Source organism: Halomonas salinarum (assembly GCF_012062845.1).
Classification (GTDB): Bacteria; Pseudomonadota; Gammaproteobacteria; order Pseudomonadales; family Halomonadaceae; genus Onishia; species Onishia salinarum.
In genome coordinates this window covers 1-230,686 of record NZ_WWNB01000003.1, presented here as the reverse complement: position 1 = coordinate 230,686, position 230,686 = coordinate 1, and the positions used below count along the sequence as shown (strand labels likewise).

Sequence of the window (230,686 nt, the reverse complement as noted above, 5' to 3'; positions counted from 1 at the left end):
CCGGCATTCATCATGACTAACTCACCATCCAGATCAGCGGCAACCACGTCGTGATTTCGCTGCAGGAGGGTGTCGTTTCCCGGGGGGGGTGAGTGTGACATGCGATCTACCTCTCTGCGATGGATAATATTTATTATTGAACAACCTGCATGAAAACGCATGTCATGTTGCTCACGCTTATTGCCTTTTGATGGAGAAGTGTGGCGTCGAGTGTAGTTATTCAAAGTGATGTTTTCTGTTGATGGAAAGCGACCCAGTGTCGATTTTTATACTATAGCATTCTTGTGGAATATTCTATTGCGCATGGTCATGAGTGGTCATCCTAAGTGACTGTTTTACGAAAATAGTGCTTGGCTTAGTCTTAAGGTAACGAAGATAGGGGAATCATTCATTTCCTTCTTCAGCATAGCGGATGAACCCACCTACCGACATACCCCGCAGCAGTTGCAATCGGAAACGCGTTTCAACCTTAGGATCATCCCACCCCTCCTCAGGCCAATCTTCTATGGCCTGTTCCATGGCATCAATATCCAGGTATGTTCCAGCATTTTCATGGTTCCTAAGCTTCTCGAGTGCCTGACGCATCTGTGGTATTAGCTTTTCAGTATTCTCATGCCAGTCCGGTGCTTGTATGCCACGGGTCACCGTATCAAGAATCTCACCTGGAAGCGTACCGCGCATAGCGCGGCGTATCAGCCATTTGGTTTGACCACCCCCCATATATTGTGACTCAGGCACCGCTAAGCAGAAGGCCATCAGTTCGCGATCAGCAGTTGGATCTCGGTCCTCCATACCGTGCACGTTGGTGCTGGCGTTGTACTCACCGATATCGATTCGATAGAGCGAAGTGATACGTTGTTTTCGCCCCTGCCAACTGGGCTGGTGGCTCAGGTCAAAGCCCATTCTGCGTGCGCGCTTCTCACTATTCATATGTCGCGACCAGCTTGGATTAATTGCCGAGTAGTCGAACAGCGAGGCGATTCTACCCTTAGCGTGCTCACGTGCCCTCCAAAGCGTGTTGGGCACCAGCGGCATACACCAGGGACGAACCATTCGGCGCCAGTGTAAGCTCGGATTGCGGTGTTTTAGCTGCCGATAGTGCTTTGCGAGAAGCAACCATCGACCGTGCAAGAGGAGCCAGGGAAGATATGGCATGCCATCGTGCGAAATGCTGATATTCCCCAGGTTGCCATTTAGCAATACCTTGACATTTCGCTGAGCAGCATCCTCGCGTATCGCTTGCTCCCATTGCATGTTGCAGGCGTTGAGAGGGGCGCGATCGAGCTGTTCGATTATCGCCTGCAGGTCATCAAGTGGCGTTGAGTCTTTATCACGCCGCAGAATGATGTGCTCAATGTTGTCGAATTGCTTGACCAGTGACTTTGCGCCCAATGTTTCATCTACGTGTCGATGTGAGGGGACCGGTCCATTGAATCCTTCACGGGGTGCAGCAGTGTAAGCGAGCAATGACTCGCCCTTGCCTTGCAGCAACCTTGCCGCAACGGCAGTTACTGCCGAACTGTCCAGCCCCGAGCTCAAGTGCGAGGCAATGGGCCCTCGGCTTCTTAACCGACGCTGGGTGGCACGCTCTAGCTGCTCCTTGAGGCCTTCAGCGTAATCGTCATTACTTGCGAGCCGAATCTCCCGGTCGGGGTCGAAGCGGAAGTAGTAGTGCTTTGATATCCTGCCTTTATAAAGCTCTACAATCTCTCCAGGCTCAACTCGGAATACCTCCTTGTACATAGATTGAGGCCCGCTCATTGGCATCATACAGAGATAGTCGTGGAGGCTCTCCTCGCATAGGGCCTTTGTCAGGCCAGGGACGGCAAAAAGGGCCTTGGGCATGCTGGCGAAGGCAAAGAGGTTATCGGTGCGATACCAGAACAGCGGACGCATGCCCAAGGCATCACGAGCAAGCCATAGTCGCTGGCGACGTGGTTGCCAGCAGGCCAGGGCATAGTCTCCAAGCAGATGAGCCGGAGCGTCGCTGTCCCAGCGGATGCACGCGTGTAAGGCCAGTTCGCTATCAGCCATTCGGTTGGCGCTGCTCTGAGTGATCTCCAGTTTCGCGATGAGTTCCTCGCGATTATCCAATCGGCCGTCGAATGCCAGCGCCAGCTGTTGTCGAGAATGCCACATAGGCTGCTGGTCGAGGCTATCCTCGGGGGTGATGCGAAGCAGGGTGCGCGTCAGTCCTCCACTGCCTTGGTGCCAGCTGTGCTGGGCATCCCGGCCATATGGCGCGAGCAGGGACTGCATGCGATGTAGCGTGTCGCGATCCAGGCGGCTGCCGTCTATATGGATCAGGCCGGCGATGGCACTCATGATGACCTCCTGGTAGTCAGTAGTTCTCCCAGCTGCTCGAAGAGCCTATTAGCTACCTCGTCGGGCTGTCGCACGGTCATGACCTGACGGTAGAAGCGGCCCACGTCCTGTCCCGTGCCAATGGCGGCCAGGTGGATCGGGCTGCACTCCACTTCGCTGATGACATGGCGTAGGTGTCGCTCAAGGAAGTCACGGCCGTTGGCTTGAGCAGTGACTTTGTCATAGGGCGCGCCATCGGAAAGCACGACCAGAATCTTGTGAGGTTCGGGCTGGCGTGACAAGCGCGTAGCGGCCCAGTGAAGTGCCTCGCCATCGATGTTTTCATGCCCGGGGGACTCGCGTAGCAGCAAGCCGAGTTGTGGTCTTACGCGACGCCATGGCTGGTCAACTGACTTGTATATTATGTGGCGAATGGCGTTGAGCCGCCCGGGTGGGCTGGCCAGATCCTGAAGGCGCCATTGTTCTACCAGCGGATTGTCTGCCGTATAGCGGGTAGTGAAGCCCAGCACTTCGCAGCGGATTTGACAGATCTCCAGGGTATGCACGGCCAAGTCGATGGCCAGCGCCGCCATGTGACGCCGTCGGCTGCTCATGGAGCCTGACTGGTCAACCAGAAGGGTGACGCAGGCATCAGTCAAGGGACTGGTCTGTTCGTAGCGAAAGACCCTTCGCGTCGGAGTGTCGCCTATCAGGCGAGCTAGCCTGCGGCCGTCCAATCGGCCTTCTTCCTGGTCGAATTGCCAGTGGCGCTGGCGGGCTGACATCAGTTTGCGCTGTAGGCGATGTGCCAGATGACGCACTCTTCGCCGATCTATTGTGTCGAGCTGACACAGAGCGACGGCATCGTCTTCCGTGGCCCAGCGGCTGGCAGGTTGTTCCTCATCCCACTGCCGTGAAAATACTGCATACCCTTGGCGTTTATCGTCGCGCTCCTCCAACTCCTCGGCCAGGCTGCGCCGGTTAGGGCGCCCTTTTTCCATGTCCCCGGCTTCATCTTCGCGGTCTTGCTCATTCTTGCCACGCGTTTCAGCACTAATTGATTGTGGTTCAGATGAATACGAGGTCGTGGTGGGGTTGAGCGGAGCCAGTTTGTCGATGAGCTCCACTAGGCAATCGGTGAAAGCTATATCGTCGTCAAGATGCTCGATAGCGCCACTCAGGGCCTCCATCAATTGGTGCTCAGAGATGTCAGCTTTAGCGATGGTCACGCTGGCTTGCCGCTTACGGCTGGGCAGGGATTTCATCAGATGAGCAAGCCAAGAGGATTCGTCTGAGGAGGCGGGAGGGGCCAGTAAAGCAAGTTGAGTTGGACGCTTGCCGGTGAAGACTAGGCGCGCTATGCGATAGAGTTCTTCCTTGGCACCCCCCTCGTTGTCGCTGTTTACCAATTCGGCCAGATTGCTGGCCATGCCGGGTAGCTTGGCACTAGCCAGTGTTTCAACGCGTGCGCGCTCTAGTGCGTCATACCACGGTCGCTGTTCATCGCTGAAGCGTTCTTCCTGAGAAGTGCCATGCCAGCGGCGCCATGCTGCCAGCGCATCGGCAGTGCTTCGTGTCGGGACATCCCAGAGCGTAAGAAGAGGGAGATGGTGTGGTACCTCTCTGCCGGCAGCGTAGGTTCGCTCCCAGGCTGCGGCAAGTTCCTCACATCGTGATGTGTCAGTAGAGAGGGCTGGCATCACGACTGTCCAGATAAAGGTCGACGTCGAAGCAGCGCTGGTAGATCTCGTTGATGAGTGGGCGTTCTGTTTCGTCGCAGCGGTTGAAGAAGGTCATGCGCATTGCCTCGTGGGTGTCGGCGAGGAGGGCGGCATTTTCACCCCAGGACACCAGGGTGCGTAGCGATATCAGTGAGGATAGGTCTCCTTGTTCAAATGCTCGGCGTGCCAAGTTAGCGAAAGCCACCATTCTCGCAATGCTGACATGGGGTAGGTCAGGTAGGCGTGACTGTAAGATGGCTTCTTCCTGCTCTGCGGGCATGTAGCCCAGTTCGGTAATGACCTGCCAGCGGTCCAGTTGGGCTTGGTTAAGCGCTTGAGTGCCGGCGTAAAGGCCGCTGGGATCACCCTGGCCCGCCGTGTTGGCTGTGGCGAACAAGCGAAAGTCCGGGTGAGGGGTAATCACCTGGTTTTGATCGAGAAGTGTCAGCTTGCCGGAGGATTCCAGTACCCGCTGTATCACGAACATGACGTCAGGGCGGCCGGCGTCGTATTCATCGAAAATCAGCGCCATGGGGCGCTGCATAGCCCATACCAGCATCCCCGGCACGAACTCAGTCACTTGATGGCCATCGCGAATCATGACCATGTCTCTGCCGATCAGGTCTGCACGCGTGACGTGTCCGTCCAGATTGACGCGCATACAGGGCCAATTCAGTCGGGCGGCAACCTGCTCAATATGCGAGGACTTTCCGCTCCCATGGGGGCCATGCAGGTAGACCCTGCGATTATGGGCAAAGCCTAACAACAATGCGCGTGTTACCTCGTGGACGAAGCGAAAGGCGTCGTCCTGTTCAGGTACGTGAGAGTCGGCCTCATAGAAGGCTGGTACCGTCCAGGGTACCTTGATTTGAAAGGCCTTTTGGGTATCGCAGATGGCCTCTGGACGTAACTGGTTCGAGTCATTCATGACGGCGATACAAGGTCCTAGTCTGTGGGCCAGTCATACTGCCGGCCCATCATTCGGTGGGGCGTTTCGCATTGGGTCTTGAGCGAGTGTTGGTACCAAGCAATGCGCTGCCATCAAGTCTGTTTCCTTATCAGCCAAATTAGCAGATCGTCCCCATCAAGCAACAAAAAGCATCTTTTTGTATTTTTATGTTACCTTGAGGTGAGGAGCAAGGGGCTCTCATATTGCGAGGCCCTTGCGTCATCATTGGCTCGGCAGCATCGTCAGAAGGATATGACAAGGTGGCTTCCTCCTCTCAATCACTAACACTGAGCACAGAGTTTCGCCTGTTGCTTCTGTTGTCTCGCTTGAAACTTGACGGCACCCAGGAACGGGCGGCACGGGGTCTCTGCGATGAGGTGGAGGACTGGGAGGCGGTTCACCACATGGCGACTCATCGCTTTGTCCTCCCCCTGGTCTATCGTCACCTGTGTCACCTTGAGCCACCTTCGTTGCCTGCAAAGCAGCTGGCCCTAATGAAGCAGCAGGTAATGGGCCAGTATAGGCACGACCTGAATATGATCGCTAGCCTGGCAGAGATTCATCAGCAGCTGCTGGAACCGTTGGAAATCCCTTATGTGACGTTCAAGGGGCCATCGCTGGCTGTGTGCTACTACGATGAGCCCGCCATGCGCTTCTCTCGGGATATCGATATCTTAGTGCCCCGAGGACGAATGGCAGAGTTGTTGGATCGTGCATTGGTCGCGGGGTATAAGGCGCTTGACCCTCAGGAACTGACCAATACTCCCGCCAGTTTGGATTTCGTTGCGTGCCACCAGAAAGTGATAACGCTGCTTTCACCGCGGGGCATTGCCATCGAGTTCCACTCTAGAATCGATAATATCGGCACGGTTTACGATTCGCGTGGGCTCATAGATCGGGCCGAGTCGGCCCGCGTGGGCAGTTCGGATGTGTCGGTTCTGCCAACCGATGAGCTCTTCGTATACATCTGCTGGCACCATACCAAGCATTTTTGGTCTCGCCTGCACTGGTTGGTAGACCTTGACGCGATTCAGCGTCACCCGAGCTTCGATCGGCAGAGAGCCCTTGCCTGCGCCGAGCGTCACGGCTTAAGCGCCACGGTGGAGGTATGTTTGAGAATGTCCGAGCTATTGGGCTCACCCGAATTTGACCCTCAAGGCCACGATGACGAGCGAGTCAATGAGCTGTTGAAACGTTCGCTTGAGGCCATGCAAGGGGATCTTGAGCTCGAACATCGATTGGGCGAACTGAAGCCGACCCCGGATTTTGCCTTTCACTGGCAGACAGATCGTAGCCATCGACTTCGCTGGCAACTGTTGGGCTGGCTGCGCATTTTTCGACCAAGCTATGCCGATTACCACGGGTGGCCATTGCCCCGAACCTGGCAATGGCTGTATCGACCCCTGCGACCCTGGCGAGAGAGCCGTCGCCGCTGGGACTAATCTCGACACTGACTAGCACCCGGGAACGTTATGCTTTCCATAGCCAAGTTGATGGCGCCACTTTCCACCTTGTGTCGCATTTTTCCCATCCTTTGGGCCAGCAGTAGAAAGTGGACCTTGATATCCACTGGCCTGATGGTGCTTGAGATTGTCTTTGGCTTGGCGGTGCTATTTCTCCTCAAGCAGCTAGTCGATGTCGTGACGACCATGCTGAGCAGTGAAGGACCAGCAGATGGTATTCGTTACGTACTCTGGGCGGTGGCCGCTACAGGCTTATGCTCGCTGGGGTTTTTGGCCGCCCGAGGGTTTTCCGGGCTTGCCAGAGAAACCCAGGGATTGCTGGTATCGGAGAGTATTGACAAGGACATCCATGAGCGGGCAGTGCGTGCGGATCTGGCTTTCTACGAGAGCCCGCGCTATTTCGACACCTTGCAGCGCGCCCGCGCGTCAGGCAATCAGCGTCCTGTGCAGGTCGTCAATAACCTGATGTTGCTGATCAAGAATACGCTGATGCTTGCCGCCATCGTTGTGCTGCTGGCCACTATAAATTGGATGCTACTACCGCTGCTTCTGGTGGCCATTTTACCTGCGCTGTTGGTTAGGCTGCGCTTTACTCGTCGGCTCTTCGATTGGCAGCACAAGCGGACACAGATGGAGCGTCGGGCGGGCTACCTGGACTGGCTTTTGACGTCGGACATCCACGCTAAAGAACTTCGTCTGAATCAGCTCGGTGACTTCCTTCGTGAAAGATATGCCGAACTTAAAGCGCTGATTCGAGAAGAAAGATTGGTCATCAGCCGCCAGAGGACCATTGTCGAGGTTGGTGTGTCGGCAGTGGCCACGGCCGCTTTTTTCTCGGCACTAGGCTACCTTGCATGGGAAACCTCAGAGGGCCGCAACAGCGTCGGTGATCTAGTGCTTTTCCTGCTGGTTTTTCAGCGCGCTCAGTCCATGGGGCAAGAGCTCGTTGGGCAGCTGTCACGGCTCTATGAAGATCATCTCTATATAGGGCTGCTTTTTGAGTTTCTGGATGTGCGCCCGATTGTATCTGAACCCGATTATCCCTTGCCATTACCGACTCGTATGAGCACAGGAGTGCGCTTTGAGAATGTTAGCTTTTGCTATCCTGGAACCCAACGAGAAGTACTGAGCAACATTAATCTTACTATTCGGCCGGGTCAGGTTGTGGCGTTGGTGGGTGCCAATGGGTCCGGCAAGACCTCATTGATCAAGTTGCTCTGCCGCCTATACGACCCCAGTTCGGGACGTGTCGTTTTGGATGGAGTAGACGCCCGGGAATACTCTCTCGAAGACTACCGTCGAAAGTTTAGCGTGATTTTTCAAGATTACGGTAAGTATGCGGATACCGTACGTAGCAACATTCGATACGGCGATATCCGTCAGCCTGAGGAGACGCCGCTGGTCGAGGCGGCGGGAAAGAAATCGGGAGCGGATCCCTTCATTCGTTTCCTGCATAGCGGCTACGACACGCCGCTTACCCGCATGTTCGACGACGGCCAGGAGTTGAGCATCGGCCAATGGCAGAAAGTGGCGCTAGCCCGGGCTTTCATGCACCAGTCCGAAGTCATCATCCTTGATGAGCCTACCAGCGCCCTCGATCCTGGAGCTGAATTCGACTTGTTCGCGAACTTCCGTGAGCGGATCGACCATCGTGCCGCTTTAGTGATCAGTCATCGGCTTTCCACGGTGAGAATGGCGGATTATATCTACGTGCTTGATCAAGGCGTGATCCGCGAATCAGGAACGCATAACGAGCTTATGCAGCAACAGGGAATTTACTGCGAGTTGTTCAATCAGCAAGCGCATCACTACCGCAAAGTGGGGACCTAGCATGGATTCGGTTTGTCGGATAGCGAGAGCACGACCATGAGCGGCATGTGTGGAATCATTCGCTTTGATGGTGGGCCGGTCAGTCGCACCGAGCTCGAGCGGATGGTGAGCCGGGCAAAACACCGCGGACCTGATGGAGTTCATTACCACTGCGTAGGGTCTGTGGGGATTGCCTGTCTGTCGTTGGATATAACGTCTGACGGAAGTGGGGCATGCCGCCCGATCGTAGACCCGGCAAGGCGTCTAGTTTTTGCGGCCGATGCACGGCTTGATAATCGCGCCGAGTGTCTCGAGGGCAAACCGGTGAGCCGTACTGATAAGACAACCGATGCCGAACTCATGCTTGGCACCCTGCTTCGCCACGGCGAACTCGGCCCTGGGCGACTCATTGGTGATTTCGCTTATGCACTCTGGGACGAAGGCCGCTGTGAGCTGCGGCTGGCGCGCGATGCCATGGGCATGCGCTCGCTCTACTACCGCGTGGAGCCCAAGCGTGTGCTGTTTGCCACCGAGGTAACGCAAATTCTCGCCGCCGAAAAGGTGCCGAGAAAGCTTAATGAGCAAACGGTGGCCTGGTATCTCGCCGGTATGCAGGTACCGCAAGGATCTGTGTTCTATGAGGGCATCGAGGAGGTCAAGTCGGCTGAGGAAGTTGTGATCACAGTGCATGGTCGCATACACAGGCGCGCCTATTGGCGTCCCGACCCCAGCAATCGCATTCGTTACCGTGACGAACGTGAATATGCTGACCAGTTGCGCGAGATTCTGCTAGAGGCGGTGCGTAGTAGGCTTCGCGTGCGATCACCAGTTGGCGTAAGTCTAAGTGGAGGGATGGATTCGGCGACCATCGCTTCGATTGCAGGCTGGCTTGGCGAACAAGAAGAACATATTCCCGCAATGCGTGCATATAGCTGGGCGTTCTCAGACTTTCCTGAGTGTGATGAGCGGGAGAATATCTACCGCATTACTGATCGTTACCAGATTCCGACGCATGAGATACCCGCCGAGGAAACCTATCCTCTGGTCGATGAGACCGCCTATGTCCCGCATGAAGATGATCCCTTTACTACGATGTTTCAAACCTTCCTGATTAGAGGGTTAACGGCTGCCAAGGCTGATCGGGCTGTGGAGATGTTCTATGGATTTCGGGGCGATATGATGTGCGGAGGGAGCGTAAACGACGTGCCGGGGATGCTGCGTGCGGGATTATTCGCTGACGCTCGAGTGGAGCTGGCGAGATTGTCACGGCTATCCAGCTTATCCAAAGCCTCTACGTTGTCACGCTATGTACTGCGCCCGGTGGTCGAAGACGTCTTTCCCAGGGGATTCGTTGTGTCGGGGCAGCTCGCTTCACAGCGACTAAGGTCGCTGGTGGGTGGGGGGGGCGTTGAGAAGCGTTGTACAATAAGGTGTGGTCCTGCATTGCGCGCCGAAGAGCATGTGCGCGAAAGTTTTCTGCGACGGACGGCGCTGCCGGCCAGTGATCCGGTCACCTTGGCGGCGCAGACTTGGCCGGGGGCAGCGAGTCGACAGCGCTATATTCACATCTTCTCTCCGCTTGTTATGCGCGGGGTCATGCATTCAGAGCGTCTATGTGCAGGGTATGGCATGGGTTCTGCCGACCCTTGGAGTGACCGGCGCATAGCGGAATTCATGCTCGCCTGCCCCCAGCATTGGATAGGCAGGGCCACCGACGTGAAACGGCTACCGCGACATGCCATGGAAGGTATCATGCCTTCGGCAGCCATCAATGCCGCTCAAAAGGTATCGCCCGGACCATTGTATCTGCATGCGCTGCGCGAGAAATCATACAAAGCGGTGGTCGATCTCATGACCAATAGCCGCTGTGCCGACCTCGGCTACATTGATGAGGATGCGTTGCGTGTGCGGTTTGATCAATTCGTAAAGGGAGAAGTGCCGGCATTTGATCTTTGGTCGACCCTATCCCTCGAGATATGGCTTCGACGCTACTGGACATAGATGACGTCGGTGTAGGGTTTCTGATGATAAGAAAAAGTGATGTGGACTGTTTTTATAATTTCATTATTTTTTGTTAGGAAAAGCATACGGTCCTGATGTGGCCAGTTGAGCCTTGGTTATCTAATATTTAACTACAGAGGTGGGGAATGATCCAGGCCTCTTATCATGAGGTGATATTTATGAATAACCAACGTCTACCTTCAAAAGAAGGTACTTCCCGTCGAGAGTACAACACTCCGCAGTTAAAGTGTTGGGGTACCGTGTCGGATATTACGAAAGTGGGCTTAACCAATCCAGGTGATGATGTGTGGCCCGGCAATGCGGATCATGTCGGGGGAAGTATTACGCATAGCAGCGCTGGTGGAAGCAACGGTTAATATGTTGTTAATTCAAAAAATAGTTGCTATGTGATTAACAGATATATTATACGTTGCGCCATTTTATTTGCTTTTTTGGTGCGGAGGTTGCTTTGGATGCTATCTTGCTTTTTGATGGTAGTGTGGATAATAAGCAACTTCTAAGATTTGCTCATAAAGATGACGTGGCTTCTTCCCTGCGGGCCTTGGGGGAAGGTTTTTTTGTGAACCCACTATGGGGCGATCTGGCCGGTTCATCACTTGTTGGGTGTGCTCACCCCCAGCCTATGCTTGCAGTTTTTGGGAGTTTTAATTCTACGCAAAGAGCACGCTTAAGGGAGCTATCAAATCAAATAAAAGAGGTGGGTAACAATCATAAGTATATAGATTATCATGACGCTGAGCGGAGTGCGGAGCACCTTGCACATAAGTTGATTAAATACTTCGGTCGCGATGAACTGTCACGTTTTCAGTATACGGCGATCCCTAGAGGCGGATTGATAGTGCTCGGTATGTTGTCATATTTACTTAATTTGCGTCCCGACCAGATTGTGATGTCGGATAAATTAACGCCCAGTTCAACCCATAAGACGCTGGTAGTGGTCGATGATTGCGCGCTGTCTGGCGTCCGATTTCAGCAGTTCCTGAAACAGGTCGGTAGCCCTAGAGTTGTTTTTTGTCCACTGTATGCGGCGTCTGCATTGTGTCGTGCCATTGAACGTGCAGAGCCGAGCGTCGAAGTTTGTATAAATGCCAGGGAGCTTTATGATATGGCGCCCGAAAAGTTCGGTGCGTCATATCCCCAATGGCGTGCCCGGCAACAAGATTTAATGACTGGCCATGGCTACTGGGTTGGCATGGTTGAGCATTTCGCCTTCGCCTGGTGTGAGCCACAAACGAAATATTGGAATACCGGGACCAGTCAATTCGAGGCTGGTTGGAACGTTTTTCCACCGGACCTGTGCCTTAATCGCCGCATTGCCTTCGAGAAGATGCGTCGTGATTATTCAAATGGCAATCAAAGAGTTGTCGCTCTTCAATCCAGTGGTTCAGGTCCCATTTGTGTCGCTAGTCGTGTTCTGTGGGCGGAGATCGATACGACAATCGCGGTCGCTCGTATGCCGGAAGACGCGTCAGAATCGACGTCGTGCTTTGGCCTGGAAGGCGTGGCTGCCGATATGTGGCGCTGTGTACTCGAGCATGGCACGCTTGAGGGCGCCGAATCGACGTTGCTTGAGTGTTATGACGTTGACCCGGCAAGGCTTCGAGAGGATCTTGCTGCATTGGTATTAGAGCTTGAGCAGAATGGGATATTGCGCAACAATAATCCGTTGTAGTGTCTTTTAACTAGAATTACTAAGGAATCGTGGCGAACATGAAGTCAAATCGGTACTGCGTCTTCGGTTTCTGCCTTGAAACGGATTATCGTTTTCGTACACCGATGACTGCAGCATCGCCTGAAGCTGAGACTGATCTGTTATTTACCTGCCGACTCGTTGCCCATAGCTATAGCACACCAACCAATGACTGTCTCTACCTTAGCCCAGCCAAGAACCGTTATGGCGAAAGTGCGTTGCAGGTGTTTGCATTGAAATTTGGCTTTATCTTGCACTTCCCTCGTATAGCCGATTTTATATTGCGATCGGGTGAGATTACGTGCGAACTATTCGATCCCAAGCTCAATTGTATGATCGAGATCTGTCTGCTAGGGCATGTTATGTCCTATTATCTGGAAGCCTCTGGCGTGGCGGCTCTGCACGCTGGTGCGGTGGCCATAGGTGATCGTGCGGTGCTATTTGTGGCCGACCGTACGGGGGGCAAGAGCACCTTGGTAGCCTCCATGGTGCAAGCGGGCTTTCCCCTGATCGCCGATGACATTGCTGCGTTGGAATCACTCAATGGCACGGTAGTTTGTCGGCATGGATTTCCACAGCTTAAGCTTACTCCCGAGCAAGCGCTGCGATTTGCAGGGCGTGCCGATGGCTTCCCGTTGGTCCATCCGGATTTCAGCAAGCTGAGTGTTCCCGCAAGTGAGGTTGGCTCTGTCGCCGCAGCTTCGCTGCCTGTCTCTTGTGTCTATCTACTCGAGCGTCGGACAGATGGTTACGACGGTGATGATAGCGCCCCAAGAATACAGATTAAACCTGTGCTTACAGGGGATTCGCTGACGCAGTTAGTTCGTCACTCTTTTCTTGCAAATATCGTTGAGAGGCGTGGTGCCCTCAGCGATTTTTCGTGTGGCGATGGGCGAAGCGGTAGGGGGGGAGAAGAGTGGCATATCAGCCGGTTTCACCGTTTAGCAAAAATGGCGCAAGGCGTGTCCGTCAAGCGCTTGTACTATCCGTCAGGGTACAAAAAACTGCCACAGGTTCATGCTGCTATACTTGAAGATGTGAAACGCTCATCCTAACGGTTGGTTGTGATTTTCGTTGATTTAAAATTTTAAATGAACGCTACTGAAACGTGCCCTAGTCAGTGCCTGCCTTGTGTGGTATCTCGGCATAATCATCCTGTGGTGTTTTCCATGCAAGAATTTTCGCGTGATTATTCACTGAACCTGCAGTCTCTCCGAGTTCCCTCTTGACGGTAGATCGACAATACGATGTCGACATGTTCAACCAAATCTCTGCCTTAGCCCTTGGTGATGGGCAGGCAGAAGCCCCCGGCAACTCACAAAACTTGTTGTGAAGAAGGGCAGTGGCGCTACCACCCACTACCCTACACTTGATAAGAAACATGAGTTCTTACAAGCCGTCGAGGCTGCTGCCAGTACTGGCCACGCTGCCAGGTAGTCCGACGGTCGGAAGTAAAAGGCTGATTACCCGGTTCCAGCGCGCAATTGGTGCGGTAGTGACATAGATGACATCCTGTGGCTGCAGGATAAACTGGTTACCCAGCGTAAAGGCAACCGCATTCCTTACATCAAGTTGGTAAACTGTTGCCAGCTTTTCAGCACCTACCTCTTCTCCACGAATAACGAAGATGCCCGAGGGCTCAGCAGTATTCTCTATTATCCCGCCTGCACGTGCCAAAGCACCGGTAAGCGAGAGACGTTCGCTCCCCAATTGAATGCTGCCTGGATTTCGGATTTGCCCCATGATAGCAACTGCCTGATTTTCTGAGGTGGGAACATATAAAATGTCTCCATTGCGCATCAGGCGATTTTCCCTCAGATCTCCCCTTCGCAACAAAGCGTAAAGCGAAATTGGAATTTCATCTCCATCGCGGGTTAGGACAACATTGTGCCAGTTGGCATTGACCAGGGCGCCCCCAGCTTGGCTGATAGCATCAATAATTGTCAGAGGCACGCTGGTGATGGGCAAAGTGCCCGGCTGTGAAACTGCGCCGCTGATATAAACCTTCTTGGAATTGAAGCCGGCAATCCGTACGTCCAATTGAGGATCGGTGATGTACGAGGACAGCTGACGGGTCAGCAGGCTTCGAGTTTCATCCAGTGTCCGGCCGACTACCTTTACCCGACCGATATACGGATAGAAGATGGTACCGTCGTTGCGCACTCGGTTGCCGGCTTCAGCGGCGCTGCGTTCTGCGCCGGCGGGAATCGTCAGCTCTGGATGGTCGTAGACAATAATATCCAACACATCACCTACGCCGATCTGGTATTCATAGTCCTCCAGTTCGCTGCGCAGTGCCGCTGGCATGGCGGTGGCCCTAGGCAATGGCATGGGTTGATAATCAGCCACCAGGCTTTGGGTGATAGGCATGATGTCTATCTTCTCGTTGAAAGAAATGCTCTCGGACTCGTAATCCATGTGGCTGCCTGGTGCCAAGGCGCAGCCACTTAGAAGGCCGAGTGTCAGCAACGCAACGGGTAATAAACGGCGGCAAGAGCTGTAGGTCATAAGAGGTTCCTTCCTAGATATGTCTGGTCTGCAGAGGTTGCCGCCCAGACGTAATAGTTCCCATAGACTCATTATCTCTTATGACAAATCTAATCAAAGAGACTGAGTATGCCTTCTAGTTAGTTTCTTCTAGGTTACTTTATATATCAGAAAATTAGCATATTAACTATATTCGCCTGGGCTATATAACAATCAGCTTAGCAGCCTTCCTGAAAAACGGGCAGAAATTCTCCAGCCGCGTTATCAAATTTACTAAATACGATTCTGATCTATCCGGAAGCCAGGCAACATTGCGACCGCTCATCTCACGCGGAAGCCCCTCGCACTCAAGGTGATGTGATCCCCTCGCCTGTGTCGGACCCTCGTTACTCCTCTGGACAATTTCTTGAACATAGTATCGCGCGGACCCGCGTATTCGGCCTCATCAAAGCATGACGGGCCGTTGAGCCCGTTTCACGTATGGCCGTTCAGGTCAGCGCTGTGCGAGCTGCCAGCTCCGAATCGCTGTGGTGTCTACCTCGCGGAGGACTATCTGTTGTTGCATCAGCTAGCCAGAACGCATTAAACCGCATGCCTTGCAACGTCTTACGTCGGAGCGTCCTGCATAGCACATAGAGAACGCTGCCTGTGGAGCGGCGCGCACTCGTCTCAAAAAGACTAATTGACTGTTATCAGGTGGAGAGCCGTATGCTTCGGCCTCTTTAATGGGGGAAGGCCGGGGGGAGGGCTATCAGATTTCAGATAGCGACCTGGTAAGCATCTCCTTGCGGTTGTCTTAGACCGAAAGGCGGCTTGATGCCTGTCAACCTGAACGCACAGCTACGGAATATACTGGGCTGCCCCCTTCCCCTTAAAGTCATCGCCGGTGGGCTCAAGAAAATTGATGTAAGGCTTAATGCTCTGCAATAACGTTGTGCCTAGTAAATAAAGTAGTCATGGTATTAGTTTCCCCATATGGAAAAAGGAGTAAAGTCGTCGATTTATGATGAGAAAAATCACCTTGGAACTTAATGTCACGTGGATTACCATTCTGTTACATGGAAAATTATCTTGAGCGGAAAAGAGATAAATTAGTAATGGAAAGGATGTCTCGGCACTGCCTGAAAGCCGGAGGAGATAAAGCTAAAATAAAGTTAGCTCTTTGATCTCCTAAGGGTGCGCCAAATTTAGGTGTATGGCTGGAGTAGATGCTGCTATTTAAAAAAATATAAAAAAACACGTTCTCACCAAGGGCACTCAAGGGAATGATCAATGTCACTTCTATCACTAAATCGCCTTTTCCGTCTTCCGCGGAAGTATAAGCGCATCATTCAAGTTTCTACCGATATCGCTATGCTCGCTTCAAGCTACCTTGTGGCCATGTTGCTCAGGGTTGAAGACTGGGGGGCTACCTTTGATCCGCGCGCATGGATCGTTTTCTTAGGATCATTACCTTTTAGCATGTTTTTTTTCATAAATCTTGGTTTCTATCGGGCTGTTATCCGGTACATCGGCGAAAAGGCATTAATAAATATATCTGCTGGAATTGTGTTGTCCGCTACTGTCTTAGCGGTTTTAAATTTCATGATGGGCTTCCCAGTGCCTCAATCAGTCGCTTTTATTTATGCCATGCTGGCATTGATAAGTGTTGGCGGTATACGGTTTTTCTTGCGCAGTCTAAATGCCATGCAGAACCCCGTTCGGCATAGGGTGCGTGTGGCGATATATGGTGCGGGTCAGGCGGGTTCGCAGCTCGCATCATCACTAAGGCAAGGTAGTGAGTATACCCCCGTTGCGTATATTGATGACTGGAAGGGTATGCATGGAACGCATGTCGAGGGGTTGAAGGTCTACCCTCCCTCAGCTTCAAAGAAGCTAATCGATGACTATGGAATCGAACGTATCCTACTCGCGATGCCAAGCGCCCCTCGTTCTCGTCGTCGTGATATCTTCAGATCACTTGAATCGCTTCAGGTGTCCGTGCAAACCGTACCTGGGATGGCTGATGTGGTGGCTGGTCGGGCGAGAATCAATGATATCCGCGATGTCGCTTTAGAAGATCTCCTGGGACGCGACCCCGTACCACCTGACCAGGCTCTGATGGCTGCCAATATTCGCAACAAGGTGGTAATGGTAACGGGTGCAGGTGGCTCAATCGGTTCTGAACTGTGTCGACAAATTCTGCGACAGCACCCACGTGAACTGCTGTTGTTCGAGATCTCCGAGTTTTCGCTGTATCAGGTAGAGAATGAGCTGCTGAAAATTGTTCAGGCAGAGGGATTAACGGTATCGATAAGAGCCTTGCTGGGCTCCGTACAGAATCGTGCTCGCATTGAAATATTAATGCGCTCTTTTGGAGTGCAAACCATTTACCATGCAGCCGCCTATAAGCATGTTCCGATGGTCGAACATAATATTGTAGAAGGCGTTCTCAACAATGTCTTTGGAACATTGGAAACCGTTACCGCAGCTATCGACTGCCGAGTAGAGACCTTTGTTCTGGTATCCACTGACAAGGCAGTACGGCCCACCAATGTCATGGGCACTACTAAGCGCATTGCTGAATTGATATGCCAAGCGGCTACAAGCCGTCAGTTGACCACTCGTTTTTGTATTGTGCGCTTTGGCAATGTCCTTGGGTCATCAGGCTCTGTTGTTCCATTGTTCCGGAAGCAGATCAGCCTGGGTGGGCCAATTACGGTTACTCATCCTGAAATTACACGTTACTTTATGACCATTCCTGAAGCTGCCCAGCTTGTTATTCAAGCCGGTGGGATGGGGCGTGGCGGTGATGTGTTTGTTCTCGACATGGGGGAGCCGATAAAAATAGCCGAGCTGGCTAGGCAAATGATCCGCCTATCTGGACTTGATATGTTATCCAAGGATAATCCTGTCGGTGATATAGAGATTACATATAGCGGCCTCCGGCACGGAGAAAAGTTGTTTGAGGAGCTCCTCCTAGGAAATGATATTTCTCCTACGGCACATCCTCGAATAATGACCGCTCAAGAAGAATTTTGGCAGTGGCCACGTCTCAATGAATACCTGCATCGGCTGCACTCTGCTGTATTAAATGCGCAGTACTTAGTTATAAGTGAGCTTTTGCAAGAGGCACCTACGGACTACCACCCACTTGGCCCAATTTCTGATATAACATGGCAGCAGTGTAGTACACGACCAAAAGTTAATAACCCCGTATTTAATAAAAACGAAGTCTCGGAACTAGTTTCTGAAGCTGATAAATATCAAGCAAGCATGTTAAAAAGTTCAGTCGTCACACTGGCCAAGGGTAATAACTTTTGATGGCAAGGGAGGGCAATAGATCATGGGGATAGCACTAGATGTAACAGGTGTCCGTTTGGCGATTATTGGCCTTGGCTACGTGGGGCTTCCATTAGCGGTGGAATTTGGGAAAAAATTCCCAACAGTGGGGTATGATGTCAATACCCAGCGCATTGCTCAATTAAATGATTCAATCGATATTACTCGCGAAGTGGAGCCTGAATTGCTACGAATGGCTGAGCATCTCTCATTCACCAGTGAGCGAGAAAGGCTAAGCGGATGCAATGTGTATATCGTTACGGTGCCTACTCCCATCGATAGTCAGCATTGCCCTGACCTCAGTCCCTTGTTAATGGCTAGCAGGACTTTGGGTCAGGTCGTGAGCCATGGAGATGTGGTGATCTATGAATCCACGGTTTATCCTGGGGCCACCGAAGAAGAGTGCATTCCTGTAATAGAAGAGGTGTCAGGCCTGATCTACAATGTTGATTTCTTTGCTGGTTATAGTCCTGAACGTATCAACCCTGGGGACAAAGAACACCGTGTCACATCCATTCGTAAGGTGACATCGGGCTCGACTCCTGAGGTGGCTGACTTTGTCGATAAACTGTATGCGTCGGTCATCACTGCAGGTACTTTCAAGGCAAGCTCGATTCGTGTAGCGGAGGCAGCCAAGGTTATCGAGAATACACAACGCGACGTGAATATCGCGCTTATTAACGAGTTGGCGATGATATTCAATCGCTTGCATATCGATACTGAAGAAGTGCTTCAGGCGGCAGGCACGAAATGGAATTTCTTGCCTTTCCGACCTGGGTTAGTGGGTGGGCACTGTATAGGCGTAGATCCCTACTATCTGACCCATAAAGCCCAGCAAGTAGGGTATCACCCGGAAGTTATCCTATCGGGTCGCCGCATCAACGATGGTATGGGCGCCTACGTAGCCAGTCAGCTCATCAAGCAGATGATCAAGCAGCGCATTCACGCCCAAGGGTCACGAGTGCTAGTACTGGGGTTGACCTTCAAGGAAAATTGCCCGGATCTACGTAATACTCGGGTGATTGATATTATCCGTGAATTAGGTGATTTTAATATCAGCGTAGATGTTTATGATCCTCATGCTGATGTAGATGACGCTGTGCTTCAATACGGTATTCGTCCTGTAGATCAGCCGCAGGACGGGGTCTACGATGCGGTGATTCTCGCAGTATCTCATCGCGAATTCAGCGATATAGGCACAGCTAGAATTCGTGCCTGGGGAAAGCCCGAGCATGTACTCTATGACCTCAAATACATGCTAAATATTGGGGATTCTGATTTGCGCTTGTGATATGGTGTAGGCGTGGATTTATTTGATAAATGCTTTGTGTTGATTTGATATTGATAGTTAAATTCTGGAGTTGTCATTATAAAGTCACTCTTTTGCGGTTGTAGCTGCATTGATTCTTTTTAACTCGGGTTAACCTTTATGTGAGAAATACGCTACGTTATCCCGATAGCAGCATATCTCACGATGCAGCGAAATCAGTCTTACTGAATAGCAGGTCATCACCATCCTTAAAGCCCCCTAAGTGAGGCGCTTTAATTGCCGGGCCAGCCTGACAGGATGTTGTGGCAGAACAGATACCCTATCGTTGGAAGGCCAAATACATCGATATGGAAGTATCAGAAGCCAAGCGCTTTTCGTGACCTGGAAATCGAGAATGCCCGCGTGAAGAACTTGCTGGCGAATGCACTCTCGACATGGAGGAGTGATTTTTCACATTGATGGCGCTTCCTAATCGGGGGGAAAGGTCAATGAGACGCAGGGGCCTGTGGTCCCGGTTGAACAGCATCTGGGTGTTCGCCTTCATGGCGTTATTGATTGTGGTCCCCTGGGGCTATGCTTTTGTGCCCCTGCTAGCGGCAGGGACACTGCTGGCCGGCCTGGTGCTAGTATCCTGTGGGTCCGAATGGCGGCAACTCGACCGCGAGGATGGGCTGTTCTGCGCAGTTTTGCTGGCATATGCCTGCGTATGGTTGCTGGATGTGTGGCGAACTGGCCATTGGCCGGCGGGCGATGGGGAGCAAGGCTTACTGCTGCCATTATGGCCTTTGCTGGCAGCGGTGTTGCTAGTGGGGTTACGCCTTCATCCACCGAATCCGCCAGTGCTTTGGTGGGGGGCTGGGTTCGGTGCGCTGGGCGCTGGCAGCATTGCGCTTTATGAACGACTCGTGCTGGGGCAAGCACGTGCAAACAATGACATGAATGCTATTCCCTTCGGGAATCTCTCGTTGCTGTTGGGGGCGATCTCGCTGTTGGCAACACTAAGTTGTCTGAGCCAAGGCAGGCCTCGTCCCCAATGCCTGCTGACCTTCTCAATATTAGGAGGGCTGGCTGGCCTGTTGGGGTCGTTGCTCTCGGGGACACGGGGCGGCTGGGTCGCAGCGCCGTTTTTACTGTTGGTGGTGTATCGAGCGGCTCATGGTCTTGTGTCTGCTGGCATTCGTCAGCGCCTTGCCATAAGCGCTATGGCGGCACTGCTGGCGTTAGTTCTGCTATCGCATAATGGAGTGATAGGTCGAATGCATCTCGCCGTCAGTAACATTGAGCAGTACTGGCAGGGCGAGTCTCGCGGTACATCAGTGGGCCAGAGGCTAGAGATGTGGCGAGCTGGAGGGACTCTCTTACTTGAACGCCCGCTGACTGGTTGGGGGGAGGGGCGCTTAGAGGTTGCGCGCGATGCCGTGGTCAGGCAGGAAATGCTTCATCCCGGTATTCTCCGGCATGATCAGCTGCATAGTGACCTGATTGATACGGCGGCTCGTCGAGGGTTGTTGGGCCTAGTCGTACTATTGCTTCTCTACTGCGTGCCGCTTTGGCTGTTTTGGCGACGACTGGCAGACCCTGGCACCGCACCGGAGGTATGCCTGCTGGCGTCGGCCGGGATGATGGTGCCCATCGCCTTCATCGATTTCGGCCTCACTCAATCGATGCTGCGCGATGTTCGTGGCCTGAGTGGGTATCTCGGCCTCTGCGTGGTTTGTTGGGTGGCAGTTCGGCGGGCAGAGGCGGAATCTCGTTATCAGCAAGTGAGAACCTGCGTTATTAAGCCTCTCTTGGGATCAGAGCCTTAAGTCTGTTATGGAGACACTTTCCCTCTCCTGGCTCCTCAAGGAAAGACTGTACTATGCAACGTTAGCAACCCGGTATGGCCCGTTTCGGCTGCTTATTGCAGGAATCCTGGGCTTAGTAATGTCTGGCCCGAGCGTCTAACAACGATCGCCTTGCGACGTGCGAATAAGGGAAATGGCTGGTGAGCAGTGCGGCACGAGACGCCGATACCTCAACCCCTGTGTAGGCGCAGGTGCAATGCATGTACCTTTTCGGCGAGTTCCGGAACGGGCCCTTCGACGATGGCCGTTGGCACTACCTCTTGAATGGCGATCGGACGAACGGGCGGCGGCGCGACACCTAGTTCAGCTAGCCACTCCACCAGCTGTTCAGAGGAACTCGCATAGACAATGCGCCCCAGCCCGACCCAGCCATGGGCTGCTGCGCACATCGGGCAGTGTTCACCTGAGGTGTATACGGTGGCGTGCGCTCTTTCTTCAGGCGTCATATGCTCAGCCGACCAACGGGCCAGGAAGAATTCTGGATGCTGAGTGGCATCACCCCCTGCGACATGGTTGTGATCCTCGGCCAGTACAGTGCCATTTCCACTCACCAGCACGGAGCCAAATGGCTCATCTCCGGCTTCCAAGGCTTGCTCCGCTAGCGCAATGCAGCGTTCCAGGTGACGAATGTCCGTTTCATCGATCATCGTGTTTGCCTCTCAGGTTGGTTAGCAATGACGTGTGCCTCTCCAAGGCCGCCTGGAGAAGGCCTTGCATTCCTGTACTTGAGGCCATTGAGTCAGCCCGCTCTTGAAATGTCTACCGAGGAAGTGCGAAGACTCTGGACTTCAGGCTCTACACCTCAAACCATCTCTGTTGACGCCGATCCTTTCGCTGGCGGCGATGATGGCGGGTAGCGTTCCGGTACATTTGGGCGTCATCATTAGGCTACAGATTTCCATCGCGCTGACCACACTGCTGATGGCTTTAGATCGTATCGTGCTGTTGCCCTCGGTCTGGCACGTTTGTGCTGACCGCGTTTGGGGGCGTTTAGGTTTTAATCGTATTCCCGTCGCTAACCTTGTGATTGCCGACGGTTCCGGGATAAAGAAAGATGCCAACAACGAAAGAACTAGCTGCGCCAATTCCTCATGCGGGGGAGCCTGACTGGGCCACGGTGAATGGTATTCCGATCATGGAGTGTGACGAGCCTTTGATCCCGCTCAGCCTTGCGCCGCTGCCGATCAAGGTGTTTCCGGTCTATGCCAAGCAAGGAGTGCCTGGGGCCGTCGATGAGTGTTATGTCAGGGAGACAACCTATCGGCGCGTGCTCGAGGTGGCGCGCTCTCTGCCCCACGGCATGGGGCTGGTGGTGTTGGATGGATGGCGCCCTTGGCGTGTTCAGCAATACCTGTTCGACACCCTGTACGAGTCAATACGTTCCCATCGTAGCGACTTGAACGAGGATGAATTGACGATACAGACGCGCGAGTTCGTGTCCGTACCCAGTCAAAGTCAGCAAGCCCCCAGTCCCCACCTGACCGGTGGGGCAGTCGATGTCACGCTCTGTGATGCTGATGGAATCTTGCTCGATATGGGCACATCGTTCGATGAGCCGGTGAGGGAGTCACATACCGCCGCGTTGGAAGCCCTGACAGCGCCAACCGATCGACAGCGTATCGCAAGAGACAACCGGCGCCTGCTCTATAATGCGATGGCCGCCCAAGGGCTCACCAATCTGCCAAGCGAATGGTGGCATTACGACTGTGGTGATCAGCTCTGGGCCTATCACAGTGGGCGAGAGTCGGCGTGTTACGGCCCCACCGAGGTTGAGACCGTGGTGGATCGCTGGCGCAAGCAGCTATAGGCAGAAGAGCGAATTGGAGCGCGGAATGAGGGCGGCGCATCGCGCTCAGCCACGCTATGATATTGAGCGAACCATCAATCCGAGCGCCAGGGTGGCTGAAAAACTCAGTAGGGTGCCGAGCAGCACGTACTCGGTGAGTTTGCGGTCGTTACGTTCTCGAAGGTCACCGAATCGCAGTACCGACTTGGCCGTCAGCAGGAAACCTACGGCGGTCAGCTCGCCCAGCAGTACCAGAGTGAGCACCAGGAATCGCTCGAGCATGCCAATGCGGGCTCCGGCTGCCACTAGTGTCCCTGGATCGGAGACCTCATTGCTCCAGGGGCGCATGGCCAGGGCAATGGCGATCGCCATTGGGCGGGTCACCAGCAGATAGGCGCTAGCCAACGTCAGCACCGGTGGAGTGGTCATCCAGGCTGCGACCTCGACCAATGGCTGCAGGCTGCCAAGCCAAGTGAGCCAAACCCCGAGTAGCACCAGGAGGTGTAATAGTTGGTCGAGTAAGAACCAGCGAAGCCGCGACGGAACCAGGTGAGCCTTGCCAAGGTCGATCAGTGCATGGCTGATGGCCACGACCAGTACGCTGACGACCAACATGCCAGCCCCGCCGCCGGCGAGGGCAAGCACCAGTGTGACCAGCAAACCATGCAGCCCGGCATGCAGGTAGAGTGCGCGTGAGAAATGCTTATGCTGCTGCCTAGAGTCGACCCATTTCCGCGGCTGAAACAGGAAGTCCCCACATAGGTGGGCTAGCACCAAGCCAAGCAATGTCGCTATTTCAGGGTTGGTCATGAGGCTTTGTTCTCCGTGGCCAGGCGGTGTCTGAAGAAATCCAGGGTGTCGGCCAGCATTGACCAGCGCGCCGTACGCAGTCGTTTGTGCACGCTTGGCTGGCGGATGTTCAGTCGCTCGGCCATGGCCTGCTGGGACTCAGGGTGCCAGAACTTCAGATAGGCAATTTCCGCGGAGTGGTGTGACCAGCCGTCGACCAGCTCGCCCATATAGCGCACCAGAAGTGTCATGGCGTCATCTTCGGGGGCGTGGGGCCGTATCAGGGTGAGGTGCTCGCCTGTTTCAGTCAGCGCATCGAGAGCCTTGCCTGAGGCCACGAATACCGGCCCATCAGCCGACGCCAGGGGGCTATCTGGTCGCCACTCGTTGTGACCGACCGCCACGGCGACGCGAGCATCCCAGCGTTGCTCCTCGGAGTGCATGATCAACTCACCACGCAGCGCCACCGCGGCATCCAGGGCCGAACTGGCGTCGGGTATGGCCAGCTGGAAGCCATCCCCCCGGTAGCGCTCGAAGCGGCCTCCATAATGGCCGGCAAGTCGCTCTAACGCCGTCTCTAGTGCCTGATAGAGCGCCTTTGTCTCGGTGATTCGCTGTGACCCGATGAGGTCGCCGGTAAGCACGGCGATGGACTGCTTCATGTATATAGCCTCAATCGATGTCGTTTTCGGTTAATAATAGCCCTTAAGGTCTATTTTTCAAGATAATAGCCTTTATAGGCTATTATTTGTGTTGGGCGCCTACGTTGTGTCCGCTGCGATTTTGTATTTAAATAGTTGATATTGAGAGATTTTTTTGTGGAGACTCCAGCATAATCAAGCACTCAGCATTCTTCGCAAGTGCTGAGGCATATGATGCCTAGTGCGGCAGTAATGAGTTGTGAATCATGCATGCCATCTAGGTTGCGAACACTGCATCAGGGCCGTCCCAGGAAATATAGAGGGAGCAAAAGAGACACTCTGCTGGGGTCAGGTCATCATCGGGTGATAATATGTCATGTTTAGACCGCTCTGGCGTAAGCCCTCCTAGCGATTCACGATACTTTGCTTGATCTGAGCCCCTCTATGCTTTCCTCTGAGAATCCGGTATCTCCCCGTAATTGTCCGAACCTGATGACTATTTTTACTAGCACTTGCGTGTTCCTGCTGAGCGCTTTGGCACTTGTGATACCGAGTGGCTACTCAGTAGGGCCGGCGTTGTTGGTATTGGCGAGTCTGACTATCTGGGCTGCCCGCCCAGTATCCGACATTCGTCGCGAGGATCTCTTGATCATGGGATCACTCGCAGTATTCGGTTTGGTGGGGTGCCTGACGGCTGTGCTGGATGGACTGGGAAGCTCTGGTTTTGACAAACCCAGCCGATACCTTTTGGCTGTTCCAGCCCTGCTGGTGCTATTGCGTCATCCACCTCGACAAGAGGCATTATGGGCTGGGCTGGCGCTGGGCTCGCTAGGCGCGGGGACCATGGCTGCGTGGCAGAAGTTTGTTGCGGGAGTTGCGCGTGCTGATGGCTCAACAAACGCGATTCAGTTCGGCAATCTCAGCATGCTGATGGGCGTGCTATGTCTAGCGGGGATCGGGTGGGCAGTAACACAGCCCCGCCGACGTGCGTGGCTGTCCTTGCTGATTTTGGCGGCACTTGCCGGCGTCTTGGGGTCTCTGCTATCGGGTAGCCGAGGTGGCTGGGTAGGCATACCTTTCGTGTTGTTAGTGTTTTATCGAGGCTACGGCTACGGAGCAACACGTAAGCAAATCACTGGGTTGGCCCTGTGCCTGGTGCTTGCCGTGGGTCTTGTATATTCACTTCCTCAAATTGGTGTGCAACAGCGCTTTCATGAGGCCATCAGCAACGTGACACAGTATGTGTCAGGAGAGAAGAAAAATACATCGGTGGGGTATCGCTTCGAAATGTGGAAAGGCGCTACGGTGCTTTTTTTGGAGCGCCCATTGCTGGGGTGGGGAGACAGTGGCTACTCGCAGCGTATGAATGAGCTGGCTGACGAGGGCGTCATCATAGAAACCAGTGCTCGATTTGGGCACCCACACAACGAGTTCATGGATGCGGCAGCGAAGCGTGGATTACTGGGTATTGTTGCGTTATTAACCTTGTATTTGATTCCTATGCGTCTATTCGCCAAGCGGCAGGGAGATGGTGATGCGGCGACTAATGCTCTTGCCACTGCGGGTGTGTTGTTGCCCGTCGCTTTTATTGACTACGGCCTGACACAGGCTTTTTTGAGTCATAACAGTGGCACCATGATGTATGCATTTCTACTGATATCGGTGTGGGCGGTGTTACGCCAGCGTGAGCGAGAGCTGGAGTATGATACTGCATGATTGTAAATATTATGGCTTCATCGCCACGTGAAGGATGAATGGCCACAGAAATTCGAGATAAGCGCTAGGCTATGGGTGCAACTGGTGCCGCATTAGAAGCCGATCCTGCCCCCTTGATCATGCAATATCACTCACTCGGTGAAAGCCAATCCCCAGCGCCGAGTGTTTGGTTAATATCGAAGGCGCTCCGGCGGCAGTCGATTTTTCATCGAATCTCGCTGCCGCCGATCCTTGAGTCTGCAAGCCCCGGCGCTGGCCAATCACTCCGGGGTTTGTCGATAGGAGATGCCGCTTCTCTGGCAAGTGAGGAGAATCAGGCCAGCTGATTCCTGGCGGCACGTATCGTGTTGAGGAGCAGACAGGCGATGGTCATCGGGCCCACGCCACCGGGCACTGGGGTAATGGCCCCTGCTTTATCGGCGACCGAGTCAAATGCCACGTCCCCTACGAGCCTACGCTTGCCTTCCACCTCGGTGGCATGGATGCCGATGTCGATGACAGTGGCACCGGGCTTGATCCAGTTGGCGTTGATGAGTCCCTTCTGGCCGGCGGCGGCTACCACGATATCGGCGTTGCGGCACAACGACTCGATGTCCTTGGTGTGTGAGTGTGCAATGGTGACAGTACAGTCCGCCTGGAGCAGCAGGGCCGCCATCGGCTTGCCGACAATATTGGAACGCCCCACCACCACGGCATGCTTGCCGCTAAGTTCCGGATGTTCCTGACGCAGCATGATCATGCAGCCTTGGGGGGTGCATGGCACCAGCGATGCGTATCCGGCGGCGAGGGCCCCGACATTGAGTGGATGGAAGCCATCGACATCCTTGATCGGGTTGATGGCGCAGATCACCTCCTCCTCATTGAGATGCGACGGTAGCGGCAGCTGCACCAGGATGCCGTGCACCTCAGGATCATGGTTCAGCCGATCGATCAGCTGATTCAGGTCACTCTGGGTGGTTTCGGTACCAAGATAATGCTCAATGGACCTCATCCCCGCCTCTTTCGCCCGCTTCACCTTATTTCTCACGTACACCTGGCTTGCAGGATCCTCACCTACTAGCACCACGGCGAGCGTAGGCACCACGTCGTGCTCGGCCCTGAGCCGCTCAACCTCGGCGGCCACGTCCTGGAGCACCTGGTTCGAGAGATGTTTTCCGTCGATGAGTTGCGCCATGCTTACGTTCGCTCCTACTTGAAAATGATGGTCTTGTTGCCCGATAGGAACACCCGGTGCTCGGCATGTAATTTCACGGCGCGTGACAGCGCGACCGTTTCGGTGTCCCGGCCCAGGGCAACCAGCTCTTCGGGGTAGTAGGCATGGTTCACCGGTTGGACGGACTGCTCGATGATCGGCCCTTCATCCAGGTCCGCGGTCACGTAATGCGCGGTAGCGCCGATCAGCTTGACGCCGCGGTCGAACGCCTGGTGATAGGGTTTGGCACCCTTGAAACCGGGGAGGAAGGAGTGATGGATGTTGATGGCACGACCATGTAGCTTCTCGCAGAGATGGTCGGACAATACCTGCATGTAGCGCGCCAGTACCACCAGCTCGGTGCCGGTCTCGTTGACGATCTTGAGCAGTTCGGCTTCCTTCTCCGGCTTGGTGTCCTGAGTGACGGGGAGGTGGACGAAGCGAATGCCTTCCCGTTCAGCGATCGGCCGAGCATCCAGATGATTGGATACCACTGCCGTGATCTCGATGTTCAACTCGCCCTTACGGTGACGATAGAGCAGGTCGACGAGGCAGTGGTCGAACCGGGATACCATGATCAAGACCTTGGTCGGACGGTGGGCATCATGCATGGCCCATTCCAGGTCAAACTTTTCCGCCAGGTCGAGGAACCCGGAGCGCAGGTCGTCGATGGTGTGGGAAGCATCCGGCAGGATGCTGAACACGCTCCTCATGAAGAACCGGCCGGTGACCTTGTCGTCGAATTGTGCCAGCTCGATGATATTGCAACCTCGGTCCGACAGGTAAGAGGTGATGCCGGACACGATGCCTGTGCCGGTTTTGCAGCTGACGGTAAGGACGAATTGGTTGTCCTGTTCCTGTGAGGTGTTCATAAAAGGAAGCCTTATACCGTAATGGTTGTTTGCCGGGAACCTGGATGGTCACCATTGCCCGCTTATCGTTAGTAGGCGTTGGCACTTGGTTCAGAGGGCTGTCGCGTTTGTCATACGAGAATGAACGCCTACCCTCATGCGTAGTCTCTCTCGCGAGTGGTGCTATTGGAGGGAGCCCATGGCTCACGTCCCCCCAGCACCCCGGATCTTTCAATGATGCCTGCGACGGATGACTCCTGGCGATGGGCCATGACGTGCACGCCACTGACCCCCTCGATCTCTCGCAGTTGCTGGATTAGCTCAATGCAGATGTTGCGGCCTTCCGCCTTCTGATCCTTGGCGCCTTCCAGTCGCTTGATGATGGCGTCCGGAATGTGAACTCCCGGGATATGTCTGCGCATCCAGTCTGCCGTGCGTGCCGAGGCCAGCGGTCCCACGCCGGGCAGGATGAAACATTTTTCCAGCAATCCCAGATCCCGGGAACGGGCCATGAAGGTCTGGAAGCGTGGCAGGTCGAAGCAGTACTGTGTCTGAATGAACTGAGCGCCCGCGGCAATCTTCTTCGCCAACCGAAGAGGACGGAAGTCATGAGGCGGCACGAAAGGGTTCGCTGCCGCGCCGAGAAACACCCTCGGCGGATCGCTGAGTTTTCTTCCGCTAGCATACACATGCTTGTCGCGCAATCGGGCGACCGTCTCCAGCAACGACATGGAATCGAGATCGAATACCGGTTTGGCTTCGGGATGATCTCCCACCTGTACGCCATCTCCCGTCAGGCAGAGCATGTTGTGGATGCCCAGTGCGGCCCCTCCCAGCACATCCCCTTGAATAGCGATCCGATTCCTGTCCCGGCAGGAGATCTGCAATACCGCTTCGTAACCCTCCCGTGACAGCAGCGCACACATCGCCATGCTGGACATATGACAGTTGGCCCCAGAGCCATCGGTGGCGTTCATGCTGTCCACGTAACCGTCGAAGACGCGGGCCCGGGCGTAGACCTCCTCTGGGTTGGCGGAATCGGGGGGTGCCAATTCAGCGGTGATAGCGAAGTGCCCGGCTCTCAGTACATGTTCCAGCCGTCCGTCAGAGCTATAGCCCTGCACACCGGATGCCAGTTGGCCACGACCGGCTCCATCATTAATGCTCACTGCGAAGCCTCCTGGTGCTCTACGGGTGATTCCGATGCGCCGCGAGCCACGCGCAGCCAGGACGAACTGCCCTGGAGGCGATGGTCCACTGGCAGTTGCACCACTTGTATCGCGTCGGCTTCTTTCATCTTCTGGCTTCCCTCCCAGGCTTCGACCCAGACACAGAGCATCTCGGGATGTACTTCGCAGTTCCCGTTCTGCATCACACCTCCACAGGGGCCGTTGCGCATGGACTTGGGGCAGTTCATGGGACAGGACATGCCGGTAGAACTGAGAATGCACTGACCACACATTTGGCAGTCGAAAAGCACCCCCTTGCTGATCTCTTCTACCTTGGCCATTGGCTTTTCTGCACGCTGGTAGCCTACCGACTTCCACAGCGGGTGTAGCTTGACGATCACGGGTTCGAATGCCCGGTAGATGCGCTCAAACAATCTCGCGTGACGTGCGGCCCATAGACGAACGGAATACACAAGCTTCTCCTGCCACGGCAGCACCACCGTGGAGCCAATTGTTGCGAGCTGGATTGGTGACTCGTCTCTTGAGAGGGTTGGCCATCGTCCACTCAAGGCCTGGATGGCTTCGTCAAGCAGTTGCCGTTTAACGTCGGGCTCCATTGACGGTCATTTTCCTTCCAAGAGCTTTCACGAATCCAGTCATGTTGAGGGAAATCGCTGAGTTGGATGGCTCGAGGCCGTTTCTACGACGTCTCGACTGACGATCCCAGGCCACCATTCCCTCCGTAGCAGTCCTCGCACACTTTAGATGTTCATAAAGTAAGACGTCGCTCAAGCGGATACCGCTCTTGTCTTCTTAGGATCGAAGAACGGCTTCTCGACGACGATGGCATTCGCCGGACCCGACGAGGTTTGCACCCTCAGCTCTGTTCCGAGCTGAGAGTGCTCGACAGATACCATGGCCAGCGCAATATTCTGCTCGAGCCGCGGGGAGTAGACGGCAGACGTCACGTTGCCGACGGTCTCACCCTCATGACTCAGCGGCCAGAAGAAGGTGTTCGGCCCCCCAAGGGGCGCGCCCTCGATGCGTAGGCCGACCTGCTTGCGATTCACGCCGTTCTCGCGGATACGCTGCAGCGCGGCCTTGCCAATAAATTCAGCCTCCATGTCCGGCATGACCAGACGATCCAGCCCAAGTTCATAGGGATTGGTATCTATGTCCGCATCGGCATGATAGGAGAGCATGCCGCCCTCGATGCGGCGGATAGCGGACGTATGACCGGGCTTCAGACCGAAGGGTAGGCCAGCCGCCATGATTGTCTCCCACAGTTCGACACCGAGGGAGCTGTCCTGAAGATACAACTCATAGCCCAGTTCGCTTGACCAGCCGGTACGCGAGATGACCAGCGGAATACCGTCGAGCTCAAGCTCGCGAAGCCAGAAGTAGCGCATATCCAGGATGCTGTCTCCGAAGAGGGCCCTCATGATCTCGCCGGACTGAGGGCCCTGCAATTGCAGCGGAGAAACATCGGGTTCGCGAATGGTGACATCGAGTCCGGAGTTGATCGCGACACCCTGTGCCCATAGGAGGATGTCGCTGTCAGCCAGAGAAATCCAGAAATGATTCTCTGCCAGACGCAGCAGGATGGGATCATTCAGGATGCCACCGTCGGCATTGGTGATCAGGATGTATTTACACTGGCCAACCGCCATTCCTGACAGGTCGCGCGGGGTCAGGTTCTGCATGAATATTGCCGCATCTGGCCCCGTGATTTCCACCTGACGCTCTGCCGCGACATCGCAGAGGATGGCAGTGTTGACGAGGTTCCAGAAGTTTTGTGTTGGGTCGCCAAACTCGCGCGGGATATACATGTGGTTGTATACCGAAAATGCCGTCGCGCCCCAACGGATGGTCGCGTCAAAGTATGGGGACTTTCGAATCTGGGTGCCGAAACCAAACTCAGTCTTTTTCCCTATTTGCACTACATTGCTGTGTGAGACGTTTGTCATGCTGACCACCTTCGACGTGATATAGGACTCTTTTGGCTGCGCAAAATCACTTATTTGGCACGAATCACTATAGCCCCTCAGATCATCGAAACGCGGCCTAAAAGCACGGCATAACTAGGATGAAAAGGCCAATTATTGGCGGTGCGAAGGCCATTTGGTCCGGCGCTGAAAAGCGGCTGTTATGATCTCCTGATAAACAACACCTTGGACGTCGGGGCAGCCTGTCTGCATGGCTGTACGACGATGTCCTCGCCATCTCACGATAGCGAGCAAGGGGGGGGAACGATGAGATTGCGCTTAGTGTGGAAGCGGGGCTGAGGGTGACAGATAGCCCCATGCCGTCCTGCGTGGATCGGCAGTCGAGGACCGTGGCTTTAGAGTTTATGCCTTCGAGTCGAAATCCCCATGGAGGCTGATCATGAGGGTCGGTACGTGATTGTATCTGGGCGGGTGCTGGGCGGTGCCGGAGGGCCTTGATGTGGCTCGTCTCCCACATCAAGGCCTTTCAGGTTGAGTGACCAGAATCGGTCATCAAGTTGGCAAGATTGACTTGAGTGGATTTGATCTCTCGGGTGGCGATGTACGTCATATAACGTTCAATGCCCAGTTCTGCTGCCAGAAGTCGGTCCATTACTTGCTGAAAAGCGGAAAGACTGGGGGTCACGACTTTCAACACATAGTCCATGCCTCCCCCCGTCGCGATGCATTCGACGATCTCATCAACTTGAGCGATATAAGCCTCGAAACGCTCGAAGTTAACCGTGCGATGTCCCTCTAGCGATACGGTAACCATTACCTTGGTGGCATTGGCGATCTTGTTGAGGGAAATATCCGCATGATAGCCACGGATCAGGCCGGCTTCCTTCAAGCGAGTGAAGCGAATCCAGCATGGCGTCGGAGACAGGTTGACGAGTTCTGACAACTTGGTCTTACTGAGCTGACCGTGCTGTTGAAGGGCGCGCAGAATGCGAATGTCTGCCGCATCGATTGCAAGTTTCCTCATTCATTCTCAGCCTTCATGGTAACCCCTTAAGGTGTGGCCGATTTAGGAGTGAGATGCAATGTCTCTTGGGGCTCTGCCTATGGTGTCCGGCGGTCATGCAACTAGCGATGTCGCGCTGGGCTAATAGCGTCATCCTACCTATCCAGAAGCGAGCCGCAGGCGAGGATGACCTTCTCCGCCCTGACCTCGACCGATTCGCCCACCATCAGGCGACCCGGTCCGGTGAATCGGGCGCGCCCCTCCAGCTTGTGATGGGCGGGAATCTTGTCGACGTAGCTTAGGTTGCGCGCGACGAAACGATGATCTCGCTCTCGGCGCAGGCGTTCGAGCACCTGGCGGCCCTCCACATGCCCTGAGGTGGGTACCCCGAAGAACTCGCTGGTTTGCAAGTGGTGGGCGTAGTCGGCAGCGGTGATCAGCAGCTTGCTGGGCATGCAGCCGACTCGGGCACATGTCGTGCCGTAGGGACCGTCCTGGATCATCACCAGGCTGTCGGTCTGTCGGCTGATCCTTGAGTAGGCACCGAGTCCGCTGGTGCCGGCGCCAATGATCGCGTATTCAACATTCATGGTCTGCATGCTCTATCACCCCCGTCCGACATGACGTCACGATCCCTGTAGGCTAAGCGGCGGCCTTCAAGGGGGTAAAGTGATGCTTCCTAAGCGATTGGCTTATTTTTGTTCACCCACCCATTGCCGTCTCGCGTATTAAAACGTCGGTATTTCCCTTCTTTTGTGCGATCGGCTGGTGGGTAATAGTCTCGGCGGTGAGCTTTCACATTAGCTGGGCTAACGCTCCTGGTTAGTAATCCTCGTTTTACGGGTGTGTCTTGGCTCCCTTAGCCTTCTGACAGGCTCAGGAGGTTTATCTATGTCAGTCCATCAGTCCGTTATTCGTTGGCAGCGTTCTCCTCACGAGAGTGAGGCAGGTTCCTATTCGCGTAATCATCGAGTGACCTTGAACGGGGATCAGGAGGTTGCAGTGTCCGCGTCGGCCGAATTCAAGGGCGATCCCCATTGCGCCGACCCGGAGCAAATGTTGATCAGTGCAGTGTCCAGTTGTCATATGCTGTTTTTTCTGGCCATTGCCGAATTTCAGGGTTACCAGGTCGAATCCTATGAGGATGACCCGGTTGGCTATCTGGAGCGTAACGATAAGAAGGGGATGGAGGTGACGCGTATTGAGCTTTCACCGCGCATCACCTTCGGTGGCGATAACATGCCCGATCAGAAGTCGATTTCCCGGATGCACGCCGGTGCCCACAAGAATTGTTTCATCCGTAACTCGATCACCGCCGAGGTGACGATCAATCATCTTTAATCCGCGACGTCTATCGGGAGGCATTCATGAGTCTCAGTCACACCACGGGCGAGATCCTTCTCAGGGAAGATAAGGAGGGGGCTGTCTATCTCACCCTGAATCGTCCGGACAAGTTCAACACCCTGTCCGAAGCGATGCTGAGCGTGTTGCAGAGAGAGCTGGAGGCCATCGCTTTAGACCCTGCCGTCCGTTGTGTGGTGATCGGCGCCAATGGTCGGGGGTTTTGCGCCGGCCACGACCTGCGGGAGATGCGTGCCAATCCCGACCAGGCCTATTACCAGCAGCTCTTTTGCCTCTGCAGCCGGGTGATGCAGAGTGTCGTCGCCCTGCCTGTGCCGGTCATTGCCAAGGTCCAGGGCATGGCGACAGCGGCGGGGTGCCAGTTGGTGGCCAGCTGCGATCTTGCCATCGCCGGCCGTTCTGCCAGCTTTGCGGTATCGGGCATCAATGTGGGCTTGTTCTGCTCAACACCGGCGGTGGCACTGTCACGCTGCATCTCGCCTAAGCGGGCATTCGACATGTTGGTGTCGGGTGATTTCATCAGTGCAGACACGGCAGCGGAGTGGGGACTGCTGAGTGCCGTCACCGATGATGATGATCTGGACGCTGCAGTGGCGGACAAGGTGGAGCAGGTCCTGAACAAGAGCCCGGCGGCGGTCCGTTTTGGCAAGTCGATGTTCCAACCTCAGCGCCAGATGGCGTTGGCCGAGGCCTACGACTTCGCCGGCAATGTGATGGCAGAAAACATGATGAGCCCAGACGCGGGGGAGGGGATCGATGCCTTCCTTGGCAAGCGTAAGCCCCTCTGGGAGCAGCCAGGGCACTAGGCCATGTCCGAAAAGTGCCTGCGCTCGGCTATACGACGTTAAAAATCGGCTCAAAGTGCTCATTTACTACCTGTAAACTCCGCCTTTTTACCGATTTTTGCCTTGTCTATCCTTCGCTCGTCGACTTTTCAGACAAGGCCTAGGCGATGTCTGAACAATGCTTGCGCTTGTCCACCCGTTAAGTTGGTTGAAGGGCGGGGCTATCAACCCTTCTTGAAGAGAAACAGGGTTATTCCATGAATGATATTTGCCAATTCAATGAGGCTCTCGAGAAAACAGCGGCGAATCATGTGGCGCTGTCTCCCTTGAGCTTCATCAAACGGGCAGCCGCTGTTTATCCCGACAGGACGGCGCTGATCTACAACGACAAGCGGTACAGCTGGCAGCAGACTTATGATCGCTGTTATCGGTTGGCTTCCCTGTTGAAGCATTTCGGCATCTCCAAGGGCGATACGGTGGCCGTTATGCTGCCGAATGTTCCTGCCATGTACGAAGCGCATTTCGGCATCCCGATGGTCGGCGCGGTGTTGAATGCGATCAACATTCGCCTGGATGCGGATACGGTGGCCTTCATCCTCGATCATAGCTGTTCACGCCTGCTATTGGTCGACCCTGAGTACGCGGACGTGGTTGATAAGGCCTTGGCCCGGCTCGAAGGGCCGGCGCCCCGGGTGATCAACGTCTCCGACTCGAGCCAGGGCGCAGAGCGTTTCCTCGGCGACCTGGAGTATGAGGCGTTGCTGGCCGAACAGCCGGCGCTTGACGACTGGCAGCTACCGGCCGACGAGTGGGATGCGATTTCGCTGGGTTACACCTCGGGCACCACCGGCAATCCGAAGGGGGTCGTCAGCCATCACCGGGGGGCATATCTGAATGCGGTCAGCAATGTGCTGTCCTGGTCACTGCCCGCCGAGGTGGTCTACCTCTGGACACTGCCGATGTTTCATTGCAACGGCTGGTGCTTCCCGTGGACGCTGGCTGCAATCGGCGGAACCAGCGTCTGCCTGCGCCGTGTCGACCCTCAGGTAATTCTGGATTTGATCCGGCAGCATCGGGTCAGCCATTACTGTGGGGCGCCCGTCGTCCACTCGATGATTGCCGATGCCGCAATGGTGGCCGATGAACCCATCGATCACCCCGTGGCTGGGTTGATTGCCGGTGCGGCGCCCCCGGCGTCGGTGCTGGCACGGATGGAGACCCTCGGCATCGAGCTTACCCATGTCTACGGCCTGACCGAGACCTACGGCCCGGCGTCGGTGTGTGCCAAACAGGAGAGCTGGGCGCAACGCCCCCTTGAAGAGCGGGTTCGGCTTAACGGGCGTCAGGGGGTGGCTTACTCCTTGCAGGAAAGCATGGCGGTGCTGGATCCAGCCACGATGGCTCCCGTTCCTGCTGACGGCGAGACGGTGGGCGAGATCATGTTCCGGGGAAACATCGTTATGAAGGGGTATCTGCGTAATGACGCCGCCACCCAGGAAGCCTTCGCCGGTGGCTGGTTCCACTCCGGAGACCTTGGCGTGGTGGAAGCCGATGGCTACATCAAGATCCGTGATCGGCTCAAGGACGTGATCATCTCGGGCGGGGAGAACATCTCCTCCCAGGAAGTCGAGGAAGTCATTCAGCGCCACGGAGACGTCGAGCTGGCAGCGGTCGTCGCGATGGCGGACGAGAAGTGGGGGGAAGTGCCAGCGGCCTTTGTCCAGCTGCGCCCCGGCAGCGAGCTGAGCGAGGAGGCGTTGATCGGCTTCTGCCGGGAGAACCTCAGCCGCTTCAAGGCCCCCAAGAAGGTGATCTTCACTCGGCTACCGACCACCTCGACCGGCAAAATCCAGAAGTTCCAGTTACGCCAGCAGATCAAGAGCCATCAGCCGGTGTGAGTCGTTGGGAACCTGCCCTGTGGTGGGTAGTATGGCGCTCGCCACAGCAACGATTATAGTGACTCTCCTCCGAGTCACTCGATCGGGCCGATGGCTACCGCCATTCATGTGAGTATTTGGTAATGTCACGACTCCCTCCCTTGATCGCCCTCTCTTATTTCGAGGTTGCCGCGCGCACCAAGAGCTTCGCCGCGGCGGCCAAGGAGCTCAATGTCACGCCGGCGGCGATCAGCCATCAGGTCAAGGCGCTCGAGGAGTATCTTGGTGTCGATCTGTTCGTCCGCCATCACCGGCGAGTCAGCCTGACACCGGCCGCGCGTGGGGCCTTGCCGGAGCTGCAGGAAGGTTTTCAGACCCTGGGACGTGCGGTTGACAAGATCCGGTCCTACGGTGAGGAGCGGCTGGTCGTCACTGTGTGCGCCGAACCTCTGTTTGCCACCAAATGGATCGTGCCACGCCTGCATCGTTTCTATGCCCGCTGTCCGGATGCTGAAGTGCGGTTGCAGGCGAGCCTGCATACGGTGGATCGTGGCCGAGAGAGTGCCTTGGGCGTATCCGATCTCAAGCGCGCCGGCATCGATGTCTCGGTGCGCCTGGGCTATGGCAACTATCCGGATCTGGAACCTCGACGGTTGATGAATCTGGATCTGGTGCCGCTCTGTGCCCCCGAACTGGCCAGCGGCATGGACGGGATCGAGACGCTGCGGCTGCTGTGCGACAGCACTCTGACTCGTTTCAACGAACCTTATGGCTGGAAGGAGTGGTTCAAGCAGCAGGGCTATGACATCGGAACGCTACGCGAGCTGCGATTCGGTAACGGGCTGCTGGCGCTGGAGGCGGCTGTCGCCGGCCAAGGCGCCCTGCTGGGGAGTCGGGAGCTCCACCAGGCGGAGCTGTCCGCCGGTAAGCTCGTAGTGTTGGCCGAGCGTCCGCTGAACTGTGACCAGGCCTACTACGTGGTCAGCGCGGGCGAGGGGGGGGAGCGCCCGATCGCCCGCCAGTTTCGTGATTGGTTACTGGAAGAGGTTGGCATGCCGGTCGAAGAAAGCCGCTAGTCTTGGGCCCTGAGCCTACTCTCGGTGGCATTCTGGCCATCTATCAGCAGTCGGACGTGTAAGGATGCGATCGAGGCGGCGCAGGTCGCCGAGGATCGGGAGGGGATTAAGGCGGTTGTGCGGCAAAGAAAGCCAAAACGCGGCGCCGAACGACCGGGTGGGATGATCTGATGCGGGAAAAAGGAGGCCCACATAGGTAGGCCTGTTGCTTATTTTTAAACCCCAGCCCAATTGCGGACCATTATCAGTTGATCTTGATGTGGGTATCCAGGCCTAGAATTGGGTTCGAATACGCCCTCGGCAATCGCTTGATCCAGGTAAGGGCGGGCGGCTTCATAGTTTGGGAGATGAAGTCGCTTAATCATCTCAAGAACTTCTTCTGGGTTTTTGAATTCTTTGTCAGATAGCATCTGTAGAAGAAGAGTTAAGCCATTAGCTGACGAAAAGAAATCTAGACCTAAATCAGAGACCAAGTCTCTATTGTGAGTGTAGGCTCGGTTCCCATCATATTGGCAGCCACTTTCAATAGGAGACGATGGCATGTAGTGAACCAGCCTAATGGAATGAGAAAAGAGGGATGAGCCCTCTTGCCCCATCCTTGTCAACCACTCTACCCACCCATCGTGAGCGTTATGGATGGGCTGTCCGCATGAGTCACACGTCCAAGTCATTATAGCCCTCATATGCCAGTTAGTTGTAGGCAGCAGATAGCCAGCCTGCCAGCAGAGCCCTACATGCTTAGAGTAGCCGCGTTTGAGTAGTGACGACATCATCTTTGTGCCTACCGTTACGGAACCCGCTGTGCTGTCCTCCTGATAATGTTTACTTTGCTGGTGGTCTGTGACTGTAAAATCCGCCTTCTCTGCTTCCAGGATCCGCGTATCGACTCCAGCTACACGCACAGGAATGCGCTTTTCGATCACGGCAGGCCAGCCGGCGATGTCTGCGCGAAAGGTATCCCCGTCATAAATCGAAGTGATGCGCTCAACATTGACTCAGCCGTACTCGGAAGCGGCCAATCCGGGGAGAAGGGGCGAAGCATGTCTCTCGGCTTCTTGTGACGCTTGTCAATCATGGGGAAGCGCACGTGAGCTGGCGCTTGGGAAGGATAGGGCGGCAATTCGTGAGACAGCTCGGGAAATATGAGACAGGGTGTCTCGTGACGCGATGATTCTGGAAGGGGATTCGGCTGGTTGCGGCTCTACCATTGAACAACAGCCTTTGTTCGCTCCTCCTGGCCATCTACTTGATGGTTGTCTTCTGAAGCACCTGCTTCAATGCAGCTCGCACCCCCTCGCGCTCCTCTTCGGTGCTGCATACCCCCATGGCATGTCCGGCCTACCAGCCGATGGCTGCAGTAAATGGGCTAATCCATACCATCCATTGGTAACCCATGGGTCAACACTTCTATCTAAATGGATGGAATGGGGGCACTAGAGTTTTCCCAAAATTTTACCACGCAAAAAAACGGCCACCGCTCTATGAGCTAAGTGGCCGTTTTTCTTAATCTTTTTGGTCGGAGCGACTGGATTCGAACCAGCGACCTCTGCAACCCCATTGCAGCGCGCTACCAAGCTGCGCCACGCTCCGACTCTGGTTCTCTACAGTGCCTTGCGGCCCCTGTCGCTTGAGAACGAGGCGTATACTATCTCGTGATTTTAAAAATGGGAAGCCCCTTAAGCGCTTTTTTTTCAAAAGCTTGGCTGGGTGATGGGGTCACACCTAGACGAAAGGGGTAAACTGGCGTCAGCTATGTTGGGAGGAGCGCAGGCATGTCGTTGATCGTGGGATTTATCATCTTGCTGGGGTGCCAGTTCTTGGGTGAGCTGGTGGTGCGAGGTTTCAGTATTCCTGTTCCCGGGCCTGTGATGGGAATGGTGATCTTGTTGGTGGCCTTGCTGGTCAATGGACGAGTGCCGGAAGGGCTGCGTAAAACAGGCGAGGGGCTTCTGAACTACTTGACCTTGCTGTTTGTGCCGGCAGGTGTCGGCATGATGGTGCATTTCGAGCTGATTCGAGCCGATTTCTGGATAATCATGGTCACGTTGATCGTATCGACCGCAGCCACCCTGGCGGTAACGGCCAAGGTCATGGAGCGGGTGAACAAACGCGGTATGGTGGAGAGGGCGGAATGAACGTCGTGGCACTGGACCAATTATGGGTCTATCTCTCAGGCAATCCATTACTGTCGCTGCTGGTGACGCTGATTGCCTTCTATCTGGCGACTCGGCTCAATATCTTGCTGGGGCGCACGCCTCTACTGCACCCGGTGGTGATCTCTATTGTGTTGCTGATTAGCTTTTTGCTGCTCACAGGCATCGATTACCGCACCTACTTTGAAGGTGCCCAGTTCATACACTTTCTGCTCGGCCCGGCGACAGTGGCGTTGGCGATACCACTCTATGACCACCGGATGCGCGTGCAACGCATGATATGGCCGGTCATGATCGGTTGTATTACCGGCATTGTTACCGCCGTTGGATCGACCCTTGGCATTGCCCTGCTGATGGGGGCGAACAGGGAAACCCTGCTGACCCTTGCGCCCAAGTCCGTGACATCACCGATTGCCATGGGGATCGCCGAGCAATTGGGAGGTATTCCTTCACTGGCTGCTGGCTTGGTACTGCTGACAGGGTCAATCGGCTGTGCCTTGGGCCCCTGGATATTCAGGTTGCTCAAAATCAAGGACCCGACCGTGCAGGGCTTTACGTTGGGGCTTGCGGCTCATGGCTTTGGCACGGCACATAGTTTCAGCTCTATTGGGGCATTAGCTGGTGCGTTTGCGGGGCTTGCCATGGGCCTGGCGGGGCTGGTGACAGCCTTCCTGCTACCGCTGATCGTGGCACTTTTAGGTATTTGATACGGCTAGGTATTTGATACGGCCATATAAATGCATGGCATGTCGGGTGGCTTGGGTGAAGTTCTCTCCCTGATCCACCCGACTGCTCGTTATTACGCGCGGTCTCTTGACTAAATTTCTTCCCACACGCGCTGGCGAAAGTCTTCGGCTAGCTCGTTGACCTTATTCATCCGCTGCTTATGAGCATCAATGAACTCTTGCATGATGTCCTGATAGCAGTCGCTCATTACGGTTGGATCCGTCAACGTCTGCTGGTTGGATAAGCACTTTACCATTTGCTGCTGGCTGGCGGCGCAGGCGGTGAGTAGCTCGGCCTCCATCTGCATGGCTTCGTAAAGCGTTTCCATCCACGCGACCTGCATTCGGGTGAATGGGCTGGCGGATCCCATCCAATGATTCAACCACCAGTTGATGATCGGCTCACTGGCGTCTAAAGCCGCTGATGGCAGCTCAGTGGCATTCTTGGGTCTATTGGTCATTACTCCTCCTGTTACCTCCGTCAGTATGTTGTCCCTTGTCTTGGGGCATATCCTGCCTTCTCCCATCCCAGTTTAAGTATAGATCGGCTTGTCGCAATGCCGTGCAGAAATGGGTTTCTTTACCCATTCTCTGATGGGCGTCGGCTTTTTTTGCGAGAGCCAGCGGACGTTAAGTGTAGCAGGAGGCAGCGATGTGGCAGGTAATCAAGTCGGTGTTGGCGGCTTTCTTCGGAGTGCAGAAGGAGCAGCAGCGCAAGAAGGATTTTGAAGAGGGTAGGCCGATGACCTTCATCATCGTCGGCTTGCTGATGGCACTGGTATTGGTGGTGGGCATTTTCCTGCTGGCCACGACAGCGGCCGAGTAGGGTCAACTGGCTCGCTCAACGAGGCCTCTGGCTACAGCACTCCCTAATGTGACCGTTGATAACTGCGTTTAGTCGTTGTGCCTTGTCAGAGAATGATGTCTCGTCATTTTTCCTATACTCGATGGAACCTTGAAGGGCAAAGCCATTAAGGACCGTGGCTGCAGTGAATGAACGTGAGCGGCGCGATTCGCGCGATGATAATGACAAGGAGGGGCCGATGCGCAATTTGGCTGGTGTGGTGGCGGCCATTGGCGGTAGCGTCTGGTTGACCCGTTCGGCCCTGGCCGATGGCTGGAACATGCCGCTTGGTGTGACAGACGTGAGTCGTGATATTCACGGTTTGCACATGACGATCTTCTGGATATGCGTGGTGATCGGCATTGTCGTGTTTGGCGTGATGTTCTATTCCCTCTTCCGCTACCGTCGCTCCCGGGGCGCGAAGTCGGCCCATTTTCATGAGAACACCACCGTTGAAGTGATCTGGACCGCTATTCCCTTGCTGATTCTGATTGGCATGGCACTGCCTGCCACTGCCACCTTGAAAGAGATGTATGACGCGGAAGATGCGGACCTGGATGTGATGGTGACCGGTCAGCAGTGGCGTTGGCATTATGAATATCTTGGCGAAGACGTCAGCTTCATCTCCAATATGTCCACTCCTCGCGATCAGATTGACGGTGCGGCGGCCAAAGGCGAGAACTACCTGCTTGAAGTCGATCAGCCATTGGTGCTGCCAGTCGATCGCAAGGTGCGTTTTCTGTTGACCTCCGATGATGTCGTGCATTCCTGGTGGGTGCCTGAGCTTGCGGTCAAGCAGGATGCTATCCCTGGTTTCGTCAACGAGAACTGGGTGCGTATCGAAGAGCCCGGGACCTATCGAGGCCAGTGCACAGAGCTTTGTGGCCGCGACCATGGCTTCATGCCAGTGGTCGTCGAGGCCGTCTCCCCTGAAGAATTTGATACCTGGCTCGCGGAGCGCAAGGAGGCAGCTGCGCGTGAAGCCAGCGGCGTCGATCGTGAGTGGGGCATGGATGAGTTGATGACACGGGGGCAGAAAGTCTATGAGTCCGTGTGTGCGTCTTGCCATCAGGTGGATGGTTCAGGAAATCCGCCGGTTTTCCCCGCTCTTGCCAACAACCCGACCTTGATGGAGGAGCGTGATCGTCATATCTCCACTGTCATCAATGGCGTGTCGGGTGCTCCCATGCCGGCCTTCAACAGCACGCTCAGCCCGGTAGAGATTGCAGCGGTTGTGACCTATGAGCGCAATGCCTGGGGCAATGAAACCGGCGATATTGTGCAGCCGTCGGAGATTCAATCGCAGCTCGAGTAGCGGGGCCCGAGGGCTCTCGTTTCGCGACATGCGTGTCGCGGTCACCCGAATAATAGGAGATGTTCGATGGCGCCCAAGCTACCTCCACAGCAGCCGCTTCAGACCCCCGCCGAGCAGGCAGGTGATGGGGCTGCAACCGCTGGTCATGTGAATGAAGGGTACCACCACGGCCCTAGTGGCCTGATGCGCTGGCTGTTGACCACGAATCACAAGGAGATCGGCACGCTGTATCTGATCTTCTCGCTGAGCATGTTCTTCATTGGCGGGATTTTCGCCTTGGTCGTGCGCGCCGAGCTCTTCCAGCCAGGGCTGCAGCTCGTTCAGCCTGAGTTCTTCAACCAGATGACGACCATGCATGGGTTGATCATGGTGTTTGGTGCGGTGATGCCTGGCTTCGTTGGTCTTGCCAACTGGATGATCCCGCTGCAGGTAGGGGCGCCGGATATGGCATTGCCCAGGCTCAACAACTTCAGCTTCTGGTTGTTACCCGTCGCCTTCACGCTGCTGTTATCGACGCTATTGATGCCAGGTGGTGGTCCGAACTTTGGCTGGACCTTCTATGCGCCGCTGTCGACGACCTACGCGCCGCCATCCACGACCTTCTTCATTCTCTCGCTGCACATAGCCGGTATCAGCTCGATTCTGGGTGCCATCAATATCATCGCCACCATCCTCAACTTGCGTGCGCCGGGCATGCGTATGATGGACATGCCGCTGTTCGTCTGGACCTGGTTGATCACGGCCTTCCTGCTGATCGCCGTCATGCCCGTGCTTGCTGGTGTCATCACCATGATGCTGATGGACATCAATTTCGGGACCAGTTTCTTCAATGCGGCGGGTGGCGGCGACCCGGTGATGTTCCAGCATATCTTCTGGTTCTTTGGGCACCCCGAGGTCTACATCATGATCCTGCCGGCCTTCGGTATCGTCTCGGCTATCATCCCGACCTTTGCCCGTAAGCGATTGTTTGGTTATGCCTCGATGGTTTATGCCACGTCTTCCATTGCCATCCTGTCATTTCTGGTTTGGGCGCATCACATGTTCGCCGTCGGGCTGCCATTGGTAGCCGAGCTGTTCTTCATGTACACCACCATGCTGATTGCGGTGCCCACAGGGGTTAAGGTTTTCAACTGGATCGCTACGCTGTTCCAGGGCTCGATTTCCTTCGAGACGCCCATGTTGTTCGCGCTGGCCTTTGTGGTGCTGTTCACGATTGGTGGTTTCTCCGGTCTTATGCTGGCCATTGCTCCCGCCGATTTTCAGTATCACGACACCTACTTCGTGGTCGCGCACTTCCATTATGTGCTGGTTCCCGGGGCGGTTTTTGCCATCATGGCGGCTGTCTATTACTGGCTACCCAAGTGGACTGGCCATTACCCCAACGAGCGCCTCGGCCGCTGGCACTTCTGGACCTCGGTAATAGGGGTCAACCTGACCTTCTTCCCCATGCACTTCTCAGGCTTGGCCGGCATGCCGCGGCGTATTCCTGATTACGCTCTGCAGTTTGCCGACTTCAACATGGCCTCGAGCATTGGCGCCTTACTATTCGGCACCTCGCAGCTGCTGTTTGTGCTGATGATCATCAAGTGCGTAAGGGGAGGCGAGAAGGCGCCGGCCAAGGCTTGGGAGGGTGCTGAAGATCTTGAGTGGACAGTGCCGAGTCCCGCACCGTTACATACCTTCGACACGCCGCCTCAGTTCCATCATCGAGAAGGGTAATCCGGCGACTGGCAAAGACGTTATCGGAACCACTAGATGGGCGAGGGGCAGGTTGCCCAGGCATTGGCGAAGGGAGGGAACTCATGACAGGAGTACAGCGCACGGTGACGCGGACAGTCGTGGTCCTGCTGGCCATGTTCGTCTTCGCCTTTGCCTTGGTGCCCTTGTATGACGTCTTCTGTCGCATCACTGGCATCAACGGCAAGGTAGAGAACACCGCCCAGGCGATGGTCCGTGACAGCATCGATGAGTCACGTGTCATCACCGTGCAGTTCGTTACCCGGGCCGGTGCCGGACTGCCCTGGAAACTCGAGGTACTTAATCGCCAAGTGCGTGTGCACCCAGGCGCTGCCACAGAAGTGCATTTCGCTTTCACCAATCATGGTGCAACAGCGGGTTGGGGCAGGGCAGTACCCAGTGTGTCACCCTCCGAAGCATCCCTTTATATGCGAAAGATCACTTGCTTCTGTTTTCAGGAGCAACGCCTCGCCGCCGGTGAGCGCCTTGAAGCGCCTCTGGTGTTCCAGCTGACCCGCGACCTGCCGGACGACATCAAGACGGTGACGCTGGTCTATACCCTGTATCCGGTAGACGATAAGCCGTTGGCCACCAAGGCCACATCGGGCGTTCCAGGAGGTGAAGCATGAGTGGCAGCTACTACGTTCCGCCGCAGAGCAAATGGCCAGTGCTGGGCTCTTTGGCCGTCGGCGCCATGATGGTGAGTCTCGGCATCCAGTTGGTTTACGGCACGGGATTGCTGTTCATGCTCCTGGGCTTGGTCGCCGTGCTTGTGGTGATGTGGCTCTGGTTTCGTGATGTGGTCCGCGAATCTCGTCAAGGGTTATATGACGCTCAGATGGATCGCTCCTTCCGCTGGGGAATGGGCTGGTTCATTTTCTCTGAGGTGATGTTCTTCGCTGCCTTCTTTGGCGCGCTCTTTTATGTACGGGTATTTGCTGTGCCTTGGCTGGATGGAGAGGGCGCCAAGGGGGTGGCGGCGCTACTCTGGCCTGATTTTACGGCCAGCTGGCCGCTGATGAACCCGCCAGGGGCCGATATTAGTGGCCCGCGGGCTGTGGTCAGCCCATGGCAGCTACCGCTGGTGAATACCATTTTCCTGGTGACCTCTAGTGTCACACTGACGATTGCTCATGAAGCATTAAAGGAAGGATTCAGGGAGACTGCGCGCAACTGGTTAATTGGCACTATTTTTCTGGGGGTGTGCTTCCTGATCGTTCAAGGCATCGAGTACTACGAGGCCTATCATCATTACGGTATCACCCTGCAGGCGGGCATCTATGGTTCGACCTTCTTTCTGCTGACTGGCTTCCACGGGCTTCATGTGACCATCGGGGCCATCACCCTTGGTGTCATACTGATGCGAGTCATGAAGGGGCATTTCGTCCGTGATGATCACTTCGGCTTCGAAGCGGCTGCGTGGTATTGGCACTTTGTTGATGTGGTATGGATCGGTCTCTTCATCTTTGTCTATGTGTTCTGAGTGCGCGTCAATTGACGGAATTTCCGTTCAATTGTTGGCCAGGTCACCGAAATAAAAGCCATAAGCCAGCAGGGCGAATAGCAAGACGGCCAAGCTGACGCGAAGCTTGAGCGATATCAGCAGGCGCCGAGAACGTCCCTGATCACGCAGCAGGAATCCGGCCCCGGCCGCCAAGCTTGCGACCATGCATACAAACACCAGAGTGATCAGTGCCTTCAACATGAGGAACTCCGTGAATTTCGACCCTTCCAGTTCAAGCAAGCGCGTGCCGACTGTCAAGGTCGTTCTGCTGTGGTGGAGTTTCTGGAGCTTGCTCGTGGTATTGGGGCTCGCCTTGGGTCAGTGGCAGTGGCAGCGCGCAACAGAGAAAGAGGCCTATTTGGCAGCCCTTGCTGCAGCCCCGACGTTGGAGTCTCCGCAAGCGTCGCCTCCCGATGGGGCAACGTTGATTCTCGAAGGACAATACCAGGCCGATGAGACACGCTATCTGGACAATCGGACTCATGAAGGGCAGCTGGGCGTGGCGGTCTTGACCCCTTTTCAGGGCCGCGACGGACGTCGATGGTTGATTGAGCGCGGTTTTTTGGCCACGGGTGTCAGCCGTGAGGCGCCCACGGTCGATACTCCTGAGGGCACGGTTCGGCTAACCGGACAATGGCAGTCAGATGGAGCGCGGGCGCCTTTGTTTGGCGATAACCAGGAGGGTGTGCGATTGCAGCGTATTCAGCTTGATGCCTGGGAGGCAGCGGGTGGTTTTGCCCATTCGGGGTGGCTTCATCTGGAAGAGGGGCCTGGCATGCTGAGTCCCTGGTGGGAGCCCAGCGTGCTCCCCCCTAGCCGCCACCTTGGATATGCCGTGCAATGGTGGGGGTTATCTGCCGCTGCTCTGGTAGTGATGTTACTGGGTGGTCGTCGCCTGCGGCGAGCTCGCCTTACGAATAAGCATGCGCCTACACATCCAGATGCTTCCGCTCAGCAGGAGTCTTAGCCATGACATACGTCAACCGCCAACGCTTGAAGCTGCTGTCACTGATTGCCGTTTTTGCCCTGCCGCTGGTGGCAGCCTGGGTAATGGTGGAGTGGCGTGTGGGTATCCCTGATGCGCGTACGGCGCATGGTCAGCTCAAGCCTGAGGTGCCAGCTCTCGGTGCCTGGCCTCTTGAGGGTCGTATGCCCGCCTCAGAGAAAGATGACTGGCTGCTGGCATTTGACTGCACGCTTGATTGCGACCAGATGGCCGATCAGTGGTGGCGACTGCATCGAGCATTGGGTAAGGAAGCGACTCGAGTGCGCAGACTGCGCATTGATGCGCTTACCTTTGGCGAGGCCGAATCTCTTCCCGGCGAAACCCGGCTTAACTGGGCTAGTGAGCCGGGTTGGAAAGACCCGGGGTATGTCTGGATCGTTAGCCCACAGGGAGAGGCCGTGTTGGGCTATCGGGCGGGCGTTGATCCTTACGATGTGCTCGACGATCTCAAGCAACTCTTGCGCATGAACCCTGAACCAGCGGTGCAGTTGAACGGCTAAGTGGGCGCTTGAGAGGACAATTGGACGAAATATTGACCAATAGCCCCAAGAAAAAGTTGGTTGCGTGAGTAGAGAACCTTGTTTTGCTGAAGCTTTCAACGCGTAAGCGGGCCTTGGGTTGCCTATGTTGACAGCATGGCATGGCCGATGATCTGAGCTTGGGATACGGCCATCAGGATCTGATTGCTCCAGGATAGGAGGTGGTCATGTCTCAGCACGATCCCAGGCTGGGCCTGTTGGTTCGGCTAAGCCAGTTAGGCATAGCCTTCACGGTGGCTGTCATCCTGATGGGGGCATTCACACGATTGATGGATGCAGGGCTGGGTTGCCCCGATTGGCCTGGTTGCTATGGGCAATGGGTCGTGCCAGCGCCTAGCGTTGCCGAAACTCATGCGTCGGCTGTGCCGTTGGAGCCTCTCAAGGCCTGGCTCGAGATGATCCATCGCTATCTCGCCACGATGCTTGGTGGGATGGTGGTCATGATGCTGGTGTTGGGTTGGTCTCGGCGAAATCGGCCAGGATACCCGTGGCGTCTGACGCTTGGTCTGCTCGCGGTAATTGGGCTGCAAGGGGCCTTTGGTGCATTCACTGTCACACTTCGGTTATGGCCTCAGGTCGTCACCCTGCATCTGCTCGGCGGGTTGTTGGTGATGCTGATGTTTCTATGGCTACACCTACGGCTACGGGCGTTGTTGATGAATGCGTCAGTGGTAAGTCGGCCGCTTCCACGCCTCTCTCGCTGGTGGGGAATAGCGGCGATGTTACTGGCCCTGCAGCTGGCACTGGGTGGGTGGACCTCAAGTAATTATGCCGGTATCGCCTGTCAGGGCTTTCCGACCTGCAACGGGCAGTGGTGGCCGACGATGGATTGGACCGAAGGGTTTCATCTGACTCAGCAGCTAGGGCCAGACTACCTGCATGGGAAGTTACATGCCGATGCTCGCACCACGATTCATCTGACGCATCGGCTTGGCGCTCTGGCGCTAGGGTTAAGCCTCATTCTCTTGGCGGCCCGACACTGGTATGAGCCTCGGTTACGCCCGTGGCTTACCTCTATGCTGGCGGCCTATGGGCTCCAAGTGGGGCTTGGCATTGCCAATGTCGTTTTGTGGTTGCCCCTAGGGTTGGCACTGGCGCATACGGCAGGTGCTGTATTGTTGGCGCTTGCGATGGCATTAGCCGCGTGGCATGCCAAGGTCGGCATATCGTCGGCTGGTATTACCCAGGTGCAGGGAGTAGGCAAATGCGCGATAACGTGATGGTGGCCCCGCCGGCATCGGCTGATCTCGATTGGCGGTGGCGTGACCTGATCACCCTGGGTAAGCCTCGTGTGGTGATAGTGATGCTCGTCTGCGTTGCAGTGGGCATGGCTTTGGCAACGCCGTCGCTCCCGCCCATCGGCTTGGTGCTTAATGGTCTCGTGGGTATTGGCTTGGCCGCATCCGGCGCCGCGGCCTTCAATCATGTGCTCGATCGTAGGCTGGATACGATGATGTTGCGCACGGCGCGACGCCCCGTGGCTTCTCGCCGGTTGCCGACATCCTATGCCCTGGGCTGGGCATCGCTGCTGTCGATAGTGGGGATTGGATGGCTGGCTTGGCAGGTTAATACGCTGACTGCCTGGCTGACACTGGCGTCATTGCTGGGCTATGCGCTGGTCTACACGGCTTTCCTAAAGCATGCTACGCCTCAAAACATTGTCATTGGTGGGGTGGCCGGCGCAGCGCCACCTTTGCTGGGATGGACCGCTATCACGGGGCAGCTCGGGCCTGAGCCGCTGTTGTTGATGCTGATCATCTTTGCTTGGACACCTCCGCACTTCTGGGCATTGGCCATTCATAAGCACGATGAATACGCCAAGGCTGGCGTGCCGATGCTGCCCGTCACTCATGGTGATGCCTTCACTAGATTGCAGGTATGGCTTTATGGCTGGCTTACGGTGGCAGTGACCTTGCTGCCATTCGTCATTGGCATGAGCGGTCTCATATATCTGATCGGCGTCATGCTGCTGAATGTCCGCTTCATGGTATGGAACTTCCGGGTCTGGCGTGGCCAGGATTCTCAGGCGCCATTAGCGGCCTTCTGGTTCTCGATTCGCTATATTCTGGGCGTCTTCGCCGTCCTGCTGATTGATCACTACGCGACGCTACTGTCCGCTTAACAACCCTCCTTATAAAACACCATCGCCCGGCCAAATGGCCGGGCGATGGTGTTTATGGTGTTTAAAGAAGGCCGTAGTTTAAAAAGGCCACAGTCGAAAACCCTAGTATCGGGATGGTGCAGAGGGATAGTCGTGCGGCGATCAGAACCTCAGGGCCGAAGGACGCGATGGCTTCAGCTAGCGCGTAGACCACCAAGACATGGCAATTTACTAGTGGCACTTCCGTTGCGCTGATGTGGGAGGCGTGGAGGGAAATTGGCGTTGTGCTTCTAGTGCATGGTTATGAACTTAGCTGCCTAGAAGGGGAGGGTTGTCGCGCACTTTTAGCAAACAGCTGATCCTATCTTAGGGTTTTTGGTTTCATGCGGTCAGCTTGTCAACGGCGCTGCTACGCTTAATGAATCGTCACAGAGAGGCGGTGAACGCGACGCCATGATGGTTCCGATGCGCGGTTCCAATACATGGTTCCAACACAAAGGTGCACGAACAGGGCCCATTACATCGCTCCGACCCAGCGTCTCCAAATACTCCAACGGGACTCCAGGGTGAGACCTGTCATAAAGCGGGCCGGAACCAAGCCACCCGGAGCCGATAACAATGAAACGACATACATTTTCCCCTGGGCAATCATTCATAGCCGGCACGCTTGCCACCCTGCTGGCCATTCCTGGGGTACAGGCCGCTACGCTTGAGGAAATCAAGGAGCGCGGCATGATCCGCGTTGCCATCGCCAACGAAAAACCTTATGGCTACATGAACGAAGAAGGTAAGGCGTTGGGTGTCGGCCCAGAAGTCGCTCGTCGTATTCTGGAGGATCTCGACATAGAAAAGATCGAATGGGTCGAAACAGAATTCAAGAACCTCATGCCCGGGCTCGAGGTCGGCCGCTTCGACATGGCCGCAGCGGAAATGGCTATCCTGCCAGAACGCTGCGCGCGCGTACTCTTTTCTAACCCCAATACGTCCTATGGCGAAGGTTTACTGGTACTGGCCTCAAATCCCAATCGGATCCGTGCCTACGAGGACTTCGTCGAGCGGGCGGACAACATTCGTGTCGCGGTTCAGGAGGGGACAGTTACCCAAGATATGTTTGTGGCCCTGGGCGTCGACCCGGATCGGATCGTGACAGTGGAGCGCCTCCCGGAAGCCGTCGACGCCATTCTGCGCGGTCGCGCTGATGCCTTCGCCGCTACCGGCATGACAGTCGCCGCCATGGAGCAGCTGAGCCCCCAGGTAGAAGCCGAATTCAACTTCACTGATCCGGTTATAAATGGGCGTGAGGTTCGTTATTTCGGTGGTTTCGCCTTCCCCCTGGATGCCGAGGGCCTGCGGGAGGCAGTGAACGACGAATTGGAGGAAGAGAAGCGTGATGGCGACTGGCAGCAGACGCTGATGCGCTATGGCTTCCTTACGAAGGATATTATCTATTCTTACCGCTTCAGCGCTGAACAGCTCTGCAACGGAGCCAATTAGGCGCTTACCTGCCTGGCGCCTGCTTGATCGAAGGAATGGTCAGTTTGCGCTGGGCAGAGCAGGTGAGCTGTCATTTCCTGTGAGAAACACCACAGCACCTTCCTTATCGATCACTTCGCGGAATACAGGCCATGCCGCTTGTTCAGTCGTGGTGGCGTTTTGTCCACCTGGCAGCCTCACATTTTGGATGGGGGGAAATGCCCCGTTTGTGTGCGCTATCGGCCTTAGTGGCCTTGTCCGCGTTGGGTTGACGCGCCTCAGCCGCGTACAATGCCGGTATTTTCCGATGGACAGCGAGAGGCGATGACATGAGTGAGACGGTAGCTTGGATAGTGGCTGGCCTCGCAGTAGTGTTTTTGGCGGGTCTTGGTGCTTATGCCTTCACACTTTGGAAAGAGGTGCGGCGGCGTGAGGCTTTCAAACGTGAAGAAGTAGAGCGCGCCAATCAGCAGTGCCTCGCTAGCCTGGATGCGATCGCGCGCTCGATGATCAGTCGCCAGGTTGATCTGGTGGAGGGGTCTATGCGGTGCAAGGTGTTACTCGAGATCATTGATCCAGCGCTGCTGCAGCGTGATAGCTTCCGCGTGTTTGGCGATGTTCATGAGCGTACAGAGCACTTACATACTCACTCGGCCCGCAAGGAACTGAGCCTTAAAGAACGCCTTGATGAAGATCGCCAACGTATTACTGTTGAGGAAGAATTCGAGACACCTCTCATCGAGGCCGCTCAGGGCGTGCTGACCTTCAAAGAGCGCTGGCCGGAAAGCCCGCGCTAAATCAGTCGTTTGCCAGTAAGGAGAGACCTCCTTTTCGAGGTCAAAGCTATCGCATCGAGGTCACTGCCGCGCTGGCCGAATTTTTTCGTTGTCTCTATTAGGTGACACTTGATTAAATCTGTTGCCTAGCCGAACATCCCATGTTGTGCTTATCTTTGGTAACGAAGCGAAATAAAGCGCTTTTCTGACCCTCGCAGTTAAGCACCGCTGTTTCCTGACACCATGGTTGGGTCCGCAGTGATACACATAAGAAGGAGTCTTGCATGAAAAAATCAATGACAGGGTTGCTGATAGGTTCAGCATTGGTAATTGGCCTTTCTGGCTGTGCCAGCTCAGCTTCACAGTCCGCTAGTAGCTCAGCAAACGATGCTTGGTACCAGAGCCCCTTCGTTTGTGCTGTCGCGGGCGGCTTGATTGGTGGTGGTATCGGCTACGCCTCAAGCAGCGAGTCTGATGAAGATCAGGGTGCCGCCATTGGCAGCACCGTTGGCGCGACAGCAGGTGGCATGCTGTGTTCCAAGCCGAAGCCGGCTGAGCCGCAGTGCCCGACATTCGGCGGAACGATTCCCGCCGGTGTGGCCACCAACTCTGAAGGCTGCCCGCTGGATTCCGATGGCGATGGCGTTTACGACTTCCGCGACCAGTGCCCGGGAACCCCGGCCGGTGTCGAGGTTGACCGTAAAGGCTGCCCGCTGGATTCCGACGCCGATGGCGTACCTGACTTCAAGGATCAGTGCCCGGGCACCCCGGCCGGCGCCGAAGTCAACTCCTTGGGTTGTGTCGATGACCTGGTTCTGGAAGACGTCAACTTCGAGTTTGACTCTGCCAAGCTGACCATGGGCGCTGAGAGCATTCTGGAAGGTGTGGCTGAAAAGCTCGCCGCCAACCCGGAAGCTCGCGTGCGTCTGGAAGGGCATACCGACTCCATCGGCTCGGATAGCTATAACAAGGAGCTGTCTCAGGAGCGTGCTAACTCGGTCAGGGCCTTCCTGGCGAGCGAAGGGATTGACACCGAGCGCATGAAGGCTATCGGCTATGGCGAAGAGCAGCCGATTGCTACCAACGACACTGCTGCCGGTCGCGCGGAAAACCGTCGCGTAGAGCTTGGCGAGTGGGAGTGAAGATCTGACTCTTTGATTTATTGAGTTAGGTTTAGCTGACGAGGGGTGCCAATTGGCACCCCTCGTTTCGTTGGGGCATGCGCGTCAAACCATCATCGCTTGCGCTTGCGCAACCCTTACCCACTGAGCCGGCTGGACGCTCATTGCCTGCCCCTGCTAATGTGCGCTTCCAATCTGGGTTGCGCCCATGAGCCTCTCCAGAGGCGGTGTCTATACACTGCCACTCCGTCTTCATTCATTTCAGCCTGTCGCATGTCGTCCCTGGTATGGATGACCACTGCGCTCGAGGATGCCCAATGCCAATCGTTACCCTGCCTGACGGCAGTCAGAGAACCTTTGATGCGCCGCTTACGGTGATGCAGCTGGCCGAGTCCATCGGTACCGGTCTGGCCAAGGCCTGTGTGGCCGGCAAGATCGACGATGTCTTGGTCGATGCCGCCGATATCATCGACCATGACGCCAAGGTCGCTATCCTGACCGCTCGTGACGACGAAGGCCTTGAGGTGATTCGTCACTCCTGTGCTCACCTGGTCGGCCATGCCGTCAAGCAGCTTTATCCCGAAGCCAAGATGGCGATCGGCCCGGTGATCGATGATGGGTTCTACTACGACATCGATTTCGGTCGTTCTGCTACCCCAGAAGACCTCGAAGCCATCGAAGCACGCATGAAGCTGCTCATCGACCGGGGCTACGACGTCGTGCGTGAGTATGTTGATCGCGACAAGGCGATGGTGACCTTCCTCCATCGTGATGAGCCCTTCAAGCAAGAGCTGGTGCGCGGGATTCCCGAGGGTGAGACCATTCGTCTTTATCACCACGAGGAATATATCGACATGTGCCGCGGACCGCATGTGCCGAATACCTCGCACCTCAAGGCATTCAAGCTGACCAAGCTCGCCGGCGCCTATTGGCGGGGCAGTGCCGAGAATCCGATGCTGACACGCATCTACGGCACGGCCTGGGGCGACAAGAAGCAGCTCAAGGCCTATCTCAAGCGCCTCGAGGAAGCCGAGAAGCGCGATCATCGCAAGCTGGCGCGCAAGATGGACCTTTTCCATATTCAGGAAGAGGCGCCGGGCATGGTGTTCTGGCACCCCAATGGCTGGACGATTTATCAGGCGCTCGAGCAGTACATGCGCCGCGTGCAGATCGAGCACGGCTACCAGGAAATCAAGACGCCCCAGGTGGTTGATCTGTCTCTCTGGAAGGCCTCCGGTCACTGGGGCCACTACTCCGATCTGATGTTCACTACGGAGTCGGAGAAACGCGAGTACGCGGTCAAGCCGATGAATTGCCCCTGCCACGTGCAGGTCTTCAACCAAGGGCTGAAGAGCTATCGGGATCTGCCGCTGCGCCTGGCCGAGTTCGGCAGCTGTCACCGTAACGAGCCATCCGGTTCGCTGCACGGTTTAATGCGCGTGCGCGGATTTACGCAAGACGATGCCCATATTTTCTGCACCGAAAAGCAGATTCAGTCTGAAGCAGAAGACTTTATCGCCCTGACCCTCAAGGTCTATAAGGAACTGGGTTTCGATGACGTAGAGCTCAAGCTCTCGACTCGCCCTGAAGGTTTCATGGGCGAGCCAGGACTCTGGGATCGTGCCGAAGCCGGCTTGGAGGCAGCGCTAAATGCCACAGGCCTCGACTGGGAGCTGCAGCCGGGCGAGGGCGCCTTCTACGGCCCGAAGATCGAGTTTGCTCTGCGCGATTGCTTGAATCGCGTATGGCAATGCGGCACTCTTCAGCTCGACTTCAACCTGCCGGGACGCCTCGGTGCCCAGTTCGTCGATGAAGATGGCGCACGCAAGACGCCTGTGATGCTACATCGCGCGATTCTCGGGTCTTTCGAGCGATTCCTTGGTATCCTCATTGAGCACTACGCCGGAGCCATGCCGCTATGGCTAGCCCCCGAGCAGGCAGTAGTCATGACCATCACTGATTCGCAGCGTGATTTCGCCCAAGAAGTGGTGAATCGCCTGCAGAAAGTCGGTCTTCGCGCCAAGGCAGACTTGAGGAACGAGAAGATCGGCTTTAAAATCCGTGAACATACGTTGCAGAAGGTACCGTATCTCCTCGTTGTGGGAGATAAGGAAGTCGAGGCAGGTGCCGTTGCAGTACGGACTCGCACCGGAGAAGATCTCGGCTCATTGAAAATCGATGACCTGATCACCAAGCTTAACGACGAGCGGTGATTTAGACGACGTCAACCAATACGGAGATGTAACGATCAAGAGAAATACACAGCGCGGCCGTCCTCAGGACAAGCGCCCTCCAATGAACGAGCGTATCAGCGAAGACCAAGTCCGCCTCATCGGAATGGAAGGTGAGCAGCTTGGGATTGTGTCCACCCGTGATGCCTTGGAACAGGCGGAAGCGGCTGGTATGGACCTCGTGCAGATCTCCAATGCCGATCCGATCGTTTGCAAGATCATGGATTACGGCAAATTCGTCTTCGAGCAGAAGAAGCAAAAAGCTGCTCAGAAGAAGAAGACCAAGCAGATCCAGGTGAAGGAAGTGAAATTCCGGCCTGGTACCGACGAGGGGGACTATCAGGTCAAGCTGAAAAACCTGATACGTTTCCTCGAAGCGGGCGACAAGGGCAAGGTCACGCTGCGTTTCCGCGGCCGTGAGATGGCCCACCAGGACATCGGCCGCAAGCTGATGGAACGGGTGGCCAGTGATCTGGAAGAGATCGCCAATGTGGAGTCCTTCCCGAAAATGGAAGGACGCCAGATGATCATGATCCTTGCCCCCAAGAAGAAGTGATCCAAAGGCAGTTGAACGGGTGTCGACCGTACTGCGGTCGGCATCGGCCTTGGGTTTTCTGAAGAACCTTGAGCGGAGTTTTACCTCATGCCAAAAATCAAGAGCAACAGTGGCGCTGCCAAGCGCTTCAAGAAGACGGCCAACGGCTTCAAGCACAAGCAGTCGTTCCGTAGCCACATCCTGACCAAGAAGACCACCAAGCGTAAGCGTCAGCTGCGTGGGATGAAGCAGATCCACGCATCCGATGTGCCGCTGATTCAGCGCATGCTGCCGAATCTGTAAGCGACGCCGGTAGACCCTTTTTTAACGTCAGGAGAAAGCTATGACACGTGTTAAGCGTGGCGTCGTTGCACGTCGCCGTCACAAGAAAATCATGAAGCAGGCCAAGGGTTACTACGGTGCGCGTTCGCGCGTCTTCCGCGTAGCCAAACAGGCCGTTATCAAAGCCGGTCAGTACGCGTATCGTGACCGTCGCGTCCGCAAGCGTCAGTTCCGTGCGCTGTGGATTACGCGTATCAACGCCGGTGCGCGCAATAACGGCATGTCCTACAGCCGCTTCATCGCTGGTCTCAAGCAGGCTGGCATCGAGATCGACCGCAAGGTACTTGCCGATCTCGCCGTTCACGAAAAGGCCGCCTTTGCCGCTATCGTCGAGAAGGCCAAGGCTGCTCACTGAGTGAACTGATCGTTTCGACGTGCGAGTGCATGAACGACGCCATATCGTTTGCATCGCACCCGTGAAGGTCGCAGGGGAAGAGCAGACGCTCTTCCCCTGTTTTTTTATATGACCCTGTTGCGATATGGCGCATCGATATCGCAGCAGCGCATTCGGAGCTCAACGGATGGACCACCTTCCTAACCTGGTTGCCGAGGCGCGCGGCGCCATCGAAGCTGCCCAAGACATCTCCGCGCTCGACGAAGTGCGGGTGCGCTATCTCGGCAAAAAGGGTGAAATCACAGCCTTGCTGAAGGGCCTCGGCAAGCTGCCCCCTGAGGAGCGTCCGGCCGCAGGCGAGCGTATCAACCAGGCCAAGCAGGAGCTTAGCGCCGAGCTGGACCGTCGTCGTCAATTGCTTGAGAAGGCCGCTCTCGATGCCCGCTTATCAGCCGAGAGCCTGGACGTGACACTGCCCGGACGGGGGCAACCCGGTGGCGGCTTGCACCCGGTAACGCGGACCCTCGAGCGCATTGAAGGGCTCTTCACGCGCATCGGCTTCGACGTGGCGGTAGGGCCGGAGATCGAAGACGATTACCACAACTTCGAAGCCCTCAATATTCCGGCCCATCACCCGGCTCGCGGTATGGCCGACACCTTCTACTTCGACGCTACCCGACTGCTGCGCACGCATACCTCGCCGGTACAGGTGCGGACGATGAAGAACGAAGCGCCGCCGATTCGCATCGTTTGCCCGGGGCGTGTCTACCGTAGCGACTCGGATCTGACTCACACCCCGATGTTCCATCAGGTTGAGGGTCTGCTGGTCGATGAGGACGTCAGCTTTGCCGACCTGAAAGGCACCATCGAAGACTTTCTTCATGCCTTCTTCGAACGTGACGATCTGTCGGTACGCTTCCGGCCGTCTTACTTCCCCTTCACCGAGCCCTCCGCCGAAGTGGATATCGAGTGCGTCATGTGTGGCGGCGACGGCTGTCGTGTCTGTTCGCATAGTGGCTGGCTCGAGGTGATGGGGTGCGGCATGGTGCATCCTGAGGTGTTCAATCATGCCGGTATCGATACTGAGCGCTACAAAGGCTTTGCCTTTGGCATGGGTGCCGAGCGACTGGCCATGTTGCGCTACGGCGTCAACGACTTGCGCCTGTTCTTCGAGAACGATCTGCGCTTCCTGCGCCAGTTCGCCTGAATCCCTGACTGCAGAACACAGGATATGTCATGAAATTTTCAGAACAGTGGCTGCGTGAATGGGTGTCGCCGCAGTTGGCGACCCAGGCGTTGGCCGACCAGATCACCATGGCGGGGCTGGAAGTTGATGCCGTTGAACCCGTTGCGGCTGCCTTCCAGGGCGTGGTGATAGCCGAGGTTGTCGATAAGGCGCAGCATCCCGATGCGAACAAGCTGAATGTCTGTCAGGTCATCGATGGAAGTGGTGAGTCGGTGCAGGTGGTATGTGGCGCTCCCAACGTCGATGTGGGTCAAAAGGTGGCCTTCGCTCAGGTAGGGGCTGTACTGCCTGGCGATTTCAAGATCAAGAAAGCCAAGCTGCGTGGTGTCGAATCCCGCGGCATGATCTGCTCAGCCTCAGAGCTGGGACTCGAGGAAGAGACGTCGCCCGGTATCATGGAACTTCCTCTCGATGCGCCGGCCGGTGAAGATTTTCGCGCCTGGATGGGGCTGGATGACAGCACCATCGAAGTTGATCTGACGCCCAACCGCGGTGACTGCCTGAGCCTCAAGGGCATGGCGCGCGAGGTAGGCGTGCTTAACCGCTTGGCGGTCGAAGGCCCGGCAATGTCCCCGGTGGCACCGACCCATGATGAGACGTTCCCGGTAGAGGTGCGCGACGGTGAGCGCTGTCCGCGTTACATCGGCCGCCTGATCAAGGGTGTCGATGTTACTGCTGAAACGCCGTTGTGGATGGTCGAGCGTCTGCGTCGCAGTGGCGTGCGGTCCATCGACCCGATCGTCGATATCACCAATTATGTGATGCTCGAGCTCGGCCAGCCGATGCATGCGTTTGACCGGACCAACCTCCATGAGCGCGTCGAGGTACGTCTGGCTCGCGCCGGTGAGCAACTGACGCTCCTCGACGGCCAGGAAATTGCGCTACGCGACGATACGCTGGTGATCGCCGATGGCCGTGGCGCCCTGGCGATTGCCGGGGTGATGGGTGGTGAGCATTCTGGGGTGAATGCCGAGACCAAGGATATCTTCCTTGAATCGGCCTTCTTTACACAGCTCGCCGTGGCCGGTCAGGCGCGCAGCTATGGTCTGCACACCGATGCCTCACATCGTTTCGAACGTGGCGTTGACCCTGAGCTGACGCGTGATGCCGTCGAGCGGGCGACCGCGCTGTTGCTCGAGATCACCGGGGGTGAGCCTGGCCCCTTGGTCGAGGCGGCAGCGGCCGAACATCTCCCCGCGGTGCGCCAGATTACCCTGCGTCGCGAGCGGCTTGAGCAGGCACTGGGGCTGTCACTGCCAGGGGAAGATGTCACCGAGATACTCGAACGTCTGGGTATGCCTGTCGAAGCTGATGACGTGGCCTGGCGGGTGGCGGTTCCGAGCTGGCGTTTCGATGTCGCGATCGAAGAAGACTTGATCGAGGAGGTCGCCCGGATTCACGGTTATAACCGCTTGCCGGTCCGTCGCCCTCAGGCGCGCCTGGGACTGCGTCCTGACGGCGAGATCTACCAGCCGCTGTCGCGTCTGCGGCGTCAGATGGTCGCCCGTGGTTATCAAGAGGCCATCAGCTATAGCTTCGTGGCACCTGAGCTTCAGAAAGCACTGATGCCTCAGGCGGTGTCGCCGACACTGGCCAATCCGATCTCAAGCGATATGTCGGTCATGCGGGCCAGCCTGTTCCCCGGGCTGATCAAGGCGCTCGAGCACAACCTTAACCGCCAGCAAAACCGGGTGCGTCTGTTTGAAACAGGCCTAGTGTTCCGAGGTGAGCTTGATGACTTGTCTCAGATTCCGATGATGGGTGCCTTGGTTTGTGGCAATCGTGATCCGGAAGGCTGGGCCGCGCGCGATGACAAGGTCGATTTCTACGACCTCAAGGGCGATCTGGAAAGTCTGTTGGCCATGGGCGGTGAGCCGGATGCCTGGCGCTTTGAGCCTGGTGAGCACCCGGCGCTTCATCCCGGTCAGACAGCCCGTGTCCTGTATCGGGGCGAGGAGGCTGGCTGGATTGGTACCCTGCATCCTGCGGTACGCGCCGAACTGGGGCTCAAGGTCGAAGCCGTGCTGTTCGAGGTGCGCCTTGATGCATTGAGCCAGGGTCAGCTGCCGGCCTTCACCCCTCTATCGCGCTATCCGGAGGTTCGTCGCGACCTTGCCTTGCTGGTCGACGAGTCGTTGCCGGTACAGTCGCTGCTCGACTGTCTGCGTGAGCAGGCCGGTGAGTGGCTGACGGGCATCAATCTGTTTGATGTCTATCAGGGCAAAGGGGTAGAGGATGGTCGCAAGAGTGTTGCTCTGGGCTTGACCTGGCAGCATCCATCGCGCACGCTGAATGACGAGGAAATCAATCAGTTAGTCGATGCAATCGTCACCGAATCCGGTCAGCGCTTCGGCGCGCAGCTGAGAAGCTGATCCAAGAGGCTACCAAGCCTTGACTCGGAAGAAGGCGACGCTGCCATCCTGTACGAGGGAATGACCATGGGTGCGTTGACCAAGGCAGAGCTGGCCGAACACTTGCACACAGAACTTGGCTTGTCCAAGCGTGATGCGAAGTCGATGGTAGAGGCCTTCTTCGAAGAAATTCGTGGCTGTTTACGCGAGAACGAACAGGTCAAGTTGTCCGGTTTCGGTAACTTCGATCTGCGTGACAAGCGCGAACGGCCGGGACGGAACCCCAAGACGGGAGAGGAAATTCCGATTTCAGCCCGTCGTGTTGTGACCTTCCGGCCAGGGCAGAAGCTCAAGGCCCAAGTCGAGGATTTTCAAGGTCCGTTGACGTGTTAAGCGCAAGGTAGCGATTGCAATATAAAAAAGGCGTCACCTATCGGGTGGCGCCTTTTTTTGCGTTTGGCGAATGGGTGTGGGCAGTGTCGCTCCATGCCGCCTATCAAGACGCTCGTCTGGGTTCCGTGCGAAAGCGTCTATACGCCGCCGCTTTCCATCACATAGGTGATGATGACCTTGAGGACATAGCCCAATATCCCCGCCCCGAGCACGATGAACAGCATGATGGTGCCGAATTTTCCGGCCTTTGACTTGCGGGCCAAGTCCCAGATGATGAAACACATGAAGAGGATTAGCCCGCCGATCATGATGGGGGTGATCCAAGCCTCGAAGGTCTGTTGCATCTTGTCTCCCGGTTAGTCAAAAGGCCGAGTATAACCTCGCCGAACGTAAGTCGATATTGCTCGCTGATCAATGCGTAGCGGTAGGGATTCGGCTCTCGCAGCGACTATGGTAATATCCGAGTAAATTTCTCAAGCAAAGCTGATCCATGTCCATGCTGAAGATTTTCGTTGGCACCATGTATGGCGGCGCCCTCGACGTCGCTGAGCAAGTTAAGCCGTTATTCGAGCAGGCCGGTTACGAGGTTGCGATCTATGATCAGCCAACCCTCGAGGACCTTACCGGGTCGCCGACTGATCTGGCGCTGTTCTGTGTGTCGACCACGGGCTCCGGCGACTATCCGGGTAACTTCATGGCTTTTGCACGAGCACTGCAAGAGCAGGGCGCCGATCTGTCAGCTTTAAACTATGGTTTGGTGGCCCTCGGCGATAGCTCCTATGTCGATAGCTTCTGCGGTGCTGGCAGGTCACTGGATGCGTTGCTGTCGGAATACGGTGCTCAGCGCCTGGGTGAGCGGCTTGAAGTCGATGCCATGGAAACGTTCATGGCGGATGATGCAGCCTTGCCCTGGGCTGAGGAGTGGATTGAGTCGCAGCAGCTTGCGGTGTCTGAATGAAGGTCTCAGCGACCCCTGAAAGGCTCAGTGTGATGGCGGGGCTTGAGATCGTCATGCTCTCAAGCGTGCCGCGCTATCTTCTCGAAGGCCATGACACACGTCTTACGCTCCTGATAATGGCTGCTGCAGCGGTGGCAATCGCCGCCGGCCTTCATTGGCGGCTTCTCGACGTAGAGGCGCGCCGCCAGCTACCAGGCCTTTCCAAGCGGCTAGTGGCATGTCTGCTGGGGGGGGGGCTGCTGATGGCGTTCTGGCAGGCGGTCAGTCTCGGGGGAATTGATGGTGTCCTGCTGCTTGCACATGGCACGGCTCTTGGACTCCTTATCCACGTGGTGGGCCTGCTTTGGCATCGTCCTGGATCAGAGGTCAAGTGATGGGCTGTCACTAGGCCATGCCTGAAACGTGCCTGCGCTCGGCTATACGGCGTTAAAAATCAGCTCAAAATTCTCATTTACGGCCTGTAAACTCCGCTTTTTCGCTGATTTTTGCCTTGTCTATCCTTCGTTCGGCGACTTTTCAGGCAAAGCCTAGAAGACGACAGTTGGTTGATGCATCAAACGAAAAAAGGGGCTCGCTAAGCGAGCCCCTTTTTCGGTCAGTGTCTCAGGTCCGTCTCTTATCCCATCATTGCCGCCATGCCCGTTACATCCTGACCTGAGAGCCTTCTGAAGGAGCCGGTGCCGTTCAGCCCAGGGTATAGCAAGGCTCGTAATGGCTTCCGGGTAGCTTCATGCGTCCCTGCTCGACGAATGAGGTCAGCAGCTCATCCAGTCGCGCCATCAGGTCGGGCTCGGCATGCAGGCGGAAGGGACCGTGGGCCTCGATGGCGCGAATGCCGGGTTCCTTGACGTTGCCAGCGACGATACCCGAGAAAGCACGACGCAGGTTGGCGGCGAGTTCATGGATCGGCTGATTGCGGTGCAGGGCAAGCCCGGCCATGCCCTCGTGATTCGCTTCGAAGGGTTCCTGGAAGTTGCGGTCGATGTTCAGGCGCCAGTTGTAGTAGAAAGCATCCTGATGGGCCCGCCGGAATTCCGTGACCTCATCGACCCCCATCCGCATGGCCTTGGCGACGCTAGTGGGATCATCGATGATGATGCGATAGCGTTCGCGAGCTGATTCGCCGAGGGTGTAGGCCAAAAATTCGTCGATGCGCTTGAAGTAGTCTGCGCTGCTGGCGGGGCCGGTAAAGATGACCGGGAAAGGGATATCCCTATTGGCTGGGTGCAGCAGTATACCCAGCAGATAGAGGATCTCCTCGGCAGTGCCGACCCCTCCGGGGAAAATCACGATGCCGTGGCCGACACGCACGAAGGCCTCCAGGCGCTTCTCAATGTCCGGCATGATGATCAGTTCATTGACGATCGGGTTCGGTGACTCGGCTGCAATGATGCCTGGCTCCGATATGCCCAGGTACCGCCCTTGTGACCGGCGTTGCTTGACGTGGGCCACGTTGGCGCCCTTCATCGGTCCCTTCATGGCCCCTGGTCCGCATCCGGTGCAGATATCCAGTTCGCGCAGCCCCAGGTGGTAGCCGACCCCTTTGGTGTAGTCATACTCCTCACGGGAGATCGAATGGCCTCCCCAGCACACGACCAGGCTAGGATCCAGCGAGGGCTTGAGGGCGCCGGCTTTGCGCAGGATATGGAACACAGCGTTGGTGGTCCCTTCACCGGAACTCAGATCGAAGCGCGGATGTGTCTGGATCTCGTTATAGACGTAAACGACGTCCCGAACGACCGAAGACAACAGTTCGCGAATACCGCGGATCATCTTGCCGTCAACAAAGGCCTCGATGGGGGCATTGCTGATCTTGAGGCGCAGGCCGCGATCCTCCTGCAGCACCTCGATATCGAAATCACGATAGGCTTCCATGACGGCGAGTCCATCGTCGGTCATGCTATCGCTGTTGAGAACGGCCAAGGCACACCGGCGCAGTAGGTCATGCAGACCTGATGTCGAGGTATCGCGCAAGCGATTGACTTCGTGTTGTGACAGGACCTCGAGGCTGCCCTCGGGGGATAGTGTCGTGGAAATGGTCTGGGGCATGGGCGGTTTCCTTATTATGCCGCGTCGGCCTGGGCACAGGCGTGTGCCAGCAGGCGACGAATCTCGTCCTGATCGTTGGCGCTCATGGCATCCTGGCTAAAGGTACTTTCCAGCCACTCATGGAAAATGGCGTCGAAGTCCTCAGCCAGCACCTCCTCCGGATCATATTCCACCATTTCCATGACCAGGGGAATCTGTGGAATCAGGTAGCCCAGCGGAAAGAGCTGTTCGTCGCTGGCCTGGCGTTCCATGCCCAGCAAGGCGTGATGAATGGCGTCGGCACGCCGGGCGAGAGGGTCGGACATGAGGCTAAATTCTCCGTTGGCTTTGCCTTGCGATGCTAACACGTCACCAAGCCCCCCGCAGCGCTGCGGGATGGATGCGGATCTGGTAAAATCAGCATCCATAATCTCTTCCTGATCCGTAATAGAGTGCGTCGCTGCAACATGTTCAATGCCCAGTATTTCCGCACCTTCATTACGCTTGTCGAAACCGGCAGCTTCACGCAGACGGCCCGTCGTTTGGACATGACGCAGCCAGGCGTGAGCCAGCATATACGCAAGCTGGAGGAATACCTGCAGAGGTCATTGCTGCTTCGTCAAGGGCGTCGCTTTACCCTGACGGAGAGCGGGCGACGGGCCTATGATTACGCGATCAAACTGTTCGCCGAGCACGAACACTTTCGGCACTCACTGGATAACGAATCTCTCGACAGCGGCGACTGTCGCATCGCGTCGCCTGCCAGCGTGGGCATGATGCTGTACCCCTTCATTCTCGGGTACCAGCAGATGCATTCGGGGCTGACGGTAAGCTACAGCTTTGGCTTCAATGGTGCGATCACCGAGGATGTGATGGCGGGGCGATATGATGTGGGAATCGTGACGGAAGTCAGCCGGCATCCTGAGCTTCATTACGCACCCTGGCATCAGGAGCCGCTTTGCCTTGTCGTCCCGGCAGACTTCACGGGCACGACCCTGACCGACCTGGCGGCACTTGGGTTCATGAATTACGCCGATGGCGTCCATCATGCCACTCAGCTATTGCGGGCCAATTTCCCCGGTGAATTTCGCTCGATGAGCCGCTTTCCGCGTCAGGGCTACACCAATGAGGTGTCGATGGTCATGGACGCCGTGGCGCGAGGCCTGGGGTTCAGCGTGGTATCGCGCCCGGTGCTCGAGACGTCGCCCTGGCAGCGTCAAGTGAAAGAGTTGCCGCTGCCACAGCCGGTGTATGAGGCTTTTCACCTGTTGACCCCTGCCGGTGTCGAGACACCTCGACGCTATACGCGTCTGCTCGATGAATTTCTCGAGCAGCGCCGTCACACCCTATATGGCTATCCTGAAGAACCCCATTTCGATAGCCATAGCTGACTTGAGATGACAGCCCTACAGCCAGCAGGTCATCATCCTCGACCAGCGAAAGCTTCCTTCCTTCATCCTTTGAGGTTGATGCTTCCGCTCATGCCTGACTCGTAATGGCCGGGTATATTGCAGGCGAATTCGAGCTTATCGGTGTTCTGCGGGGCGGTCCATACCAGCGTGGCGGTCTCGCCTGGGGCGATGGTTATGGAAGGCATGCCATGGCCTTCACCATGATGGCCAGCCGACATGTCGTGGCCTTCCCCATGATGCCCACTCGACATGTCGTGGCCGCTTCCCGATGCCATCTCCCGCATTATTTCGCGGTGTTGCTCCTGAGCGGCGGCGGTGCCAATCACGAATTCATGTTCAAGTTTGCCGATGTTGGTCACTTCAAACTTCACCGTGCTCCCTGGCGTGATATCCAGTTCATCAGGCGAGAACCACATGTCACCGGCTTCGAAGCTGATGGTGCGATCCACCTGAGTATTATGCCCACTGCCATGTTCACCGCTGGCTAGCGCTGCGGCAGAGGCAAGGGTTAGGGCCGTTGTTAGGATAAGTTTACGCATATCGATAGCTCCATCGTGTACGGGCATAGTCCCCTCTATAAGCTATCAAGCTGAATCAAGGCTGAATACCGAACGCGGTCAGTCCTGAGCAGTTATCAAAGCTGTCAGCTGCCTTAGTGCGTGTGACCATCCGCACAGTGGGCACGCTGAAGGTCTTCACCAACAACAGCCGCAAATGAAAAGGCCCCGGCAGTGATTGCCAGGGCCTTTTGCATGCAGCGCCTTATGTCGATCAGTCGCGGTATTCGTCGATGCTTGGGCAGGTGCAGATCAACTGGCGGTCACCCTGTACGTTGTCGACGCGATTGACCGACGGCCAGACCTTGGCTGCCTTGACGGCCGGGGAGGGGAAGGCGCCTATTTCGCGGCTATAGGGCCGCTCCCAGTCGGCATCCATCAGATCGGCCATGGTGTGCGGGGCATGAACCAGTGGGTTGTTCGTCGCCGGCCAGTCGCCGTTTTCGACCCGCGTGATTTCCTCACGGATACTGATCATGGCATCGCAGAAGCGGTCGATCTCGTAGCGAGACTCCGATTCGGTGGGCTCGACCATCAAGGTGCCTGGCACCGGGAAAGACATGGTCGGTGCGTGGAAGCCATAGTCCATCAGTCGCTTGGCGATATCCTCCTCGCTGATCCCGGACGCCGCCTTGAGCGGGCGCAGGTCGAGGATGCATTCGTGAGCCACGGTGTCATGACGCCCCTTGTAGAGAATGGGGTAGTACTCTCTCAGCCGCGAGGCGATGTAGTTAGCGTTGAGGATGGCAAGCTCGGTGGCTTCACGCAGGCCGCGCGCACCCATCATCTTGATATAGGCCCAGGAAATGGGCAGGATCGACGCGCTGCCGAAGGCGGCTGCGGCGACCGCGCCACAGTCTTTCTCGACGCCAGAAATCGGCGTGACGACATGGTTGGCGACATAGGGCGCCAGGTGCGACTTGACGCCGATCGGGCCCATTCCCGGACCGCCGCCGCCGTGCGGAATACAGAAGGTCTTGTGCAGATTGAGGTGGCTGACATCGCCGCCGAAGTCGCCGGGCCGGGTGATGCCCACCTGGGCGTTCATGTTGGCGCCGTCGATGTATACCTGGCCACCATGATCATGAACGATCTGACAAGCTTCCTGGACGCCTTCCTCGAACACGCCATGGGTCGAGGGGTAGGTCAGCATGATCGCCGACAGCTCGGCACTGTGCTTCTCGGCCTTGTGGCGTAGATCCGCCAGGTCGATGTTGCCGTCCTCGTCGCACTCCACTACCACGACCTTCATATGGGCCATGGCTGCCGACGCCGGATTGGTGCCGTGTGCCGAGCTTGGGATCAGGCAGATATGACGCTCGCCTTGTCCCTGAGCTTCCTGATAACGACGAATGGCGATCAGTCCGGCGTATTCTCCCTGAGCGCCCGAGTTGGGCTGCATCGAGATGTGGTCATAGCCGGTAATTTCCACCAGGAAGTCCGCCAGCTCGGTGATCATCTGGTGGTAGCCGACCACCTGATCCTGGGGCGCGAAGGGATGGATGTCGGCGAATTCCGGCCAGGTGATGGGTACCATTTCGCTGGTTGCATTCAGCTTCATGGTGCATGAGCCCAGCGGAATCATCCCGTGGGTCAGCGACAAATCCTTGTTTTCCAGCCGCTTTAGATAACGCAGCATCTCGGTCTCGCTGCGATAGCGGTTGAAGGTCGGGTGCGTCAGGAAATCGCTATCGCGCTGGCAGGCGGAAGGAATACCGCTCTTGCCCTGGGTCAGCACGTCGTCGTCCAGTGCCGGCACCGAAAGGTCATGTTCTTCGCCAAGCAGTACGTCGAAGAGCACGCCGAGGTCGGCAGCGGTCGTGGTCTCGTCAAGGCTGACGCCGATATCGCCACCCTTGAAATAGCGCAGGTTGATCTCGTGGGTCATCGACCGACCGTGAATCTTGCCGGTATCGACGCCAGTCAGGCGCAGGGTGTCAAACCAGCTGTCATGCGCTAGCTGCACGCCTTTACGAGCCAGGCCCTCGGCGAGGATGGTGGTCAGGCGGTGGATGCGCGAGGCGATGGTGCGCAGGCCCTCGGCACCATGGTAGACGGCGTAGAAGCCGGCGATGTTGGCCAGCAGTGCCTGGGCGGTACAGATGTTGGAGGTCGCCTTTTCACGGCGAATGTGCTGTTCGCGCGTCTGCATGGCCATGCGCATGGCCGGGTGACCGCGACTGTCCTTGGACACGCCGATGATGCGGCCCGGGATGGAGCGCTTGAGCTTGTCGGTGGTGGCGAAGAAGGCCGCATGCGGGCCGCCGAAGCCCATCGGTACACCGAAACGCTGGCTCGAGCCGATGACGGTGTCGGCACCCAGGCTACCCGGCTCCTTGAGCAACACCAGGCTCATGATATCGGCAGCCACGCAAGTCATGATGCCGCGCTCGGCGGCATTGGCCAGTAGTGGCGCCAGGTCGCGCACTTCGCCACTCTGTCCAGGATACTGCAGCAGAGCGCCGAAGACGTCATGCGAGGCGAGTTCCTCGGCCGGGCCGGTGATCAGTTCGAAGCCGAAGTAGTGGGCACGGGTGCGCACTACGTCAAGCGTCTGAGGCAGCACATCGTCGGCAACAAAGAAGGCCTGTGTCTTGGCTTTCTTGTTGGCACGCTTACAAAGTGCCATGGCCTCGGCGGCGGCGGTAGCCTCGTCGAGCAACGAGGCGTTGGCCAGCTCCATGCCGGTCAGATCCATCACTACCTGCTGGAAATTGAGCAGGCCTTCCAGCCGGCCTTGAGCGATTTCCGGCTGATAGGGCGTATAGGCCGTGTACCAGCCCGGATTTTCCAGGACGTTGCGCTGAATGACCGCCGGCAGGTGAGTGTTGTGATAGCCCTGGCCAATGTAGGTCTTGAAGACGCGGTTCTGACGGGCCAAACGCTCCAGGTAATCCAGGGCCTCGGCCTCGCTGCGCGGGGGATCCAGATCCAGCTCACGGCCCATTCGAATGCCACCCGGCACGGTCCGCTCGATCAGCGTCGCAATGCTGTCGGTGTCCAATTGGTCGAGCATGCCGGCGATATCGGCCTGGCTGGGGCCATTGTGGCGTTGGATGAATGCATCGTGGCTGGCCAGATCGGCCAGACGGCGAGTATCAAGTGCCATGAAACACCTATGCGGTTGTTCGAACGATGTGGCCAAGCGGGCAGTGACGCGAGCGGGCCGTCGCAAAGAGAACGCGGGCGAGTGGGTGCCCGCGTCAGGGATTGGGTTAGTCTTGGTCGGCTTCGGCGACCTTGGTGTAGGCGTCAGCGTCGAGCAGCTTATCCAGCGCGGTTACATCCGCAAGCTTGAGCTTGGCGATCCAGCCGCCCCCATAGGGCGCTTCGTTGACGGTCTCCGGTGAGTCTTCGAGCGTCTCATTGACCTCAACTACCTCACCCGCTAGCGGTGCATACAGGTCGGAGGCAGCCTTGACTGATTCGATGACCCCGAATTCTTCGCCGGATTCGAGCATTTGACCGACCTCAGGAAGGTCCACAAAGACCACATCACCCAGGGATTCCTGAGCGTGGTCGGTGATGCCGATGGTGACGGTTCCATCTCCGTTATCCAGGATCCACTCATGGCTTTCGGTGTAGCGCAGATTAGCAGGGATAGTACTCATCGCATTTTCCTATAAGAAAAAGATTTACCGTGGAGAGAATCGTAACGCCCTCTGCAGCGTTTGGCGAGTCCCACGGATGTCATTCTTGCCGACATCGGTGCTGTCGACGACTCATCTTAGGCGGATTCACGATGAGCTTCATCCCCGCTATCGGGAGTGCGGAGCCATTACCCCTCGTTGCGGCATGATAATGCGCTTAGCGCTACGCTTACCCAGTGCACTGGTGCAGGTTGCCGGCTCTCGTAAGGCGATAAACCATCCGACAGCGGTATGACAACGTGTGAGCAGCGTTAATTTGCTCAGGGGCCCCATCAGCTATAAGGTTCTGTTGTTTCTGATAAGAAACAATTTCTCTGCAATCAATCGCGCAAGCGGGTGTCCGGTAAAAAGCCTCAAAGTAGAGAAAATACGGCCATTATCCTAGTATTTTAGACCAAATGGTAATGCTTAATGCTGCTTTTAGCGTAAATGGCAAAAAATTCCTGCTGGAAGGTGGAGTATGGCTGGTGGCTTCCGCTATGGTGTCGCTGGTTCGTCCATCGGCTTTCTACATCATCGTGCACTGGCGCTCCATTAGGCCTGATGCCATGCACCTAGGTGCTTAACAACAATTAATGGGAGAAAAACCTTGGAAGCAATCACTAGTATTTTTTCAGCGATAGAAGGCGTGGTGTGGGGGCCGCTGATGCTGGTCCTGCTGCTCGGGGTCGGCCTATATCTGCAGGCGGGCTTGAGGTTGATACCGATTCGTCGGTTGGGTACAGGCTTCTCACTACTCTGGAAAGGACGCGAAACAGGCAAGGGTGATGAGGACGAAGGCGAAGTCTCGCCATTTAACGCCCTGATGACCTCGCTATCAGCCACCATCGGCACCGGCAATATCGCCGGTGTGGCGACGGCCATCTTTCTCGGCGGCCCGGGTGCGGTCTTCTGGATGTGGATCACGGCGCTCGTCGGCATGGCCACCAAGTTTTCCGAGGCTGTGCTGGCAGTGCGTTATCGCGAGGTGGATGAAGCCGGTGATCACGTCGGTGGCCCGATGTATTACATCCGTAATGGTCTGGGCAAGAAGTGGGCCTGGCTGGGGGGCGCCTTTGCCTTCTTCGGTGCAGTAGCGGCCTTTGGCATTGGTAACACCGTGCAATCCAATTCGGTGGCAGCGGGTCTCAATGAGTCACTGGGTCTGCCGTACTGGATCACCGGTGTGGTGATCATGGTGTTGGCCGGTGCGGTGATCCTCGGCGGTATCCGCCGTATCGCCAAGGTGGCTGGCAAGCTGGTCCCGATCATGGCAGTTGCTTATATCCTTACCGGCATTGTGGTGCTGATTATCAACGCCGATGCCATTGGTGGTGCTTTAGGCATGATCTTTGGATATGCCTTCTCGCCGATTTCGGCGGCTGGCGGTTTTGCTGGTGCAGCCGTCGCCAAGGCCATCCAGTTTGGCGTGGCGCGTGGTGTCTTTTCCAATGAGGCAGGTCTTGGTAGTGCACCGATCGCGCATGCGGCGGCACAGACCAAGAACCCGGTGCGTCAGGGGCTTATCGCCATGCTTGGTACCTTCCTGGATACCATTGTGGTGTGCTCGATCACGGCACTGGCCATCCTGACGTCCACACAGTGGACCAGTGGCGAGACAGGCGCTGCCCTGACATCCCTGGCATTTGATGAATCCCTGCCGGGCATTGGGCAGTACATTGTGTCCTTTGCGCTGGCCGTGTTTGCCTTCACCACCATCCTCGGTTGGGCCTTCTACGGCGAAAAGTGCATCGAGTTTCTGTTCGGTGTCCGCGCCATCAAGCCGTATCGCGTCGTCTACATTCTTGCGATTCTTGCCGGTGCCGTGGCGCCGCTGGACTTCGTGTGGCTGATGGCCAGTGTATTCAATGCCATGATGGCCTTCCCCAACCTGATCGCGCTGGCACTGTTGTCGCCGGTTGTCTTCAAGTTGACCAAGGATTACTTCGATGGCAAGCCGGTCTTGCCGGGCGAAGAACTCAACAAGTGAGTCAATGCCGCGGCCATAAAATGGTCGCGGCATTTGCAGTAAGCAATGGAAGGATGAGCCGAGCCGATGAACGAACAACACAAGACACCGCTTCATGACCTGCATGTGGAACTCGGTGGCAAGATGGTGACCTTTGCCGGGTATTCCATGCCGGTGCAGTACCCCTTGGGGGTCAAGAAGGAGCACGAACATACCCGAGCGGCCTGCGGGCTGTTCGATGTCTCTCACATGGGCCAGGTGCTGATAACCGGCAGCGAGCCGGCCGCGGCGCTGGAGACGCTGGTTCCTGCGGACATTCTTGGCCTGCCCGAAGGTATGCAGCGCTATGCGCTATTCACCAACAACGAGGGCGGTATCCTCGATGATCTCATGGTGGTGAATGCCGGTGATCATCTTTATCTGGTGGTCAATGCCGCCTGCAAGGAGCAGGACATTGCGCACCTGCGAACTGGGCTAGGTGAAGATCATCAGGTCGAGGTGCTGGATCGTGGCCTCTTGGCGCTTCAGGGCCCCAAGGCTGCCAGTGTGATGGAGCGCCTGTGCCCAGCGGCCTGTGATTTGGTCTTCATGCAGCACGGTCGCTTCGAGATCGGAGGCATTCCGGTTTGGGTCAGCCGCTCGGGTTACACCGGCGAGGATGGGTTCGAGATCTCTGTGCCGGCAGAGCAAAGCGAGGCGTTGGCGCGTCTGCTTCTGGCCGAGCAAGAGGTCGAGGCCATTGGCCTGGGGGCACGCGACTCGCTGCGCCTGGAAGCCGGACTTTGCCTTTATGGCCATGATATCGATACTACCACCACGCCAGTCGAGGGTGGGCTGATTTGGGCCGTAAGTAAGCCGCGTCGCCGCGGCGGCGAGCGGGCCGGTGGCTTCCCTGGCGCTGATCTGGTGCTGCATCAGATCGAAGCCAAGGATCATCAACGCAAGCGGGTGGGCCTGTTGGGCGAGGGGCGCGCGCCGGTCCGTGAAGGGGCCGAGCTCTATGATGCTCAAGATCGCAAGATCGGTGTGGTCACCTCGGGTGGCTTCGGGCCCAGTGTCGGCAAACCTGTGGCCATGGGCTATGTCAGCATCGAACATGCCGTCGTCGACAGACAGGTGTTTGCAGATGTCCGCGGCAAGCGCCTGCCGATGACGGTGACCAAGATGCCGTTCGTAACGCCGGGGTATTATCGCGGCTGAGCGCACTTAATATACCGTTATCTTTTCAATATGCCACATGAGCCGCTTCCTTTGGGAGGCGGCTTTTCTATGAAGTCTTGGCGGCCCAGGGCCGGTTTCATGGATTTGCCCCAGCATTTACTGAGCGTCGGCGTCGCTGGTAGTGCCAGGGCGGTCGACTATCTGCAAAGCCTGGCAGAACTCCTGCCGTTCATAACTCCTCAGGGAGACTGTGTAGGTGTCATCGACACTGGTCAGCGCGATGTGACCGAACAGGAAGAGACCAGGAACACGAATCTTTTGAAGATGGTCACGAGGGCGTCTCCCGCAAGGTGGAGGCTTGACCGGCAGCCTCGCGGCTTCCGATGTCTTGCCACTCCACTCGCTCTCCGCTTGTCTCAAATAAGGCCGAGAACGGAGAGAACCACCACAACGATCACGACGGCGCCGACGATATAGACGATGTTGTGCATTAAGTAATCCTCTTTGGTGCATGGTCCTGTGCCAAGCTACTGCGAAGTGGCTCGTGTCATGGTAGCGTCGCCGTCCGTGCGACGCTTGGCGCAACTTCCTGTACAGGCCGTTCCCTTGCCTCACCCAAGATAATGATATGCGATTGGCGCCTTATCGACTGTGCGCTGGCGTACAGTGCGCCTCGCATCTGGGAAGTACGGTCTAATCGACTCTGCCACGGCAGTGATCTCGACAGGCTGCGCGGGACCAAGGATGCTCCCTTCCTGAGAATCAGTTTTTCGGGAAGATGAGACAGCCTGCGTCGGCTGCTCGGTCCAGTTCTCCACCAGCGCGGATATGCACTGGCATGGTCAGGAATACCCGGGTTTCAAGCTCAGTGGGTATGATGGTTCTCAGGGTGTGGAGTCGGCTGTTTTTTTGATCCATTTTATGGATTTCGGATGTACTTCACCCTATCTTTTCAGGAATAAGCAGATGGATTACATCGCCAGTATTATAAAGTCTGAGTTTTCGGATTTTAACGATTTGGGTGAGTTCGTTATTGTCGTGATTAGGTTATTGTTCGCTGCCCTCTTGGGTGGCCTGCTTGGGCTCGAACGAGAACAGCGTGGAAAGTCTGCCGGTATACGTACCCATATGTTGGTGTGCATGGGCGCTGCTCTATTTATATTTATCCCTCAGCAAGCGGGTATCTCGGATTCAGAAATGAGCCGTGTCATTCAAGGAGTGATTGCCGGCATCGGCTTTCTTTGTGCTGGATCTATCATCATCGGCAAGGATGACCAGGGCGCCACAGGGCTTACCACAGCGGCCGGTATTTGGTTCACTGCAGCCATTGGAATAGCCGTTGGCCTGGGACGCGAGCAAACCGCGGTGCTGTGTGCCGTGCTGGCTTGGATGGTACTGTATGTAATGCCCTTCTTGATTCGTTTAATGCGCAAGAAAATTCCATAATCCTGAACATTCAAACGTTATATTTTCAAAACATCGCAAGCAGGTGGCAGCCTCAACAGACTGAGACGTACTGCATTAGCAGGGCCACGACCCTGGCGGCATCTCAGTGGACCAGAGCCCACTCACTCTCTGTACACCTTCACGTAGTGCTGAAGCGGCCCTTGGGCGCCTTAATGTGTTTGCCTTAGTATGTACTGGCCTCTTCGTTGGCTGCCTGGTCCTCAACTAGAAGTCGAGAAGGCATTGCGAGGGCTGGAGGGGGAGATGCAGGCCCGGCTCCGTCCGCCTGCATTGAAGGGGGTGGGTATTCACCTCGGCCGTGAAGCAATGCTGACCATTCCGGCCATGTCGCTTGGCGTGATACATGGCAGTGTCGGCGTTGTGCATAAGGGTATCGGCATCTTCTGCATCATCCGGGTAGAGGCTGATACCGATGCTTAGTGTGATGAAGATTGCATGACCCTGGATGCAGTACGGCCTACCCAGGACGGCAAGCAGCTTTTCCGCGACCCGGGTGGCATCCTCGGGGCGCCTGATCTCGGCAAGAAGGACCACGAATTCGTCTCCGCCATGGCGACAGACGGTATCGATGTCGCGCATGCAGTCCTGGAGACGGCTCGCAACGGCCTGAAGGAGCATGTCCCCTAGGGCATGGCCGAGCGAATCATTGATGGGCTTGAAGGCGTCAAGGTCGAGAAAAAGCAGGGCGACCAAGTGCCTGTGCCGTCGGGCCAGGCCAATGGCGTCGAGAGCCACCCGAGCCCATGCCTTATCGGCATCCATGGCGGCTTCGATGTCCCATCTCGAAACGTCGGTCGCTTTTCGCTCGGGGAGGTCTTCCGTTCTCGGGGTGAGGCCTTGGCCTAACGGCTGCTCGGCATGGAAGGAAGTGGAGTTGAGCGGCGTTCTGCCGGTGTATTGAAACATCGAGTCGTCTCTCCATCTTGGAACTCATGGCCAATATCAGCGATGGTAGTGGCGTGACGGCGCCCCTTCCGTGCGGTAGCGTACGGATCATGGTCTTCGCTTATTGCGAGTCTGGCGGCGGGTGTGAGAGTACGTTGAGACTCACATGATTCAGCGTGACTAGCCTTTATTTCAATGGGTTATCGACTGCCTGGTGCTTTAGGGTAACCTTTGACCTGCTTTTTGACGTGATCCGAAGGGAGTCCGATAAGGCGTTCTAGTGGCTGTCTTGGTTCGTTGACCACCATCGGACAACTCCTCCCATAGGGTGGTTTGTTCGATCCGGGAGCGTCTCGCTTGGCCCTGCAAGATGACCCTCTTCAGAATCACCTGCTGGCGGCACTTCCGAGGGATGAATGCCAGCGCTTGTCGCCTCACCTTGAGCGAGTCGATCTGCGGCTGGGAGAATCGCTGGCCGAGTCGGGCAAGGTGATGCGCCATGTCTACTTCCCGACGAATGCCATCGTGTCGCTGCTATGCGTCATGGGCGATGGTGATTTGACTGAAATGACTGTTGTCGGTGTCGAGGGTATCGTCGGCATATCGCTGTTCATGGGCGGGGAAACCACGCCGAGTCGGGCCGTCGTGCAGAACGCTGGCAGTGCCTACCGTCTCAAGGGACAGCTACTGAAGGATGAATTCGGTCGCGCCACAACGCTTCAGTACCGATTGCTGCATTACACCCAGGCGCTGATTACCCAAATGTCACAGACGGCAGTATGCAACCGGCATCACAGCCTGGATCAGCAACTGTGTCGCTGGCTGTTGCTGAGCCTGGACCGATTGCCAACCAACGAACTGGTGATGACCCAGGAGCTGATTGCCAACATGCTCGGCGTCCGTCGAGAGGGTGTCACCGAATCAGCCGGAAAGCTGCAGAGGGCTGGACTGATTTCCTACCATCGCGGACGTATCAGTATCCTGGATAGGCCTGGCCTGGAAGAACGAGTCTGTGAGTGCTACTCAGTCGTCAAGAAGGAATATGATCGCCTGCTGTCCTATCATCGCCCCGTTTGATGGGCCCCTTGCCCTCGTTGCGCAGCATCGTATTCGAGCAGGATGTGTCCTTCGTGTGTCTCCTGGCGTACCGACGCCATGATGATAAGCATGCCACGCTTCTCTTGGTGGCTTATCGGTGATTGCCCGATCACCCTTGGCTGTCGCTGGCCTCGGAGCCTGGTGGATACTTGCCATGTGCCGATGGTCGGGTTGTCACCAGGAGCGAGCACATGCAGTCCTCTATCCCCAGTACGATGACCAATGCTCTGATCGAGAGCCTGTCACTTCAGGACAGGGTATCTTTTCTAGCCGACTGCGAGACTATCGACCTGACGTTCGGTGAGGTCATCACCGAGCCCGGTGGATCGATCCTGCATGTCTACTTCCCCCTCGACAGCTTCATTTCTCTGATTGCCAACCTGAGTGACAGGGATCGGTTGGAAGTGGCGATGGTGGGAAGTGAAGGCATGCTGGGGATCCCCTTGGCCCTGGGGCTCGATGAATCACCCTTGCGTGCCCTGGTGCAAGGCGCAGGGCCGGCTCTGCGGATGCCGGCGGCAGCCTTTTGTCGTCATCTGGAGCAGAGCCCTGCGCTTCAGGCGCTGATGAAGCGCTATCTCTATGTGCTGATGCACCAGCTCACACGTGTGGTGGGATGTACCCACTTTCATCAGGTCGAAGCCCGACTGGCGCGCTGGCTGTTGATGACCCAGGATCGTGCGCACTCCGATCTGCTGCATCTTACCCACGAATTTCTGGCCATGATGCTGGGGGTGCGCCGCGCCGGCATCACACTGGCCGCCATGTCGCTTCAGGGGCGACATTTGATCAGCTATCACCGTGGGGATATCACAGTGCTGGATCGGGTGGGCCTGATCGAGGCCTCCTGTGGCTGCTATGCTGCCGATCAAAGCATCTATCGTCGGGTCATGATTGAAGGACACACGCTAGCCGGTAAGCCATGACGGTAATTCGGCATGGCCATCATCGACATTGCTTTTGTTACCACCGGAGAGCTTTTTTCATTTTTTCAATACCCATTCTGCGTTTCAAATTACCCCGTAAATTCGATAACAACGAAGCCTTTACTCTCGGTAGCGCTTAACGTTTTTTATACTTGTGAGTCGTCAGGTTAGCCAGGTGGTGGCCATGGATTTCTATGTGCGCACCACCTGGCTAACCTGTCTGTTCGGTGAGCAGAACACCGTAGACGACGGGGCCAGGTAATTGAATATTCGAGGCTCAATATATCGCTAATGTTTAAGGTTCCGTGAACGCCAATAACGAGAAATAGCGGGCTTGACACTAATCCCGTGAACCAGGATCGATATGGCAACCACTACTAGGGTAAGGTGTATCAATTCCAGTGCTATGTCTTCTTGAATGCCGTGCTGGATGGCATACATCAGATAGTAAAGCGAGCCAATGCCACGCACTCCAAACCAGCCCATGAGGTGGCGCATACGCATGGATGATCTGCTTCCCAACATGCCAATATGAACACTGATAGGACGAACGACGAAAAATAGAAAGGCTGCGAAACCTACGGCTCGCCAACTCCAGGAGTCCCAGAAGAGCGAGCCACCTATCAGTAGAACCAATACAATTTCTGCCAGACGTTCGAGATGCTCATTGAATATCAACGAGCTTGCACTCACATGCGGTATAGGATGCGGTTCTCCATCTATACTTGCCTCGGCAGGTGATGAGTAATCTTGTTTGTATCCGGACAATTTCAATTCAGTATGGCGTAAAGCAACCGCAGCACTAAAAACGGCTAAAAAGCCCCATGCACCCACTAGCAGGCTGACTCCATAAGCAAATGCGATGAGTCCCAGGCCGAGGAAACTTTCTAGAAAGGAGGTACCTGCAAAGCGAGCGCGTATCCTGGTGACTAACCAACCGACACTAATGCCCGCCAAGATACCGATACCGATGCCTGCGCCGCTTGCCCAGAGCACGTCCACTGCCAGCCACCGCCACCCCCCATCGCCAAGGTCGTGGAGCCCCATCAACCCCAGACCGAGCATGACGAACGGAAAGGCGCTGCCGTCATTCATTCCGGCCTCGCAGGTCAATGAAAAACGTAGTTCGTCAGGGTCATCAGCGCTACGGACCTGCACCTCGGTCGCCAAAACAGGGTCAGTCGGTGCCACTACGGCACCTAGCAACACGGCGGCCCCAAGCGGTAAAGTGAGCCAGTAATAGCCGAAAAGTGTCACTAGTCCGACCGTGAGTGCCATCGATACTACCGCCAGTTGCATGGGGTTTTGCCATCGCTTCAGGCTCACTGGCGCTGGCATTTTTACGCCAGCACAATAGAGCGAAATCAGTACGGCAATCTCGGTCAGTAGCTCCAGTAACCCCGACTCTTCCAGCGGATTAAAATGGAAAAGCCCCAAGCCCATGGGGCCAACAATGCACCCGATGACAAGGTACACAATAGCGGAGGTGGCCGGCACGCTTTTGATATAGGAAAAAGTGAAACCCACTACCAAAAGCAGTGAGCCTAATAAGATAAACCAAGTGGCGGTTGTCATAGGTAAATCGGCCAGTGTTTTTGTTCGTTTAACTACGTAAGCCGAGAGATGGACCAATCCGCGAGCCTTCGCTGATCTTCCCCTCTGCGATGGCTGAAAAAATGACTCATCACCATAACACATGTTTCCACATGGTGGATTGTCATCTACATGAAAGGTCCAAGGATAGATGTCCTCCCCCGCGACCTGTATCTCGAAGTGTTTTCCCTTTTCGGTGGAAACTTCCAGACGGGGCTGCTAGGCAAAAAACCAGCTTTCGGGAACCCCTTTCTCATATATCTCGTCCCTTGAACTCTTGGATCTCATGACTTTCTTCCTATGAGATTGTTGACGCCCGTTCCTGGTGAACCCCGTCTCGTTTCCAGTCTAGCAGGTAATTCTTCCCTTCCCTCGATGATGCAATATAGTCTCCAAACCTTTGAGGCGAGCCCGACTATATTAAGCGTGATGCCGTAAGCTCATAGCTTTACAGCCCTCGGTCAGCGGACCCATGAATCAGGCGGGGTCAGGTGTTGTGCGAAACCGGAACGGGCGTGACGAGCGTGTACGCTCAGCGAGGATATACCTGGCGAAAGGTGAGGCTGATACGGAGGCCGGGCAGCTTGCGGGGTAGCAGAGCATGTTGCAGCTGACGCTGGGTGCCGGGGCCCATCACCAGCAGGCTGTCGTGGGGTAGCCAGACATTGAAAGCGGGCGCTCGCCGGTCTTGCCAGCGAAAGCGGAGGGGGCGCTCGGCGCCGAGACTTACCGCGGCGATCAGCGGGTCGTGACCCAGCTCTGGTTCGTTATCGCTGTGCCATCCCATGCGATCCTCACCATCGGCGTAGCGATTGAGCAGCACGCTGTTGAAGGTTGCAGGATGGCCGTTTGCTGCAAGCGTGCGTTCGATGGCGTGTTTGATGGCCTGAACGGCGGGGTGCCAGGGCTCAGGTGAAAACGTCTCACCGGAATAACGATAGGTGGCGTCTGAGTCGCCCATCCATAGCTGGCGGCGGGGTATCGGATGCTGGCGGCCGTATAGGGTGATACTGGGCCGCTGCCAGTGCAGTTGCCGGTCCACTTGCCCTAGCAGCGTATTGGCTCGCTCGAGGCCTAGCAGGCCAACCCCCAGCGATAAGGGTGGCGAATCGAGAAGGGTCTGCCAGGCTAGCGACCCGGAGAATAAGTCGTTCATGACCTCAGCTTGCCAGTCCTTGCTGCATCTGTCGCGGGGTCAGCCTGCCAGCGGCAAGAGCGCCAGGCTTGCTAAAGCAAACATGATGCCGATGACGCCGCCGCCGACGACATCACTGATGTAGTGAAGTCCCAGTCCGACCCGCGAGATCGCGATTAGGGTGGCAAGCGGGACCACGATCAAGAGCAACCAGGGAGTCGAAACGGCGGTTAGCACCGTGAACATCATCGCGTGCATGGTGTGGCCGCTGGGGAAGCTGTAACGGTCGCGGGGCGGCTCCGTACAGGGAATACACTCAAAGGTAATGGAAGGGCGCTCGCGACACAGTCGCGTCTTCAGCAGGCGGTAAACCAACAAGGCCACGACAGCCGTCAGACTGAATTGCACCAGTCGCTGCCATCCCTGGCCCGGGTCCAACAAGGGTTGCGCCATGATTAACAGGACCCAGGCGGGCCAATCGCCGACGCGACTGGCGAGCCGCAGTGTCACAAGCGACAGCAGCCGGGTATTACTGGCCAGGGCGAACCGGTGGCATAGCTTCCACTCGAGTGAGTCGAGGCGCTCAAAGACGGAGGGCGTTCGCGGCGTCATCGGATGTCTCCTTGAGTGAAAGCAGAATGCGCATGAAATCGTCGGTGATGCGATCCCAGCCCGTGGCGGCGACACGCTGCCGGGCCAGACGTCCTAGCTGTGCGTAGCTCGCCGGGTGCTGACACAGGGAGACGGCCTGCTCGATGAAGGCCGCCTCGTCGCCCACCGGGACCGTCAGCCCCTGCTCACCCGATGTAATCAGTTCGCTGGCGGCAGCATGGTCGAATGCCACGACCCCGAGACTGCTGGCCATGGCTTCAGCGACGACGTTGCCATAGGTCTCCGAGCAGGAGGGAAACACGAAGATATCGGCACTGGCGTAATGCCGGGCAAGGGATTCACGGTTGATGAAGCCGGTAAAGATGGCATTGGGCAGTCGCCTCTGCAGGTTGTCCCGCAATGGTCCATCACCCACCAGCACGGTGACCAGGTCTGGCTGAACCTGCTGCATGGCCTCCACGCTTTCGACCAGCAGGTCCAGGTTCTTCTCGCTGGCCATGCGCCCTACATGCAAGGCCACCGGCTGATGCTCAACGGCGCCCCAGCTCTCGCGAAGTGTCGCGTCGCGTTTGTCCGGTGAAAAGTGTCGGGCATCAATGCCGCGGCTCATCACCTGAACGTTGGCAAAGCCTTTGGCGCTCAGCGCCCTGACTTGTGCCGCGGTAGGCACCAGCGTCGCGCCGGTACGGTTATGGAAGTGGCGGAGTACCGCGGTGACCGAGCCTTCCAGCCAGCCAACGCCATAGTCGCTGGCATAGTGATCGAAATTGGTATGAAAGCCGCTGGCGACGGGCAGCCCCAGCCGTCTGGCCTGTCGCAGCGCCGACCAGCCCAGCGGGCCTTCGGTGGCGATATAGACCGCATCCGGTCGGCGAGCCTGCCAGAGACGTGCCAAGGCGCGCCCGGCGGGGAGGCCGATCTTGATGGCCTGGTAGCCGGGAAGGTGGAACCCACTTACCTGCAGTTCGTCATCGATCCCTTCTGCCCGGCTGCCGTTATCGGGCCGCGGGCGCACCAGCTGTAAGGTGATATGGCGTGCAGTAAGTTCGCGACTCAGGTGCCCTAGGGTGTGGGCCACCCCGTTAATGTCCGGCGACCAGGTATCGCTGACGAAGCAGATGCGCATAAGGCTCGTGTGTCCCGTTCATGAGGCGTGATATCAGGATCACGGCGGAGCATGACAGGACAGGGACCAATCCATGACGTCTAGATGACACCGAGTGGCGTCGGCCGTCGAAGGCGGTCAAGGCGCATGGCGGGCGCGCCTCGAAGCTTTTGCTAGCGAAGTACCCGGCGGGGATCGATCGGCTTACCGGCGCGGCGCATATCAAAGAGCAATTCATTGCCGCTATCGCCACTGCTTGTGCGGCAAACGGTGTGACCACGGCTGACGCTTTCCCCCGCACTGACCGACAGTGACCGACAGAGGGCATAGACACTCTGCAGATTATTGGCATGATGCACGATAACGACGCGGCCAAGCTGGCGCATGCTGCCGGCGAAACGCACTTCACCGTCAGCTACCGCACGGGCTTCATCAGAGCTGGCGCTTGACAGGATCATGGGCTGAAGGGTGCCGCGGGCGTCCTTGCCAAACGACCGGGTCACCTGGTGGTTGTCGATAGGCCAGGGCCAGCTGCCAGCCGAAGACGGCAAGGGGCCGCTGGGCGCGGAACGTTTTTGTGTGCTTGAGGCCGATGACCGGGATGAAGATGATGCACCAGACGAGGCGCTTCGGGACACGTTGGCATCATTCATCGGCACCTGGATCAGTTGGCCGACACGTAGCGACGATGCCGAGATACCGGGATTGCCGGCGCTCAGGCGACGGGTGCGGGTACCAAAGTGGCGGGCGATGCCCGCATAGGTATCGCCGGGGCGCACCTGGTAACGATAGGGGCCTCCGTAGGGGGCGCGTTCCTGGTGAGTGGGAATCAGCAGGCGTTGGCCAATGGCCAGAGAGCGAGCTTTCACGCCGGGGTTGAAGCGCTGTAGGCGTTCCAGGGGCACACCTGCCTGACTGGCCAATTCGCCCAGTGTGTCGCCTCGCTTCACACTGATCCAGTTGCCGGGCGTGACGGATTGATTCCAGCCGCCATGACCCGCACAGCCGACCAATAGCAGAGCGGTCAGGAACAGAACGGCAAGGTTCAGTCGCTGGCGTCGAGGGTCCGATCCTTGTGTTGCCACAGTTCGTTGATCCATGTCTGGAAGCGTTCCTTGTAATCCGGGTCCCGGTGATAATCGCCGCCCGGCATCCAGGCCGGTACCTCGAGTCGCCGCACGTTAACCCGAATGGCCCCCTCGCGACCGCAGAGAAAGCGCCAGAACGTCGGCTGGGGGCGCGAATAGACGATAGTGACATCGAGAATGCCGCTCAGTTGATGCCCCAGCAAGCCTATCACCTGGGCCGTGCCGCCGGCCTTGGGTCTCAGCAGGTGACGGTAGGGGCTCTGCTGAGCCGCATGCTTGGCTGGCGTCAAACGCGTACCTTCGACGAAGTTGTAGATCGCGGTCGGCATGTCCTGGGCGCGTTCGCACATGCGCTTGGTGGCCTCGCGATCACGTCGCGCCAGATCCGGGTTCTTCTCCATGGCTTCGCGGGAGTAACGTCCCATGAAGGGGAACTCCAATGCCCACCAGGCAAGCCCGATGATGGGAATCCAGATCAGTTCGCGTTTGATGAAAAAACGCGGGATCGGAATGCGCCGATGCAGCGCCATCTGCAGCATGAAAATGTCGGTCCAGCTTTGGTGATTGGCAAGCACCAGCCACCAGCGACCTGGACTGAGCCCGTCCGGACGGTCGATCTGCAGATCCGGCTTTAACCAGTGACGTATCCACCAGAGATTGAAGCCGATCCACTGCTCGGCAATGGCGTTCAGCCCCTTGAGTACCTGTCGGCGTAGCGGGCGCCCGGGCGTGATGATCTTGAGAAAAATCAGCGTGAGCAGCGGGATTGACCAGATCAACGTATTGATCACCAGCAGCAGCAGACTGACGAGTCCCTTGATGATCGACATACGTTCTCCTTCAACCACTTGGCTCAAGCCTCTAATGCTACTTCATGTCCCCGAGGCTGCCCAGCGGCGGCATCAACGCCACCGCCGCATTGAAGGGCGAACCCGGCGAGGGTTGAGTGGCCTGCCGCTTAGGATTGTAGGTCGGGTAGGTCTTCGAAGTGGCGAAGGGCGTCGGGATTGGCCAGAGCGTCCCGGTTCTTGACCGGACGCCCGTGCACCACGTTGCGGACCGCCAGCTCGACGATCTTGCCTGACAGGGTGCGCGGGATATCGGCCACCTGGAGGATCTTGGCGGGCACGTGGCGCGGGGTAGTATTGGCGCGAATGGTCTGGCGGATGCGCTCGCTCAGGGCGTCATCGAGCGTCAGGCCGTCGCGCAGCCGGACGAAGAGGATGACGCGGACGTCATCCTGCCAGTCCTGACCGATGCACAGCGACTCCAGGACCTCCTCGACTTTCTCGACCTGTCGATAGATCTCAGCGGTGCCAATGCGCACTCCACCCGGATTGAGGACGGCATCCGAGCGACCATGGATGATCAGGCCGTCCTCGGCGGTGATCTCGGCATAGTCGCCTTGCGACCAGATACCGGGGAAGGTGGAGAAATAGGCCTCCCGGTAACGTGCGTCTCCCGGATCATTCCAGAACCCGATGGGCATCGAGGGGAAGGGGCGGGTGCAGACCAGCTCGCCCTTCTCGCCGTATACCGGCTGAGCGTCATCGTCGACGACCGCGACCGCCATGCCGAGGCCTCGGCACTGTAGCTGGCCGCGGTACACCGGGCGGATCGGGCAGCCCAGGGCGAAGCAGGAGACGATGTCCGTGCCGCCGGAGATCGAGGCCAGCATCAGCTCTTGCTTGATCGCGTCATAGACGTAATCGAACGACTGGGGGAGCAGCGCCGAGCCGGTGGAAAGCAGGGCCCGCAGCTTGCCGAGATCGAACCGCTGTGCTGGCCTGAGTCCCTGTTTCTCGCAGGCCGACAGGTACTTGGCACTGGTGCCGAATACGCTGATGCCTTCTCGCTCAGCCAGTGACCAGAGTGACTTGGGATCCGGGGCGAACGGAGACCCGTCGTACAGTACCAGGCTGAGGCCGGTGGCAAGGCCCGAGACGAGCCAGTTCCACATCATCCAGCCGCAGGTCGTGTAGTAGAAAAGGACGTCGTCACTGCTCAGGTCCGTGTGCAGGCGATGCTCCTTGAGATGTTGCAGCAGGGTCCCGCCAGCGCTGTGCACGATGCACTTGGGTGTCCCCGTAGTGCCCGAGGAGTAGAGGATATAAAGCGGATGGGCGAAGGGCAGTGGCGTAAAGACCACCGTATCGGCATCGTTATCGAGAAACCGTGACCAGGCGATGGCGCCCTCGATGCCTGCCAGGTCCGGGTCATCATCGAGGAAGGGGAATACCACCACCGTCTCGAGCGAGGCGATCGCGTCCACGACCTCTGCCACGCGGTCGCGAATATCGATGGGCTTGCCCGTCCAGGTATAGCCGTCGGCGGCGATCAGTACCTTGGGTTCGATCTGTCCGAAGCGGTCGAGAAGGCCGTGAACGCCGAAATCCGGCGAGCAGGACGACCAGATCGCCCCGAGGCTGGCGCTGGCCAGCATGGCGATGACCGCGTGTCGGCCATTGGGCACGATCCCGGCGACCCGGTCGCCAGGCGCTACCCCTCGCACCTTGAGTGCCTGTGCCAGGCGAGCAACATCACGATACAGATCGGCATAGCTGACGAGCTGGCGTCGCCCGCGCTCGTCGCAGCAGATCAGCGCCGTGTGTTCGTCTCGGCGCCAGAGCAGGTTCTCCGCGAAGTTGAGACGGGCGTCGGGAAACCAGCGAGCCCCCGGCATGGCCGATGGCGATGCCAGCACGCGATCGCCCCGCGCCTCGGCGATGATGCCAAATTCGTCCCACAGCAGGGACCAGAAGGCGTCTAGACGCTCGATGCTGAAGGCGTGAAGGGTGGCGTAGTCATCGAGGGTCACGCCGTGCTCGGCCTCGATGCGGCGCATCAGGGTGGCCATCCGGGTGGCTGCGATGGTATCCGGGCTGGGCTGCCAGAGGCGTGTCGACATGGCTATCTTCCTCGACTGGAAATATCACTCCGAGCATAGCACCGGCGTCGAGACGGTTCCCTTCAGCACCTCGGCCAGCGCCTGGGCGGCCACCGACAGCTTGCGATCCTTGGGCGACAGCAAGCCGACCTCGTGGGCGATTACCGGGCCATGCAGGGGCAGACAGCGGGCGCCCAGGGCCTGCATCTGGGGGGTGCATAGCGAGGGCACGGCGCTCACCCCGAGCCCGCTGGCGACCATGCGGCCGACCGTCGCAAGCTGGTGACTCTCGAAGGCCACTGACAGGCCGACGCCCTGAGCGGCCAGCTCCTGCTCGAGCAGGCGGCGCACCATCGAGGGACGCTGCAGGGCAATCAGGTCTTCCTCGAGCAACGCCGACCAGGCCAGGGAGGTCTCGTTGGCAAGCGCTGAGGCGGCGGGGACCACGGCCACGAAGTGGTCCCTGAACAGGGGGGTGAAGGCCAGACCATCGGTGGCCTCGGGGGCGAAGGCGATCCCCAGCTCGACGCGCTCACGGCGCACCATCTCGATGACCTCCTCGTTGATGACGTCATGGACGGTGACATTGATGCGCGGGAAGCGCGCGCGGAAGGCCATCAGCGCATCGGGCAGCAGGTTACCGGCGAAGGACGGCATGGCGGCGATCGCGACGCGGCCTAGTTCCAGCGTGAAATGCTGGCGCAGGCGTTCCTCGGTGTTGTCCCAGTCGGCGAGCAGGCGCTTGGCCAGCGGGACCAGGACTTCGCCTTCCGGTGTCAGGCTGACCCGACGGGTGCTGCGAATCAGGAGTGGGCCGCCGAGGCTGTCTTCCAGGCCCTTGATGGTGAGGCTCAAGGCCGGCTGGGAGAGGTGCAGGCGATCGCAGGCCCGGGTGAAGCTCAGGGTCTGGGCCACGGCAAGAAAGGCGCGTAGCTGCTTGACGGTCATGGGGTCACCCGAAGGCTGGCAGTTAAACTCATTGTAAAAACAAAACAATCAATAAATAAAACAAACTTAACAAATAGATCGTCTTGCCACGACACTGGCGATGACTCGACAACCATCACTCTTCAACCATCGAGGCAGCGATATGGCCGGATTCGACAAGCGTGTTTACTCCTACGAAGAGGCAATGGCCGGGCTCGAGAGCGGCATGACCGTGATCGCCGGCGGGTTCGGCCTCTGCGGCATTCCCGAGAACCTGATCGCTGAGATCAAGCACCGCGGCGTCAAGGACTTGACCGTCTATTCGAACAACTGCGGCGTCGATGGCTTCGGCCTCGGTCTGCTGCTGGAGGACAAGCAGATCCGCGAGATCCATGCCTCCTACGTGGGCGAGAACGCCCTCTTCGAGCAGCAGATGCTGGAAGACGAGATCAAGGTCGTGCTGACGCCCCAGGGTACCCTGGCCGAGAAGATGCGCGCCGGCGGCGCCGGCATTCCTGCCTTCTATACCGCCACCGGCTACGGCACGCCGATCGGCGAGGGCAAGGAGGTGCGCGAGTTCAACGGCCGTCACTATATTCTCGAGGAGTCGGTGGTGGGGGATTTCGCCATCGTCAAGGGTTGGAAGGCCGACCGCTACGGCAATGTGGTCTATCGCGACACGGCCCAGAACTTCAATCCGCTGGCCGCCACCGCTGGCAAGATTACTGTGGTCGAGGTCGAGGAGATCGTCGAGCCGGGAGAGCTCGCGCCCGACCAGATCCATACCCCGGGCATCTATGTCGACCGCCTCATCCAGGGCAGCTTCGAAAAGCGCATCGAGAAGCGCACCGTCCACCAGGGCTGAGCGTTTTTCTCCCTCTCCAGGACGTGCGCCGCTGGAAGGTGCGAGAGGCGACCGGGACAGATCATAGAGGAGGTCCGACGCCATGGATGGCGTCGGTAGCGCCCAAGGAAGGGTTCACAGCGCCTCCTCGTAGATCTGTCGCCGGCATCGGCCTCGAGCGGGGTCCACTGGCGCTTATCCCTTACAAGATACAAGAGGCAACAAGATGGCACTGACTCGCGAACAAATGGCAATGCGCGTGGCGCGCGAACTCGAAGACGGCTTCTACGTCAACCTGGGCATCGGCATTCCCACCCTGGTGGCCAACTATGTGCCGGACGATATCGACGTGATGCTGCAGTCCGAGAATGGTCTGCTCGGCATGGGGCGCTTCCCCACCGAGGACGAGGTGGATGCGGACATGATCAACGCCGGCAAGCAGACCGTCACGGCTCGTCACGGCGCGGCGATCTTCTCCTCGGCGGAATCCTTCGCGATGATCCGCGGCGGCCATGTCGACCTGACGGTGCTGGGCGCCTTCGAGGTCGACCAGCACGGCAACATCGCCTCCTGGATGATTCCGGGCAAGCTGATCAAGGGCATGGGCGGTGCCATGGATCTGGTGGCTGGCGCAGAGAACATCATCTGCACCATGACGCACGCCTCCAAGCATGGTGAATCCAAGCTGCTCGAGCAGTGCAATCTGCCGCTGACCGGGGCGGGCTGCATCAACCGGGTGTTGACCGATCTGGCCTATCTCGAGATCAAGGATGGCGCCTTCCATCTCGTCGAGCGTGCCCCCGGCGTCAGCGTCGAGGAAATCGTCGAGAAGACCGCCGGCACGCTGGTGGTGCCCGACCATGTGCCGGAGATGACCTTCGAGGCTTGATGATCTAGCCATCTCAGGTTCCCCCTGAGACGGACATGTGATCCGCCTGAGCCCAGGTGCCGAGTAGCGGCCCTGGGCTTTTTCGTGTCTCGCTCGCTATCGGGTTATTGAACGCGGTGGTGAAAAACTAACCATGATGAGAATGACTGCCCAGTGTCAGGTGCCGATCACGGCTCTCCCGTGATTTTTCACAGTGTTATCCACAGAATCTGTGCATAAGTTCCCCCGGACTGGAAAGTCCTCGCTAAGTCAGTAGAATGCGCTCCGTCCTTCCAGCCTCCCTGATGCGGGCTATTCATGCTTCCGTGCAGGGGCCCGTCGACCCATCAGATCGGCGCTTAGGCGTGACGTTTCATGGTCATCGTCATGAGGCGCATGAGGACCTTTTGTCGTTACTGGGGAGAGTGTTTGGTGCGTAGTTTGCCGGCAACACTGCCGATCCTGTTCGTCTGTGAGATCAGCTTTCTGCTGGGCCATGGCTTGATCATGACCCTGCTTGGCGTACGCATGTCGCTTGAGGGCTTTCCCTCGCAGATGGCGGGTCTTCTGATGTCGAGCTTTTCGTTCGGCTTCGTGATCGGCAGCTACTGGCTCGAGAAACGCATTCGCGCGGTGGGGCATATCCGCGTCTTCGCGGCCTGTGCGGCCACCTTGGCGGTCACTGCCATGCTGCATGGCCTTTGGGTCAATCCCTGGGCATGGCTTGCATGGCGCGTGTTCGGCGGCGGGGCGACGGCGGGCCTGTTGATGGTCATGGAATCCTGGGTGTCCGGCGAGTCCAGCAATGATAACCGTGGCAAGGTGTTGGGCTGGTACCTGGTGTGCTCGACGCTCTCGCTTGCCGGCGGGCAGTGGCTCCTCAATACGGCGGATCCCGCCACCATGGTGTTGTTCTCGGTCGCGGGCATGTTGTTCGCCATGTCGCTGGTGCCACTATCGATCCATCGTATTCATGGTCCAAAGGCGGCCCAGGAGCTCAAGCCTCAGAAGATCAAGATTCGGGAATTGTTCAAGCGTGCGCCAGTGGGCCTGGTCGGCGCCTTCACGGCAGGCTTGATGGTGCAGGCCTTCTTCGCCATGACGCCCTATTATGGTCAGGAAATCGGCCTGTCGACTGCCCAGACCGCCCAGTTCATGGCCATTACCACCCTGGTGGCGCTCTTTGCCCAGTGGGGACTGGGCCGGCTGTCCGACCGTATCGATCGGCGCAAGGTGATTCTTGCCATGGCGGCGATCATGGCCGTTTCCGGGGCCTTCATCTCGGTGGCCGCGAGGGCCGACTACCTGATGCTGCTGGTGGTGGCGAGTTTCCATACCGCCATGTTGCACACGTTGTACTCGCTTAGCCTGGCCCATACCAACGATTGGTTGGAACCTGAAGAGATCGTGGCGGCCAACGGCAAGCTGATGATGGCCTACGGTGTTGGCTCGATCGTGGGGCCCTTCGGTGCCTCGATTGTGATGCACTTTGTCGGCCCCGATGGCCTCTGGTTCTTCCTCGGCGCCGTCGCCCTGTCGCTTGCCGCTTTCATCAGCCTGCGGCTGCTGATTCGCCGTGGCAGGGCCAGAGAAGCTGTCTCACAGGAGCCCTTTGTGGCCATGCCGGTGTTGGAGACCCAACACTATCTGAATGAGCTCGACCCGCGACATGAGCCTGTGCAGTTCGAGTTGGACTTGCAGGGTGAATGGCTGACCGATGAAGATCGGTATCCTCGCGGCAGGGGCAAGCTCGATCAGGCCACCTCAGCGGCTTGAATGCGTCGCCACAAAAACGCCCAGGCGTGCATGGCACGGCCTGGGCGTATCACGAGAATGGGACGTGATGCTTACCTGTGACGGGCAATCATTTCCTCGAAGCTTTCCTTCGGTTGCACGCCAGTGAGGGCTTCCACTTTGCTACCTTCCTTGAACAGGGCAATGGTCGGCAGGCCACGGACGCCATTCTTGGCGGCGAGGTCAGGGGCGTCATCCACGTTGATGGTGACGACCTTCAGAGCATCGCCTTGCTCTTCGGCAATAGATTCAACGACCGGGTCGAGCATTTTGCAGGGGCCACACCAGGGCGCCCAGAACTTCACCAGCACCGGCGTGCTGCTCTCGATGACGTCTTCTGTGTAGTTGCTGTCGGTCACTGCGGTCAGGTTGGCCATGAATCGCTCTCCTTGGATGTTGCGTGTCGCGTCATACCGGATGTCGTGTTAGGCATTGTGTGACGCCAAACGCCATACCCTACCGCTTTCGCCCCTTTGTTCGCAAGCTAATATTTTCAGCCACTTTTAATCCTCATATGCGGGAAAAAGACCCTATCTTGGCCCTGGTTTAGGCAATGCGCTTGGCAGTGTTCCTGAGGGCGTTACGCGGGTCTGTTGCCTCGCACAGGCAGGACCTCTAGCAGGCCTGCAAGAAGCACGATGATCCCCCCTACGACTTCGATGCTATGCAGTGTCTCATTGGCAAAGATTGCCGCAGATACGGCGCCTATCAGCACTTCGGTCATTAACAGGATGCTGACTCTCGCGGGCTCAAGGCGAACGGTCGCCCACATCAAGCCGACAAGGGTCAGCCCCCACCACAGCCCACCGGTCAAGAAGGCCAGGCCCGCTATGCTCATGGCGTGATGAGTGGGAAACGTCGGTGCCGGCTCAAGGAAGGGTGCCAGGGCAAGCGCCGTCATAGCGGCACCAACAGCAAAGACAAAGGCCGAGGGCAGGGCCGCAATGTCTGAGCGGGTGCGCATGCCGGTCGTTGAGAAGGACCAGAGGATGCCGGCAATCAATGACATCCATTCGCCAGCCCCGCGTGGCAGAGGGAGACCGCCACCGGCGCCCAACATCAAGGCCAGCCCTGTCAGTCCCAGGACAATCGCCACAATGCGCAATCGAGGGGTAGGCCACCCCATCAGATAGCGACCTATCAGCGTGCTCCAGACCGGGCTTAGAAACCAGAGCAGGATGATGATGGCGACGCGCCCATAGATGAAGCCGATGGAGTAGAGGGCGAAGGCCGCCCCACCCATGGCGATCGATATCAAGGCAATGGGCGATGCCTGCGCCAGCTGCTGGCGCTCTCTGATGGCAAAGGGCAGGAGCAGGATCACGGTGGCGACGGTGATGGCGACGGTTCCCCAGGCGCCAGGCAGCCCCATATCGCCCAGGGTGCGAACCGGCAGCCAATAGAAGCCCCAGAGCCCTCCCGTTATCAGCACAATAGCGGAGGCGAGCAGTGTGCGCTGATCGTTTTGCATGAAGTCGTCTCTTGCTCAAGTGAAGGAGTGCGCGCGACTGTAAGTAGGGTACGCGCATAACTCAACCTGTCACACAGAGCGCGACGCTGGTGCCATCATGGCGTCAGGGTTGGGTACGTTCTGGGGGCGTGAAGGCGCGCCCCTATGGAGCGCGAAGGAGGCGGTTACCAGATCAGGCGATTTCGCAGCGCGTGTGCTGGGGCAAGAGCAGCTGTGCTGAGCGGTCATGATTGTTCGGTATACATGGCTGGATCAGCGCCAAGCCACCGAGGGTAACACGGTGTTCATCCCCGCCGGCGAAGGCAAAGCGCTGTGAACAGGTGGGATAAAAGCGGTAGTTGAGCAATGCCGATACCGGAAAAACACCGTGATGGCGGTCGTTACTGCCATCCAAGCCTGCCTGTTCGAGCTGCATGTCCAGCGTGGTGAGGTCGTTACCCAGGCGCCCACAGTCGAAGCCGACGTGATGGAGTCTTGGCCCCATCACGGCAAGCCATGCCGCTAGTGGATGCATGCGCTGCAAGAGACAGAAGGTATTCCACTCGGGCATTGGCCAGGGACGACCATTCGCCAGCAGGTTCTGGTCAGAGGTGTCTGCTGGGTGCGCTTTTTCGACCAGCGCCTGAAGAATATCCCGTGGCTCTTTCGTCAAGGTGCCTAGCTGCAGCTCACCCAGGACTAACCAGGGCCCATCATCGGGTGGGGCATAAAGCGAGACCAGCAGACCACGATCCGCCATGGCATGTCGCTCGACAGTTCGATAGCCAAACTTGAGGAGTGTCGGGGAGAGGTTGTCGGCGGCGAAGGGGCCGTGATTCAGCGTCAGCAGTGCGAGGAACTCGGGTTCACTGCCGACCGGCCATAGGCGAAGGCCGCCGATCTCTGGATGTAGATGGATGAAGTCCAGCCACAATTGCTGGAGAAACTCTTGACGTTGCATCGGACGCTCTCCCTGACGTCGAGCCCTTGGGTGTCTCGCTGAGTATAGGTGCAGCGAGCTTTGGGGCATTCAACGCGAGCGGAACGCATACCTTGTACGCCGGCCTTTCCTCCCTAAACGAACGAAGCCGCCCTCAGGCGGCTTCAAGCAGTCAGTGCATGCCGTGATATTACTGCGTTGTGCTTTCCGGCATCAGCTCGTTATCGCTGACATACTGGTTGAATTCGGTGAAACCACCCACGTGGGTTTGATCGATGAAGATCTGCGGCACGGTTTCGACAGGCTTGCCAATGGTCTTTTCCATATCGGCCTTGCTGATGCCTTCTTCATGGATATCAACGTAGCGATAACCGCCAATGGCGCCGACATCGCTCAACTTGTCAGCCAGCTCTTTGGCGCGTACGCAGAAGGGGCAACCGGGGCGACCGAAGATAACAACAAACATTTATGGCTCCTTGAAATAAGGCTAATGAGTGGCAAGGGATGTGTTGAGTTGGGCACATTGTTCCCCAATGCGCCTTAGGATGCCAATAGAGTATGGCTACATAAATTATTGCACGCTGCTATGGATTGAGCGCTGGCGTTGAGTGCCTGGCGAATCAGCCGGTCTCGTGACGGTCTTCATCCGCGCGAATCAATAGCTTGGCCAAGTCACCGTGAATATCCGGGGCACTCACCAGCAGGTTTTCTCCATAGAGATCCTCTGGAATGCTAGATGGGCAGTCGTAGAGGTGTCCGGTTCGCGCACCACCTTCGCGGGCAATCAGAACGCCGGCCGCAAAATCCCAGGGAGAGACACTCTCGTAATAGGCATCCATGCGACCGCAGGCCACATCGCATAAGTCCAGTGCGGCAGCACCGTTGCGACGAACATCCTGACAGTGCTCAAGCACGGCGGATAGACGACGGATCAGCGGTGGTCGACTATCCCGACGATAGGGAAAGCCGGTTGCGACCAGGCTTTGGGTCAACTGTGAGGCGCGGCTGACACGGATACGCTCGCCGTTGCGCCATGCACCCTGGCCGCGCACGGCGGTAAAGGTTTCTCCGAGGAAAGGGGCGTGGACGACCCCCATCTCTATCTTGCCATCCTCCACCCAGGCAATAGACACGGCGACGTGGGACAGGCCATGCGCAAAATTGACGGTGCCATCGATGGGATCCACCACCCAGAGGGGGCCAGACTGTTCGATGGCGCCTCGGTCTGGCGAGAGTTCTTCGGTCAGGCGTGCTTCGTCGGGGAAGTGCTGGTCGAGGGCGCGACTAATCAGTGTATCGACGGCGACGTCGGTGTCGGTCACCAATTCGCTTCCCGCCTTGTAGCGTTGAGAGAAGTCCTGGGACTGACGGGCATCGATGATGGCCTGGCCGGCCTGCTTGGCGATATCAATGGCGATCTCGAGGCGTTGGTCAGTCTGCATGGCGGCTCCGCGTCGGGCATTAGCGTTGATAAGGGAGAATGCAGGTATTCTAGCAGTCTCATGGCTCAGTCGCTGCCGTGCGAAACGCACAGAGATAGTATTTGAGAGAGCACGTGAGAGAGTACGTGAGAGAGTACTTGAGATTGCCCAGCGGATCGCTTCATCATGCGGTCGATTTGATGCACGCCAGATAGGAAACGCTCAGTGATGAAAGTCGTGTCATGCAAGCCTTAATGCCGTCGGATTATGCCCGCCTTCAGCGGTTGGCCGAGCGTTATTACGCGACTCACGTGTCGACATTCAAGACGGCCAAGGCGCGCAATCCGCATCTCGGCGTTGATATGTTGTGTTTTCAACCTTTTGGCAACGCCTTATGTGGAGCGCTGATCACACCCTTATCGCTTTCGCTGGCGGTAGTCATGCCCGCTGATGCCCCATCCGAGGCTGAAGCGGCTGAGTGCACCATTGCCTTGCCCGGGGGCTATTATCTTTTCGTGGCCGAGAGGGTCGATGACGAGCACTGGCTATGGCGCTGTGAGCTGCTCGATGATCTTCGCCACCTGACCTCCATGCAGGATGCCAGCCGTTTGGCGCAACATTTGATGGAGCGTGTGATGGCATCACCGATGGATGACTCTTCCGGCGTGCATAACGAGGCTGAGGCGCACCACAACCCGCCTCGCTAGGGCTCTCCGACACATTCTTTCGTCTGATCGACAGGGCATGTTGCAGTGCCGCACTGGTGTTTGGCTCAAGCCTCGTCGTATGCTGGCCCACGTCTCCGCACTGCGGAGTGTCCCCCCCCTTCATCAACCTCACCTTAATCAGGAGCTAGCGATGAGTATCACGTCAAAGGAGGCATCGCCGCGCGTTGCGCTGGTCACTGGAACCACCAGCGGTATCGGCGCTGCAGTGGTCGAGGAGTTCTGTCGCCAAGGTCATCAGGTGTTGGCAGTCGATTTCAATGGTGAGGGGAAGGCCGTGGCAGAAGCGGCTGGCGCGGTCTTCTTTCAAGCTAATCTGACGGATGCAGATGCCTGCCGTGCGGCTGTCGATGAGGCCCTGCGTCGCTTTGGGCGCCTGGATATCCTGGTCAATAATGCCGGCATCCAGCATGTGTCCAGTATTGAGGAGTTCCCAGAGGCCAAGTGGCGCCAGATCATCGATCTGATGCTGACAGCCCCTTTCTTGTTGACTCAGGCGGCCTGGCCGTCCATGCGCGAAGGGGGATGGGGGCGAATCATCAATATTGCCTCGGTGCATGCGCAGGTGGCATCGCCGGGCAAGGCGGCCTATGTCAGCGCCAAGCACGGCATGATCGGCCTGACCAAGACGGCGGCGCTGGAGGGCGGTAGTCAGGGTATTACCGCCAATGCTATCTGTCCTGCCTACGTAAAAACGCCGCTGGTCGATAACCAGATCGCCGACCAGGCTCAACTGCATGACATGGATGAGCAAGAGGTCATTGAGCAGATCATGCTCAAGAATGCGGCTGTTAAACGGTTGATCGAGCCGGCTGAAGTGGCATCACTGGTCGCCTATCTGGCTTCCGATCTCGCTGGCGCGGTTACCGGGGCGAGCTGGAACATTGATCTCGGTTGGACCGCGCAATAGGACGGCGGCGTCTCATCATGACGTGGGCAACGCCTGTGATGACGCTAACCCTAACACCCCATGCCATGGCATGGGGTGTTGCGTCGATAGGGCTAGGGAGTAGGCACACGGACGTACCTGTAGGCTAGTGACGCACCGGACGTTTCTGCAACTTACGTTGCAGGGTACGACGATGCATGCCCAGTGCGCGGGCGGTGGCTGAAATGTTCCCGTCATGCTCCTGCAGAACCTTCTGGATGTGCTCCCAGGTCACACGATTGATCGACGGGGGGTTATCAGCGACCTCGGTGTGCGGGTTGCCATCTTGATGCTCTAGCGCCGCCAGTATCTCGTCGGCATCGGCTGGCTTGCACAGATAGTTCGCTGCGCCGAGCTTGATCGCCTCTACAGCGGTGGCGATGCTCGAATAGCCGGTCAGCACTACCACGCGGCAGGAGGGCACGATGTCGAGCAGTTCCGGCAGCAGTTTTAGCCCTGAGCTATTTTCGAGTTTCAAATCCAGAGTGGCGATCCCGGGCGGTGATTGACGCGCATGTACCAGGGCCTGGTCGGCATCGTGCGCCACCATGACCTCAAAACCGCGACGACTCATGGCACGCTGCATGACATGGCAGAACATCTCGTCGTCGTCGATGATCAGCAGGCGTTGTGGCGTCTCTGGCATGTTGTCCTCGTGTCTAGTCTGACAGCGTCGATCGTGTGCGATGCGTGTGGTCGAAATTCAGCCCTGGCTGGCGTCTCTTCGCGGCAGTTTGACCTCGGTCAGGGTGCCGCCTTCTTCATGATTATACAGGCTGACATTGCCACCGAATCGGTTGATGGTGGCATGAGTGAGTACCAGGCCGATGCCCATGCCCTTGGATTTGGTTGAGATGAAGGTGTCACCGAGCTGATCGGCAATCGATAGGCTGACGCCGGGACCATGATCGCGTATATCGATGATTACGTCGTTGGCATCCCAGTTCATGCTGATGACGATATTCTCTGGATTGGCATCGGCGGCGTTATTGAGCAGATTCATCAGCGCTTGCTCGAGTGTCGCATCGACCGCGAGCTCAGGGGTGCCACGCCGATCAGCAATGTCCAGCTGATGACTGACGTCTGGGCGTACCACCAGCCAGCGCTGTACCACGCTTGAGAGCCATTCTTCGGCCACCCGGGCTTCGGGTTTGTCGAGACGCCGGCGGTCGGCATTGGCCACCAGTTGTTGCAGCCGGGTCTTGCAGGTGTCGACCTGAGCCCTAAGCAAATCGATATCCTCGATCAGCTGAGGGCGATCGCCAGCGTCCTGGCGCATCTCCGAGAGCAGTACCGCCATCGTGGATAAAGGCGAACCCAGTTCGTGAGCCGTGCCGGCGGCCTGGGTGGCCACTGCCAGTACCTGTTCGTTACGGAGTGCCGCCTCGCGGGTGCGCGATAGTGTCTTCTCGCGACGACGCAGGGCATGCGCCATCTTGAAAATGAAGAAGGTCACCAAGCCGGCCGAGAGGCCGAAGTTGATCCACATGCCCAGCACGTGAAGATTGACGGGGGCGGCAATGACGCCGCTACTCAGCTGAGGGACTTGATCGTAGAACAGCATCAGGAAGGTATAGGCGGCCATGGAGCCGCTGGCGATGATCCACGCATACAGCCAGGGGAGAGTGGCCGCGGCAATGGTCACGGGCACCAGATAGTAGCTGATAAAGGGGTTGGTCGAGCCGCCAGTGAAGTAAAAGAGCAGGGTGAGGCCTGTTACATCGACCATCAGGTGCAGAAGATATTCGGTATCTGTTACCGCGCGCGGACGTCCCAGACGCCACCATGTGGCAACATTCATGAGCCCCATGGCAATAATCACGGTGATGATCGGCAGAACACGCAGCTGAAAGTCCAGTACCTCGATGCCGAAGATGATGGCGCCCAGAAAGCCCGTCCAGGTGATGCCACGCACGATCGTCAGGCGCACCAGATTGCGATTGGGGGTCGACAGGGGTAGCGGCAGTGCAGCTTGCATGGTGGCTCCGTTCCGATGATCCCTGCATCATACCGCAATCCTCCCTGGCTATATCAGCCTCATCACCGGAGTGGCCCGGTTTCATGTGAGGGGCAACGCCATGATCAACATAAAAAAGCCGCAACTCTTAAGGTGGCGGCTTTTTTATTGCGTCCAGCAAGGCCCTGTCCTGCCTGTAGGCCTGGTCTTGCTGCGCTTAAGCGGTGGTGTTGATCTGTGTGCCTACGCTGCCAGCTCTAGAGCCGTTTTGATCATTTTTGCCGAGCGGGATCAATATCGTCGCTGTCTGGTATGAGCTGATTCTCGATTACGCCCAGTACGCCCCGAAGAAGGGGGCGCCTTGCATGGCCAATTGGGCCACTGCGCTTGGAGTGTTAAGATGTCGTCATATTCCGCCCGTTGTGGCTAACCCCCTCCAGCAGTGATGAATTTCATGAGCGAGCTTGAGAATCAAGTCGATCTGCGACGCACTTTCGCGATCATCTCCCACCCCGATGCGGGCAAGACCACCATCACCGAAAAGATGCTGCTATTCGGAAACGCCATCCAGATGGCGGGCTCCGTGAAGAGCAAGCGGAATGACCGCCATGCGACGTCAGATTGGATGAAGATGGAGCAGGAGCGCGGCATCTCGGTGACGACCTCGGTGATGCAGTTTCCCTACAATGGGCGCATCGTCAATCTGCTCGATACGCCGGGTCACGAGGACTTCTCCGAAGACACCTACCGGACATTGACCGCTGTCGACTCGGCGTTGATGGTCATCGACGGTGCCAAGGGCGTCGAGGACCGCACCATCAAGTTGATGGATGTCTGTCGTCTGCGTACCACGCCTATCCTGACCTTCATCAACAAGATGGACCGCGACATTCGCGACCCCATCGAGGTGATGGACGAAGTCGAGACCGTGCTCAATATCCAGTGTGCACCGATGACCTGGCCGATTGGCATGGGGCGCCATTTCCGTGGTGTCTATCATCTCTATAACGACATCATCCACCTCTACAAGCAGGGGCAGGGCAGTCGCATTCCCGAGGATGTGCGCATCGAGGGGCTGAACAACCCAGAGGTCGACGAGGTTCTCGGCGAGTCACAGGCCGAAGAGTTGCGAATGGAAGTCGATCTGGTGCGCGGCGCATCTCATGAATTCGACCTGGACGCCTATCGTCGCGGGGAGCTGACGCCCGTGTATTTCGGCACTGCCATGGGCAACTTTGGGGTGCGTGAGATGCTGGATGGCTTCGTCGAGCATGCGCCATCTCCCCAGCCCCGTGAGACCAACACCCGTGAGGTGGATGCCAAGGATGAGCGCTTCACCGGGTTCGTGTTCAAGATCCAGGCCAACATGGATCCCAAGCACCGTGACCGCGTTGCCTTCCTGCGGGTCTGTTCCGGCAAATACGATCGCAACATGAAGATGCGCCATGTGCGTATCGGCAAGGACGTCAAGGTACCCGATGCCCTGACCTTCATGGCATCGGATCGTGCCCATGTGGAAGAAGCCTGGCCTGGTGACATCATTGGTCTGCATAACCACGGCACCATTCAGATCGGTGATACTTTCACGGTGGGTGAAGACATGCGCTTCACCGGTATTCCGCATTTCGCACCAGAGCTTTTCAAGCGCGTGCGGCTCAAGGATCCGCTGAAGATGAAGGCACTGCAGAAGGGCTTGCAGCAGCTATCCGAAGAGGGGGCTACCCAGGTGTTCATGCCCATGGACAACAACGACCTGATCCTTGGCGCCGTGGGTACGTTGCAGTTCGATGTGGTGGCTCATCGACTCAAGGAGGAATACAAGGTCGATTGTATCTATGAGGCCGTCAATGTTCAGACGGCCCGTTGGGTCTACTGCGATGACCCCAAGAAGCTCGACGAGTTCAAGCGCAAGGCGAGCACCAACCTGGCTTACGATGGCGGCGGCTGTCTGACCTATATCGCGCCCACTCGCGTTAACTTGCAGATGACCCAGGAGCGCTGGCCTGACGTACGCTTCAGTGCGACGCGCGAGCACTAAGGCGGACACCGATATGCTTATTGACGCTCATTGCCACCTGGATTTCCCGGATTTTGACGTCGATCGTGATGCCATGTTCGAAAGGGCGAACGCAGTGGGCGTCGAGCACTTTGTCGTGCCTGGTACAACGCGGGCCCGTTGGTCCTCGGTGCTGGCGCTGGGGCAGCGGGCTGATGTCAGTGTGTGCCTGGGGCTGCACCCCTACTTTCTAGACGAACACTGCTTCAGTGAGCATGGGCGTGATGCCCAGGGAGTCAGCGATGATGACGACCTGGTCGCGCTAGAGGAGGCGCTGGATGCCCACCCGGAGGTCGTGGCGTTGGGCGAATGCGGCATTGATGCACGCTTTGAGGACACACTCGATGCCCAGTGGGCGCTATTCAAGGCACAGTTGCGTATTGCCAAGGTACGCCATTTGCCGGTGGTGATTCACTGTGTGCGCGCCAATGACCAGGTAGCGAAATGCCTCAAGGAGATTGGACTGCCGGCGGGTGGGCTGATTCATGCCTTCGCCGGTAGCTTGCAACAGGCACAACGATTCCTAGAGCTTGGGTTTGTGCTAGGTCTGGGTGGGGCAATGACTCACCAGAGAGCCAAGCGTTTACGACGCTGCGTTGCCGACTTGCCGACGCATGGCTTCGTACTGGAAACCGACAGTCCTGACATGCCCCCAGCAGGTTTCAAGGGCCTACGCAATGAACCCGCGAGGCTCGCCATGATCGCTGATGAGGTCGCCACACTGCAAAAAACATCTCGCGCCACGTTGGAGGAACTCACTACGGCCAACGCGGCGCGCGTGTTCAATTTGGCCGTCTGTTCAGGCCATTGAACAAGCCGTCTCAGCCCTTGTGCGTAATCAGCACTTCGGGGTCCAGGCGTTCTAGTGGATAGGGCAAACGCTGACGCTGGCAACGCACCCCTTCAACTGTGAGTGGTTCCGGGAATTCCTTGATGTTGAGCACGGCCAGTAACTCAACCTGATGGTAGGCGTCTCGCTCGGCGGAAAAAACGACACCTTGGCGTTTGCCATTGGCATCCATGACCTCGGTACCGACCTCAGGCAGTTCACCCCCTTCGAATGTCAGTCTCACCAGGCGTTTTTTCACCTGTCCGCGGAAGTGGGCGCGTGCCACGACTTCCTGACCTGTATAGCAGCCTTTCTTGAAACTGATCCCGCCCAGCGCTTCCCAGTTGAGCATCTGTGGGAGGTAGCTGTCCTGCTGGCTTGAGCGTAACCAGCCGAGACCGGCCTGGATGTCATGCAGGCACCACACGTCGTTACCAACGGGTGTCGCCTGTTGCGTCAGTGTTTGCCAGCTCGCCTCTAGTTCGGCGGTAGGCAGCAGTGCAATCAGGCGCGGGCGAGGCCCGGGGTGGCGTAACACGACGCGCTCATCTTGCTGGCTCTGGTGCCAGATATGCGGCGGTTCGATATCAAGGCGAGCTTCCAGCAAGGCGGGGGCATCATGGCCAATCAGGCCAATCGGGGCCACATCGTCACGCAGGCGCATGTCGGCCTTGTAGAAGACGGCGAATTTATCAAGATGCCCTTTCAGCGGTTCGAGAAGTGACTGCTCCATCAGTAGCCAATAACAGTCCTTGGCAACCTGAAACACTTGGGCGTTGGCCAGCATGCGTCCCTTGGTGCCACAGAAGCAGGTCAGCGGTGCAAAATCGCCATTGGCGAGAGATAGCTGGGCGCTGGTCTGGCCCTGCAGAAAACGCTCGGCATCGCCGCCCGACACTTCAAGAATGCCCAGATGCACCAGTGGTGTAATGACGGTGCTGTCCAATGCTTGGCGCGCGGCATTCGGGGTGTCGAAGGTGACGCGGGCCTCGCCATTTGCGGTGGCGCCGATGCGCGCACTCCAATCGGTCATACGGATCTCCCTTGAGGATCGGCATCCGGCGGATGTGTTTCCGTGGTCTGTGGGTGGGCTATGGGGGCAGTTGGCGATGATTCAAGGCTGGCCGGCCGCCGGCAAGGCCGTGCTAGACTGATAGATCAACCAAGCGCCGCTCAGAGGAATGTCCATGGCGACCGTATCGCTGACCTTTAAAGGGGTCGAAAGCACTGAACTGGTCAATCGCATCACCACCACGCTGATGATGCTCGATGGCGTCGAGAGCGCTGAAGTAGGACGACATGGGGCTGAGGTAGAAGGGCGGGTGCGTCGCGATGTGCTGATCAAGGCCGTCGACAAGCTTGGCGTCAAGGTGAGTTGATATGACGATTACCGTGATTAGTCAGCGTGATGGTCGTCTTCGCCAGAAAGTCGAGCTGGAAGGGTTTGAAGACCTGTATGTCGATGCTCCCAAGGTGGCCGGCGGCGATAACAGTGCGCCGGACCCCCATGACTATTTCGATCTGTCGCTGGCCGCCTGTAAAGCGATAACCGCTCAGATGTATGCCTACCGTAAGGGATGGCCGCTAGAGGGCGTCAAGGCTTGGGTGGTTCGTGATGAACGCGATGAGCGTCATGGGGTCTATCGACTTGATGTCAGTCTGCGCTTCGAGGGTATCGATGATGAGACGCAACTCACGCGACTGACGGAGATCTCTGATCGTTGCCCCATCCACCGTCTGATGACGGCTTCGACGGTTGAGATCACGACCCGGCAGGCCCCACAAGAGGAGTCCTGATTAATTTATACCGTTATCTCACTTATGCGGTCAGTGACCACTCATAGCCGAGAGCCCATATGAGCAAGCCCTTTCGTCTGCAATCTAAATTCGAACCCGCAGGGGATCAGCCAGCCGCCATCGATGGTCTCGTCAAAGGGTTGGATTCAGGGTTGGCGCATCAAACGCTGCTCGGTGTGACAGGTTCGGGCAAGACGTTCACCGTCGCCAATGTGGTCGAGCGTGTACAGCGGCCGACCATCGTCATGGCACCCAACAAGACCTTGGCCGCTCAACTCTATGGCGAGTTCAAGGCGTTTTTCCCCGACAATGCCGTCGAGTATTTCGTTTCCTACTACGACTACTACCAGCCCGAAGCCTACGTGCCGTCTTCTGATACCTTCATCGAGAAAGACGCCTCGGTGAACGATCACATTGAGCAAATGCGACTGTCTGCGACCAAGGCGCTTCTCGAGCGCCGCGACGCCTTGATCGTCGTTTCCGTCTCGGCAATCTATGGCCTTGGTGATCCGGATCAGTACCTGAAGATGCGCTTGCACTTCACCCGCGGCGAGCTGATTGATCAACGCAAGTTTCTGCGTCGTTTGGCAGAGTTGCAGTACACCCGCAATGATATGGACTTTCGGCGTGGCACTTATCGGGTGCGGGGTGACGTCATCGATATCTTCCCAGCGGATGCCGAAGATGAGGCGGTGCGGGTCGAGCTGTTCGATGATGAAATCGATGGCATCAGTCTTTTCGATCCGCTAACCGGTGAGATACGCGGCAAGGTGCCGCGCATGACCATCTACCCCAAGAGTCACTACGTCACGCCGCGGGATACCATTCTCCAGGCAGCCGAGCACATCAAGCATGAGATGACGGAGCGCCTCGATGTCCTGCGCAAGAACGATAAGCTGGTCGAGGCGCAGCGGCTCGAGCAGCGCACGTTATATGACATCGAAATGATGCATGAGCTCGGTTACTGCAATGGCATCGAGAACTACTCCCGCTATCTGTCTGGACGCGCCCCAGGAGAGCCACCCCCGACGTTCTTTGATTACTTGCCATCCGATGCCTTGCTGGTCATAGACGAGTCGCACGTCAGCGTGCCCCAGGTCGGCGGCATGTACAAAGGCGACCGTTCGCGCAAGGAAACGCTGGTCGAGTACGGCTTCCGGTTGCCTTCGGCGCTCGATAATCGGCCGATGAAGTTCGAGGAATGGGAGCGAATTGCCCCTCAGGCGATCTTCGTCTCTGCGACCCCGGGACCTTATGAGGCGGAGCATGCCGGACAGGTCGTGGAGCAGGTGGTGCGCCCGACGGGTCTTGTTGATCCAGAAATCGAAGTGCGACCGGCCTCGACGCAGGTCGATGACCTGCTGTCCGAGATCAAATTACGTACCGAGGTCGGCGAGCGTGTGCTGGTAACCACCTTGACCAAGCGGATGGCCGAGGATTTGACCGAATACCTCGACGATCATGATGTGCGTGTGCGTTACCTGCATTCTGATATCGATACGGTTGAGCGCGTCGAGATCATTCGCGATCTGCGTCTTGGCAAGTTCGATGTGCTGGTTGGCATCAACCTGTTGCGCGAGGGACTGGATATACCCGAGGTGTCGCTGGTGGCGATCCTTGATGCCGACAAGGAGGGCTTCCTGCGTAACGAGCGCTCCTTGATCCAGACCATCGGCCGGGCCGCCCGTAACGCCCACGGTAAAGCGATCCTCTATGGCGATCGGGTCACCGTGTCGATGCAGCGCTCTATGGATGAAACCGAACGCCGCCGTGAGAAGCAGATGGCCTTTAACGAGGCGCATGGCATCTCGCCAGTGACGATTACCAAGTCGGTAGAAGACATCATGGAGGGTGCTCAGGCGCCGGGAAGCAAGCGAAGTCGCCAGCGAGGTGAGCGTAAGGTGGCTGAGCCTGCAGGTGAGTATAGCGCTGAGCAGTTGGCAGCACTCAAGCCTGACGAGGTGCGCCGTGAGGTGTCGAAACTGGAAGATGCCATGCACGAGGCAGCGCAGAACCTCGAGTTCGAGGAGGCTGCCCGCCTTCGCGACAGGTTGCACACCCTTAAGGAGCGCCAGTTGGCGTTGAGTTAATGGATGCCTGAAGGCCCCGAGATTCGTCTCGGGGTTGGCTACTGGATGCATCGACTCCTTGGGCTTCCTCAAGCGCGCAATGTGATTTGCCTTTGTAGAACTCGAAGGCCAAGTCCCAGTTCGTCTGTCTCACATGCGAAGACATGATGTGCCGCCTATTTTGGTGCGTGGGAGAATCCCCTTACAGGATGATTTTATACCGTTACCTTATATCCCTGTGAGTTGTTGCTAATGTGAAATGCTGAAGAGGTAATTCAGCCCTAGAAGTCCATACGGTATAATGCGCGCACTTCGTTTACCGTGACCTGACCACGGTGAGCCCGATGACAATGCCAGGGAGTCGCATCCATATGACCGTGATCCGCCAGGATGATCTTATTCAAAGCGTTGCCGACGCACTCCAGTACATCTCCTACTATCATCCCAAGGATTTCATCGACGCCATGCATGGCGCCTATGAGCGGGAAGAAAACCCCGCCGCCAAGGACGCCATTGCCCAGATCCTCATCAATTCGCGCATGTGCGCGCTGGGCCACCGTCCGATCTGTCAGGACACGGGCATTGTCACTGTCTTTGTGCATGTCGGCATGAACGTTCAGTGGGACGCTGAGATGAGCCTCGATGACATGATCAATGAAGGCGTACGCCGTGCTTATAAGCTACCTGATAATGTGCTGAGGGCATCCGTGCTTGCCGACCCTGACGGAAAGCGCCAGAACACCAAGGATAATACTCCTGCCATTATTCACCATAAGCTGGTGCCGGGTGACAAGGTCGAGGTCCATGTGGCTGCAAAGGGGGGTGGCAGCGAGGCCAAGTCCAAGTTTGCCATGCTTAATCCATCAGACTCGGTGGTGGACTGGGTGCTTGAGCAATTGCCCAAAATGGGCGCCGGCTGGTGCCCGCCCGGCATGCTAGGCATCGGTATTGGGGGTACTGCCGAGAAGGCCATGGAGATTGCCAAGGAAGCGCTTCTCGATCCCATCGATATTCAGGAGCTGCAGGCACGGGGGGCAAGCGATCGTGCCGAGGAATTACGCCTGGAGCTTTACGACAAGGTCAATCAAAGCGGGATTGGCGCTCAGGGGCTTGGTGGCCTGACCACGGTGCTCGACATCAAGGTCAAGGATTTCCCGACGCATGCCGCCAACAAGCCGGTCGCCATCATTCCCAACTGTGCAGCCACCCGTCACGTGCACTTTAGTCTGGATGGTAACGGTGCTGCTGAACTGCCCGCGCCGAAGCTAGAAGACTGGCCGGAAATCACGCGTGAGATCGGCGAGAACGTCAAGCGCGTCAATCTCGATACCGTCACGCCTGAAGAAGTGCGCAACTGGCAGCCGGGGGACACCTTGCTGCTCAACGGCAAGCTCCTTACCGGCCGTGACGCGGCTCACAAGCGCATGACCGAGATGTTGGCCAAGGGCGAATCGTTGCCTGTCGACATGAAAGGGCGCTTCATCTATTACGTGGGGCCGGTCGACCCGGTTCGCGACGAGGTCGTGGGACCTGCCGGTCCAACCACTGCGACTCGCATGGATAAGTTTACCCGCACGATGCTCGAGGAGACCGGGCTATTGGGCATGGTCGGCAAGGCCGAGCGCGGCCCAATGGCCATTGAAGCGATCCGCGACAACCAAGCTACCTACCTGATGGCCGTGGGAGGCGCTGCCTACCTGGTTGCTCAGGCCATCAAGAAATCTCGGGTAGTCGGCTTCGAGGACCTGGGCATGGAAGCCATCTACGAATTCGAGGTGGAAGACATGCCCGTCACCGTGGCGGTCGATAGCCAGGGGGAGTCGGTTCACCAGAGCGGGCCGGCCAAGTGGAAGGAAATCATCGCCGAGCGGGTGTGAGCCTGGTCATTTCTCGCTAGTGCTAACCGGTGCTCTCGACATTGTCGGGGGTACCACTTTCGCTTTTCATCGTCGAAGGATGCGACCATGACCTCATGGCTGGTAGCAACGGCCATTTTTCTGATTCATGTGTCAGGCCTGCTGTCGGCGGTTCTGGCCCTCATGTCCAGCCGAACCTCTCAGGGGGCCATCGCCTGGATCATTTCTCTAGTGACCTTCCCTTATCTTGCGCTGCCGGCCTACTGGATATTCGGTCGACCGCGTTTCTACGGTTATGTGTCGGCTCGCGGCGAGCGAGATACGGTATTACGCCGCGTACTCGCGCGTTATCGCCCCCAGGTCGATCCTTTTCTCGCCGGTAGTAGCCATGGTGACCTGCGTGCCGTCGAGCAGCTCGCATTGATGCCGATGACACGCGGCAACAATACCCAGTTGCTGATCGATGGGGATGAGACGTTCGAGAGCCTTTTTGCGGGTATCGATGCGGCCGAGGATTATGTCCTCGTCCAGTTCTTCATCGTGCGCCACGACGCCCTTGGTCTTCGCCTCAAGCAACATTTGATGCAAGCCGCCGAGCGCGGGGTGCGCGTCTATTTCCTGTATGACGAAATCGGCAGTCGCAAGTTAAAGGAAGGCTATCTTCGGGACCTTTGTGAAGCCGGGGTAGGCGTCAGTGCCTTTCACTCATCAAGGGGGTGGCGGCACCGCTTCCAGCTCAACTTCCGCAACCATCGCAAGATACTGGTAGTGGATGGCCGGGAAGGGTGGCTCGGTGGCTTCAATGTCGGTGTCGAATATCTGGGCCAGGATCCGCGACATGGGCACTGGCGTGATACCCACCTCAAGCTGACAGGGCCGAGCGTGCTGGGGCTGCAGGAAGCGTTTTGGGAAGACTGGCACTGGGCCACAGGCGAGGTCTTGGGTCTTGCCTGGAAGCCGCAGGGAGCTTGTGAAAACGGGCGAAATGTCGTGGTCGTACCCTCGGGGCCAGCGGACCACCAGGAGACGGCGAGTCTATTGGTGCAACACGCCATTCATAGTGCCGAGCAGCGTCTATGGGTGACCAGCCCCTACTTCGTGCCGGATCACAGCGTTCTGGATGCGTTACGTTTGGCAGCGATGCGCGGTGTTGATGTGCGCATCATGATGCCTGAACGACCTGATCATCTATTGGTATTTCTGTCCGCTTTCGCGTTCCTCCCGGACATGCTGCGTGCCGGCATCAAGGTGTACCGTTATCAGCCCGGATTCCTGCACCAGAAGGTCATATTGATCGACGACACTGCCGCCAGTGTGGGGACTGTCAACCTCGACAATCGCTCATTCAGGCTCAATTTCGAGATCACGGCCTTCGTTTCCGATTCGCGCTTTGCCAGTGATGTAGAAGCGATGCTGGAGGCCGACTTTGCCAATTGTCGCCGAGTCGAGTACGAAGAGCTTCAGAAGCGCGCCCTATGGCGTAAGCTGATATCACGGGCGGCTTACCTCCTGTCGCCTATCCAGTGACCGGTTATTGTCCCGATGGCTCTGATGGGACAGCGATTTTCAGCAAGCCGACCCTGCAATTGGAAATCAGCAGAGGAGCGGCTAGAGTGGCAAGCCTCGTGAACCCGGCTTGGTCGGGTTATCACCTTTATATGACATTCCAACGGAGTCGCGGTGAATCTCGAAACCAAGTGGCTGGAAGACTTCGTCGCCCTGTCCAATACCTGCAGTTTTTCCGCCTCGGCGCGCCAGCGTCATGTGACTCAGCCGGCTTTTAGTCGCCGCATACGTTCGCTTGAGCAGGCGGTGGGCGTAACCCTGGTGGATCGTTCCACCACCCCTGTTGGGCTGACACCAGAGGGCCAGCTGTTCCTGATCACCGCACGAAACCTGGTCGAGCAGTTAAATGAGTGTTTGGGCCACTTGCGCGGTGTGGCAATGGATACTGAGGCCCTGGACATTGTCGCAGCACACTCCTTGGCCTTAGCCTTCTACCCGCAATGGATATCAAGGCTTCAGCAGGGCTTGGGAGAGCTACCGACGCGTCTGGTGGCCATGAATGTTGGCGAGGCCATTCATGTGCTGCGTGAGGGCAATTGTGACCTGATGCTTGGCTACTATGATCCCTATGCCAGCATGCAGCTCGATGCAGAAGTCTTTCCTTCCTTCTCTGTCGGTCAGGTCAAGATGATTCCGGTTTGTCTCCCGGATGCCAGCGGTAAGCCGCGCTTCCCACTGGCAGGAGAAGGGCAGATCCCCTTCCTGTCATACACTCAAGGTGCCTTTCTGGGTCGAAGCGTGCGAATGCTGCTCAAGAATGATCCATTACGCCTTCGACTACGCACCGTCTATGAAACGGCCATGGCCGAAGGCCTCAAAGGGATGGTGATGCAGGGCGTCGGCATGGCGTGGATTCCAGATTTCTGCATTCGCGAGGAGTTGTCTAGTGGGCGACTCGTCCGCGCCGCGGCCGAAGACTGGGACGTGCCCTTGGAGATCCGCCTCTATCGTTGTTCGCTGGTTCACAAGCCGGGGGTCGAGAAACTGTGGCGTCAGATGATGAAGCTGCCGCGCGATTTCCTAGAAGCCTAACTATGGCGACCCAAAGCTGGCGGGAAGGCCCAAGAACGTCTGTATGATGAAAAAGTGATCCTCGAACAACGCCTCTGGTTCGAGGTCGGCGAGTGCCACCCAGCGAGCCCGATCACCTCCCTTAGCAGGTTTGAGTTGGGGAAGTTGTTGTTCTGGACGTAGGGCGAAATAGAAAGCCTCAGCCAGAGTGCGCCCGCGCCAGCTTCTATGTGGCTCGTCGAAGAGGCGCTGGCCACGCAGCGAGCCTCTTAGCACCGGTGCTGGTACCTTTAGGCGCACGCGTTCGCGTAACTCCCTCAGGCAAGCATCGAGCAATCGCTCATGCGGATTGATGAATCCGCCGGGGAGTGCAAGCAAGCCCTTGCCTGGTGCCGCACTGCGTTTGACCATCAACACATGCCCTGATTGCACGACCACAGCATTGACGGTCACGAAAATGGGCGGGTAGGGCGCATCGGCCCAGGCTTGGCGATATTGCTGCAGCAGTTGCTGTTCCTCGAGCAGATGCTGATAGTGCTGGCTTCGGGTAAAAGCCTCCAAGGTATCCAGTACCCCAGGGGGAAGATCATGGGCAGCCCCTGTAGAGGTATAATCGCTGGCGGCAGCCGGTGAGCGGAAAAGTCGTTCGCGAATACCACTGGCCGAGATGCCCTCAACGATAGGCACACTAACGGATTCCCACTGTGGGAAGAGCGTTAGGTAGTAACTTGATTGACCACGACTAGCGCCGATCAGCCCAATGCGGGGTAGGCGTCCCTGACTCGGTGACGCGATATCTCGCACCTTGCGCTGTACGTCACGAACCCAGACGTCGTCATTGTAGAGCGCATCAAGCAAGGGCTCGATTTCAAGGCGGGCATTGTCGTTCTCATCGAAACAGCTTCGTAGCATCTCTGAGCGCTCTTCAAAGCGCCAGGGGTTGCGTAGCGAACGGGCCTGCCAAGCGGATCCGACCAACACGATGACCTGATGAGCACGTTTCAGGGCTTCGTGGATGATCGCTCTGTGACCAAGATGCGGGGGCTGGAAACGACCAATAAAGACCAGACAGTCAAAATCCTTGTGGCAATCCGAGGTTAGCTGCGTTTGCGCCATGCGGGCTCCGTGGCTGATGACCGAGTTGCGCTAAGAGGCGCATTATCGACGCTTGCCACCTCACCTGCAATCTGGCTGACGAGGCAGAGCCCCATGAGCTCAGGTATGCTGGATGTATTCGACGACGCTGTTGCAGGGAGCTTGCATGATACGAACAAGGATTCTTTTCTGGTGGGCAGTCATCCGCCATGCATTCACGCTGTGGCTTGAGCGCAATGCATTCAGCTATGCCGGTTCACTGGCGTTCTACACACTTTTCTCTTTGGCACCGACCATCATTATTGCCGTTATGGTGATTGGCCTGGTGCTTGGCGAGGAAGCGGCACAGGGGCAAATAGTCGCTCAGTTACAGGGCACCATGGGTCTTGGGGCCGCGGAGGCGATCCAGAATGCTGTGGCACAGTCGCGGGTGCAGGAATCTGGCCTATTACCGAGTGTGCTCGGGTTTGGTGCTTTGTTGATAGGTGCCACCACGGTATTCGCGCAGATGCAGTTTTCGCTGAATACCATCTGGGGAGTCGTTCCCCATCCTAGCTCCAACAGCATGTTGAAATTCATCAAGAGCCGGGTTTTGTCGCTGGCAGTGGTGTTGTCTATCGGCTTTCTCTTGCTGGTATCACTGGTACTTGGAGTGATCGTGCGCGCCGTGTTGAACGCCGCCAATGATCTTTGGCCTGGGATCGGCTTCATGATTGGCGGGCTGGAGTTTTTGATTTCTCTGGCCATGATTGCCTTATTATTCGCCACTATTTTCAAGGTGTTGCCAGACGTCGTGCTGCGATGGAAAGATGTCCTTGTCGGGGCTTGCGTGACGGCAGTGCTATTCTCGCTCGGCCGTTCGGGTATCGCCATTTATCTGACCTATACGGCGACGGCCTCGACCTACGGCGCAGCCGGGTCGGTGGTGCTGATTCTGCTCTGGGTCTACTACTCGTCGCTGATCTTGCTGTTCGGCGCTGCCTTTACCAAGTGCCACTTGTTGGCCCGTGGCAAATCGATCGTGCCGCGCAATTCAGCCGTGTTGGTCAAGCATGAATTGATGACCGACTGAGGGCGTTGCCCCCTGTGGTATGGGGTGATGTCCTGACCAGTCGGGCGTACAAGGAGGAAGCACATGAGCAAATGCTGCGTGAAGGCGCTGGTTACTGGCAACGTTCAGGGCGTTGGGTACCGTCAAGCGACTCAGAAACAGGCGTTAACGGCGGGAGTCACCGGGCACGCCCGGAACCTCTCAGACGGGCGTGTCGAGGTATTGCTGTGCGGTGAGGCTGCCGCTGTCGATGCGGTGACCCAATGGCTTTGGCAGGGGCCTGCCAATGCACAGGTCAGCCATGTCGAGGTGGAAAGCGTCGCATGGGAGAATCACGACGCCTTCGCCACAGGATAAGTTGTGAAGGGCTTGCAAGCTCCGTCGAACTGACGCTTATTTCAGCGTGTCGACGATCCAATCGATGACGCCAGGGCCATCGGCACTTAGACAGACATTGACCAGCGGGGTCTGGGACCAACGAGGTGCCAGAAACTCACGGCCCTCGGGAGCGAAGACTGTCTGGCCTTCTGCAGTGCCCTCGGTAACGACGTTGAGATGGCCCTTGGCGGTTGTGAATAGCTCGGGTTGAAGCAGATAGGCCAGTGCACAACTGTCGTGGGGGCAGCAGCCATCGATACCCAGCGCCTGCTGATAGAAGGCTCGATAGAAGGCGTAGCTATCGGCTAATACCTCCCCCAGCTTACCCTGGCCTGCGGCAATAACGTCCATATCCTTGGGTGCCAGTACGCAGCGGTGAGTCGCATCCAGCCCCACCAGTGTCAGCGGCCAGTCAGCGGTCAGTACCCGGGCGGCGGCATGCGGATCATTGAAGATGTTGGCCTCAGCCACCGGGGTAACGTTGCCGCCTTCCTTGATCGACCCGCCCATCACGATGACCTGCTTGACCTTCTCTGTGAGCTCGGGATCAAGTTGCAGCGCGGCTGCCAGATTGCCAAGCGGCCCTACGGCCACGAGTGTGACCTCGCCGGGGCGGGCGTTGACGGTATCGACGATGAACTGAGGAGCGCTGACCGAGAGGGCGGCGCTTTTTATATCGGGCAGTTCGATGTTACCCAGGCCGTTGGCACCATGGATATGGGCCGGTGCCGGGTGTTTGGGCTTGACCAGCGGTGCTGCCGCACCTTGAGCGACCGGGATACGCTGCCCCGCCAGTTCGGCAAGTAGCAGGGCATTATGGGTCGCAGTGTCGATGTTGACGTTGCCGTAGGTGGTCGTCAGGCCGAGTAATTCGATCTCGGGATGAGCAAGGGCGATGGCAATGGCCTGAGCGTCGTCCACACCCGGGTCGGTATCGAAGATGATCGGTTGGCTCATGGGGCTTCCTTTTTCAACGCAGGCGCTTGCCTGCGCATCAGTGAAGAGACTGTTGTGTGAGATGAGGCTCTGCCCATCGTTCGAGCACTAGAGGCTCAGTTCTGCGTGACTGCCAGCGCCGGCCATTCGGCGAGTGCAACGTCGACAGAGGCGGCATCGGGAATACTGGGTGCCGCACCTTCGCGCTGCACGCACAATGCTGAAGCGGCGCTGGCTCGGCGCAGACAGGTCTCGATATCACGTCCCGACAATCGCGCGGCCATGAAATGGCCGATAAAGGTATCGCCGGCCGCGGTCGTATCCTTGGCCTCGACGCGGTAAGCCGGTAGGTCGAGCCGGGTATCACCGTGCTGATAGCTGACACCGTCGCTCCCCAGAGTCATCACCAGTTCCACGCCGGGCAGGCGACTGCTGAGTGCTACGAGTAGCTCATCGGCGCTGCTGTCTTCAGGCAGGTCGATCAGGGTCGCGGCTTCGCCTCGGTTGACGAACAGCAACTGACAGGTAGAAAGCGGTAGATCGCTGACGGCTGCATGCATGGGCGCCGGATTGAAAGCGATCGAGAGTCCACGCGCTTCGGCGCGCTGCATGGCCCGGTAGAGGCCGTTTGTCTCGTTCTGCAACAGGAGCCACCCAGCAGCGTCGGCGTTGTCGATTCGAGCATCGACATCGGCATCGCCAAAGCCATGATTGGCGCCAGGGTAGAGGATGATGGCGTTCTCGGCCTGATCGTCGACCTGGATCAATGCATGGCCGCTGGGTTCATCGACCAGTTCCAGTGAGCCGACACCAACACCGGCTTCGCGCAGTTGGTCCAGTGCCCAGTCGTCAGTACGTCCAAGGCGACCCCAGTGTTCGACTCGTCCACCTGCTCGAGCCATGGCGATTGACTGATTGGCGCCCTTGCCGCCGAGCACTTGCCGGTAGCCGGTACTGGCGAGGGTCTCGCCGGGCCGAACCAGGTGGGGAACACGATAGACGTGATCGATGTTGATGGAGCCCAGGTTGTAGAGCGGGCATGAGGTGTCAGGCATCAGGTATTCCTTGCCAGGCGCGAAGGTTATCGACGGTCAGCCGGACCACGTTGGCGCGCGCTTCGGGTGTGATCCAGGCATTGTGCGGGGTGACGATCAGGTTGAGCGGCTCGTCGAGGGCGGTGATCAGGGGGTGGCCTTCTCGCGGGGGTTCCGCCGGAAGCGAATCGACCCCAAGACCGCCGAGGCGCCCATCGCGTAGCGCCTCGAGAGCCGCCTCTTCGTCAATGATACCGCCTCGTGCGCAGTTGATCAGCAGGGCGTTTTTCTTAAGGCGATTCAGAAGTGAGGCGTCGACCAGATGACGAGTCTGTTCGGTAAGTGGGCAATGAAGGCTCAACACATCGGCCTCAGGCGCCAAGTCATACAAGCTGGGGCGCTGGTCACCGGCCTTGCCGGGACGAGCGGTAAAGCTGACGCGCATATCGAAGGCCTCGGCTAGTGCCGCGACCCGAGAACCAAGCTCGCCCTGGCCAACGATGACCAGATGTTTGCCCGAAAGCTGCAAGGTGCGGTGGTTAAGCAGACAAAAGAAATCGCTTTGTTGCCAGGCGCCATCGGCAACCTCACGCTGGTATAGCGGCAGTCGGTTGCCCAGTGCCAGCATCAGCATCATGGTGTGCTGGGCAACGCTCGCGGTGCCATAGGCGGTAACGTTGCGTACCGCGATCCCCAGGCGCTTGGCGGCCTGCATATCGATATTGTTGGTGCCGGTAGCCAATACGCAGATCAGCTCCAGGCTAGGCAGTGCTTCTAGGGTGTCAGCATTCAACACTACCTTGTTCACGATGGCGACATTGGCGCCGGCCAAGCGCTCCAGACATTCTTCCGGTGCAGTGGTGTCATGCACTTGTAGCGAGTCGACTTCGGTACGAATCGGGTTGAGGTCGATATCATCGCCAAGACTGGCAGCATCAAGAATCACGGCTTTCATCGGAGCATCCTGATTGTGTTGTGATTGCGCGTGCATCACACGCTGTGAATACCCGCATGCTCGCCTTGCCCGTCAGGGGGCGCAACACGCTATAATGGCTCGCTTTCGTAGCAGGCTTGGAAAGTGCGATGGCAGCCCCGACCTTGACTCAAGGGTTGGACGCCAAGATGCCGCCGGCCCGGTAGTCTTGCGGTGAGGCGATACTCGTCGCCGCGCCACTTATCAAGTAGTAGTCGTACTCAGGAGAGTTGAACGATGCCCATCTATGAATATGAGTGCAAGGCCTGCGGCCATCGCCTGGAAAAGCTTCAGAAGATCAGTGCCGATCCGCTGACGGAATGCCCAGCCTGCGAGCGAGATGAACTCAACCGCCTGGTGAGTGCAGCCGGCTTCCGACTGGCCGGTAATGGCTGGTACGAGACCGATTTCAAGTCCGGCAACAAGAAGAATCTTGCCGGCGAGGGCGGGGCCGAGAAAGGCACCACGCCCAAGACAACTGCCAAGGACGGAGCGGCGGCCTGAGCGCCCCGTCCTTCATACTTCGATCACGCAACAGAACAGGATTTGACATGCGCAGCCATTATTGCGGCCAGCTGAACGAGACTCTGGTGGACCAGCAGGTCACCTTGTGCGGGTGGGTACACCGCCGCCGTGACCATGGTGGGGTAATCTTCCTCGACCTGCGCGACCGTGATGGTCTGGCTCAGGTCGTGGTCGATCCCGACACTGCCGAAGCCTTTGCGACCGCCGACCGTGCACGTAATGAATACGTGCTGCGCATTACCGGCCGTGTCCGCCTCCGTCCGGAGGGCACCCAGAACCCGAACATGCCTACCGGTATGGTCGAGATGCTGGCCAAGGACGTCGAAGTCCTCAACAGCGCGACCACCCCGCCGTTCCAGCTCGATGAGCATGGCAAGGTCGGTGAGGAAACACGCCTCAAGCATCGCTACATCGACCTGCGTCGCCCGGAGATGATCGATAAGCTTCGCCTGCGCTCGCGCATCTCCCATAGCGTTCGTGCTTTCCTCGAAGGTCAGGGGTTCCTGGACATCGAAACGCCGATCCTGACCCGTGCCACACCGGAAGGTGCGCGTGACTATCTGGTGCCGAGTCGTACCCATGCCGGCAGCTTCTTTGCGCTGCCGCAGTCGCCTCAGCTGTTCAAGCAGTTGCTGATGGTGTCCGGTGTCGATCGCTATTATCAGATTGCCAAGTGTTTCCGTGACGAAGACCTGCGTGCCGATCGTCAGCCGGAATTCACCCAGATCGACCTCGAGGCGTCCTTCGTCGACGAGGATGACATCATGGCGATCACCGAGACCATGATCCGCCAGCTGTTTCAGGAAGTGCTCGACGTCGAGCTGCCGCTCTTCCCACGCATGCCTTACGCTGAGGCGATGAGCCGTTTCGGCTCCGACAAGCCGGACCTGCGTATCCCGCTGGAGCTCACCGACGTCGACGACCTGATGAAGGACGTCGATTTCAAGGTCTTCTCTGGCCCGGCGCAGGCCGACGATGGCCGCGTGGCAGCGCTTAAGGTGCCTGGCGGCGCCAAGCTGTCGCGCAAGGAGATCGACGAGTACACCAAGTTCGTCGGCATCTACGGCGCTCGCGGCCTGGCATGGATCAAGGTCAACGAACGTGCCAAAGGCATCGAAGGCCTGCAGTCGCCAATCGTCAAGTTCATGGACGGCATCATCGAGGAGCTGCTTGATCGGCTCGATGCCCAGGATGGTGACCTCATCTTCTTTGGCGCCGACAAGGCGCGGATCGTCAACGAAGCCTTGGGCGCGCTGCGCGTCAAGCTGGGCGAAGACCTCGAGCTGTATACCCGCGAATGGGCGCCGCTATGGGTGGTCGATTTCCCCATGTTCGAGGAAGACGGCAACGCCCGCATGCAGGCGCTTCACCATCCGTTTACCGCGCCGTCCTGCGATGTCGAGACGCTGCGCGATCGCCCGGCTGAGGCGCTTTCCAAGGCCTATGACATGGTGCTGAACGGTACCGAGCTGGGTGGCGGTTCGATTCGTATCCACGACCACGGCATGCAGCGCGCGGTCCTCGATGTGCTGGGCATCAGCGAGGAAGAAGCCGACGAGAAATTCGGCTTCCTGCTCGACGCTCTGCAGTATGGCGCACCGCCCCATGGCGGTCTGGCCTTCGGTCTCGACCGCCTGGTCATGCTGATGACCGGTGCCAAGACCATCCGTGAGGTCATTGCGTTCCCGAAAACACAGAGCGCCGCCTGCCTGATGACCGATGCGCCGGGTGTCGTCTCGCCAACGCAGCTCAAGGAACTCAACATCCGTCTTCGCCAGAAAGCCAAGCCTGAGGGTGAGCAAGGCGAATAAGCCAGAGCGGAGCCTACAAGTGTTGCAGCCTCGCTGATGAACGGGGCTGCGCGCGATTTCTGGTTAATTAGCGGTATGTCATCTACACGTCTTTCCGATCCGCCGGCGCCTTATGGCGCCGGCGGCGCATGAAAAGGAGGTATTTTTCATGGCCGGACACAGTAAGTGGGCCAATATCAAGCACCGCAAGGCGGCACAGGATGCCAAGCGTGGCAAGATCTTTTCCAAGCTGATTCGCGAACTGACGGTGGCATCTCGACTCGGCGGCAGTGACTCTCACGATAATCCGCGCTTGCGTGCGGCGATCGACAAAGCCCTCGCCAATAACATGACCAAAGACACGATTCAGCGTGCCGTTGATCGCGGGGCGGGGAACACCGATGGCGATGCCATGGAGGAGACCGTCTATGAGGGATATGGGCCGGATGGTGTGGCGGTGCTGGTCGAATGCATGACGGATAATCGCAACCGCACCGTTTCAGAAGTGCGCCATGCTTTTTCCAAGAATGACGGCAACCTGGGGACGACTGGCTCGGTATCGTTCATGTTTCACCATCAGGGGCGTCTTCAGTTCAATGATGGCACCAGCGAGGAAGCACTGATGGAGGCTACGCTGGAGGCCGGCGCCGAGGATGTGATCAATCATGAAGATGGCACTACCGAAGTCGTTACCCGGCCGGGAGACTTCTGGACGGTAAAAGAAGCCTTGCTTGAGGCCGAACTGTCACCATCGCATAGCGAGATCGGCAAGTATCCGGACAACTACGCGCCGATCAATGACGTCGAGGTGGCGCAGAAGGTCATCAAGCTGGTGGACATGCTCGAGGATCTCGATGATGTGCAGAACGTCTATTCAAACGCCGATTTCGACGAGACAGTCCTCGATGAGCTCTACTGAAGTGGCCATGCGGCATACGCTGTTTTCATGCTGATACTGGGTATCGACCCGGGGTCGCGCATCACAGGGTATGGCGTGTTGGATGTCACCCGCCCGCGGCCGGTTTATGTCGCCAGTGGCTGTATTCGGCTTAAAGACGATGACCTGGCGCAGCGACTGGCGCAATGCTATGCCGGCATCAGCGAACTTATTGCTGTGCACCGGCCTGGAGAGTTCGCCATTGAACAGGTCTTCATGTCGAACAATGCAGCGTCCGCGCTCAAGCTTGGCCAGGCGCGTGGCGCCGCGATCGTCTGTGCCGCCAATCATGGCCTGCCGGTCAGCGAATACGGGCCACGCCAGATCAAGCAAGCGGTCACCGGTACCGGTGCTGCCGACAAGACTCAAGTGCAACATATGGTGACAGCCGTGCTGGGCCTATCGGCCACACCGCAGGCGGATGCCGCCGATGCCTTGGCCATTGCGCTGACACATGCCCATGCGCGATTGGGTCTGGTGAAGCAAGGTGCCTTTGGGGGGCGTACCGGTCGCCAGGGCCGAGGCAAGGGCTGGCGAGACTATCGCCCCGACTGATCCGCTCATGAAGGGCCAGGATGATAACGTCGCTATCCCGACCGGGTAATAATCGATATGGTGGCTTTTCATATTATGAAACGCTGTTTGGATACGCTGGTCAGCCCATAAGGCGATCAGTATAGTGGCTCAGACTTTCTCAAGTGCTTTCTCAAGAACTCTCTCAAGTGCTTTCTCAAGCATTCTCTCAAGGATCGTGACGGCATGATTGGACGCCTGCGTGGCACCCTATTGGAGAAACAGCCACCCTGGCTGGTTGTGGATGTGTGGGGGGTCGGCTACGAGCTTGAAGCCTCCATGACGAGTATATTGGCTCTGCCTGGTGTCGGTGAAACGATACAGTTGCACACTCACCTGACCGTACGCGAGGATGCTCACCTGTTGTTTGGCTTCGCTCGGGAGCAGGAGCGGGCGCTGTTTCGCGCCCTGATCAAGGTCAACGGAGTAGGCCCCAAGCTGGCCCTCGCCATCCTCTCTGGCATGGACGAAGATCAGTTCATTCGCTGCGTGATGGATGATGACGTAAAGGCACTGACCCGTCTGCCAGGCGTTGGCAAGAAAACCGCCGAACGACTGGTTATCGAGATGCGAGACCGCTTTCCGCACTGGACCCAGTCATCTGAAGGTGACCTTGCAGGCATTGAGCAGGCAGCTGGCGGGGGCGCGAAGGCAAACGACGCCCGTGCCGATGCCGAAGCAGCCTTGGTATCCCTGGGCTACAAGCCCACCGAAGCGACCAAGATGATCTCTGCCCAAGACGCGGGCCTGTCGACCGAGGCCTTGATCAAGGGAGCCCTTGCCAAGAAATTGGCGGGGTGAGGATTCATGACCCATGGCAAAAGTGAGCGCATGCGCCTTAAGGCAGTTCCCGCACAGTATCCTCAGGCATTGGGGCATCTATGATCGACAGTGATCGCCTGATTGCCGCCCAGCCTCGGGAAGGTGACGCACCGATCGACCATGCTATTCGCCCTCAGCGACTAGCTGACTATATCGGCCAATCCGCGGTGCGTGAGCAGCTCGATATCTTCATCAGTGCTGCCCGTGGCCGAGGCGAGAGCCTCGATCATACGCTGGTATTTGGCCCACCTGGGCTAGGCAAGACCACCTTGGCTAACATCATTGCTCACGAGATGGATGTCGATATCAAGTCCACCTCGGGGCCAGTACTCGAGCGAGCCGGTGACCTGGCGGCCATGCTGACGAACCTGCAGCCAGGGGATGTGCTGTTCATCGACGAGATCCACCGTCTTTCCGCCGCGGTAGAGGAAGTGCTCTATCCGGCGATGGAAGACTTCCAGCTCGATATCGTGATCGGCGAGGGGCCAGCGGCTCGCTCAATCAAGCTCGATCTGCCGCGTTTTACCCTGGTCGGTGCAACGACTCGGGCGGGGCTTCTTACCTCGCCGTTACGCGATCGTTTCGGCATCGTGCAGCGTCTTGAATTCTATAGCCTTTCGGAGCTCACCGAGATCGTCACTCGTTCGGCGGGCCTGCTGGGAGTCGAGGCGGATCAGGCAGGCGCCGCCGAGATTGCGCGCAGGGCCCGGGGCACACCTCGTATCGCCAATCGTTTGCTAAGGCGAGTGCGTGACTACAGCGAAGTGCGAGGAAGTGGCGCACTGGAAGCCGACATCGCTGATCAAGCGTTAAATATGCTGAATGTTGATTCCCTTGGTCTCGATCACATGGACCGCCGGCTGCTGTTGGCCATGATCGAGAAGTTTGAAGGGGGGCCGGTGGGAGTCGACAGTCTCGCCGCGGCGATCAGCGAAGAGCGTGACACCATCGAAGACGTCATCGAGCCCTATCTGATCCAGCAGGGTTTCATGATGCGCACTGCTCGTGGCCGTGTGGTGACGCGCCAAGCCTACCTGCATTTCGGTCTGTGCCGGGATGAGAACCTGGCGTCGAGTGAGCCGGCTTCTGGGCTTTCTAGCGGGAATAAGGATAACGCATGAGCGCTTTCCAGCACCCGGTTACCGTCTATATAGAAGATACCGATGCCGGTGGCATCGTCTATTACGTCAATTATCTCAAGTTCATGGAGCGGGCCCGCAGCGAGTGGCTTAAACAACTGGGCATCACACAGAGCGCACTTCTCGACGAGGGTATTCAACTGGTCGTGCATCGTCTGGAATGCCGCTATGCCAAGCCTGCTCGCCTTGATGATGAGCTCAGCGTAAGTGCCCAGATCGAGGATCACAGTGCCTGTCGCCTGACGTTCCTCCAGGTTGTACGACATCAAGGTGAACCCCTTTGCCATGCAACGGTCGATATCGCCTGCCTGGATGCGGCTAGCCTCAAGCCCAGACGCTGGCCTAGTGCTCTGAGAGAGGCGCTGTCAGCCTGAAACATGCTTCGCCGGCCTGGCGCTAAATTGACGCTGACAAGGCCCGAGGTTTTCGTGTGACGAACCCCTTTGATAAGTGAGGATTTCCGTGAACGACTCCATGTCCATTCCACATCTGATCCTGAACGCCAGTGGCGTGGTGCAGTTTGTGATGCTGCTGCTGGCCATCGCTTCGGTGCTGTCCTGGGTAGTGATCTTCCAGCGCAGCTTCGTATTACGCCGTGCTCAGCGAGCACATAAGCAATTTGAAGAGCGTTTCTGGTCCGGCATCGACCTGAACGAGCTGTACCGCGAGACACCCGCGGAACAGGAGACTCAAGGGGCGGAGCATATCTTTCGTTCGGGCTTTCGCGAATTCAATCGTCTGCTGCCCAAGACGCGCAATTCTCAAGCCATCCTTGAAGGCGTCCAACGTTCGATGCGAGTCGCCTGGTCACGGGAAGAGGAGCGCCTCAACCACCACCTTATCTTCCTGGCGACCGTCGCTTCTGCCAGCCCGTATATCGGCTTGTTCGGCACCGTATGGGGCATCATGGGCTCTTTCCAGAGTCTGTCGATGACCCAGCAGGCAACACTGGCAACTGTCGCGCCCTGGATTGCTGAGGCACTGATTGCAACGGCGATGGGCCTTTTTGCGGCAATCCCGGCGGTCATCTTCTATAACCGCCTGTCTTCCTCGTCCAGTAAACTACTCGGCAAGTACGAAGATTTTGCTGAAGAGTTTCATTCGATTCTGCACCGCAACCTTCAGGGTCGTGGTGATCAGGATGCGGCCTGAAGGAGCATTGCCATGATGCATGGTCCATTCCACCGCGGTGGTCACAGCAAGCCGATGGGTGAGATCAATGTCGTGCCCTTCATCGACGTGATGCTGGTGTTGTTGGTGATTTTCATGATCACTGCACCCATGATGACGCAAGGCGTTCAGGTCGAACTGCCGAAGACGGCTTCCGAACCGATTGAAGACATGCAGGACCGCGAACCTGTCGTCGTCTCCGTTGACCGCGAAGGGAGCTACTTCATTTCCGTCGGGGATGATAAAACAGCCACTAGCCTCGATGACATCTCCGACAAGGTGATCGCTATTCTTAATCGTCGCCCCGAGACGCCTGTTTTGGTCCGAGGAGATCGCAATGTGCCTTACGGTCAGGTCATTACCCTGATGAGCACACTGCAGGTCGCAGGGGTGAGTGATGTAGGTTTGATTTCCGAACCGCCGACCGCTGACAACTAAGGAGCACGCATGGCCAGACATGACTCCCGCGTGGGTTATGGCCTACCGGTGGTACTGGCGCTTGCCCTGCACGTCGGGGTCATCGTGATCAATGTGCTGGAATTTCCCGGAAGCGAAGAGGCGCCGACCTCCGCGTCTGTCGTACAGGCCACATTGGTCAGCACCGAAACGGCGACGGATCAAGCTCAGCGTGCCGAAGCCGCCAAGGCTCGTGCCGCAAAGCGTCAGGCTGAAGAAGAGGCCGCCGCCGCAGAGCAGCAACGCCAGCAGGAAGCCGAAGAGGCCGCTGCCGCAGAGCAGCAACGCCAGCAGGAAGCCGAAGAGGCTGCTGCCGCAGAGCAACAACGCCAGCAGGAAGCCGAAGAGGCTGCTGCTGAGCAGGCAGCACAGCAAGAGGCCGAGCAGGCACGTCGCGAGGCGGAAGCCGATGCAAAGCGCCGTGCCGAGGAAGCCGCTGCCGCTGAGGCCCGCCGACAGCAGGAAGAGCAGGCACGACAAGAGGCAGAAGCCAAGCGTCAGCAGGAGGCCGAGCGCCAGCGTCAAGCTGAGGCACAACGCCAAGCAGAAGCTGAGGCACAGGCAAAGCGTGAAGAAGAGGCGCGTCAGCAAGCAGAGGCCGAAGCTGAACAGAAACGTCAGGAAGAGGCGCGCCAACAGGCACAAGCTGAAGCCGAACGAAAGCGTCAAGAAGAGGCCCGTCAGCAAGCAGAGGCGGAGGCCGAGCGCAAACGCCAGGAGGAGGCGCGCCAGCAGGCAGAAGCCGAGGCCGAGCGCAAACGGCGTGAAGAGGCCGCTAAACGTGCTGCCGAAGCGGCAAGCAGCAGTCTGGACAGCGCCATTGCCGGCGAGGAACAATCCATTGCCAATGCGCGTCAGGCCGAGCAGGCTAGCAATAGCTTTCAGAACTTGGTGCGCAATGCGGTTGAGCAGGCGTGGATTGTTCCGCCTAATCTGACTTCAGGCGTCGAGGCGCTGGTGCGCCTGACACTGCTGCCGACCGGTGAGCTGGTGAATACACAGCTTGTCCAGAGCAGTGGCGATGCAGCTTTCGATCGGTCGGTGCTTCAAGCGGTGCAACGTGCGGCTCCTTTCCGCGAAATGCGAGATTTGCCCCCAGCGGCCCAGCGCCGCTTTCGAGACTTTAACTTGAGATTCAGACCCGGAGATGTGCGCTGATGAAACGTTATATGAGCTTGTGGTGCGGCATGCTGCTGCTGCTAATGGGTAGCCTTGCCCATGCCGACCTCACCATCGAGATCACTCAGGGAAGTGATAGAGCAACGCCGATTGCGGTGGTGCCCTTTGCTGAGCAGGGGGCCCAACTGCCTACCGATATCGCCAGGGTGATTGCGAATGATCTGGAGCGTAGCGGCCAGTTCAAGCCGTTGGATCGTGGCAACCTGATTGCCTCGCCGAGTGCCAGCAGCGAAGTCAACTATGGCGATTGGCGGAAAGTGGATGCCGATTATCTGGTGGTCGGCAGGGTCAACAGTGATGGCAGCATTCAGTATGAACTGATGGATGTCTACGGCCAGGAGCGCATGCTCGGCAAGGTCATCACCCCAGCTGGACCTGATCAGTCACGGGCGGCCGCGCATCGCATCAGTGATGAAATCTTCGAGGCCATTACCGGTATTCGTGGTGCTTTCTCGACCCAGATCGCCTACGTCACCTCTCAAGGCGTCGGAGAAGATATCCAGTATGGCCTCCAGGTAGCCGATGCTGACGGCCATAACAGCCAGCAGATCTTGTCGTCTGATGAGCCGATCCTGTCTCCAGCATGGTCGCCGGATGGCCAGAAACTTGCCTATGTGTCATTCGAAACCGGGCGACCAGCGATCTATATACAGAATATAGCGACGAGTCAGCGCGTTCGAGCCAGCTCCTCTCGTGGCATCAATGGCGCACCGGCCTGGTCGCCAGACGGGCGCAAGCTGGCGATGACGCTCTCCAAGGATGGTCAGCCGGAGATCTATGTGATGGACATCGGTGCGCGCAGCTTCCAGCGCCTGACGCGCAGCGATGCCATCGATACCGAACCCAGCTGGTCCCCGGATGGTGAGAGTCTGGTCTTCACCTCGGACCGCAGCGGAGGCCCTCAGCTTTATCGTTATGATCTTGCGAGCGGGGAAGCCAAGCGCCTGACGTTTACCGGTAACTACAACTCTCGCGGCCGTTATGCACCGGATGGCGAGAGCCTTTTCATGATTCATCGCGGTAGCCAAGGATTCCAGGTGGCGAAACAGGATTTGGAAACGGGCCGCTTGATCACCTTGACCGACTCACGGGCCGCTGAATCACCCAGTGTTGCCCCCAATGGCACCATGGTGATTTTCGCAACCCAGCAGGGCGGCAGGGGTGTTCTCTCGGCGGTCTCTGCTGACGGCAATGCATCCTTCCGGCTACCCGCTGCACAGGGAGATGTTCGGGAGCCTGCCTGGTCACCGTTTCTGAATTAACCCATTAACCCATTAGCGTCCCGCCAGTCACTGGCATCTTTCAAGGAGTCGAACATGCACGTTACCCCCTATGCCAAGCACCTCGCTGTAGCCCTTTCACTGGTCGTCATGGCTGGCTGTTCCAGTACTGGCGGTACCCAGGATGGTTCCATGGCAGGCAGTAATGGCGCCGGCAGTGCCGGGATGAATGGTGGAGCCTCCACGCAGGGAATGAACGGCGGACAAGTTGGGTCTAATAGCATGGGCAAGCGCGATGGCCAGCAGGACGGCATCCCGCAGGTTCGCACGATCTATTTCGATTATGACCGCGATACCATTCGCAGCGAATTCGAGCCAGTCATGACCGCTCACGCCCAATTCTTGAAGTCTCATCCCAATGCCTCCGTGGTGCTACAGGGACATACTGATGAGCGCGGAACCCGTGAATACAACCTTGCCCTCGGCGAGCGTCGCGCCAATGCGGTCGAGCGCTACCTGACTGTCCAAGGTGTATCGCCGTCGCAGCTCGAGGTGGTGAGCTATGGTGAAGAACGTCCGGCTGTGCGGGGGACTAGCGAAGACAGTTACGCTCAGAATCGTCGCGTGGTCTTTGACTACTGAGGCGTCACCGATCGCCTGTCGCAGATGGAGTGATACATGAAAGATGGTCTGTCGAGATCAACACTGACGACCCTTGGCGCCGGGCTTTGCCTGGCGCTGCCGCCGTTGGTGAGTGCCGCACCGGTAGTCGAGGACCTCTCGCAAGGCTCCGGCAACTTCTATCAACGCGCTGAAGTGCGCGAAGAGTCCAGCGGCAGCTTGGTGCTATTTAACCAGGTGCAGGAGAATCAAGACGAAATCAAACGTCTGCGTGGCCAGATCGAAGAACTGCGCTACCAGCTAGAGCAGCAAAATAAGATGGCGCAGGAGCGCTATCTGCAACTTGAGAAGCGCATTGAGTCGAATAGTGGATCGGCGGGCGGCACAGCCGGCCAAGGCGATAGCCAGCAAGAGGGCAATCAGGCGGGGGCATCGGCCAGCAGCGAGCCCGGGACCAGTAACGACGCACGCTCCGCCTATCAGGCCGCTTTCTCCAAGGTTCAAGCGCGGGAGTTTCCCGCCGCCATCAGTGCGTTTGAAGCCTTTGTCGCTGACTATCCAGATTCCGGGCTGACCGCTAATGGTCACTATTGGTTGGGTGAGCTGTATTCTGCCCAGACGGAGCTCGACAAGGCGTCGGCGGCTTTCGAGCGGGTCATTCAGGATTTTCCACAAAGCAGCAAGATGCCGGATGCCCTCTATAAGCTGGGACTGCTAAGGGCTCGCCAAGGCAAGCCTGATGAAAGCCGCGCACTGCTTGAACGGGTGGGCGAGGAGTTCCCGGATAGCAGTGCGGCAGGGCTTGCCAGCGATTTCCTTAACCGGTCTGCTGAATGAGCCTCTAGGTCATCCAAGGAGCATCAATGAGCTGCAAGATCGATTACCAGGCGCGTCCCGACCTATTAGCCGGGCGTGTGATACTGGTCACTGGCGCCGGCGACGGGATCGGCCGCGCAGCCGCGCTGAGCTATGCCCATCACGGCGCCACGGTGATTCTGCTAGGTCGCACGATCAATAAGCTGGAAGCCGTCTATGATGCCATCGAGGCGGCGGGTGGCCCTCAGCCAGCCATCTTTCCGTTGAACTTCGAAGGCGCCACCTTGAAGGATTACCACGACATGGCCGAAACGCTCGACAAGGAGTTCGGCCGGCTGGATGGAATCCTGCACAACGCGAGCCTGCTGGGGCGGTTGACGCCGTTCGATCAGTACAATCCCGAGCTGTGGGAGCAGGTCATGCAGGTCAACATCAACGGTCCGATCTGGATGACCCAAGCACTGCTGCCGTTGCTCAAGGCATCTGACGATGCCTCGGTGGTTTTCACCTCATCGAGCGTGGGGCGCAAAGGAAGAGCCTTCTGGGGGGCTTATGCGGTTTCCAAGGCGGCAACCGAGAATTTCAGCGAGATGCTGGCCGATGAACTGGAGAATGTCTCCGCTATTCGCGTCAATACTCTGAATCCAGGAGCCACCCGGACACAGATGCGCAAGACGGCCTATCCTGCCGAAGATCCCCAGCGGCTGCGCACCCCGGATGACATTATGCCGACCTACCTGTGGCTGATGGGGCCAGACAGTCATGGGCATAGCGGTGAGCGTTTCGATGCACAACCGCCCAAGGCATGATGCTGTTGTGTTGAGGGTATTCTGACCTTGGCGTGAGGGTCACAACCAACGCCGTCACGGGTCTGGCTTCATGAGTCAGGCCCGTTGTCGTTTTAGACCATCAGAGGATGCCATGGTTAGCGTAGATCAATACCCGAGTGCTTCGGCGAGAGCTGCCGGCGTGTCGAAAACATGGTCTGCGGCCCATGCATGGATGTCCTCTTCCTCATCAAGGTAGCCATAGCCTACCGCCACTGCGGTCATGCCGGCGGCGTGAGCGGCCTCGATATCACGGCGGTGATCACCGATGTACCAGCATTCTTCGGCAGTGACACCGATTCGTCGTGCGGCCTCCCACAATGGCGCCGGGTCGGGCTTCTTTACCGGAAGATCGTCAGCACACAGGAAAGCCCCGGGAGCGAGTCCCAGTATCTCAATCAGGGGGGCGGCATAAAGACGGGGTTTATTGGTGACAATGCCCCATGCCCGGGGTGAGACAGACCAGGCATCAATCAAGGGGGCCAGCCCCTCGAACATTCGGCTCTCAGCGGCGACATCCTGGCCATAGGCATCGAGCAGAAAGCTGCGTGCGGAATCGTGCTTCGCATGGTCTCGTTCAAGCCCCAGCGCCAGGGTGACAAGCGCACTGCCGCCATTGGATACCTGAGCACGAATCGTCTCGTAGGGAAGGGCGGGCAGGCCGTGATGGGCACGCAGGGCATTGGTGGCCCGAGCCAGGTCCGGGGCTGTATCGACCAGCGTGCCGTCGAGATCGAAGAGCAGGGCGCGAGGCCTCGCTGGTTGCTTGGCGCTCATGGTGTTGCTCGCCGTGTCTGGATCATGTAGTTCACCGAAACATCATTGGCATCTAGGCGATAGCGACGCGTCAGCGGGTTGTAGGTCAGCCCGGTCTGCTCACCCAACTGCAGGCCGGCGGCACGTCCCCAGCTGACTAGCTCGGCAGGACGAATGAATTTCTTGTAATCATGGGTGCCGCGAGGTAGCAAGCGCAGCACATATTCGGCACCAAGGATCGCGAAAGCGTAAGCTTTCGGATTGCGGTTGATAGTCGAGAAGAACACCTGACCGCCAGGTTTGACCAGGGTGGCACAGGCACGAACCACCGCAGCAGGGTCAGGGACGTGCTCAAGCATTTCCAGACAGGTGACAATATCGTAGGCACCCGGCTGCTCGGCTGCCATTTCTTCAGCGCTTGCCTGACGGTAATCGACTTCCGCGCCGCTTTCCTCGCGATGTAGGCGTGCCACGGCAAGGGGGGCCTCTCCCATGTCGATGCCGGTCACCTGGGCTCCGCGATGCGCCATGGCTTCGGCGAGAATGCCACCTCCGCAGCCGACATCGATCACGCGCTTGCCTGCGAGACCGGCCCGGGCATCGATGAAGTCCAAGCGCAGTGGATTGATCTCATGCAACGGCTTGAACTCGCTGTCCTTGTCCCACCAGCGGCTAGCCAAGGCCTCGAATTTGGCCACTTCAGCGGCATCGACATTATCCCGATAGTCGTTGCCTTGGCGGGTGTCATCCTGGCCCTGAGAGCGTTGCTGTGAACGCTCCTGAGGGTCGTGATGGGGCGCCTGGGGTTCGCTGCTCATGTGATATGTCTCCCGCTAGATGATCTGAAGTCACGTTCCACAACAACGTGAGCTTGGGTCTTTGACTGTGATTCGCTCAATGTGAGACGTAGCGCTATTGTCTTACCCAGGGCGCATGATCCGCTCGAACTGTCGTGCTTCCGTCAACAACGCCTGGCGGTCTATTCCCACCAGTTCGCCGTCATGGAGGCGCGCGTCGCCCGCCACCCAGGCATGCGTCACTTGGCGACTTTGCAGGGCATAGGCCACCGCAGAGGCTGGGTGGTGAACCGGTACGGTATTCAAGGCCTCCAGATTGACGGCTATCAGATCCGCATCGAAGCCTTCACTGAGCTGACCTCGGCGCTTGGCCATATCAAGAGCGCGGGCGCTTTCACGTGTGGCCATGGCCAGTGCCGCCATGGCCGGCAGGGCAGAGGCATCACCGCTGACCCCCTTGGCGAGCAGCGCTGCGGTCTTCACTTCATCGAACATATCCAGGTCGTTGTTACTGGCGGCGCCGTCGGTGCCGAGTCCGACCGTTATACCTGCCTTCTGCAGCCTTGCCACCGGACAAAAGCCGCTGGCGAGCTTCAGGTTGGATTGCGGGCAGTGAATAACGGCGGTCTCGGTCTCGCGCAGCAACGCCAAGTCTTCATCGTCGACCTGGGTCATATGCACGGCTTGGAAATGTGAGCCGAGCAGACCTGCGTCGTAAAGCCGGCGCAGTGGGCGCTTGCCGTCATTGGCAAGCCCCTGTTTGACCTCGTCAAAGGTCTCATGGACGTGCATCTGAATGGGAAGACCAAGGGAATCGCGAGCCTCGCGGAGGCGAGCCAAGCTTGTATCGCCCACGGTGTAGGGGGCATGGGGCCCAAAGGCAAGCGATATCAGCGGATGATCGCTAAGGTGCGCCTTGAGCACCTCGGTCTGACGCACGCCGCTCTCGAAGTCCTGAGACCAGGGGGTCGGGAAGTCGATCAATGGAGTGCAAAGTTGAGCACGCATGCCGGCTTCTTCGACCACTGGGATCACGGCTTCAGGCGCCAGGTACATATCGGCGAAGGTCGTCGTCCCGGAGGCGAGCATCTCGGCGCAGGCCAATCGCGTACCCGCCGCCACGAATTCAGGGTTCACGTGGGCAGATTCGACTGGCCAGATGTGCTCGTTGAGCCAGGTCATCAGCGGCAAATCATCGGCAAACCCACGCATCAGGCTCATGCCGGCGTGGTTGTGAGCATTGATCAGTCCTGGCAGCAGGGCATGGTGTTTAAGGCGCAGTGTTCTTGCCGGGCGGACATGCTGAGCGGCATCGGCAATCGGCCAGGGCCCCAGCAGGTAACCGCCATCAATGGCGATCGCATGATCCTCGAGGGTTGGCAGGCCATCGCTCATGGGCAGAATCCAACTCGCTTCGATCAAGAGTTCGACATCACGCGGTGCGGTAGATGGCATCGCATCACTCCTTCGGTATGATGGCCCCCATTCTACCCGCTACTGCTCTTGCTTGCCTTCCCGGAGACACCATGACCGCGACCCTTAAGCCGATTCGCTGGTGCGCCGACGATACCCTTGAACTACTCGATCAGCGTTGGCTGCCAAGCCGTCACGAGACGCTGCGGATCACAACCGCCGAAGAGGCAGCTGAAGCCATCACCAGCATGGTGGTGCGGGGGGCGCCTGCGATCGGCATTACCGCCGCCTACGGCGTCGTGCTGGCTGCACACCAGGCATCTGGCGCCGACTGGCCAGCCGTGGTGAATGCCTCGATAGACAGGCTGGCCGCCTCACGCCCCACGGCGATCAATCTATTCTGGGCGCTAGAACGTATGCGAGCGATCGTCTCGGCGCATAGCCAACATGAAGCCCCGCCATTCACGGCATTGCTTGAGGTCGCCAGGACGATTCAGCGTCAGGATCTTGCCGACTGCATGGCCATGGGAGAATACGGTGCCGACATTCTCGCCCGCGAATCTCCCAAGGCGGTCATGACCCATTGCAACACAGGTGCGCTGGCTACCGGCGGCCATGGCACGGCACTAGGCGTCATCCGCAGCGCCTGGGCGCGAGGGCTGATTACTCGCGTGCATGCCAACGAGACGCGCCCCTGGCTACAAGGTGCTCGCCTGACGGCCTGGGAACTCGCGCAGGAGCATATTCCTGTGACACTGGCTGTGGATTCAGCGGCTTCACTATTAATGGCCCGTGGAGACATCGGATGGTTGATCGTCGGCGCCGATCGGATCACCGCCAACGGCGATGTCGCCAACAAGATTGGCACTTTGGCGCTGGCCGTTCAGGCGCGTCATTTCGGCGTCAAGGTCATGGTAGTGGCGCCGACCAGCACCTTCGATGCGAGCCTGGCCAGCGGGACTGACATTCCCATCGAAACTCGTGACGCCAGGGAATTGACCCATCAGGGCGAACGAGCTGTGGCCCCTGATGACATCGATATTTTCAATCCGGTATTCGACGTCACGCCGGCTGAATTAATCGATGTCATTGTTTGTGAACGAGGGGTGATCGAAAGGCCAGACCGTGCAGCGATTGCACAATTGTTGGCAGCCGAGATACCCCGGGCCCCGGCAATGCCATAATTAGCAAATTTGTTAACCGACACTTCATATCCAACAGGAAGGAACACCATGATTCGTAAGGCTGTGTTGCCCGTCGCCGGTTTAGGTACTCGCTGCTTGCCGGCCTCCAAGGCCATACCCAAGGAAATGATCACCATCGTCGATAAACCGGTGATTCAGTATGTGGTAGAAGAAGCCGTGGCCGCCGGCATCAAGGAAATCGTGCTGGTGACTCACTCGAGCAAGGGCGCTATCGAAGACCATTTCGACAAGCACTTTGAACTTGAGACTACCCTTGAGGCCAAGGGGAAGCAGGAACTGCTCGAGGAATTGCGCAATATCATCCCTGATGACGTCAAGATCATCAGCGTGCGCCAGCCCGAGGCGCTCGGCCTCGGCCATGCGGTATCCTGTGCACGGCCGGTGATAGGGGACGACGAGCCCTTTGCCGTGCTGCTACCCGATGTGCTGGTAGATGGCCATGGGCTTGCCCAGAATGATTTGGCCGGGATGATGAAGGCCTACGAAGATAGTGGTCAGTCTCAGATCATGGTGGAAAATGTCCCCGAGGAGATGACCCATAAATATGGCATCGTGGCCCTGAAAGGTGACACACCAGAGGCCGGACATTCCGCTCCGATGGCAAGCGTGGTCGAAAAGCCCGCTGCTGGAGAGGCGCCTTCGACCCTGGCGGTGATAGGTCGCTATCTGCTTCCCGGTTCCATCTTCGCGCTGCTGGAGAAGACGCAGCCCGGTGCCGGCGGCGAGATCCAGCTGACGGATGCCATCGATACCCTGATTGCCCGAGAAGGGGTCCAAGCGTTTCGCATGCAGGGAGAGACCTATGACTGTGGTCATCAGCTTGGATACCTCGAAGCCATCCTGGTCTTCGCTAAGCGCCATCCCAAATTTGGCGAAGGCTTCCAAAACCTGATGCAACGCTATGCCGTTGAGGAGTAAGCCATGCGCGTTGTCGTACAGGGAAGTGAGCTAGCCGCGGCGACCGCTGCGGCAGCATTGGCCAGTGTGGGGCACCGTGTCATCTGGGAGGCACATGCCGATCAGCCTTGGGCCGAGCTCAAGAAAGCCGATTGGTTGACTCGTGAACCGGAGTTGATTGTCCAGTTGGATGTGGCCTGTCGCGATGGCGCTCTCGAGATCACTGACGCCGGTGACGAACCGGTAGGTGGGGTCTCAGAGGTCGATGTACTATGGTTGGCTCTGGCGCCTGATCAGCGCGAATCGGCGCAGGCTGCCGTCGAGGCCTTGGCCGCACGCCAGACGGCACCGCTTGTAGTGGTCAACAACTCGATGTTTCCGGTCGGTGAAACCGAGCGCCTGGAAGCACTGATGGGGCATGCCGGCCAGGTCGCTGTGGCGTTGCCGGACATGCTCGAAGAAGGACGCGCTTGGCAAGTTTTCACTCGCCCGGTGCGTTGGTTGCTGGGGAGTGAAGACAGTCGCGCCACTGACCAGGTACGTGAACTGCTGCGGGCCTTCAACCGCCGAAGCGAGGTCTTCCAGTGCATGCCGCGACGTGCCGCCGAGCTGACGAAGCTGGCCATCAACGGCATGCTGGCTACCCGCATCAGCTACATGAATGATATCGCCGGTCTGGCCGACACCCTTGGGGTCGATGTTGAGTATGTTCGCCAGGGCATGGGAGCCGATCCGCGAATCGGCTATGAGTATCTGTATCCGGGTTGTGGTTTCGGTGGCCCTAACTTTTCGCGCGATCTGATGAGGCTCGCCGACGTGCAGTCTGCCAGCGGTCGCGGCTCTGCACTGCTGGGCCAGGTGATCGACATCAACGAGCACAAGAAAGAGACCCTGTTCCGTAAGCTTTGGGCCTACTTTCGGGGGCAACTGGAGGGGCGCACTGTCGCCATCTGGGGGGCGGCCTTCAAACCGGGCACGGCACGCATCGATCATGCGCCAGTGCTGCCTCTTCTGGACGCCCTGTGGGCTCAAGGTGTCAACGTGCGCCTTCATGATCCCTCGGCACTGCCGGCCTTGCGTAAGGCTGTTGGCGATCACCCGCAGCTCACGTTGTGTGAAAGCGATCCCTATGTCGCTTGTCAGGGGGCCGATGCACTGATGTTGGTCACCGAATGGAAGTGCTACTGGAACCCCGATTGGCGCCTGCTTGGAAAGCTGTTGGCCGAACGGCTCGTCCTTGATGGACGCAATATCTTCGATCCTGATTATGTGGCCGGCCGTGGTCTCGTTTATCGCGGAATTGGACGCCGTGCCGACCCGTGATGGCCGGCAAGTAAGGTTGGTTCCGTTATAAAAAAACCCTCGCCAATGGCGAGGGTTTTTTGTTCAAGGCACATCTCGAAAGATGGCTTGATTCAAGCGCGATTTACGCGAAGTTCTGCGCAACGAAGTCCCAGTTCAGGATCTTCCAGACATTCTCGAGATACTTGGGACGGGCATTGCGATAGTCGATGTAGTAGGCGTGTTCCCAAACATCGATAGTCAGCAGCGGCGTCTGGCCATGTGCAACCGGGGTGTCGGCATCGTCAGTGTTGACGATATCAACACCGCCATCAGCGGTTTTGATCAGCCAGGTCCAGCCTGAACCAAAGTTGCCTACCGCCTTGGCGTTGAAGGCTTCCTTGAATTCTTCGAAGGAACCGAACTTGGCGTTGATGGCATCGGCCAGTGCGCCGGTCGGCTCACCACCGCCGTTCGGAGACAGGCAGTGCCAGTAGAACGTGTGGTTCCAGACCTGAGCAGCTTGATTGAACAGGCCGCCGGAAGCTGACTGGATGATCTCTTCCAGTGACTTGTTGGCATCATCAGTGCCATCTGTCAGCTGGTTGAGCTTGGTCACATAGGCTTGGTGATGCTTGCCATAATGATACTCAAGCGTCTCGGCAGAAATGTGCGGTTCCAGCGCATTTTTTTCGTACGGCAGGGCGGGTAGTTCAAATGCCATGATTTACTCCTCGTCGGTCATTGGGAAGGTGACTCAGATCTAGTACTGGTGCCCTTCCGAACATAATTCAAGGGGCGGGAGTCCAATTCATTCAGGGTGGGCTCCTACCCTCTAATCGAGATGCCAGGATCGTGCCAAAAAGATGATCACAGGAACAAAAAACCTTATGATACCAAGCATCTGCGCTTATGTAGTATCGCCTCATCATAGCACTCTGGGGTATCCTCGCCAATGATTGAGGGGCATGCCTCAATCATGGCGGACACGACCTTTGTTTTTGATACCTGTTTAACCTCCCGGCAAGGAGTCACCTATGGCCGAGCGCCCGGATGAAGAGCGCCTCACCCACATCGTACCGGATGTGAATGCCAGCCTTGGCGGCCAGGCTCGCTATGCGCAGCCAGCACCAAGGCTTTGGCCTTTATGGTGCCTGGTGCTGTTGCTGTCGGGTGCTCTTGGCGGCTTGGGCTATTTAGCCTGGCAGGAGCGCCTGAGCTTGCAGCAGGAGCTCCGCCAGCTGCAGGGGCAGCTATCCAACGTGCATGCGCGTTTCGACGGACTTGATGCGAATCGTGGAGGCAATTTCGAGCAATTTGAAAACGCCCTGGATGTGATGGGGGAAGAGCAGGGCCAGTTGGTACAGCGTCTCAATGAGCAGGAAGCGCAAATCGCCAACTTGCGTGAGGATATGAGCGGCAGCACAGAGATCGGTACGCTCGATACGCGTCTTGATGAACAGGCCGACCGCCAGGAAAATTTCCAGGCCGTGCTCGACGCTACTCGCTCCTCACTGGATGCCCTGGAGCGTAACGGTGATGATGCCAGAGCTGCCCTGTCGGCGCGTTTAGATGTGGTCAAGAGCGACACAGCGGCACTTGAAGAACGCATGAACACGCTTGCCGAAAAACTGACTCAGACGGAGCAGCGTCAGTCTGCTCAGGAAGTGGTCTCAGCCTCTCTGATGAGTGCTACGCGCTCGCTCGAGAAAGACCAGGATGATCTGGCCTCGGATATCGAGGAGTCGGCCACTGAATGGGATCAAGCAGAGTCAACACAGGAAGCCATTCAGCAGCGTCTAGAAGACTATCGCGCACAACTCACTGAACTGCGACAGTCCCAGCTGGCTCTAAGTGCCCAGCTGGAGTCACTGGAGGCACGTTAATATGCGCTTTAGACCTGGATGGCGACTGAGCATTCTCGGCCTTGGTCTGGGAATATCATCTGTTGCTCAGGCATTGGATGTCGACATCGAGGGCCTTGAGGGGCCAGCTGCCGAGAATGTGGTGCTCTATCTTGATGCCATAGATCCCGCCCAATTTCGTGAAGAACGCCTCCGCGCCAAGGTGCGAAGCCAGACATTCGAGGCCATGCGCGTCTATGGCTACTACGAGCCCAGTCTTGATATCCGTTTTACCGGCGAGCCTATCGAAAGCGCCGAGCTTTCCATCTCACCGGGGGAACGGGTCAAGATTACCGTGCTTGATCTGGTCGTCAACGGAGATGCCAAACAGGATGAAGCCTTTGATGAGGTGCTTGCTGAACCTGGGCTGAAGGTCGGAGAACCGCTGGTTCACGCGCCTTATGAAAGCCTACGTAGCCGATTGTCATCCCTTTCACTACAGAGGGGATATTTTGATGCGACATTTCCTGAACGCCGCATGGAAGTACGCCCCTGGGAACAGAGTGCCCGTATTTATCTGACGCTCGATAGCGGCCCTCGCTACCGTTTTGGTGACATCGCCATCAAAGGCAGCCAGATTGATGATGAACGCTTGCGTAAGATGTTGCCGTTCGCCCCGGGTGATCCTTACCTGGCTGGCCAACTGGCTCAATACAATCAGAGCCTATCGCAGAGTGATTGGTTTTCCAGGATCAGCGTGCGGCCTCAACTGACCACTTCCGCCGATTTGGCACTCGCTCCCCCCTCGGGACGATCCCTTTCCCCGTGGTGGCAAGAAGCTGATATAGAAAACCCTATCCCTGCCAGCACGTCGGCAGAAGCGAATCGTATTGATCAACAGGCACTGACCGCCGCCAGTCGGATCTACCCAGATAATCGTCATGAGGTCCCGGTTGAGGTAACCCTGGTGCCGGCTGATCGGCATCGTATTGAAACGGGGATTGGTTATGCCACGGACGTAGGCCCCCGCGCTCGACTGTCCTGGACGCAGCCCTGGTTAAACAGTGCGGGTCACAGTCTTACTAACGAGCTTTTCCTCTCTGGGCCCGAGCAGGAGTTTGCCGGCGAGTATTTAATACCTCTCGAGAACCCGTTACGCGATAGCTATAGCATCACCTATGGGTTGCAACAGATCGACAACGAGGATACCCAGAGCCTGGAGATATCGACAGAAGTGTCGAGGCGCTGGAAGTTTGACAACGGCTGGACACAAGACCTGTTTGTACGCACCACTTACGAGGACTACACCCAAGCCGACGAGGATGACCAGGTGCTGCTGTACTACCCGGGTGTCAGCTGGTCACGTACGCGTAGCCGCAATCCCATTTTCCCGACCTGGGGAGACCGACAGCGGATCTCGTTTGCTTACTCCGACACGGCCTGGGGTTCGGGCGCGACTTTCTTCAGAACCACTCTCGATAGCCAGTGGATCCGCATGCTCGGCGATAACAATCGCTTCATCGGTCGCGTCGGCCTTGGGGCCATTGAAACCGATGACTTCGACAAGATTCCGCCTTCTCTGCGTTTCTTCACGGGTGGCGATAGCAGCGTGCGGGGTTATAGCTATGAAAGCCTCTCACCTGAAAATGCTGACGGTGAATTAACGGGTGGGCAACAGCGCTTTACCGCCAGCATCGAAGCCCAGCGCCGCGTCACTGGTGACTGGTGGGGCGCAGCCTTTGTCGATAGCGGCAATGCCTTCCAAGACTGGGCGGGTGCCGATCTAAAGACGGGGGCAGGGCTCGGCGTGCGTTGGATTTCCCCTGTGGGCCCGATTCGCTTCGATGTAGCGCATCCTGTGGACGACCCGGACAACGCCTATCGCATTCACTTCTCCATTGGCCCGGAGCTCTAACCCGCAAGGAACGACACCGGCATGACGAAACTCAAGGCATGGAGTCGGGCGCTACTCCGCTTAATACTATGGTTACCCATTTGGCTAATCGGCCTGGTGCTGTTTGTGGCGGGGTTAGCCTTATCCCCCTGGGGCACCGGGCTGCTGCTCGAAAAGGGACAGTCTAGAGGCTTTTTTACCTACCGCGACGTCTCTGGAGCGCCCCTCGACGACCTGGTGATCGAAGGGTTCTCTCTTGAGGCTGGGCCAGCCAGCATTGACATTGAACGTCTTGAGCTTGCTTGGTCCGACGACTGCTTGCTGGACAGCAAGTTATGTCTAGATCGCCTGGGTGTCGAAGGGGCTCGTATACATCTCTCCGCTAGTGAACCTGGTGTGCAAGATGAAGCCCCTGCGGAGGCTGGGTCTCCCCCCAATATCATGGTGCCGTTCCCGATCGAACTTCGGGAGATCTTCCTCGATGACGTCGATGTGCGTCTTGCTGATGGTACCAGGCTGACGTGGTCGAATTTCCAGACCGGGGCGTCGCTTGAAGCCGGCACCTTGACACTGTCGCCGACTACGCTCTCCGGTTTGCGTGTCGCCCTTCCGGGGTCAGAGGGACAGACGCTGGCCCTTGAGGAAACAACTGGGGCATCATCGTCGCTGACCGCTGAGGCTATCGATAGTGCAGGAAGCGTGGCTCGCCAAGTGCCGCCTGCTGTCAGCAATGAGGACGTTGCCTCCACTGAACCGGCCGTTCCGCTGGACCAGCGCGAACGAATCGCTCTGCCAGCCATCACACTGCCGCTGGCAATCGAAGTCCCAAGTCTGATCGTCGAGGATGCGGCGCTAACCGGGCCCAGTGCTTATCGAATCGATCGCCTGGCCCTGAGCCTTTCTGGGCAGGGCAGTGACATAGAGATATCACCTCTTACCCTTGCCATGCCTGAGACCGATGCGCGTCTGGAGGCCAAAGTATCGCTTCGCGATAACTATCCGTTGGACGCCTCTCTCAACGCCCAGATCAAGCAATTGGCTGCCTTGCCTGAGCTGTCTGGCGAGCAGCTCGACTTGAACCTTACGGGCAGTCTGGCTGATCTGGACGTATCGCTGAGGGCGGCTGGCCCGGCGAATGCGCAACTCGATGCCAGTCTTGATGCGCTGGCACCGACGCTGCCTTTTTCGCTGAAGCTTGATTCCGATGCGCTTCAATGGCCTCTGCCCGGTGCGACGCCAGCAGATACGAGCGAGAAGGTGGAGCCTTACCGTTTGACGAATCTCAGGGCGCGCCTGGAAGGGAGTCTGCTTGACTATCGCCTCGCGCTTTCGGCCGAGGCTTCTGGCCCGCAGGTGGCGCCAACCCGCTTGGCGGTAACAGGCTCTGGCGATGCTGAGCACTTCTCCTGGCTCCCCCTCTCGCTCAAGAGCGGGGATGGCGCATTGATCAGTCGTGGTGACGTCAATTGGGCCGATGGCCTGACACTCGATGCGACCGTCAATCTGGACGGTCTGGATCCTGGTGCCTATACCAATGCCGTGGCAGGCCGTCTGGACGGCGATGCCACCATTCGCTTTGTGCAGGCAAACCAAGGCTGGCGGCTCGGCGTGCCAGAGCTTGCCATCGACGGCAAACTCAACGACTTACCGCTCTCTCTATCGGCAAGCCTTAGCGGCAACAGCGACATGCGCTGGAACATTGATCGGCTTGATCTACGTCAAGGGGATAACCGTCTCACCGCCGAAGGCCAGGTCGGTGAACAGATGGACTTGTCAGGTTCGCTGCAGGCATCAGGGCTTTCTGCGCTATCTCCTGACCTAGGGGGTACGCTTGCGGGCGACTTTCAACTCAGCGGAAGTCTGGACACTCCCGCCCTGGCGCTGGACCTGAGTGGCGATAGGCTTATCTTTGCTGATAATCGCATCGGTAGTCTGACACTTCGAGCGCGTACTCAGGGGATTGATGACCCTGATCTGGATGTCCAGCTGGACGTCGAGCGTTTGCTGGCCGGCGGACAGCGGCTGTCGCGCTTCGAGATGGACCTCACGGGTCAACTCTCCGCACACCGCCTGACGCTCGAGGCGACGGCCGGGCAGGGTATGCCACTATCTCGTGCTGGCCTGACGCTTGAAGGCGGGCTTAACGCTGATCGTGATCGCTATCAGGGACAGCTGATGCCGCTGGAGGTCGATGCGGACCTCGGCACGTTGCGTCTGGATGACGCACTGGCATTCGATGTCGATATCCCCAAGACGAGCGCTAGCCTGTCGCCTTTTTGCCTACGTCGCGAGGAAGGCGGTCAACTGTGCAGCACCGAACCCATTGATGCCTCTGCTCAGCAAGGACGCGCCACCTTGAGGCTCACGGAGCTGCCCATGGCGATGCTCGAGCCGAGTCTGCCGATGGGGTGGGAAGTCAGCGGTGACAGTAACGCAAGCGTGGTCGTCGCCTGGCAAGAGCAGGGCAGTGATTGGACATTGGATGCCAACCTCGATAGCCGACTGGATATCGATGCCCTTGATGCCGGCGGACAGCCCGTCACGCTTCCGACCACCCAACTGACGCTGAGCGCCGATGCCACACCTGAGGCAGCGAATATCGAGCTCGACCTTGGCCTGAATCAAGCCGGGTCGGCCAATCTATCGCTGCGGATTGATGACCCTCAGGGCGAAGGAGCCCTTGATGGGCGGTTGCGGCTCCAAAGTCTGCAGCTTGCCCCTTTTCAACCACTGGTTGGCGATGTTGAAACCCTTGAAGGTAGCCTGAACGGCGATGTCGCAGTGGGTGGCGACATTGCTTTCCCCACCCTGACCGGTGATCTCTCGCTGGATTCGCTCCAAGCGTCGGGTAGCGGTCTTCCTGTGGCCGTGCGTGACGGTCGTCTGGGTGTTCGGCTACGTGGTGACAGTGGTCAGATTGAGGGGGTGATCCACAGCGATCGGGGCCGCCTGGATCTGAGTGGCGATGCTCGCTGGCCAAGTGCCGAGGAGTGGGCATTGGCTCTTTCCATTGATGGTCAGGAAGAGCCCTTGCAACTCGAGATTCCTGATATCGGGCGACTGCGTATCGCACCGGATATCGCCATCAATGTCAGCCCCGAGCTACTTAGCGTACGTGGCCAGGTCAGAGTGCCTTGGGCACGTTTGGAAATCGGTCAGATCCCGCCTTCCGCGACTAGCCCCAGTGATGATGAGGTGATCATTACCCGTCGTGATGATCGACGTGCCCGTCGCGAGGCCGCCATAGCCAAAGAGGCCGGCACAGGAGAAAACACCGCAGAGGCATTGGCCGAAGCCGGGATGGCCACCAGCATCAGAGTCGAGCTGTTGCTGGGCCCTGACATGCAGCTTGAGGCTTATGGCCTGGAAACCGGCCTGGAAGGCCGGTTGCAGGTCCGCCAAAGTAGTGGCCCTGTGCAGTTGTTTGGTGAAGTCAGCCTGGTGGGCGGGCGCTTTCGCGCTTATGGCCAGGATCTGAGGATTCGTCAGGGGCAACTCTTGTTCAGTGGTCCCGCTGGTCAGCCACTCTTGCAGTTCGAGGCGATTCGCAGCGAAGAGAAGACTCAAGACGGCGTGATTGCCGGTTTGCGGGTCACCGGTTCGGCAGAATCGCCAAGCCTGTCGGTCTTCTCTGAGCCGGCCATGGAAGAAGGGCGAGCCTTGTCCTACCTGCTGCGTGGCCGAGCCCCGACGGATACAGAGTCGGACAGTGGCGCGTTGACGTCGGCCCTGATCGGCCTGTCATTGTCCAAAACCGGCGGAGCCATCGGCCAAATTGGAGAGACCTTCGGCATCGGTGACCTGTCAGTCGAAACGGCAGGCAGCGGCAGTGAATCGGAAGTGGTGGTCAGCGGGCAACTCAGCGAGGATTTGCGTGTCAGTTATGGCGTCGGGGTATTCGAGCCAATCGCCGAACTGACGCTGCGCTATACCCTTTGGCGCAACCTCTATATTGAGGCCGTGTCTGGTGCCGCCCAGGCCGTCGACTTGGTGTATAGCTTCAGTCTGGGCAAGGCAGAACCAAGACCTTGAAAACCGTCTCATTACTCACTCGCAAGACCAAGGAGCTCACCATGCGCCATGCCGACAAGCAACAACCTGTCAGCCCCGCACGTGCCTTGCCAGGACGCGACACACCAATTGCCATCAGCGGGCGTCATAAGGTAAATGGCGCTTCGATGTGTCCACCGTTTCCCGAGGGAAGTGAGGATATCGTCTTGGGTCTGGGCTGTTTCTGGGGTGCTGAGCAACTCTTCTGGCAACTTCCCGGCGTTGTGGTCACGGCCGTTGGCTATGCCGGCGGTTACACGCCCAATCCCACCTACGAAGAGACCTGTTCCGGTTGGACCGGCCATGCCGAGGTGGTGCGGGTGATCTATGACCCAACTACACTCTCGCTTGAGCGCCTACTGCGCATCTTCTGGGAGGCCCATGACCCGACTCAGGGCATGCGGCAGGGCAATGATATCGGCACTCAATATCGTTCCGCGATCTACGTCACGACGGACGTTCAGCGTCAAGTAGCCGAACAGAGCCGCGAGAGGTACCAGCAAGCGCTGAAGGCAGCCGGTGGTGGGGAGATTACCACCGAGATCGCTCCGCTGGAGACGTTTTACTACGCCGAGGAGTATCACCAGCAGTATCTGGCCAAGAATCCCAACGGGTATTGCGGTCTGAAGGGAACAGGCGTCAGTTGTCCGATCGGCTAGCCAGAGAGGTTCGCCAGTGCGTCTGGGGCCCTGACGATGCCCAATCGTCAAGCTGACTCGCGACACGACGATGCAGCCAAGAGCGTAGGCAGCCGTGGCGGGCCTCGATGAATCCGACGTGTCCGCCATGCCTTGCAATTTCGACCCTTACCGCATCCGACGGGGAGGGCAGACGTTCGAAGAGGTCGCTGGGCATAAAGGGGTCGTCAGCGGCATGCAGCATCAAGGTGGGCAACTCGATATTGCCAAGCAGAGGTCCGGCTGATGCGCGGGCATAATAGTCGCTTGCTGAGTGGAAGCCATGCAGTGGTGCCGTGACTTCATTATCGTAAGCCCAGAAAGAGTCGAGCTCCCAGAGCTGATGTGGGTTCAGGGCTATCGGCAAGGGGCCAAGTTGCATCTTGGCTAACACCTTCTTTTTCAGACCTTTCAGCAGGTGGCGCTGATAGACCTTGGCAAAGCCGCGATTCAGGGCATCGGCACTGGCTGCCAAGTCTAGTGGAGCACTGATGACAATGGCGCCCGCCAGATCCAGGCCATCACCTCCCTGTTCTGCGACCAGCTTGGCGAGCATATTACCGCCAAGCGAAACACCAGCAGCTACCTTGAGAGCCTTCGGATAGCGTCTCGCCAGTTGGCCGATCACCCAGTAGGCATCCGCGGTATCGCCGCTATGATAGGCTCTGGGCAGACGGTTGGGGGCTTGACCACAGCCACGAAAATGCATCAATACGCTGCGCCAGCCCAGGCGCGTTGCGGTGTGCATCAAGCCCTTGGCGTAAGGGGATTCGATCGAGCCTTCAAGTCCATGAAAGAGGATGAACAGTGGTGCATCATCACGTTCAGGGACAGGCGGTCCCCATGCCAATTCAACGAAGTCACCATCAGGCAGGTTGACGATCTCCGTCTCGCAGACCATGCGCGGTGCAGGCAACATCCGCGGCAGCAAGGTCTGCAGGTGGCGGTTGCCAAGCCCTCTGGCAGGGCGAAAGTCGGCGGGAACAATAGGGCGTGACATGCCTGCCTCGCGTTGGGGGGGATACCCTCAAGCTTATCGCGCTTGAGGGCGGGTGCAAGGTTACACGCTTCTCAGATGACCGGGGTCAGGTTCTCTGATCCATCGTTGGTCACCAGGACATTGTCCTCGATACGTACCCCACCATGAGGTGCCAGCGCCTCCACCGCATCCCAATTGATGTCACCGCCGGCGGCCTTTTCACGCAGCGGATCCAGCAGCATCGGAATCACATAGCAGCCCGGCTCCATCGTCAACACCATGCCCGCTTCCAATGTGCGCGTCAGGCGCAGCGCCGGATGTTCTGCAGGCGCCGCTAACTCGGTGCCGTCCGCCGCACGCCTGCCTGCCACATCATGAACCTGAAGACCCAGCAAGTGCCCGAGGCCATGTGGGCAGAATGCCCGAGTAATGCCTTGCTCAACAGCGCTCGTGGCATCACAGCGAGTAATACCCAACTCACCGAGCAGCGCTCCCAGTTCTTGATGCATGCGAGCATGTAGCGCCGGATAGCTGATACCTGGGGCTATCGCCTTGGTCAGGTTGCGCTGAATCGTCGTCACGCCCTCGATCAAGCCGGCAAAGGCATCGCTTGCATCACCTCCCGCCCAGGTCCGAGTAATATCGGCTGAGTAGCCGCGAAAGCGGTTCCCGGCATCAACCAGCAGGCTGTGATGGCTGCGAGCAGGTGTCAGGTCGTAGTGCTGATAGTGCAATACGGCCGCATGCCGATTGACACCGACGATGTTCTGATAGGGCAGATCTGATTCCCGCTGACGACTAGCGCCTAGATAGGCAAGCTGAATATCTAGCTCAGCACCGCCATCGAAAAAGGCTTCACGGGCGGCGCGGTGACCAAGCCCGGCACGACGATTCGCCTCATGCAAGCAGGCGATCTCGTAGTCACTCTTGCGCACGCGTCCCTCGTCCAGCGCCTGCGTTAGTGTCTGAGGGTTGAGCTCGGCGCCTAACGCCTTGGCGGTGTCGACATCGACCTCACCCAGTACCGCAAAGCGTCCCGCCGGCAGTCGAGGCGGCGCTGGTGTAGCTACACGTTCGATGGAAAAGGCTGCGACCCAGGCTTCGTCGGGAAGCTCGGTGCCCAGATGCCAGAAATCCGCGGGGGCATGCAACTGAAGTTTCGGCGCCTTGCCCGGACAAATCAGCAACCAGCTGTGCTCTAGGCCTTGTAGGGGAACCCAGTGCATGAAATGGCCATAAGTCGCGAAGCTGGCATGCTGGTCATCGGCGAAATGACGGTGTGGATGGCCACTATAGATCAGTACGCCATCAAAGCCATGCGCCGCCAGAAGCGTTTCATAGCTGGTCATGAGGGTTTGGAGGTGGGCAAGTTGCTTGCGTTCAAGCGTCTCTTTCATCATGTGGCTATTCCTAAGTCTTCGTATATGAATCGAATCAGGTCCGTGAGGCCTCGAGGGTCGACCAGAAATCCTCGAGGCCGCTTTGATGGGCCTCGCGATGACGATATAGCCGCACTTCCAGAGGAATATCCCATTCAGATGTACCGGCCCGGACCAGCTGACCTGACGCCAAGGCATCGCGTGCCACCCGCTCGGGTAGCCAGCCCAGTCCATGCCCCAGGCACACCAGTTCCCGGACATTGCTGCTTTGGATACTCTCGGTCAGCACATTGAAGTGACAGACCTTCGGCTGACGCACTAGATGATCCTCAATGGCTGCCTGCATCAGCCCCCGGGCATGATAGGCAATCAGCGGCTGGGGGGCGCGGCGTTCACCCGGCAGGCAGAAGCGGGGTTTTCCGAAGTCATCGGGAATAGCGACCGGTACCAGCCGCTCACTGCCGATCACCCGGTGCTCGAATCCCGAGATATCGAGCTCCAGAGGTGTGCGTCCTTTAGGCCAGTAGCAGGCCGCCAGGTCACACTCGCCGCGTTCGAGTGCCTGGAAGTAGTCGGCCGCTAGCCAGCCGGTCGCACGTAGATAAGGCTGCAACGGAGGCTGCCCCATTTCATCCAGCCAGTCGGTGAGGAAATGCGAAAGCAGGCTCTGGGGGGCTGCCAGCAACAGTCGACGCGACTGCGATTCATTTAGCCGCGCAATCCGGTCGCGGGTAATACGCACACGCTCTGTGATCTGTTCGCAGAGTGCCAGAAACTCCTCTCCGGCAGGCGTCAGGGATAGTGGCAGCGTCTGGCGGTTGATCAGCGTCGTTCCCATCTCCTCCTCAAGCAGTTTGATGCGGCGAGAGAAGGTTGGCTGGGTGACGTTCTGCTCATCCGCGGCCCGCGAGAAGTGTCGCGTGCGGGCCAGGGCAATGAAGTCTTCCAGCCAGCGTAATTCCATACCTTTCCTGTGTTATGACGAGCCGTGGCGTACCCATCTGCTCAAGATACTGAGGTTCAAAACACTGAGCGGTGAGCTACGCACACGTACTCGTATGAAGTCGATATACAAACCCTCGCCATGGGCGGCTTATAGGCGACCTTCCTCGACACCATGGCAGGCGACCCGGGCGCCGTCCTCGACGTCGATCAGTCTCGGCACTTCCTTTCGACAGCGCTCGTTGGCATGGGGACAGCGACCGTGGAAGACACACCCAGAGGGCAGGTTCACGGGCGTTGGTACCTCGCCCTGCAGGCGGATATGTTGAGGGCGATCATCTTCCAGTCGCGGGATCGCCGACAGCAAGGCCTGGGTGTAGGGGTGTCGCGGTTTCGCAAATAGCGTGCCGGTGGGCGCAATTTCGCACACCATACCCAGGTACATGACGGCCACCCGGGTGCCGACGTGTTCGACCACGGCAAGATCATGGGTAATGAACAGATAGGTCAGGTTGCGTTGCTGCTGCGCCTCCATCATCAGGTTCAGCACTTGCGCCTGGATGGAGACGTCGAGTGCCGAGATCGGCTCGTCGGCGACGATGAATTCCGGGTCCACGGCCAGTGCCCGAGCAATGGCGATGCGCTGCCGCTGGCCGCCGGAGAATTCATGACCGAAGCGCGGCCCCCAGTCCGGGTCAATGCCCACTGAATCCATGACATCGCGCACCTGATCGCGTACCCGTTCCCTCGACCAGTCGGGGTGGTGCAGGCGAATCGGTTCCTCGAGGGTTTGCTGAATGGTCATGCGCGGGTTGAGCGAGGCATAGGGATTCTGGAAGATCATCTGCATGCGCCGGCGATAGGGCAGCAGTTCCTTCGTCGACATATTGTCGATGCGCTGCCCTGCGTAGCGGATCTCGCCCTGGCTCGGTGTCAAAAGGCCCATCACCGTGCGCGCTACCGTGGACTTGCCGCAGCCGGATTCACCCACCACGCACAGTGCTTCACCACGCCGGATATCGAGATCGATACCATTGATGGCATGCACATATTCCTGTTCGCGGATCAGCTTGCCACCCTTGAACTTGAGCTGCTCGAGGAAATCACCCGAGAGCGAGAAACGCTTGTGGAGATGGCGAATTTCCATCAGCGGCACGTCGGCGTCGCTAGCCCGGCTGGCGACCTCGGAGGCCTTGGGGTCGTGCTGTGACACGGCAGCGGTCATAGGATCTCCTCTCGCGAGTCGCGTTCTTGTTGGTTGATCATCTCGGCGACCATATGACAGGCCACCCGGCAGTTGCCTGATTCAACAAAGCCGGGGACCTTGTCGAGGCAGGCCTTACGAGGCGTACCATTGGCGTCTTTGACAAAACCGCAGCGCGGGTGGAAGGCGCAGCCGCTGGGCAGGTTCGAGAGTGACGGCATGCTGCCGGGAATCTGATTGAGCCGTGAACCGGGGGTGGCCATCTGCGGCAGAGCATTGATCAGCCCTTGGGTATAGGGGTGCTGGGGGTCGTTGATGATCTCGCGGGTCGGACCCTGCTCAATCACGCGGCCGGCATACATGACCAACATGCGCTGGGTGACCTGGCTGACCACGCCTAGATCATGAGTGATCAGTACCAGCCCGACATTGTGCTTGTCGCAGAGCTCCAGCAGCAGGTCCATGATCTCGGCCTGGATGGTCACATCCAGCGCAGTGGTCGGCTCGTCGGCGATAATGATGTCAGGGTCGAGGAGCAGGGCGATGGCGATAATCACCCGTTGTCGCATGCCACCAGACAACTCGTGTGGGTACTGATCGAGACGGGTTTCCGGTGAAGGAATCTGCACCTGATTCAGCTTGTGAAGGGCGATCGCCCGGGCCTCACGCGTCGAGATGCGGCGGTGGGCCTTCAGGCATTCGACCATCTGTTCGCCAATCGACAGAACCGGGTTCAGCGTCATCATCGGATCCTGAAAGATCATCGAGATGCGGTTGCCACGGACACGTCGCAGGCCACGATCCTTCATGCCCGACAGCTCCTTGCCATCGAAGATGATGCTGCCGCCAGCGATGTAGCCCGGCTTGGCGATCAGATTCAACAGGCTGAAGGCTGCAACCGACTTGCCGGCACCGGATTCGCCGACGATACCCAGCCGTTCACCGCGGTCGAGGGTGAAGCAGACGTCGCGCAGGGCGCGCACGTCGCCGCCACGCAGGGCGAAGCGGACATCGAGGTTATTCACTTCCAAGAGTGCCATGGGTGACTCCTCAGCCCTTGTAGAGACGTGGATTGAGGACATCGCGCAGCCAGTCGCCCAGCAGGTTGATGACCAGCACGAGAATGACCAGAACGGCACCGGGAATCAGCGTGATCCACCAGGAGCCCGACTGGATATAGTCAAAGCCTGACTTGATCAGCGAGCCAAGTGACGGGTGTGTTTCCGGCATGCCGAGTCCCAGGAAGGACAGCGCGGCCTCGGAGATGATGGCGTTGGCAACCTGCACCGTGGAGATCACGAAGATCGGCGACAGGGTGTTGGGCAATATGTGACGGAACATGATTCGCCGGCTCTTGAGGCCCATGACGCGGGCGGCATCAACGTATTCCTTGCTGCGTTCGGCAAGCACCGAGGCGCGTACTGTTCGAGCATACTGTGGCCATTCGGCCAGCCCGATGATCAGCACCAATAGTGGCACGGCATACTCGCTGAAGGTCGCGCCGCCGAAGATCGCCTTGACCAGAGCGCCGACGATGATGGCGACCATCAGGGTCGAGAACGACAGCTGGATATCGGCCAGGCGCATCAGGAAGGCATCCACTCGCCCCCCCAGATAACCCGCCATCAAGCCAAAGCTGACGCCGATGACGGCCTGCATCAGTACCGCACCAAAGCCGATGATCAGCGAGACCCGTGCGCCATAAAGAATGGTCGACAGCAGGTCTCGGCCCTGTGCATCGGTGCCCATGAGATACGCAGGATCAGCACCATCGATCCAGAAGGGTGGAAGCTCCGAGGCCAGGATATCGATCTGGGCAAGATCATAAGGGTTGGCAGGGGCCAGCCAGGGGGCAAACACGGCGGCGAAGATCAACAACGCGAAGATCACCAGGCTGATCTGGGCTATCAGGTCGCGCTTGAAGCTGTAGAGCAGGTAGGAATCGCGAAAGCGTGCCCACCGGCCGGGAACGATTGTGTCACTCATGACGTTCTCTCTCATGGCAGTCAGGCTCAGGCGGGCTTGCCGGTAAGCTTGACGGTGGGATTGACCAGGCCGTAAATCAAATCGACCAGAGTGTTGGTGATCACAAAGATCAGCCCGACGATCATCAGATAGGTGACGATCAAGGGAATATCCGAGCGCTCGATGGCATCGAGGAACATCAACCCCATGCCCGGCCACTGGAAGACCGTTTCGGTCAGAATGGTGTAGGCCACCAGCGTGCCGATCTGGACACCTCCGACGGTGATCACTGGCAGCATGGTGTTCTTGAGCGCATGTACGAAGTAGATGCGACGCAGCGAGATGCCCTTGGCCCGTGCGAACTTCACGTACTCGGACTGCAGTACCTCGAGCATTTCGGCACGAATGAGGCGAATGAACAGCGGCAGCATGATTGAGGCCAGCGATATGGCCGGTAATACTAGGTAGGTCAGACCTTCAAGAGAGCTGAAGTTGGTATCCCAGGTGCCGAACACATTGACGGGGTTGCCACGGCCATAGGCAGGCATGCCGCCATCGGTCGAGAGCAGGTCGTTGAGCCAGGCCCCCCAGACGGTATCAACGGGGAAGGGCGTAACTTCTACGCCGATGGCGAACAGCTGAATCAATACAATAGCGGTCAAGAACACCGGGATCGAAATACCGACGATCGAGATGCCCATGAAGGCCCGAGACAGCCAGGCTCTCGGCTTGATAGCACTGTAAACGCCGATAGGCACCGACAGCAGTACAATCAGCAAGGTGGTCGCCGCGACCAGCTCCAGCGTGGCAGGCAGGTGGCGCATGATCACCTGAGTGGTCGGCTCATTGAAGATGTATGAATAGCCAAAGTCGAATTGCGCCGCGTTCTTGGCAAAGCGCAGATACTGGACGAAGAAGGGGTCATTGAGGCCCAGTTCTTCACGCAGTTCAGCGCGTTCGCTCTCGGGCACGGACTGACCGACCATCTGTTGGATCGGGTCGCCCAGGTTGTCCTGGATGGCGAAGCTGATCACGCTGATGACAAACATCACCAGAAAGGCGTGGAACAGTCGCTTGATCAGAAAGGCAATCATGGATTGCGTCCTGTAGGCATGCGGTGATCATCGCACTGCCCTCAAGGCTGTGCGATGACAACGGTATCGGCAAACGCCGGCCCTGAGAGAGCCGGCACGGAAGGCGAGGGTTATTCCTCGATCACCAGATCCCCGAGGTAGGGGAAATTCATGACGTTGAGGATTGGCTCGATATTGACGTTTTCCGCGGAGGCCCAGGCCAGGTCCTGCCAGTGAAGCGGAACGAAGGCCGCATCATCGTAGAGAGCCTGTTCCACGGCTTGCAGCATTTCGGCGCGCTTCTCCAGATCGACTTCGACGTTAGCCTCGGCCACCAGGGCATCAATCTCGGGATTGCAGTAGTTGCTGGCGTTGTACTGGCCGGCACCGGTCTCTGCATCCGGGCACTCGGTCAGGTACTGGTAGAAGTTCGCTGAGTCCTCGGTGTCAGAGTGCCAGCCGATCATCATCATGTCGGCGGCCCGCTCATCGAACTCACCCCAGTACTGGGCCTTGGGCAGGGTCTTGAGATCGACCGTGACGTTGATGCGGGCCAGCATGGCAGCCACCGCCTGGGCGATCTTGGCATCGTTCACGTAGCGGTTATTGGGCGCCATCATGGTGATCGAGAAGCCATCCTCATAGCCGGCCTCGGCCATCAGTTCCTTGGCTTTTTCCACATCGTAGCGCGGGCTCAGCTCATCGTTATGCCCCGTATAACCGGCAGGAGACAGCTGAGCAGCCGGTGTGGCGAAGCCCTTCATCAGCCGGTCGGCGATACCTTCCTGGTTGATGGCATAGGCGAACGCCTTACGCACGCGGGGATCCTTGAAGGCCTCGACGCGATTCTGGTCCATATGGAACAGGATGATCCGCGTGCCCGACATGGTCACCAGCTGGACGTCTTCGTCGTTGCGGATGCGATCCAGATCATTAGGCGGCACGGGCGCGATGAAATCGACATCACCCGAGAGCAGGGCCGCGACACGGGTTGCGTTTTCGCCGATCGGGGTCAGAACGATGTTGTCGACATTACCCGGCGAAGACTGGTCCCAATAGTCGTCATTACGCTCGAAGTCGATGCGTACGCCCTGCTGACGGTTGGTGACTTCAAAGGGACCGGTGCCTGATAGGTGGCGCGAGGCATAGGAGTTACCGTTCTTGACGATCTCGTCCTTGGGGTCGCCGTCTTCATCGGTGCCGCTGTAGAACTCGCTATCCAGCGGGAAGATGTAGGTCGCCAGGTTCAGCAGTAGCGGATAAGGCTTGGTGGTAGTGAATTCGATGGTGGTGTCATCGATGGCTGTCACGCTTTCGACCGGCGCGAAGATCGCCTTGAAGTCGGGACTTTCCTTCAAGCGTTCGACGGTGAAGACCACGTCTTCGGCGGTGAACTTGTTACCGCTGTGGAAGGTCACCCCCTCGCGCAGCGTCATGCGCATGGTGGTGTCGTCGACCTGTTCCCAGGACGTGGCGAGGCGCGGTTCGAAGTCGAGATCTTTGGTCCAGCGAACCAAGGGGTCGAAGGTCATATGCGATAGTTGCAGGATACCGCCGGACAACTGCTCGTGAATGTCCAGAGACACCGGGTCGGCATCATAGGCCATGCGCAGGGTGTTTTCCGCAGAAGCCGTGACGGGCAGCAGGGCAGCGCCCACTGCAGTGGCACCGATGAGGGTGGCCAGCAGGGTTTTTCGAAAGATCATGTAGGTCCCCAATTGTGGTTGTTATCGACGTTGTCTTTCCGTTGTTATCAAGCCTCGCGGGGAGCGATGACGTTGAACACCTTAGACAGTCGTTTGAGGGACGGACAATCGAAATTATGAGAGACGCCATTCGTTGGCTGAATCAGCCAACGAATGGCAGAGGCAAAAAGAGGAGGGGTCAGTCAACCTGATCGGCAGGCACCAGGCGGTCGACGCGATATAGCTGAGGCACCTGATCGAGGCCCTGAACGGTGCACTCCAGATCGGTGACGCGGCCGTCGCTCAAGCCATACACCCAGCCATGTACCGCCAGCTTCTGGCCGCGCTGCCAGGCGCGCTGGATGATCTTGGTGCGGCAGAGGTTATCGACCTGCGCCTTGACGTTGAGCTCGCACATGCGATCGACCTGTTCCTCGAGCGGGAGTGTCTCCAGGTTCTTGCGATGGCGGCTGTAGAGTTCACGCACACTATGCAGCCAGTAGTCGACGATGCCGCATTCGCCGCCGGTTACTGCGGCCTTTACACCCCCGCAGCCATAGTGACCTACGATCATGATGTGTTTGACCTTGAGCACATCGACCGCGAACTGCACCACGGACAGGGCATTCATGTCGTTGTGGTGGAGGAGGTTCGCGACGTTGCGGTGAACGAAGACCTCGCCCGGCGGCAGATCGATGATCTGGTTTGCAGGGACCCGCGAGTCCGAACACCCGATCCACAGGTAGTCGGGATTCTGCTGTTCCGAGAGTCGGGTAAAGAAGTCGGGATCCTGTTCGTGCACACTTTGCGCCCACTCGCGATTGCGCTCTAGCAGTTTCTTCATTTCATTCATCATCGTCGAACCCTCGTAGAGACGGCCATTGGGGTGGCACGCTTTTTACCGTGTACAGCCATGGCGGTCAACGGCGGACCTCCCAGCATGGATTTATCACTGTTATCATCCCTGTATCGCTTTTTAGGTTCCAGCATTCAGGAGAATATTGTGTCCCAGTTTGATTACGATCTCTTTGTCATAGGCGCAGGGTCTGGTGGTGTTCGTGCTGCGCGAACCGCTGCCGCCGCGGGCGCCCGAGTGGCCATCGCCGAAGACCGCTATCTCGGCGGCACCTGTGTCAACGTAGGCTGCGTGCCCAAGAAGCTCTATTCCTACGCCGCCCACTTCCAGGAAGCCTTCCACGATAGTGCCGGCTTCGGGTGGCAGCTATCCGAAGCGCCGCGCTTCGACTGGGCAACCCTGCGCGATAACAAGATCGAAGAAATCAAACGCCTAAACGGCATTTATGGGCGCCTGCTCGATAATGCCGATGTGCGACTGATCAACGGTCGCGCCACGGTAACCGATGCCAACCATATTGAGGTGAATGGCGAGACCTTCAGCGCCGAGAAAATTCTGGTGGCCACCGGTGGCTGGCCCTGGGTACCGGATTTTCCAGGCAATGAGCATGTGCTGAACTCCAACCAGGTATTTGATTTGGATACATTTCCCGATCGCTTCCTGGTGCTTGGTGGAGGTTATATCGCGGTGGAGTTTGCCAGCATCTTCAATGGCCTCGGAAGTGAATCCCACCTGGTTTATCGCGGCGAATTGTTCTTGCGTGGCTTTGACCGTGAAGTGCGCGAGTTCACCCGCGATGAGATGGTCAAGAAGGGCCTCAACCTGCATTTCGAGACGAATATCGAGCGAATTGACGCCCAAGGCGATGCCTATCTGGTAACCCTCACCAATGGGGAGACTCTCGAGGTGGATGCGGTGCTCTCAGCGACCGGTCGCAAGCCCCACCTCGAAGGTCTGGGCCTGGACAAGCTGGACATTGCGCTAGACAAGGATGGCAAGATCGCCATCGATGAGCGTTTCGAAACATCGACGCCGTCTATTCTGGCGCTCGGCGATGTGACCAGCGGACCAGAGTTGACACCGGTGGCCCTGGAAGAGGCCATGCAGCTCGTACAGCATCACTTCGGAGATAGTGCGCCCAAGCCTCTGGATTACCCAAGCATTGCCACCGCGGTGTTCTGCCATCCCAATATCGGCACGGTTGGACTTTCCGAAGAGGAAGCACGAGCCGAATTTGACGCGATCCGCGTGTATGCCGCCGACTTCAAGCCCATGAAGCACACGCTTTCCGGCAGTGACGAGCGTTGCCTGATGAAATTGATTGTCGATGATGCCAGCGACCGCGTGCTGGGTGCTCACATGGTAGGTGAGGATGCGGGCGAATTGATTCAGGGTATCGCCATCGCCGTTCGTGCACGTCTGACCAAGGCTGATTTCGATGCCACCGTGGGTATTCATCCTACTGGCGCTGAAGAATTCGTCACTATGCGCAGTGTAACCCGCCGCTAAAGCATGCGGCAGGACGCCGCCATAAGCCCACATGCCGTTCGCCAGTCGAAAGGCCATCTCGTACGAGGTGGCCTTTTTGTATTTTGGCACTCACTTGGGCCCGATGCGGCTAAACTGCAAGGTATCGTCACACCATGCATGTCGGCCATCCTTGGTATGCATGGTGTCGCGTATTTGGCCATAACCCTAGGTTATGGATGTTGCGAATCATGATAAGGGGGGCTTTGATCTGTTCATAACCCTTTGTTATGATTATGCACAAATTCGCCAATAGCGAAGCATACCTATGAACGTATCGACGCAGCCTTTCACGACTTCCGCAGAATTGGCACGCCCAAGCGTTGCCGATGCCGTCGTCGGAAATGATGAAACACCGCTTTATATTCGCAAGCCGAATCCCGACGACGGCTGGGGCATCTACGAGCTCATCAAGGCATGCCCGCCGCTGGACGTCAATTCTGCCTATGCGTATCTACTGCTTGCCACGCAGTTTCGTGACAGTTGCGCCGTTGCTACCAACGAGGAAGGGGAAATCGTTGGATTTGTTTCTGGCTACGTGAAGAGCAATGCACCAGATACTTACTTCCTCTGGCAGGTCGCCGTCGGTGAAAAGGCCCGCGGTACCGGCCTTGCGCGTCGAATGGTCGAGGCGGTAATGGGGCGTCCAGCGCTACTCAGCGTACGCCACCTGGAAACCACGATAACGCCGGATAATGCTGCCTCCTGGGGGCTGTTTACCCGTCTCGCTGCCCGCTGGCATGCACCGCTCAATAGCCGTGAATATTTCTCAACCGACCAACTCGGTGGGGAACACGACCCAGAGAATCTCGTGCGTATTGGCCCCTTCAAGCCTGATCGCATCTAGTTCCTTTTTCGCCAGATGTGGCGTGACAGTCTGCCAATCTTTGGCGGGCTGCCATTTCTCGCGTCCAAATTTTTTCTTATCTTTCTTACAAGGAGATCAGTATGGAAACCCAGATCCTCGAACAAATGGAATCCAACGTCCGCACCTATTCGCGCTCTTTCCCGATCGTATTGGCCAAGGCTCAAGGCGCGCGTCTGACGGATGAAGAGGGTAATGAATATATCGACTTTCTGGCCGGCGCCGGCACGCTCAACTATGGGCACAATCATCCGAAGCTAAAAAAAGCCATGCTGGATTACCTGGCTGATGATGGCATCGTTCATGGTCTGGACATGTGGACCAAGGCCAAGCGCGAATACCTGGAAACCCTCGATGAGCTGATCCTCAGGCCGCGTGGTCTCGAGTACAAGGTGCACCTGCCGGGTCCCACCGGCACCAATGCCGTTGAGGCTGCGATTCGTCTGGCCCGAGTGGCCACGGGGCGTCACAACATCGTCACATTCACCAACGGCTTTCATGGCGTGACGATGGGGGCTCTGGCGACTACCGGGAACCGTAAGTTCCGCGAAGCCACCGGTGGGATACCGACGCAGGGCACCGCTTTCATGCCGTTTGACGGCTACCTTGGTGAAGGCATCGATACGCTCGATTACTTTGAAAAGATGCTCGGCGACAACTCTAGCGGCCTGGATATTCCCGCTGCCGTGATCATTGAGACGGTGCAGGGCGAGGGCGGTATCAATCCAGCGGGCATCGAGTGGCTCAAGCGACTGGAACAGATCTGCCAGGATAATCACATTCTGCTCATCGTTGACGACATCCAGGCAGGCTGTGGCCGTACCGGCAAGTTCTTCAGCTTCGAGCATGCAGGCCTCAAGCCGGATATTGTTGCCAACTCCAAGTCGCTATCCGGTTTCGGTCTGCCGTTCGCTCACGTGTTGATGCGCCCGGAGCTCGATAAGTGGAAACCCGGCCAGTACAACGGCACCTTCCGTGGCTTCAACTTGGCCTTCACCACGGCTACTGCCGCGATGCGCGAATTCTGGAGCGACGACAAGCTCGAGCGTGACGTGACCCGCAAGGGGCGTATCGTCGAGCAACGCTTTCAGCAATTGGCCGAGTGGTTGACCGATAAGGGCATCCCTGCCTCCGAGCGCGGTCGCGGCCTGATGCGCGCCCTGGATGTAGGGACTGGCGATATCGCCGACCAGATCACCGCTGAAGCCTTCAAGCGTGGCCTGATCATCGAGACCAGTGGCCACGACGGTCAGGCGATCAAGTGCCTGTGCCCGCTGACCATTAGCGACGAAGATTTGCTCGAAGGGCTGGACATCGTCGAAGCTAGCATCAAGCATGTATTTGGGTAAGCCGACGTCTGCATCGCTATCACGTGATGGCAGAGCCCTGGGAGTCCGGTCTCATCGGGCTCCCCGTTAAGTATTTCAACAGAGGAAGTGCATAATGATCGTTCGCAATCTCGAAGAAGCGCGTAAGACAGAACGTTTGGTAAAAGCTGACAGCGGCAACTGGGACAGCACCCGTCTTTCTCTGGCGGACGACGGTGGCCATTGTTCTTTCCATATCACTCGTATCTATGAAGGTACCGAGACGCACATCCATTACAAGAACCACTTCGAAGCCGTTTTCTGCATCGAAGGTGAGGGTGAGGTAGAAACCCTGGCAGACGGCAAGATCTGGCCGATCAAGCCGGGCGATATCTATATCCTCGACCAGCATGACGAACATCTCCTACGTGCCAGCAAGACCATGCATCTCGCTTGTGTCTTCACGCCGGGCTTGACCGGTAACGAAGTGCACCGCGAGGATGGATCCTACGCCGCGCCGGGCGAGGATGGGGGCGACAAGAAGCCGCTCTAAGCGGCAACGTCGCTAGTTAGCTAGTCGGGCCCCGATAACGGCGTTATCGGGGCCTTTTATCGTCTGGCTGACGACTCGGGTCTTCATTGGTCGGGGCAAGCGGTAATGATCAATCAGGGTATCTTATCGAAAGACAGTGTGATTTCGCCAAGCGTCACACCGAACTTGGACATGTCGGTACGATTGATCAGCCGTCCGTCAGGCTGCAGATACATCCAGTCATCCATGGTAAACGTCAGTTGTCGACCGCCGACTGTGACTTCCAGCGGATAGTTCATGTGGAAGACATGCCCGTACTGTGTCGCTTCTACGTCGCCTTCCACGTCGCTGGCCTGCCCAACCCAGCGGTGTTCGTCGACGCGCTCAAACGTCCAGACACGGCGATCCGTTTCACCATCGGCATATTGGAATCGCTCATCGAGCGTCAGCGTCTCACCGTCGACCGTCCCCGTAATATCAACGGTAAAACGCCGCTGAACTTCGCCTGAGTAGTCTTGCACCATGCCCCAGGCGCGGGTATCGCCCTCGAAGTACTCGGCAATATCCAGACGCGGCTCGCTGCCCGCATAATCCTCGACACTCACGCCCGAACAGCCCACCAGGGCAAGGCTGAGAAGCGCTAATGCCCAAAGGGGACGTCGTTTAACAAGATGATGCATGCTGTCCTCCTGACAGGAAACGTACCTAATTGAGAAGCGCTGATCTCATTGGCAAGTGCAGCAGAAGGGCGGTTGCGCTTCTCAGAAGCAAAGACGCAGATCCGGCAGCGAAACCTGCGTAACAGTGTGATGTCCAGTACCCGCGTTATGCCCGGAGGGCACTACACTTGCGGGGCATCGAAATTGGCAGGCTCATCGGTATAGACACATACATTGGCATCTTCGATATCACCATCAGCAGATTCCACGTGTGTCTGGAAAAATTCCTGAATTTCACGCCGCTGGCAGTGAGCTTCAAAGGCTTCACGATTGGCCCAGACTTCATGAAATACAATCGGGAAGCTTGTGCCCGAAGCAAAGGGACTGTCGATCTGGCGCGTTACCGTGTAATGCAGACAGGCATCCTCGCGGTGAGCATTAGGCTCAAGGCTTTGCAGGGCCTTGAATGCAGCATCTTCCCGGCCGGGCTTGGGCATGAAGCTAGCGATGCAATAGATTTTCTGGGACATGCGTTCTCCTGGAAACGATTCACACGGTTAACCTTCAGGCAGCCGCCAAGGAATAAGGCGTCCTGGAGCTTGCTTCAGGGCCTGCCCGAGGTGAGATGGCCAACCCAAAGACATGGAAGAACCCTATACATCATTAAAACGCCGCGTCTTCCTCGGCGATGATACCGTCACGCTTGAGCTGGCCTTCGATCATGGCAAAGTCGGCACGGGCGGCGGATATCTTCTTGATATGGGCCTGGCGATTATTGCCGTTGTCTTCTTCCCATTCCTTTTCGGCAAGCTCCAGCGCTTCCTTGGCCTTGGTCAGGTCATGCAGGGAATATTCTGCGCTCATCGCTCGTCTCCGTTTGTTAAAGTCGCGAACCCTAGCACTTGCCGCCACGAGTGTCGATTAACCCGGCAGGCGAGTTATCGCGGCAGACGATGTGCGTCAAATCCTGACACCAAGAATGTCAGTTTGGTTCTATTTGCCGGGTTCTGAGTCATTGATCCTCAGCATGCACGATAGGTCAGCTTCGTCTACAAGAGGGAGCGCTCCGGTCACTATGAGTGTGCCACCCTGGAATTCGCATAATGTATATTATGTTAAATAAAGCATATGCGACGATTAAGATTCCTGCACTAGACCCGACTTTTTCCCATAGGTGGCTGGTCATTTGCTCGTCATACTTACATCATTGAGCTCTTATACCATCTTCCCTGTGCCGCCTCGAAGCCTTACGGCCTAGCGGGCATGGTTCTTTGTCGACGCTTCTCGGGAACAAGCTATGAAAACCACACTACGTCTCGTCATTGTCATCATCGTGTTGACGGTGGCTCTGGGCAGTATCTTTGGGTGGAAGTACCTGAAGATGCAGGAAATGGAAGAGCAAAACTCCCAAGCCCAGCCGCCATCGCCCGTTGAAGCCGTCACGATCGAATCTCAGTCCTGGCGCCCTGCCTTGAGCTCAGTCGGCTCTATTCGCGCGATCAATGGTGTCGAGGTGGCCAATGAAGTCGCTGGCGTCGTCAGTGAGGTCGCTTTCGAATCTGGCCAGCGAGTCAGCAAAGGCGATGTGCTGATCCGGCTTGAAGATAGCGTCGATCGCGCCGCCCTTTCTGCACTGGAAGCACAGGCGCAGCTCGCCAATGAGACTTACACGCGTTACTCGAACCTCTTGCCGCGAAATGCCGTTTCTCAGTCCCAGTTCGACGAAGCCCGGGCCAATTACCAGGCGGCCCGCGCTGATGCCGAGCAGCAACGTGCTCAGCTCAACAAGAAGACTATTCGGGCCCCCTTTGGTGGCGTGGTAGGCCTACGCCAAGTGGACCTGGGCGAATACATCGCCGTCGGCACGCCGATTGTCGACCTGAACATGCTCGACCCCATTCAGGTTGACTATAGCGTGCCGGAGCGTGCTGTTGGCCAGGTGGCTGCCGGGCGCAGCATAGAACTGACCGTCGCCGCGTATCCTGAGCGTGTCTTTGAAGGTGAGATTCTTGCCATTGCGCCCTCGATCAATGAATCGAGCCGGACCCTCAACATTCGTGCCCAGCTGGATAATACCGACGGCGCGCTGAGTCCGGGCATGTTTGCCGAGGTCAGTACACTCTCGGCGGCATCTCGTGAGGTCCTCACCCTCCCCCGCACCGCGCTGTCCTTCAATACCTATGGCGATTTTGTCTTTCGTATTACCGAAAACGACCAAGGCCAGACCATTGCATCTCGCCAGCAAGTCACGACTGGCAGTACTCGCGGTGATGTGATCGAAATCATTGAGGGGTTGTCCGCGGGCGACCAAGTGGTTGCCACAGGCCTGCTGCGCTTGCGTGATGGTCAGCCGGTCAAGGTAAGCGATCAAGACGCTTCCGAGTCACAAGCGACGGATAATACTGGCGAGGAGGCAAAAGGCTGATGAAATTCACCGATATTTTCATCCGGCGCCCGGTACTTGCCACTGTTGTCAGCCTGCTGATACTGCTCCTGGGTCTCAGGGCCGCCATGGATATGGAAATCCGCCAATACCCTGAGCTTGAAAGCACCGTCATTACGGTGTCGACCTCCTACCCCGGGGCCAGCTCCGAGCTTGTGCAGGGCTTCGTGACGACCCCGTTGCAGCAGGCTATTGCTGAGGCAAACGGCATCGACTTCATCGAGTCGACAAGCTCCCAAGGCTCTTCGACCATCGAAGTCAATATGGAGCTGAATTACGATGCCAACGCTGCCTTGGCTGAGGTCCAGGCCAAGGTGGCCAGCCAGCGCAGTGTGCTTCCCAGTGCGGCGGAAAGCCCCGTCATCGAGTCATCGACGGGTGATAGTACGGCGCTGATGTATCTGGCGTTTTACTCTGATCGCATGGCCGTGCCACGCATTACTGACTACCTGACACGTGTCGTCCAGCCCAAGCTCCAGGCACTGCCAGGTGTCGCCAAGGCACGCAGCTTTGGTCAGAGCATGGCTATGCGCATCTGGCTAGATCCTCAGCGTATGGCAGCCCTGAATGTCAGTCCTAGCCAAGTCATCGATGTTCTTCAAAACAATAACTATCAGGCCGGTGTCGGCAAGACGCGTAGCGAGTTCGTGGTCGTTAACCTGACCACCGATACCGATATCACCGACCCTGACCAGTTCGAAGATCTTGTCGTGCGCAACGATGGCGGTGATCTGGTGCGCCTCAGAGATGTGGCGCGCACCGAACTGGGTGCCGAAAGCTATAACAGTACGGCCTGGTATAGCGGGACACCTTCTACCTTCATGGCCATCGAGCAGGCACCCGGCGCCAACCCTCTCGATGTCGCTCAGGCGGTCCGAGACACCTTGCCGGAAATCCAGCGCCAACTGCCCGAGGGACTCAAGGTTGTACTGCCCTATGACGCGTCGGAGTTTATCGATGACTCGATCAAGGAGGTCGTAAAGACACTGCTTGAAGCGATGATTATCGTGCTGGTGGTCATTTTCCTGTTCATGGGGTCTTTCCGTGCGGCACTGGTCCCTGCCGTTGCGGTGCCGCTATCTCTCATCGGTGCGGCCTTCGTCATGCTCATGCTGGGCTTCTCGCTAAACCTGCTGACGCTATTGTCGATGGTATTGGCGATCGGCCTGGTGGTGGATGACGCCATCATCGTAGTGGAGAACGTACACCGACATATCGAAGCCGGTGAGTCCCGATTCGACGCGGCCATCAATGGCGCGCGGGAAATGGCGGTCCCCATTATCGCCATGACTACCACCTTGGTAGCGGTCTACGCGCCGATCGGCTTCATGGGCGGCCTGGTCGGCTCATTGTTTACCGAGTTTGCCTTCACCCTGGCCGGTGCCGTCGTCATCTCGGGCATCGTTGCCCTCACGCTCTCCCCCATGCTCTCTGGCAAGGTGCTGAAAACTCACGGCAAAGCATCACGTTTTGAAAAAGGGGTCGAAGGCACCTTCAATGGGCTGTCGAACGGCTATCGTGGAGTTCTCAGACGCACGCTCGAGACCGTTTGGGTGCCCGTGGTGTTTGCCACCGTGGTGTTGGCCTCGATCTACTTCATGTTCATTACCAGCCAGAATGAACTGGCTCCCACCGAAGATCAGGGCATCATCTTCTTTCAGGGCACTGCACCACAAACGGCGACGCTTGATTATCTGGAGCGCTATGCCAGTGATATCCAAGAGAGTATTGAGGGCATCGATGGCTACGAAGAGTCCTTCATGATCCTCGGTGGCATGAGTGCCGATACGGTGTTCGGTGGCTTCAAGATGGCGCCTTGGAGCGAGCGGGATATCTCGCAGATGGAAGTAATGCCGAAGCTGCAAGGCGCACTTTCCCAGGTCACAGGCTTACAGACTGCTGCCTTCGCTCGTCCTTCTCTCCCAGGCTCCAGTGGAGGCTTGCCGGTGCAGTTTGTGCTGACCTCTGGCAACAGCTATGAGGAGCTTAATGCCATCGCTGACGACCTGCTCGGCCAGGCCATGGGGAGCGGCAACTTCGCCTTCCTGCGCAAGTCGATTGATATTGATCGACCGACCACTCAAATACTGGTCGATCGCGAACGGGTTGCCGATATCGGGCTCACCATGGCCGATATTGGCCAGGCGTTGTCAACGCTGCTTGGCGAGGGGTTCACCAACCGCTTCAGCATGGATGGCCGCAGCTACAAGGTCATTCCTCAGGTAGAGCAGGAATACCGCCTTGATCCTTCGATGATCGACAATTACTACGTCGAAGCAGATTCAGGCCAGCAAGTCCCGCTTGGCAACCTGGTGACGTTTGAAGACAGCGTAGAGCCCTCTGCCCGCACCCAATTCCAGCAGCTGAACTCCGTGGTGCTCGAAGGCGTACCACGCCCCGGCGTCACCCTCGGTGATGCACTTACCTGGCTCAATCAGGCAGCGGCGGATAGCCTGCCTCCGGCCTACTCCGTCGATTACAAGGGCGAGTCACGACAGTTGATGAATCAGGGCAGTGCCCTGGTCCTGACCTTCTTCTTGTCACTGGTCGTCATCTACCTGGTGCTGGCGGCGCAGTTCGAAAGTTGGCGTGATCCACTCATCATTCTGGTTTCGGTGCCAATGTCGATCGCGGGTGCCATGACGTTCATTACACTCGGTGTCTCAAGCCTGAACATCTATACTCAAGTGGGCTTGATCACACTGATCGGGGTAGTGGCCAAAAATGGAATCTTGATCGTCGAGTTTGCCAATCAGTTACAGCATGAGCGGGGGCTCAACAAGCGTGAGGCGGTCATCGAAGCCTCAGCGATTCGCCTTAGGCCGATCCTGATGACGTCAGTGGCGCTGATTGTCGCCATGGTGCCGCTATTGATTGCCACCGGTGCCGGTGCAGTCAGTCGTTTCGATATCGGTCTGACCATTGCCTCTGGTCTTGGCATCGGCACCCTGCTCACTCTGTTCGTGTTGCCGGCGTTCTACCTACTCCTGGCTCGTGACCATAATGCGGCCAAGGATGCGGGCGCCGATGCAGTAACAACATCGTGAACGTGGTGATGAATGTGCAGGCTCTGGGTGTTCTAGAGCCTGCATGGCCCTTGCCCAAATGGACAGTAAGGTCATCACTCCTTACCATCGCTGAACTCCTGACAAAGTGCGCAAAGATCAGGATAAACATTCCGGCGGTGGCTAGGGCCGGATACCGATGACCGGTGAAAGGTGCAGGAGAAAGATGAGCAATCGCTATTCATACCTGGTGGTGTGCGTGGGACTCTCGCTATTGGCGGGGTGTGCCTGGTCGCCTCAGGCTCAGGAAGAAGCGCATTCTATGCTCGCCACCTCAGACCAGGTGGATGCGCGTTTTATGCAACTGGAAGCAGCGGTTGAAAGCCAGTGCGGTGGCCAGCAGGCGCATCGGGCCGAGCAAAAGCAGCGTCTCGACCGGCTGGATGCCGATGTCCGGGAAGTGGGTAGTCTTCTTCGTGGCCTTAGGTCCGATATCGACAACGCCAAGCGGGACCCGAAAACGGTTGTGCGTGACTGCGCTGTTGATTCAGACATCGGTAACAAGGCACTACTGGGCCGCGCCGAATGGGTAGGCTTGCCAGGTATCGGCACTTATCTACAGTCACGCGTTGATTCAGGCGCAGATACGTCATCGCTTTCGGCAAGAGATATCACACCATTTGAGCGCGATGGTGAAAACTGGGTGAAGTTCAAGCTTGCTCTAGAGGAAGATGATGCCGTCGTTGATGCCATTCGCGACAAATGGATTGAAGCGCCCATAGAGCGGCGAGTACGAGTGATGCAGTCCAATGGCGAGGCCTCGCGTCCAGTCATCAGCTTACTGATGACCTTGGGCCCGATTCGCGAACAGGTAGAGTTCACCCTGAGTGATCGCCGCCAGCTCAGCTATCCGGTGCTGCTGGGGCGGCGTTTCATGATGGATATAGCCGTGATCGACGTTGCCGAACGATACCTTCACCCCCGTCCGGAATTCTCGGAAGGGGCGCCTTCGAGCGAAGCATCTGCCGACGAAGCACGCGATAGCAACGCCGAGACACCCGATTAAGGCGGTTTCCCCTCACCTATCCGCCTGCCATCAACACCGTCATCTGCCGTCATGCCGGCAGGTGACGTCTTATTTGAGGACTGCGCATGTCACGTCTGCCATTTTATCTACTTGTCGGCATGCTGTTGATCGCTGGCATTGCCCTCAGTATCCATCGCCACGTCGCCTTCGAAGTGCCCTGGACGCCGGGTGAGCAACGCCAGGTCTGGGAGGTTGAAGCGCAGGTCAACTTCACGGCCTTGGGTGATCCCGTGATGGTGAACCTAGCCCTCCCCTCGACCCAGCAGGGGTATCGGGTGCTGACAGAGAACACAGCGTCTTCTGGCTATGGTCTTGCCTTTCTCGAAGACAAGGGGGGCCGCCAGGCCCAATGGTCGATCCGCGAGGCGACCGGGCCACAGCAACTCTATTACTCGGTGCAACTCTTGGTGGCGCCTCAAGCGTCTGATCGTGATGTGAAACCGCCGGAATTGCCGCGTGAGGTTGCATGGGAACGTCCCTTCGATACGGCGGCCAGTCAGGTCATCGAGCGTGCCCAGCAGCGCTCGGCTGATGCCGTCACTTTCGCTCGAGAACTTATCCGTGACTTCACCGGTGACCGGCAAGGTGAAAATGCACGCTTGCTGCTGACCCAGTTCGAAAGAACTCCGCTACTGGTGCGTTTGCTTAATGAAGCCGATATCCGAGCACGTGAGGTCAGCGGCTTGGCGCTAGATGATGGTCGCCGACGCCAGTCGCTGAAAAGCTGGCTGCAGGTATTCAGCGATGACGGCAGCGCCGTACTCTTCAATCCGGTGACAGGAGAACAGGGGCGGCCCGATAACCTGGTGCTGTGGGAAGATCGCGGTGGCGCAGTACTCGAAGTACAGGGCGGCACGAATTCCCGCGTCAGCTTTTCGATGATCCAGCATAATCAGCCGGCCTCAACTGCGGTGCGCAATCAGCTTGCCGGCGACACCCTGATCAACTTCTCGATACATAGTCTGCCGCTCGAGGAACAGGCCCTTTTCCAGACCATCCTGCTGATTCCGATCGGTGCCCTCATGGTGGTATTGCTGCGTGTACTGGTGGGCATCAAGACCTCGGGCACCTTCATGCCGGTATTGATTGCCCTGGCCCTCATCCAGACGACGCTGCTTACCGGCCTCATCGGCTTCCTTCTGGTGGTGACGGTCGGACTGGTGATTCGAAGTTACCTTTCCTATCTCAACTTGTTGTTGGTGGCACGAGTGTCGGCGGTGATCATCACGGTCATCGCCATTATTTCGGTCTTCTCGGTGCTGTCCTACCGTTTCGGTCTCAATGCGGGCCTGACGATCACCTTCTTCCCGATGATCATCCTGGCCTGGACCATCGAGCGCATGTCGATCCTATGGGAAGAGGAAGGCCCCAAGGAGGTGCTGATTCAGGGCGGTGGTAGCCTTTTAACCGCGGTATTGGCCTACTTGGCGATGAACAATCCATGGGTGCGTCATATCACCTTCAATTTCCTTGGCGTGCAGTTGATCTTGATGGCACTAATCTTGCTGCTTGGTAACTACACCGGTTACCGCCTGCTGGAACTAAGGCGCTTCAAGCCGGTAACGGAGGACTGAGGAAATGTGGACGACACCTGGAAGGTTGCGTGCCAAAGGCATCATCGGCATGAATCGGCGCAACATTCGCTACATTGGACGCTATAACAGCCGCAGGCTCTACCCACTGGTCGATGACAAGCTTCAGACCAAGCTACTGGCTCGAAAGCATGGGATCACCACACCGGCGCTGATCGGGACCGTGAGCACCCAGTTCGAGGTCAAGAGAGTCACCAATCTGTTAGAGGGGCATCCAGGCTTTGTCATCAAACCGGCCAAAGGATCAGGTGGCAAGGGTATTCTCGTGATCGAGCACATCGATGGCAGTGCCTATATCAAGCCCAGTGGTGCGCACTTGGGCCGTGAGGACATCGAGCGCCATGTCTCCAACATTCTTTCCGGGCTTTACTCCCTGGGTGGGTCCCCGGATGTGGCCGTGATCGAGGCTCTCATCAATTTCGACGAGACACTGACGGAGTACACCTATGAGGGTGTGCCAGACATTCGCGTCATCGTGTTTCAGGGCTATCCGGTCATGGCGATGATGCGACTATCTACCGCCGCTTCCGACGGTAAGGCCAACCTCCATCAGGGCGCTGTCGGGGTCGGGCTCGACATCGCAACAGGCACGGCATTGCGAGGTGTGCAATTTGACCGAGCCCGACACGACCACCCGGATACTGGCCATGAGCTGGCGAGTCTACGCATCCCCGGCTGGGAAACACTGCTGGAGCTGGCGGCGAGCTGCTATGAGATGACGGGCCTTGGCTACCTGGGGACCGATATGGTGCTTGATCGTGAGCATGGTCCGATGCTGCTCGAATTGAATGCGCGCCCCGGGCTTGCTATCCAGATGGCCAATGGTGAAGGCCTGCGTTCGCGCCTGGATCTGATCGAGCAACAGCCCGATGGCGTGGATGCCGCCACTCGCGTGTCTTTCGCCCGGGCACACTTTGCGCGTCGGGCCGAACTTGTCTCTTCAGCCGATGCAACACCGGCCTGACGTTGACCAAGTATGGTGCACACTGGCTGGCGGCTGATGGGGCGCGTAGAATAGGTGCTTTCGTCAGACTGCCAGGCGCTCCATGCCCGATACGCACTCAGTGATCCAACAAGCCGAACGCCACTGCGAGTCGCAGGGTGCCCGCTTTACGCCAATACGCCGTCGCGTGCTTGAAATGATCGCCACCACCAGTGGTGGCCTAAAGGCCTACGAGCTTCTAGATCGCCTGACCCAAGAGCACGCAGCGGCGCGACCGCCCACGGTGTATCGGGCGCTGGAATTCTTGATCGAACAGGGACTGATTCATCGTATTGAATCCTTGAATGCCTATGTCGCTTGTCCCTGCCCCGAACATGCCCATGGGTTTCAGCTGCTGATCTGCCGGCACTGCGGTCGCGTCGAAGAACTGCATCTTGATGACGTCAATGACCAGCTGGCCAAGCGGGCCCGTGACCAAGGATTCCGCGTCGAACGACAAACCATCGAGTTGCTCGGTAGCTGTCACGACTGTCTGGCCGCTCAACGCGATCCCACTCTTAACGCCCAACCTTCATCAGTCGAGTCCTCATGAGCGAAGTTTTCAAACGCCTCGAGCGCGTCTCTACCGGCACACGTGAGTCACTGGCCAATATCATGGACCATGTCGGCTGGAACGACGCTGGGCTGATTCCGGCCATTGCACAGCAGCACGACAGCGGTGACGTGCTGATGATGGCCTGGATGAACCGTGAATCGCTGGAAGAGACCCTTGCCACTGGATGGGTCTGTTATTGGTCCCGCTCCCGCGGCAAGCTTTGGCGCAAGGGAGAATCATCCGGCCAAATGCAGATACTCAAGGCCGCGCATCTGGATTGTGATGGCGATACCCTGCTGCTGTCAGTCGATCAGACCGGCCCGGCCTGCCATACCGGGCGGCGCAGCTGCTTCTATGTTGCCCTCGACGCTGACGGCGCACAGGTCGATAGTGACGCGCTGATTGACCCTGACCAGCTTTACGCCCCGTCCTGAACCGTATGGCCCATCATCGTGCACGCGAGAATTGCCGGCCAAGAACGACCACAAGGATTGGTCGGCTGACGAGCTTGCCTCTGATCGCCTTCATAAAAGGCTACCAGTACGGCATCAGCCCTCTGCTGGGCCCGCGCTGCCGATTTTGGCCCAGCTGTTCAAGCTATTCGCTTGAAGCCTTGCGCGAGCATGGTCCAGCTCGCGGTGGCTGGCTGGCACTCAAGCGACTGGTTAAGTGCCATCCCTGGAACCCGGGCGGCATCGACCCCGTACCCGGCGGGCCCAGCGAGGCGCTATGCCGCGAGGACGACAGTCTCGACGAGAATTTTTGCTGCCGCCCGAATGATCAGCAACAGCGATCGCAACCCTGACGCTTCACTCCAAGCGTATCCGTTACGGCTTTGCCATTACACGCGCTTGCCGCTTGGGGCAGCCACGTATGGGACGCCATACGCAGCGTCCCGCCTACCCTGCTGTTATCCGCCCAGGCTACCTTGGGAAAGCCGGTCATTGATGAAACACGTTATGGTCGGCAACCGGTATCCGCCCAGGCTACCGAGCCGTTACTCATAGCCTCAGGCTTCCGACTGCGCCACCTGATAGATGCGCTCGAGCATAGAGTGCAACCCATTGCTGCGGGTCGGTGAAAGATGCTTGTCCAGCCCCAGATCCTCGAGAAAGCTCGGTGGCGTGGCTGCAATTTCGGCAGGCGGACGGTCATTGAAGATGCGCATCAATACGGCAATCAGGCCGGAAACGATAGCGGCATCAGAGGTTGCGTCGAAATGCAGTCGATCGCCATCGCGTGTGGCGTGCATCCAGACATTGGACTGGCAGCCCTGAATTTTCAGCTCCTCAGTTTTCCATTCCTCGGGAAATGCCGGCAGCTGCTTGCCCATGTCGATGATGTACTGATAACGATCCATCCAGTTGTCGAACATCTCGAACTCTTCGATCAGTTCGGCCTGATTTTGCTGGGCGGTGTCGGACATGGTCCCTCCAAAACATGAGTGTTAGCGGGCGAAGCATCCCCGCTTATTCTGACCACCATTATACCGACTCGTGCCCCTGGGCGTCGTCCCCTGCAACGCCAGCTATCGCACTGGGTACTAAGCCCGTGGCCTGCTCATTTGAGGCCATGACCGCTCATCTGCTTTTGCCACTCCTCAGCTTCAGCGTGCAGATAGCGGGCAGTCGTATCCAGCCGAGAGTGACGGGCGCTGCGGGCTAGGTAGCGTAGCTCGACACCCCCCTGGGCCTGATGGGTGATGGCGGTATGGCGAAGCCAGTGGGGCGTGGCGGCGCGCAGGGTGCGTGCCAGGGCAGCATTGCCATTTCCCGTGTCATCATCTCCCCCCGTGTTGCCCTCCTCTCCTGCCTGGCCTGCCTGGCCTGCCTGGCCCGGCTTGCAGGCACCCGCTGTCTCAAGCTCAAATGCTGCAGCATCGAATGCCTTCTTGATCAGCCGGTAGAGCTGATTGTCACCTAGGCTGCGTTGCCCATTAAGCCCCCTCAACAGGGGCGATTCATCATCGGGCTCAGGGTGCCTGGCTAAGCCGAGATGCTCGCGCCAGTCACCCAGCATCGACATCATGTCCGGTGGCACCGGGATCGTCGCCAGCTTGTCGCCCTTGCCGATAACCCTCCACCACCATCGACCTTCACGAAGGTAAAAATCTCCCATACGGGCAGCAGCCATCTCGCTGATGCGCGGAGCCAGCAGGTAGGCGAAACCAAAGATCAAACGTCGGCGCTGCCAGTCAAACTGCTGGCGAGCAGTTGCCGTGGAAAGTGGTGGCCGGTTGAGCCATGCCCAGAACCAGTCCCACAGTGGCCGTTCCAAGTAACGTTCAATAGATTCTTGGCGGTTGTCGAGGCGACGACGCTTGCCGCGCATCAAGCGAAAGGGATTATGGTCCACCCACCCCGCCTCAACCAGCCAGCTATATAAGCCCTGCAGGATCACCAGGCTCTGGCGACGGCTCGACGCCGAGAGCGGGCGCCGGAAGGGACGCCAGTCGTCAGCTTGGCGTGGCCTGGGTGGTCCTATCCAGCGCGTGGCAGGCCGTGGATCAGACAGAAACGCTTCAAATGCATCCAGCCCGTCCCGTCGAAGCGTTGCCAGTGTCAGTCCCTGGCTGTCGAGCCATAGCAACAGTCGCTCCGCTTCCTTGCGATAGGCGCGGAAGGTCTGAGCACTATCCTGATATTCCTCTAACCAGGCAGAGACGGCTTCCACATCACTGGTAGCAGAAATCCGTACGCTATCGGCAAGTGTCGCTGCCCTGCTCTCATACGTGACTGGCGGCTGCTGTGCCTGTGGCGGCCAATGTTCCTCTGTCACCTAACGCTCCTCGTGCTGGCCTTTAGGATATTTCTCTATTTACGGCCATTTCCCTTTGTTTTATCCGCTTTTTACTACTTTTCGGTCAACTTACTGCCAACTTAGCGGTGACGCCTTCTCATCAGGCATTCACCTTGCCGCCTGTTGAGTCATTGTCGCTGCTACAGGTGCTATAAATCAAGATAAGCCGCGTAATCATGAATTTATACGCCATAGGATAAATAAAATTACGTAAAACGTAATATGTAATTTCCTTTATTGATGCCCCGATTGGCGCTAATATGGCTAAATATCCAGAAACCTAGGCATCTGAATGCCGACAGAAGGCAATGGACACCAGGCCACTCAGGCGGTGAGTCGATACAACGGAGGAGAGAGGCGTCATGGCGCGAAGCGGTGTGCAGTACGAGGATGTGCAGCGGGCGATTCATACCCTGATGAGCCGTGGAGACACGCCGAGTGTGCAACGCATTCGCGAAGTGTTGGGCACCGGCAGCTTTACGACCATCAGCGAGCATTTACGCCTGTGGCGAATAGAGCGTGACGAAAACCGAGACCAGCCCCCGCCTCAGGAGCTACCCGAAGCCTTGCAGACGCTGACGCTTGAGTTGTGGCGACAGGCGCAGGAAGCCGCTACCGAGAGCTTGGCGCTCTATCGTCAGGAGGCTGAACAGCGCGTCACCACCGCCCTGGAGGCCAGTCGGGAAAGTGAGCGCCGAGCAGAAGATGCCGGCCAACGTGAATCAGCAATCGCCGATCATCTAGCCAAGGCCCAGTCACGACTGGAGGAACAGAGTGCCACCCTTGCCAGTTGCCAAGCCGAGCGCGATGCCCTCGCGGATCGCGAGGCAAAAGCCTTGCAGCGGGTTCAGCAGCTCAGCAAGGAGCTCACACGACTTCAAGAGCGCAACGAGGCGCTGAGCACCCAGCATCAGGAAGAGCTGGTGGCACGTGATGCCGACTATCAAACGCGTCTGCAGCAAGAAGAACAGCGCAACGAAGCTGCCGAAGCCCGTCTAATGAGCCTGCTGGACGATGTCAGGCAGGAGCGTCAGAACGCCGACAAGCAGCATGGCACCCGACAGGCGCAACTTGAGGCCCGCAATGAAAGCCTCGACAAGCAGCTGCAGGAGCAACGTACGCAGTTGGCTGATTACCGGCAACGGGAACGCGAGGCAAGCTGGGAGCTAGAGCAACGCAAAGAACAGGATCGGGAGAGAAGGCGCGAGCAGGAACGCCTTGAGCATCGACTGGAAGAAAAGGATGGGGAAATCGAGACGCTAAAGAAACGGCTGCTCGAAACACAAGCGCGGCTGGCTAATACGCCTCTACCGCCCTTTATTTACTGAAACACAAGACGGGCGCCAATGGGCGCCCGTCTTGTGTCAATGCGGTAGCGAGTCCTGGGCAACCCCGAGGGGGCACTGAACTCCGCGCCGCATGCTTAGCGGTAGTAAGCCTGACTGGTATCGCTGTGATCGGTAACATCACGGATGCCGGAGAGCTCAGGGATCCGCTCGAGAAGGGTCTTTTCAACGCCGTCCTTGAGCGTCAGGTCGACGGCAGCACAGCCCTGGCAACCACCACCAAATGCCAGCACGGCGACACTGTCTTCAGTAAGCTGCGTCAGCTTGACTTCACCGCCATGGGCAGCAAGCCCGGGATTGATCTCACTGTAAAGCACGTAATTGACACGGTCTTCGAGAGGGCTGTCGGCATTGACCTTGGGCATCTTGGCGTTGGGCGCCTTGATGGTCAGTTGCCCACCCATGCGGTCGGCATTGAAATCGACAACGGCTTCGTCGAGAAACGGTACACTGTTCTTATCGAGGAAGACCGTGATCTTGTCGAGGTCAAGTTTCTCGTCGGTCGGCTCTTCCTCGCCCGGGCGGGAATATGCCAGGCAGGTCTCTGCATAGGGCGTACCCGGCTGGGTGATGAAGATACGCACGGCGATGCCTTCGACATTCTGCTTTTCAAGCAGTTCGGCGAGATAGCCCTGGGCACTGTCTGTAATCTGGATGCTCTGACTCATGGGACGCTATTCCTGATTCGAAAGGTCGAATTTGCCTTTCATGTTAAGGAAAAGTGAGTGCCGAAACAATCCCGAGTGAAATACTCAGGCATCCAACATCGACTCCACTTGGCGCTGCCCGTCTCTGCCGCCTTTCTGGTAAGCTAACGCGCAAAACCGAGCCCTCGATATCCTGACCTGCTCGACACAGTATAAGACGCGACTCACGCTGGAGACCGCCCCGAATCATGGCCGCTACCCCGACCCCCGTTACAGCTACCCTCGCCGAACGCCTTGCCTCCCGCATTCTGATCCTGGATGGCGGCATGGGCACCATGCTGCAGAATGCCAGCCTCGACGAAACCGACTTTCGTGGCGACAGGTTCGCCGACTGGCCATCGGACCTGAAGGGTAACAACGACCTTCTGGCACTGACCTGCCCGGATCTGGTGACGCGCATTCACCGCGACTATTTGGAAGCCGGTGCTGAAATCATCGAGTCCAATACTTTCAATAGTACGCGCCTGTCGCAAGCCGACTATGGCATGGAGGAACTGGTCCCCGAACTCAACCGCGAGTCGGCGCGTCTGGCCCGCGAGATCTGCGATGCCGTGGGGACGGAAACCGGGATTCCACGCTATGTCGCAGGCGTGCTCGGCCCGACCTCGCGTACCGCCTCATTGTCGCCGGACGTCAACGACCCGGCCAAGCGCAATGTCACCTTCGATGAGCTGCGTGAAAACTACTATGAGGCCGCCGCAGCCCTGATCGAGGGCGGCTCGGATCTGATTCTGATCGAGACCATCTTCGATACGCTGAACGCCAAGGCGGCGATCTATGCACTTGAAGAACTGTTCGAGGATCTGGGCACACGCCTGCCGGTGATGATCTCCGGCACCATCACCGATGCCTCAGGTCGTACGCTATCCGGCCAGACCACCGAAGCCTTCTGGAACTCGATTCGCCACGCCAACCCTTTCTCCGTGGGACTGAATTGCGCGCTAGGGGCCGAGGAACTGCGCCCTTATCTTGAAGAGCTTTCCAACAAGGCCGATACCTTCGTCTCCGCACACCCCAATGCCGGCTTGCCCAATGAGTTTGGTGAGTATGACCAGACCCCTGAGGAGATGGCGTCAATCGTTGCCGAGTTCGCTGAAAGCGGCCTGGTCAATATCATTGGCGGTTGCTGTGGCAGCACCCCGGAACACATCAGGGCCATTGCCGATGCGGTCGAAGGCATGGCGCCTCGCCGGCCCCCGGAGCGGCCCATCGCCTGCCGGCTCTCCGGTCTCGAGCCGTTCAACATCAGCGCCGAGTCGCTGTTCGTCAACGTGGGCGAGCGCACCAACGTCACCGGCTCGGCGCGCTTCAAGCGCCTGATCAAGGAAGAGGACTACACCACTGCTCTGGAGGTCGCGCTGGAGCAGGTCGAGAACGGCGCCCAGATCATCGACGTCAACATGGACGAGGGCATGCTCGAGTCCGAGGAAGCCATGGTGCGCTTCCTCAACCTGATCGCTGGAGAGCCCGACATCTCGCGTGTGCCGATCATGATCGACTCCTCCAAGTGGGAGATCATCGAAGCCGGGCTCAAGTGCGTTCAGGGCAAGGCGGTCGTCAACTCCATCTCCATGAAGGAAGGTGAAGAGGCCTTCCGTGAGCAGGCAACCAAGTGTAGCCGTTATGGTGCGGCCATTGTGGTCATGGCCTTCGACGAGCAAGGCCAGGCCGACACCTTCGCCCGCAAGACCGAGATCTGCGAGCGCGCCTATCGCTTGCTTGTCGATGAGATAGGTTTCCCAGCGGAAGACATCATCTTCGACCCCAACATCTTCGCTATCGCGACCGGCATCGAAGAGCACAACAACTACGGCGTGGACTTCATCCAGGCCACCCAGTGGATCCGTGAGCATCTGCCTCACGCCATGGTCTCCGGTGGTGTCTCCAACGTCTCCTTCTCGTTTCGCGGCAACAACCCGGTGCGCGAAGCCATTCACTCGGTATTCCTCTACCACGCCATTCGTGCCGGCCTGAGCATGGGCATCGTTAACGCTGGCCAGCTGGCGGTCTACGATGACCTGCCCGAAGAGCTTCGCGGGGCGGTCGAGGATGTGGTCAACAACCGTCGCGACGATGCCACCGAGCGACTGCTCGACATCGCCGACAAGTTCAAGGGTGATGGCAGTGGTGCCGCCAAGAAGGAAGACCTTGAGTGGCGCTCCTGGGAAGTCGAGAAGCGTATCGAGCATGCGCTGGTCAAGGGCATCACCGCCTATATCGAGGATGACACCGAGCTTGCTCGACAGCGTGCGACCCGCCCGATTGAGGTCATCGAAGGCCCGCTGATGGACGGCATGAATGTGGTGGGCGACCTGTTCGGCGACGGCAAGATGTTCCTGCCCCAGGTGGTGAAATCCGCGCGGGTCATGAAACAAGCGGTCGCCTACCTGATTCCCTATATCGAAGCTGAAAAAAGTGGCGAGACCCAGGCCAAGGGCAAGATCGTCATGGCCACCGTCAAGGGCGACGTCCATGACATAGGCAAGAACATCGTCGGCGTGGTGCTGCAGTGCAATAACTACGAGGTTATCGACCTCGGCGTGATGGTACCGGCCGAGAAGATTCTGCAGACCGCCCGCGACGAGAATGCCGACCTCATCGGCCTGTCGGGCCTGATCACGCCATCGCTTGACGAAATGGTCCATGTGGCCAAGGAAATGCAGCGCCAAGGGTTCAACCTGCCCCTGTTGATCGGTGGCGCCACGACGTCCAAGGCGCATACGGCGGTCAAGATCGAGCCACAATACGACCAGCCCGTGGTCTATGTCACCGACGCCTCCCGGGCGGTTGGTGTGGCTTCTCGCCTGCTATCGCCCGAGCTCAAACCGGCCTACACCGCCGACCTGCGCGCCGAATACGAAGTGGTGCGTGAGCGCAACGCTAAGCGTCGTCCCAAGGCAGCCGACCTGAATTACGCCCAGGCCCGCGAGCGTCGCTTCAAGACCGACTGGGCGGCCACCCCGCCGGTAGCGCCGAGATTCACCGGGCTCAAGGTCTTCGATGACTACAACCTCGAGGAACTGATCGAGCGTATCGACTGGACCCCCTTCTTCATGAGCTGGCAGCTAGCCGGCAAGTACCCGAAGATTCTCGACGACAAAGTTGTCGGCGAGGCGGCCCGCAACCTTTTTGAGGATGCGAAGGCGATGCTTGCCAAGTTGCTCGACGAAGGCCATATCACCGCTCGCGGCGTGATTGGCATCTGGCCGGCGAACAGCGTCGACGACGATACGATCGAGGTCTATGCCGACGAATCGCGCAGCGAAGTCATCGAACGCCTGCATCACATCCGCCAGCAGACCACCAAGAATCGTGATGGTATTTGTTATAGCCTCGCCGACTTCATCGCCCCTCGCTATAACGCCGATGGGGAAGAAAGCGGCATACCGGACTGGATCGGCGGTTTCGCTGTCACCACCGGACACGGCGTTGATGAGCTGAGCAAGCGTTATGAAGCCGCCGGTGACGATTACAATGCGATCATGGTGCAAGCCCTCACCGACCGCCTTGCCGAAGCCTTCGCCGAGCGCATGCATGAGCGGGTCCGCAAGGAATTCTGGGGCTATGTCCCTCAGGAGTCACTCGACAACGAGGCATTGATTGCCGAGAAGTACCAGGGCATTCGGCCGGCACCAGGCTACCCGGCTTGCCCAGACCATACCGAGAAGACCACGCTGTTCCGGTTGCTTGATGCCGAGCAGAATAGCGGCCTCATGCTCACCGAGAATTTCGCCATGTGGCCAGCAGCAGCGGTCTCTGGCTGGTATTTCGCCCACCCGCAATCAAAGTACTTTTCGACCGGCAAGATCACCCGTGATCAGGTCGAGTCGCTGGCCGAACGCAAGGATATGCCGCTTGCCGAAATGGAGCGCTGGTTGTCACCGGTGCTCTCCTACGATCCAAGCTGAAAGCGCATGAACTGATCTTTATCGGCCGCCACTCACTCTCCTTCGATGTACCCTTTAGCCCACCCTGGCGGTGGGCTTTCTCACTTGATCGGAAGACGGCATGCTGCCCGAGCCCTCGCGACGCAATATCATCCTCAAGTTAGCGCTGCCGATCATTGCTGGCATGCTGTCGCAAAGCCTGCTCAATCTCATCGATGCTGCCCTTGTCGGTTCGCTCGGTGAAACGGCGCTTGCCGGTGTCGGCATTGGCGGTTATGCCATGTTCATGGTCACTGCTCTGGTGTTCGGCTTGTCATCTGGTGTGCAGGCACAGACCGCTCGGCGTCATGGTGAGCGGGACTGGTACAACCGTACCGATGCCCTGCATGCCGGTCTGGCGATTGCCCTGGCGCTGGCGCTGCCACTGACGGTGCTGTGCATGTGGCAAGCCCCGGCACTGCTTGGCTTGATCAACTCGGATCCGGGCGTCCACAGCCAGGCAGTCGAGTACTTTCGCTGGCGCGTGGTCTCTCTGGTGGCGGTTGCCATGATCTTCTGCTTTCGAGGTTACTGGAACGGCGTTCAGCAGACCGGCATTTACCTTCGCATCATCTTGATCATGCACGGGGTCAACATACTCACAAGCGTCGGGCTGATTTTTGGCTACGCGGGTCTGCCTGCGCTGGGTGCTGCTGGGGCAGGTGCAGGTACCAGCCTCTCCTTGCTGCTCGGACTAATCCTATGGGCTAGCTACACGCATCGCCATGCCGCGCCGATTTTCGGCCATCCTGCTGGCACCATGCTTACCACTCTGCGTCTGGCGGCCCCGCATTCCTTTCAGCAAATCTGGTTCGCAGGCGGCTATACGGTACTGTTCTGGATCCTTGGTCAGCTGAACACGGCCAGTGTGGCGGTCGGTCATGTGCTGGTGAATCTCTCATTGTTGCTGATCCTTCCCGGTGTCGGCCTCGGGGTAGCAGCAATGAGCCTGGTCGGTCAGGCGATGGGGCAACAATCGAATCAGGACGCCCACCGCTGGGGCTGGGATGTGGTGCGCATCGCCTGGATGTGCCTGGCGGTACTCGCACTGCCGATGCTGCTATTCCCCGATGCAGTGCTAGGTATCTTCCTGCGCGACCCCGCCCTGGTGGCATTAGGTCATCTGCCGCTGCAGTTGACGGCACTGATGATCGTATTGGATGCCTGTGCACTGGTGCTTGGGCAGGCGCTGCTTGGCGCAGGTGCCAACCGCACGGTGATGGTGATGACACTGACGATGCAGTGGCTGGTTTTTCTCCCTCTCGCCTGGTGGGTCGGCGTGGGATTGGGTTACGGCTTGCTGGGCATCTGGTGGGTTCAACTCGGCTATCGCTGCCTGAACTCGCTGGGCTTTGCGCTGATTTGGCACCGTCGCCACTGGCAACGACTGGCTTTATGACGATGACATGGCCACCATTCCAGGCCTTCGTCTTGTTATCATGACGCACAGATAGGCAGGAGCAGGCGCCTGAGAGGTTCCCACGAACCACCATCGGCACGTGAATGGCTCACGCCTAATAACAAATTAATCAAAAACTATGAACATTTATTCTTTCATAGAATATAAGGTTAGGAGTATGGTCGCCGATAAAAGGCACAACTCCTTCATCACGCCCTGACCAGCAGGACACGACTGAATGTATCGGTACGACAACTACGACCAGACCCTCGTCGATGAGCGGGTCACCCAGTTCCGTGACCAGATGGACCGCTACCTTGATGGCCGCCTGGGCGAAGAGGAATTCCGCCCGCTGCGCCTCCAGAACGGTCTCTACCTACAGAAATATGCGCCGATGCTGCGTATCGCGATCCCCTACGGCATGCTGTCAAGCGATCAGCTACGTCGCTTGGCGTCGATCGCGCGGCGTTATGATCGGGAATACGGTCATTTCAGTACCCGTCAGAACTTGCAGCTCAACTGGCCTGCCGTCGAAACAGTTCCCGATATCCTCGCTGAACTGGCCGAGGTGCAGATGCATGCGATCCAGACAAGTGGCAACTGTATTCGCAATACCACCAGCGACCAGTTTGCGGGCATTGCCGCCGATGAAGTCGAAGACCCGCGCCCCTGGTGTGAGCTGATTCGCCAATGGTCAACGCTGCATCCCGAGTTCGCCTACCTGCCCCGCAAGTTCAAGATTGCGGTCAGTGGCGCAAGCGCTGACCGGGCCGCTATTCAGGTCCACGACATTGGACTGCGCATGTGGCGCGATGCTGAAGGCGAAGTCCGTGTGCGCGTTCTGGCAGGAGGCGGCCTGGGTCGTACGCCGATGATCGGCGATGTCGTCTGTGATGACCTTCCCTGGAAGCATCTGCTGACCTACCTTGAGGCGTGCGTGCGCGTTTATAATCAGTTCGGTCGCCGCGATAACAAGTTCAAGGCTCGCATCAAGATTCTTGTTAAAGCACTGGGCATTGAGGAATTCCGCCGTCGCGTCGATGCCGAGTGGCAACACCTCAAGGATGGGCCACAGACCTTGACACCGGCTGCCGTAGAAGCTGCCAAGTCTCACTTTCCGGAGCCCGAGCGTCGCCCGGTCAGCGACGAAGCTATCGCGGCCTATGAGCAAAAGCGCCAAGACGACCGCGCCCTCGCTCGCTTCGTGACCAACAACGTCACTGACCACAAGGTGCCGGGTTACAAGGCGGTGACGCTGTCGCTCAAGCGTCGTGAATTGGCTCCCGGCGATGTGACGTCCGACCAGATGGAAGCCGTGGCCGATCTCGCCGATCGCTTCAGCTTCGGCGAGGTTCGCGTGACTCACGAGCAAAACCTCGTGCTTTCAGACGTCCCCGTGGATCAACTGGAAGCCCTTTGGCAGGCGCTGGACGACCTGGGGATGGCCAACCCCACCGTTGGCACCCTCAACGACATCATCTGCTGCCCGGGTGGTGACTTCTGTGGCCTGGCCAATGCCGTGTCGATTCCCATCGCTCAGGCCCTGCAGGAGCGTTTCGAGGATCTGGATTTCCTGTATGACCTGGGACCGCTGGATCTGAATATTTCCGGCTGCATGAATGCCTGCGGTCACCACCATGTGGGTCACATCGGCATCCTGGGTGTCGACAAGAAAGGTGAGGAGTACTACCAGGTTTCGCTTGGCGGCAACTCCACCGACGATGCCTCGCTTGGCAAGATCCTCGGGCCGTCCTTCAATCGCGAAGATGTTCCGGACGTCATCGATAAGGTACTCAAGGTATACGTCGAGACGCGTCACGACGATGAACGCTTTCTCGATACCTATCGTCGCATCGGGATCAAACCTTTCAAGGAGCGGGTCTATGCCTGATCAACAGCTAACGCTGGCCCAGACGCTGCTCAAACTGGGCGAGCCGGAAACCGACACCTGGTCGCTTTCCCGGGACAGCGAGACCCTGCCCCAGGCGCGCCCGGCGATCGTACCGCTGACGTTGTGGCTTGATGCCAGTGACGATGATGGCTTGGCGCCCTGGCTACCTAGTGATACAGAGCTTAATGGCGAGCTTGCTGAGAAGTTGATGGCATCCCCGCGGATTGCCATCGATTTTCCCGCCTTTACTGATGGCCGTGGCTATACCCTCGCCCGACTGCTGCGTGAACGTTACGGCTATCAGGGTGAGATCCGCGCCATTGGCGACGTCTTGGTCGATCAGCTCTATTACATGAGCCGCTGTGGCTTCGATGCGCTCGCGTTGCGCGATGACCAGCGCCTGGATGACGCTCAGCGTGCCCTGGGGGCGTTCAGCGTGAGTTATCAGCCTGGTGTCGATACCCAGGAGGCGTTATTCGAGCGTCGGCTGCGCGAAGGCAACCAGCCCTAACACCGCTTTCACTCGACTGATGCTCGTCGACAGCCATTCTGCCAAGGCCCGGTTTAAACCGGGCCTTGGCGTTTTATGTCAACGGCCAGTAACCTCATCCGCGCCGCTTCTGTTGGCGCTCACGGTTGTTGGCTCTTGCTCGCTCTGACTTCCTCAACATGACCAGAGTTGCCCCGAGGCCACCCTGAGACGCGGGTGCAGAGGCAAAGGCCTGGACGTCGTCAAACTGAGCCAGCCACTTGGCCAGGTAGGAACGCAGTATATTAGCCGAACTCTCATCCTCGCGCCCTCGCCCATGAACCACCATCAAGGAGCGTAATCCTTGCTCATGCGCATCCCGAATGAAGCCGAACAGCTCGCGGCGACATTCCGATAATGGACGACGCTGCAGATGCAAGTGAGCCTCGGGAGCATAACCGCCATGACGAAGGCGCTCCACTACACCCAACTGAATACCATCACGCCGATACTCCAGCGGATCATGAGACCCCACCAGTTCCACAAAATCATCAGATAGAAAATTGCCCTGCTCATTTAATTGCTGTGCTGCATGGCGTCGAGCTTGCTGTGCCTCGTTCGGCCCCTTGCTTCGATGGCTCACATCCGCTCTATCCCTCCCCTTGGCAATAGGATGAACGTCTCCCATCTGACGGCGAAACTCACGATCCATCATGCTCATGCTGATAATCTCCGACACGGGATGTAAACCGGGGTGTAAAACAGCTCGATGCCCTGACTAGCCTCCAAGAAGCATGCCATGACAAGATGAATACGCGAACCCCCTGACAACGTTAATCAAATAAAGGACTCACCAATGCGCGTCCTGCGATACGCTCTCGGCTCAACGATCGGTTTGATGATGATCGCTGCCGTTTACTTGTGGTGGGTCCTGTTGAGCCCTTTTGGGTATGAGCGCCCCGAGGATCTCGCGGCGATCCCGGATGGTGAGTCCCAAGTGTTCGTCTATGGCACCCTGACTCATGCGCCCGTTCGCTGGCTGGTCTATGGCCGGTCGGGTAGTCCCGAAGCTGCCATCCTGCCTGGCTTTCGCAAGCGAGAGCTGGATCTGGTCGCTGAACAAGGGCATCAAGTCGAAGGATTGGTACTCAATGTCAGCGAAGAGGAGCTTGCAGCGTTGGACCGCTACGAACGTCTTGGTTATCGCTATGAGCGAGTTCGGGTTCAGCTAGCCGACGGGCATAATGTCTGGGTATACATGCGTCTGTGAGGCCCTTCCTGTTTAACTAGTTTCCACTTCGATCAGCTTATTTACGGCCAAACAAAGATAACGGTATAAAATCATACCCTACCTATCCTCCGGCTAATGGTTGTGGGGTATTTGGGGGCCGCCTACAATATCGGCAATTACTTTACGTGCTTTCACAAGGATCCCTGCGACGTGATCACCCTCTATCACAATCCTCGCTGTTCAAAATCTCGCCAGGCACTTGCCCTGCTGGAAGAAGCCGACATCGAGTTTCGTGTTCATCGCTACCTCAATGACCCGCTAAGTGCCGAACAACTCAATGACCTGCTAGACCGTCTCGACGGTGGCCTCGAGGCATTGGTTCGAACGAACGAAGCTGAATGGAAAAGTCAGAGCATCGATATCCAGGATCGCGAAGCCGTTATCACCGCCATTGTCACCACCCCGAAACTGATGCAGCGCCCCATTGCCGACCGAGGTGACCAGGCGGTTATCGGCAGGCCACCCGAAGCGGTACTCACCCTAGTTGATGCCGCCTGATTCGCCTTTTCAATTCTCGTTCCCTGGAGCCTCGATGAGCACATCCACCCCTTACGTGCTGATACTCTTTTATTCCCGCCATGGAGCGACACGTGCAATGGCCGAGGCCATGGCTGCCGGCGTCGAGTCGGAGCCCGGTATCGATGCAAGGCTGCGTACCGTCCCACCGGTCTCGGCTACCTGTGAAGCAATCGATTCTGATATCCCCGCTGATGGCCCTGTCTACGCAAGCCTTGACGACCTCAGACACTGCACCGGTCTTGCCATTGGCAGTCCGACCCGTTTTGGCAATATGGCAGCCCCGCTCAAGTATTTCCTGGATAGCAGCAGCGAGCTATGGATGAACGGCGCCCTGGTCGATAAGCCGGCTAGCGCCTTTACCTCGACAGCAAGCCTCCATGGCGGGCAGGAAACCACGCTCATGACGATGCTCATCCCGCTTCTGCATCACGGTATGGTGCTTTCAGGTTTGCCCTACAGCGAAACAGAACTCTTCACGACAACCACCGGCGGCACGCCCTACGGTGCAACTCACCTGGCCGGACAGCGCAGCAACCGTTCCCTCGACGAGCAGGAAAGAAATCTGTGTATCGCTCAGGGTCGCCGCCTTGCACGTCTTTCACTGGCGCTTGGCACTATGCGAGAGGAAACCTGATGCGACAGTGGATGGAACGTATGGAGCGCGAAGGAGGCCTGGACGCACTGGTCGACAAAAGTCGTCGATTGGTGATCTACAGCTATATTTTCCTGATCGCCCTGCTAAGTTATGGCGGCCTGATCATCCATGATGTGCAGACCGATGGTTGGGGTCCATTGCTGGTGAGAATCGTCCCGCTGCTGTTGTTCCTGCCGTCAATTCTGACCAGGCGGGCCCGTGGTCATGCCTGGCTGTGCTTCGTCAGCCTGCTCTACTTCATGCAGGGCGTCATGTTCGCCACCCTGCCCGGCCAGGGCCTTTTTGGGGTACTGATTGCATTGGCCTCGCTGGCCCTTTTTGTTGGCAGTCTCGGTTATGCGCGGTTTCGTAGCCGCCAACAGCGCCGCCAATCTGAGCAATGACGTCACACCAAGCTGATATTTCAGGCGCAACTGATTGGCGTTCTGCACTAAAGGCCACCATGCCGGTCATGTTCGGCTATCTGCCGCTGGGAGCCGCCTTCGGCATCCTGGCGATGGATGTTGGCGTTCCCTGGTGGGCCGCGATAACCATGTCGCTCGTGATTTACGCAGGTGCGGGGCAGTTTCTCGCCGTAGCCTTGTTGGCTAATCAGGCCGGCCTGATGGAAGTCGCGGTGGCGACTCTGATGCTTAACTCTCGCCACCTCTTCTATGGCTTGTCGCTTTTAGGAGCCTTCAGCGGTGCAGGGTGGCGCAAGCCGTATCTGATCTTCGCGCTGACCGATGAAACCTATTCACTATTGACGTCTCATCGCGGCCCTGTCGGACAGAATCACGCACTCGCCATCAAACTCAGTGCCTTGAACCAGCTGTGGTGGGTGCTAGGGACGCTTGCTGGTGTCATGATCGGCAGTCAGCTTGCCTTCGACACAACCGGCATTGAGTTTGTGCTGACGGCCTTGTTCATCGTACTGACAATCGAACAGGCACGACGCCTTCGCCAATGGATGCCCTTCATCGTTGCCATGGTTACAGCGCTAGCTGCCCTGGCATTGCTACCAGATCGACATATGTTACTGGGAGCCATCGCCACGGCCAGCATGATCCTGCTGATCCAGTACCGGTTGGATATAAGCAAGCGTCAACAGGCGGAGGCACCGTGACAGAGCATCCACTTCTGTTACTTGGGTTCATTGCCGTGTGTGCACTTGCCACCTTCGCGACCCGTGTACTGCCCTTCATTGCCTTTTCACGCCAGGCCGAACATCCGCTGGTCCTGCACCTTGGTCGCTACCTGCCACCAGCAGTAATGCTGATTCTGGTGATCTATGCGATGCGTGACTGCAGCCCCCTGGCCCAGGGTGCAGTAAACCTTGATGCCAATGGTTTACCGATGCTGCTGGCAGCCCTGATCGTGGCCATACTGCAGTTGTGGCGGCATAACGCTCTGCTATCGATTCTTGCCGGCACCGTCAGCTACATGGCCATGATCCAGCTTTTTTGACCAGGGACAATTCGTTTGTCAGCCGAGCACGACAACGGTTGAGCCTTCGCCGCGCAAGGGTGAAGATAGAGGAAATAGCGAGGGAGAGATTGCCATGACAAGGAACATTGCCGATATTCGGCGCGACTATGAGGGCGGCAGTCTCAGCGAAGAGAGTACGCCTGATACACCCGATACACTCTTCGACGAGTGGCTAGCGCTAGCACTCGAAAGCGAAGGCATAGATGGCAATGCCATGACACTGGCCACCGTCGATAGCCAGTGCCGGCCCCATGCACGCATCGTGCTACTCAAGGGATACGACCAGCGCGGCATGGTCTTTTATACCAATTATCAAAGCCACAAGGGCAGCGAACTGGCGACTATTCCGCATGCAGCGCTGGTCTTCTGGTGGCCCTCACTGAGCCGCCAGATTCGCATCGAGGGCCGGGTGGAGCAGGTCACGGCTGAGGAGTCCGACCGCTATTTTTCCAGTCGCCCGCGAGAAAGTCAGCTTGGTACCTGGGTCGCCACGCAAAGCGTGGAAATCCCCAATCGCCAGTGGATAGAGGATCGCCAGTCGCGCTTCGAGCAAGCCTATGCCGGCCAGGATATTCGCCGCCCTGCGCACTGGGGGGGCTATCGGCTCCTGCCCGAAGTGATCGAATTCTGGCAGGGTCAGCCGAGTCGGCTACATGACCGCATTCGCTATCAGGTTCGTGATGGAAAGTGGTTCAAGGTACGCCTTGCCCCCTGACGCCAATACTGCCTCCTCACAGGGAGCTCTGTGTGGTATCCGGCATGCTTTCCAACACTATCTATTCTTAAAACAACGCCCCCGACCAATGTGGCCGGGGGCGTTGTTTTCAGTGGAGCCGACTAGCCGACATTACTCGCCAGATGGCAGCCACTCTTGGACCACATCCTGGTTCTCGGCAACCCACTGCTTGGCATCCTCATAGGGATCGCTGTCTTCTTTCTGGTTCATGAGCATGACTTCACCCATCAGCTCAGGCGTCCACTCGAAGTTATCGAGAATCGCGTAGGCGCCCGGCATGTCTTCCTTCAGGCCGTCCCGAACGACGGTGTGAATCTGCTCAGCACCACCGTAGACGTTCTTCGGATCGTCTAGGTACTTGAGGTCCCAGCGAGCGAACATCCAGTGTGGTGTCCAGCTGGTTACCACAATTTCTTCTTCATTCTGGATGGCACTGGCAAGAGCGGCGGTCATGGTCGCCCCACTACCACTGCGAAGATCAGTCTCGAGATCATACTCCTCGATCACCTCTTCGGTGAGGCTCATCAAGCCGGCGCCTGGATCGATGCCTACGATCTGGCCATCGAGAGCTTCAGCGTTGGCATCGATATCCGAGATGGTCTCCATATCGCTGTAGGCAGGCACCACAAGCCCCAGCTTAGTGCCATCCAGATTCGGGCCCAGGTCCTCGACGCTATCTTTAACGCGGTCGAAGTAATCCGCGTGTGTGGTGGGGAGCCAGGCCGCCACGATGCCGTCGGCATCACCGTAGGACAGTGCCTGCCACATGGCTGCGGCCGAGAGAGATGACATTTCAACTTCATACCCCTGATCCTCCAACACGGCACGCACCACGTTGGTAGAAGCGACTTCCGAGGCCCACTCAACGTAGGCAAGAGTTACGGTACCCTTCTCCTGGGCTTGCGCCTGACCGGCTGCGACGGCGGTCCCCGCCGCCATCATCATGGCACCAAGGCGCACACCGCGTGACAGAGTCTTGATATCGAACATCTTTCACCTCTTCGTTGCTTATTGGTATTTAGCTGGACATCAAACGCAGTACCTCATGAAAACAGCATCCAGGTTGCGCCTGACCTCCGCATGACGCGGACTGCCGTACGTCATGTTGACGACATCCCACACTCGAGATAAGGGCGGGATGGCGAATCACGCAATGCATCAGGACTTACGTGTCTTGCGGAAAGACTGAGTGAGGCGATCAAGCAGCATGGCAAGAATCACCACCGCGATACCTGCCTCGAAGCCGTCGCCGGGACGCAAGCGCTGAATGGCGCGCCACACTTCGTTGCCCAGGCCATCGGCACCGATCATGGCCGCGATTACTACCATCGACAAGGCTAGCATGATGGTCTGGTTGATGCCTGCCATCACGGTAGGCAACGACAACGGCAGCTGAACCTTGAAGAGCTTCTGCGACGTCGTGGAGCCAAATGCATCAGCGGCTTCGATCAGATCCTTGGGAACCTGACGAATACCCAGCGTCGTGAAGCGAATCGCCGGCGGCATGGAGAAAATCACCGTGGCAAAGATGGCCGATACCGAACCGATACCGAAAAACGGAATTGCCGGAATCAGGTACACGAAGGCCGGCATGGTCTGCATAAAGTCAAGCACCGGCATGATCACTCGATAGAGTCGCTCAGAAAGCGCCGAAGCGATACCGACAGGAATCGCGATCACGACGGCTACCAGGGTAGCGATGACTACCAGCGTCAGCGATTCGATCATCGGATCCCAGAGGTCAAGGTTCCAGATAAGGGACAGCCCCAAGACGGCACCGATACCCAGACGAAGGCCAGACATTCGCCAGCACAACAGCGCAATCAAGCCCATCAAGCCCCACTCGGGAAGCCACATCAACAGATCATTGAGGCCGTTTATACCCGTCTGGGTTATTTCGGAAATGCCGCGCGTGATGCCGGAATAGTTACCGGTGAGGTAGTCAAGACCGGACTCGATCCAGTCGCCCAACTCGATACGGGGAATTTCAATCGCCATCTCAGTTGTCTCCTGCTTCTGCCAGTTCGGCCAGTACCGCACCCTTGACCACGACCCCAAGCAGGCGACGCTCGTCATCAATCACTGCAATGGGAAAACTCTTGTCGTTGAACATGGCAAAGAGGTTATGCATCGGCTCATCCGGGGCAACACTGCGGAAATCCTGGATGAATAATGCGTCAATCGTCTGCTGGCCTTCCTTGACAGCCCTCTCGGCTGTTTCAGCATCGATCAGGCCAACGAGCTTGCGATCGCGGCTGGTGACATAGATCGAGTCCAGGCCGTTCTCGCTCATCTTGCGCAGTGCCGTGCGCGGGCCGTCATCTTCACGGGCCGTGGCACGAACGGGACGCATGGCATGGCGAGCAGTGAGGATGCGCGACATATCCACCCCCTCGATGAAACGCTCGACATATTCATCAGCCGGCGCGGTCAATATTTCTTCCGGCGTGCCGATTTGGACGATCTCACCATCCTTGAGCAGGATGATGCGGTCGCCGATGTTGAGGGCTTCATCGAGGTCGTGGGTAATAAAGACCGTGGTCTTCTTCATGCGATGCTGCAGCTCGAGCAGCTCTTGTTGCATATCCTTGCGGATCAACGGGTCAAGAGCGGAGAAGGCCTCGTCCATCAGCAAGACACTTGAATCATTGGCCAGGGCACGCGCCAGGCCGACTCGCTGTTGCATGCCACCGGAAAGCTGGCTGGGCATGGCATCTTCCCAGCCATCCAGGCCCACTTGCTTCAAGGAGTTACGCGCGGTTTGTGTCCGCTCGGCCTTGTCGATACCACGAATCTCCAGACCATACTCGGCGTTCTGCTGAACCGTACGGTGAGGGAAGAGTGCGAAATTCTGGAAAACCATGGAAAAATGGCGCCGACGACATTCCAACAACTCTTTGGTACTGAGCGTTGGGATATTCTCGTCATCGATAATGATCGAGCCTTCGGTTGTGTCGATCAGGCGATTGAGACAACGAATCAGGGTCGACTTGCCCGAGCCGGAAAGCCCCATGATCACCAGAAGCTCACCTTCGTAGACGTCGAAGTCGAGGTTGGACAAGCCCAGCGTCTGGCCGGTCTTTTCCAGGATTTCAGGACGCTTGAGCCCTTGATTGCGCAGCTCGAGAGCTTTCATCGGCTGGTTGCCAAAGACCTTGCTGAGGCCGCGCACCTGGATCTTGACGGGTCGTTTTTCGCTCATCGGCTCTGCCTGTGGTTATGTCATACCAACATGCCTTTATAGGCCGCTCGTAGGACCTATCCGGCTATGCGCGGTCTATGACTGTCGTGATTAAACTCGAAAGATCATACATACTTATAAATACCCCCTCAAATCAGAACAGATGATGATCAATCAACGGATATACCCACTTCAAGTGGCAACACAGGCTGCTGAAAAGCCAGGAATAGACCTCACGGCATTCAGTCTTGAGGCGACGCCAGACGATGTCGCTGCCAGTCAGACTCAGGGTCGTTCAAGCTAAGAAATGCATCAACCACCTGCTCTTCCATGTTATAGCGAAGGCGAAAGCCCAGTTGTTTCAATAGTGAACGCATGGGTTGATTATCGATCATGATCTTGCCGAACATCTCAAGGGTCCCTACTCCCTGGCAGTAGCGGATCATCTTGGTCATCAGGAGGCGCCCGAGCCCATGACCATGCAGGTCATCACGAATGATGATAGAGAACTCAGTGCGGATATTGTCCGGATCGTTCCATACCCGCACGACACCCATCATCTCCGACAGACCAGACTCATCCAATCGCACGGCAATGAAGGCCATCTGCCGGTCATAATTGATGTCGGCTAAGGTCGCCAGATCTCGCTTGGTCAGATCCGCCTTGTGATGGAAGTAACGAAAGCGAATGCTCTCCTCGGATAGATGCCTGTGAAAGCCGGTGATCAGCGGTGCGTCCTCTGCCCGAATGGGTCTCACCTCAACGTCCATACCATCGAGCTCGACTCTTTCCCGAAGTTCTTCAGGATACGGCATGATCGCATGGCGGGCGGGAGCGCCCAGGTCCAAGGCAAAATCCACCGCCAGGAGTCCATCGTTGTTGAGCAGCAGCGGATTGATCTCCATCCCTTTCAGGCGCGGCAGGTCGGACGCCACCTGGGATAATTTCACCAACAGCTCACAGATCGTATCGATATCTTTTTGCGGGTGACGGGAATGCTCTTCGATCAGCTTGGCAGCGTGGGTTCGGCTAATAAGGTCAGCCGCCAGCGTCATGTTCAAGGGGGGGAACGCCACATGCCGATCGGCCAACACATTGACCTTGTACCCTCCAACCCCAAAGACCACGACGGGGCCGAATTCTGCGTCGCGGGTGATGCCAGCACACAGTTGCAGTGAATGCTTGCCGCGCCGCATGGGCTGAAGGCAAAACTCGTGAATGCCCGACTCAGGAAACTTCTCTTGGACTTTCTGCTCGAGCTGGCGCATGGCATCGGCGACTTGCTCAGGACTCGTAAGGTCCTGGAGCAATCCTGCCGAGAGCTTGTGCGGATGACTTCGATAGCGAAATGGCACGATGTTGTGATCGTGGACGATCTTCAACGCGAGAGCAGCACCTGGCTCCGTTTCTGCAGCGAAAAGAGCTCGAGCCGCGGCAACGCCTTCCTCCGCGGTAACGGCATAGCGGCTTTGAGGTGTATCAACCCCGTAGGCGGCCAGCACCTGCGCCGTTTCGGCATGCGTAAGACAATACCGCTGCTGTTCCAGGGCCTGATTGATCAACTCATGACACTGCTGACGGATGCCCGCACTGGTAGCAAAGGGCAACGAGGGCGGCGTTTGCTGCAGCAGTGCCTGCACGCGTCGATAATTGACCATATGCATGAAGGCGCCAACCGCCTTCTCAGGTGACATATACGTCGGGATACCCGCCAGGTTGCTCTCATGCCGAGCAGACAGTGCCTGCTCAAGCCCCATCCAGCTGGTAAGCAGGTTGCGCTTGAGACGCCGACGATTGGCGACCACCGCCTCAGCGGTGACTTTCGACGGCGCCAAGCGAGTCGGTGCGTGTACCAGCAACACCGCATCCACTCCGGGATCGGCGGCCACAATGGCCAGCACCTCAACGATCTGTTCCGGTGTCGCGCCACCGCCGAGATCTACCGGGTTGCGTCCCGGCAGCGTCATATCCACATCGTCTCTTGCCAGCGCCTCGCGGGTATCCTGGTTGAAGTCGGCCAGGCGTCCGCCTTGGCTGATCAGCCGATCGATGGCCAGCATCGCAGGTCCCAAGCCATTGGAGACAATCGCCAGGCGATCTCCCTGCAGGGGACGCATGCGCGACAGCGTTTCCAGCGCATCGAACAACTCATCGGAGTTATCGACACGCACGACCCCGGCCCTCGCCAGGGCGGCATCGAAGATCACGTCACGATTCGCGATACCCGGCGTCGGTGGCAAGTTCGATAGTGACGAGGCAGGCGTGCGCCCACTCTTGATGGCAAGTACCAGCCGGTGGCGGGAAGCCTCCCGCAGAGCGGTCATCAAGTGCTGAGCATCCGGCGTGCGCTCAAGATGCAGCATGATGGACTGGGCTGCCGTATGTTGATTGATGTAGTCGAGCAGATCGGGCAGAAGAACGTCGACACTGTCTCCCACGGTCACGAGGTGCGATAGGCCGATACCACGCCCGGCCGCCCAGTCGATGATGGCATTGCCGAGCATGCCCGACTGGCCCAGGTAGGCGACACGGCCTGCTTTGACCGGCTGACCGGAATAGGACGCATTGAGCCGGCGCCCTGGGACCAGTATGCCCATGCACTCCGGGCCCAGCACGCGAATCCCCGAAGGCCTGGCAGCAAGCAGCATCTGCTCGCGGATGGAGCCGCCGTCGTGACTGCGATCATCCAGGTGGGACCCACCTGACAGCACCATCGCGGCACGAACACCTGCCGTACCAAGCTCTCCTAGCAAGGCAGGAACCGTATCCACCGGCGCACAGATAACAGCAAGCTCAGGCACCGCCGGAAGGTCAGCGACATGACTGAAGCAGGGCACACCATGGACACTTTCATACCCCTTGGTATTGACCGACCAAAGCTTGCCGGGGAAGCCGCTCTCCTGGAGGTTTTGCACCACCAGTCCGCCCATGGAATGCGGCTTTTCTGAGGCCCCAATCACGACCAGGCTGTGTGGCTCGAAGAAGTGGCGTAAGAATCGCGTACCCAAGACCTATCCTCCCGCGTGGGTGTAGTCTCCTTGTGTACGACTTATTGCCACTGTCATGCAAGGAAGCCAGGCGATTAAGGTCGCATTAATAACCTCGGAGCCGTCGATGATCACCTCATATATCACCCACCCTCGATGCCATGATCACTTTATGGGGCCCGAGCATCCGGAGAGCCCGCTACGAATTGAGTCCATTCGTGCACGACTAGCGTTGAGCGGCGTGCTTCAACAAACCATGCAGTCGGAATCCAAACCGGCAACTGATGAGCAAATTGAGCGCGTTCATCCACATCGCCACCTGGTGTCCCTCGAGCGCTGCGTGCCAGAGGAAGGCATTACCCTTCTCGATGGTGACACCCTGATGAACCCCGCGAGCATGGATGCTGCACGCCATGCCGCAGGCGCGGTCGTGCGAGGTGTGGACCAGGTCTATCGTGGTCAGGCCGACAATGTCTTCTGTGCGGTACGCCCTCCCGGCCATCACGCTGAGGCTACCGATGCGATGGGGTTCTGTTTTCTCAACAACATCGCCGTCGGGGCGGCTCATGCCATCGAAAAACATGGAGCACGGCGTGTCGCCATCCTCGATTTCGATGTACATCAGTGCAATGGGACTATCGACATCTTCAAGGATCATCCCAACGTGATGGTCTGCTCGAGTTTTCAATTCCCGTTTTACCCATGGCGCTATCTTCGCAGCCAATGGCATAACATCATCGACACCCCGCTACCGCCTGGTACCGACGGACCGGCTTTTAGACGCGCAGTGGAAGATCACTGGCTACCGGCCCTGCATGCCTACAAGCCCGACCTTATTCTGATCTCTGCCGGCTTCGATGCCCATAGAGACGATCCCATGGCTGATATGTGTCTAGAAGCCGCTGATTTTCATTGGGTGACGCACCTCGCCATGGAGATTGCGGCGCTGTATGCCGATAATCGTGTGGTGTCGGTACTCGAGGGCGGATATGACATGGAAGCGCTCGGCCGTTGTGCCGAAGCCCACGTCAGCGCCCTGCTCGGCTTGCCCTTCAAGGAATGACTGCTACCGAACCCTATGCGTCATGTGTTTCCAGGGCCAAGGAAATGCTGCCCCACCTCGATACAGGGGTCATTCATAGCAACTCCATGTAAATGAGACCGTTAGCCGAGACCAGGAGACGTGACGGAGGGTAAAAAAAAGCGCCCTCTCAGCGGGGCATGCTGTGATAGCCTAGCGGAAACTAAGTTTCCGATAGTGAAAAAACAATGAGCGCCAATAACGACCAAACCGCCGCCCTGCAGATCACGTCAGGCCGTAAGGCTTTTGTCGAGCCACTGCAGCTTGGGGAGCGACTCAAGGAAATCCGACTGTCCAATCGCTGGACGCTGGAAGATGTCAGCAAGCGAACGGGCCTGGCTCGCTCGACCTTGTCCAAGATCGAAAATGATCACATCTCCCCGACTTTCACCGCCGTTCAGAAGCTTATCAACGGGCTCGACATTGACCTGCCACAGTTACTCAAGCAGCCCAAACCCCAGAGCCGAACCCTTGGCAGGCGTGACCTGACCCGAGCCGGTGACGGCCAGCAACATCCGACACCCACTTACGAGCATGAGCTTCTGTCATGGCAACTGGCCCAGAAGCATATGATCCCCTTCAAGACCATCGTCCGTGCCCGAGCTTTCAGCGAATTCAGCGAATGGGTGCGCCACGATGGCGAGGAATTTCTGATCGTCCTCAAGGGGGGAATCCTACTCTACACCGAGTTTTACGAGCCTTTACGACTGGAGCATGGCGACAGTATCTACTTCGACAGCGACATGGGGCATGCGCTGGTGTCCATCAGCGACGAAGATGCCGTTGTGCTGTCCGTCTGCACGCGTAGCAACTCAAGCTAGAACAATAGCTTGGCCTCACAGTAAAACGCCCCGGCGCAGATGAACTGTGTCGGGGCGTTTTACTGTGATCACGATATCAGAGCCGTTCAACGTCTCGGTGTATGATCGCCGCCGCAAAGCTCACGCTTCATGACTTCATCCATGCACTGGGTGGCATATCGCAAATGCGGCCCATCAATACGCATCACCGCCATGGAGCGGCGCCAAACAGGCAGTCTCCAGCAGGCGCTATGACTTGCGGTCGCCGGGACGCTTTGCCGGGATGGCGTCATAGATCAAGCGCTCGCTCGAATTGACAGCCTGAAAGTGACGCCCCTTGGCACGGGCAATCAGCATGACCCCGAAACGCTCGGCCAGCTCGACCCCCTTCTGGGTCATCCCCGAACGCGACACCAGAATACCGATCCCCATCTGGGCAACCTTCAGGACCATCTCGGAGGTCAGCCTGCCGGTGGTATAGAAAATATCCGCAGACGTTTCATTGGGATACTCGCTGAGCCATTGACGGCCAGCCAGAGTATCGACGGCATTGTGACGCCCGACATCCTCAACGAAATCGAGCACCTGATCCTGACAGCAAAGCGCACAGCCATGCACTGCGCCGGCACTCTTGTAGGTTTCATTATAGGCCCCGAGGTTCTCGAGCAGCGCATATAACGAGGACTGCCTCAGTTGTGTACTTGGCACAGGCGCGAGACCGACTGCATCGAGCAATCGACCGAAAACGGTTCCCTGCCCGCAACCGGTCGTCACGGTGCGCTGCCCGAGGCGTTCTTCCAGGTCTTCAGGCGCTCGACGACTGACGACTGCCGCCGCCTCGACATCCCAGTCGACATGTACAGTCTCCAAATCGTCCTGCTCAGGCACCAGCCCCTGATTACGCAGATAGCCCACCACCAGAGCTTCTGGATCAGCCCCCAATGTCATCAGCGTGACAATTTCGCGCTTGTTGAGGTAGACGGTAAGCGAGCGCTCGGCCGATATAGCCTGCCGACGCAGCTCTCCGAACTCGTCATGGACATTTATTTCAAGCGTTGCCGGCAGACGGGCATGACTAAGACGTAACGAACACATGCATCGCTCCTTGGCGACAGGCACGGCAACCACAACCGCTTGGGTGGCGCCGCGCGTTAATTCAATGAGGCCAGCGTTAACTGCACCATATTGACCATCATTGCATTCGAGGCGCTTACTGTCTTTATCTCCTATCCATCTTTGACGAACCGCGCTAGCCGCACCTTGTCAGACTAGACATAGCGCTTTCAGATGTTTCAAAGACGTCCTGACGCGAGTAGCCACGCCATGACCGCTCCCGATACGCCCGGCCCCATCAGTCGCAAGCAGCTTAGTTTTAGCCTCGTTCCCGAACATAAGAGCATCAAGGGCTACACTTCGACCCAGTGGCATATCCACGACCTGGCGCCCGGTGCTAGCGGGCCTGAGGTTCTTGCACTTCAGCTATACATGACCGAACGAGCGGCTTACAGATTCAACCTCGAATCACCGACGCCTCGCTTGTTCGTACGCGCAGGATTCTCAGGGCAAACGCCGACCCCCACTGCCTTGACCGCCAGTCAAGAGGTTGCCGCCAGCTGGCTGGATGGCGAACAGCAGGTTCTTGAGGTGGCGATGCCAGAAGCCATTCAGCTGTGGCTTGAAGCCTATCTCTCTCATCATGGAGAGGCCCCCGTTGAAGGCCGCAAGAAAAAACGCAAGGGCGCGGGGCGCGCTCAGGAGAATCAGACATGACTCGCTTCTCACGCTGGTCGCAACGAAAACGCGGACTGGAACCGGATGATCAGCAGACTCCCGACACCTCTTCTTCGTTGAAAGAAGATGAGCTGGCCGTTCATGACATCCCCATCGAAGGACAGACAGTATCGTCATCTGAGACAGACGATACGACGTTGCAGGTGCCTGTCGATGAGCTTCCTGATCCTGACACCCTACCGCCAAACAGCAATCTGACTGCCTACCTGGGCGATGGTGTAAGCCGTGAGATCCGTCGCCGTGCGCTGAAACGGATGTTTGCAGCGGATCACTATCACCATCGTGACGGGCTCAACGACTACGACGACGATTACCGACAACTCAAGAATCTCTCTCAAGAGGTTGCGGATCGCCTACGTCAATGGACACATCAACACGCTGAGAAGGAAGACAGCACCGAGCAGGCAGATCAGCATGCCCAAGAGTCATCAGATGCTCCGGAGAGTCAGAACCAAGACCTAGCTGAGACTAATGACGCTAATAAAACAACGGCTCCAGACGAAGAGACGAGTGAACCACCCAAGCCCGGCGCTAACTCATCTACCAGCGTGTAAAACGACATGTAATGTCCAAATAGTAAATTATCTCAACAAAAACAAGAATAGATCATAGCTATTAAATCGATAGTTAAATTAGCGCCCAATATAGACCAATGTGCATTGGCGCCAATCTCACTGAATGACGAAGATTAATTAAAGAATTCTGTCCCTGACCGTTGAGGCCACATGAATCAGCGCATCGACCTTACATCACTGGATGCCGATCACAACTTGGCCGCCCGTGAAACAGCACAGTCCCGTATCTCCTGGCCCGTCAACCTCACGCCGGAGAGCGTCACCTACTCAAGCGATGGTCATTTACTGATCATTGCCGACGAGCTATCAGGCCGGCATGCAGCCCGTGAGCTGCATAATCAAGGTCTAGCGTCGATCACCCTGTTGGTAATCGCCGCTGTATCCGCAGACGGCCATCGTCCTACTGACAAAAACCGTACCGCTGACCCGAGTAGCGGAAACGATACCCCTCTCGAAGAAGAAACCAAGCTTGCGTCATTGCTTGAGGACACCACATTTCTGTCGGTCCACTACGCCCATGATTGGCAGCTTGAAGGCTACCTTGGGCAGTTCACACTCACCCTGCCCCATGAAGATGGGGGGATTGATCTTGCCAAGGCAAGCATTGGTCGTGCTCATTTCGACCTGGTGCTAGACCTTGCAGAGCATCCGACGCTTACCCTCGAACTGCCACCTCCCGGCTACACCGCGGCAAGGTGGGGCTCAGAGCCGTATCAACAGGCCATCAGCGATCTCCCACAACAGGTTGGAGAGTTCGCGAAGCCACGTTATTTCCAGATCAATCATGATATTTGTGCCCATGATAGCCACGGCAAGACAGGATGCACCCGTTGTCTGGACGTCTGCCCTGCAGATGCCCTCTCACGAAAGTCAGGCCGAATTGAATCCTGGATCGAGATAGATCCGATGCGCTGCCATGGCGCAGGTAGCTGCACCAGCGCTTGCCCGACAGGCGCCATTCAGTACCGACTCCCCCCTCCTGTCGATCAACAAGCCTACGTCGAGCGCTTGCTTGCGGCCTATCGACTAGCCGGTGGCAAAGAGGCCGTCGTACGTTTCGCCGAGGCTGATTTCCTTGCAGGCGAATCTACGCCCGCTGGTCATGTTCTGGACGTTCCACTTGAGGAACTCGGCGCAGCGGGACAAGACCACTGGCTTGCAGCACTCGCCGCCGGAGCAGCTGAAGTTCGTGTTCAATTGACCGAGCACTTGCCAGCAAGCCTGCGGGCGTTGATCGAGGATCAGTATCACCAAGCGATTACGCTGCTTGAGGCACTCGGCCATGATACGCGGCGCCTGAGTCTTCTTGCCCCTAACGATAGCGAGCGTCGAGATGCGCCGCCACTACTGCCTTCCATTGCCCAGCGAGACAGCACTGAAGCGGAATTCACATCCCCTTCAGATGCAGGCAAGCGCGGCCGGCTCAATGCCATCCTCGCCTACCTCGCCGAGACGGGCCAACCCAGCGGGCAGCGCCATATCATGCCGGCAGGCGCGCCCTTTGGTGATGTAGCCGTTAACAAGGATACCTGCACCCTCTGCCTCGGCTGCGTTGCGGTATGTCCAACACCGGCACTCGCCGGGGGCAAGACATCCCCCGAACTCAGTTTCCGGGAAGCCGACTGCGTGCAGTGCGGACTCTGCGAAGAGATCTGTCCGGAAGATGCCATTCATTTGGTTCCGGGTTTCCTGGCGTCACCGGAGCGAACATCCCGCCAGGTCCGTAAGGAGGAGGCGGCTTTCCCCTGCATTCGTTGCGGCAAGCCTTTCGCCAGCGTCAGCACCATTTCAAGCATCAAGGCCAAGCTCGCGGATCATCCCTATTTTGCCGGTGACGCCATGGCGCGCTTGGAAATGTGCGAGGACTGCAGGGTCAAGGATGTGTGGCAGGACCTGGCCCATGACCCCGAATCACAGTTGAAAATCTAGTTGAAGCGCCAAGTGGCATCATCGTTGATGATGACAGTCTTAGTAATGCGCTAGACGACAAGGTAAACGTCATGACCGATACCCCATCGACGACCCCGGCAGAGCAGGACGGCTCAAGCGAAGACATTCACGATGACATGAACGCGCTACGGGCCGACATCTATCGGATCCTGGCGCGACTGGTCCGTGAACCGCCCACAGCGGCGTTGCTGGAATGGCTCACAGAACTCGATGCAGAGGACGATGGCAGCACCTTGTCTCACCGCTGGGCGTCGCTGATTCACTCAGCGGCTGAACAACCACAAGAGGAACTCGCAAAGAAACTCGCGTCAGCACATTTCCGTCACTTGGTCGGCGTGATCCAGGGAGACGTCACGCCCTACGCCTCCTGGTACCGGCAAGGCAACCTGATGGACGAACCGCTGGTGGCATTGCGTCGCGATCTGCGCCGTCTCGGGATTAGCCGCTCAGAAGGCTGCCATGACCCTGAGGATCATATCGCCGCCATTTGCGAAACCATGGCCATGCTGCTCGACGAAGGCCAAACCGAGGAAGCCGCGAAGATTTTCATGGCACATCTCGCTCCCTGGGCAAAGCGCTGTTTCGACGATTTGGCGGCGGTTGATACCCCGTTCTATGCTCATGTAGGAGCGCTTGGAAGCGCCTTCATCAGCGAAGAGCAACGCCATCAGGCAGAGGAAGCCACTCGCCAGCCAGTCCGGATCGTTTCCGCCGACCAGGATACCGTTCAACCAACGCCCGACGTGACCGATAACTAAAGCGATAAGCACTAATTATAACGATTCCGTGCCAACGAAGCCGGACCGCAGAGGAGAAGAACATGACACAACAACACAACCCGCAACGGCGCCTCTTCTTTAAAACGCTCGGCACTGGCACTGCTGCAGCTGGCGCTTTCTTCGCGATCGGCCAAGTACCGTTGGTACAAGCCAAGACCACACCGTCAACCGCTCCTGAAGAGCCCCGTGGTTATCGAGAGACCGACCATATCCGCCGTTACTACGCCACCCTGCGCGACTAACCCGGACCGCCCTTTCGGCCAAGAGGATCGACACCATGCGATTGACGCGTACTTCCAACACCGCCAAGGCAACCAGCAGCCTTGGTATTTCCCGCCGGCAATTCATGCAGCGCAGTGCTCTGGCCACGGGCGGTATCGCCAGTGCCGGATTCATGGGCCATTCGATGGTGCGCTCGGCGGATGCCGCCGACAAGACGCCATACCTCGACTCACCTGTGGAAACCAAGCGTACCGTCTGCTCCCACTGTTCGGTGGGCTGCGGCGTTTATGCTGAGGTCCAGGAAGGCATCTGGACACACCAGGAACCGGCCTTCGACCACCCGATCAACCGTGGCGCCCACTGCGCCAAGGGCGCCTCCCTTCGCGAGCATGGCCACTCCAGCCGGCGCCTCAAGTATCCGATGAAATTGGTCGACGGTGAATGGCAGCGACTCTCCTGGGAAGACGCCATCGAAGAGATCGGTACCAAGGTGCAAGAACTGAGCGAGACCTACAGCCCCGACAGCATCTACTGGCTCGGCTCGGCCAAGTTCAACAATGAACAAGCCTACCTGCTTCGCAAGTTCGCCGCCCTGGCTGGCACCAACAATACCGACCATCAGGCACGCATCTGCCACTCGACCACCGTTGCTGGCGTAGCCAATACCTGGGGCTACGGGGCGATGACCAATTCGCTCAACGACCTCCAGAACAGCAAGTCGATCATCTTCATCGGCTCGAACCCCAGCGAAGCTCACCCTGTCGCCATGCAGCATATCCTGCTGGCCAAGGAGCGCAGCAAGGCCCAGATCATCGTTGTCGATCCTCGCTTCACGCGCACCGCCGCCAAGGCAAACAAGTACGTCCGCCTGCGCCCTGGCTCGGATGTGGCCTTCATCTGGGGCCTGTTATGGCACATTTTCGAGAACGGCTGGGAAGATAGCGAGTACATCGACCAGCGTGTCTATGCCATGGATCAGGTGCGCGAGGAAGTCGCTGCCTTTACGCCCGATGTGGTCGAAAACATCACCGGCATTCCCGAGGCAGTGATGTATGACACCGCCAAGACACTCGCCGACAACCGCCCCGGCTGCGTGGTCTGGTGCATGGGCGGTACCCAGCACACTACCGGCAATAACAATACCCGTGCCTACTGCATCCTCGAACTGGCACTCGGCAACATTGGCAAGTCTGGCGGCGGGGCCAATATCTTCCGTGGTCACGACAATGTACAAGGCGCCACGGATCTGGGGCTGATGTCGCACTCGCTACCCGGATATTACGGCCTTTCCGAAGGCGCCTGGCAACATTGGGCCGACGTGTGGAATCTTGACTATGAATGGCTGAAGAGCCGTTTCGACCAGTCCGACTACACCGATGGCAAGCCCATGTACTCCAGCGGTATCACCGTTTCACGGTGGATCGATGGCGTGCTCGAGCAGGAAGACCAGATTTCCCAGCGCTCCAAGCTGAAGGCAATGTTCTATTGGGGCCATGCCGTCAACTCGCAGACGCGTGGGCCGGAAATGCAGAAGGCCATGCAGCAACTCGAAATGATGGTCATCGTCGACCCCTACCCGACCGTTGCCGCCGTCATGCACGGGCGTACCGACGGTGTCTACCTACTGCCGGCCTGTACCCAGTTCGAGACCTACGGCAGCGTGACCGCTACCAACCGCTCGATCCAGTGGCGCGACAAGGTCATCGAGCCTGGCTTCGAATCCAAGCCTGACCACGAGATCATGTACCTGCTGTCTCGAAAGCTGGGCTTCGCCGATGAGCTATTCAAGAACATTACCGTCAATGGCACCGAACCCCTGATCGAAGACATTACCCGCGAATTCAACAACGGCATGTGGACCGTGGGTTATACCGGCCAGAGCCCGGAACGACTCAAGCAGCACCAGCAGAACTGGCACACCTTTAACTTTAGCGATCTCAAGGCTGAGGGTGGACCTGCAGATGGAGACTACTACGGTCTGCCATGGCCCTGCTGGGGCACCGCCGAGATGCGACACCCCGGTACACCTATCCTCTATGATACCTCCAAACCGGTGTCAAAAGGTGGCCTGACGTTCCGCGCGCGTTTCGGCATCGAGCGCGATGGCACCTCACTACTGGCCGACAATTCGTTCAGCAAAGGCTCCGATCTGGATGACGGCTACCCGGAGTTCACTGCCGACATGCTCAAGGATCTGGGCTGGTGGGATGACCTGACCGCTGACGAAAAGCAGGCCGCCGAGGGCAAAAACTGGAAAACCGACCTCTCTGGCGGTATCCAGCGGGTGGCGATCGCCCACGAATGTTCACCGTTCGGCAACGCCAAGGCACGCTGTAACGTCTGGACCTTCCCGGATCCCATTCCCAAGCATCGTGAGCCGCTTTATACCAGCCGGCGCGACCTAGTGCAGGACTATCCGACCTGGGACGATGTCGCCTCTCACTACCGCCTGCCGACCCTCTACAAGAGCATTCAGCAGAAGGATGTCACCGGCCGCTATCCGATCATCTTAACCTCCGGGCGCCTGGTCGAGTATGAAGGCGGTGGCGAAGAAACTCGCTCCATGTCCTGGCTTGCTGAACTGCAGCAAGAGATGTTCGTAGAAATCAACCCGGCACTGGCCAATGATCTCGCGATCAAGGATGGCGAAATGGTCTGGGTCGAAGGCGCAGAAGGAGGACGCGTCAAGGTCAAGGCAATGGTCACACCGCGCGTCGCGCGTGAAGTGGTGTTCATGCCTTTCCACTTTGGCGGCATGTTCCAGGGTGAAAACCTGCACGACCGCTATCCGGAAGGCGCCGCACCCTACGTACTGGGCGAGGCCGCCAATACGGCGACCACCTATGGCTACGACAGCGTGACACAGATGCAGGAAACCAAGTGCACGCTGTGCCGGATTGAGCGGGCAAGCTGAGCCTTTGAACTCTACAGGATATCCCCCGGGGCACTATTCGTCCCCGGGGTGAGGAGATAACCATGGCGACGATGAAATTCATGTGTGACGCAGAGCGCTGCATCGAATGCAACGGCTGCGTGACCGCCTGCAAGAACGCCAATGAAGTGGAATGGGGCATTCAGCGCCGGCGCGTAGTGACACTGAACGACGGCGAACCTACCGAAGTATCGATCTCGGTGGCCTGCATGCACTGTGACGATGCCCCCTGCATTGCGGTGTGCCCCACCGAGACGCTATTCAAGCGTGACGACGGCATTGTGCTGCACGACAAGGATCAGTGTATCGGCTGCGGCTACTGTCTATACGCCTGCCCCTTCGGTGCCCCTCAGTTCCCGGGTACCGAAGCCTTCGGCGAACGCGGCAAGATGGACAAGTGCACCTTCTGTGCCGGCGGACCTGCTGATACCAAGGAAGAGGAGTACGAAAAGTACGGTGCCAACCGCATCGATGAAGGCAAGCTGCCGCTATGCGCCGAGATGTGCTCCACCAAGGCGTTGATCGCCGGTGATGCCCAGACGGTGGCTGACATCTTCCGTCAACGCGTCGTCCATCGCGGTCATGAGGACGGTGCCTGGTCCTCGGTGGACCGTGCCGGTCCCCAGACCTCAATGGATACCCTCGCCTACGACGCGACCCGTCAGGAGTAAGGAGGCCCTATGCACATTCACAACGCATGCCTGGCCCTTGGCCGGCGGCTGACCCTGCTCCTGTTGCTGGTGACAAGCATGTTGCTTGCCGGACAGGCGCTGGCTCAGAGCGCCGACCCCGAGGGTGAACTGGCCACCGCCGTGCCACCCATCGATGCCGAGATATGGCGACAGGTGAAGAGCGGCGACAACTTCATCGACACGCGCTTTGATTCCACCTACAACCTGGTCAACCCAAGCGGTGAAACTTGGCGACAGATTCGTAATCGTTGGATATCACCCTTCGGGCTGATCACCGTTGGTGGCATGGCTGCCTTGATACTGGTGTTCTACCTGATCGTCGGTCGCAAGGATCTCGAAGAACCCCGTACCGGCCGCAAGCTGTTGCGCTGGTCCACCCTGGAGCGCTCCCTGCACTGGACAGTGGCGACCCTGTTCGTAATTCTGGCACTCACTGGCCTCAATCTCCTCTATGGCAAATACGTCTTCAACCCCCTGTTGGGAGACGGCATATGGGCCGCCATGATGTCCGGCACCAAACTGTTGCATAACTACCTTGGACCGGTATTCGGTGCCTTGCTGATCGTCATCCTGGCCAAATTCCTGAAAAGGAACATTCCCAACAAAACTGACTGGGAATGGTTCAAAAAGGGCGGTGGCATGGTCGGCAAGGGACACGTCGACGCTCACTTTGCCAACGGCGGCGAGAAAGCATGGTTCTGGTTACTCGCCACCGCTGGCGTATTGGTGATTGCCAGTGGCCTGGTGATGGACTTTCCGAACTATGGTCAAGGCCGTGACACCATGCAGTGGGCGAACGTCATCCATTCTCTGGGCGCTTTGGCCCTGACAGCCGTATCCCTAGGCCATATCTACATCGGCACCATCGGCACCGAGGGCGCTCTTGAGGGTATGACCACTGGCTACGTCGATGAGACATGGGCCAAGGAGCACCACAATCTGTGGTATGAGGAGGTCAAGGATCAGGCTGAAGCACCAGACCCGGCGGCGTCAGACAGCCAGCGAGGTCAACCACGCCAGCCGCCCGGCAAACCCACCTAAGCAACTGTTCCAACGACGACTTGAACGATCATCAGACACCGCCCAACGGCGGTGTCTTTTGTTATCCTTGGTGCACCATCAATCTAGCGCCCAGCGGCGCTACCCAGCAGGAGCCATCGCCATGCACCATCTTGACGACGCGACCCGCACTGAACTCGAAGCCGCCGCCTTTCGTCGCCTGCTCAAGCATCTGGACGACAACAAGGACGTGCAGAACATCGACCTGATGATTCTTGCCGACTTCTGCCGCAACTGCCTGTCGAAATGGCTGGTGAACGCCGCCGACGAGCACGGCACCGAGCTTGACTATGAAACGGCCCGTGAATATGTCTACGGCATGCCCTACAGCGAATGGAAAACGCACTACCAGACGACAGCAAGCCCCGAGCAGCTGGCTGCTCTGGAAGCGCGTAACCAGGCCAAGAAGGATAAGGCATGAGTGAGCAGCGTCCCGGTTTTGAGCCACTGCGCATCGCGGTCCTCACCGTATCCGATACCCGCAGCGAAGACACCGACCGCAGCGGGCAGGCATTGGTCGAGCGCCTGTCCGCAGCAGGCCATGTGTTGGTCGAAAAGCGTATATTGCCGGACGACGTCTATGTGATTCGGGCCCAGGTTGCCAACTGGATCGCGGCACCCGACGTACAGGTAGTACTGACCACCGGCGGTACGGGGTTCACCCGCCGCGACTCGACCCCGGAAGCCGTTGATGTACTGCTGGATAAACGCATCGAGGGCTTCGGCGAACTATTTCGCCACCTGTCCTGGCAGGAAATCGGCAGCTCGACCATTCAGAGCCGCTGCCTTGGTGGCTTCGCCAACGCAACGGTGGTGTTTTGTCTGCCGGGCTCCACCGGCGCCTGTCGCACCGCCTGGGACGGCATACTCCGCGAGCAGCTAGACGGCAGCCACAAGCCCTGTAACTATGCCAACCTCGTCATCCCGGAGCGCGGCACCCATGGCTGACACGTCAAGCGAGCTACAACGTGTCGAGGATGCTCTCGCAGCCTTGTTGGAAGGCGTCACGCCAGTGGCGCCGGAAACGATCGACTGCGATGCTGCTGCCGGACGAGTGCTGGCCGAAGACGTCGCGGCGCGCCTGGACGTTCCCTCTTTCGACAACAGCGCCATGGATGGCTATGCGCTACGCGCCTCCGACGCCGGCCAGTGGCTTGCCATCAGCCAACGGATTCCCGCCGGATCGCAAGCGACGCCACTCATGCAGGGCACCTGCGCGCGCATCTTCACCGGCAGCGAACTTCCAGCAGGCGCGGATTGTGTCGTCATGCAGGAACGCGTCGCACTCGATGGTGACAGCGCCTGGATACCTGGCGATATCCCCAGCGGAGATAACGTCCGCCTTCGGGGGCGAGACGTCAGCGTCGGTGCGAAGCTGCTTACCGCTGGCGTACGACTCGAGGCTGCGTCATTGGGCCACTTGGCGGGGCAAGGCATCACCAGAGTCTCCGTACGTCGCCGTCCCCGCGTCGCCTTACTATCGACCGGCGATGAGATTATCGAACCCGGCGAGTCTCTGGCCCCCGGTCAGATCTACAATTCCAATCGCCCCATGCTGCGACGGCTGATCGAGCGTTTCGGCGGTGAAGTGGTGATGGCCAAGCGGGTCGCCGATGATTTTGCCACCACCTGCAAGCTGCTTGGTGAAGCCGCCGCCCAGGCCGACGTAGTGATCACGACGGGCGGCGTCAGTGTCGGCGAAGAGGATCACGTCAAGGCGGCGCTGGAAAAGTTGGGCCAACTTGATCTGTGGCGGCTGGCCATGCGTCCGGGCAAGCCTCTTGCATTGGGACGCCTGCCAACGGACACAGGAGAAGCACGACTGATCGGCCTGCCTGGCAATCCGGTATCAAGCTATGTAGGCGCCTGGATCTACCTGCGTCCACTGCTCGGTGCCATGCTGGGCAGCCCGGCACTGGCTGAACTCCCTCAGCTACGCGCCCGTGCCGAATTCAGCACCGAAACCAAGGCTCGCCGTCATTACATGCGAGTCGAGCTGTGCTTTCTACCAGAAGGCCCCAGCGCTCGTGCCTTCTCCGACCAGAACTCAGCGGTGCTATCTTCCTGCGTGACGGCCAACGCGTTGGCCGTGATACCCGCCCATTCCCGGGTGGCACCAGGCGATATGATCGACTGCCTGTGGCTCACGGAAGCCTGATGCCAGGAGCCTCCATGGCGCTCTCCATGTCTGGCCATAATGAGCGGAAGTCGGCCTCCAGCTGCAGGTAGTCGGCTTCCAACCAGGGCTGCAGTTCGGCAAGCCGATTGGGCCCACTTAGGCGTTGACCGATGCCCGCTATGGCGCGACATGTGAAGGCGAAATCAGCATAACGATTCAGCCAATCCTGCTCGACAAGTATCGGCACCATCGACGCCAACCGGTCAGGGGCCTGCTGGGCATCGAGCAAGCGATAACAGCGCGCGATCAAGGCTTGTTGAGCCGGATCGTCGGCCAGCAATCGTGAAAGGAAGTGATCCCACACCAGATCGAGGGCGATTCCCGCATAACGCCCATGTCCTTGAGGCGCCCTGCCCCGTGCGGCTTGAGTACAAGGATGGCGATCCACCAAGGCATCGACACGACGATGATGGCGAATGCCGGTGGCCACAGCCTGTGGCCAAGCAGCAAGATCGCTGCCTTTGACGCCATCGGCAATCAAGTTGCCGTACAGGAAATCATCACTGCCGTGGTGCGCAAGCCAGGCATGAGCAAGAAAATTCATGACGATGAAACCCTCGCACCTGAGGGCCACACAGGCACAAGGTCAAGAATCACAGGCAGTTAGCCGGTTTGGGGAGCCCGGCAAGCCGGGCGCCGACCTTAGCCGGGCTATCCGGGAACAGGCGCATCAGATGCAGGGATTTCCCCTTCTCCGCTCCAAGCGCCAGCCCCACCGACTTGACCAGCGGACGCATCGCTGGCGCCATCTCGTAGCGTGAATAGAAATCACGCAGCACCTCAATCACCTCCCAGTGATCCTCGGTGAGGATGCGCTCCTCTTCTGCTGCCAGTGCTTCGGCGACTGCTGGTGACCAATCCCCCATGTCGACCAGGAACCCTTCCGGATCCAGGCCAATCTTTTTTCCTTCTATGGATAGATAACGGTATATTTCGCTAGAGGCCATTAGTACCAACTCACGGTCTTATCGGCTTCTTCGGTCAGGGCAACGAAGCCCCTGACGTCAATGATAGTCACGTGTTCGCCGCAGCGCTCGAGCAAGCCGCGAGATAGCAGGTCCTCGCGCAGGGCAAAGAGCCGACCAGCCAGGTTCTTGAAAGGCACGGCCTGCGCCGGCAGTCCACCCAAGACACCGTCCTCGATAAGCAGCATTTGGTCATCAGGACCCATTGCCGCCAACGCATCGTCGATGACCCGACTGGTCACTGGCGAGCGATTGAGAAGATGCAGAATCATGCGCGGGGCTCTCCACGTAGCAAGAGATCAAAGTAGCCAGATATGGCGGCTCATCATGAGAGTTCAAATTAGGCGACGAGCCTAGAAATTCAGGACCAATCGATGGCCATGGAGAAGCGACACAACACCGTCACCCTCGACTAGCGTCACTGGTAGCATCAAGTCGTCTGTACAAAGTCCCCGGCTCTTGAGGGCTCTACCATCGACCATCAGCGTATCGATATCATACATCGCCAGCATGTCGATCACGCCATGCGTGCCCTTCTGCCCCAGCGGCCCGGCCGTCTGGCCGGTCAGCAATGCCAAGACACCTTCCCCGGCAAACAACAGTGTAACCTGTTGTCCGAACGCGGCGGCGACTAGGGCTGTATCGAGACCTTCACGTAGCCAACTGGAACCATGGGGGGCATGACGCAGGATGACCAGCAGGTCTCCTGTGGTGGTGCTATTGTCGACCACACTATCGGACTCACTCGCCTCAGGCTCACGTATCTCCTGTCCACTCATCACGGGGCCTCATTCATGGGGAAAAGGTGATCAGACGATCATGGCTGAAACCGGCTTCTACCAACTGCCCAAGTCCTGTCAGCTCGAAGGGTGCCTCCAGGCTATGCCCCTCTTTGCCATGGCGCGCCGCCTCTCGCTCATCAAGCAGACCACGACGAAGGCCTGCTGCGATGCATACCAGCAACTCCGTGCCATGCTCGTCATGCAGTAAGCGCCAGCCATCCCCCAGGTGGGGCTCATCTTGAGGTGGAGCGGCGAGACGGGCGGCATTATAGACACCGTCATGATAGAAGAACACGGTAGCCAGGCTGTGGCCTCGCTCGATCACTGCCCGGGCAAAGCGCAGAGCCGAGTGGGATGCCTGTGAACTGTAAGGACCGCCTTGGACCAGCAATGCATAACGCATGATTTTCTCTCAACAAGGGGGCGCATTCACGAATCAGTGTATGGTCAGAACGTAGGCGCTAACGAGTCAGCCAGAAACGACTTGGCCCCGCCAGAGCGGCGGGGCCAAGAAAGGGTCTACCTGCGAGGCTTAGTCGTTGCTCATGATGCCGAGAATCGACAACAGGCTGATGAACAGATTATAGATCGACACATAAAGCGTAATGGTCGCGAGGATGTAGTTCGTCTCACCAGCGCGATGCACGATCTCACTGGTCTGGTAGAGGATCGCCGCTGAAGAGAACAGCACGAAGCCAGCTGACACGGCCAGAGAGAGCGCCGGAATTTGCAGGAAAATGCCGGCCACCATGGCCAGGATCAACACAATGGCACCAGCGGTCAGGAAGTTCGCCAAGAAGCCGAAGTCTTTCTTGGTAATCAACGAGACCGCGGATAGACCAATGAAGGTGGCACCCGTCATACCGAGGGCCGTCATGATCAATGCTGACCCATTGGGCAGCGTGAGATAGGCACTTAGGATCGGGCCCAGCGTGAAGCCCATGAAGCCGGTAAAGGCAAAGGTCGATAGCAGACCCATGGCGGAGTTGGCCGTCTTGTGCACCAGGAACATAAGTCCATAGGCACCGATGAGGAAGACCAGAATGTTCATCTGCTGGACGCCCATGACGACGGCAGCGCCTGCGGTAAGAGCAGAGAACAGCAGTGTCATGGCCAACAGCGCGTAAGTGTTTCGCAGCACCTTGTTGGTGCTCAGCGCACTCTCATGGCGTTGTGTTACCTGCGTGTCTTGATAAGCCATCTGTCGATGCTCCATTTGTTAATTATCATACCTACGACCAAGGATGCCGTGTCAGAGTTCTCGACGCAAGAACATAACGTTGGTCGAGGCGTGGCGATTCAACGCCACGCCTCGACGGCCAACTGTCTCTTTTCCAGACAACTTTCCCGTTCAGACCATCTGAGTGCAGGCACCCAATGCAACATGACAGGCACCCCTGACGCGATTCGACGACACCTCGTGACACAGGATACTGGCGGATATACTGGCCTATTCAGACACGCAGGAGGAGACGGACATGATGCGATGGAGCCTAGTCACGATACTCGCACTGATGCTTGCAGGCTGTCAGATAGCCCCTCAATGGCCAACCTCGCAGCAGGGTGATCCCACCGTCGAGGAGCTGCCCCCGCCCGATAAGCAGCAACAGGATGGCCGCGTACCCAGGCAGGTCAGTTTTCCCGAACAGGAATACGCCGCTCTCGAAAAGACCGGAAACGCAAGCATTCGAGGACGTCTCTACCAACACGATGCCAGCGGCAATCCAGTACCCGGAGCTGGTGAAACCGTGTCCATCGCACCGATTACCACCTATTCAGCAGAGGCTGCCGAGGTCGCCCTTTCTGGCCGCGCCATCGCCCCAGCGGATCCCCGCGCCAGGGAATACACGCATTATGCGCGCACCGATGCCAACGGGTATTTCGTTGCCAATGGCTTACCCGCCGGAGACTATTACGTCGCTGGCCGCGTCAGTGAACTCAATGGCCCTCCTATCATTCACCAGGTAAGCGTACGACGCGGCCAAACTGTATCGGTAACCCTAAAGCGATAACCTCAGCGATTGACGTCTACCACAGTACGCCCCTGTACGCTGCCCTCGATCAGCCGAGTCGCCGTATCGATAGCCTCCTCGAGGCCGACCTCGTGGGCGATCTCGTCGAGCATACCGGTGTCCAGGACATCGGCCAGGCGCTGCCAGGCCGCCAGACGATCCTCGCGGGGACGCATCACGCTGTCGATGCCGGCAAGGGTCACGCCACGCAGGATGAAGGGGGCGACGGTCGAAGGAAAGTCCATGCCCTGCGCCAGCCCACAGGCCGCGACCACGCCGCCATAGCGGGTGCCGGCGCAGACATTGGCCAGTGTATGGCTGCCCGCCGAATCGATGGCGCCGGCCCAGCGCTCCTTGGCTAGGGGCTTGCCCTTCTCGACGAGTTCGGCCCGATCAAGGATCTCGGCCGCCCCCAGGCGCTTGAGATAGTCCGCTTCCTCCGGACGTCCGGTTGACGCCATGACGGTATACCCCAGCGCGGCCAGCAGCGCGATCGAGAAGCTGCCGACCCCGCCGTTGGCCCCGGTGACCAATACCGGCCCCGAGGCGGGCGTGAGCCCATGTTGCTCAAGCGCCATCACCGACAGCATTGCGGTGTAGCCGGCTGTGCCAATGGCCATGGCCTGCTTGGCCGAGAACGTCTCTGGCAGCGGGATCAGCCAGTCGGCCTTGAGGCGTGCCTTCTGGGCAAGCCCTCCCCAATGCCCTTCGCCGACGCCCCAGCCGTTGAGCAGCACCCGATCCCCGGCCTGGTAGCGGTCGGAATCACTGGATTCGACGGTTCCGGCCAGGTCGACCCCCGGCACCATGGGGAAGCGGCGCACAACGGGCCCCTTGCCGGTAATGGCCAGGGCATCCTTATAGTTGAGCGTGCTGTATTCCACCCGCACGGTCACCTCGCCATCAGGTAACTGCGAGTCGTTCAGTTCCGTCAGCCCCGCACGGTAACCCGCATCGTCCTTCTCGATCAGAATGGCCTTGAACATCACTCCTCCTTTTAGACCGATCGTCTAATATTGGATAAAAAAACTTTCTCTATGACGCCGGCTTATTCTCGTCGGCGAGGTAGACCTGCCAGATAGGCAGTCACAAAGGTATCAAGGGGGTTAGGCGACTCTTGCAGCTTGGCACGCATGACGGCCCCTTCCCAACCGATCCAGAAATAGTCGGCCAAGGCGTCACAATCCGCGTCTGGGCTCAGCACACCTAGGGTTTGCGCCTCGACCAGGCATTGTGCGAGCCGCTGCTGCCAGTCCGCCAGCACCTGCTCGAGCGCGGCGCGATAGCTTTCCGGTAAAAGGCCAACTTCTTGACCCAGGTTGCCCACCAGACAGCCCCGCTGGAAACCATGACGGGCCATGCCCTTCTTGGCATCAGTGGCAAACGCCTCGATACGTGACAACGGCGGCAACGTCTCATCAAGCAAGTAATGGTCGAGTTTGCGGGCGAAATAGGCGGCATACTGCTCAAGTACGGCACGCCCGAACGCCTCCTTGCTCGTGAAGTAATGATAGAAGGAGCCTTTGGGCACGCCTATACGCTTGAGAATACCGTCGATCCCGGCCGCTCTGAAACCCTGCTCGGTGAGCACTTCCAGGCCACTACGGATGAGAGCTGCCCTGGTATCCGGGTTCTCCCGCGCAACGTTGGGCGGTCTTCCTCGACGGCGAATGGTTGGAGTATCTGTCATAGAAAACAATTTAGACCAGTCGTCTATGAATCACAAGCTAGTCATTCCCAGGGCCGCAATCGGCTTATCTCAACTGCGGCTCATGCCATGGGAGGCGACGTATGTGCTCATGTTGAAGCGATTGCCGCGCGCCAATGTTCAAGATAGGAGAGCAAGGCCGGAACCACCGCCAGCACCAGCAGCGTCGAGAAGCCCAAACCGAAGGCGATGGACACCGCCATGGGAATCAGAAATTGTGCCTGCAGAGAGGTCTCGAAGAGCAGGGGCAACAGGCCACCGATGGTGGTCAGCGACGTCAGCAGTACCGCCCTCACCCGCTGCACAGCGGCCTCTACCAATGCCGCATTGATATCCAGGCCCTTGTCTCGCTGCTGGCGGTAGAAGCTCACCAGAATAATGGCGCTATTGACCACAATGCCGGAAAGGCCAAACAGCCCGAACAACGATAGAATCGTGAGATCGATGCCCAGCGCCCAGTGCCCCAGCAGCGCTCCCACCAGCGCAAAAGGAATGATCGCCATCACGATGAGTGGCAGGCTCCAGGAGGCAAACACCCAGGCCAGCACCACGAACATCAGCCCCAGCCCCATGACCAGGCCGGTACGCATATCACCGAGCGTATCGCGCTGATCCGCGGAGCGACCCTCGAAGCTGTAACGAAGACGATGCTCCTGCGCCAGCTGAGGTAATACCTGGGCTTCGAGGCTTGCGAGCACCTTGTCGCTTGAGGTGACAGCCTGGTTGAGAACCGCGGTCACTTCGACTGCAAGCTGACCATCGGCATGCCGCAGCGCCTCGAAACCCTGACGGTACGACATATCCATCACCTGCTGGAGGGGCACGAAGCGTCCATCATCGAGGCGGATCGTCAGCTGAGATAAGCTACTCAACTGCTCACGCTGCGCCCGGGGCAGCAAGACCCTCACCTCGATCTCATCGGCACCATCCTGAAATTTCTGCACCAGGCGGCCGTCGAAGGCCGCGCGAAGCTGGCGCCCCAGTGACGCCGTGGTCAGTCCCAGTGCCTCACCTCGAGGACTCAATGAATAGATCAGTTGCTCACGCCCCCACGGCATGTCGTCGTTGGTATCGAGGACACCGGGCAGGTTGCCTAGCGATGCGGCAAGCGAGGTGGCCGCCTGCTTGAGCTCCGTCGCATCGTTGCCGGTCAGGCGAATATTGACATCTTCCCCCGGCGGCCCCGCGCGTCGTTCACTGATACTCAAGTTATCCAGCCCTGGCGGAAGCTCAATGCGCTTACGCCAGGTGGCAATGAACTGGCTATTGCGTACCTCGCGGACATCCGGAGACACGAGCTCAAGGCGCATCGCGCCGACCTGATCTCCTGTGCGACTACCGCCACCATCATCGAGACTACTGCCGTGTAGCGTTACGGCATGCAAGACCAGCGGCTGATCAAAGCTCTGTTCGGTCTCGTCCAGCGTCTCTTCCAGATGAGCCATGAAACGATCCACGCGTTCTCGCTCAGTCCCTGAGACGAAGCTGGCATTGGCATAGAGAATGCTGGATTCCGGCGTCGGGAAGAATTCGAAGCTAATCCGGCCGCCGGCCAAGAGGCCCACCGTGACAAGCACCAAGGCCACCCCCGACGCAATAGTGCCCGCACGGTAGCGCAAGGTCAGGACAGAGAAGGCGCGAAAAGGCCCTTCACGGAAGCGTTCGAAGCCTTTATCGAAGCGCTCACGCAATCGCGTGACGGGATGTGGCCGACGACCCACAGGGGCCGGCTGGAAGGCATGGCGCAAATGCGCCGGCAGCACGATGAAGCACTCAATCAATGAGGCCACCAGCACGCAGATCATCACCACAGGAATATCGACCAGAATGTTGCCGATCACGCCACCGACAACCAACAACGGCATGAAGGCCGCCACAGTGGTCAAGGACGAGGCCAGCACCGGCCAGACCATTCGCTTTGCCGCCCCCTCCGAGGCGAGATGAGAGGCCTCGCCGAGCCGGTAATGCGCATCGGCATCCTCACCGACCACAATGGCATCATCGACGATGACCCCCAGCGCCATGATCAGCGCAAACAGCGATATCATGTTGATCGACCCGCCGATCCCCCACAGCACGGCCAATGCCGCAAGAAAGGCGGTCGGAATGCCGATAGCGACCCACAAGGCCACCCGACCGGGCAGAAACAAATACAAAAGCACCATCACCAGCAACAGACCGCCCAACCCATTGCCGACCAGCAGAGAGATGCGGTCGTCGATCAACTGCCAGCTCTCATCATAGGTCTCAAGGGTAACTGACGGTGGCAGGGTCGGTCGGGTCTTTGCCAACCACTCTTCGAGTAGCTGAGCCGCTTCCAGGGAGTTACCGTTCTCGGCACGCTGCAGCAACAGCTCGACCGCTCGCGAACCCGACCGCGTCAGCGTGGTTTGCCCGTCCTGAGGCTCCTGGCGAAGCGTGGCAATATCGCCCAGGCGCAGCAGTGTCTGTTGATTGGCAATGACAGGGAGTTCGGCAAATGCCTGGGGGTCACGTCGCTGCTCAACCGACCTCAACTCTCGGGTACTGTCCTGTTGCCCCATGAGACCCGCGGGCAGATCACGGGACAGGCCCTGCACGCGATCAGCGATCTGATCGAGACTAAGTCCCAGGGCCATGAGTCGCTCGGCGGGCACCTCGATACTGATCTGTTGCTCAGGCAAGCCATTGATTTGCAATCGGTCGATACCGGCTTGCAGCAACTCGTTCTCAAAGCGATGGGCGAGCCGGCGCAGTTCCGCCGGCGCCAGATCGCCGTGTATCAACAGCCTGGCGATCGGATCATAACGGGCGACCCGAATCACCTGAGGCTCTTCGGCATCGTCGGGCAGATTGGTGAACTCATCGACCTGCTGACTGACATCATCCAGCGCAATGATGGGATCAACGCCTTCGTTGAACTCGAGCGTCAGACTCGAGATCCCCTGAGCCGAGGTCGACGTCATGCGCTTGAGGCCATCCACACTCTTGATCCGCTGCTCAAGCGGAACGGTGATGCCTTCCTCGACGTCTTCCGCAGATGCACCGCTCCAGACGACCCGCACGCTGACCACGTCCAACTCAAACGTCGGGAAGAACTGAATGTTCATGCGCAACAGGGCCAGCGAACCGCCAAGTAGCATCATCAGCATGATGAGATTGGCTGCCACCTTGTGGTGGACGAAGAAACCGATGATGCCGCGACGCTCACTCAAGGCGAGACCTCCTCACCGCCGCTCGCGTCCAACGCCTTGCCATCATCGACCAGCAAACCATCGACAGCGTTAGGCAGATGGGTTGTCACCACGCGCTGGCCCGTCGCCAGATCTGCCCCTTGCACCAGTAGCCAACGCTCCCCCGCGCTCGCCTGTGTTTGACCCGACACTGAGTCAGGCACAACCGTCTCGCCCAGAACCCTGACGCTCAGTCGTTCGAGCCGATTTTCATCGATGAGATAAAGCGTATCGTTGCCGTATAGGCTGCTGTAGGGGACAGCCAGCGTATCCGCAACCGGAGGCAACTCGAGCAGCACGGATAGCATGCTACCGGGACGTACCTGACCGCCCCCGCTGGCAACCGTTGGATCTGCAACAATCGAAAGGATCGCCTCGGTACCGGCGGGGTCGCCCTCGCCGGCCAAGCGTTCCAGGCGCAATTCTATCTCTCGCTCAGGCACTTGCGCACGAAGCGACAGCCCGTCTCGCAGCGCCATCACTATCTCGTCCTGATACCGATTAGGCACCCGCGCTCTTAGATCAAGCCCGGTCACGGGGTAGACACTCAACAAGGCCACGCCACTGGCAACACGATCACCAGGTGCCACCTCAACACGGGTTATCACACCATCGAAGGGGGCCATCACACGGCTACGTTCGGCATCTCGCTTTGCGGCATCAAGGCCCGCCTGCGCTCGGTCGAGCTGGGCCTCGAGGCGATCAAGACGCGTCGGATGCTCGGCTAGAGCACGCTGACGGTGGGTGATGGTCAGCTGAGCTTGATCTTCCCCTTCACGGGCATCATCAAGCTCGGACTGGGAAAGCAGGTTGCGAGAGGCCAGCGAACGCGCACGCTCTAGTCGGCGCTGCGCGTTGCCGAGTATCGCCTGCTCACGCGACAGGGCCTGCTGATCATTGGCATAGCGGATGCTCTCGCTCTCGATCTGCGCCTTAAGGTCTGCGACCTCGGCGCGGGCCTGTGTCAGCGGCGGCTGGACATCGGCCTCATCGAGGGCCACCAGTAATTCCCCCTCCGCCACACGCTGCCCGTCGTGCACCGGGCGCGAAGCGATCCGCCCCGAAAGAGGCGCGGTCACGGTAATCAAGTCGGGTGCCACCACGTTTCCATAAAGCGGCACGACAGGGCGATGTTCACCCAGCTTCACGGGCATTGATGCCACGCGCCAGCTACGTTCTTCAGCGGTTACCTCGACCGGAGCCGGCGCCGTCATTTTGAGATACAGAAATACCAACCCTCCCAGCGCGAGGATCAGCAAGGGAATGATTCGCTTCAACACGGGGCCCCCATCGAGCCGGCTATATCATGGTGCGATCATACAGCCTATCGCCGTCTCTCGCGCTGAGACACTGCATTCACTCATCATCCGCTTAACCTTGGAGACGAAGAGGCTGGCCTCACGTTTATAGCCCCTTCACTTATGCGGTTGCCTTGATGTGTATCAATGCGACCATGGACACATCAGGCCATCCTAGACAGCAATTATCTGGCAACCGTTGAACTCGGCTGCTTTTCATCAAGGAGGACGCTTCATGAAGGCATTGGTATTCAATGGCCCCGGAAAACGCAACTGGGAAGAAAGGCCGCGACCAACGCTTCAAGAACCCACGGATGCCGTGATACGCATCACCCATACCACTATCTGTGGTACCGATCTGCATATCCTTAAGGGCGACGTGCCCGCCGTGGAGTCTGGACGCATTCTGGGTCATGAAGGCGTCGGAGTGGTCGAGGAAATAGGCGAAGGCGTGAGCAACCTTCGTGTGGGCGACGAAGTATTGATCTCCTGCATCACCTCATGCGGTCGCTGCGACTACTGCAAGCGAGGGGTGTACGCTCACTGTCGCGACGGTGGCTGGATACTCGGCCACCTGATCGACGGCACCCAGGCCGAATATGTACGGATCCCGCACGCTGATAACAGCCTCTATCCGCTACCTGAAGAGATGGATCGTGCCGCGGCCGTCATGCTCAGCGACATCCTTCCCACCGGGCACGAGATCGGCGCGCTGAATGGCGAAGTTAAGCTGGGTGATAGTGTGGCCATTGTCGGTGCCGGCCCCATCGGCCTGGCGGCACTGATGACCTCACGCTTCTATTCTCCGGCGCAGATCATCATGATTGACCCGGACGAGAACCGCCTGAAGATGGCCAAGCAACTAGGCGCTACCGACACCATTGCTCAAGACCCGCTGGAGGCCATCGACAAGCTGACCGGTGGCGAAGGCGTGGACGTCGCCATGGAAGCAGTGGGTATCCCGGAAACCTTCGATATCTGTCAGCGCATTGTTCGCCCAGGCGGCCACATCGCCAATATCGGCGTGCATGGCAAGAGCGTCGATTTCCAGCTACAGGATCTGTGGATCAAAAACATCACCCTCAGGACAGGCCTGGTGAACACCGACACCATTCCGGTACTGATGCGGGTTGTCGAGAGTGGCGGCGTCGAACCAGCCGGTCTGGTGACGCATCGTTTCAAGCTCAACGAAATCGAGAAAGCCTACGATATCTTCAGCGAAGCGGCGAAGGAGCACGCCATCAAGATGCTGCTGACCGTAGAGTGAAGGGTGATGAGCCATGATGTTCTAAACGCTGGCAGCGCTGCTGCCAGCTTAAATGTTCGTTTCCATGGCCTACATCAGTATCAGAGCACCGAAATAAAATCTGTCAGACGGCCTTCATCGGAGAGGTCGCCATAGAGCAATCGACGATTCCCTTCCGCATCAATGTGCAACAGTGCAGGGGTGGCGAAGATGCCAAAATCGATGGCCTGTTGCGGTTCTCGCAGAAGATCGATCTCGTGCACTGGCGCAAGATCGGGGCAGGTTGCTGCGAGCGCCGCTGACAGGTTGCGGTGGGCTCGTCGGGAACGCGGCGCATCGCCAGCAAGGAAAAGGACAAGCGAACTCTCGTTTTGCTGGTTATCGTCGGCAAGTGGCTTATTCACTGGTCGAGTCCTCCCTGACCTGGATCCCGGTGTCGCAGTATGCTGTTGTCGTGAAGGTCCGTTTCCTGATCGCTTGCCGTCTGATCATGATGCTCGAAACTCAGTTCTTCCTGGAGTCGCTGAAGCTCCTCCTGCCCATGCTGAATCATAGTGCGGGTCTTGCTGATTTCCCGTTCCAGTCGTTGCTGCTGGCGAAGCCGTTCCTGGGCCCGGTGCTTGCGTGCCGCGGCCTCCTCACTCTCTTTCTGCAGGCGTGCCGTACCCATCAGCACTTCGCTGCCAAAGGGATAGGTATCGGCAAGATCAATGCCTTCGTGGCTCAGGAGCATCTCCCGGACCTGGTTGGAGTGCCCCGTTCCCCGCGACTTGACGACCGATAGCGAGCGATTGCGCTCGCCCAAGTTAATCTGGTAATTCAACACAATCCAGGTATCGGCAAGCGTCGAGGCATGACTCAGACTGGATTCGCTTGAAGGCTCTTCCGACTCGGACAGCGAGGTAAGCATGGTAGTAATGCCGCGAGTGCGTGTCACGGCAATCAAGCGCTCCAGGGCAAGGAACGCATCTTCGGCACCCGACGACTTGAGTAGTGCCGAGGCGGGATCAATGACCAGGCAGTCTGGCTTGAAATCATCAAGCAGCCCCAGTAGCGCCATGTAGTGCTCTTCGACCAGGCCATCCCAGCTCGCGCGGGCAACAACCTTCAGAAGACCGCTGTCGATGGGTGTCTGCAGGTCGATACCCACGGTGGCAACATTGCGCACGATCTGGCGGGCGAACTCGTCAAAGCTTATCAGAAGTGCCCGCTCTCCCCGTCTGGCAGCAGCCGCAACGAAAGCCGCCCCCAGGGTGGTCTTGGAGGTGCCGGGCTTGCCGGAAATCAGCGTAATCGAGCCGCTGTAAACGCCGCCTCCGAGTAACTTGTCGAGGCGCTGGATGCCAGTGCCAAGGCGTTTACCGGCAGCCGGCACTGCCTCGGCGTTGAAGGTATCGGCATAGGGCAGATGAATGCCGGCGCTGTCAATCAGCATGGCAAGCTCATCAGGGTTATGACGAGTCCCCCGATACTTGGCGATACGAAAACGCCGATTGAGGCGCTTGTCCACCAGAATGCTCGACAGCACGAGGATGGTGGACAGCATGAACTCAATGCCGGTGAGATGGTCTGGCTGGGGGCGATCATTCCCACTGTGTTTGCCGGTCAGGATCAGGGAGTAGCCGTTGTCGATACACCAGTCATTGATTTGGGCGATCTGATCAATGGCTACCTGGCTGTCGGGCTGGCGACGCAGCAATTGATCGATCCCGTCGAGGACTATCCAGGTTCCGGCCACGCGCTTGACGCAAAGGTCCAACATGGCGATAAGGCTTTCGATATCAAAGGCCCCGGAAAACTCGGCCCGCCGCATCGGCTGGCCATCGATGATCTCGCAACGCGATGATTCCCGAAGCTGCGGCCCCCAACAAAAGGCATCGGCATTGCGCAATATCTGTGCGCGAGATTCCTCGAAGCTCATGAAAACACCGCCCTCCCCTCGTTCCAGGGCACTGGCGAGTATCTGGAGGCCGATAATGGTCTTGCCGCAACCGGGTTCGCCGATCACCAGCGTCGCGCCGCCAGCCGGCAGCCCGTCATGAGTCACTGTATCTAGGTCATGGATACCGGTGGGGCGCTTGACGAGGCCCTGCTCCGCTGCTATTTCGGTATCGCTCATGCTATCTCCTGCGGAAAGATCGCTCTCGATAGGATCTTCTACGTAAATGTGGCATCTGGGATTGCGTTCAGGGGCAGACGCGAGCGCTTCTCCAGTAACCAGCGGAAGTCTTCCACTTCAAGCGGCATGCCATAATAGTACCCTTGGCCGATCCGGCACCCCAGTTCGAGCAAAACATCACGCACGGCATTATTTTCCACACCCTCTGCCACCGTGTCGGCACCCAGTACCCGGCTGATGCCCAGGATCATCGACACGATATCGCGATTGTAGGATTCTTCAATGAGCCCCCTCACAAAGCCCATGTCGATCTTGATCTCATCGAAGGGGTACTGCTGGAGGTAGAGCAGCGATGAATAGCCGGTACCGAAGTCGTCCAGGGAGAGCCGTACACCAAGCGCATGCAGATCATTGAGCTGCTTACGCAGCGCCTGGGATTCCTCACTGAATATGCTCTCGGTGATTTCGAGTGTCAGTGATGATGGGACAATGACATGCAACTCAAGGGCCTGGCGAACCGTGGAAGCTAGATCGCCGCGCAGAAGCTGTTCCACCGAGACGTTCACCGAGACGTTGACCAGGTCGAGTCCTGCGTCCTGCCATTCGCGCAGATGGCGGCAGGCCTCAAAGATCACCCACTCGCCAATCGGACCGATCAATCGGCTTTGCTCGGCAATGGAGACGAACTGCCCCGGCATCAGCATGCCACGCTCGGGATGCACCCAGCGGATCAATGCCTCGCAGCCAATCACGTTGCCGGTCGACAGGTTTACCTTGGGCTGGTAATGCAGCTCGAACTGGTCATCGTCCAGGGCTCGGCGGAGCTCCCGGGTTAGGTCTATGCGCTGCTGGGCAAGTCGGTCCATTTCCTTGTCGTAACGGTGGAAGTCGTTGCTATACAGCCGGCGGTTCTCGTGTAAGGCGATCTCCACCTCGTGAAGCAGCGTTTCGGCGCTGCGTTTCTCTTCACCTAACAGGGTATACCCCCCGCGCGCTGCAACTTCGATGGCCAGCCCACAAAGATGCAACGGCTGGTGTAAGATACTGGCCAGTTTGTCGAGATGCTCGTGGATACGAGAAGCATCATCAACAGGCATCAAGACAATGAACTGGTCACCGCTGATGCGGCCGATCAGGACATCATCCGATAGGTGCTCTTCAAGGCGACGTGCCATCTCGATGAGCAAGCGATCACCGGCCTCGTAGCCATGCGCATCGTTGACGTTGCGCATCTCCTTGATGTCCAGCAGCGCGATCATGGTCTGCGGGTTCCAGCCATACCGCTCAATGTGGCGTGAAGCAGCTTCTGTGAAGCCCAAACGATTGACCAGGTCGGTCAGCGGATCCCGGTAGGCCTGGCGGGCAAGCTGTGCTTCCTGCTCGTGCTGCTGCGTGATGTCCTGCTGGATGCCGATGTAGTGAGTGCAGTCTCCTTCCGCGCTGAATACAGGACTCAACGAGAGGTGGTTCCAGAAGGTCGTGCCGTCCTTGCGGTAGTTTAGCAGGATGGTATCGACATACTGCTGCGCACCGATGGCTCGGTGGATAGCCATGACCGCCTCGGGATCGGTGTCAGGACCCTGCAGGAAGCGGCAATTGCGACCCAGCACCTCGTCGGACGGATAGCCGGTAAGGGTATAGAAAGCGTCGTTGGCATACACCAGTGGCATGTCAGGATGACTGGCATCCGCCATCACCATCCCATTGGGTGTAGCCTGGATGCCTCGCTCAAGCAGGTAGCGGGTTTCTTCTTCCTGTTTTTGACGCGTGACATCACGGCAAACGCCATAAACCCCTACGACCTCACCGTCCACGGATACCGGGAAGTTGAGGACTTCAAGCTGAACGGCATAACCATCTCGATGCCGGCCTATGGTTTCGTACTGGCGCGACCCGCCTCGTCGGGCGATATCGAAACAGGACTGGGTAAACTCACGGTAGCCGGGATCCACGAAGTCATTGAAATGGCGCCCGATTATCGTCTCTTCGGGGTATCCCGTGATACGCGTAAGTGCCGAGTTACTACGCTGAAAGTGCCCCTCCAAATCGAATTCATAGACGCCATCGGGATGGTTCACAAATAGCGAGCGATGCCACTCGGACAATGTCCGATGGTTGATAGCGTCACGGTTACGCACAATGGCTAGAGCCATCAGCGCTGCGGCCTGCTTCAGTCGGCAACGCCCCATATCAGTAGAGTGGCGAGGCTCGCGAAAATAGAGACTAAAGGTACCTAGTAGCTCGTCATCAGCTGTCAGTACAGGGATTGCCCAGCAGGATCGTAACCCCTCGCGCTCAGCAGCAGCGCGGAACGTCGGCCAACGTGGGTCAGTGCGGATATCTTCGGTGATCACCGGCTCAAGGCAGAATGCCGCGCAGCCGAAGGCGGCCATTTCTGGGCCAATGGGAACGTCTTGGAGAGATTGCTGAAAGGCCGGCGAAAAATCTTGGTTGGGAGTGAGACTCAGCGTCTGACGACTGGCGTCGAAGCGCATGAAAGCCACAATGGCATCAGGGAGTTGCACTTCGACCCCGCGAGCAATGGCCGCCAATGTTTCATCAAGCGGGGCCTGCTGCGCGATCCGTTCGTGGACCTCCTGCTGCGCCTCCATTAGTTTCATTTCATCGAGCACTCCCACGCCTCCATGTGCCAAGGGTAGCCGACGAACTAGTTTACCTAGTCATATAGCATGATAATGGAGGAGCTTCTATTAATAGGCAAGGCTCGTTTTTTAAACTGGAACCATGATTTACTGCGTAAAAGTACGTAACCAAAAGTAATGGCACTTCTTGATTATTGGAGATTGTGCTTGGTCAGCTTTTTGGCATTTCTTTCTGATACAACCATTAGCCATGCATCTTAATTCTGAAAGCCCCAAGCCTTCCCCTTCCAATAAAGCGTTCTTCGACGTTCATGTGGATTTGGCCTGATCGAACAGGGCGACCCGATGCTTGGCCGCCTGGTTGCCGTTTTCCAGGTCTTCAAGACCGCCCAACGCATGCCTTTGGTCCCCTTCTCATGGCGTTCCTTTTTGCGAACCTCGTCCAGCGCCTTGGTGAAGGTCTGCACGGTGTGAACACCGTGACATAACGCGTACCTCCCTGAGACGTGGTCTCATTCACTCCGAAGGTGGCTACGGTGGTAGATGCGGCGCCAAAGCGCCGGCCTATATTGCACTGCACAAACCTTCTTGCTATTGTGCAGTGCAGTAGAGAGGGTATCTCCCGTTCCACGACATTCAGAACATTGGAGGTTCCCATCATGACCAATTTCTTCGCATTCGACGCCAAGCAGTTTGACACTGCCCAGTTCGAGCCCGTGTTCTTGGTCCCGGCACGCGCCTTCGCCGTCCTATCCATCGGCGTCACCGAGAAGCTGGTTAATGCCCAGCTCGACGCTACCAAGGCCTATCCCGACACCGATTTGACGCAGCTGCGTAGCCTGGTGGAGATCAAAGACGCCGCGGGCCTGCAAAGCTACCTGGAAGGCCAGCAGACTGTTGCCAAGGAACTCACCGAGCGCCTGAAGAGCGATGCCGGAAAGGCGATAGCCCTGCAGCAGGAGTTCGTTCAGGAAAGCCAGCAGCAGACCGAAAGCAGTGTGAAGCAGGCCCAAGAAGGCCTCCAGCAGCCCCCTAAGACCGCGACCAAAGCGGTCAAGGAAACCGCTCCCAAGGCCACCCGCGGACCACGGTCACGCCAGGCCCCAGGCCGCCGATTCATGATCGGCGGCCTCTTGGTATATGAGCAATGGAGTTAGGCGATTGCGATAGACTTGCCCGAGTTCGACACTTCCAGCCCGTTTTGGGCCTGAAACTGGCACATGGGGACTGAAAATTTCAGTGAGTTAGAAACTCTCTGCCAGAGTTTCTGTAGTGACGCGTTTCGAGCAGTTTCCTTTCAGCTCAGACCAGTTGCAACCCCTCAGGAAAAACCCCGTTTTTATATATGGTAGTAATTCTATTGGCGGGCCGGAGAAAAGATGGATAAGCTGAAAATTATTTCTGATTTGATGGGGCGTGCTGTTTATGGGCTCATCAGCTTGAGCCTGGGCATTATAAGTCTCACAATGATGGGCGTTGCCTTATGGGATATATGGCTCTCGGTACATGAAAGAACCTTGCTTGTTGCAGCCCTTCTTAACGCCATCGGCTTGATCGTGATTGGGATGGCTGTATTTGATGTATCCAAATTCCTGTTGGAGGAAGAGGTTTTTAGCAGCAGCGCTACAAAGTCGCCCGCAAAACAGAGAGGGGCTTTGTTAAAGTTCCTCGTCATAATTGCCATTGCCATAAGCCTTGAGTCCTTGGTGTTCGTGTTTGACGCTGGGACAAAAGATATTACTACGTTGATCTACCCCACTTTCTTGTTGATTTCATCTGTTTTTGTGGTAGTAGGCCTTGGCGTGTATCAGAGATTGACTCGTGATGATGAAAAATAAGTGAATGCAAAAAACGTCGAAGAGCCTTGAAGTGGGCCCCTTTGTTCAGACTACCTGACAGGCCATCTAAGTTCGGATCGGGTCATCATCAGCGTCAGGCCGCATTGTTCAGTGGTTGAGGGAAATACAGCTCATCGGGTGTCGCATCGTCCAGCCCCTGGCGAGGCCGCTCCTGATTGTAGCAGGTGAAGTAGTGGCCGACGTCCGGGAGCCCAGCGATCAGTTGATGGACATCGGGAGTTTGCAAAATAGACGTCATGTGCCTTTCCGGTTATAAAACCTGGCAAACGGAACAATGAGGAACATATGATTTCGATGTCGGCTGCAGTTTGAGACGCCGCCATCAGATTATTTGACGCTCTTACCACAGGTAAATCACGAGTCGGCACCCTAGGCTCTGTCCGAAAAGTCGACGAGCGAAGGATAGACAAGGCAAAAAATCAGCGAAAAACGGACCGGGCTCGCGTTCGAGTTTACAGGCGGTAAATGAGTATTTTGACCGGGCTCGCGCACGAGCTGGTTTTTAACACCGTATAGCCGAGCACAGACACTTTTCAGACATGGCCTAATACTACAGTCGTAATTGAATAAGCTACAATGCATGTGATTGATACGGAAGCAATTACACGGTGAAGGATGCAGGAAATCGATCTCTCTGTCTCAGTATTGTTGGATGATCTGGCAGATCAGTTAGGCCCGCTCTTTCCGCGCTCTGAAACGCGCGATCGTGCCTTACGCTACATTCAGGGGTTGCTCAGTCAGTGCGAACGCAAGAATAGCTGGCATCTTGCCGAGTGGCTCGGCGATGCCAGCCCAGATGGGGTGCAGTACCTGTTGGATCGTGCCCGCTGGGATGCGGAAGCGGCACGCGATGTCCTCCGCCAGTGGGTCATCGATACGTTGGGGTCGCCTGACGGTGTCTTGGTCCTGGACGAGACCGGCTTTGTCAAGAAAGGTCAGCACTCGGCCGGCGTGCAACGCCAGGCGAGAGTAGGCGGTTACCTCGCAAGGCTTACCGACAGGGCTCCATGCATATGGCACCGATGATGATTGTGAAAAGCCTGATTCATCAAAGTAATAGAGCTCATGCTCGCCCTGGTCTTCTCGCTGGTGAAGCGCCTTGAGAAGGCCCTGAGTATTGCGAAAATCCGTTTCGTCACGCCGCGCCTTGAGTGAGTGCCGAATCCGCTTGAAGCTGAAGTCATTTTTTTTTCAACGCCCGGCGAAGGGTCACCGTGCTGACCGTTTTGCCGGTCTCTTCTTGAAAGCGGGCCTGCAAGGACCGAATCTGATGGGGCTGTTCGGCAACCAGTTCCTGCAATCGCTGGTGGTCATCCGCATCCAAGACCGGCGTTCGTCCACTGCGCGGTTTATCGATGAGCCCATCAAGTCCTGATGCTTCCCACTGCTTGAGCCATCGCGACACAGCATCACGGCGAACCTGCAGTATTTCACTGATTTGATTGATCGTATGGCCTTTATCACTTAGCAGGATGGCATGAGCACGCCGCCGTAAGGCGCGCTTCTCACCATGGTGATAGGCCGAGGTCAGCGTTTGCTGTTCAGAGTCAGTGAGAGGGGCAACGAAGCGCCTTGCCATGGGGTCATCCGTGTCAGAAATCCTAGCGCAATTATGCACGAAAACTTAAGATAAAGCACTTAATAAAAGGCATTAGAGCGCCCGCTCCACCGCTTTGATTCGTCAATTGCCGAGGCCACTGCACCTGCTAGACGAACGTTCAGCACCAAGAAATGACGTCACTGCGTAGAACCGCACGCTAGCCTAGTCAGCCAAGTCGAGAGCGGGACAGCTATCAACTTAGCTTTCTAGTAACCGTGCAGTGGCACACATCACCGTCGATGCTATCAATACGAACAACAACTGTTCGATCTTCGGCCGGATCTTCGGTAAACAGGAGCCAAGTATTGGAGTCGAGAGCGCGCACATATTCCCTGCCCACCTCAGGCCCCTTCACCTGATCCGTGCCAATCTTTGTGGTCATGCCAACCTCAAGTTGTCTTATATCTTGCATGAACTTCTCCTATGTCAAGCCTGGACTCATAGAGTAACCGCAGCACTTTGGCCCACGAGGTAGAGGCAGGAGGGCCGGTACCCTTCTCGGCCCACCGTCCAAAGTGAAGCAGAGCATGGGATACCGACAGCTGCCCCAGACCCAACGATACCAGATCTATGCCCGTCATGACCTGGGCATGAGCCGACGTCAGATCGCCAGAGAGCTTGGCATCCACAACAGCACGGTCAGCCGGGAGCTGCGCCGCAACGCCGCCGACAGCGGTTACGATCCTGAGCAGGACTGCGGAAAAGGCAAGCAGCGAGCGGTAATCGCGGTTTCGGATGACTCCTTTAACGATCTCGGCATCAAGGTCTAGGTAGTCGTGAACGAGTGCGTTGCGTAAGCCTATGACTTTGTTCCATGGTGTTTGGCTACTGTCATGTCCCTGACTCTGAAGTTTGTGAAATGCCTGACATGCATCACTGGGAACCACCATGGCAAGGGACTTCAGGCGTTGCTTGGCGATGCGGATACAGGCCTCTATTAATAGTTGGAGGTTGGTTGCGTTCTGCGGCTCGGTAGAGCAGGGCATTGAGGCCGCCAGGCTGGTGTTCTGCCTGGTATAGCAATTCCAGTTCTTCGGCGATGGTAGCCAGGTGCTGCGCTTATTGCTTGAATTCAGGATCAACAGACAGCGTCATGTATGATTACGGTTTTTAACGACTCGCCTTGCCAGTGACATTCCGATAGCGGCACCGGTTAACTGAGCGTAAGTAGTAATGCCTGCATAGATAAGCTCTGAATGCGTATGGGTGGAAATATACTCTGCGGGAATAGCGGACAAGGTTGCTATGGCAGCAAATAAGAACCCCCATGCTGCGCTGTGAAACCATGCAAAAAATACAACAGGTACCATGTAAGGGAGCACGAACAACAACGGGTTTTCAGCATGAAAATTGTATATTGCCAACCCCACCAGCCAGGCGAGGAAAAACAATATGTGGGTGACAAAACTTGACTCTAAACAACGCAACCTCATGGCATATCTGCCCTGATTGACTCTAGGTATGGCCATGAGTAAAGCATACCTTACGAAAAGATCAGGAGTATAAACCCTGCATTTTTACGAAATTTTTACGATCAAAGCCCTTGCATGTTTACCGTACCAGCCTAGTGTTACAGCATTTACCTTTGCCGACCTTCACCCATCCAAATGATCAAGGGCCATCATGATAGAAAAGCAACAGTTTATTGTTATCGGCTTGGGCATTTTTGGCACCACCATTGCACGCGAGCTAACCCAGCTAGGACACGACGTGCTTGGGATTGATAATGACGAGCAGCGCGTTGATCGGCTAGCGAATGACATCACACAAGCTGTCATTGCCGACGTTACGGACGAAAATGCTCTCGTGGAGCTCAATGCCGGGACCTATGATGTGGCCGTGGTAGCCATCGGGCGAAATGTGGAAGCCACCATGCTGGCAACGCTTCAACTCAAGGAGCTTGGCGTAAAAAAAATATGGGCAAAGGCACTGACAATTCCCCATCACCGCATCTTAGAGCGCCTTGGTGCGACGCGCGTTATTGCACCAGAGTATGAAATGGGAGTTCGAATTTCTCAGGAGCTCAACTACCCCATGGTGCATGATTACCTAGGTCTCAATGATGATTATTTTGTTGTTGAGTTTCAGACCACGGAAGACCTGATAGGAAAAACCGTTGGCGAGATCATTGATGGTGTTAACGTTAATGCGCTTGTTGTGAAGCGTCGCCAAGAGGTTCATGCACCGCCCGATAATAGCTGGGAAGTGCTTGAAGGAGACCGTCTTGTTCTTGGCGGATGGTTGGAAGAGCTGAGAAGACTTGTCAAGAACCTATGACTGACATGAGGATTGACAAGGCACCTCCCCCGCAAAAAGGGAGATGGAAAAACCGTAGGCGAAGCATCAAACCGCCACATCTATTGCTTCAGGCATTCATCGTACTGATTGGGATAGGGTCATGCTTGCTGAAACTGCCCATCGCCACGGTAACGCCTATTAGCTGGATGGAAGCAGCGTTCACGGCAACCTCGGCAGTAACCGTGACGGGGCTGGTTGTCGTCGACACAGGTAACCAGTTCACCACCTTTGGACAGCTGATCATACTTTGCCTGATTCAACTCGGTGGACTGGGGCTGATGACATTTGCCGTGCTCACAGCACTGGCACTTGGTTTCAAGTTACGACTCAAGCACCAGCTTGTCGCGCAGGAAGCCTTTAATGAAGTCTCTCTCAAGACTGCCAGGCGAGCGGGACAATCCATTGCTTTCTTTGCACTTACCACCGAGGCCATTGGCATCCTGTTGCTTGCTACGTTCATGGTTCCCGAACTGGGATGGCAAGAGGGCCTTTACCAAGCACTCTTCTATGCGATTTCTGCTTTCAACAATGCGGGATTCGCCCTCTCCCCGGACAGTCTATCGGCTTATGTCAGCCACCCAGGCATCAGCCTTTCTGTTACTGCGCTATTCATCACCGGTGGCCTGGGTTATATCGTCACCATGGAGGTGCTGGAGAAAAGACGCTGGAGCCAGCTTTCGGTCTACGTAAAGGTCATCCTCATTACCACAGTGGTGCTCAACGCTTCCGCCGTTGTGGCCATCCTGGTTCTTGAGTTTAACAATCCCAGTACGCTGGGTGCACTGGATGGGCTTGGCAACAAGCTGTTGGCCGCCTGGTTTCAGGGTGTCACACCAAGGACAGCTGGTTTCAATACATTAGATATTGGTGCCTTGACGGCTGGCACCACCGTATTGATGCTGCTGCTCATGTTCATTGGCGGCGCCCCCAACTCAACCGCCAGCGGGATAAAGATCTCGACATTCTTCATCCTGATCACCGCAACGCGCTCCTTCCTCAAGGGCAACCTGGTCATCAACTTCTTCGGCCGGTCACTGAGTCGTGAGACCCTACTGAAAGCATTGGCTACCACGACCATTGGAATGGCCACGATTTTCATGGCGGTATGGATGCTGGCCATCCTGGTAGAAGACGACTTCATGGATATTGCTTTCGAAGTGGTGTCTGCGTTCGGAACTGTCGGTTTATCCCGTGGCACAACAAGCGAGCTCGGTACTGCTGGCCAGTTAATCATCATGGCCGTCATGCTGATCGGGCGCTTGGGCCCTCTTACGCTGGGCTATACCTTGACGATCCGGCGAAAGACAAATATCCGATATGCGACCACCGAGTTTCCCGTGGGTTGAGTAAGCCCATAGGTGGGGCCGTAGCGGGAGGCAGGTGGCAATGTCCTGTCTAGATTTTACGGATTTTTTAGATGGACCTGTGATGCCATAACGTCTTTGCCCCATGTCAGATGGCATAACCGTAACGAGTTGAGGAGGCTGCCATGTTCGAGAGCGTACTCCGGGAGCATTGGCTCAACTGGGCGCCAATCCTCAAGGTGCTCTCCGTTCTGTGGCTAGTCCTAGCTGTCTTCATGGCAGTGCCCTGGCTAGTGCTGGTCATCGAGGAAGACCCCGATGCAAGAGCCTTCGCCCTCTCCATCGGCATCGTACTGGCCGCAGTGACCATCAGCTGGCTTGCAACGCTGCGTGTAACAAGCGCCCTCAAGCCGTGGCAAATGTTTCTCGTCACCACGCTTAGCTGGGTGAGTATCAGTACCTTTGCTAGCCTACCGTTGATACTGGGAGCCCCGCAGCTCTCCTACACCAACGCCGTTTTTGAATCAGTATCGGCGATTACCACGACCGGCTCTACAGTACTATCAGGCATTTACCAGCTTTCCGATGGCCTCAAGCTATGGCGTGGCATCATGCAGTGGCTGGGCGGTATCGGCATCATCGTCATGGGTATCGCCATATTGCCGTTCCTCAAGGTAGGCGGCATGCGGCTGTTCCACACCGAGTCCTCCGACTGGTCGGACAAAATCATGCCACGAACCGGCGGTATCGCCATGGCCACACTGTTAATCTACATCGGGTTCACCGCGCTCGCCATGCTGTCCTACTGGTTGGGGGGCATGACCCCGCTGGATGCGATCGTACATGCCATGACCTCACTAGCAACCGGTGGCTTCGCCAATTCCGATGCCTCTTTCGGTGCCTATGCAGAACAACCCCAGCTGCTATGGTTGGGCTCCCTGTTCATGCTGATGGGCGCGCTGCCCTTTGTGCTCTATATACGCGTGTTGCGTGGGGCACGGATGTCACTGTGGCAGGACCAGCAGGTGCAGGGGTTGCTGATTCTGCTGAGTACGGTGTGTTTGTTGCTGACCCTGTGGCGAATATGGCTGGGTACCCCACCCTTCGAAGCCCTCACCCATGTGGTCTTCAATGTCATCTCCATCGTCACCACCTGCGGCTACGCGTCGGATGACTACACGTTGTGGGGCCCCATGGCCACGGTGGCGTTCTTCTATCTTACCTTCGTGGGCGGCTGCAGCGGCTCGACAGCTGGGGGGATGAAGATTTTCCGCTTTCAGGTCGCCATGCTGCTACTGATCAGCCAGTTGCGCTTCCTGATCCACTCCAGTGGCGTCTTTGTCTCGCGCTACAATGGCCAGAAGCTGACCGATGAAGTCACGCGAGGAGTGGTCGCATTCTCGTTCTTTTTCTTCCTGACCATCGCCGGGCTGGCACTAGGCCTCTCCCTGATGGGCCTGGACTTCGTTACAGCGCTCTCGGGCGCCGCCACAGCGGTGGCCAATGTAGGACCGGGGCTCGGCGACATCATCGGCCCGTCCGGAAACTTCTCCACCCTTCCGGATGCCGCCAAGTGGCTGCTATGCATCGGCATGCTGATGGGACGATTGGAGATCCTGACGGTGCTGGTCCTCCTGACCCCGATGTTCTGGCGGCAATAGATAGCCATGCAAAAGGCTCTTGTTGACACCATGCAGGATATCGACGAACACACGACCAGTCCGTCGAACCACCCCGCACCAATTCGGCTACTGGTCGCGCTGAGCGGTGGAACAGAGGATACCGCCCTGGTGCGTGCTGCCCATCGTTTGGCGAGGCGAGACCGTGTCCAGTGGTGTGCCGCCTACGTAGAGAGCGGTAGAGAAGATCTACAACGGCAGCTGATGCTGGAGCGCGACTTTGCTCAGGTTCAGCGCCTGGGAGGCGATGTCCGCGTGGTCTCAGGACAGGATCGCGCCCGAGAACTGTTGGCACTGGCGAATGAGCTAAAGGTTGCCACCCTATTGGTCGGTCATGGGCGCCCATCAGGCTGGAGAGTCTGGCGTCGCCCCCTGGCAGAGCGCCTAGCCCGTTTGGGTGGACCATTCGATCTCGTGGTCGCCGCCGAGGGGCGTCAGCGGCCACGCTTTCGTCCTCGCTCCCACCAACGCCGTTGGCTCTGGCGGGATGCGGGGATTGCCGTAAGCTCAACCCTAGCCGCGCTGGGCCTTTCTGCAGGCCTGAAGTCCTGGCTGGCACTAGGCAATCTGTCTTTGCTATTTCTCGGCGCGGTATTGCTCAGTGCCACCTTGGCAGGGACACGCTCGGCCATGCTGGCCGCCATAATGGGGTTTGTCAGTTTTAATTTCTTCTTGACTGAACCGCGCTATTCCCTGGCCATGGTGGAAGACGATCAACTGGTTACCGTGGTGGTCTACCTGCTGGTCGCCGTTGTGGTCGGCCAACTCGCAGGTAGCGCTCGAATGCGCCTGCTCGCCCTGCGTGCAAGCCGAGAACAGACCTATCAGCTGCTCACCTTCTCCCGAGAACTCACGGTGGCAACAAACCGACAGCGTGTTAGCGAAGTGGGCGTGGCCACTCTAATGCGCTGGCTCGGCTGTCCGGTGGTGATGCTGGATGCCACCGATGAAGAGGGTGATGTGTCACTGCTCAATAGTGCGCCGGCGGGACACCAACTTGGCCCCGATGCCAGGACCGCCGTGGCCTGGAGCCGCCTCCATCGTCGTCCCAGCGGCAAAGGCACCGAGCAGCCGCTAGATACCGACTGGCAAGTTATTCCACTGATGGAACAAGGGCGGCTGGTAGCGCTGGTCTGCCTGGCCCTAGGGCAACGGGAGCACCCGCCATCTCCCGACGAGGATGGGCGCATCGACGCCATGCTGCGCCTGCTGACACTGGCGCTGGAGCGTACCCGCCTGGTCGCCGACCTTGAGGCATCGCGGATTTCCGAGGAGAACGAGCGTCTACGTTCGGCCCTGTTGTCATCGGTCTCTCATGACCTCAGAACGCCCCTGGCCTCGATCATCGGTTCTGCCAGCACCCTACGCGACCTGGCCGACCAACTTAATGAGGCCGACCGTGGCGAACTTCTCGACGGCGTTTTAAGTGAAAGTGAGCGACTGGACCGGTACATCCAGAATCTGCTGGATATGACACGACTCGGGCAAGGAGGCCTAAAGCTGGAACGCGACTGGATTTCAGTGGAGGACCTGATAGCCAGCGCCCTGAGGCGCCTGGGGCCTGCGTTGCGTGGGCTAGACGTGCAGCGCGATTGGCCTGATGACCTGCCGCTGTTACATGTGCATCCGGCACTCATCGAGCAGGCGCTGGTCAATGTCATCGAGAATGCGGCGCGCTTCTCACCAGCGGATGGGGAATTGCACTTCCAGGCCGGCGTGGAATCTGACCAGCTATGGCTTGCGGTGACCGACCAGGGCCCTGGCATCGAGTCCCACCTGCGCGAGCGAGTATTTGACATGTTCTACACCGGTGGCGAGGGCGACCGTGGTCGCCACGGCAGCGGCCTGGGACTAGCCATCTGTCGCGGCATGCTCGGGGCCCATGGCGGCACCATCGCCGCCGAGCCCGGCCATAAGGGAACTGGGACCCGCATCGTGATGCACCTGCCGCTACCCGACGCCACCTTGGAGCCCTCCCATTATGTCGAGTGAACCCCACCGCATCCTGGTCATCGACGACGAGCCGCAAATACGCCGTTTCCTGCGTATTAGCTTGGTCTCGCAGGGCTTCGTGGTCTACGAGGCAGCGAACGGTCGCGAGGGATTGGACCTAGCTCTAAAGGAGGCTCCCGACTTGGCCCTGCTGGATCTGGGCTTGCCAGACATGGACGGCCAAGCGGTTCTCGACCGCCTGCGCGCTCGCGGCCAGATGCCCATCATCGTGGTCTCGGTGCGTGGCCAAGAAGGTGAAAAGGTAAGAGCCCTGGACCATGGCGCCAACGATTACGTGACCAAGCCATTCGGCATCCAGGAGCTGCTAGCACGCATCCGCGCCCTATTGCGCCTTCGCGGGGCGCTCCAGGATGTTCAGGAATACCAGCGCTACAGCGGCAATGGCCTAGTGATCGATCACGTCAAGCGGCGTGTGTGGCGTAACGATACGCCCGTTCACCTAACACCCAAGGAGTTCGCCGTACTCGAACGCCTATGCCGCCATAGCGGTCGGGTTCTCACCCAGACACAACTATTGCGCGAAGTGTGGGGGCCGAGCCATGCCGAAGATACCCACTACTTGCGCATTGTGATCAGCAAGCTTCGACAGAAGCTCGGTGATGACCCCGATTCCCAGTCACTTCTGCAGACCGAAGCCGGTATCGGCTATCGCCTGATGATTGAGCCTGAACGTGCCGACGATCTCGCCAACAATAAGAAGGAGAATCTTTCATGAAGATCATCATTCTAGGCGCTGGCCAAGTCGGCGGCACCTTGGCCGAACACCTGGCCCATGAAGAAAATGACATTACCGTGGTGGATACCGATGATAAGCGCCTGCGCGAGCTGCATAGCCGCCTGGATATTCGCACGGTGTCGGGTTCGGCCTCTTATCCAGCCGTGCTGCGTCAGGCGGGCTGCGAAGACGCGGATATGCTGATTGCGGTCACCAACTCCGACGAAGTCAACATGATCGCCTGTCAGGTAGCGCACACGCTGTTTCGCACGCCAACCAAGATCGCCCGCGTGCGTGCCACTGCTTACCTGACCCGCAAGGGCCTGTTCGCCCACGATGCCATCCCCATCGATGTCCTGATCAGCCCCGAGCAGGTCGTCACCGACCATATTCGCCGGCTGATCGATTATCCCGGCGCTTTGCAGGTCCTGGAATTCGCCAGCGGCATGGTGCAACTCGTCGCGGTGAAGGCCTTCTATGGCGGGCCGCTGGTCGGGCAGGAACTCGGCTTTTTACGCCGCCACATGCCCAACGTGGATACGCGGGTGGCGGCTATCTATCGTCGCAACCGAGCGATCATCCCCCGCGGCGACACCGTGATCGAAGCCGATGACGAGGTCTTCTTCATCGCCGCGCGTCGCGACATTCGTGCCGTGATGAGCGAGCTGCGCCGACTGGACCGTGATTTCCGTCGCGTCGTCATCGCCGGCGGCGGCCATATCGGCGAGCGCCTGGCCGAAACCCTCGAGCACAGCCATCAGGTCAAGATCATCGAGCATAGCCTCGAGCGCTGTACGAAGCTATCCGAACGGCTCGACCGCACCGTGGTGCTGCATGGCAGTGCTACCAGCAAGCAGCTGCTGCTCGAGGAAAACATCGAGGACTGCGATATCTTCTGCGCACTGACCAACGATGACGAAGTCAACATCATGTCGTCGATGCTGGCCAAGCGGCTGGGTGCCAAGAAGGTGCTGACCCTGATCAACAACGCCGCCTACGTCGACCTGGTGCAAGGCGGCGAGATCGACATCGCTATCTCGCCCCAGCAGGCCACCATAGGCGGCCTGCTGACCCATGTACGGCGAGGCGATATCGTCAATGTCCACTCGCTGCGTCGCGGTGCCGCCGAGGCCATCGAGGCGATCGCCCATGGCGACGCGCACTCTTCCAAGGTGGTAGGTCGAACCATCGATCATATTGATCTGCCCAGCGGCACGACCATCGGCGCCATCGTGCGCGGCAAGGAGGTGCTGATCGCCCACGATGACGTAGTGGTGGAATCTGGCGATCATGTCATCCTGTTCGTCATCGACAAGCGCCGCATCCGTGATGTGGAGCGGCTCTTCCAGGTCGGGTTGAGCTTTTTTTAGGTTCATCGCAGACTGGCGTGAAAGCGAAGTGGTCTTAGGTAGAGACGGGATAGAGAAACGACGGTAAATCCGAGTAAGCTGATGTTCACCACAAACGTCTGCTCACGGATACCGCCGTTGCCATGG

Annotated in this window: 212 protein-coding genes, 1 tRNA gene and 4 pseudogenes (1 of these 217 cut by a window edge); 129 read left to right on the top strand and 88 right to left on the bottom strand. The window is 57.7% G+C overall.

Annotated features, from left to right (window positions below; genetic code table 11):
- From HF027_RS04120 to HF027_RS04105, 4 genes are all read right to left on the bottom strand, one after another.
- Positions 1-101, bottom strand: partial view of a PqqD family peptide modification chaperone gene (locus tag HF027_RS04120; RefSeq protein ID WP_168013160.1) — the start only. The gene continues 193 nt to the left of window position 1, outside the view; the window shows 101 of its 294 coding nt (coding positions 1-101); its start codon is at positions 99-101; its stop codon lies beyond the left edge, outside the window.
- 283 nt (positions 102-384) lie between these two features.
- The gene (locus HF027_RS04115; RefSeq protein WP_168013158.1) at positions 385-2,325 is read right to left on the bottom strand and encodes an asparagine synthetase B family protein; all 1,941 of its coding nucleotides are present in this window, start codon (positions 2,323-2,325) and stop codon (positions 385-387) included.
- Positions 2,322-4,004 (bottom strand): cobaltochelatase CobT-related protein, encoded by a 1,683-nt coding sequence (locus HF027_RS04110; RefSeq protein WP_168013156.1) that lies wholly within the window; start codon positions 4,002-4,004, stop codon positions 2,322-2,324. The genes HF027_RS04115 and HF027_RS04110 overlap by 4 nt, the downstream gene beginning before the upstream one ends.
- Entirely contained in the window at positions 3,985-4,953 is a 969-nt protein-coding gene (locus HF027_RS04105) for an AAA family ATPase (RefSeq protein ID WP_168013154.1), read from the bottom strand. The genes HF027_RS04110 and HF027_RS04105 overlap by 20 nt, the downstream gene beginning before the upstream one ends.
- A gap of 281 nt (positions 4,954-5,234) precedes the next feature.
- Here HF027_RS04105 and HF027_RS04100 point away from each other — a divergent pair, with 281 nt between their 5' ends.
- The 5 genes from HF027_RS04100 (at position 5,235) to HF027_RS04080 (ending at position 13,013) form a co-directional block, all read left to right on the top strand.
- The gene (locus HF027_RS04100; protein WP_168013152.1) at positions 5,235-6,416 is read left to right on the top strand and encodes a nucleotidyltransferase family protein; all 1,182 of its coding nucleotides are present in this window, start codon (positions 5,235-5,237) and stop codon (positions 6,414-6,416) included.
- Positions 6,417-6,551: 135 nt separating this feature from the next.
- Positions 6,552-8,267 carry an ABC transporter ATP-binding protein gene (locus HF027_RS04095; protein WP_168013150.1) on the top strand — a complete coding sequence of 572 codons (1,716 nt, stop codon included), beginning with the start codon at positions 6,552-6,554 and terminating at the stop codon, positions 8,265-8,267.
- Between the two features lie 36 nt (positions 8,268-8,303).
- The gene (locus tag HF027_RS04090) at positions 8,304-10,247 is read left to right on the top strand and encodes an asparagine synthetase B family protein (protein ID WP_168013149.1); all 1,944 of its coding nucleotides are present in this window, start codon (positions 8,304-8,306) and stop codon (positions 10,245-10,247) included.
- A gap of 430 nt (positions 10,248-10,677) precedes the next feature.
- Positions 10,678-11,940: a PqqD family protein gene (locus HF027_RS04085; protein ID WP_168013147.1), complete on the top strand. Its 1,263-nt coding sequence runs from the start codon at positions 10,678-10,680 to the stop codon at positions 11,938-11,940.
- 38 nt (positions 11,941-11,978) lie between these two features.
- Positions 11,979-13,013 carry a phosphoenolpyruvate carboxykinase (ATP) gene (locus HF027_RS04080; protein ID WP_168013145.1) on the top strand — a complete coding sequence of 345 codons (1,035 nt, stop codon included), beginning with the start codon at positions 11,979-11,981 and terminating at the stop codon, positions 13,011-13,013.
- 334 nt (positions 13,014-13,347) lie between these two features.
- On the opposite strand, the gene HF027_RS04075 is transcribed toward HF027_RS04080, so the two are convergent.
- The gene (locus tag HF027_RS04075; protein WP_168013143.1) at positions 13,348-14,466 is read right to left on the bottom strand and encodes a polysaccharide export protein; all 1,119 of its coding nucleotides are present in this window, start codon (positions 14,464-14,466) and stop codon (positions 13,348-13,350) included.
- A gap of 1,251 nt (positions 14,467-15,717) precedes the next feature.
- Here HF027_RS04075 and HF027_RS04070 point away from each other — a divergent pair.
- The 3 genes from HF027_RS04070 (at position 15,718) to HF027_RS04060 (ending at position 20,844) form a co-directional block, all read left to right on the top strand.
- A complete protein-coding gene (locus HF027_RS04070; RefSeq protein ID WP_168013141.1) occupies positions 15,718-17,748 on the top strand; it encodes a polysaccharide biosynthesis protein in 2,031 nt (676 codons plus the stop codon).
- A 22-nt stretch (positions 17,749-17,770) separates the two neighbouring features.
- Positions 17,771-19,057, top strand: coding sequence for a Vi polysaccharide biosynthesis UDP-N-acetylglucosamine C-6 dehydrogenase TviB (gene tviB / locus HF027_RS04065; RefSeq protein WP_168013139.1), 1,287 nt, complete (start codon positions 17,771-17,773; stop codon positions 19,055-19,057).
- A gap of 521 nt (positions 19,058-19,578) precedes the next feature.
- The gene (locus HF027_RS04060) at positions 19,579-20,844 is read left to right on the top strand and encodes an O-antigen ligase family protein (RefSeq protein WP_245184491.1); all 1,266 of its coding nucleotides are present in this window, start codon (positions 19,579-19,581) and stop codon (positions 20,842-20,844) included.
- Positions 20,845-21,053: 209 nt separating this feature from the next.
- On the opposite strand, the gene HF027_RS04055 is transcribed toward HF027_RS04060, so the two are convergent.
- Positions 21,054-21,530, bottom strand: a complete 477-nt coding sequence (locus HF027_RS04055; protein WP_168013135.1) for a nucleoside deaminase — start codon at positions 21,528-21,530, stop codon at positions 21,054-21,056.
- A gap of 407 nt (positions 21,531-21,937) precedes the next feature.
- Between HF027_RS04055 and HF027_RS04045 the strand changes: the two genes are divergently transcribed.
- The gene (locus HF027_RS04045) at positions 21,938-22,690 is read left to right on the top strand and encodes a M15 family metallopeptidase (protein WP_209316389.1); all 753 of its coding nucleotides are present in this window, start codon (positions 21,938-21,940) and stop codon (positions 22,688-22,690) included.
- Positions 22,691-22,744: 54 nt separating this feature from the next.
- On the opposite strand, the gene HF027_RS04040 is transcribed toward HF027_RS04045, so the two are convergent.
- On the bottom strand, positions 22,745-23,479 hold the full coding sequence (locus HF027_RS04040) for a DUF3307 domain-containing protein (protein WP_168013133.1): 735 nt from the start codon (positions 23,477-23,479) through the stop codon (positions 22,745-22,747).
- Positions 23,476-24,120 carry a nucleotidyl cyclase domain-containing protein gene (locus tag HF027_RS04035; protein ID WP_168013131.1) on the bottom strand — a complete coding sequence of 215 codons (645 nt, stop codon included), beginning with the start codon at positions 24,118-24,120 and terminating at the stop codon, positions 23,476-23,478. The genes HF027_RS04040 and HF027_RS04035 overlap by 4 nt, the downstream gene beginning before the upstream one ends.
- Positions 24,121-24,543: 423 nt before the next feature.
- Between HF027_RS04035 and HF027_RS04030 the strand changes: the two genes are divergently transcribed.
- Entirely contained in the window at positions 24,544-25,815 is a 1,272-nt protein-coding gene (locus HF027_RS04030; RefSeq protein WP_168013129.1) for an O-antigen ligase family protein, read from the top strand.
- A 313-nt stretch (positions 25,816-26,128) separates the two neighbouring features.
- On the opposite strand, the gene folD is transcribed toward HF027_RS04030, so the two are convergent.
- The 7 genes from folD to HF027_RS03995 form a co-directional block, all read right to left on the bottom strand.
- Positions 26,129-26,989, bottom strand: coding sequence for a bifunctional methylenetetrahydrofolate dehydrogenase/methenyltetrahydrofolate cyclohydrolase FolD (gene folD, locus HF027_RS04025; RefSeq protein WP_168013127.1), 861 nt, complete (start codon positions 26,987-26,989; stop codon positions 26,129-26,131).
- Positions 26,990-27,003: 14 nt separating this feature from the next.
- Entirely contained in the window at positions 27,004-27,879 is an 876-nt protein-coding gene (purU, locus tag HF027_RS04020; protein WP_168013125.1) for a formyltetrahydrofolate deformylase, read from the bottom strand.
- Between the two features lie 134 nt (positions 27,880-28,013).
- Positions 28,014-29,027 carry a methylenetetrahydrofolate reductase gene (locus HF027_RS04015; protein ID WP_168013123.1) on the bottom strand — a complete coding sequence of 338 codons (1,014 nt, stop codon included), beginning with the start codon at positions 29,025-29,027 and terminating at the stop codon, positions 28,014-28,016.
- Positions 29,024-29,644 carry a methylenetetrahydrofolate reductase C-terminal domain-containing protein gene (locus HF027_RS04010; RefSeq protein ID WP_245184489.1) on the bottom strand — a complete coding sequence of 207 codons (621 nt, stop codon included), beginning with the start codon at positions 29,642-29,644 and terminating at the stop codon, positions 29,024-29,026. Before HF027_RS04010 ends, HF027_RS04015 begins: the two co-directional genes overlap by 4 nt.
- Before the next feature lie 171 nt (positions 29,645-29,815).
- Positions 29,816-30,994: a glycine cleavage T C-terminal barrel domain-containing protein gene (locus HF027_RS04005; RefSeq protein ID WP_209316388.1), complete on the bottom strand. Its 1,179-nt coding sequence runs from the start codon at positions 30,992-30,994 to the stop codon at positions 29,816-29,818.
- Between the two features lie 505 nt (positions 30,995-31,499).
- Complete coding sequence (locus HF027_RS04000; RefSeq protein WP_168013121.1) at positions 31,500-31,997, bottom strand: Lrp/AsnC family transcriptional regulator; 498 nt, start codon at positions 31,995-31,997, stop codon at positions 31,500-31,502.
- A gap of 134 nt (positions 31,998-32,131) precedes the next feature.
- Positions 32,132-32,575, bottom strand: coding sequence for an FAD-dependent oxidoreductase (locus tag HF027_RS03995; RefSeq protein ID WP_168013119.1), 444 nt, complete (start codon positions 32,573-32,575; stop codon positions 32,132-32,134).
- A gap of 403 nt (positions 32,576-32,978) precedes the next feature.
- Here HF027_RS03995 and HF027_RS03990 point away from each other — a divergent pair, with 403 nt between their 5' ends.
- The 4 genes from HF027_RS03990 to HF027_RS03975 all read left to right on the top strand — a co-directional run bounded on the left by HF027_RS03990 (position 32,979) and on the right by HF027_RS03975 (position 37,076).
- Positions 32,979-33,317 carry an OsmC family protein gene (locus HF027_RS03990; RefSeq protein WP_245184487.1) on the top strand — a complete coding sequence of 113 codons (339 nt, stop codon included), beginning with the start codon at positions 32,979-32,981 and terminating at the stop codon, positions 33,315-33,317.
- A gap of 26 nt (positions 33,318-33,343) precedes the next feature.
- A complete protein-coding gene (locus HF027_RS03985; RefSeq protein WP_168013115.1) occupies positions 33,344-34,144 on the top strand; it encodes an enoyl-CoA hydratase in 801 nt (266 codons plus the stop codon).
- A 236-nt stretch (positions 34,145-34,380) separates the two neighbouring features.
- Positions 34,381-36,021, top strand: coding sequence for an acyl-CoA synthetase (locus HF027_RS03980; protein ID WP_168013113.1), 1,641 nt, complete (start codon positions 34,381-34,383; stop codon positions 36,019-36,021).
- A gap of 122 nt (positions 36,022-36,143) precedes the next feature.
- A complete protein-coding gene (locus HF027_RS03975) occupies positions 36,144-37,076 on the top strand; it encodes a LysR family transcriptional regulator (RefSeq protein ID WP_168013111.1) in 933 nt (310 codons plus the stop codon).
- Between the two features lie 1,513 nt (positions 37,077-38,589).
- Here HF027_RS03975 and HF027_RS03970 read toward each other — a convergent pair.
- A tRNA-Pro gene (locus HF027_RS03970) sits at positions 38,590-38,666 on the bottom strand.
- Positions 38,667-38,848: 182 nt separating this feature from the next.
- Between HF027_RS03970 and HF027_RS03965 the strand changes: the two genes are divergently transcribed.
- The gene (locus HF027_RS03965) at positions 38,849-39,211 is read left to right on the top strand and encodes a CidA/LrgA family protein (protein ID WP_209316387.1); all 363 of its coding nucleotides are present in this window, start codon (positions 38,849-38,851) and stop codon (positions 39,209-39,211) included.
- Positions 39,208-39,936 (top strand): LrgB family protein, encoded by a 729-nt coding sequence (locus HF027_RS03960; protein WP_168013109.1) that lies wholly within the window; start codon positions 39,208-39,210, stop codon positions 39,934-39,936. The genes HF027_RS03965 and HF027_RS03960 overlap by 4 nt, the downstream gene beginning before the upstream one ends.
- 110 nt (positions 39,937-40,046) lie before the next feature.
- Here the strand turns inward: HF027_RS03960 and HF027_RS03955 are convergent, their stop codons facing one another.
- Entirely contained in the window at positions 40,047-40,415 is a 369-nt protein-coding gene (locus tag HF027_RS03955; RefSeq protein WP_168013097.1) for a hypothetical protein, read from the bottom strand.
- 191 nt (positions 40,416-40,606) lie between these two features.
- On the opposite strand from HF027_RS03955, the gene HF027_RS03950 reads away from it, so the two are divergent.
- The 5 genes from HF027_RS03950 (at position 40,607) to HF027_RS03930 (ending at position 45,333) form a co-directional block, all read left to right on the top strand.
- On the top strand, positions 40,607-40,780 hold the full coding sequence (locus HF027_RS03950) for a DUF2970 domain-containing protein (RefSeq protein WP_168013095.1): 174 nt from the start codon (positions 40,607-40,609) through the stop codon (positions 40,778-40,780).
- Between the two features lie 217 nt (positions 40,781-40,997).
- Positions 40,998-42,113: a cytochrome c oxidase subunit II gene (coxB, locus tag HF027_RS03945; protein ID WP_168013093.1), complete on the top strand. Its 1,116-nt coding sequence runs from the start codon at positions 40,998-41,000 to the stop codon at positions 42,111-42,113.
- 66 nt (positions 42,114-42,179) lie between these two features.
- Entirely contained in the window at positions 42,180-43,832 is a 1,653-nt protein-coding gene (gene ctaD / locus HF027_RS03940; RefSeq protein WP_168013091.1) for a cytochrome c oxidase subunit I, read from the top strand.
- 83 nt (positions 43,833-43,915) lie between these two features.
- The gene (locus HF027_RS03935) at positions 43,916-44,479 is read left to right on the top strand and encodes a cytochrome c oxidase assembly protein (RefSeq protein WP_168013089.1); all 564 of its coding nucleotides are present in this window, start codon (positions 43,916-43,918) and stop codon (positions 44,477-44,479) included.
- Complete coding sequence (locus HF027_RS03930; RefSeq protein WP_168013087.1) at positions 44,476-45,333, top strand: cytochrome c oxidase subunit 3; 858 nt, start codon at positions 44,476-44,478, stop codon at positions 45,331-45,333. The genes HF027_RS03935 and HF027_RS03930 overlap by 4 nt, the downstream gene beginning before the upstream one ends.
- A gap of 27 nt (positions 45,334-45,360) precedes the next feature.
- Here the strand turns inward: HF027_RS03930 and HF027_RS03925 are convergent, their stop codons facing one another.
- Complete coding sequence (locus tag HF027_RS03925; RefSeq protein ID WP_168013085.1) at positions 45,361-45,555, bottom strand: DUF2909 domain-containing protein; 195 nt, start codon at positions 45,553-45,555, stop codon at positions 45,361-45,363.
- A 10-nt stretch (positions 45,556-45,565) separates the two neighbouring features.
- Between HF027_RS03925 and HF027_RS03920 the strand changes: the two genes are divergently transcribed.
- The 14 genes from HF027_RS03920 to ihfA all read left to right on the top strand — a co-directional run bounded on the left by HF027_RS03920 (position 45,566) and on the right by ihfA (position 59,802).
- A complete protein-coding gene (locus HF027_RS03920; protein ID WP_245184485.1) occupies positions 45,566-46,321 on the top strand; it encodes an SURF1 family protein in 756 nt (251 codons plus the stop codon).
- A 2-nt stretch (positions 46,322-46,323) separates the two neighbouring features.
- Positions 46,324-46,860: a hypothetical protein gene (locus HF027_RS03915; RefSeq protein WP_168013081.1), complete on the top strand. Its 537-nt coding sequence runs from the start codon at positions 46,324-46,326 to the stop codon at positions 46,858-46,860.
- A gap of 206 nt (positions 46,861-47,066) precedes the next feature.
- The gene (locus tag HF027_RS03910) at positions 47,067-48,119 is read left to right on the top strand and encodes a COX15/CtaA family protein (RefSeq protein ID WP_168013079.1); all 1,053 of its coding nucleotides are present in this window, start codon (positions 47,067-47,069) and stop codon (positions 48,117-48,119) included.
- Positions 48,104-49,021, top strand: coding sequence for a heme o synthase (locus HF027_RS03905; RefSeq protein WP_168013077.1), 918 nt, complete (start codon positions 48,104-48,106; stop codon positions 49,019-49,021). The genes HF027_RS03910 and HF027_RS03905 overlap by 16 nt, the downstream gene beginning before the upstream one ends.
- A gap of 597 nt (positions 49,022-49,618) precedes the next feature.
- On the top strand, positions 49,619-50,494 hold the full coding sequence (gene ehuB / locus HF027_RS03900; RefSeq protein ID WP_168013075.1) for an ectoine/hydroxyectoine ABC transporter substrate-binding protein EhuB: 876 nt from the start codon (positions 49,619-49,621) through the stop codon (positions 50,492-50,494).
- Between the two features lie 308 nt (positions 50,495-50,802).
- Positions 50,803-51,270 carry a DUF2489 domain-containing protein gene (locus HF027_RS03895; protein ID WP_168013073.1) on the top strand — a complete coding sequence of 156 codons (468 nt, stop codon included), beginning with the start codon at positions 50,803-50,805 and terminating at the stop codon, positions 51,268-51,270.
- 263 nt (positions 51,271-51,533) lie between these two features.
- Complete coding sequence (locus tag HF027_RS03890; RefSeq protein WP_168013072.1) at positions 51,534-52,391, top strand: OmpA family protein; 858 nt, start codon at positions 51,534-51,536, stop codon at positions 52,389-52,391.
- Between the two features lie 296 nt (positions 52,392-52,687).
- Positions 52,688-54,583, top strand: coding sequence for a threonine--tRNA ligase (gene thrS / locus HF027_RS03885; RefSeq protein WP_168013070.1), 1,896 nt, complete (start codon positions 52,688-52,690; stop codon positions 54,581-54,583).
- 34 nt (positions 54,584-54,617) lie between these two features.
- Positions 54,618-55,157, top strand: a complete 540-nt coding sequence (gene infC / locus HF027_RS03880) for a translation initiation factor IF-3 (protein WP_276605695.1) — start codon at positions 54,618-54,620, stop codon at positions 55,155-55,157.
- Between the two features lie 87 nt (positions 55,158-55,244).
- Positions 55,245-55,439, top strand: coding sequence for a 50S ribosomal protein L35 (gene rpmI / locus HF027_RS03875; protein WP_092524139.1), 195 nt, complete (start codon positions 55,245-55,247; stop codon positions 55,437-55,439).
- Positions 55,440-55,479: 40 nt separating this feature from the next.
- Positions 55,480-55,833 carry a 50S ribosomal protein L20 gene (gene rplT, locus HF027_RS03870; protein ID WP_136254486.1) on the top strand — a complete coding sequence of 118 codons (354 nt, stop codon included), beginning with the start codon at positions 55,480-55,482 and terminating at the stop codon, positions 55,831-55,833.
- Between the two features lie 166 nt (positions 55,834-55,999).
- Entirely contained in the window at positions 56,000-57,019 is a 1,020-nt protein-coding gene (gene pheS, locus HF027_RS03865; RefSeq protein ID WP_168013068.1) for a phenylalanine--tRNA ligase subunit alpha, read from the top strand.
- A gap of 29 nt (positions 57,020-57,048) precedes the next feature.
- Complete coding sequence (gene pheT / locus HF027_RS03860; RefSeq protein WP_168013066.1) at positions 57,049-59,430, top strand: phenylalanine--tRNA ligase subunit beta; 2,382 nt, start codon at positions 57,049-57,051, stop codon at positions 59,428-59,430.
- 66 nt (positions 59,431-59,496) lie between these two features.
- Positions 59,497-59,802, top strand: a complete 306-nt coding sequence (gene ihfA, locus HF027_RS03855) for an integration host factor subunit alpha (protein WP_168013064.1) — start codon at positions 59,497-59,499, stop codon at positions 59,800-59,802.
- A 137-nt stretch (positions 59,803-59,939) separates the two neighbouring features.
- Here the strand turns inward: ihfA and HF027_RS03850 are convergent, their stop codons facing one another.
- A complete protein-coding gene (locus HF027_RS03850; RefSeq protein WP_168013062.1) occupies positions 59,940-60,146 on the bottom strand; it encodes a DUF2788 domain-containing protein in 207 nt (68 codons plus the stop codon).
- Between the two features lie 146 nt (positions 60,147-60,292).
- Here HF027_RS03850 and HF027_RS03845 point away from each other — a divergent pair, with 146 nt between their 5' ends.
- Together HF027_RS03845 and HF027_RS03840 are read left to right on the top strand one after the other, a co-directional pair.
- Complete coding sequence (locus tag HF027_RS03845; RefSeq protein ID WP_168013060.1) at positions 60,293-60,760, top strand: flavodoxin domain-containing protein; 468 nt, start codon at positions 60,293-60,295, stop codon at positions 60,758-60,760.
- A complete protein-coding gene (locus HF027_RS03840; protein WP_168013058.1) occupies positions 60,757-61,134 on the top strand; it encodes a hypothetical protein in 378 nt (125 codons plus the stop codon). The genes HF027_RS03845 and HF027_RS03840 overlap by 4 nt, the downstream gene beginning before the upstream one ends.
- A gap of 310 nt (positions 61,135-61,444) precedes the next feature.
- On the opposite strand, the gene ppnN is transcribed toward HF027_RS03840, so the two are convergent.
- Positions 61,445-62,809 carry a nucleotide 5'-monophosphate nucleosidase PpnN gene (gene ppnN, locus HF027_RS03835; protein ID WP_280730169.1) on the bottom strand — a complete coding sequence of 455 codons (1,365 nt, stop codon included), beginning with the start codon at positions 62,807-62,809 and terminating at the stop codon, positions 61,445-61,447.
- A gap of 14 nt (positions 62,810-62,823) precedes the next feature.
- Positions 62,824-63,114, bottom strand: coding sequence for a hypothetical protein (locus HF027_RS03830; RefSeq protein ID WP_168013056.1), 291 nt, complete (start codon positions 63,112-63,114; stop codon positions 62,824-62,826).
- Between the two features lie 141 nt (positions 63,115-63,255).
- On the opposite strand from HF027_RS03830, the gene HF027_RS03825 reads away from it, so the two are divergent.
- Positions 63,256-64,179, top strand: coding sequence for a LysR family transcriptional regulator (locus HF027_RS03825; protein WP_168013054.1), 924 nt, complete (start codon positions 63,256-63,258; stop codon positions 64,177-64,179).
- 62 nt (positions 64,180-64,241) lie between these two features.
- On the opposite strand, the gene HF027_RS03820 is transcribed toward HF027_RS03825, so the two are convergent.
- The 3 genes from HF027_RS03820 to gcvH all read right to left on the bottom strand — a co-directional run bounded on the left by HF027_RS03820 (position 64,242) and on the right by gcvH (position 68,368).
- Positions 64,242-64,649, bottom strand: coding sequence for a cupredoxin domain-containing protein (locus HF027_RS03820; RefSeq protein ID WP_245184483.1), 408 nt, complete (start codon positions 64,647-64,649; stop codon positions 64,242-64,244).
- Positions 64,650-64,971: 322 nt separating this feature from the next.
- Positions 64,972-67,866 (bottom strand): aminomethyl-transferring glycine dehydrogenase, encoded by a 2,895-nt coding sequence (gene gcvP, locus HF027_RS03815; protein ID WP_168013052.1) that lies wholly within the window; start codon positions 67,864-67,866, stop codon positions 64,972-64,974.
- 106 nt (positions 67,867-67,972) lie between these two features.
- The gene (gcvH, locus tag HF027_RS03810; protein ID WP_168013050.1) at positions 67,973-68,368 is read right to left on the bottom strand and encodes a glycine cleavage system protein GcvH; all 396 of its coding nucleotides are present in this window, start codon (positions 68,366-68,368) and stop codon (positions 67,973-67,975) included.
- 628 nt (positions 68,369-68,996) lie between these two features.
- Here gcvH and HF027_RS03805 point away from each other — a divergent pair.
- From HF027_RS03805 to HF027_RS03795, 3 genes are all read left to right on the top strand, one after another.
- Positions 68,997-70,376 (top strand): alanine/glycine:cation symporter family protein, encoded by a 1,380-nt coding sequence (locus HF027_RS03805; protein WP_168013048.1) that lies wholly within the window; start codon positions 68,997-68,999, stop codon positions 70,374-70,376.
- 66 nt (positions 70,377-70,442) lie between these two features.
- Positions 70,443-71,555: a glycine cleavage system aminomethyltransferase GcvT gene (gcvT, locus tag HF027_RS03800; RefSeq protein WP_168013046.1), complete on the top strand. Its 1,113-nt coding sequence runs from the start codon at positions 70,443-70,445 to the stop codon at positions 71,553-71,555.
- Between the two features lie 927 nt (positions 71,556-72,482).
- Complete coding sequence (locus tag HF027_RS03795) at positions 72,483-72,962, top strand: MgtC/SapB family protein (RefSeq protein WP_168013044.1); 480 nt, start codon at positions 72,483-72,485, stop codon at positions 72,960-72,962.
- Between the two features lie 225 nt (positions 72,963-73,187).
- On the opposite strand, the gene HF027_RS15835 is transcribed toward HF027_RS03795, so the two are convergent.
- Positions 73,188-73,718 carry a diguanylate cyclase domain-containing protein gene (locus HF027_RS15835; RefSeq protein WP_425338663.1) on the bottom strand — a complete coding sequence of 177 codons (531 nt, stop codon included), beginning with the start codon at positions 73,716-73,718 and terminating at the stop codon, positions 73,188-73,190.
- On the opposite strand from HF027_RS15835, the gene HF027_RS15550 reads away from it, so the two are divergent.
- The 3 genes from HF027_RS15550 to HF027_RS03780 all read left to right on the top strand — a co-directional run bounded on the left by HF027_RS15550 (position 73,614) and on the right by HF027_RS03780 (position 75,892).
- Positions 73,614-73,829 carry a hypothetical protein gene (locus HF027_RS15550; RefSeq protein WP_245184478.1) on the top strand — a complete coding sequence of 72 codons (216 nt, stop codon included), beginning with the start codon at positions 73,614-73,616 and terminating at the stop codon, positions 73,827-73,829. The two genes, HF027_RS15835 and HF027_RS15550, sit on opposite strands and share 105 nt — an antisense overlap.
- A 396-nt stretch (positions 73,830-74,225) precedes the next feature.
- The gene (locus HF027_RS03785) at positions 74,226-74,945 is read left to right on the top strand and encodes a Crp/Fnr family transcriptional regulator (protein WP_168013040.1); all 720 of its coding nucleotides are present in this window, start codon (positions 74,226-74,228) and stop codon (positions 74,943-74,945) included.
- A 212-nt stretch (positions 74,946-75,157) separates the two neighbouring features.
- Positions 75,158-75,892 carry a Crp/Fnr family transcriptional regulator gene (locus tag HF027_RS03780; protein WP_168013038.1) on the top strand — a complete coding sequence of 245 codons (735 nt, stop codon included), beginning with the start codon at positions 75,158-75,160 and terminating at the stop codon, positions 75,890-75,892.
- Positions 75,893-76,180: 288 nt separating this feature from the next.
- Here the strand turns inward: HF027_RS03780 and HF027_RS03775 are convergent, their stop codons facing one another.
- The 8 genes from HF027_RS03775 to HF027_RS03740 form a co-directional block, all read right to left on the bottom strand.
- Complete coding sequence (locus HF027_RS03775; RefSeq protein ID WP_168013036.1) at positions 76,181-77,467, bottom strand: cation:proton antiporter; 1,287 nt, start codon at positions 77,465-77,467, stop codon at positions 76,181-76,183.
- 550 nt (positions 77,468-78,017) lie between these two features.
- Positions 78,018-78,641 (bottom strand): alpha-ketoglutarate-dependent dioxygenase AlkB family protein, encoded by a 624-nt coding sequence (locus HF027_RS03770; protein WP_168013034.1) that lies wholly within the window; start codon positions 78,639-78,641, stop codon positions 78,018-78,020.
- Between the two features lie 39 nt (positions 78,642-78,680).
- Entirely contained in the window at positions 78,681-79,232 is a 552-nt protein-coding gene (locus HF027_RS03765) for a phosphatase PAP2 family protein (protein WP_168013032.1), read from the bottom strand.
- Positions 79,204-80,358: a glycosyltransferase family 4 protein gene (locus tag HF027_RS03760; protein WP_168013030.1), complete on the bottom strand. Its 1,155-nt coding sequence runs from the start codon at positions 80,356-80,358 to the stop codon at positions 79,204-79,206. Before HF027_RS03760 ends, HF027_RS03765 begins: the two co-directional genes overlap by 29 nt.
- A gap of 152 nt (positions 80,359-80,510) precedes the next feature.
- Positions 80,511-81,437: a LysM peptidoglycan-binding domain-containing protein gene (locus HF027_RS03755; protein WP_168013028.1), complete on the bottom strand. Its 927-nt coding sequence runs from the start codon at positions 81,435-81,437 to the stop codon at positions 80,511-80,513.
- Positions 81,383-82,255, bottom strand: coding sequence for an acyltransferase (locus HF027_RS03750; protein ID WP_168013026.1), 873 nt, complete (start codon positions 82,253-82,255; stop codon positions 81,383-81,385). The genes HF027_RS03755 and HF027_RS03750 overlap by 55 nt, the downstream gene beginning before the upstream one ends.
- 128 nt (positions 82,256-82,383) lie before the next feature.
- A complete protein-coding gene (locus tag HF027_RS03745; protein WP_168013024.1) occupies positions 82,384-84,333 on the bottom strand; it encodes an acetoacetate--CoA ligase in 1,950 nt (649 codons plus the stop codon).
- A 24-nt stretch (positions 84,334-84,357) separates the two neighbouring features.
- Positions 84,358-85,260: a LysR family transcriptional regulator gene (locus HF027_RS03740; protein ID WP_168013022.1), complete on the bottom strand. Its 903-nt coding sequence runs from the start codon at positions 85,258-85,260 to the stop codon at positions 84,358-84,360.
- Positions 85,261-85,402: 142 nt separating this feature from the next.
- Here HF027_RS03740 and HF027_RS03735 point away from each other — a divergent pair, with 142 nt between their 5' ends.
- The 3 genes from HF027_RS03735 to HF027_RS03725 all read left to right on the top strand — a co-directional run bounded on the left by HF027_RS03735 (position 85,403) and on the right by HF027_RS03725 (position 88,727).
- A complete protein-coding gene (locus HF027_RS03735; RefSeq protein WP_168013196.1) occupies positions 85,403-86,104 on the top strand; it encodes a CoA transferase subunit A in 702 nt (233 codons plus the stop codon).
- 205 nt (positions 86,105-86,309) lie between these two features.
- Entirely contained in the window at positions 86,310-86,972 is a 663-nt protein-coding gene (locus HF027_RS03730; RefSeq protein WP_168013020.1) for a 3-oxoacid CoA-transferase subunit B, read from the top strand.
- 375 nt (positions 86,973-87,347) lie between these two features.
- Positions 87,348-88,727 (top strand): MFS transporter, encoded by a 1,380-nt coding sequence (locus HF027_RS03725; protein ID WP_245184475.1) that lies wholly within the window; start codon positions 87,348-87,350, stop codon positions 88,725-88,727.
- A 71-nt stretch (positions 88,728-88,798) separates the two neighbouring features.
- On the opposite strand, the gene trxA is transcribed toward HF027_RS03725, so the two are convergent.
- From trxA to HF027_RS03700, 5 genes are all read right to left on the bottom strand, one after another.
- Entirely contained in the window at positions 88,799-89,122 is a 324-nt protein-coding gene (gene trxA, locus HF027_RS03720) for a thioredoxin (protein WP_168013018.1), read from the bottom strand.
- Between the two features lie 203 nt (positions 89,123-89,325).
- Positions 89,326-90,216, bottom strand: coding sequence for a DMT family transporter (locus HF027_RS03715; protein ID WP_168013016.1), 891 nt, complete (start codon positions 90,214-90,216; stop codon positions 89,326-89,328).
- A gap of 172 nt (positions 90,217-90,388) precedes the next feature.
- A complete protein-coding gene (locus HF027_RS03710; RefSeq protein ID WP_168013014.1) occupies positions 90,389-91,156 on the bottom strand; it encodes a VOC family protein in 768 nt (255 codons plus the stop codon).
- 169 nt (positions 91,157-91,325) lie between these two features.
- Positions 91,326-91,601 (bottom strand): GrxA family glutaredoxin, encoded by a 276-nt coding sequence (locus HF027_RS03705; protein ID WP_136254512.1) that lies wholly within the window; start codon positions 91,599-91,601, stop codon positions 91,326-91,328.
- Between the two features lie 154 nt (positions 91,602-91,755).
- Complete coding sequence (locus tag HF027_RS03700; RefSeq protein ID WP_168013012.1) at positions 91,756-92,577, bottom strand: inositol monophosphatase family protein; 822 nt, start codon at positions 92,575-92,577, stop codon at positions 91,756-91,758.
- Between the two features lie 221 nt (positions 92,578-92,798).
- On the opposite strand from HF027_RS03700, the gene hybE reads away from it, so the two are divergent.
- Together hybE and HF027_RS03690 are read left to right on the top strand one after the other, a co-directional pair.
- Positions 92,799-93,263, top strand: a complete 465-nt coding sequence (hybE, locus tag HF027_RS03695; RefSeq protein WP_168013010.1) for a [NiFe]-hydrogenase assembly chaperone HybE — start codon at positions 92,799-92,801, stop codon at positions 93,261-93,263.
- A 151-nt stretch (positions 93,264-93,414) separates the two neighbouring features.
- Complete coding sequence (locus HF027_RS03690; protein WP_425338662.1) at positions 93,415-94,191, top strand: 3-hydroxybutyrate dehydrogenase; 777 nt, start codon at positions 93,415-93,417, stop codon at positions 94,189-94,191.
- A 124-nt stretch (positions 94,192-94,315) separates the two neighbouring features.
- Here HF027_RS03690 and HF027_RS03685 read toward each other — a convergent pair whose 3' ends face one another.
- Together HF027_RS03685 and HF027_RS03680 are read right to left on the bottom strand one after the other, a co-directional pair.
- A complete protein-coding gene (locus tag HF027_RS03685) occupies positions 94,316-94,855 on the bottom strand; it encodes a response regulator transcription factor (RefSeq protein ID WP_168013008.1) in 540 nt (179 codons plus the stop codon).
- 57 nt (positions 94,856-94,912) lie between these two features.
- On the bottom strand, positions 94,913-96,187 hold the full coding sequence (locus tag HF027_RS03680; protein WP_168013006.1) for an ATP-binding protein: 1,275 nt from the start codon (positions 96,185-96,187) through the stop codon (positions 94,913-94,915).
- Between the two features lie 433 nt (positions 96,188-96,620).
- Between HF027_RS03680 and HF027_RS03675 the strand changes: the two genes are divergently transcribed.
- Positions 96,621-98,204 carry a peptide chain release factor 3 gene (locus HF027_RS03675; protein ID WP_168013004.1) on the top strand — a complete coding sequence of 528 codons (1,584 nt, stop codon included), beginning with the start codon at positions 96,621-96,623 and terminating at the stop codon, positions 98,202-98,204.
- A gap of 13 nt (positions 98,205-98,217) precedes the next feature.
- Complete coding sequence (locus HF027_RS03670) at positions 98,218-99,033, top strand: TatD family hydrolase (protein WP_168013002.1); 816 nt, start codon at positions 98,218-98,220, stop codon at positions 99,031-99,033.
- Positions 99,034-99,043: 10 nt separating this feature from the next.
- Here HF027_RS03670 and ygfZ read toward each other — a convergent pair whose 3' ends face one another.
- Positions 99,044-100,084: a CAF17-like 4Fe-4S cluster assembly/insertion protein YgfZ gene (gene ygfZ, locus HF027_RS03665; RefSeq protein WP_168013000.1), complete on the bottom strand. Its 1,041-nt coding sequence runs from the start codon at positions 100,082-100,084 to the stop codon at positions 99,044-99,046.
- A gap of 154 nt (positions 100,085-100,238) precedes the next feature.
- Here ygfZ and HF027_RS03660 point away from each other — a divergent pair, with 154 nt between their 5' ends.
- The 6 genes from HF027_RS03660 to HF027_RS03635 all read left to right on the top strand — a co-directional run bounded on the left by HF027_RS03660 (position 100,239) and on the right by HF027_RS03635 (position 107,371).
- Complete coding sequence (locus HF027_RS03660; RefSeq protein ID WP_168012998.1) at positions 100,239-100,430, top strand: hypothetical protein; 192 nt, start codon at positions 100,239-100,241, stop codon at positions 100,428-100,430.
- 1 nt (position 100,431) lies between these two features.
- Positions 100,432-100,848 carry an OsmC family protein gene (locus HF027_RS03655; protein WP_168012996.1) on the top strand — a complete coding sequence of 139 codons (417 nt, stop codon included), beginning with the start codon at positions 100,432-100,434 and terminating at the stop codon, positions 100,846-100,848.
- A 59-nt stretch (positions 100,849-100,907) separates the two neighbouring features.
- Positions 100,908-102,938 (top strand): excinuclease ABC subunit UvrB, encoded by a 2,031-nt coding sequence (gene uvrB, locus HF027_RS03650; protein ID WP_168012994.1) that lies wholly within the window; start codon positions 100,908-100,910, stop codon positions 102,936-102,938.
- Positions 102,939-103,288: 350 nt separating this feature from the next.
- Complete coding sequence (locus HF027_RS03645; RefSeq protein ID WP_168012992.1) at positions 103,289-104,794, top strand: fumarate hydratase; 1,506 nt, start codon at positions 103,289-103,291, stop codon at positions 104,792-104,794.
- An 87-nt stretch (positions 104,795-104,881) separates the two neighbouring features.
- A complete protein-coding gene (cls, locus tag HF027_RS03640) occupies positions 104,882-106,300 on the top strand; it encodes a cardiolipin synthase (protein WP_168012990.1) in 1,419 nt (472 codons plus the stop codon).
- A gap of 153 nt (positions 106,301-106,453) precedes the next feature.
- On the top strand, positions 106,454-107,371 hold the full coding sequence (locus tag HF027_RS03635) for a LysR substrate-binding domain-containing protein (protein ID WP_168012988.1): 918 nt from the start codon (positions 106,454-106,456) through the stop codon (positions 107,369-107,371).
- On the opposite strand, the gene HF027_RS03630 is transcribed toward HF027_RS03635, so the two are convergent.
- Positions 107,372-108,466 (bottom strand): bifunctional nicotinamide-nucleotide adenylyltransferase/Nudix hydroxylase, encoded by a 1,095-nt coding sequence (locus HF027_RS03630; RefSeq protein WP_168012986.1) that lies wholly within the window; start codon positions 108,464-108,466, stop codon positions 107,372-107,374.
- Positions 108,467-108,578: 112 nt separating this feature from the next.
- On the opposite strand from HF027_RS03630, the gene HF027_RS03625 reads away from it, so the two are divergent.
- A complete protein-coding gene (locus HF027_RS03625; protein ID WP_425338661.1) occupies positions 108,579-109,517 on the top strand; it encodes a YihY/virulence factor BrkB family protein in 939 nt (312 codons plus the stop codon).
- 63 nt (positions 109,518-109,580) lie between these two features.
- A complete protein-coding gene (gene yccX, locus HF027_RS03620) occupies positions 109,581-109,853 on the top strand; it encodes an acylphosphatase (protein WP_168012984.1) in 273 nt (90 codons plus the stop codon).
- Positions 109,854-109,889: 36 nt separating this feature from the next.
- Here yccX and HF027_RS03615 read toward each other — a convergent pair whose 3' ends face one another.
- The 3 genes from HF027_RS03615 to HF027_RS03605 form a co-directional block, all read right to left on the bottom strand.
- Complete coding sequence (locus HF027_RS03615; RefSeq protein ID WP_168012982.1) at positions 109,890-110,831, bottom strand: nucleoside hydrolase; 942 nt, start codon at positions 110,829-110,831, stop codon at positions 109,890-109,892.
- A 95-nt stretch (positions 110,832-110,926) separates the two neighbouring features.
- Entirely contained in the window at positions 110,927-111,865 is a 939-nt protein-coding gene (locus tag HF027_RS03610) for a ribokinase (RefSeq protein WP_168012980.1), read from the bottom strand.
- Positions 111,858-112,799 carry a D-2-hydroxyacid dehydrogenase gene (locus HF027_RS03605; protein WP_168012978.1) on the bottom strand — a complete coding sequence of 314 codons (942 nt, stop codon included), beginning with the start codon at positions 112,797-112,799 and terminating at the stop codon, positions 111,858-111,860. The genes HF027_RS03610 and HF027_RS03605 overlap by 8 nt, the downstream gene beginning before the upstream one ends.
- A gap of 255 nt (positions 112,800-113,054) precedes the next feature.
- On the opposite strand from HF027_RS03605, the gene HF027_RS03600 reads away from it, so the two are divergent.
- The 14 genes from HF027_RS03600 to HF027_RS03535 all read left to right on the top strand — a co-directional run bounded on the left by HF027_RS03600 (position 113,055) and on the right by HF027_RS03535 (position 124,874).
- Positions 113,055-113,321 carry an FmdB family zinc ribbon protein gene (locus HF027_RS03600; protein ID WP_168012976.1) on the top strand — a complete coding sequence of 89 codons (267 nt, stop codon included), beginning with the start codon at positions 113,055-113,057 and terminating at the stop codon, positions 113,319-113,321.
- 47 nt (positions 113,322-113,368) lie between these two features.
- On the top strand, positions 113,369-115,153 hold the full coding sequence (gene aspS / locus HF027_RS03595; RefSeq protein ID WP_168012974.1) for an aspartate--tRNA ligase: 1,785 nt from the start codon (positions 113,369-113,371) through the stop codon (positions 115,151-115,153).
- A gap of 148 nt (positions 115,154-115,301) precedes the next feature.
- Positions 115,302-116,051 (top strand): YebC/PmpR family DNA-binding transcriptional regulator, encoded by a 750-nt coding sequence (locus HF027_RS03590; RefSeq protein ID WP_168012972.1) that lies wholly within the window; start codon positions 115,302-115,304, stop codon positions 116,049-116,051.
- Between the two features lie 27 nt (positions 116,052-116,078).
- A complete protein-coding gene (gene ruvC / locus HF027_RS03585; protein ID WP_168012971.1) occupies positions 116,079-116,624 on the top strand; it encodes a crossover junction endodeoxyribonuclease RuvC in 546 nt (181 codons plus the stop codon).
- 204 nt (positions 116,625-116,828) lie between these two features.
- Complete coding sequence (gene ruvA / locus HF027_RS03580) at positions 116,829-117,443, top strand: Holliday junction branch migration protein RuvA (protein WP_168012970.1); 615 nt, start codon at positions 116,829-116,831, stop codon at positions 117,441-117,443.
- Positions 117,444-117,523: 80 nt separating this feature from the next.
- Positions 117,524-118,585 (top strand): Holliday junction branch migration DNA helicase RuvB, encoded by a 1,062-nt coding sequence (gene ruvB, locus HF027_RS03575; protein WP_168012969.1) that lies wholly within the window; start codon positions 117,524-117,526, stop codon positions 118,583-118,585.
- Positions 118,582-118,977, top strand: a complete 396-nt coding sequence (ybgC, locus tag HF027_RS03570; protein ID WP_168012968.1) for a tol-pal system-associated acyl-CoA thioesterase — start codon at positions 118,582-118,584, stop codon at positions 118,975-118,977. Before ruvB ends, ybgC begins: the two co-directional genes overlap by 4 nt.
- Before the next feature lie 100 nt (positions 118,978-119,077).
- Positions 119,078-119,755 carry a protein TolQ gene (gene tolQ / locus HF027_RS03565; RefSeq protein WP_205742711.1) on the top strand — a complete coding sequence of 226 codons (678 nt, stop codon included), beginning with the start codon at positions 119,078-119,080 and terminating at the stop codon, positions 119,753-119,755.
- Between the two features lie 15 nt (positions 119,756-119,770).
- On the top strand, positions 119,771-120,211 hold the full coding sequence (gene tolR / locus HF027_RS03560; RefSeq protein ID WP_168013188.1) for a protein TolR: 441 nt from the start codon (positions 119,771-119,773) through the stop codon (positions 120,209-120,211).
- 9 nt (positions 120,212-120,220) lie between these two features.
- Entirely contained in the window at positions 120,221-121,387 is a 1,167-nt protein-coding gene (gene tolA / locus HF027_RS03555; protein WP_168012967.1) for a cell envelope integrity protein TolA, read from the top strand.
- Entirely contained in the window at positions 121,387-122,670 is a 1,284-nt protein-coding gene (gene tolB, locus HF027_RS03550) for a Tol-Pal system beta propeller repeat protein TolB (RefSeq protein ID WP_168012966.1), read from the top strand. The genes tolA and tolB overlap by 1 nt, the downstream gene beginning before the upstream one ends.
- A gap of 54 nt (positions 122,671-122,724) precedes the next feature.
- Entirely contained in the window at positions 122,725-123,270 is a 546-nt protein-coding gene (gene pal / locus HF027_RS03545; RefSeq protein WP_168012965.1) for a peptidoglycan-associated lipoprotein Pal, read from the top strand.
- Positions 123,271-123,306: 36 nt separating this feature from the next.
- Positions 123,307-124,086 (top strand): tol-pal system protein YbgF, encoded by a 780-nt coding sequence (gene ybgF / locus HF027_RS03540; protein WP_168012964.1) that lies wholly within the window; start codon positions 123,307-123,309, stop codon positions 124,084-124,086.
- 26 nt (positions 124,087-124,112) lie between these two features.
- Positions 124,113-124,874: a YciK family oxidoreductase gene (locus tag HF027_RS03535; protein ID WP_168012962.1), complete on the top strand. Its 762-nt coding sequence runs from the start codon at positions 124,113-124,115 to the stop codon at positions 124,872-124,874.
- A gap of 126 nt (positions 124,875-125,000) precedes the next feature.
- On the opposite strand, the gene HF027_RS03530 is transcribed toward HF027_RS03535, so the two are convergent.
- The 3 genes from HF027_RS03530 to HF027_RS03520 form a co-directional block, all read right to left on the bottom strand.
- A complete protein-coding gene (locus HF027_RS03530; RefSeq protein ID WP_168012960.1) occupies positions 125,001-125,669 on the bottom strand; it encodes an HAD-IA family hydrolase in 669 nt (222 codons plus the stop codon).
- Positions 125,666-126,466, bottom strand: a complete 801-nt coding sequence (gene ubiG / locus HF027_RS03525; RefSeq protein ID WP_168012958.1) for a bifunctional 2-polyprenyl-6-hydroxyphenol methylase/3-demethylubiquinol 3-O-methyltransferase UbiG — start codon at positions 126,464-126,466, stop codon at positions 125,666-125,668. Before ubiG ends, HF027_RS03530 begins: the two co-directional genes overlap by 4 nt.
- A 102-nt stretch (positions 126,467-126,568) precedes the next feature.
- A complete protein-coding gene (locus HF027_RS03520; protein WP_168012956.1) occupies positions 126,569-127,900 on the bottom strand; it encodes a TRZ/ATZ family hydrolase in 1,332 nt (443 codons plus the stop codon).
- A 71-nt stretch (positions 127,901-127,971) separates the two neighbouring features.
- Between HF027_RS03520 and mtnA the strand changes: the two genes are divergently transcribed.
- From mtnA to HF027_RS03505, 3 genes are read left to right on the top strand one after another with little or no spacing between them, the layout of a single operon-like run.
- On the top strand, positions 127,972-129,042 hold the full coding sequence (mtnA, locus tag HF027_RS03515; RefSeq protein ID WP_168012954.1) for an S-methyl-5-thioribose-1-phosphate isomerase: 1,071 nt from the start codon (positions 127,972-127,974) through the stop codon (positions 129,040-129,042).
- A gap of 48 nt (positions 129,043-129,090) precedes the next feature.
- A complete protein-coding gene (gene galU / locus HF027_RS03510; protein ID WP_168012952.1) occupies positions 129,091-129,981 on the top strand; it encodes a UTP--glucose-1-phosphate uridylyltransferase GalU in 891 nt (296 codons plus the stop codon).
- Between the two features lie 3 nt (positions 129,982-129,984).
- Positions 129,985-131,283 (top strand): nucleotide sugar dehydrogenase, encoded by a 1,299-nt coding sequence (locus HF027_RS03505; RefSeq protein ID WP_168012950.1) that lies wholly within the window; start codon positions 129,985-129,987, stop codon positions 131,281-131,283.
- 103 nt (positions 131,284-131,386) lie between these two features.
- Here the strand turns inward: HF027_RS03505 and HF027_RS03500 are convergent, their stop codons facing one another.
- Positions 131,387-131,965, bottom strand: a complete 579-nt coding sequence (locus HF027_RS03500; RefSeq protein ID WP_168012948.1) for a superoxide dismutase — start codon at positions 131,963-131,965, stop codon at positions 131,387-131,389.
- Between the two features lie 313 nt (positions 131,966-132,278).
- Here HF027_RS03500 and HF027_RS03495 point away from each other — a divergent pair, with 313 nt between their 5' ends.
- Genes HF027_RS03495 through msrA form a run of 4 tightly spaced genes read left to right on the top strand, consistent with a single transcriptional unit; the run spans position 132,279 to position 139,688 of the window.
- A complete protein-coding gene (locus HF027_RS03495; RefSeq protein ID WP_168012946.1) occupies positions 132,279-133,127 on the top strand; it encodes a coiled-coil domain-containing protein in 849 nt (282 codons plus the stop codon).
- Position 133,128: 1 nt separating this feature from the next.
- Positions 133,129-135,000: an autotransporter assembly complex protein TamA gene (gene tamA / locus HF027_RS03490; protein ID WP_168013186.1), complete on the top strand. Its 1,872-nt coding sequence runs from the start codon at positions 133,129-133,131 to the stop codon at positions 134,998-135,000.
- Between the two features lie 21 nt (positions 135,001-135,021).
- The gene (gene tamB / locus HF027_RS03485; protein WP_168012944.1) at positions 135,022-139,011 is read left to right on the top strand and encodes an autotransporter assembly complex protein TamB; all 3,990 of its coding nucleotides are present in this window, start codon (positions 135,022-135,024) and stop codon (positions 139,009-139,011) included.
- Between the two features lie 41 nt (positions 139,012-139,052).
- Entirely contained in the window at positions 139,053-139,688 is a 636-nt protein-coding gene (gene msrA, locus HF027_RS03480; protein ID WP_168012942.1) for a peptide-methionine (S)-S-oxide reductase MsrA, read from the top strand.
- Here msrA and HF027_RS03475 read toward each other — a convergent pair.
- The 9 genes from HF027_RS03475 to can all read right to left on the bottom strand — a co-directional run bounded on the left by HF027_RS03475 (position 139,669) and on the right by can (position 149,789).
- Positions 139,669-140,706 carry a hydrolase gene (locus HF027_RS03475; RefSeq protein WP_168012940.1) on the bottom strand — a complete coding sequence of 346 codons (1,038 nt, stop codon included), beginning with the start codon at positions 140,704-140,706 and terminating at the stop codon, positions 139,669-139,671. The two genes, msrA and HF027_RS03475, sit on opposite strands and share 20 nt — an antisense overlap.
- Positions 140,707-140,777: 71 nt before the next feature.
- The gene (pepQ, locus tag HF027_RS03470; RefSeq protein WP_342448707.1) at positions 140,778-142,085 is read right to left on the bottom strand and encodes a Xaa-Pro dipeptidase; all 1,308 of its coding nucleotides are present in this window, start codon (positions 142,083-142,085) and stop codon (positions 140,778-140,780) included.
- Between the two features lie 34 nt (positions 142,086-142,119).
- Positions 142,120-143,028 (bottom strand): LysR family transcriptional regulator, encoded by a 909-nt coding sequence (locus HF027_RS03465; RefSeq protein ID WP_168012938.1) that lies wholly within the window; start codon positions 143,026-143,028, stop codon positions 142,120-142,122.
- 129 nt (positions 143,029-143,157) lie between these two features.
- Complete coding sequence (locus HF027_RS03460; protein WP_245184494.1) at positions 143,158-144,153, bottom strand: ABC transporter ATP-binding protein; 996 nt, start codon at positions 144,151-144,153, stop codon at positions 143,158-143,160.
- 74 nt (positions 144,154-144,227) lie between these two features.
- Complete coding sequence (locus HF027_RS03455; RefSeq protein ID WP_168012934.1) at positions 144,228-145,250, bottom strand: ABC transporter ATP-binding protein; 1,023 nt, start codon at positions 145,248-145,250, stop codon at positions 144,228-144,230.
- Positions 145,251-145,260: 10 nt separating this feature from the next.
- On the bottom strand, positions 145,261-146,196 hold the full coding sequence (locus tag HF027_RS03450) for an ABC transporter permease (protein WP_168012932.1): 936 nt from the start codon (positions 146,194-146,196) through the stop codon (positions 145,261-145,263).
- Between the two features lie 26 nt (positions 146,197-146,222).
- On the bottom strand, positions 146,223-147,269 hold the full coding sequence (locus tag HF027_RS03445) for an ABC transporter permease (RefSeq protein ID WP_168012930.1): 1,047 nt from the start codon (positions 147,267-147,269) through the stop codon (positions 146,223-146,225).
- A gap of 110 nt (positions 147,270-147,379) precedes the next feature.
- Positions 147,380-148,954: an ABC transporter substrate-binding protein gene (locus tag HF027_RS03440; protein ID WP_168012928.1), complete on the bottom strand. Its 1,575-nt coding sequence runs from the start codon at positions 148,952-148,954 to the stop codon at positions 147,380-147,382.
- A gap of 178 nt (positions 148,955-149,132) precedes the next feature.
- Positions 149,133-149,789, bottom strand: a complete 657-nt coding sequence (gene can / locus HF027_RS03435) for a carbonate dehydratase (RefSeq protein WP_168012926.1) — start codon at positions 149,787-149,789, stop codon at positions 149,133-149,135.
- Positions 149,790-149,936: 147 nt separating this feature from the next.
- Here can and gorA point away from each other — a divergent pair, with 147 nt between their 5' ends.
- From gorA to HF027_RS03415, 4 genes are all read left to right on the top strand, one after another.
- Complete coding sequence (gene gorA / locus HF027_RS03430; RefSeq protein ID WP_245184470.1) at positions 149,937-151,298, top strand: glutathione-disulfide reductase; 1,362 nt, start codon at positions 149,937-149,939, stop codon at positions 151,296-151,298.
- A gap of 286 nt (positions 151,299-151,584) precedes the next feature.
- Positions 151,585-152,163: a diaminobutyrate acetyltransferase gene (gene ectA / locus HF027_RS03425; protein WP_168012922.1), complete on the top strand. Its 579-nt coding sequence runs from the start codon at positions 151,585-151,587 to the stop codon at positions 152,161-152,163.
- Positions 152,164-152,264: 101 nt separating this feature from the next.
- Positions 152,265-153,530: a diaminobutyrate--2-oxoglutarate transaminase gene (gene ectB, locus HF027_RS03420; protein WP_168012920.1), complete on the top strand. Its 1,266-nt coding sequence runs from the start codon at positions 152,265-152,267 to the stop codon at positions 153,528-153,530.
- Between the two features lie 94 nt (positions 153,531-153,624).
- Positions 153,625-154,041, top strand: a complete 417-nt coding sequence (locus tag HF027_RS03415; RefSeq protein ID WP_168012918.1) for an ectoine synthase — start codon at positions 153,625-153,627, stop codon at positions 154,039-154,041.
- Positions 154,042-154,154: 113 nt separating this feature from the next.
- Here the strand turns inward: HF027_RS03415 and HF027_RS03410 are convergent, their stop codons facing one another.
- From HF027_RS03410 to HF027_RS03400, 3 genes are all read right to left on the bottom strand, one after another.
- Positions 154,155-154,700, bottom strand: coding sequence for a DUF3833 domain-containing protein (locus tag HF027_RS03410; protein ID WP_168012916.1), 546 nt, complete (start codon positions 154,698-154,700; stop codon positions 154,155-154,157).
- 161 nt (positions 154,701-154,861) lie between these two features.
- Complete coding sequence (locus HF027_RS03405) at positions 154,862-155,209, bottom strand: putative quinol monooxygenase (protein ID WP_168012914.1); 348 nt, start codon at positions 155,207-155,209, stop codon at positions 154,862-154,864.
- Positions 155,210-155,342: 133 nt separating this feature from the next.
- Positions 155,343-155,543: a hypothetical protein gene (locus tag HF027_RS03400; protein WP_136254570.1), complete on the bottom strand. Its 201-nt coding sequence runs from the start codon at positions 155,541-155,543 to the stop codon at positions 155,343-155,345.
- Positions 155,544-155,976: 433 nt separating this feature from the next.
- Between HF027_RS03400 and HF027_RS03395 the strand changes: the two genes are divergently transcribed.
- From HF027_RS03395 to yidD, 8 genes are all read left to right on the top strand, one after another.
- Entirely contained in the window at positions 155,977-157,104 is a 1,128-nt protein-coding gene (locus tag HF027_RS03395) for an efflux RND transporter periplasmic adaptor subunit (protein WP_168012912.1), read from the top strand.
- Entirely contained in the window at positions 157,104-160,169 is a 3,066-nt protein-coding gene (locus HF027_RS03390; RefSeq protein ID WP_168012910.1) for an efflux RND transporter permease subunit, read from the top strand. Before HF027_RS03395 ends, HF027_RS03390 begins: the two co-directional genes overlap by 1 nt.
- Before the next feature lie 184 nt (positions 160,170-160,353).
- Positions 160,354-161,193 (top strand): ATP-dependent zinc protease family protein, encoded by an 840-nt coding sequence (locus HF027_RS03385; RefSeq protein ID WP_168012908.1) that lies wholly within the window; start codon positions 160,354-160,356, stop codon positions 161,191-161,193.
- A gap of 86 nt (positions 161,194-161,279) precedes the next feature.
- Positions 161,280-162,788: an inactive transglutaminase family protein gene (locus HF027_RS03380; protein ID WP_168012906.1), complete on the top strand. Its 1,509-nt coding sequence runs from the start codon at positions 161,280-161,282 to the stop codon at positions 162,786-162,788.
- A 4-nt stretch (positions 162,789-162,792) separates the two neighbouring features.
- Positions 162,793-163,770, top strand: a complete 978-nt coding sequence (locus HF027_RS03375; protein ID WP_168012904.1) for an alpha-L-glutamate ligase-like protein — start codon at positions 162,793-162,795, stop codon at positions 163,768-163,770.
- Between the two features lie 82 nt (positions 163,771-163,852).
- The gene (locus tag HF027_RS03370) at positions 163,853-164,341 is read left to right on the top strand and encodes a Fur family transcriptional regulator (RefSeq protein ID WP_168012902.1); all 489 of its coding nucleotides are present in this window, start codon (positions 163,853-163,855) and stop codon (positions 164,339-164,341) included.
- The gene (gene hisI / locus HF027_RS03365; protein ID WP_168012900.1) at positions 164,338-164,778 is read left to right on the top strand and encodes a phosphoribosyl-AMP cyclohydrolase; all 441 of its coding nucleotides are present in this window, start codon (positions 164,338-164,340) and stop codon (positions 164,776-164,778) included. The genes HF027_RS03370 and hisI overlap by 4 nt, the downstream gene beginning before the upstream one ends.
- Positions 164,779-164,783: 5 nt before the next feature.
- Positions 164,784-165,149, top strand: a complete 366-nt coding sequence (yidD, locus tag HF027_RS03360) for a membrane protein insertion efficiency factor YidD (RefSeq protein WP_168012898.1) — start codon at positions 164,784-164,786, stop codon at positions 165,147-165,149.
- Between the two features lie 204 nt (positions 165,150-165,353).
- Here yidD and HF027_RS03355 read toward each other — a convergent pair whose 3' ends face one another.
- Both HF027_RS03355 and HF027_RS03350 read right to left on the bottom strand, forming a co-directional pair.
- On the bottom strand, positions 165,354-165,770 hold the full coding sequence (locus tag HF027_RS03355) for a SufE family protein (RefSeq protein WP_168012896.1): 417 nt from the start codon (positions 165,768-165,770) through the stop codon (positions 165,354-165,356).
- A gap of 134 nt (positions 165,771-165,904) precedes the next feature.
- On the bottom strand, positions 165,905-167,122 hold the full coding sequence (locus tag HF027_RS03350) for a tyrosine-type recombinase/integrase (RefSeq protein ID WP_425338660.1): 1,218 nt from the start codon (positions 167,120-167,122) through the stop codon (positions 165,905-165,907).
- Positions 167,123-167,505: 383 nt separating this feature from the next.
- Here HF027_RS03350 and HF027_RS03345 point away from each other — a divergent pair, with 383 nt between their 5' ends.
- Positions 167,506-168,471, top strand: coding sequence for a DNA-binding protein (locus HF027_RS03345; RefSeq protein ID WP_168012894.1), 966 nt, complete (start codon positions 167,506-167,508; stop codon positions 168,469-168,471).
- A 95-nt stretch (positions 168,472-168,566) separates the two neighbouring features.
- Here HF027_RS03345 and nfuA read toward each other — a convergent pair whose 3' ends face one another.
- Positions 168,567-169,157, bottom strand: coding sequence for a Fe-S biogenesis protein NfuA (nfuA, locus tag HF027_RS03340; protein WP_168012892.1), 591 nt, complete (start codon positions 169,155-169,157; stop codon positions 168,567-168,569).
- A 227-nt stretch (positions 169,158-169,384) separates the two neighbouring features.
- On the opposite strand from nfuA, the gene metH reads away from it, so the two are divergent.
- From metH to HF027_RS03320, 4 genes are all read left to right on the top strand, one after another.
- Complete coding sequence (gene metH / locus HF027_RS03335; protein WP_168012890.1) at positions 169,385-173,104, top strand: methionine synthase; 3,720 nt, start codon at positions 169,385-169,387, stop codon at positions 173,102-173,104.
- A gap of 100 nt (positions 173,105-173,204) precedes the next feature.
- Positions 173,205-174,521 (top strand): MATE family efflux transporter, encoded by a 1,317-nt coding sequence (locus HF027_RS03330; RefSeq protein ID WP_168012888.1) that lies wholly within the window; start codon positions 173,205-173,207, stop codon positions 174,519-174,521.
- Between the two features lie 238 nt (positions 174,522-174,759).
- Positions 174,760-176,412 carry a nitrite/sulfite reductase gene (locus HF027_RS03325; RefSeq protein WP_168012886.1) on the top strand — a complete coding sequence of 551 codons (1,653 nt, stop codon included), beginning with the start codon at positions 174,760-174,762 and terminating at the stop codon, positions 176,410-176,412.
- A complete protein-coding gene (locus HF027_RS03320) occupies positions 176,405-176,923 on the top strand; it encodes a DUF934 domain-containing protein (RefSeq protein WP_168012884.1) in 519 nt (172 codons plus the stop codon). Before HF027_RS03325 ends, HF027_RS03320 begins: the two co-directional genes overlap by 8 nt.
- Positions 176,924-177,017: 94 nt before the next feature.
- Here the strand turns inward: HF027_RS03320 and smrA are convergent, their stop codons facing one another.
- Entirely contained in the window at positions 177,018-177,602 is a 585-nt protein-coding gene (gene smrA, locus HF027_RS03315; protein WP_168012882.1) for a DNA endonuclease SmrA, read from the bottom strand.
- A 177-nt stretch (positions 177,603-177,779) separates the two neighbouring features.
- On the opposite strand from smrA, the gene HF027_RS03310 reads away from it, so the two are divergent.
- From HF027_RS03310 to pdxH, 7 genes are all read left to right on the top strand, one after another.
- Complete coding sequence (locus HF027_RS03310; RefSeq protein WP_245184467.1) at positions 177,780-178,151, top strand: gamma-glutamylcyclotransferase family protein; 372 nt, start codon at positions 177,780-177,782, stop codon at positions 178,149-178,151.
- A gap of 171 nt (positions 178,152-178,322) precedes the next feature.
- On the top strand, positions 178,323-178,670 hold the full coding sequence (locus HF027_RS03305; protein ID WP_245184466.1) for an arsenate reductase family protein: 348 nt from the start codon (positions 178,323-178,325) through the stop codon (positions 178,668-178,670).
- Between the two features lie 34 nt (positions 178,671-178,704).
- Positions 178,705-179,325, top strand: coding sequence for an NAD(P)H:quinone oxidoreductase (wrbA, locus tag HF027_RS03300; RefSeq protein WP_168012876.1), 621 nt, complete (start codon positions 178,705-178,707; stop codon positions 179,323-179,325).
- Positions 179,325-179,729, top strand: coding sequence for a DUF2069 domain-containing protein (locus HF027_RS03295; RefSeq protein WP_168012874.1), 405 nt, complete (start codon positions 179,325-179,327; stop codon positions 179,727-179,729). Before wrbA ends, HF027_RS03295 begins: the two co-directional genes overlap by 1 nt.
- A 68-nt stretch (positions 179,730-179,797) precedes the next feature.
- Positions 179,798-180,451 carry an AzlC family ABC transporter permease gene (locus HF027_RS03290; protein ID WP_245184463.1) on the top strand — a complete coding sequence of 218 codons (654 nt, stop codon included), beginning with the start codon at positions 179,798-179,800 and terminating at the stop codon, positions 180,449-180,451.
- Positions 180,448-180,792, top strand: a complete 345-nt coding sequence (locus tag HF027_RS03285; RefSeq protein ID WP_168012792.1) for a branched-chain amino acid transporter permease — start codon at positions 180,448-180,450, stop codon at positions 180,790-180,792. The genes HF027_RS03290 and HF027_RS03285 overlap by 4 nt, the downstream gene beginning before the upstream one ends.
- Before the next feature lie 94 nt (positions 180,793-180,886).
- Positions 180,887-181,528, top strand: a complete 642-nt coding sequence (gene pdxH / locus HF027_RS03280; RefSeq protein ID WP_168012870.1) for a pyridoxamine 5'-phosphate oxidase — start codon at positions 180,887-180,889, stop codon at positions 181,526-181,528.
- A 132-nt stretch (positions 181,529-181,660) separates the two neighbouring features.
- On the opposite strand, the gene HF027_RS03275 is transcribed toward pdxH, so the two are convergent.
- The 4 genes from HF027_RS03275 to HF027_RS03260 form a co-directional block, all read right to left on the bottom strand.
- Entirely contained in the window at positions 181,661-182,539 is an 879-nt protein-coding gene (locus HF027_RS03275; protein WP_168012868.1) for a glycine betaine ABC transporter substrate-binding protein, read from the bottom strand.
- Between the two features lie 168 nt (positions 182,540-182,707).
- Positions 182,708-183,547, bottom strand: a complete 840-nt coding sequence (locus HF027_RS03270; protein WP_168012866.1) for an ABC transporter permease — start codon at positions 183,545-183,547, stop codon at positions 182,708-182,710.
- Between the two features lies 1 nt (position 183,548).
- Complete coding sequence (locus HF027_RS03265; RefSeq protein WP_168012864.1) at positions 183,549-184,751, bottom strand: quaternary amine ABC transporter ATP-binding protein; 1,203 nt, start codon at positions 184,749-184,751, stop codon at positions 183,549-183,551.
- 221 nt (positions 184,752-184,972) lie between these two features.
- On the bottom strand, positions 184,973-187,738 hold the full coding sequence (locus HF027_RS03260) for a bifunctional acetate--CoA ligase family protein/GNAT family N-acetyltransferase (protein WP_168012862.1): 2,766 nt from the start codon (positions 187,736-187,738) through the stop codon (positions 184,973-184,975).
- Between the two features lie 106 nt (positions 187,739-187,844).
- On the opposite strand from HF027_RS03260, the gene HF027_RS03255 reads away from it, so the two are divergent.
- Both HF027_RS03255 and HF027_RS03250 read left to right on the top strand, forming a co-directional pair.
- Entirely contained in the window at positions 187,845-188,780 is a 936-nt protein-coding gene (locus tag HF027_RS03255) for a histone deacetylase family protein (protein ID WP_168012860.1), read from the top strand.
- Between the two features lie 206 nt (positions 188,781-188,986).
- Positions 188,987-189,619, top strand: coding sequence for a helix-turn-helix domain-containing protein (locus HF027_RS03250; protein WP_168012858.1), 633 nt, complete (start codon positions 188,987-188,989; stop codon positions 189,617-189,619).
- A gap of 228 nt (positions 189,620-189,847) precedes the next feature.
- On the opposite strand, the gene HF027_RS03245 is transcribed toward HF027_RS03250, so the two are convergent.
- Positions 189,848-190,693, bottom strand: coding sequence for a formate dehydrogenase accessory sulfurtransferase FdhD (locus HF027_RS03245; RefSeq protein ID WP_168012856.1), 846 nt, complete (start codon positions 190,691-190,693; stop codon positions 189,848-189,850).
- 228 nt (positions 190,694-190,921) lie between these two features.
- On the opposite strand from HF027_RS03245, the gene HF027_RS03240 reads away from it, so the two are divergent.
- The 11 genes from HF027_RS03240 to HF027_RS03190 all read left to right on the top strand — a co-directional run bounded on the left by HF027_RS03240 (position 190,922) and on the right by HF027_RS03190 (position 201,756).
- On the top strand, positions 190,922-191,368 hold the full coding sequence (locus HF027_RS03240) for a DUF3305 domain-containing protein (protein ID WP_168012854.1): 447 nt from the start codon (positions 190,922-190,924) through the stop codon (positions 191,366-191,368).
- Complete coding sequence (locus HF027_RS03235; protein ID WP_168012852.1) at positions 191,365-191,943, top strand: DUF3306 domain-containing protein; 579 nt, start codon at positions 191,365-191,367, stop codon at positions 191,941-191,943. The genes HF027_RS03240 and HF027_RS03235 overlap by 4 nt, the downstream gene beginning before the upstream one ends.
- 171 nt (positions 191,944-192,114) lie before the next feature.
- Positions 192,115-193,893 carry a 4Fe-4S binding protein gene (locus tag HF027_RS03230; RefSeq protein WP_168012850.1) on the top strand — a complete coding sequence of 593 codons (1,779 nt, stop codon included), beginning with the start codon at positions 192,115-192,117 and terminating at the stop codon, positions 193,891-193,893.
- Positions 193,894-193,964: 71 nt separating this feature from the next.
- Positions 193,965-194,672, top strand: a complete 708-nt coding sequence (locus tag HF027_RS03225; RefSeq protein WP_168012848.1) for a TorD/DmsD family molecular chaperone — start codon at positions 193,965-193,967, stop codon at positions 194,670-194,672.
- 62 nt (positions 194,673-194,734) lie between these two features.
- Positions 194,735-194,935: a twin-arginine translocation pathway signal gene (locus HF027_RS03220; RefSeq protein ID WP_136254604.1), complete on the top strand. Its 201-nt coding sequence runs from the start codon at positions 194,735-194,737 to the stop codon at positions 194,933-194,935.
- Between the two features lie 35 nt (positions 194,936-194,970).
- On the top strand, positions 194,971-197,829 hold the full coding sequence (locus HF027_RS03215) for a formate dehydrogenase subunit alpha (RefSeq protein WP_168012846.1): 2,859 nt from the start codon (positions 194,971-194,973) through the stop codon (positions 197,827-197,829).
- Positions 197,830-197,891: 62 nt separating this feature from the next.
- Positions 197,892-198,518, top strand: a complete 627-nt coding sequence (fdh3B, locus tag HF027_RS03210; RefSeq protein WP_168012844.1) for a formate dehydrogenase FDH3 subunit beta — start codon at positions 197,892-197,894, stop codon at positions 198,516-198,518.
- A gap of 9 nt (positions 198,519-198,527) precedes the next feature.
- Positions 198,528-199,580: a formate dehydrogenase subunit gamma gene (locus HF027_RS03205; protein WP_168012842.1), complete on the top strand. Its 1,053-nt coding sequence runs from the start codon at positions 198,528-198,530 to the stop codon at positions 199,578-199,580.
- Between the two features lie 121 nt (positions 199,581-199,701).
- Entirely contained in the window at positions 199,702-200,019 is a 318-nt protein-coding gene (locus HF027_RS03200) for a DUF1244 domain-containing protein (protein ID WP_168012840.1), read from the top strand.
- Complete coding sequence (moaB, locus tag HF027_RS03195) at positions 200,016-200,546, top strand: molybdenum cofactor biosynthesis protein B (protein WP_168012838.1); 531 nt, start codon at positions 200,016-200,018, stop codon at positions 200,544-200,546. Before HF027_RS03200 ends, moaB begins: the two co-directional genes overlap by 4 nt.
- Complete coding sequence (locus HF027_RS03190; RefSeq protein WP_168012836.1) at positions 200,539-201,756, top strand: molybdopterin molybdotransferase MoeA; 1,218 nt, start codon at positions 200,539-200,541, stop codon at positions 201,754-201,756. The genes moaB and HF027_RS03190 overlap by 8 nt, the downstream gene beginning before the upstream one ends.
- On the opposite strand, the gene HF027_RS03185 is transcribed toward HF027_RS03190, so the two are convergent.
- The 6 genes from HF027_RS03185 to HF027_RS03160 form a co-directional block, all read right to left on the bottom strand.
- On the bottom strand, positions 201,743-202,321 hold the full coding sequence (locus tag HF027_RS03185) for an acyl carrier protein phosphodiesterase (RefSeq protein ID WP_168012835.1): 579 nt from the start codon (positions 202,319-202,321) through the stop codon (positions 201,743-201,745). The genes HF027_RS03190 and HF027_RS03185 overlap by 14 nt on opposite strands.
- 49 nt (positions 202,322-202,370) lie before the next feature.
- On the bottom strand, positions 202,371-202,724 hold the full coding sequence (locus HF027_RS03180; RefSeq protein ID WP_168012834.1) for a TusE/DsrC/DsvC family sulfur relay protein: 354 nt from the start codon (positions 202,722-202,724) through the stop codon (positions 202,371-202,373).
- The gene (gene tusB, locus HF027_RS03175; RefSeq protein ID WP_168012833.1) at positions 202,724-203,014 is read right to left on the bottom strand and encodes a sulfurtransferase complex subunit TusB; all 291 of its coding nucleotides are present in this window, start codon (positions 203,012-203,014) and stop codon (positions 202,724-202,726) included. The genes HF027_RS03180 and tusB overlap by 1 nt, the downstream gene beginning before the upstream one ends.
- A gap of 81 nt (positions 203,015-203,095) precedes the next feature.
- Complete coding sequence (locus HF027_RS03170; RefSeq protein ID WP_168012832.1) at positions 203,096-203,521, bottom strand: DsrE family protein; 426 nt, start codon at positions 203,519-203,521, stop codon at positions 203,096-203,098.
- A gap of 13 nt (positions 203,522-203,534) precedes the next feature.
- Positions 203,535-203,927, bottom strand: a complete 393-nt coding sequence (gene tusD, locus HF027_RS03165) for a sulfurtransferase complex subunit TusD (protein WP_168012831.1) — start codon at positions 203,925-203,927, stop codon at positions 203,535-203,537.
- Positions 203,928-204,056: 129 nt separating this feature from the next.
- Positions 204,057-204,725 carry a Bax inhibitor-1/YccA family protein gene (locus HF027_RS03160; RefSeq protein WP_168012830.1) on the bottom strand — a complete coding sequence of 223 codons (669 nt, stop codon included), beginning with the start codon at positions 204,723-204,725 and terminating at the stop codon, positions 204,057-204,059.
- Between the two features lie 277 nt (positions 204,726-205,002).
- Between HF027_RS03160 and HF027_RS03155 the strand changes: the two genes are divergently transcribed.
- Positions 205,003-205,536 (top strand): hypothetical protein, encoded by a 534-nt coding sequence (locus tag HF027_RS03155; RefSeq protein ID WP_168012829.1) that lies wholly within the window; start codon positions 205,003-205,005, stop codon positions 205,534-205,536.
- Positions 205,537-205,538: 2 nt separating this feature from the next.
- Here the strand turns inward: HF027_RS03155 and acuI are convergent, their stop codons facing one another.
- The 4 genes from acuI to HF027_RS03135 form a co-directional block, all read right to left on the bottom strand.
- On the bottom strand, positions 205,539-206,522 hold the full coding sequence (gene acuI / locus HF027_RS03150) for an acrylyl-CoA reductase (NADPH) (RefSeq protein WP_168012828.1): 984 nt from the start codon (positions 206,520-206,522) through the stop codon (positions 205,539-205,541).
- A 62-nt stretch (positions 206,523-206,584) separates the two neighbouring features.
- Positions 206,585-207,226: an acrylate utilization transcriptional regulator AcuR gene (gene acuR, locus HF027_RS03145; protein ID WP_168012827.1), complete on the bottom strand. Its 642-nt coding sequence runs from the start codon at positions 207,224-207,226 to the stop codon at positions 206,585-206,587.
- Between the two features lie 107 nt (positions 207,227-207,333).
- Positions 207,334-210,438: an efflux RND transporter permease subunit gene (locus HF027_RS03140; RefSeq protein WP_168012825.1), complete on the bottom strand. Its 3,105-nt coding sequence runs from the start codon at positions 210,436-210,438 to the stop codon at positions 207,334-207,336.
- On the bottom strand, positions 210,435-211,736 hold the full coding sequence (locus tag HF027_RS03135; protein ID WP_168012823.1) for an efflux RND transporter periplasmic adaptor subunit: 1,302 nt from the start codon (positions 211,734-211,736) through the stop codon (positions 210,435-210,437). Before HF027_RS03135 ends, HF027_RS03140 begins: the two co-directional genes overlap by 4 nt.
- A gap of 253 nt (positions 211,737-211,989) precedes the next feature.
- Here HF027_RS03135 and HF027_RS03130 point away from each other — a divergent pair, with 253 nt between their 5' ends.
- Complete coding sequence (locus HF027_RS03130; RefSeq protein ID WP_168012821.1) at positions 211,990-213,021, top strand: zinc-dependent alcohol dehydrogenase family protein; 1,032 nt, start codon at positions 211,990-211,992, stop codon at positions 213,019-213,021.
- A gap of 80 nt (positions 213,022-213,101) precedes the next feature.
- Here HF027_RS03130 and HF027_RS03125 read toward each other — a convergent pair whose 3' ends face one another.
- Genes HF027_RS03125 through HF027_RS03115 form a run of 3 tightly spaced genes read right to left on the bottom strand, consistent with a single transcriptional unit; the run spans position 213,102 to position 217,740 of the window.
- Complete coding sequence (locus tag HF027_RS03125; RefSeq protein WP_168012819.1) at positions 213,102-213,404, bottom strand: circadian clock KaiB family protein; 303 nt, start codon at positions 213,402-213,404, stop codon at positions 213,102-213,104.
- Positions 213,401-215,119 (bottom strand): DUF7125 family protein, encoded by a 1,719-nt coding sequence (locus HF027_RS03120; protein ID WP_168012817.1) that lies wholly within the window; start codon positions 215,117-215,119, stop codon positions 213,401-213,403. The genes HF027_RS03125 and HF027_RS03120 overlap by 4 nt, the downstream gene beginning before the upstream one ends.
- Before the next feature lie 38 nt (positions 215,120-215,157).
- Positions 215,158-217,740 carry a bifunctional diguanylate cyclase/phosphodiesterase gene (locus HF027_RS03115; RefSeq protein WP_168012815.1) on the bottom strand — a complete coding sequence of 861 codons (2,583 nt, stop codon included), beginning with the start codon at positions 217,738-217,740 and terminating at the stop codon, positions 215,158-215,160.
- Positions 217,741-218,381: 641 nt separating this feature from the next.
- Between HF027_RS03115 and HF027_RS03110 the strand changes: the two genes are divergently transcribed.
- Together HF027_RS03110 and HF027_RS15470 are read left to right on the top strand one after the other, a co-directional pair.
- Positions 218,382-218,879, top strand: a complete 498-nt coding sequence (locus tag HF027_RS03110; RefSeq protein WP_168012813.1) for a phasin family protein — start codon at positions 218,382-218,384, stop codon at positions 218,877-218,879.
- Between the two features lie 222 nt (positions 218,880-219,101).
- Positions 219,102-219,560 (top strand): general glycosylation pathway protein, encoded by a 459-nt coding sequence (locus tag HF027_RS15470; protein ID WP_209316386.1) that lies wholly within the window; start codon positions 219,102-219,104, stop codon positions 219,558-219,560.
- A 94-nt stretch (positions 219,561-219,654) separates the two neighbouring features.
- On the opposite strand, the gene HF027_RS03100 is transcribed toward HF027_RS15470, so the two are convergent.
- Entirely contained in the window at positions 219,655-219,819 is a 165-nt protein-coding gene (locus HF027_RS03100) for a hypothetical protein (protein WP_168012811.1), read from the bottom strand.
- Between the two features lie 377 nt (positions 219,820-220,196).
- Between HF027_RS03100 and HF027_RS03095 the strand changes: the two are divergent.
- Positions 220,197-220,544 (top strand): annotated as a pseudogene (locus HF027_RS03095) (transposase); the annotation flags it as partial.
- On the opposite strand, the pseudogene HF027_RS03090 reads toward HF027_RS03095, so the two are convergent.
- Together HF027_RS03090 and HF027_RS03085 are read right to left on the bottom strand one after the other, a co-directional pair.
- Positions 220,497-221,160, bottom strand: a pseudogene (locus tag HF027_RS03090) (IS630 family transposase); the annotation flags it as partial. The pseudogenes HF027_RS03095 and HF027_RS03090 sit on opposite strands and share 48 nt — an antisense overlap.
- Positions 221,161-221,374: 214 nt before the next feature.
- Positions 221,375-221,593, bottom strand: a complete 219-nt coding sequence (locus HF027_RS03085) for a hypothetical protein (RefSeq protein WP_168012810.1) — start codon at positions 221,591-221,593, stop codon at positions 221,375-221,377.
- Between the two features lie 115 nt (positions 221,594-221,708).
- On the opposite strand from HF027_RS03085, the pseudogene HF027_RS15545 reads away from it, so the two are divergent.
- Positions 221,709-221,873: pseudogene (locus HF027_RS15545) on the top strand (helix-turn-helix domain-containing protein); the annotation flags it as partial.
- Positions 221,874-221,939: 66 nt separating this feature from the next.
- Here the strand turns inward: HF027_RS15545 and HF027_RS15830 are convergent.
- Both HF027_RS15830 and HF027_RS03070 read right to left on the bottom strand, forming a co-directional pair.
- Positions 221,940-222,167: pseudogene (locus tag HF027_RS15830) on the bottom strand (DUF86 domain-containing protein); the annotation flags it as partial.
- 105 nt (positions 222,168-222,272) lie between these two features.
- Positions 222,273-222,650, bottom strand: coding sequence for a hypothetical protein (locus tag HF027_RS03070; protein WP_168012808.1), 378 nt, complete (start codon positions 222,648-222,650; stop codon positions 222,273-222,275).
- Between the two features lie 154 nt (positions 222,651-222,804).
- Here HF027_RS03070 and HF027_RS03065 point away from each other — a divergent pair, with 154 nt between their 5' ends.
- The 6 genes from HF027_RS03065 to trkA all read left to right on the top strand — a co-directional run bounded on the left by HF027_RS03065 (position 222,805) and on the right by trkA (position 230,560).
- Entirely contained in the window at positions 222,805-223,458 is a 654-nt protein-coding gene (locus tag HF027_RS03065) for a potassium channel family protein (protein ID WP_168012806.1), read from the top strand.
- The gene (locus tag HF027_RS03060) at positions 223,419-224,825 is read left to right on the top strand and encodes a TrkH family potassium uptake protein (protein WP_342448704.1); all 1,407 of its coding nucleotides are present in this window, start codon (positions 223,419-223,421) and stop codon (positions 224,823-224,825) included. The genes HF027_RS03065 and HF027_RS03060 overlap by 40 nt, the downstream gene beginning before the upstream one ends.
- Positions 224,826-224,968: 143 nt before the next feature.
- The gene (gene trkI / locus HF027_RS03055; RefSeq protein WP_168012802.1) at positions 224,969-226,444 is read left to right on the top strand and encodes a Trk system potassium transporter TrkI; all 1,476 of its coding nucleotides are present in this window, start codon (positions 224,969-224,971) and stop codon (positions 226,442-226,444) included.
- 6 nt (positions 226,445-226,450) lie between these two features.
- Entirely contained in the window at positions 226,451-228,454 is a 2,004-nt protein-coding gene (locus HF027_RS03050; protein WP_168012800.1) for an ATP-binding protein, read from the top strand.
- Positions 228,444-229,190 carry a response regulator transcription factor gene (locus HF027_RS03045; protein WP_168012798.1) on the top strand — a complete coding sequence of 249 codons (747 nt, stop codon included), beginning with the start codon at positions 228,444-228,446 and terminating at the stop codon, positions 229,188-229,190. The genes HF027_RS03050 and HF027_RS03045 overlap by 11 nt, the downstream gene beginning before the upstream one ends.
- On the top strand, positions 229,187-230,560 hold the full coding sequence (gene trkA / locus HF027_RS03040; RefSeq protein ID WP_168012796.1) for a Trk system potassium transporter TrkA: 1,374 nt from the start codon (positions 229,187-229,189) through the stop codon (positions 230,558-230,560). The genes HF027_RS03045 and trkA overlap by 4 nt, the downstream gene beginning before the upstream one ends.
- The last annotated feature ends 126 nt before the right edge of the window (positions 230,561-230,686 follow it).

Bases quoted from the DNA above. Each gene is read 5' to 3' on its own strand.
- HF027_RS04115 (WP_168013158.1), bottom strand. From the start codon at position 2,325: ATGAGTGCCATCGCCGGCCTGATCCATATAGACGGCAGCCGCCTGGAT.
- HF027_RS04110 (WP_168013156.1), bottom strand. From the start codon at position 4,004: ATGCCAGCCCTCTCTACTGACACATCACGATGTGAGGAACTTGCCGCA.
- HF027_RS04105 (WP_168013154.1), bottom strand. From the start codon at position 4,953: ATGAATGACTCGAACCAGTTACGTCCAGAGGCCATCTGCGATACCCAA.
- HF027_RS04095 (WP_168013150.1), top strand. From the start codon at position 6,552: ATGGTGCTTGAGATTGTCTTTGGCTTGGCGGTGCTATTTCTCCTCAAG.
- HF027_RS04090 (WP_168013149.1), top strand. From the start codon at position 8,304: ATGAGCGGCATGTGTGGAATCATTCGCTTTGATGGTGGGCCGGTCAGT.
- HF027_RS04080 (WP_168013145.1), top strand. From the start codon at position 11,979: ATGAAGTCAAATCGGTACTGCGTCTTCGGTTTCTGCCTTGAAACGGAT.
- HF027_RS04075 (WP_168013143.1), bottom strand. From the start codon at position 14,466: ATGACCTACAGCTCTTGCCGCCGTTTATTACCCGTTGCGTTGCTGACA.
- HF027_RS04070 (WP_168013141.1), top strand. From the start codon at position 15,718: ATGTCACTTCTATCACTAAATCGCCTTTTCCGTCTTCCGCGGAAGTAT.
- tviB (WP_168013139.1), top strand. From the start codon at position 17,771: ATGGGGATAGCACTAGATGTAACAGGTGTCCGTTTGGCGATTATTGGC.
- HF027_RS04060 (WP_245184491.1), top strand. From the start codon at position 19,579: ATGGCGTTATTGATTGTGGTCCCCTGGGGCTATGCTTTTGTGCCCCTG.
- HF027_RS04055 (WP_168013135.1), bottom strand. From the start codon at position 21,530: ATGATCGATGAAACGGACATTCGTCACCTGGAACGCTGCATTGCGCTA.
- HF027_RS04045 (WP_209316389.1), top strand. From the start codon at position 21,938: ATGCCAACAACGAAAGAACTAGCTGCGCCAATTCCTCATGCGGGGGAG.
- HF027_RS04040 (WP_168013133.1), bottom strand. From the start codon at position 23,479: ATGACCAACCCTGAAATAGCGACATTGCTTGGCTTGGTGCTAGCCCAC.
- HF027_RS04035 (WP_168013131.1), bottom strand. From the start codon at position 24,120: ATGAAGCAGTCCATCGCCGTGCTTACCGGCGACCTCATCGGGTCACAG.
- HF027_RS04030 (WP_168013129.1), top strand. From the start codon at position 24,544: ATGCTTTCCTCTGAGAATCCGGTATCTCCCCGTAATTGTCCGAACCTG.
- folD (WP_168013127.1), bottom strand. From the start codon at position 26,989: ATGGCGCAACTCATCGACGGAAAACATCTCTCGAACCAGGTGCTCCAG.
- purU (WP_168013125.1), bottom strand. From the start codon at position 27,879: ATGAACACCTCACAGGAACAGGACAACCAATTCGTCCTTACCGTCAGC.
- HF027_RS04010 (WP_245184489.1), bottom strand. From the start codon at position 29,644: ATGGAGCCCGACGTTAAACGGCAACTGCTTGACGAAGCCATCCAGGCC.
- HF027_RS04005 (WP_209316388.1), bottom strand. From the start codon at position 30,994: ATGACAAACGTCTCACACAGCAATGTAGTGCAAATAGGGAAAAAGACT.
- HF027_RS04000 (WP_168013121.1), bottom strand. From the start codon at position 31,997: ATGAGGAAACTTGCAATCGATGCGGCAGACATTCGCATTCTGCGCGCC.
- HF027_RS03995 (WP_168013119.1), bottom strand. From the start codon at position 32,575: ATGCAGACCATGAATGTTGAATACGCGATCATTGGCGCCGGCACCAGC.
- HF027_RS03985 (WP_168013115.1), top strand. From the start codon at position 33,344: ATGAGTCTCAGTCACACCACGGGCGAGATCCTTCTCAGGGAAGATAAG.
- HF027_RS03980 (WP_168013113.1), top strand. From the start codon at position 34,381: ATGAATGATATTTGCCAATTCAATGAGGCTCTCGAGAAAACAGCGGCG.
- HF027_RS03975 (WP_168013111.1), top strand. From the start codon at position 36,144: ATGTCACGACTCCCTCCCTTGATCGCCCTCTCTTATTTCGAGGTTGCC.
- HF027_RS03965 (WP_209316387.1), top strand. From the start codon at position 38,849: ATGTCGTTGATCGTGGGATTTATCATCTTGCTGGGGTGCCAGTTCTTG.
- HF027_RS03960 (WP_168013109.1), top strand. From the start codon at position 39,208: ATGAACGTCGTGGCACTGGACCAATTATGGGTCTATCTCTCAGGCAAT.
- HF027_RS03955 (WP_168013097.1), bottom strand. From the start codon at position 40,415: ATGACCAATAGACCCAAGAATGCCACTGAGCTGCCATCAGCGGCTTTA.
- HF027_RS03950 (WP_168013095.1), top strand. From the start codon at position 40,607: ATGTGGCAGGTAATCAAGTCGGTGTTGGCGGCTTTCTTCGGAGTGCAG.
- coxB (WP_168013093.1), top strand. From the start codon at position 40,998: ATGCGCAATTTGGCTGGTGTGGTGGCGGCCATTGGCGGTAGCGTCTGG.
- ctaD (WP_168013091.1), top strand. From the start codon at position 42,180: ATGGCGCCCAAGCTACCTCCACAGCAGCCGCTTCAGACCCCCGCCGAG.
- HF027_RS03935 (WP_168013089.1), top strand. From the start codon at position 43,916: ATGACAGGAGTACAGCGCACGGTGACGCGGACAGTCGTGGTCCTGCTG.
- HF027_RS03930 (WP_168013087.1), top strand. From the start codon at position 44,476: ATGAGTGGCAGCTACTACGTTCCGCCGCAGAGCAAATGGCCAGTGCTG.
- HF027_RS03925 (WP_168013085.1), bottom strand. From the start codon at position 45,555: ATGTTGAAGGCACTGATCACTCTGGTGTTTGTATGCATGGTCGCAAGC.
- HF027_RS03915 (WP_168013081.1), top strand. From the start codon at position 46,324: ATGACATACGTCAACCGCCAACGCTTGAAGCTGCTGTCACTGATTGCC.
- HF027_RS03910 (WP_168013079.1), top strand. From the start codon at position 47,067: ATGTCTCAGCACGATCCCAGGCTGGGCCTGTTGGTTCGGCTAAGCCAG.
- HF027_RS03905 (WP_168013077.1), top strand. From the start codon at position 48,104: ATGCGCGATAACGTGATGGTGGCCCCGCCGGCATCGGCTGATCTCGAT.
- ehuB (WP_168013075.1), top strand. From the start codon at position 49,619: ATGAAACGACATACATTTTCCCCTGGGCAATCATTCATAGCCGGCACG.
- HF027_RS03895 (WP_168013073.1), top strand. From the start codon at position 50,803: ATGAGTGAGACGGTAGCTTGGATAGTGGCTGGCCTCGCAGTAGTGTTT.
- HF027_RS03890 (WP_168013072.1), top strand. From the start codon at position 51,534: ATGAAAAAATCAATGACAGGGTTGCTGATAGGTTCAGCATTGGTAATT.
- thrS (WP_168013070.1), top strand. From the start codon at position 52,688: ATGCCAATCGTTACCCTGCCTGACGGCAGTCAGAGAACCTTTGATGCG.
- rpmI (WP_092524139.1), top strand. From the start codon at position 55,245: ATGCCAAAAATCAAGAGCAACAGTGGCGCTGCCAAGCGCTTCAAGAAG.
- rplT (WP_136254486.1), top strand. From the start codon at position 55,480: ATGACACGTGTTAAGCGTGGCGTCGTTGCACGTCGCCGTCACAAGAAA.
- pheS (WP_168013068.1), top strand. From the start codon at position 56,000: ATGGACCACCTTCCTAACCTGGTTGCCGAGGCGCGCGGCGCCATCGAA.
- pheT (WP_168013066.1), top strand. From the start codon at position 57,049: ATGAAATTTTCAGAACAGTGGCTGCGTGAATGGGTGTCGCCGCAGTTG.
- ihfA (WP_168013064.1), top strand. From the start codon at position 59,497: ATGGGTGCGTTGACCAAGGCAGAGCTGGCCGAACACTTGCACACAGAA.
- HF027_RS03850 (WP_168013062.1), bottom strand. From the start codon at position 60,146: ATGCAACAGACCTTCGAGGCTTGGATCACCCCCATCATGATCGGCGGG.
- HF027_RS03845 (WP_168013060.1), top strand. From the start codon at position 60,293: ATGTCCATGCTGAAGATTTTCGTTGGCACCATGTATGGCGGCGCCCTC.
- HF027_RS03840 (WP_168013058.1), top strand. From the start codon at position 60,757: ATGAAGGTCTCAGCGACCCCTGAAAGGCTCAGTGTGATGGCGGGGCTT.
- ppnN (WP_280730169.1), bottom strand. From the start codon at position 62,809: ATGCCCCAGACCATTTCCACGACACTATCCCCCGAGGGCAGCCTCGAG.
- HF027_RS03830 (WP_168013056.1), bottom strand. From the start codon at position 63,114: ATGTCCGACCCTCTCGCCCGGCGTGCCGACGCCATTCATCACGCCTTG.
- HF027_RS03825 (WP_168013054.1), top strand. From the start codon at position 63,256: ATGTTCAATGCCCAGTATTTCCGCACCTTCATTACGCTTGTCGAAACC.
- gcvP (WP_168013052.1), bottom strand. From the start codon at position 67,866: ATGGCACTTGATACTCGCCGTCTGGCCGATCTGGCCAGCCACGATGCA.
- gcvH (WP_168013050.1), bottom strand. From the start codon at position 68,368: ATGAGTACTATCCCTGCTAATCTGCGCTACACCGAAAGCCATGAGTGG.
- gcvT (WP_168013046.1), top strand. From the start codon at position 70,443: ATGAACGAACAACACAAGACACCGCTTCATGACCTGCATGTGGAACTC.
- HF027_RS03795 (WP_168013044.1), top strand. From the start codon at position 72,483: ATGGATTACATCGCCAGTATTATAAAGTCTGAGTTTTCGGATTTTAAC.
- HF027_RS15550 (WP_245184478.1), top strand. From the start codon at position 73,614: ATGGCCGAGCGAATCATTGATGGGCTTGAAGGCGTCAAGGTCGAGAAA.
- HF027_RS03780 (WP_168013038.1), top strand. From the start codon at position 75,158: ATGCAGTCCTCTATCCCCAGTACGATGACCAATGCTCTGATCGAGAGC.
- HF027_RS03775 (WP_168013036.1), bottom strand. From the start codon at position 77,467: ATGACAACCGCCACTTGGTTTATCTTATTAGGCTCACTGCTTTTGGTA.
- HF027_RS03770 (WP_168013034.1), bottom strand. From the start codon at position 78,641: ATGAACGACTTATTCTCCGGGTCGCTAGCCTGGCAGACCCTTCTCGAT.
- HF027_RS03765 (WP_168013032.1), bottom strand. From the start codon at position 79,232: ATGACGCCGCGAACGCCCTCCGTCTTTGAGCGCCTCGACTCACTCGAG.
- HF027_RS03760 (WP_168013030.1), bottom strand. From the start codon at position 80,358: ATGCGCATCTGCTTCGTCAGCGATACCTGGTCGCCGGACATTAACGGG.
- HF027_RS03755 (WP_168013028.1), bottom strand. From the start codon at position 81,437: ATGGATCAACGAACTGTGGCAACACAAGGATCGGACCCTCGACGCCAG.
- HF027_RS03750 (WP_168013026.1), bottom strand. From the start codon at position 82,255: ATGTCGATCATCAAGGGACTCGTCAGTCTGCTGCTGCTGGTGATCAAT.
- HF027_RS03745 (WP_168013024.1), bottom strand. From the start codon at position 84,333: ATGTCGACACGCCTCTGGCAGCCCAGCCCGGATACCATCGCAGCCACC.
- HF027_RS03740 (WP_168013022.1), bottom strand. From the start codon at position 85,260: ATGACCGTCAAGCAGCTACGCGCCTTTCTTGCCGTGGCCCAGACCCTG.
- HF027_RS03735 (WP_168013196.1), top strand. From the start codon at position 85,403: ATGGCCGGATTCGACAAGCGTGTTTACTCCTACGAAGAGGCAATGGCC.
- HF027_RS03730 (WP_168013020.1), top strand. From the start codon at position 86,310: ATGGCACTGACTCGCGAACAAATGGCAATGCGCGTGGCGCGCGAACTC.
- HF027_RS03725 (WP_245184475.1), top strand. From the start codon at position 87,348: ATGAGGACCTTTTGTCGTTACTGGGGAGAGTGTTTGGTGCGTAGTTTG.
- trxA (WP_168013018.1), bottom strand. From the start codon at position 89,122: ATGGCCAACCTGACCGCAGTGACCGACAGCAACTACACAGAAGACGTC.
- HF027_RS03715 (WP_168013016.1), bottom strand. From the start codon at position 90,216: ATGCAAAACGATCAGCGCACACTGCTCGCCTCCGCTATTGTGCTGATA.
- HF027_RS03710 (WP_168013014.1), bottom strand. From the start codon at position 91,156: ATGCAACGTCAAGAGTTTCTCCAGCAATTGTGGCTGGACTTCATCCAT.
- HF027_RS03705 (WP_136254512.1), bottom strand. From the start codon at position 91,601: ATGTTTGTTGTTATCTTCGGTCGCCCCGGTTGCCCCTTCTGCGTACGC.
- HF027_RS03700 (WP_168013012.1), bottom strand. From the start codon at position 92,577: ATGCAGACTGACCAACGCCTCGAGATCGCCATTGATATCGCCAAGCAG.
- hybE (WP_168013010.1), top strand. From the start codon at position 92,799: ATGCAAGCCTTAATGCCGTCGGATTATGCCCGCCTTCAGCGGTTGGCC.
- HF027_RS03690 (WP_425338662.1), top strand. From the start codon at position 93,415: ATGAGTATCACGTCAAAGGAGGCATCGCCGCGCGTTGCGCTGGTCACT.
- HF027_RS03685 (WP_168013008.1), bottom strand. From the start codon at position 94,855: ATGCCAGAGACGCCACAACGCCTGCTGATCATCGACGACGACGAGATG.
- HF027_RS03680 (WP_168013006.1), bottom strand. From the start codon at position 96,187: ATGCAAGCTGCACTGCCGCTACCCCTGTCGACCCCCAATCGCAATCTG.
- HF027_RS03675 (WP_168013004.1), top strand. From the start codon at position 96,621: ATGAGCGAGCTTGAGAATCAAGTCGATCTGCGACGCACTTTCGCGATC.
- HF027_RS03670 (WP_168013002.1), top strand. From the start codon at position 98,218: ATGCTTATTGACGCTCATTGCCACCTGGATTTCCCGGATTTTGACGTC.
- ygfZ (WP_168013000.1), bottom strand. From the start codon at position 100,084: ATGACCGATTGGAGTGCGCGCATCGGCGCCACCGCAAATGGCGAGGCC.
- HF027_RS03660 (WP_168012998.1), top strand. From the start codon at position 100,239: ATGGCGACCGTATCGCTGACCTTTAAAGGGGTCGAAAGCACTGAACTG.
- HF027_RS03655 (WP_168012996.1), top strand. From the start codon at position 100,432: ATGACGATTACCGTGATTAGTCAGCGTGATGGTCGTCTTCGCCAGAAA.
- uvrB (WP_168012994.1), top strand. From the start codon at position 100,908: ATGAGCAAGCCCTTTCGTCTGCAATCTAAATTCGAACCCGCAGGGGAT.
- HF027_RS03645 (WP_168012992.1), top strand. From the start codon at position 103,289: ATGACCGTGATCCGCCAGGATGATCTTATTCAAAGCGTTGCCGACGCA.
- cls (WP_168012990.1), top strand. From the start codon at position 104,882: ATGACCTCATGGCTGGTAGCAACGGCCATTTTTCTGATTCATGTGTCA.
- HF027_RS03630 (WP_168012986.1), bottom strand. From the start codon at position 108,466: ATGGCGCAAACGCAGCTAACCTCGGATTGCCACAAGGATTTTGACTGT.
- HF027_RS03625 (WP_425338661.1), top strand. From the start codon at position 108,579: ATGTATTCGACGACGCTGTTGCAGGGAGCTTGCATGATACGAACAAGG.
- yccX (WP_168012984.1), top strand. From the start codon at position 109,581: ATGAGCAAATGCTGCGTGAAGGCGCTGGTTACTGGCAACGTTCAGGGC.
- HF027_RS03615 (WP_168012982.1), bottom strand. From the start codon at position 110,831: ATGAGCCAACCGATCATCTTCGATACCGACCCGGGTGTGGACGACGCT.
- HF027_RS03610 (WP_168012980.1), bottom strand. From the start codon at position 111,865: ATGCCTGACACCTCATGCCCGCTCTACAACCTGGGCTCCATCAACATC.
- HF027_RS03605 (WP_168012978.1), bottom strand. From the start codon at position 112,799: ATGAAAGCCGTGATTCTTGATGCTGCCAGTCTTGGCGATGATATCGAC.
- HF027_RS03600 (WP_168012976.1), top strand. From the start codon at position 113,055: ATGCCCATCTATGAATATGAGTGCAAGGCCTGCGGCCATCGCCTGGAA.
- aspS (WP_168012974.1), top strand. From the start codon at position 113,369: ATGCGCAGCCATTATTGCGGCCAGCTGAACGAGACTCTGGTGGACCAG.
- HF027_RS03590 (WP_168012972.1), top strand. From the start codon at position 115,302: ATGGCCGGACACAGTAAGTGGGCCAATATCAAGCACCGCAAGGCGGCA.
- ruvC (WP_168012971.1), top strand. From the start codon at position 116,079: ATGCTGATACTGGGTATCGACCCGGGGTCGCGCATCACAGGGTATGGC.
- ruvA (WP_168012970.1), top strand. From the start codon at position 116,829: ATGATTGGACGCCTGCGTGGCACCCTATTGGAGAAACAGCCACCCTGG.
- ruvB (WP_168012969.1), top strand. From the start codon at position 117,524: ATGATCGACAGTGATCGCCTGATTGCCGCCCAGCCTCGGGAAGGTGAC.
- ybgC (WP_168012968.1), top strand. From the start codon at position 118,582: ATGAGCGCTTTCCAGCACCCGGTTACCGTCTATATAGAAGATACCGAT.
- tolQ (WP_205742711.1), top strand. From the start codon at position 119,078: ATGTCCATTCCACATCTGATCCTGAACGCCAGTGGCGTGGTGCAGTTT.
- tolR (WP_168013188.1), top strand. From the start codon at position 119,771: ATGCATGGTCCATTCCACCGCGGTGGTCACAGCAAGCCGATGGGTGAG.
- tolA (WP_168012967.1), top strand. From the start codon at position 120,221: ATGGCCAGACATGACTCCCGCGTGGGTTATGGCCTACCGGTGGTACTG.
- tolB (WP_168012966.1), top strand. From the start codon at position 121,387: ATGAAACGTTATATGAGCTTGTGGTGCGGCATGCTGCTGCTGCTAATG.
- pal (WP_168012965.1), top strand. From the start codon at position 122,725: ATGCACGTTACCCCCTATGCCAAGCACCTCGCTGTAGCCCTTTCACTG.
- ybgF (WP_168012964.1), top strand. From the start codon at position 123,307: ATGAAAGATGGTCTGTCGAGATCAACACTGACGACCCTTGGCGCCGGG.
- HF027_RS03535 (WP_168012962.1), top strand. From the start codon at position 124,113: ATGAGCTGCAAGATCGATTACCAGGCGCGTCCCGACCTATTAGCCGGG.
- HF027_RS03530 (WP_168012960.1), bottom strand. From the start codon at position 125,669: ATGAGCGCCAAGCAACCAGCGAGGCCTCGCGCCCTGCTCTTCGATCTC.
- ubiG (WP_168012958.1), bottom strand. From the start codon at position 126,466: ATGAGCAGCGAACCCCAGGCGCCCCATCACGACCCTCAGGAGCGTTCA.
- HF027_RS03520 (WP_168012956.1), bottom strand. From the start codon at position 127,900: ATGCCATCTACCGCACCGCGTGATGTCGAACTCTTGATCGAAGCGAGT.
- mtnA (WP_168012954.1), top strand. From the start codon at position 127,972: ATGACCGCGACCCTTAAGCCGATTCGCTGGTGCGCCGACGATACCCTT.
- galU (WP_168012952.1), top strand. From the start codon at position 129,091: ATGATTCGTAAGGCTGTGTTGCCCGTCGCCGGTTTAGGTACTCGCTGC.
- HF027_RS03505 (WP_168012950.1), top strand. From the start codon at position 129,985: ATGCGCGTTGTCGTACAGGGAAGTGAGCTAGCCGCGGCGACCGCTGCG.
- HF027_RS03500 (WP_168012948.1), bottom strand. From the start codon at position 131,965: ATGGCATTTGAACTACCCGCCCTGCCGTACGAAAAAAATGCGCTGGAA.
- HF027_RS03495 (WP_168012946.1), top strand. From the start codon at position 132,279: ATGGCCGAGCGCCCGGATGAAGAGCGCCTCACCCACATCGTACCGGAT.
- tamA (WP_168013186.1), top strand. From the start codon at position 133,129: ATGCGCTTTAGACCTGGATGGCGACTGAGCATTCTCGGCCTTGGTCTG.
- tamB (WP_168012944.1), top strand. From the start codon at position 135,022: ATGACGAAACTCAAGGCATGGAGTCGGGCGCTACTCCGCTTAATACTA.
- msrA (WP_168012942.1), top strand. From the start codon at position 139,053: ATGCGCCATGCCGACAAGCAACAACCTGTCAGCCCCGCACGTGCCTTG.
- HF027_RS03475 (WP_168012940.1), bottom strand. From the start codon at position 140,706: ATGTCACGCCCTATTGTTCCCGCCGACTTTCGCCCTGCCAGAGGGCTT.
- pepQ (WP_342448707.1), bottom strand. From the start codon at position 142,085: ATGATGAAAGAGACGCTTGAACGCAAGCAACTTGCCCACCTCCAAACC.
- HF027_RS03465 (WP_168012938.1), bottom strand. From the start codon at position 143,028: ATGGAATTACGCTGGCTGGAAGACTTCATTGCCCTGGCCCGCACGCGA.
- HF027_RS03460 (WP_245184494.1), bottom strand. From the start codon at position 144,153: ATGGAAATTCGCCATCTCCACAAGCGTTTCTCGCTCTCGGGTGATTTC.
- HF027_RS03455 (WP_168012934.1), bottom strand. From the start codon at position 145,250: ATGGCACTCTTGGAAGTGAATAACCTCGATGTCCGCTTCGCCCTGCGT.
- HF027_RS03450 (WP_168012932.1), bottom strand. From the start codon at position 146,196: ATGAGTGACACAATCGTTCCCGGCCGGTGGGCACGCTTTCGCGATTCC.
- HF027_RS03445 (WP_168012930.1), bottom strand. From the start codon at position 147,269: ATGATTGCCTTTCTGATCAAGCGACTGTTCCACGCCTTTCTGGTGATG.
- HF027_RS03440 (WP_168012928.1), bottom strand. From the start codon at position 148,954: ATGATCTTTCGAAAAACCCTGCTGGCCACCCTCATCGGTGCCACTGCA.
- can (WP_168012926.1), bottom strand. From the start codon at position 149,789: ATGATGAATGAAATGAAGAAACTGCTAGAGCGCAATCGCGAGTGGGCG.
- ectA (WP_168012922.1), top strand. From the start codon at position 151,585: ATGAACGTATCGACGCAGCCTTTCACGACTTCCGCAGAATTGGCACGC.
- ectB (WP_168012920.1), top strand. From the start codon at position 152,265: ATGGAAACCCAGATCCTCGAACAAATGGAATCCAACGTCCGCACCTAT.
- HF027_RS03415 (WP_168012918.1), top strand. From the start codon at position 153,625: ATGATCGTTCGCAATCTCGAAGAAGCGCGTAAGACAGAACGTTTGGTA.
- HF027_RS03410 (WP_168012916.1), bottom strand. From the start codon at position 154,700: ATGCATCATCTTGTTAAACGACGTCCCCTTTGGGCATTAGCGCTTCTC.
- HF027_RS03405 (WP_168012914.1), bottom strand. From the start codon at position 155,209: ATGTCCCAGAAAATCTATTGCATCGCTAGCTTCATGCCCAAGCCCGGC.
- HF027_RS03400 (WP_136254570.1), bottom strand. From the start codon at position 155,543: ATGAGCGCAGAATATTCCCTGCATGACCTGACCAAGGCCAAGGAAGCG.
- HF027_RS03395 (WP_168012912.1), top strand. From the start codon at position 155,977: ATGAAAACCACACTACGTCTCGTCATTGTCATCATCGTGTTGACGGTG.
- HF027_RS03390 (WP_168012910.1), top strand. From the start codon at position 157,104: ATGAAATTCACCGATATTTTCATCCGGCGCCCGGTACTTGCCACTGTT.
- HF027_RS03385 (WP_168012908.1), top strand. From the start codon at position 160,354: ATGAGCAATCGCTATTCATACCTGGTGGTGTGCGTGGGACTCTCGCTA.
- HF027_RS03380 (WP_168012906.1), top strand. From the start codon at position 161,280: ATGTCACGTCTGCCATTTTATCTACTTGTCGGCATGCTGTTGATCGCT.
- HF027_RS03375 (WP_168012904.1), top strand. From the start codon at position 162,793: ATGTGGACGACACCTGGAAGGTTGCGTGCCAAAGGCATCATCGGCATG.
- HF027_RS03370 (WP_168012902.1), top strand. From the start codon at position 163,853: ATGCCCGATACGCACTCAGTGATCCAACAAGCCGAACGCCACTGCGAG.
- hisI (WP_168012900.1), top strand. From the start codon at position 164,338: ATGAGCGAAGTTTTCAAACGCCTCGAGCGCGTCTCTACCGGCACACGT.
- yidD (WP_168012898.1), top strand. From the start codon at position 164,784: ATGGCCCATCATCGTGCACGCGAGAATTGCCGGCCAAGAACGACCACA.
- HF027_RS03355 (WP_168012896.1), bottom strand. From the start codon at position 165,770: ATGTCCGACACCGCCCAGCAAAATCAGGCCGAACTGATCGAAGAGTTC.
- HF027_RS03345 (WP_168012894.1), top strand. From the start codon at position 167,506: ATGGCGCGAAGCGGTGTGCAGTACGAGGATGTGCAGCGGGCGATTCAT.
- nfuA (WP_168012892.1), bottom strand. From the start codon at position 169,157: ATGAGTCAGAGCATCCAGATTACAGACAGTGCCCAGGGCTATCTCGCC.
- metH (WP_168012890.1), top strand. From the start codon at position 169,385: ATGGCCGCTACCCCGACCCCCGTTACAGCTACCCTCGCCGAACGCCTT.
- HF027_RS03330 (WP_168012888.1), top strand. From the start codon at position 173,205: ATGCTGCCCGAGCCCTCGCGACGCAATATCATCCTCAAGTTAGCGCTG.
- HF027_RS03325 (WP_168012886.1), top strand. From the start codon at position 174,760: ATGTATCGGTACGACAACTACGACCAGACCCTCGTCGATGAGCGGGTC.
- HF027_RS03320 (WP_168012884.1), top strand. From the start codon at position 176,405: ATGCCTGATCAACAGCTAACGCTGGCCCAGACGCTGCTCAAACTGGGC.
- smrA (WP_168012882.1), bottom strand. From the start codon at position 177,602: ATGAGCATGATGGATCGTGAGTTTCGCCGTCAGATGGGAGACGTTCAT.
- HF027_RS03310 (WP_245184467.1), top strand. From the start codon at position 177,780: ATGATGATCGCTGCCGTTTACTTGTGGTGGGTCCTGTTGAGCCCTTTT.
- wrbA (WP_168012876.1), top strand. From the start codon at position 178,705: ATGAGCACATCCACCCCTTACGTGCTGATACTCTTTTATTCCCGCCAT.
- HF027_RS03295 (WP_168012874.1), top strand. From the start codon at position 179,325: ATGCGACAGTGGATGGAACGTATGGAGCGCGAAGGAGGCCTGGACGCA.
- HF027_RS03290 (WP_245184463.1), top strand. From the start codon at position 179,798: ATGTTCGGCTATCTGCCGCTGGGAGCCGCCTTCGGCATCCTGGCGATG.
- pdxH (WP_168012870.1), top strand. From the start codon at position 180,887: ATGACAAGGAACATTGCCGATATTCGGCGCGACTATGAGGGCGGCAGT.
- HF027_RS03275 (WP_168012868.1), bottom strand. From the start codon at position 182,539: ATGTTCGATATCAAGACTCTGTCACGCGGTGTGCGCCTTGGTGCCATG.
- HF027_RS03270 (WP_168012866.1), bottom strand. From the start codon at position 183,547: ATGGCGATTGAAATTCCCCGTATCGAGTTGGGCGACTGGATCGAGTCC.
- HF027_RS03265 (WP_168012864.1), bottom strand. From the start codon at position 184,751: ATGAGCGAAAAACGACCCGTCAAGATCCAGGTGCGCGGCCTCAGCAAG.
- HF027_RS03255 (WP_168012860.1), top strand. From the start codon at position 187,845: ATGATCACCTCATATATCACCCACCCTCGATGCCATGATCACTTTATG.
- HF027_RS03250 (WP_168012858.1), top strand. From the start codon at position 188,987: ATGAGCGCCAATAACGACCAAACCGCCGCCCTGCAGATCACGTCAGGC.
- HF027_RS03245 (WP_168012856.1), bottom strand. From the start codon at position 190,693: ATGTGTTCGTTACGTCTTAGTCATGCCCGTCTGCCGGCAACGCTTGAA.
- HF027_RS03240 (WP_168012854.1), top strand. From the start codon at position 190,922: ATGACCGCTCCCGATACGCCCGGCCCCATCAGTCGCAAGCAGCTTAGT.
- HF027_RS03235 (WP_168012852.1), top strand. From the start codon at position 191,365: ATGACTCGCTTCTCACGCTGGTCGCAACGAAAACGCGGACTGGAACCG.
- HF027_RS03230 (WP_168012850.1), top strand. From the start codon at position 192,115: ATGAATCAGCGCATCGACCTTACATCACTGGATGCCGATCACAACTTG.
- HF027_RS03225 (WP_168012848.1), top strand. From the start codon at position 193,965: ATGACCGATACCCCATCGACGACCCCGGCAGAGCAGGACGGCTCAAGC.
- HF027_RS03220 (WP_136254604.1), top strand. From the start codon at position 194,735: ATGACACAACAACACAACCCGCAACGGCGCCTCTTCTTTAAAACGCTC.
- HF027_RS03215 (WP_168012846.1), top strand. From the start codon at position 194,971: ATGCGATTGACGCGTACTTCCAACACCGCCAAGGCAACCAGCAGCCTT.
- fdh3B (WP_168012844.1), top strand. From the start codon at position 197,892: ATGGCGACGATGAAATTCATGTGTGACGCAGAGCGCTGCATCGAATGC.
- HF027_RS03205 (WP_168012842.1), top strand. From the start codon at position 198,528: ATGCACATTCACAACGCATGCCTGGCCCTTGGCCGGCGGCTGACCCTG.
- HF027_RS03200 (WP_168012840.1), top strand. From the start codon at position 199,702: ATGCACCATCTTGACGACGCGACCCGCACTGAACTCGAAGCCGCCGCC.
- moaB (WP_168012838.1), top strand. From the start codon at position 200,016: ATGAGTGAGCAGCGTCCCGGTTTTGAGCCACTGCGCATCGCGGTCCTC.
- HF027_RS03190 (WP_168012836.1), top strand. From the start codon at position 200,539: ATGGCTGACACGTCAAGCGAGCTACAACGTGTCGAGGATGCTCTCGCA.
- HF027_RS03185 (WP_168012835.1), bottom strand. From the start codon at position 202,321: ATGAATTTTCTTGCTCATGCCTGGCTTGCGCACCACGGCAGTGATGAT.
- HF027_RS03180 (WP_168012834.1), bottom strand. From the start codon at position 202,724: ATGGCCTCTAGCGAAATATACCGTTATCTATCCATAGAAGGAAAAAAG.
- tusB (WP_168012833.1), bottom strand. From the start codon at position 203,014: ATGATTCTGCATCTTCTCAATCGCTCGCCAGTGACCAGTCGGGTCATC.
- HF027_RS03170 (WP_168012832.1), bottom strand. From the start codon at position 203,521: ATGAGTGGACAGGAGATACGTGAGCCTGAGGCGAGTGAGTCCGATAGT.
- tusD (WP_168012831.1), bottom strand. From the start codon at position 203,927: ATGCGTTATGCATTGCTGGTCCAAGGCGGTCCTTACAGTTCACAGGCA.
- HF027_RS03160 (WP_168012830.1), bottom strand. From the start codon at position 204,725: ATGGCTTATCAAGACACGCAGGTAACACAACGCCATGAGAGTGCGCTG.
- HF027_RS03155 (WP_168012829.1), top strand. From the start codon at position 205,003: ATGATGCGATGGAGCCTAGTCACGATACTCGCACTGATGCTTGCAGGC.
- acuI (WP_168012828.1), bottom strand. From the start codon at position 206,522: ATGTTCAAGGCCATTCTGATCGAGAAGGACGATGCGGGTTACCGTGCG.
- acuR (WP_168012827.1), bottom strand. From the start codon at position 207,226: ATGACAGATACTCCAACCATTCGCCGTCGAGGAAGACCGCCCAACGTT.
- HF027_RS03130 (WP_168012821.1), top strand. From the start codon at position 211,990: ATGAAGGCATTGGTATTCAATGGCCCCGGAAAACGCAACTGGGAAGAA.
- HF027_RS03120 (WP_168012817.1), bottom strand. From the start codon at position 215,119: ATGAGCGATACCGAAATAGCAGCGGAGCAGGGCCTCGTCAAGCGCCCC.
- HF027_RS03115 (WP_168012815.1), bottom strand. From the start codon at position 217,740: ATGAAACTAATGGAGGCGCAGCAGGAGGTCCACGAACGGATCGCGCAG.
- HF027_RS03110 (WP_168012813.1), top strand. From the start codon at position 218,382: ATGACCAATTTCTTCGCATTCGACGCCAAGCAGTTTGACACTGCCCAG.
- HF027_RS15470 (WP_209316386.1), top strand. From the start codon at position 219,102: ATGGATAAGCTGAAAATTATTTCTGATTTGATGGGGCGTGCTGTTTAT.
- HF027_RS03100 (WP_168012811.1), bottom strand. From the start codon at position 219,819: ATGACGTCTATTTTGCAAACTCCCGATGTCCATCAACTGATCGCTGGG.
- HF027_RS03085 (WP_168012810.1), bottom strand. From the start codon at position 221,593: ATGCAAGATATAAGACAACTTGAGGTTGGCATGACCACAAAGATTGGC.
- HF027_RS03070 (WP_168012808.1), bottom strand. From the start codon at position 222,650: ATGGCCATACCTAGAGTCAATCAGGGCAGATATGCCATGAGGTTGCGT.
- HF027_RS03065 (WP_168012806.1), top strand. From the start codon at position 222,805: ATGATAGAAAAGCAACAGTTTATTGTTATCGGCTTGGGCATTTTTGGC.
- HF027_RS03060 (WP_342448704.1), top strand. From the start codon at position 223,419: ATGGTTGGAAGAGCTGAGAAGACTTGTCAAGAACCTATGACTGACATG.
- trkI (WP_168012802.1), top strand. From the start codon at position 224,969: ATGTTCGAGAGCGTACTCCGGGAGCATTGGCTCAACTGGGCGCCAATC.
- HF027_RS03050 (WP_168012800.1), top strand. From the start codon at position 226,451: ATGCAAAAGGCTCTTGTTGACACCATGCAGGATATCGACGAACACACG.
- HF027_RS03045 (WP_168012798.1), top strand. From the start codon at position 228,444: ATGTCGAGTGAACCCCACCGCATCCTGGTCATCGACGACGAGCCGCAA.
- trkA (WP_168012796.1), top strand. From the start codon at position 229,187: ATGAAGATCATCATTCTAGGCGCTGGCCAAGTCGGCGGCACCTTGGCC.